The following is a 219,878-nucleotide window of genomic DNA, read 5'->3' as shown; positions in this document are numbered from 1 at the left end:
CGGCGGCGGCCGCGAGCGAATGGGTGATGAACTGGCGGCGCGGTGCGCGGATCATGATGAAAAACTCCTTGAAGGTTGGAAGGCGGATGAAGGGACTCAGCGGACGAAACCGCCCTTGAGGAAGCGCACCGGCTCGGAATCCATGCGCGCGATGAGCGCGCCGAGGCCGTCGTCCGGCGCCGCCGCCGGCGCGCCGCGGTCGCCGGCCTCGGTGCGGCACAGCAGGTCGTCTTCCGACCAGGCCGCCTGGCCCGGTGAACCGAGGGCGCGCAGCCAGCCGTCGCGATCGACCAGCCACTGCGTGCCGGCCAGCTGGCCGGTGCCGGCGATCAACGCGAACGCGTTCCAGGCCGCCGTCGACTCGGCGACGCATTCGCCAGCGGGGCTCGACGCCCTCTCGTCCTCGCGCCTCAGCAGCACGGTGACCACCCGCGGGTCCTCGCGCAGCGCGGCCTGGGGCGTGCCGGCGGCCACGATGCGCAGCCGCTGGCCGCGCCAGCTCGCCAGCCGGCGCGGCGGCCGGGCTTCGCAGCGCACCTCGACATCGGGCAGGCCGACGGGCCCGGCCCAGAGGCCGGTCGCGCGCAGGCTCTGGCCGGCAGCCTGGGCCTTCATGAAGTCGATCAGCGCCCAGGCATCGTCGTCGCCGAACTGCGCGAAGGCCGGCATGGTCGCGGCGCCGTGGCGATCCTTCATGCCGTGCAGCAGATGCCAGAGCAGCTCGCCGTCGGCGCGCCGCCAGAGCAGCGGGCCGGCCAGGTCCGGCGGCCAGACCGGCTGCGCCGCCGCGAGTGGGCCCTGGCCGCGCCCGTCGACGCCATGGCAGGCAGCGCAATGCTGCGCATAAAGTTCGCCGCCGCTCGCGATCGAAGCCACGTCGAAGCCGGTCGGCGAGCGATGGAAGCTGGTCGGAACCGCCGGCACGAACAGCACCGCGGCCTGAGGCCACGGCGCGGCGACGAGCAGCAGCGGCACGGCCGCGATCAAGAACCAGCGGGGCTTGCGCCACAGCGCCGCAAGCAACAGCGCGAGCGCCGCGACCGCCAGCACGAGCAGGCTCATGCCCAGGCGCCTGGCCTGCCCGGCGTCGATCAGCAGGTTCTCGCCCGACAGCCGCAGCGCCCAGGGCCATGCGGCCTGGCCATGGCTGGTTCCGGCGAGGCCGGCCCAGTCCAGCAGCCCGAGCAGGCCTTCCTGCGCCTTCTGCAGCCCCGCGACCAGCGGGTCCAGCCACCCGGCATCCGGCGTGCGGATCACCGGTCGTCACCAGGTCGCGTCGAGACCGAGGTGCTGCAGCGCCTCGTGCCGCAGCGCCGCCAGCCGTGGGTGGCCGCGATGCCGCGGGTACGGCAGGTCGACCACCAGCTCCGCCGTGATGCGCGCCGGCCGGTCGCTCAGCACGATCACGCGGTTGGCGAGGAACAGGGCCTCTTCCACGTCATGCGTCACCAGCAGCGCCGAGAAGCCGGCGCGCTGCCACAGGTTCACCAGCTCGCTCTGCATCGCGATGCGGGTCAGAGAATCCAGCTTGCCCAGCGGCTCGTCGAGCACCAGCAGCTGCGGATCGTTGACCAGCGCGCGCGCCAGCGCCACCCGCTGCGCCATGCCGCCCGAGAGCTGGTGCGGGAAGCTCTTCGCGAAGTCGCTGAGCCCGACCAGCGCCAGCGCGTCGTCGACGCGCCCGCGCTGCGACTTCAGCAGCCCGCGCGCCTGCAGGCCCAGCGCCACGTTGTCCCAGACACTGCGCCAGGGATAGAGCGTCGGGTCCTGGAAGACGACGATGCGCGAGGGATCGGGCCGCGCGATCGGTGCATCGTCCTGCGTGATGCGACCGGTGGTCGCCGGCTCGAGCCCGGCCACCAGCCGCAGCAAGGTCGACTTGCCGCAGCCGCTGGGCCCGAGCAGCGCGACGAACTCGCCCGCGCGCACCTGCAGGTCGATGCCGTCGAGCACCTGCAGCACGCCGCCCTGCTGCTGCCTGAACCAGTGGCTGACCGCCTGGATGTCGATGCGCGCGCCGGCCTGCGCGACGCTGGCCGTGCTCACCATTTGACAGTCCCCTTCTGCCACGACAGCGCGCGGTCGCGCACCTTGAAGAGCAGCGTGATCAGGCCCGAGCACAGCACCGCCATCACCAGCAGCGCCGCGTACATGTTCGGGTAGGCGGCCCAGCCCTGGGCCCACTGCAGGTACCAGCCGAGGCCGGCCTTGACGCCCATCATCTCGGCCGTCACCAGCACCGAGAAGGAGGCCCCCAGGCCCATGAACAGGCCGACGAAGACCTGCGGCAGCGCCGCCGGCACCGCGACCCGGAGCACCAGAAACCATTCGGTCGCGCCCAGCGTGCGCGCGACGTCGTAGTAGCTCTTGTTCACCGAGGCCACGCCCGACCAGGTCAGCACCGCCACCGGGAAGAAGGTGGCGAGCCCGACCAGGAACACGGCCGCGGCATAGCTCGACGGCGCGAAGAAGAAGGCCAGCGGCAGCAGCGCCGAGGCCGGCACCGGACCGAGGAAGCGCAGCACCGGATGCACCCAGTAGCCGGCGATGCGCGACCAGCCGATCCACACGCCGGTGGCGAAACCGACCAGCGCCCCCAGCACGAATCCATGCGCGAGCAGGCGCAGCGAATGCGCGGTCGACAGGCCGAGCCGCGCCCAATCTTCGACGGCGACGTCGAGCAGGCTCTGCGGCGGCGCGAAGAAGGGCGGCGGCAGCAGGCCCAGCTTGGCCGTCAGCGCCTCCCAGAGCGCGAGCAGCAGCGGCGCGGCGACGAGCCACTGGCCGGCCGGGCGCAGCTTGCGGCCGAGCCGTCCGGCGCGGGCGCCGAGCAAGGCCACCACCCCTAGTGCGATGGCGACGGCGATCGCGCCGATGCCGAACTCCTGCGTGAAGTTCCAGTCGCTGAAGCCGACTTCGCGATTGGGCCACCAGACGGTCAGCACACCGAGCGCCAGCCATGCGGCCGCCGCGACGAGGCCGGTGCGCCAGACGCCGGCCACGGCGGGTTCGTCCAGCACGGAGGGGATGGCGGCGGGCCGCGCGTCGCGCCGGACCGGCACGCGCGCCGGCGCCGGCTGCTGCCGAGGCGGCGCGCCGAGGATGTTCCCGGCCGTCGTCATGCCAGCACGTCCACCGACACGTGGTTGGCGAGCCGCGCCGGATCGGTGCTCGACTTCAGCACGCCGACCGAGCGGAAGTCGCGGGCATAGAACTCGACCTCGTCGCGCAGGTTCTTGCCGACCGGGTGGTGCGCGTGCGTCAACGTGCCAAGCAGCGCCTGCAGGTCCTCGACCGGCACCTTCGGCGAATACTTCGCGAACAGCCTGGCCGACTCGTTCGGGTTCTCGGCCACGAAGTCCGAGGCCTGCACGATGGAGCGCACCAGCGCCGCCACCACCGGCCGCTCCTTGCGCACCAGTTCGCCGCGGGCGCCGACGATGCAGCAGACCTTGTCCTTGTACTCGCCGGAGAGGTTCGATGCGAGCTCCTGGTAGCGCCCCTTGTTGCGCTTCTCGATCAGGTAGAGCGTCGGGTCGCCGTCGGCGATCGCCTGGATCTCGCCCTTGTTGACCGCGATGTCGAGCAGGTCGGCCGGGTACTGTCGCCAGGTGACGTCCTTGTCGGCATCGATGCCGTTCTTCTTGAGCAGGATCGAGAAGAAGTTCTTGCCCGGGCTCGCGATGTCCGACACGCCGATGGTCTTGCCCTTGAGCTTCTGCAGGTCGGTGACGCCGGCCTCCTTGACGCCCACCAGGCGCACGCAGCCGCCGTGCGAGCTGCCGACGATCTTGACGTCGAAGCCCGATTCGAGCGGCTTGAGCCAGCGATGGATCATGCCGACCGCCGCATCGGCCTTGGCGGTGGCGAGCGATTCGAGCAGCTGGTCGGTCGATCCCGTGTAGTTGATCAGGTCGACCTGCAGGCCGTTCTTCTCGAAGAAACCGCGTTCCTGCGCCACCACCACGGGCGAGAGGCAGAAGGCGGAGGCGTTCCACGCGAAGGTCAGCTTGCGCTGCTGCGACCAGGCGCGGGTGGCGATCAGGCCGCTCGCGGCGACGGCCGCGGCTGCGCCGCCGGCACGCAGCACGCCGCGGCGGGAGAGTGAGGTGTCGTGGTTCATGGAGATCAGGGATTCGCTGGTTAAAGAAGCAGTTCGGGCTCGGCCTCGACCAGCCCTTCGTACAGGCTCTCGAAGGCATGCAGCGCGCCCTCGGGGCCTCCGATCTGCTGGTGGGTGTGGCGCGCCACCGCATCGTCGATAGCCTGCGGCGTGCCGGCCGCCTCGGCCAGCAGCTGCGTGTGGCAGGCGTTGTCGAGCGCGATGTACCACCAGGCGGCGGCCTCCACGCTCGGGCCGGCGCTGAGGATGCCGTGGTTCTTGAGGATCGCGCCCTTGCGCCCGCCCAGCGCCCTGGCGATGCGCAATCCCTCGCTCTCGTCGACCACCATGCCGGTGAAATCGTCGAACAGCGCATGGTCGTCGTGGAACACGCAGGCGTCCTGGGTCAACGTGTCGAGCTTGCGGCCCAGGGTCGACCAGGCCTTGCCGTAGGTCGAATGCGTGTGGGCGGCCGCGATGATGTTCGGGTCGTGTTCGTGGATCGCGGCATGGATCGCGAAGGCCGCCTTGTTGAGCGGGCGTTCGCCGACCACGGTCTCGCCCGCCGCGTTGACCAGCAGCAGGTCCGACACCTTGATTCGCGAGAAATGCAGGCCCAGCGGATTGACCCAGAAATGGTCCGTCAGCTCGGGGTCGCGCGCCGTGATGTGGCCCGCCAGGCCCTGCGCGAAACCGAAGCGGGCGAACAGGCGGAAGGCCCCTGCCAGCCGCTCCTGCCGGTGGCGGCGCTCGGCTTCCACGCTGTTGCGCGGCGCCGGCGGATCGAACCAGTACTTGCGCTGCGGGTTCGGGTTCAGGGCCAGCCGGCCGCGGGTGCGCTCCCCGCTGCGGTCGATGTCGAGTACGGCGCTCATTCGGTTCCTTCGGGCACGTGGATGCACGGCGCGGTCAAGCGGCCTGGCGCTGGGCGGCGACACGCTGGGCCACCAGTTCGCGGGTGCGCGGGATCAGCTCGCGGCCGTAGTCGATCGCGTCCTCGAGCGGGTCGAAGCCGCGGATCAGGAAGGTGGTCACGCCGAGCGCGTGGTAGTCGAGCAGCGCATCGGCCACCTGCTCCGGCGTGCCGACCAGCGCGGTGCTGTTCGAGCGGCCGCCGATCTCCTGCGCGACCGCGGTCCACAGCCGCTTGTCGAGCCGCGTCCCTTGCTCGGCGGCGGCCAGCAGGCGCTTGGCGCCTTCGCTCTGCAGCGGGCCGCCGCGCCCGAAGCCCTGCACCACGCGCAGGCGGCGGGTCTCGGCCAGGATGCCGTCGGCGCGCTCCCAGGCCTTGGCCTCGGTCTCGGCCAGGATGGGGCGGAACGACACCGAGAAGCGCACCTGGCGCCCGTGCCGGGCGGCCTCGGCGCGCACCCGGCCGGTGAGCTCGCGCGCCTGGGCCAGCGACTCGCCCCACAGCGCGTAGACGTCCGCATGCTTGCCGGCCACCGGGATCGCGGCCTCCGAAGCGCCGCCGAAGTACACCGGCACGTGCGGCCTGCCGTTCAGCGTCTGCACCGGCTTGACCTCCGAGAAGGCGTCCTTGAAGCGGTAGTGCGGGCCTTCATGGTCGAAGGGCTTGTCGGCGGTCCAGACCTTGCGCAGCACCTCGAGGTATTCGTCGGTGCGCGCATAGCGCTGGTCGTGGTCGAGCCAGTCGCCGTCGCGCTTCTGCTCGTCGTCGGAGCCGCCCGAGATGTAGTGCACGCCGAGCCGGCCGCCGCTGAACTGGTCGAGCGAGGCGAACTGGCGCGCGGCCAGCGTCGGACTCACGAAGCCGGGGCGATGCGCCAGCATGAAGTGGATGCGCTCGGTCACCGAGGCGGCGTAGGCCACGGTCAGGGTCGCGTCGGGGCTGGTGGAGTGATGCGGCACCAGGACCCGGTCGAAGCCGGCCTGCTCGTGCGCCTGGGCGAAGGCGCGCACGTAGTCGCGGTCGATGGCGGGGCCGCGTGCGGGATGGATCTCGGAGACCTTCTGGGCCTGGATCATGCCGATGAATTCGATGTCGCTCATGGAGTTGCGTCCTTGGATGAAGTCAGAAAATGAAAGGGCGTGTCAGGCCGACGCCGGGCCGCCCCAAGGCGGCCTGCGGCCCCCTCGGGGGGCAGCGAACCACACCAGTGGGGAGCGTGGGGGCTATTCATGCTGGATTGGCGCGAGACAAGGCGGCGTCGAAGCTGCGGTCCCAGAGCGGCGCCACGTCCGCGGCGCCGTCGAGCACGCCGAGCTTCTGGAAGGTGTCGGCCACTTCCTGGTGGCTGCGCACCGCGGCCTGGGTGACCGGGCCCAGTGCGTAGTCGTTGCTGCGCCCGTTGAAGAGCTCGATGATGTCGCCCACCGGCACCCGGGTCTCGGCCGACTGCGCCTTCGCGTAGTCGAGGTAGTTGTCGTTGGCCCAGGCATAGGCGCGCTGCAGCCGCAGCAGGAAGTCGGCGATCGCGGCATGGCGCAACGGGTCGTCCACCGCGCGCGGATTGGCATAGACCGGGAAGTTGCCCGACAGATAGCCCTTGCCGGTCTTGATGACCCGGGCCCCGTGCTGGGTGCGCGCCAGCTGGCCGTTGTAGCCGTAGATGGCCCAGGCATCGAGATCGCCGCGAGCGAAGGCCGAGAGCCCGTCGGCCGGACTCAGGTTGATGGGCTGGATGTCGCCGAATGAAAGCCCCGCCTCCGCGAGCTGCTTGCTCAGGTAGTAGTGGGCGGTGGTGGCCCGCACGTAGCCCACGCGCTTGCCCTTGAAGTCGGCGATGGTCCTGATCGGCGCGTCCTTGCGCGCAAGGGTCGCCTGGTTGTTCAGGTCCTCGTGGATCACGGCGATGAAGCGCACCCTGGCCTTCTGCCGCGCAGCGAAGACGGCGGGGATCTCGCTGCCCGAGCCCAGGTCGAGCGCGTCGCCCTGGATGGCCTCGATGTGCAGCACGCCGTTGTTGAGTTCGCGCCAGTCGATCTTGTAGGGCGTCCGGCCCTGGCCCGAGGCCTCGATCAGCGGGCGCCAGAGGCCCTTGTAGGTGCCGATGCGCAGCGTGAGCCCCGAAAGGTCCGGCGCAGCGGCACGGGCCAGCGTGCCGGCGGCGCCGAGGGCGGTGGCGGCGCCCGCCGACTGCAGCCAGCGGCGGCGCGACAAGGCGGTGGAAGTGGCGTGGGATGGAAATGTCATGGACCCAGACCGTAAGGCCCGGGCGCCCGAAAGCGAACGCATGAATCCGAGTTTGGATATGCGGCTTCCGTCGTTGGCCCCGCGCGCCTCGGCCGCTAAGGTCCGAAGCCATGAGTTCCCAAGCCTTGCGCCGCCTGCCGGTGGCCCCCCACGAGGACGCCGCGCTGCTCGCGCGCCTGTCCGCCCGCTTCGCCGAAACCGCGGCCGACCACGACCGCGACGGCAGCTTCCCGCGCGACAACTTCGCCGCGCTGCACGCGCAGGGCCTGATCGCTCTGGTTGCGCCGCGTGAACACGGCGGCGGCGGCGCCTCGCTCGATGCGGCGCGCCGCGTGCTCGCCGCGGTCGCGTACGGCGAGCCCGCGACCGCGCTGATCCTGACGATGACCTGGCTGCAGCATCACGCGATCGGCCGCAGCGACAGCCGCTGGCCCGCCCGCCTGCGCGAACGCGTGCTGCGCGACGCCGTGCGCGATGGCGCATTGATCAACGCCCTGCGCGTGGAGCCCGCGCTGGGTTCGCCCGCACGCGGCGGCCTGCCCGCCACCACCGCGCGCCGCGACGGCGACCAATGGAAGCTGAGCGGCCACAAGCTCTACACCACCGGCATCGAGGGCCTGCGCTGGCTCTCGGTGTGGGGCCGCACGGACGAGCCGTCGCCGCGGGTCGGCGTCTTCCTGGTGCCGCGCGACGCGCCGGGCGTTCGCGTGGTCGCGAGCTGGGACCACCTGGGCCTGCGCGCATCCGGCAGCCACGAGGTGATCTTCGAAGAGGTCGCGATCCCGCTCGACCATGCAGTCGACCTGCGGGCGCCGGCCGAATGGGCGCCCGACGCCGGCAGCCAGACCGACGTCGATGCCCATGCGACGCAGCAGGCCTGGATGGTGGTGCTGCTGGCCACGCTCTACGACGCGGTGGCGCGGGCCGCGCGCGACTGGCTGCTCGGATTCCTCAACCACCGGGCCCCCAGCGGCCTGGGTGCGCCGCTGGCCAGCCTGCCGCGGGTGCAGGAGACGGTCGGCGAGATCGAGGCGCTGCTGCGCACCAACCGCGTGCTGCTCGACGAGGCGGCCGCCGAGGTCGACGCCGGCCATGCGCCTTCGGCGGCCGATAGCGGCCTGCTGAAGTACACGGTGACGAACAAGGCGATCCGCGCGGTCGAACTCGCGCTGCAATCGAGCGGCAACCACGGCCTGACGCGCCACAACCCGCTCGAGCGCCACTACCGCGACGTGCTGTGCAGCCGCATCCACACACCGCAGAACGACGCGATCCTGGTGGCCGCCGGCAAGGGCGCGCTGGGCGCCGCGACCGTCCGATGAGCGCGGCGCCGCTGCGCGATTTCGTCGCCGGCTTCGCGCGCCTGCTCGACCGGCGCCCGGGCGAAGCAGACATCCTCGAAACCGGCGGCAGCCTGCTGCGCGGGCTGGTGGCGCGCGACGACTGGCTGCCCGAAGCCTTCGCGCAACCCGATCCCGTGCGCTACCAGCAGTACCTGCTGCATGCCGATGCGACCGGACGCTTCTCGGTCGTGAGCTTCGTCTGGGGGCCCGGACAGGCCACGCCGGTGCACGACCACACGGTGTGGGGCCTCATCGGCATGCTGCGCGGCGCCGAATACAGCCAGCCCTATCGCGAGCACGACGGCCTGATGGCGGCCGCCGGACCGCCGGTGCGGCTCGAGCCGGGCGATGTGGGGGCGGTGTCGCCCACGGTGGGCGACGTGCACCGCGTGCACAACGCCTTCGACGACCGGGTGTCGATCAGCATCCATGTCTATGGCGCCGACATCGGCGCCGTGAAGCGCCATACTTATCCAGCCGGCGGCGGGCGCAAGCCCTTCGTCTCCGGCTATGCCAACACGCAGCCTCCCGATCTCCGCAGAACATGACCGCCGCCACCGCCCAAGCCACCGGATTCCCCACCCTGTCCTTCGCCGACGTGCGGGCGCAGCTGCTCGAGCAGCGCGAGATCGCGCTCTTCGACGTGCGCGAGGAAGACCCTTTCGCGCAGGCCCATCCGCTGTGGGCCGCGAACCTGCCGCTGTCGCGCATCGAGCTCGACGCCTGGCGGCGCATCCCGCGCCGCGACACCCTCATCGTCCTCTACGGCGAGCACGCGGGGGCCGACCTCGCACCGCTGGCCGCCGGCCGGCTCTCCGCGCTGGGCTACAGCCGCGTCCATCTGCTCGAAGGCGGCCTCGATGGCTGGCGCCTCGCGGGCGGCGAGCTGTTCCGCGACGTCAACGTGCCGAGCAAGGCCTTCGGCGAACTGGTCGAGCACGAGCGCCACACGCCCTCCCTCTCGGCGCAGGAGGTCAAGGCGCTGATCGATGCGCGCGCCGATGTCGTGGTGCTCGATGCGCGGCGCTTCGATGAATACCGGACCATGAGCATTCCGACCGCGACCAGCGTGCCCGGTGCCGAACTGGTGCTGCGGGTGCGCGAGCTGGCGCCCGACCCGGCCACGCGGGTGATCGTCAACTGCGCGGGTCGCACGCGCAGCATCATCGGCACGCAGTCGCTGGTCAACGCGGGCATTCCCAATCCGGTCGCGGCGCTGCGCAACGGAACCATCGGCTGGAAGCTCGCCGGGCAGGTGCTGGACCACGAGGCCGCGCGCCAGGCGCCCGCGCCTGGCGAGGCGAATCGCGCCCTCGCCCAAGCCAGTGCACAGGACGTGGCCCGGCGCGCGGGCGTGCGCTGGGTCGCCCTCGACGCCCTGCCCACCCTCGATGCGCCGGACCGCAGCGTCTACCGCTTCGACGTCCGCACGCCGGAGGAATACGAGGCCGGCCATCTGCCGGCCTTCGCCAGCGCGCCCGGCGGGCAACTGGTGCAAGAGACCGACCATCACGTGCCGGTGCGCGGGGCGCGCATCGTGCTGGCCGACGACGACGGCGTGCGGGCGCCGATGACGGCCTCGTGGCTGGCTCAGATGGGATGGGAGGTCTACGTCACCGAGCCGCAGCCGGAGGCGGCGCGCAGTGCCATCGGTGCGGCGCCGGCGGCGCACCCGGCCGCGCCGCCGGTGGAGGAAGTCTCGCCGGCCGATCTGGCGCAGGCACTGCGGGCCGCACCGGGCGACATCGCGGTGATCGATCTCACGGGCAGCGTGCAGCACGCGAAGCGCCACATCCCGGGCGCCTGGTTCGCGATCCGCGCCCAGCTCGCGCAGGCACTGGACGCGATCCCGCCCGCGCGCCGCTACGTCCTGACCTGCGGCAGCAGCCTGCTGGCACGTTTCGCCGCCGCCGACCTGCGGGCAGCCCTCGACGCCCGCCGCAGCGCTGCCGAGGTGGCCGTGCTGGCGGGCGGCAATGCCGCATGGTTCGCGGCCGGCCTGCCGGCCGAGAGCGGCCTGCCACGCGCCGCGACGCCGCCCACCGATCGCTACCGCCGGCCCTACGAGGGCACCGATGCGCCCGCCGAGGCGATGCAGGCCTATCTGGACTGGGAGTTCGGCCTGGTCGCGCAGCTGGGCGCCGACGGCACGCACGGGTTCCGCGTGCTCTGAAACCGAAGGTCAGAGCCGTGCCAGGTCGGGTCCGTCCTTGGGGCCGAACCAGGCCCGGCGATAGGCCTCCCGGGCCGCGCGCTCGGCGTTGGCGTCGCCCTTGCGGCGCTCGACCTCGGCCAGGCCGGCCAGCGCCCAGCCGTTGTTCCGGACCCGGGCCAGCGAGTCCCTGAACGCCTGCTCGGCCTCATCGAGCTTGCCCTGGCGCAGCCGGACCGAGCCCAGCGATTGCCGCACCGGGTAGTACCAGTAGGGCGGCTCGGTGTAGGCCAGCGCGTCTTCGATGGCAACGGCCTCGGTGTACGCCTTGGCGGCAGCGTCGAGGTCACCGGTGGCATCGGCCAGCCGGCCGGCGGCGACCAGCCCCGCGGTGCGCACGATCTCCTTGGCCGGCAGTCCCCAGGGCTCGAAGGGCTTGAAGTCCGCCGTGCGCTCGATCGCGGCGATGGCGTCGATCTCGCGCTGCGCCCCGGCCTTGTCCTTGCGCTGCGCGTAGGCGGTGGCGCGCGCATAGTGGTACATGGTCGACACCAGCACCACGTCGTCGGACGGCGGCGCCAGCCTGAGGATCGTGTCCGGGTCGCTGAACTGGGCACGCGTCGTGTAGTGCGCCGCCTTGATCGGCTGCAGGATCGGGAACATCTTCACCAGTTCGGCGGGCACCGAGGCGTCCAGCTTCGCGGCGGCATCGACCGCGGTGCCGCCGTCGCCGCCCATCTGCGCCGAGACCATCACGAAGTGGATGTTGTGCGGGTAGTAGGCGGCCTTGTAGAGCGGGTCCGACGGCGAAGTCTTGAAGTAGGCCTCGTCGACCTGGATCGCGCGGCGATTGGCCTCCAGCGAATCACGGTACAGCCCCACGCGGTAGTAGATGTGCGCGGGCATGTGGACCAGGTGGCCGGCGCCGGGCACCAGCGCGCCCAGCCGCTTCGCGTAGGGCAGCGCGCGGTCCGGCTGGGCCGACGCCTCCACCGCGTGGATGTACAGGTGGATGGCGCCCGGGTGGGTGCTGTTGCGCTTCAGCACCGTCTCCAGGGTGGCGACGATGTCGGCGCCGCGTCCCTTGGGCTCGGCGCCGCCGGCCTGCCAGTAGTCCCAGGGCTGCGTGTCCATGGCGGCTTCGGCATACAGCACCTGGAGCGTGTCGTCGGTCGGGAATCTGGCCGCCACGGCCTTCATGGCGTCGGCGTAGGCCCCATCCAAAGCGCTGCGGTCGGGCGGGGCATCGGCGGCGTAGCGCTTCTCGAGCGCGCCGATCAGCATCTGCTCCAGTTCGCTCGTCCGTCCCTTGAGCGCCACCGCCCTCGCCAGTGCGGCCAGTGCCGGCGCATTGGCCTCGGGCATCATCGGGACGTTGATGTTCGGACCCAGCACCAGCGCCTCGCCCCAGAAGCACATGGCGCAATCGGGATCGAGCTGCTGCGCCGCCTGGAACGCGCGCTGCGCCTCGGCATGGTTGAAGCCGAAGGACAGTCGCATTCCCTGGTTGAAATAGGCCTGGGCCTTGGGGTTGCGGGTGCTGATCGGAAACGCCAGCGTGCCGAGGTTCGCGTACAGCGGCACGGTGCCGCCGGCCGCCTGCATCGGCACCGGCTGGAACGGGGCGGTCTCGCTCTTGACCCGGACCAGGGCCTTGAGCAGCGCCGGCGGCGCGCTGACCACCGGTCCGCAGATGCCACCCGACAGCAGGGGATCGAAGGGCGGCGCCTGCTGCCGCCCGGCATCGACCCCGTCGGGCAGCAGCAGGCCGGTGCCCGCGAGGACGACGGCAACCGCCGGCAACAACCGGCGACGGATCACGAAGCGGTGGTGCGATGGCATGGCATTCCCCTCTGTTCGAAGAGGCGGGACCTGCGATGCGTGCTCGGCTGGCCCCGTCGGTGGAAGAGCCGGATCGATGCAAAAATTCTGGCATCCGGCCGCACGCGATGCAATAGCCCATTGGCAATGCAAACCAACCGGCGTACAACCCATGCGTCAACTCCGAGGAGCGCGCCATGAACCCGCTTGCCGCCAGCAGCGTGACCTGCATGTTGCCCGTGAAGGATCTGGCGCGGGCCCGCCAGTTCTATGAACAGGCGCTCGGCCTGGAGCCGCTGGGCGCCAAGCCCGACGGCAAGTTCATCTACCGCTGCGGCGGCACCGAACTGGCCCTGTTCCCGAGGCCCGAGGGCACCAAGGCCGAGCACACGGCCCTGAGCTTCCGGGTGGCGCAGATCGACCAGGCGGTGGCGGCGCTTTCGCAGCGCGGCGTGCGCTTCGCGGACTACGACCTGCCCGGGCTGAAGACCGTGGACCACGTCTGCGTGCTGGGGTCCGAGAAGGCGGCCTGGTTCGAGGACCCGGAAGGCAACATCCTTTGCCTGCACGAGGACCTGGACTGAGCGCCCTGGTGGCCTAGTGGCCGTCCTCGATATTGAGGACCTTCCCCAACCCCAGGAAGTAGTTGGCGAACGCCAGCAGCGCCGCAGTCACCGCGATGTAGACGGCCGAGAGCGCCGCCAGGGTCGGATCGGCAAACTCGCGGACATAGTTGTACATGGCCACCGGCAGCGTCTGAGTGTCCTGGGTCGTCACGAAGAGCGATGCGGTGAATTCGCTGAACGACATGATGGCCGCGAACAGCCATCCACCGAAGAGGCCCGGCGCCAGCAGAGGAACCGTGATCGTGAAAAGCACCTTCACCGGCGACGCGCCGAGGCTGGCCGCCGCCTGCTCCAGCCGTTGGTCCAGGTTCTCCATGGACACGTAGACACTGCGCAGCACGAAGGGCAGCACCAGCATCACGTGGCACAGGATCACGATGCCGAATCCGCGCTGCACCGAGGTCTGCGACACCAGGATCAGCAGGCCCAGACCGAGCGTGAAATGCGGCACCACCAGCGGCGAATGCAGGATCGCGAGGAGCAGCTGCTTGCCCTTGAACTCCAGCCGCTTCACGGCGATGGACAGGCAGGTGCCGATCACCAGCGCCAGGAAGGACGACCAGCCGGTGACGATCATGCTCGATCGAAATCCTTCCTGGAAATCCGGATAGCTGAACACCCGCGCGAACCACTTGAGCGAATACGACTCGGGCGGAAAGGCCAGGATCGCCTTCTCGTTGAAGGCGGCGATCGTCACCACCACCACCGGCAGCAATACGAATGCCAGCAGGATGGCGATCAGCAGCGGCCCGGCCACGCGCAGCGGCAGCGGCATGGAACTTCGGATTTTCATGTCAGTGTCCTCCAAAGGCCTTCAGGCGCTTCGTCAAGAGTCCCAAGGCAAAGAGCGCCGCGACCGTCAACATCAGCCCCATCACGCTCAGGCTGGCTGCCAGCGGAAAATTCATCGAAGAAAAGCCGAGTTGATAGACCAGTGTCGACACCGTGGGCACGCGGCCGCCGCCGATCATCTGCGGCGTCGCAAAGGCACTGAAGGTCCAGGCAAAGGCGGTCGTGATGCTGGCCAGGATGCCGGGCATCGACAGCGGCAGCGTGACCGTGACGAAGGTCCTGACCGGGCCGGCGCCCAGGCTTTGCGCGGCCTTCTCGTAGTCGCGGTCGATGTGCGAGATCGCCGTGGCGAGCATCAGCACCACCACCGGGATCGTCACGTGCACCAGCGCGACCAGCACGCCCAGGTGGGTGAACATGAGCTCGAACGGCCATTCGATCAGGCCGAGCTTGCGCAGGGTGCCGTTGATGAAGCCGTTGCTGCCCAGCACGGCGATCCACGAGTAGGTCCGGACGATCTCACCGAGGAACAGCGGCGTGATCGAAACGATCAGGATGAAGGACTTGAGCGCCCTGTTCTTAACCCGGACCAGGGCGTAGGCCAGCGGATAGGCGGCGAGCAGCGAGAAGACCGTGGTCTCCACGCTCAGCAGCAAGGTATTGGCAAAGGCATCGAGATAGATCGACTTGCCCATGCCGGTGAAGTTGGCGAAGGTCAGCCCTCCGACATCCAGCGAGCCAGGAACGAAGGTCCTGAAGCTGAACTGGAACACCGCGGCCAGCGAGACGGCGATGCCCATCGCCACAATGACGGCCGGAGAGACCAGCCAGGCCCGTAGATCGGAGCGCATTCCTTGACCTTGTTCCTGGGACCGGGTCAGTTCATCACGTTTTCGGTGAACCACTTGCGCCACTCGGCCGTCTTCTCGGCGCGCAGCTTGTTGTCGATGACGATGGTCTGGCTGTCCCACTGTGCCTTGGTGGTGAACACGCCCGGCAGCTTCGCGTCTTCGGCCGAGACCGTCGCGTTGTCGACCACCGGGCTGGCCTTCTTCGAAGCCACGATCTTCGACTGCACTTCGGGCGACAGCGCGATGTTCAGGAACTTGTAGGCCAGGTCGGTCTTGGTGCTGCCCTTCATGATGGCCATGGTGTCGACGCCGAGCACCGCACCTTCCTTGGGCATGACCACCTTGATCGGCACGCCCTGGCTCGCCATATGGTACGCATTCATCGAGAGGATCACCTCCACGGGCGTTTCGCCGGTGGCGATGAGCTGCTGCGCATTGGCGTCATTGGTGTAGAAGGCCTTGAAGTTGGGCTTGAGCGCCTTGAGCTTGTCCTGGCCTTTCTCCCACGACTTGGCATCGCCGCCCGACAGCATCGCCGACACCGCGATCAAGTGGCTGGGGTCGAAGTCGGGGGCGCTGATCTTGCCCTTGAGGGCCGGATTCCACAGGTCGTTCCAGCTGTCGAACTTGACGCTCGGCGGCAGCAGGTCGGGGCGATAGCCGATGGAATACACATAGGCCCAGCTGCCGATGTGGTACGGGCTGATCTTGGCGCGGTCGACCAGGCGGCTGGCGTTCGGGATCTTGCTGGTGTCGAGCTGCTCGAACAGATCGCCGTTGACGTAGAGCCAGCCTACATGCGAGGTCGTGAACGTGATGTCGCTCTCAGGCTTGGAGGCGAGCTTGGCCTTGTTCAGGCGGTCGATGGTGCCGCCGGTCACGTACTTCACCGGCACGCCGGTCTGCTTGGTGAATTCCTTGCCGATGTTCTCGTCGATGAGATCGCGGAAACTGCCGCCCCATGTGCTCACCACCAGGGCGTTGTCCTGCGCGTAGGCCGAAGCGGCGGCCAGCGTGGCGGAAAGCATGCACAGTGTCAAAAGCTTGCGAATCATTGAAAACCCTCAAATCGAAAAGTTGAACGTTGGTCGGAGCTGCCATCGGTCGGCGAGTCGACTGATGATGCAAGCATTACGCCAGCACCAGGTCCACTCACTTCAGCGACCGGATGATGTGGAACTCGCGACTCGCGGCCAAGTCGCCTTTTACTTAGAGGTGCCTCAATTTTCCTGATGGGCGCGGGTCGGGGGCAACGCTCGGAAATTCCTAAACGGTCGCCCGGAAAATACAAATGGCTCCAGTGGCGGGCGCAGATGAGGATCGCGATTCCCGTCACCAGCCCCGAGCAACATGAAACACACCCGCATCCGGCCTTTCAACACCAAGGCCACGTACCCCGAACAGAAGCTCGACAACGACCTCTGCCAGGCCGTCGTCGCCCGCGGCAGCATGGTCTTCCTGCGCGGCCAGATCGGACAGAACCTCGAGACCTCCGAGAGCGTCTGCATCGGCGATGTCAGCGGTCAGGCGGAGCAGGCCATGGCGAACATCGCGATGCTGCTCGAAGAGGCCGGCGGCGAGCTCCAGGACATCTGCAAGATCACGATCTACATCATCGATCCGCGCTACCGCGAGGCCGTGTACCTGGTCGTGGGCCGCTGGCTGAAGGGGGTTTTCCCGGTGTCCACAGGCATCGTGGTGTCTGCCCTCGCCCGTCCGGAATGGCTGGTGGAAATCGATGCCACCGCGATGATTCCCGACTGAGCCCCATGACTTTCTCCATCATCGCGCGCTGCCCCGCCACCGGGCAGTTCGGTGCCGCCGTGGCCTCGTCCTCTCCCGCGGTCGCCGCGCGCTGCATCCGCGGCCGCAAGGGCGTGGGCGCTGCCGCCAGCCAGAACATCACCGATCCGGATCTCGGCCCGCTCGCCCTGGACCTGCTCGCCAGCGGACTGACGCCGGCGCAGGCAGTGGCCGAGTTGCAGAAGCGCCCCTTCATCGACTACCGCCAGCTGATGGCCATCGATGCGTCGAATCCGCCGGTGGTCTTCACCGGCGCCCAGGCGCTCGGCACGCTGGCCAGCGTGGTCGGCACGCATGCCGCCTGCGCCGGCAACATGCTGCTCACGCGCGAGGTGCCCCAGGCGATGCTGTCGGCCTTCGAGAGCGCCGAAGGCTCCCTGGCCGAACGCCTGATGCAGGCCATGCTCGCCGGCCAGGCCGCCGGCGGCGAGGAAGGCCCCGTGCATTCGGCCGGCCTGCTGGTCTACGGGGAGCAGAACTGGCCCATCGTGGACCTGCGGCTGGACTGGGTGGAACTCGACCCGGTGCAGGCCCTCTACGCGACCTGGAAGGTCTACGAACCGCAGCTGCAGGCCTACATCACGCGCGCGCTCGACCCGCGCGCCGCCCCGAGCTTCGGGGTGCCAGGGAATCTCTGAAGGGCCGCCGCTACACTGGACTTCCAACGTCACGTGCCGCCCCACGGCCTCTTCTCTTCCTCGACATGCTCAACCGCGTTTCCCTGCGTCAGATGGAGTATTTCGTCGCCACCGCGACCCACGGCAGCATCGCCGCCGCGTCGGCGCAGATCCATATCTCCTCGCCCTCGATCTCCGCGGCCATTGCGCATCTGGAGTCCGAACTGAACGTGCAGTTGTTCGTCCGCCATCCCTCCAAGGGGCTGGGCCTGACCGCCATCGGCACCCTGGTGCTGAAGCAGTGCGAGGACGTGCTCGACCAGTCCTCCCGCCTGTATGAGATCGCCTCGGACTCGAGCGATGTCATGCAGGGCGCCTTGCGGGTGGGCAGCTTCCAGTCGCTCACCGCGATGATCGCGCCCGAGGTCATCTTCGGGTTTTCGCGCGCGTTCGAGTCGGTGGACGTGGAGCTGGTCGAAGGCGACCAGGTGGTCTTGATGAACAAGCTGCGCGCGCTCGAGATCGACCTGGCGATCACCTACGACCTGACCCTGGGCGAGGACATCGAGTTCGAAACCCTGGCGACGCTGCCGCCCTATGTGCTGGTGAGCGAGCTGCATCCCTTGGCGCAGGAGAAGGCCGTCACCTTCGAGGACCTGGCGGGCCAGCCCTACGTGCTGCTGGACCTGCCGATGAGCCGGGAGTATTTCACCTCGCTGTTCGCCAAGGCCGGCGTCACGCCGAACATCGTGGCGCGCTCGCGCTCCGAGGAAGTGGTGCGCTCCATGGTGGCCAACGGCATCGGCTATGCCCTGTTCAACGTGCGGCCCAAATCCAACCAGGCGCTCGACGGCAAGCGCATGGTGCGGGTGCGCCTGGCCGGCACCCATCGCCCGATGCAGCTCGGCCTGGCGACCTACAAGCCGATGAAGCAGTCGCGACTGACCCGCGTCTTCATGGAGCGCTGCCGTGCCTACATCTCCGACCAGTACATCCCCGGCATGAGCGCGGCGAGCTTCTTCGACCCCCACATCACGGCGCCCTGAAGCGCCCCACACATCGCCATGGATCAAGCAAGTTCTGCAAGCATGTCCAGCATCTCGCTGCTGGAAACCCTGATCGCCTTCCCCTCGGTGTCCCTGAAGCCGAACATCGGGCTCATCCACAAGGTGCAGGAGATCCTGGCGCAGGCCGGCATCGAATCGATCCTTGCGCCCGACCCGCAGGACGCCAGCCGGACCAACCTGTTCGCCACGGTGGGTCCGCAAGGCGTGCCGGGCGTGCTGCTCTCCGGCCACACCGACGTGGTGCCGGTGGACGGCCAGCCCTGGAGTTCGCCGCCCTTCGAGGCCACGCACAAGGACGGCCGCATCTACGGTCGCGGCGCGGCCGACATGAAGGGCTTCGTCGCCTGCGCCGTGGTCGCCATGGTGGCCGCGGCCCGCAGGCCGCTGACGCGGCCCCTGCAGCTGGCCCTGTCCTTCGACGAGGAGATCGGCTGCGTCGGCGTGCGCCACCTGCTGCGCCGGCTCGAGAACCAGCTTCCCGCGCCCCACCTTTGCATCGTCGGCGAGCCCACCCTGATGCGCATCGGCACGGGTCACAAGGGCAAGGCCGCCTACCGGGCGGTCTGCTGCGGCCAGGCCGGCCATTCGGGCCTGGCGCCCCGATTCGTCAACGCCATCCACATGGCCAGCGACCTGGTCGCGTCGGTGCGCGAGGTGCAGCGTGAATTGTCCGAAACCGGCCCGCGCGAGGAAGGCTACGGCGTGCCCTACTCCACGGTCCATGTCGGCGTGATCCAGGGCGGCCGGGCGCTGAACATCGTGCCCAGCGAATGCGAGCTCAGCTTCGAGATCCGCCATGTCTCCGAGGACCAGCCCGAGGAGATCCTGGCGCGCGTGCTGCAGCGCCTGGTCGAGCGCGTGGCGGCCGATGCGGTGCATCCCGAGGCCCCCCCGCCGGACATCCAGCTGACCAACAGCTATCCCAGCCTGAGCACGCCCGAGGACTCGGAGGCAGTCCGCCTGCTCAGCGGCCTGCTGCCCCCCGGCACCCGCTGCACCAAGGTCGATTTCGGCAGCGAAGGCGGCTTGTTCAAGCAGAGCTGGCGCGAAACCCCGGTGCTGATCTGCGGCCCCGGCAGCATCGAGGTGGCGCACAAGGCCGACGAATATGTGGAGCTGTCGCAGATCGAGGCCTGCGACCGGATGATGGCGGCCCTCGTCGACTTCCTCTGCCGCTAGGGCATGCGCAGGATTCCGCGGTCGACCCCGCGGACATCCGTCTTGCCGCAGAAAGCCATGGAGAGATCGAGTTCGTTCCGGATCAGGTCCAAGGCGGTGCTGACGCCCTTCTCTCCCATGGCGCCCAGGCCGTACATCATGGCGCGGCCGATGTAGGTGCCGCGCGCCCCGAGCGCGATCGCCTTCAGCACGTCCTGCCCCGAGCGGATGCCGCCATCCATGTGCACCTCCACCCGGTGGCCGACGGCCTCCACGATGCGCGGCAGGGTGGAGATCGACGACGAGGCGCCGTCCAGCTGCCGCCCGCCGTGATTCGACACCACGATCGCATCGGCCCCGCTATCGACCGCCAGCCGCGCATCCTCAGGGTCCTGGATGCCCTTGACGATCAGCTTGCCGCCCCAGCGCTTCTTGATCCATTCGATGTCCTGCCACGACAGGCGGGGATCGAACTGCTCGCGGGTCCACTCCACCAGCGAGCCGATGTTGTCCACGCCCTTCGCGTGCCCGACGATGTTGCCGAACTGGCGATGCCGGGTGCCCAGCATGTTCCAGCACCAGCGCGGCTTGCTCGCGAGGTTCAGGAGGTTGCGCAGGGTCGGCCGAGGGGGCGTCGACAGGCCGTTCTTCTTGTCCTTGTGCCGCTGGCCGAAGACCTGCAGGTCCATGGTGACCACGAGCGCGGAACAGTTCGCGTTGCCGGCCCGTTCGATCAGGCCTTCGACGAAGCTCCGGTCGCGCAGCACATAGAGCTGGAACCAGAACGGATGGCGACCGGTCGCCTCGGCCACCGCCTCGATCGGGCAGATGCTCATGGTCGACAAGGTGAACGGTATGCCGAACTTCTGCGCCGCGCGCGCCGCCAGGATCTCGCCATCGGCATGCTGCATGCCGGTGAGGCCCGTGGGCGCGATCGCCACCGGCATGCTGACCGGCTGGCCCACCATGGTGCTGGCGGTGCTGCGCTCGGTGATGTCCACCGCCACGCGCTGACGAAACTCGATCTTGCCGAAATCCTCTTCGTTGGCGCGGTAGGTGTATTCGGTCCACGAGCCGCCATCCACGTAGTCGTAGAACATGCGTGGCACGCGTTTCCTCGCCAGGCGGCGCAGGTCCTCTATACAAGTGATCTCGGCCATGCAGGCTCAGGTCTTGCCGTACGACATGTAGGCGTCCTGGATCACGATATGGTCGGCGATGTATTTCGCGTCGTGCCACACGCCGTAGATGAAGGACGAGGCGCGGTTGACCAGGTTCGGCAATCCCAGGAAGTAGATGCCGCTCTCGGCCGAGATGCCCCGCTTGTGGAACGGCGCGCCCTTCTCGTCGAAGGCGTTGACCTTCAGCCAGCTGTAGTCGAACGTGAAGCCGGTGGCCCAGAGAATCGTCGTGATGCCGGCCTTCGCGAGGTCCAGGCTCATGATCGGTTCCTTCAGGCAGTCCGGGTCCGGCAGCAGTTCCCAGGCGTCGGGCTCCGGCGCAAAGGGCAGGCCGTTCTGCTCGATGTAGGCATCCGCTTCGCGCAGCACGTCGAAGTACGCCTGGTCGCCTTCCGCGACATTTCTCGCCAGGCCTTCTTCGAATTCGATGACGCCGTCCTTGTAGGTCCTGGTCAGGCCGACCAGCGTCACGCCCATGAGCGCAAGGCGACGGAAGTCGACCGTCTTGCCGCCCTCGTAGCCACTGACCGCGAAGGCGACGTGCTGCTTCTTGGGCTTGATCTTGACCTCGTCCCACAGGCCCAGGGCACCGAGCCACCAGCAGTAGTCGCGGCCCCGATAGGAACGCGGCGGCCGGTAGTGCTCGCCCACCGAGAGATAGACCGTCTTGCCGGCCTTGCGCAGCTCCTCGGCGATCTGCGAGCCGGAGGCTCCCGCACCCACCACCAATACGGCGCCTTCGCGCAGCTGGCCCGGATTCTTGTAGGTCGAGGAATGAAGCTGCTGGACCGCATCGGTTTCGGGAACGATCTTCGGATAGGCCGGGATCTGGAAAGGACCGGTGGCCGAGACGACATTGGTCGCTTCGATCACACCCTCGGAGGTCGTGACCTTGAAGCCCGGGCGACCCGCGTTGCGCTCGACCTGCCTGACCTCGACACCGGTCCGCACCGGCGCCTTCAGCATGGCGGCGTAGTCCTCGAAATACTGCGCCATGCGCTCCTTGGGCGGAAATGCCTCGGGCGAAACGTCCTCGAACTTGAGCCCCGGAAAACGGTCGTGCCAGGCGGGGCCGTTCGCGACCAGGGAATCCCAACGCTCCGAGCGCCAGCGTTCGGCGATCCGATTGCGCTCCAGCACCAGATGCGGCACACCCATGAGCGACAGATGCTCGCTCATGGCAATGCCCGCCTGCCCGGCACCGACCACCAAGGTATTGATTTTTTCCACTGACATGTGTGTTTCCTAAAGAAGATCGCCACTGATGCAAGTCGCCAGGCAACCTGAAGACACCAGCCATCGATGCAGGCGAGTCTGAAGAAGCACACCGCATTTGAGAATCACGTTTTTCGGATTCAGGACTTAGGAAAAAGCAAAGCGCTGCCTGCGTGACTCTCGACAGAAGCCCTCGCACAGCCTGTGCCCCGCGGCCGTCGAGGCCTTTCGTTTTTCCGAGGGTCCGCATCAATTTCGGCAAAGACCCGGTCGCGTACCCATGCCTTATCGTTCGGGCATGAAAGTAGTCCACTCCGACCCTGCAGCGCAGCCCAGCCTTTCGCATCCGCAGGCCGACACGGCCGTCAGCCTGGAAGGCGTGGTCAAGAAGTACCACGACCAGACCGTGCTGCACGAGGTCTCGCTGAAGATCAGGCGGGGCGAGTTCCTCACCCTGCTGGGTCCGTCGGGCTGCGGCAAGACGACGCTGCTGAACCTGATCGCGGGCTTCGCCGAGGCCGACAGCGGCGAGATCTTCATCGAGGGCCAGCCGGTGACCAGCGATCCGCCGCACAAGCGGCAGATCGGCATCGTCTTCCAGAACTACGCGCTCTTTCCCCACATGACCGTGGAGCGCAACATCGGCTATGGCCTGCGCATGCGGGGCGTGGCCAAGGACGAAGTGGCCCAGCGCGTCAAGGAGGCGATGGCCATGGTCAAGCTCACCGGCCTCGGCCACCGCAAGCCGCGCGAACTCTCCGGCGGCCAGCAGCAGCGTGTGGCGCTGGCGCGCGCGCTGATCATCCAGCCCAAGGTGCTGCTGCTCGACGAGCCCTTCTCGGCCCTGGACAAGAGCCTGCGCGGCTCGATGCAGGTCGAGATCCGCGAGATCCAGCGCCGCCTGGGCCTGACCACCGTCTTCGTCACCCACGACCAGGGCGAGGCGCTGGCCATGTCGGACCGCATCGCCGTGATGTCGGCCGGCGTCATCCGCCAGATCGCATCGCCCGCCGAGCTGTACCGCAGTCCGCAGGATCCGTTCGTGGCGTCCTTTCTCGGCGACGTGAACATCCTGCCGGCCCATTACCACGGCAAGACCGCCCACGAGATCCAGCTGCGCCTGGGCTCCGGCCATCTCAGCCTTCCGCATGCCCGGCTGGTCGATGCATCGCACGAAGGCGAGAGGCTGGACGTCTACGTTCGCCCGGAGCACATCCAGCTGGAGACCCTGCATGCCGGATCGGTGCTAAGCGGCACCGTGATCCACCATGTCTTCCAGGGCGACCACATCAATACATACGTCGATGTGGATGTCCCGATGACGGCCCGGCAGGTCGTCACGGTGCGCAGTGCGGGCCTCGCCGCCATGCAGCACTGGCCCGTCGGCTCGGTCGCCGGGCTGGCGCTTCTCGACGAGGGCATCAGCGTCTTCAGCTCCCGAAAATAAAAGGCCAGACAAACCCATGACCGACATCAGAACCTCCCTTCCGAGTTCCATGCAAGCCATCGTCGCCCGGGAGCCCGGCGATGCCAGCGTGCTGGTGCTGGCCGAGCGCCCCATGCCCGTGCCCGGCGCCGGTGAAGTGCTGCTGCGCGTGCTGGCCGCCGGCATCAACCGGCCCGATGTCATGCAGCGCCAGGGCATCGCCAAGCCCGCGCCGGGCATCACCGACGTGCTCGGCCTCGAGGTGTGCGGCGAGGTGGTCGCCTGCGGCCCGGGCGTCGACACCGCGCTGATGGGCCAGCGGTTGATGAGCCTGGTGCCCGGAGGCGGCTATGCGCCGTGGTGCACGGCATCGGTCGATCATTCCTTCGTGGTGCCGGCGCCGCTGTCCGACATCGAGGCGGCGGCCTTGCCCGAAGGTCTCTTCACGGTCTGGCACAACCTGTTCGAGCTCGGGCGCCTGGCGATGGGCGAGACGGTCCTGATCCACGGCGCCGCGGGCGGCATCGGCACGCTGGCGATCCAGATGGCCCATGCGGCCGGCTGCACGGTCATCGTGACCGACAACGATGAAAGCCGGTTCCCCGAACTGAAGGCCCTGGGCGCCGATCTGGCGATCTGCTGGCCGACCACCGACTTCACGCAGGCCTGCCTGGACTACACCGCGGGGCGCGGAGTGGACGTGGTGCTCGACATCGTCGGCGGCGACTATGTGCGCCGCAATCTGCAAGCCATGGCTTTCGGCGGGCGGCATGTCAGCCTGTCGTTCATGCAGGGCTCGGCGGTCAACATCGAACTGCCGACATTGATGCAGCGCCAGTTGAGCCTGCACTCCTCCACGATGCGTCCGCAGAGTCACCATGAGAAGTCCCGCATGGCCAAGCGCCTGGCCCACCATGTGATGCCGCTCCTGAAAAGCCGGCGGATCGCGCCGCGCATCCACACCACCTTTCCGGTCGCGGAGGCCGCGGCATCGCATGCCTTGCTGGAAAGCGGCAAGGTGTTCGGCAAGCTGGTGCTGGTGCCCTGATGATGAAGCTCCTCTTCGCTCCGACATCGCCCTTCGTGCGAAAGGTCATGGTGTGTGCGCATCTGACCGGACAGGCCGACAAGATCCAACTGCTGGACAGCGCCGCCCATCCGGTTCGGCGCGACCCGCGCATCGCGGCCCACAATCCGCTCGCCAAAGTGCCGACCCTGATCCTGCAAGACGGCCAAGTGCTTTACGACAGCCGCGTGATCTGCGAGTACCTGGCCAGCCAGGCGGACGCACAGACGATATTTCCGGCGTCCGGCGGCGATCGATGGACGGCGCTCACCCGGCAGGCGCTGGGCGATGGCCTGCTCGACGCGGCGCTGCTGGCGCGCTACGAGCTGACCGCGCGTCCCCCCGAATTCCAGTGGCCCACCTGGCGCGAGGCCCTGTTGACCAAGGTCAGGGCCTGCCTCGAAGCCATCGAAGCCATCGCATCCGGGTTGAGCCCCGACAAGCCCACCATCGGCGAGATCACCATCGGCTGCGCCTTGGGCTACCTGGACTTCCGCTTTCCCGAGCTGGACTGGCGCGCGCAATGCGGCACCGCCGCCCGTTGGAACGAAGCCTTCCAGCACCTGCCCGCCATGCAGGCCACCCGACCCTACGAAGCTTGAAGACCCATGAACTACACCTCGACTTCTCCCATCACCGTCTGGTTCCTGAACGGCCCCAACGCCAACCTCTACGGCCTGGATGCCAACAAGAACTACGGCACCGACAGCTTCCCCGTGCTGCATTCGCGCTGCGAGCAGAAGGCGGCCTCGCTGCAGGTCAGCCTGCGTTTCCTGCAGTCGAACCATGAAGGCCAGCTGATCGACTGGATCCAGGAAGCGCGCGGCGTCGCGGACGGCATCGTCATCAATGCGGCCGGCTTGACCTACACCTCCATCCCGATCCTGGATGCCTTGCTCTCCTTCCCCGGCAAGATCATCGAGGCCCACATGAGCAACATCTGGAAGCGCGAGCCCTTCCGGCATCACTCCTTCATATCGAAGGCGGCGGATGGCGTCATTGCCGGACTCGGCGGCGACGGCTACGAGCTCGCCATCGAGGCCGTCGCGCGGCTGGTGCGAAAGAACCTGCAGGCTTCCTGGACATGACTGTCGACACCCTCGCCTTCTACAGCGACTTCGACGATTTCCAGACCTGGAAGCAGGCGCTCCAGGCGCAGCTTCCGGCACTCCGGGTGGTTCACGCCAGCGAGAGCGAGCGGCCGGAAGAGATCGACTACGCCATGGTCTGGAAGCCCCCGCAGGGCATCTTCGAACGGATGACGAAGCTGCGGCTGATCATCAACCTGGGGGCAGGCGTCGACTCGCTGGTGGGACGCGACGATCTCCCGCCGAACATCCCCATCACCCGCATCACCGATCCGCAGATGGCGCGGATGATGGCCGGCTACGTGCTGTTCGCCGTAATCCGGCATGCTCGGGATATACCGCACTTCGAGCAGGCCCAGCGCGCGGGCCAGTGGGCCTATCGCCACCCGCGTTCGCCGGAGGACATCACGGTCGCGGTGCTGGGACTGGGGCAGCTGGGCGCCAAGGCAGCGCACGAGATCCAGCGCCAGGGCTTCAGGACGCTGGGCTGGTCGCGCAGCCTGGCGCAGATCGACGGCGTGGAATGTTCGGCCGGCATGGACACGCTCGATGCCGTGATCGGCCAGGCCGACATCGTCGTCCTGATGCTGCCGCTCACGCCGCAGACGAAGCACATCTTCGATCGCGAACGCCTCGTAAAAATGCGGCCCGGCGCTGCCTTCATCAACGTCGCCCGGGGTGCGCTGGTGGACCAGGCCGCGATGACGCAGCTGCTGCAGAGCGGCCACATCGGCGCCGCGACGCTGGATGTCTTCGAGCGCGAACCCCTGCCTGCCGAAGATGCGCTCTGGCAGATGCCCAACGTGCTGATCACTCCGCACCTCGCATCCGTGGCGATCCCGTCTTCCTCGGCCAAACAGATCGCAGCCAATATCCTGCGCGTCGCGGCCGGCGAACTGCCGGACAACATCATCGAGCCGTCGCGCGGGTATTGACGGGCTTTCGCAGCAGTACGCACTTCGCGACGTCCCGCACGGGAAGACCGCCTACCCCAAGTCGCAGCAATGCCGACCTTCGACCGGCTTCGGTTCGCCTGACAGTGCGTCATCGAACTCCAGCGGGCCGCGTCATGAATTGGAAACAACTGTTCGCGCTTTGCCGCAAGGCCGTGGGCGCCTGGGCCGATGACTACGCGCCGAGCATGGGCGCCGCGATCTCCTACTACACGATCTTCTCGCTGGCCCCCCTGCTGGTGATCGTCATCGCCATCGCAGGCGCCCTGTTCGGGCGCGACGCTGCCCAGGCGCAGATCGTGGCCCAGGTCGCGGGGCTGGTCGGCCAGGAGGGCGCGACGGCCGTGGAAGCACTCCTGCGCAGCGTCGCGGATCCCGAGCGAGGCCGGATCGCCGGCATCATCAGCGCGATCGTCCTGCTGGTCGGCGCCACCACCGTCTTCGCGGAACTCCAGAGCGCGCTGGACCGCATCTGGCACGTTCCGGAAAGAGACAAGCCGTCGGGCGTCTGGTCGGTGCTGCGAGCCCGCCTGCTGTCGTTCGGCCTCATCCTGGGGCTGGCCTTCCTGCTGATGGTCTCGTTGATGGTCAGCGCCGGCCTGGCCGCCTTCGATGGCTGGTTCGGCGGCCTGCTGCCGGGCTGGGAGGCCGTGCTGCAGATTCTCAACGAGGTGATCTCCTTCGCGATCATCGCCCTGCTCTTCGCCATGATCTTCAAGCTCATGCCCACCGCGCCCATTGCCTGGCGCGACGTGTGGATCGGGGCCGCGGTGACCGCGATCCTGTTCGAGCTCGGCAAGTTCGCGATCGGCATGTATCTCGGCAAGAGCGGTGTCCGGGAATCGTTTGCCGCGGCCGGTTCGCTGGTGGTGCTGGTGGCCTGGGTCTACTACGCCGCCCAGATCTTTCTCCTGGGTGCCGAGTTCACGAAGGTCTACGCCGACTCGCACGGATCGCTGGCCGGCGTCAAGGCGCAGCAGGCCACCGAAATGGCGGCCGAAGTGGCCGAAGCCGGGACGTCGATCGTGGAGAACCGCACATTGGCCTCGATCGGGCCGCAAGAAGCGGAGGCCACAACCTTGGCCCTGGAAAGAGCGCGACGATTCCGCGAGCGGGCAACAGCCACGTTCGCGCGGCAAGTCATCGTGCTCGCGATTCTCGTCATCGCCAACGCCGCCGCGAAGCGATCCATCCAGCGACAACGCAGGCGCCTCGCCGCCAGCAGGAAAAATCTTCGGGCAGATTGACCCGATGGATTCGCCTCAGGCCTGGCGCTTTTCGATCCAATGGGTGGCCGGGCCATGCAGGCGATTGCCAAGCTCCACGGCCCGGACGAGCCTTTCCCTGTTGACGCGGTTGTCGGGGATCCACAGGTGATCGCATCCCCCGTCAGGCTCAAGGCCTTGGAACACTTCTTCTGAGCGGCGAAGCCTGATCTCGGTGAGTGCTCGCAACGTCGTCTTCACTGCAAAACTCCTCAAATAAGGAAGGTGCGCATCAACTCGCCATGCGCGTGGCACCGACATGGGGCGACATTCAGATGGCTCACAGTGGGCGGCGTCACGCACTGTCCACTGACGGCGCGCCGGTAACTGTAGGACCTCAGCCTGGCCTCGTGTCGGATGCGGTTCAGCGGCCAGCACGATAGCCGCAAATCCGGATTTCTCGCGCATTCGACACCTCGTGCCTTAAGCGCACCTGAACGCCGAATCGACCCATCGCGGCTCTGCCAGTCCGCTCTGACGCGGATCGCCTCTCGCCGCCTACCCGCAGGTGGCGCAGTGCGAGCAAGAAACGGGCCTTGCTCAACCAGAAGGAAGCGATCATGCCCAAGGGTGACAAGTCGTCCTACACGGACAAGCAAAAGCGCCAAGCCGAGCACATCGAGAAAGGCTTCGAACACCGCGGTGTCGGCAAGGGCGAGGCCGAACGGCGCGCCTGGGCGACGGTGAACGCCGAGACCGGGGGCGGCAAGAAAAGCGGCAGCGGACGCGGCAAAGCCGAAGACCACGCGCCGGCCCGCAAGGGCGGTCGATTGGGCGGTGCGGCGACGGCCTCGCGCTCTGCCGCGGAGCGCTCCGCGTCGGCAAGAAAGGCTGCCGCGACCCGCAAGCGCAACGCGGAACACCGCAGCTGAGCCTGCCAGCGTCACAATTTGTCTATTTTTGCCATAATGGCCACTCCACCCGGAGTCGCCCATGATCACCACCTTGCCCGCTCTCCACGACCTGCCGCGCCAGAACGCCTCGCAGGTCAAGAACAAGTGGGGCGAGGTCGTGCGCCAGGTTCGCCAGAGCGGCAGCGTGGCCATCACCAACCATGCCGCGGTCGAGATGGTGCTGCTCGACGCCGCGACCTACCAACAGCTGACCGAAGACCTGCAGACGCTCGGTGCCCGCGAGCAGACGGTGCTCGCGGAGCTGTCGGCCCGCTTCGACAGCCGCCTGGCCGTGCTGCAGCAGCCTGAGGCCGCCCAGCAGGTGGGCGATCTGTTCGCGGCCCGTGGCCGGTTGGCCCGGCGTCCGAAGGCCGGCGCCTCGCTCTGATGGCCGCCGCGGCCGGCGCGGCGCGGCCCTTCGTGCTGGTGCTGGCCGGCGTCAATGGCGCCGGCAAGAGTTCGGTCGGCGGCGCCCTGCTCGCCGAGCACGGCCTGGCTTGGTACAACCCCGACAGCTACGCGCGCGAACTGGTCGGCCAGCTCGGCCTCGAGGTCGAGGATGCCAACGGCCGCGCCTGGGAACATGGCCGCGCCCAGCTCGCCGCCGCCATCGACGGCCGCCGCAACCATGCCTTCGAGACCACGCTCGGCGCCAGCACCATCCCCGGACTGCTCGCGCTGGCCGCGCGCAGCCACGACGTGGTCATGATCTTCTGCGGCCTCGCCACGGCCGAGATGCACCTGCGGCGGGTCCAGGCCCGGGTGGCCGCCGGCGGCCACGACATCCCGGCCGGCAAGATCCGCGAGCGCTGGACCCGTTCGCGCATGAACCTGATCCGCCTGATGCCGCTGCTGGCCCGCCTGCAGGTCTTCGACAACAGCGCCGAGGCGGCGCCGGGCGAGGCGATTCCCGACCCGGTGCCGTTGCTCGAGATGTCCGGTGGCCGGCTGCTGTTCCCCGCCGCCGACGAGGCGGCGGCGCTGGCGGCGACGCCCGACTGGGCGCGGCCGATCCTGCAGGCGGCGATCGAGCAGCAGGGCTGAGCGCCCTCAGCGCGGGAAGTCGGCCCCGAACCAGTTGCCGTGGAAGCCGTCCGGCACCCGGTGCGGGAGCGACGCGATGCACAGCGGCCCGGCCGCCACGTGGCGGGCATCGAACACCGCCAGGTCGCTGGTGTGGGTCGCCCCGCGCCAGACGGTGGCGAGGATCCAGCCATCGCCCTCTTCCGCATCCGCGCCGCGCGGCACGAACACCGGCTCGGACATGCGGTCGGGCGGCTCGAAGGTGTAGACGTCGGGGCGCGGCGCGGCATGGTCGACGTGGACGAGGCGCGCCTGCATGCGCAGCAGGCCATCGGCGCCCGGCGCATGCCCGGCGAACCAGCCGTGGCGATAGGGCAGGCCGGCACGGCGTTCGTCGATGCGCGGGAACTCGCCCGGGATTTCTTCCAGCACCGTCTGGCTGAACTCGCGGCTGGCCTGCGCGAGGTCGAACTGCCAGCGCACCAGCCGCGCCGGCTCGCGCGCATCGCCGGCCGGCGAGCCGTCGGGCCACGGGAACAGCGGCGGCCGGGCGAACTGCATGACGTCGGCGAACACCCGGCCATCGGCCTCCCAGGCATTCATGACGTGGAACACGTAGCAGGCCGGGCCGTGCCACCAGACGATGTCGGCCGTGCTGCCGCCGCGCGGCATCAGGCCGACGCGGGTGCCGTACTCCGGCTCCCAGGCGAAAGGCGGGCGGCCGGACTGCGCCCGCTCGCGGCTGGCGGTCAAGGGCATGATGGGGAACAGCACATGGCCGGCGCTGACCGCGAAGTCGTGCACCATGCTGGCGTAGGGCGCCTCGAACTCCTCCCGCCGGATCACCTCGCCCGCGCGCGAGATCACGCCGAAGCTCATGCCGCTGGAGAGCGACTCGGGCGTGCCATAGCCGAAGAACAGCAGCTCGCCGGTGTGCGGATCGGTCTTGGGATGCGCCGTGACCCGGTGCTTCAGCCCGCCCGCGAAATCGTCGGGGCCCAGGGTCTCGAGCGTGGCGAGGTCGACCGCCATCGGCAGGTGTGCCTCTTCGAGCGCCAGCATGCGTCCGGCATGGCCGATCACGTTCGTGTTGGCCGCGCCGTCGTCGGCGATCGGTGCCTCGCCCTCGGGCAGCTCGATCTTCAGGCCGACGGTCGGGTTGCAGCCGGTGCGCCGCGCCAGCGCCCACTGGCCGGTGCGCACCCAGCGGTTGCGGTAGCCGACCCTGCCCTCGTCGATGTGGAACGCATGCAGCATGCCGTCGCCCGTGAACCAATGGGCGCGCGGATCCGGCACCACGGGATTGGGCCCGTTGCGCACCAGCGTGCCGCGCAGGCCTGCCGGCAAGGCGCCCCGCAGCGGCAGCGACGCGAGCTCGGTCTCGAAGTCGATCGGCATCATGTTGGGAGGCGGGCCGCGGCGGGGGGTGGCTTCGTCCATCGGGATCTCCTGGCGCTGGGATTATCTTTCCAATGGAAATATGCATGTGCGAATGCACACTGTCAATCTATTTTTCCAGTGTTAAGATTTTCCTCGACATCCGCTGCGCAGTTTCCATGGCCACCGCCTCCACCCCCGCTGTTCCAGAATCCAGGCCCTACCACCACGGCGGACTGCCGCTGACCCTGCTGGTGGCGGCCGAAACGGTACTGGTGCGGGACGGCATCGCCGGCCTGGGCCTGCGGGCCATCGCGCGCGAGGCGGGGGTGTCGCACACTGCGCCCAGACACCACTTCGGCGACACCACGGGCTTGCTGAGCGATCTGGCGGCGGTCGGCTTCCAGCGCCTGCGCGACGCGATGCTGGCGGCCATGGACGGCGTCGCCGACCGGCGCGAGCGCCGCCACGCCATCGCCCATGCCTATGTGCACTTCGCGCACGACAACCCCGCGCTGTTCGGCCTGATGTTCCGCAACGAGATCATCGACATGCGCCGGCCCTCGCTGTCGCAGGCCGCGAAAGCCGCGATGCAGGTGATGGCGCCGACCATCGGCGAGGCGCCCTCCGCCGGCGCGGACGCGCTCTCGGCGTCGGACGCGATGCGGGTGACCGCGGCCTGGGCCTATGTGCATGGCCTCGCGACGCTGCTCATCGACCAGCGGCTGCACGGCGTGCTCAAGGCTTCCCCCGGTTTCCGCGACCCGCTGGCGCTGGTCGACGCGGTGCTCGAGAACGTGGCCCTGGCCGCGGAACCGGCGTCCCGCTGAAGGCAAGACGTCGCACCGCGTGTTCGGCATACTTCAGCCCGCCCGACCCATGCAGTCCTCGACCAAGGCATTCCCCATGCGCAGAAGACGTCTGGTGCAACTCGCCGCCGCGACCCCTTTCGCCACCCCCTGGGGTCTGCTGGCGCCAGCACGCGCGGCCGCCGCGGCCGGCCGGGTGCGACCGGGCGACCCCGACTGGCCGAGCGACGCGCAATGGCAGCGCTTCGGCGAACGGTTGGGCGGCGACGCGCTGGTCAAGGTGCAGTCGCCGTTCACGCCCTGCCTCGAGGCACCCGCCGGACCGGCATGCATGCAGTTCTTCAAGGCGGTGCGCAACCCCTATTTCCTCGGCGACGAGATCGGCCTGACGCAGACCCTCGGCTGGGTCGGCGCCTGGACCTCCAGCCCGAGCGTCCACGCGGTGGCCGCGCGCAGCACCGCCGACGTTGCCGCCGCGATCGACTTCGCGCGCGACCATCGGCTGCGGCTGGTGGTCAAGGGCGGCGGCCACAGCTACCAAGGCACCTCCAGCGCGCCCGATTCCCTGCTGGTCTGGACCCGCCGGATGAAACAGGTCCTGCTCCATGACGCCTTCGTCGGCAAGGGCTGCGAAGGCCGGGCGGCGCCGGTGCGGGCCGTCTCTGTCGGCGCCGGCGCGGTCTGGGCCCATGTCTATGACGCGGTCACCACCCGCGGCGGCGGCTACGTGCAGGGCGGCGGCTGCATGACGGTCGGCGTCGCCGGTCTGGTGCAGAGCGGGGGCTTCGGGAGCTTCTCGAAGGCCTACGGCCTGGCCTCGGGCAGCCTGCTGGAGGCCGAGGTGGTCACCGCCGACGGCCAGGTGCGGATCGCCAACGCCTGCAGCGAGCCGGAGCTGTTCTGGGGCCTCAAGGGCGGCGGTGGCGGCAGCCTCGGCGTGGTCACCCGCCTGACCTTGAAGGTGCATGCGCTCCCCGAATCATTCGGTGCGGTCAACCTCACGATCAAGGCTTCATCGGCGCCGGCCTTTCGCCGCCTGGTCGGCCTGGTCGTCGACTTCTATGCCGCCGCGCTGCACAACCCGCACTGGGGCGAACAGATCCGCCTGCGGCCCGACAACACGCTGCGCGTCGCGATGGTGTTCCAGGGCCTGTCTCGCGCCGAGGCCCAGGCCGTCTGGAAGCCCTTTCTCGATGCCGTCGACGCCGCGCCCGAGGCCTTCGAGACCGAGTACTCGCCGCTCAGGATCGTCTCGACCTCGGCGCGCGATTTCTGGTCCCCGACGCTGTTCAAGCGCATGTTCGGCTTCATCAGCACCGACGACCGGCCCGGCGCGCCGGACGGCAACGTGTTCTGGCCGGGCGACCAGCGCCAGGCCGGCCAGGTGCTGCACGGCTACCAGTCGGCCTGGCTGCCGGCGGCGCTGCTGCAGCCGGAGCGGCGCAGCGCCCTGTGTGACGCGTTGTTCGCCGCCAGCCGGCACTGGGGGGTGTCGCTGCACATCAACAAGGGACTGGCCGGCGCACCGGCCGAGGCCCTGGCCGCCGCCCGCGACACCGCGATGAACCCGGCCGTGCTCGACGCCTTCGCGCTTGCGATCGGCGGCGCCGACGGGCCGCCGGCCTTTCCCGGCGTCGCGGGGCACGAGCCCGACGCCGCGATGGCACAGCGCCAGGCGGCGGCGATCGGCCGGGCTTTCGACGAACTGCGCCGGCTGGTCCCGCAACCCGGCTCCTACCTGTCGGAGAGCAACTACTTCGAGCCCGACTGGCAGCGTTCCTTCTGGGGCGGCAACTATCCGCGGCTGCTCGCGGCCAAGGAACGCTACGACCCCGACGGCCTCTTCTTCGTCCACCACGGCGTCGGCAGCGAGCGCTGGAGCGCCGACGGATTCACAAGGAAAGCATGATGGAAACCACGGCCCTGCGCCACATCGACGACCTGCCGGGACCCCGCGGCGCCCCGCTGATCGGCAACCTGCTGCAGATCGACACCTCGCGCATGCACCAGCAGCTGGAGCAGTGGTGCCGCGAATTCGGTCCCTTCTTCAAGCTTCGGATGGGGCGCCGCAGGCTGCTCATCGTCGGCGACCACGAGGCGGTGGCCACCACGCTGCGCGACCGCCCCGACGGCTTCAAGCGCACCACCCGCTTCGAGGCCGTGGCCAGCGAGATGGGGCTGAAGCCGGGAGTCTTCGGCGCCAACGGCGAAGACTGGCGGCGGCAGCGGCGCATGGTGATGGCCAGCTTCGATCCGGCGCACGTGCGGCACTATTTCCCCTCGTTGCAGAAGGTCGCCGAGCGGCTGGTCGGCCGATGGCAGGCGGCCGCCCGACGCGGCGACGCGATCGACCTCCAGCCTGACCTGATGCGCTACACCGTCGACACGATCGCCGGGCTCGCGTTCGGCGCCGAGGTCAACACGCTGGAGTCCGACGGCGACGTGATCCAGCAGCACCTCGACAAGATCTTCCCGGCCCTCGTGCGCCGCATGCTGGCGCCGCTGCCGACCTGGCGCCTGCTGCCCAGCCGGGCCGACCGCGAGCTCAAGCACGGCGTGGAGGCGGTCAACGAGGCGGTGGCGCAGTTCATCGCCGACGCGCGCGGCCGGATGGCGGCCGACCCGGCGCTGCGCACCCACCCGACCAACCTGCTCGAAGCGATGATCGCGGCCGCCGACCAGCCCGGCAGCGGCATCACCGACCTGCAGGTGGCGGGCAACGTGTTCACGATGCTGCTGGCCGGCGAGGACACGACCGCCAACACCATCGCCTGGATGATCGACCTGCTGTGGCGCCATCCGGCGGCGCTGAAGCGCGCCACCGACGAGGTGCGCGGCCTGCTTGGCGACACGCGCTGCCCGAGCTTCGACCAGCTCGCGCAGCTCGATTACGTCGAGGCCTGCGCGCACGAGACGATGCGCCTCAAGCCGGTGGCGCCGATCCTCGCCTTGCAGGCCGAGCGCGACACCCGGGTCGGCGACGTGCAGGTGCCGACCGGCACGGTGGTGATCAACCTGATGCGCGTCGACAGCGTCAGCGACGCCCACCTGTCGAGCGCTTCGGCCTTCGAGCCGGAGCGCTGGCTCGCCGAGGGGCCGGCCGCCGCCGTGGCCGGCAATGCGAAGCGCATCTCGATGCCCTTCGGTGCCGGACCCCGCATGTGCCCGGGCCGCTACCTCGCACTGCTCGAAATGAAGATGGCCATGGCGCAGCTGCTGAACTGCTTCGACATCACCAGTGTCGAGACGCCCGACGGCCAGCCGGCGCGCGAGCATCTCGCCTTCACGATGACCCCGGTAGGTCTTCGGATGCGGCTGCGCGCGCGCGGCTGATTGCTCAGGGCTTCTGGCGTTCCGGCGCGTCGGCGTTGCCGCCGCGCGAGAACGTGCCTTCCTTGTTGGCCGCCGCATTCGCGGAGCGGCGCTTGGCGGTGGCGGCCTGGCGCTCGGCGCGCGGGTGCGAGGGCGCGGTCAGGGGATTGGCCTGGGCCTCGCCCATCTGCGGGCCGCGCGCGGCCTGGCCACCGCTCGCGCGCCGCTCGGTGCGTGCTTCGGAGCGCTCCGCCGGCGTCGTCTTCGCCGCCGGCGGCGCCTTGCCTTGAGCGGGATCGACTTCGCCGCTGCTCTGCGCCATTGCCGCGCCAGCGATCAGTTGGATCAAAGCTGCACCGACCAGGGGAACGATTTTTCTCATGCAAACCTTCATGTGTTGAAAACCACCCGCGAATTTGCAGGTCATGGCATGGTGCCAAGTCCGCCAGGTGATGTCCATTCGGGCCTACTCGCGGCTCCCGATCAGTGTCCGCTCGCCGTCCGGCCGATGCATGTCGAGGAAGGCGCCGCTGAAGGCCCAGGTCGTGGTCGACCTGAGTGCCGCGATGAACTCGCGCTCCTGCTGCATCACGCCCTCCCCGGGGCAGGTCCTGCGCGTGGTGGCCACCGGCCCGACGCTGACCTGGCCGCCGTTGACGCTGTAGCTGGCGCGCAGGCTGTTGCAACCGCCGAAGCCCTTGACGACGCCATCGCCGAAGGCCAGCGTCAGCGTGGTGCCGGCCAGCGGGCTCACGACCGCCTGCCGCCCGTTGTTGAAGCCGGTGATGTTCGAGCGCAGACCGACCAGCGCCGGCGCCGGTTCGGCCTTGAAGGCCAGCACGGCTTCTCCGTGATCCGAGAGCAGGCTCAGCCGGTCATCGGTGCGCACCGGCCGGAACGCGCCCGCCAGCGCCCGGTGCACGGCCGTCTCCAGCGCCATCGACGCCGGATCGCAGGCCATCATGGAGCCGGCCAGCGGTCCGATCACGAGGCGGCCCTGCTTGAAGGCATAGCTGCCGAAGTAGCGGTTGCAGCCCGAGAAGCCATCGACGCGGCCGTCCTTGAAGCGGGCCGTGACCGAGCCCGGACCGCTCGGCAGCGCCGCGGCATCGATGCCGCGCAGGTCGGTGAGGCGCCAGGTCGGACCCTCGATGGTCGGGGGCGCGGCGGCCAGCGGCTGCGCCCCGCAGGCCACGCCCGCGGCGAGCACCGCCGTCGAGGTCAGAGCACGGGTGAATGGCTTCGTCATTTCGCTTTTCCATGACATTCGAGGGTTCGGACCGGCATCTTAGTCAGGCCGTGCAGCGACGGCTCGACTCCCCTCGATAGGGGACGACGATCTCATCCCGAGACGCCCCAATGATGTCATGCAGGAGACTTCGCAGCGACGGCGCAAGGTGCGCGAACTGGCGGCCACGGATGTGGCCAGGCTTTGGGAAGACAACGCCGATGCGTGGGCTCGACAGGCCCGGCTCGGCGTCGACGTCTTCCGCGACCTCCTCAACACGCCCGCCTTTCTCGCGCTGCTGCCGCCGATCGCCGGCCTGCGCGGCCTGGACGTCGGTTGCGGCGAAGGCGCCAACACGCGGCAGCTTGCCGGGCTCGGCGCGAAGATGTCGGCCGTCGACATCGCACCCACCTTCGTGCGCTACGCGCAGGCCAGCGAAGCCTGCGACCCGCTCGGCATCGACTACGCCATCGGCGACGCGATGCAGCTGCCGTTCGACGATGGCGCCTTCGAATTCGTCACCGCCTTCATGTCCCTGATGGACATGCCGGACCCGGGACGCGCACTGCGGGAGATTCGCCGCGTACTGCAGCCCGGTGGCTTCGTGCAGTTCTCCATCCTGCATCCGTGCTTCGTGCCGCCGCGCCGCAGGGTGCTGCGCAATCGCAAGGGCAAGGCGCGCGCGATCGAGATCGGCGACTACTTCGAATCGACCGAGGGACGCGTGGACTGCTGGTGGTTCTCGACGCTCACAGGCAAGGAACGCCACGAGGTCGCGCCCTTTCGAACGCCGATCTTCCACCGCACGCTGAGCCAGTGGTTCGACCTTCTTGCCGCGGCCGGGCTGGTCGTCGAGAAGCTGGGCGAGCCCACGGCCGGCACGGGCCCGCATGCGAACCATCCCGTGATCGAAGACACCCGCGTGGCGCCGATGTCGCTGCACGTGCGCGCCCGGCGCACCGGCGACTGATCGCCTCGGCGACCCTTCTTCGATGTGTTTGACAGGCGTCGAAACCCCAGCGCAATATCGACGCCGACCCGCATCCAACGTCCACTTGAGGAGAACGCGATGACACTGAAACTTCGGCTGCGTGCGACGCTGGCCGCCACCTGCATGTCATTGGCGATGGCGGCCTTGCCCGCCCGCGCCGCCGATCTGCCGCTGGTCACCGGCGAGCAATGGACCGCCTCGAGCGAGGCCGTCAAGAAAGCCTACCTGGTCGGCATCGCCAACCTGGTGCAGGTCCAGACCGCGTACTTCGCCGCCAACCCGCCGACCGATGCGCAGAACTTCGTGCCGCGCCTCGCCAGGGGCATGCAGGGCCAGACGCTCGACAGCGTGCGCGAAGGCCTCGACCGCTGGTATGCGGCCAACCCGACCAAGCTGAAGCGGCCGGTGCTCGACACCCTCTGGTTCGAGATGGCCCTGCCCGGCCTGCAGAAGAACAAGTAACGGAGAGCGACATGAAACGACTTCACTGGATGGCGATCGTCTCGGCGATCGCGCTGATGGCAGGCTGCACCGACATGACGCCGCAGCAACAGGGAACCATGAGCGGGGCGGCGATCGGCGCGGCGGGCGGCGCCGGCATCGCGGCCATCTCGGGCGGCGACGCCTGGACCGGTGCCGCCATCGGCGGCCTCGCCGGCGGCGTGGCCGGCAACATCAGGGGCGGCAGGCAGCAGCAGATGGGCTGGTGAGGCCGGTGGCGGCGCCGCAGGCCAAGCGCTTCGTCCTGGCGGCACTGCTGCTGCTGCCGCTGTCGGCGCTCGCGCTGAGCACTTCGACCACGCGCGCAGTCAACATGCGCACCGGGCCCGATCGCTTCTTCGAAGTCATGACGGTGCTGCCCGCACGCACCTCGGTCCGGGTGACGGGCTGCATCGCCAGTTGGCGCTGGTGCCAGGTGGTCACGCGGCGTCACCGGGGCTGGGTGGATTCACGCTACCTGCAGGATCCGGTTCGCGGACGGGTCCCGGTCGTCGACGACCGGGGATCGTCGCGGCCACCGCCGGCGCGGCAGAGAGACACGCCGGTCCGGCCCGCCGGCTAGCCAGCCGCCGGACTCAGCGCTCGACGCGCGGCTTCAAGGTCGTGAAGTCGAGGAACGCCGTCTGCTCGAAAGACTCGTCCCGCTCGGGTGCCGGCTCCGGCTTGGCGAAATCCATGAAATCGGTCGGCTCGAAGCTGATGTCGCGGCGGGGCGCAACCGGCGCCCGCGCATGCCGCTCCTTGGCACTCTCGCGCAGCCGGGCGAGGTCGGCGCGGACCTCCTCGAGCGAACGCATGGTCTTGGCCGGCGACTGCGCTTCGGCTGCCTTGGCCACGATCGGCGCCGCAGCCACGGCAGGCACCGGAGCGGGGACGACGGGCATGACAACCGCCGGCACGTCGACCGGCTTCGGCGCCTCGCGCACCGGCATCGACGCATCGGACGCGATCGGCATCGGCCGGGAGGCCACCGTCCTCGGCGGTGTCGGCATCGGCGTCTCGGGCCGCAGCCGCGGTGCGGCCGACGCCACCACGCGCGGCGCCGAACGCACCGTCCGGCGCCGGCCGAACAGGAGCCGAAGGCGACTGCGGAGTCGATGCAATGTTCCGAGGAAGGGCGTAGCTTTCATGGGGCGGGGCGAGCGGGATTGAAGCGATTGTGAAACGACCTCAATGAAGCCGAAAGAGTTACAACTCGCTGTATACCGTGATTTGCGCACAAATGCACGGAACCGTTCAGGACTCTGTCGCCTTTCGCGCGACAAGTGCCACCCCCGCGTCCCCGGAACGCCGTCCGGTCAGCCGGCCAGGTCGCTCAGGGTCTTGCCTTGGGCCAGCGCTTCCTTGAGCCAACGGGGCTGCGGACCCCGGCCGGTCCACGAATGGCCGGCATCGTCGCGGTAGACCACGGTCGACGGGCGGCGCTGCGCGCGGGCCGCCTTCCCGGCAGGTGGCGCGGCTTTTGCGGGCGCGCCCGAGACCCGGAAGTCATCGAGGGCGCGGCCGGCCGCCAGTGCCTCGCGCAGCCAGCGGGGACGGGGGCCGCGTCCCGACCAGTCGCGGCCGGCACCGTCGCTGTAGCGGGTCCCCGTCGCACTCGACTTCCTGCTGCCCCGCGCCGCCTTGGGGCTGGCACCCGAGCCGCCGCCGAAGCCCAATTGCTGCGCAGTCAATCCGTAGTGGGAGATCGCGACCTTGATCCGATCGATCACGCCGGCGACCTCCTTGTCGCGCAGACTGTCGGCCTGGCGCTGAAGCAATGCGATCTTCTTTTGAATCTGAGCGTATGTCGTCATAGGCACTACTACCCTGTGATTGAGAAAGGAGCCATAGCTTAGTCCCTGTGCCGCCCGGGCCGATTCCGCCTACCTGCCGAGCACCTTCAAGGCGTTCTTCGACCACTCGACCCACATGCTCTCCAGCAAGATTCCGGCCTGCAGCACCAGGTGCTGCACCTGCCTCTGGCGCGAGTCCGCGGTGTCGGCGAAATCACGTGCTTCGATCTCGCGATAGACCGAGAGATTGCGCCGATGGATCGCCAGCCGCCGGACGATCTCCTTGTCGAGTCCGGTCGCCCCCAGTGCGGCGTCGGCGCGCAGGCGGACCATCAAGGTGTCGCGCAAGGGCGTGGGGTCTTCGATCTCGAGCACCCAGCGCTTCAGTTCCTTGCGCCCGGCGGGAAGGATCTTGTAGGTGCGCTTGCGGCCCCTGCCCTGCTCGGCCGGTAACGACTGCACCCAGCCCGAATCTTCGAGCCGCGCGAGCTCACGGTAGATCTGCTGGTGCGTGGCCTGCCAGAAATAGGCGATGGACCGGTCGAAGCGGCCCGCGAGTTCGGACCCGGATCCGGGCCGCTCGACCAGCGCGGTCAACAAGGCGTGGGGCAATGACATCGAGCGCGATTGTAAATGCAACCAGTTGCATGAACGAGCGAACTCGGGCATATTTATGCAACCCGTTGCATAGACATGAGACCCCGATGAACCACTACCCCCACCTGATGAAGCCGATGGAGCTGGGCTTCACCTCGCTCAAGAACCGCGTGCTCATGGGCTCGATGCACGTCGGCCTCGAAGAAGCCCCGCAGGGCTTCGAGCGCATGGCGGCCTTCTATGCCGAGCGCGCGCGCGGCGAGGTCGGCCTGATCGTGACCGGCGGCATCTCGCCCAACGAGCGCGGCCGCCCGATGAAGCACGGCGCGGTGCTCGCCACCGAGCAGGAGGCCGATCGCCACCGCCTCATCACGCAGGCGGTGCATGCCGAAGGCGGCCGGATCGCGATGCAGATCCTGCACTTCGGCCGCTATTCGTACCAGCCTTCGCTGGTGGCGCCGAGTGCGCTGCAGGCGCCCATCAACCCCTTCGTGCCGCATCCATTGAGCAGCGAGGAGGTCGAACAGACGATCGAGGACTTCGTGCAGTGCGCCGCACTCGCGCGGCACGCGGGCTACGACGGCGTCGAGATCATGGGCTCCGAGGGCTACCTGATCAACGAGTTCATCGCGGCCCGCACCAACCACCGCGACGACGAATGGGGCGGCGACTACGCCCGGCGGATGCGCTTTCCGGTGGAGATCGTGCGCCGGGTGCGCGAACGGGTCGGCGAGCGCTTCATCATCGTCTACCGGCTCTCGATGCTCGACCTGGTCGAGGGCGGCTCGACGCTGGCCGAAGTCATCGAACTGGCCCAGGCGATCGAGCGGGCCGGCGCCACCATCATCAACACCGGCATCGGCTGGCACGAGGCGCGCATCCCGACGATCGCCACCAAGGTGCCGCGCGGCGCCTACGCCTGGGTCACCCAGCGGCTGATGGGCAAGGTCGGCATCCCGCTGGTGGCGACCAACCGCATCAACACGCCCGAAGTCGCCGAGCGTCTGCTGGCCGAAGGCTGCTGCGACATGGTCTCGATGGCCCGGCCGCTGCTCGCCGATGCCTTCTTCGTGCGCAAGGCGCGCGAGGGCCGCGGCGACGAGATCAACACCTGCATCGGCTGCAACCAGGCCTGCCTCGATCACACCTTCGCGGGCAAGATCACCTCGTGCCTGGTCAACCCGCGTGCCTGCCACGAGACCGAACTGCGGATCGATGCGACGCCCCAGCCCAGGCGCATCGCCGTCGTCGGCGCCGGGCCGGCCGGCCTGAGTTTCGCGGTGACCGCCGCCGAGCGGGGCCACGCGGTGACGCTGTTCGAATCCGCGGGCGAGATCGGCGGCCAGTTCAACATCGCCAGGAAGGTGCCCGGCAAGGAGGAGTTCAACGAGACGCTGCGCTACTTCCGGCGCCAGATCGAACTTCGCGGGGTGCAATTGCGATTGAACACGCGGGTCGGGGCGGAGGCGCTGAAGAACGGCGGCTTCGACGACATCGTGCTGGCCACCGGCATCGTGCCGCGGGTGCCGGCGATCGAGGGCATCGACCATCCGAAGGTGCTCGGCTACCTCGACGTGCTGCGCGACGGCAGGGAAGTGGGCGACAGCGTGGCGGTGGTCGGCGCCGGCGGCATCGGCTTCGACGTCAGCGAGTTCCTGCTGCACGAAGGCGAAAGCCCGAGCATGGCGCCCGAGAAGTTCTACGCCGAGTGGGGCGTCGACACCGCCTACGCCGAGCCCGGCGGCCTGCGCGCCCCGCGGATGGCGCAGGCGCCGCGCAAGGTCGCGCTGCTGCAGCGCAAGGAGAGCAAGGTCGGCGACCAGCTCGGCAAGACCACCGGCTGGATCCACCGGACCTCGCTCAAGGCCAGGCGCGTGTCGATGACGCCCGGCGTCGGCTACCGGCGCATCGACGATGCCGGCCTGCACATCACGGTCGACGGCCAGGACCGCCTGATCGCCGCCGACCACGTGGTGATCTGCGCCGGGCAGGAGCCGCAGCGCGAGCTCTACCAGGAACTGCAGGCGCAGGGCTTGCGCGTGCACCTGATCGGCGGCGCCGACGTGGCCACCGAACTCGACGCCAAGCGCGCCATCGACCAGGGCACGCGGCTGGCCGCGAGCATCTGATCCGTTTCACGAGCCTCAGGACAGGAGACTCTCGATGACTTCGAACCTCACCCGGCTGAAGCCGGCCGTCGCCACCTCCCTCGCCGCCTGGCACGACATGATCGCCCGCCGCGACCTGAGCCAGCTGGCGACCATCGTGCATCCCGATGCATCGTTCCGCTCGCCGATGGCGTTCAACGCGTATGCGCCGGCCGAAGCCGTGCTGCTGGTGCTCGGCACCGTCATCGACGTGTTCGAGGACTTCGCCTACCACCGCGAGCTGGCCAGCGACGACGGCCTGAACGTGGTGCTGGAGTTCAGCGCCCGCGTCGGCGACAAGAAGCTCAAGGGCATCGATCTGGTCCGGTTCGACGAAGACGGAAAGATCGTCGAGTTCGAGGTCATGGTGCGGCCGCTGAGCGGCCTGCAGGCGCTCGGGCAGGCCATGGGCGAGCGCCTCGGCGCCAAGCTGCCGGCGTTCAAGAGCCCGGCCTGAGCGGGTACGATGCGGGCCCGCGGCGCTCCTGCGCTCCGCACTCGCCCTCCGACCCGCCCGCCATGACCGCCGCCAGAAAGCCCGCTTCCTCCACGCCTTGCCTGCGGGTGTCGCCCAGCGGCGTCCACGGACTCGGCGCCTTCGCCACCCGGGACCTGCCCGCCCAGGCCCTGCTGGGCCTCTACGAGGGCCGCCGCTATACCGCCGAACAGGTCGCCGCCCGCAAGTGGAACGACCAGCTCACCTATCTGTTCATGCTCTCCAACGAGGAGATCATCGACGGCGGCAAGGGCGGCAACGCCACCCGCCACCTGAACCATTCGTGCAACCCGAACTGCGAGGCGGTGGAGGAATACGACGAGGCGGGCCGCCTCGAGCTCAGGTTCCAGACCCTGGTGCCGGTGGAGGCCGGCGACGAGCTCTTCATCGACTACGGCCTCACGGCCGACGACGGCTCATCGCCTGCGGACTATCCGTGCCACTGCGGTGCCGAGAACTGCCGCGGCACGATGCTGGACCTGGCGCCCGAAGCCGAGCCGCATCCCGGCCTGGTGGCGCGATAGCGTTCAGCGCAACGGCAGCGCGAGGGTCGCGGCCAGCGGCAGCGCATCGATGCGTTCGCCGCTCGCGACCACGACGGCCCGGCCCTGCGACACCTCTGCCAGGGTGCGCCAGAGGCAGCGGATCGAGGCCGCATCGAGACCGCCGGTCGGCTCGTCGAGCAGCAGCAGCGGCCGGCTCGACGCCAGCGCGGCCGCCAGCCAGACCTTGCGCTTCGAGCCGGTCGACAGCATGAACATCGACTTCTCGAGGTGCGGCGCGAGTGCGAACCCGTCGACCACGCGCTGCCAGAGTGCCGCGTCGAAGCCGGCGTCGCCCTCGCGCAGCGCGGCCGTGCACGCAGACACCGTCAATGGATCGAAGGCGTCGGTCGCAGGATCGACGAAGAAGACGCTGCGGCGATAGCGCTCGGGGTCTTGGTCCAGCCGGACGCCGTCCAGACTCAATTGACCGCGCGCGGCCAGGGTCCCGGCCAGCACCCGCAACAAGGTGGACTTGCCGCTGCCGGTGTCGCCGTGCAGCAGCGTCACGCCGGCGCCGATCGACGCCGCCCACCCCGTGGCGAGCGCCGGCTGGCCCGGATAGGCGAAGCCGAGATCGCGGATGTCGAGCACCGGTCGCTCGCCGGCCTGCTCGCGCGTCACGCTTTCGACAGGCGCCGCCGCGCCTTGACCGCGCTCGCCAGCCCTTCGAGCACCGGCACCGTCTGCGCGAAGCCGATGCAGGCATCGGTGATCGAGACGCCGTGCTTGAGCGGGACGCCCGGCTTCAGGTCCTGCCGGCCTTCTTCGAGATGGCTCTCGATCATCACGCCGGTGATGCGGCGCTCGCCGGCCGCGATCTGCGCCGCCACGTCACCGGCCACCACGATCTGCCGCTGGTGCTGCTTGCTGCTGTTGCCATGCGAGACGTCGATCATGACCTGGGGCCGGAGGCCGTTCGCCAGCAGCGCCTCGCAGCTGGCCGCCACGTCGGCGGCCGAATAGTTGGGGGCCTTGCCGCCGCGCAGGATCACGTGGCAGTCGTCGTTGCCGCGGGTCTCGAAGATCGCCGCCATGCCCATCTTGGTCATGCCCATGAAGGCATGCGGCGCGCGGGCCGCGAGGATGGCGTCGGCCGCGACCTTGACGCTGCCGTCGGTGCCGTTCTTGAAGCCGACCGGGCAGCTCAGGCCCGAGGCCAGCTGGCGATGGCTCTGGCTCTCGGTGGTGCGCGCGCCGATGGCACCCCAGGCGATCAGGTCGGCAATGAACTGCGGGCTCAGCAAGTCGAGGAACTCGGTACCGGTCGGCAGGCCCAGGGTGGTGAGTTCGAGCAGCAGGCGCCGCGCGCGCTCCAGGCCCTCGTTGATCGCGAAGCTGCCGTCCAGGTGCGGGTCGTTGATGTAGCCCTTCCAGCCCACGGTGGTGCGCGGCTTCTCGAAGTAGGCGCGCATCACGATCAGCAGGTCGTCCTGCAGCGAATCGGCCACCACCTTGAGGCGCTGCGCGTATTCGATCGCCTGGTCGTGGTCATGGATCGAGCAGGGGCCGACCACGACCACCAGCCGGTCGTCGCGACCGTGCAGCACGTCGGCGATCGCGGCGCGGCTGCCCTCGACCAGCGCCAGCGTGTTGTCGCGCACCGGCACGCGCTCCTGCAGCAGCGCGGGGGTCATGAGCGGGCGCACGGCGCCGATGCGCACGTCGTCGATCCGGGTGGTATCGAGGGTGCTGTCGCGGGAGCCGATTTCGGCATCGTGGAGGGGATCGTCGAGACGGGACATGGTCGTGGCTGTGATTTCGAGCGGAATTTGCCCGATTGTCCTCCGGACCGCGCCTTCAGCCGGCGCGCCTGCCCCGTGGCCGGGCGGGCGCGGGTTCGCTCAGCAGCGCCTGGGCGACGCCCGGCACGACCTCGATGCTGGGCGGCCGCACCGGCGCCTGCCAGGTGACCGCCTGCCACAGCGGCAGCACCATCAGCGCCGGGCTGGCGTTCGCCAGGTCGGCCAGGCTGTAGCGGTCGAGTTCGTCGAGGAAGGCCTGCATCGCGCGCGCCAGCACCGCGGCCAGTTCGCAGCCGCCGGTCAGCACGCAGCGGTTGTCGTCGCCGAAGCACTCGACCAGCGCGAAATCGCTCTCGAGGTGGCGCACGATGGTGCCGATCCTGAGCTTCGAAGGATGTGCCGCCAGCCGCATCCCGCCGTTGCGCCCGCGGACGGTCTCGACCCAGCCCGACTTGCCCAGCAGATGGGTGACTTTCATGAGATGCGCGTTCGAGATGTCGAAGGCCTTCGACAGATCGGCGATCGTGACCAGCGAATCGGTGCGGGTCGCCAGCACCAGCAGCACGCGCAGGGAGTAGTCGGTGAAGAGCGTCAGTCTCATAAGCTGCATTTTACGTATTGCTTTGAAGTCGCGCCGACTATAAGATACATGTCATGTATATGTTAAAGGCACCCCCACCGACGGGCCTGCCGCTGCTGCGGCTGGCCTTCCGCCCCTTCTACCTCGGCGCGGCGGTCGCCGGCGTGGCCTGGATGGCGCTGTGGGCGGCACTCCTGAGCGGCCATGCCGCACTGCCGAACCGGCTGCCGCCGATCTACTGGCATGCGCACGAGATGCTGTTCGGCTTCGTCGCCGCCGTGATCGTCGGTTTCCTGCTGACCGCGGGCAGGGTCTGGACCGGTCTGCAGACCCCGCGCGGTGCGCCGCTGGCGGCCCTCTGGCTGCTCTGGCTGGCGGGGCGCATCGCCTCGGTGGCGGCGCCGGCGCCGGTCTTCGCGGCGATCGACACCCTGTTTCTGGTCGCCGCCGCGCTGGTCTTCGCCACCCTGATCCTGCGCGCGCGCAACACGCGCAACCTCAAGGTGGTGGTGGTGCTGGCGCTGCTGGCAGCCGCCAATGCGGCTTTCCACCTGGGGTCCATCGGCGTGTCCTGGGCCGATCCGATGCGCGCGCTGCATGCCGGCCTGGCGCTGGTCGTGATCCTGGTCTCGATCGTCGCCGGCCGCGTGATACCGGCCTTCACCCAGAGCGTCACCCCGGGCCTGCGGATCACCGAGCCGCGCTGGCTGACGCCGGCGGCCATCGGCTGCACGGCGCTGGGCCTCGCGCTTTGGGTCGCAGGATCCTTCGCCGCGCTCGGTGCCGCCACGCTGGCCGTCGCTGCCATCCTGCAGGCGCTGCGACTCGGCCGCTGGGCGCCGGCGGCGAGCCGGCGGCGGCCGATCCTGTGGGTGCTTCACGCCGCCTATGCGTGGCTGCCGGCCGGCCTGGCGCTGCTGGCTGCCGCCGAGGCCGGCTGGATCGGCAGCGCCGCCGGCGTGCACGCGCTGGCGGTCGGCTGCATCGGCGGCCTGGTCATCGGCATGATGACCCGGACGGCCCGCGGCCACACCGGCCGGGACCTGACGGCCTCGCGCAACGAGATCGCGGCCTATGCGCTGGTGATGGCGGCGGCGCTGGTGCGGGTGGCCGCCCCCGGGCTGCCGCCGCAGTGGCAAGGCACGGCGCTGTTCGTCGCGGCGGGTGCGTGGACGCTGGGGTTCGCGCTCTTCCTCGCCCAATTCTCGCCGTGGCTCGCCAGCCCGCGAGCGGACGGCCGCGACGGCTGACAGGCGCCGCAAATAGGGCTTGCCGGCGTGATCTTTTTCCTTGGCGCGCCTGCGCGGCTTCGATTCAATCCCATGCCAGCACATGAGTTTGAACCCATCGCACATGAAGCCTGACCTCAGCCTCGTCATCGAAGAACCCATCGCCGGCCACTACTACTGGATGGTCGTGCGACCCGGCGGATGGCTGCGACTGGGGCCCTGCGAGGTGGTCGATGCGGGCAGCGGACCGCTGCCGTCCTACCAGGCGGCGCAGGCGGCGGGCAACCGGGTGCTGGCCAGCTTCCAGCCGGTGGTCGAGCGGCCGACGCCGAGCGGCTTCGGCGGCGCCTGGGACATCATGACGATTCCGGGTGCGCTGACCTGAGGCGGCCTTCCGCCAGCGCCGCGTGCAGGGCATCGACCGCCTGCCGCCAGGCCTGGACCGCTGCGCGCTGTTCGGCGTCCGCCTCCCGCTCTTCCTGCGGCACCTTGGCGGCGTCGCGCATGTGGCGCTCCTGCAACGGCAGGCGGCGGGCTGGAAACGGCGGCAACGGGATGCCGGCCTTGCGAAGGATCTTTTCTTTCCGGTGACGGGTGAGCATGGCGAGGCTGAGGGTTTCTACCCCCAGTCTCGGGCCAAGCGCCGCCCGGCCGAATAGTGCATTTGCATCATTGCGCAGGACATGCTTCCCATGGGAGCGATGTCCCAATTTCCCAAGTGAATGTCCCAGATTTGCAAGTCGCGGCAGGGCTTGAAGTCGCAAACTTGCGGTCAACCACAACGGAGACACCGCGATGCAACTGCATGTTCGAGCCGCCGCCGCGGCACTGGGAATGACCCTCGCCTGCGCGGCCTGGGCGTGGCCCGAGAAACCCATCAAGCTCGTCGTCGCCGCCCCGGCGGGCGGCACCATGGACATCGTGGCCCGCGTGGTGGGACAGCAGTTGTCCAGCGACACCGGGCAGCCCGTGGTGGTGGAAAACAAGCCCGGCGCGGGCGCGGCGATCGGGATCCAGGCCATGCTGCAGGCGCCCGCCGATGGCTACACCCTGGCCATCACCGCGAGCAACGCGCTGGCCGAGATTCCGCACGTGATGAAGCCGCCCTACGACCCGCTGAAGGACGTGCTGCCCATTGCCTCGCTGGCGCGCTCGGGCGTGGTGCTGGTCACTTCCGCCACGGTGGCGGCGACCGACTTCAAGAGTCTGCTGGCCTCACTGCGGACCCGCAAGGGCAGCGGCACCTATGCCAGCTACAGCCCTGGCACCGTCTCGCACTACGCGGGGCTGATCCTGAGCGACAAGGCCGGGCTGGACCTTCAGCATGTGGGCTATCCGGGCTCCCCGCCGGCGTTGCAGCATGTGCTCGGCGGGCAGGTGGACATGATGTTCGACGGCATGCTCACTTCCGTGCCGCTCATCAAGGCGGGCAAGCTGCGGGCCTACGCCTTCTCCGGGGCCAGGCGCTCGCAGCATCTGCCTGAGGTTCCCACGATGACAGAGCTGGGCTATCCAGAAATCCAGTTCATGGGCTGGGTGGGAATGATCGGATCGCCCAAGCTCAAGCCCGAGTTGCTGGCCCAGATCCAGAAGGCCGTGGCCAAGGCCGCCGGCGCTCCCGCCGTGCGCCAGAAGCTGCTCGACGTGGGCCTGGAGCCTGAGATCAACACCGACACGCCCGCGCTGCAGCGCGAAACGCGCGAGATGTCCGAGCGCAACGCCGCCATCGTGCGCAAGTACGAGATCAGGATGTGACGGGGGCGACATTCCCTACTGAAACCGAAACCACAAGTCTTTTCGCCGGAGTACCCATGAATTTCCTCGATGGCCACCTGTTCCCCGAAAACCAGCAGCCCCTGATCATCACCGCCGCGCCCTACGCGCCGGGCTGGCTGCCGTCCGACTTTCCCGAAGACATCCCGGTCACCATGGAGGCGCAGATCCAGAAAGCCGTGGACTGCTACAACGCCGGCGCGACCGTCTTGCATCTGCACGTGCGCGAACTCGACGGCAAGGGCAGCAAGCGCCTGAGCAAGTTCAACGAACTGATCGCGGGCGTGCGCAAGGCGGTGCCGGAGATGATCATCCAGGTGGGCGGCTCCATCAGCTTCGCGCCGGAAACCGAAGGCGCAGCCGCCAAGTGGCTCAGCGACGACACCCGCCACATGCTGGCCGAGCTGGAGCCCGTGCCCGACCAGGTGACCGTGACAGTGAACACCTCGCAGATGAACGTGACCGAGCAGGCCGAGGACGCGGACTTCGAAGGCACCTCGCGCCAGATCCCGGCCATCTTCAACGCCTACAAGGAAATGACCGTGCCCGCGCAACCCGGCTGGGTCGAGGAGCATATTCGCCGCCTGACCAGGGCGGGCATTCAGAGCGCCTTCCAGTGCTACAACATCAACAGCTTCGAGTCGGTCGAGCGCCTGATGCGCAAGGGCGTCTACCAGGGCCCGCTGGTGATGAACTGGGTGGCCATTGGCGGAGGCATGGATGCGCCCAGCCTCTACAGTCTGGCCAACTTCGTGCGCGCCGTGCCCGATGGCGCCGTGCTCACCGTGGAAAGCAATGTGCGCAACGTGCTGCCCGTGAACATGTGGGGCATCGCGGCGGGCCTGCATGTGCGCTGCGGCACCGAGGACTGCCTGTGGAACCAGAAGCGCAGCGCCAAGGCCAGCACCGTGTCGCAGATCGAGCAGCTGGTGCGCATCTCCGAAGAGTTCGGCCGGCCGATCGCCACCGCCAGGCAGGCGCGCGAGATCAGCAGGATCGGCGTGTTCTACGACACCGTGGAAGAGTCGCTGGCCGCCAACGGCTTTGCGCCCAACCGCAACGGAGGCAACCAGGGCTTCCTGCGCAAGGTGTTCACGGCCTGAGTCAGCCGGTCGCCTGCTGGCGCCATTGCGTCACGCTGCAACCGAAATGCGCGCGGAACCAATGACTGAATCCGCTGGGCGCAGAAAAGCCCAGCAGGTGGGCGATTTCGGCCGACGGCATATTGCTGTCGCGCAGATGGCGCAGCGCCAGTTCGCGCCGTACGTCGTCCAGCAGGACGATGAAGGTCAGCCCCTCGGCGCCGAGATGGCGGTGCAGCGTGCGTCGATCCATGCGAAGGTGGCGGGCTACCGCGTCCGCGGTGCAGCGGCCTCCGGGCAGCAAGGCCTGGATCAGTTCGCGGCAGGTCTCGCTGGCCCGGTTGCCCCGCTGTTGCAAGGCTGACTCCAGGTAGTCGCGGGCAAAGCGGGCCATGCCGGGGTCTTGCGTGCTGCGCGGCTGCCGCAGATCCGCAGCTTGGCAGACGATGCCGTTGAACGGCTGGTCGAACAGCACGCGGCAGCCGAAGAAGGCCCGGTGCGCCGCCATGTCGGCGGGCGGCGCATGAGTGAAGCACACCCTGCGCGGTCGCCAGCGGGAACCGATCAGTTCCTTCAGGATATGCAGCATGACCCCCAGCGCCAGCTCCATCGACTGACGCGTCGCCAGGCCGGGAATGGGCAGCAGGTCGTCGCGGATGATGGTGCAGTCCCCCTCATCGTCGATGCGCGTGATCAGCGAAGCGTTGAGCAGCTTGCGGTAACGGCACAGCGCGTCGAGCGCCTCGCGCGGCGTGGCGGCCTCGCGCAGCACCAGGCTGACCGGCCCGAGGTTGGACAAGGGCCGGCGCGCCGCCAGCCGCAGCGCGAAGTCCTCCGCGCCCGTGGCGCGAGCCGCAAGCTCCAGCGCCTCGCGCACCGCGTTGTTGGGAATCAGCGCCTCCGGGTCTTGCAGCAGCCGCGCCGACAGGCCCACCTTGCGCAGCAGCGCTTGCGGGTCGCCGCCCAGCGCGCGCACCAGGTCGCTGTACCCGCTCAGGCTGGCACTGCGGATGAGGCTGCCGAACGCACTTGTCATTTGTCATTTGTCTCCAGCCTGTGATCCCCGAGTTGGCGCGCGGCGTACCAGCCGATCACCCGGCGCCGCGGCGGCGATGGAAGCGCCCGCGCGCGGCCTTCGTGATCGCCACCACGCAAGGATGGGTGACGCGGCGCTCGACCGAGATCGCGAAGAACTCCTCGATCAGCCCCGCGGCACGGCCGATCACCTCGACACCGTACTGGGTGCAGGTCTCTTCCTCGAGCACCTCGGGCGTCATGAAGACGCCGCGGCCCTCGCCGCCGAAGGCCTTCAGCAGCGCGGCGTCGTCGAACTCGCCGATAGCCCGCGGCCGCAGCCGGTGCTCGGCCAGCCACAGGTCGAGCCGCTGGCGCGCGGCCGACGAGGCGCCCTGGATCAGCATCGGCGCGCGGTCGAGGCACTGCGGGAACTCGCCCCTGAGCGTGCGCCGGAGCGCCGGGGTCGCGAAGAAGCTCATCGCCGTCGTGCCCAGCGTGTGGTTGAAGGCCTTGACGCCGACCTGCCGGCCCATCGGCTCGTCGGCGATCACCAGGTCGATGCGCTGCACCGACAACTGCCCGAGCAGGTCGCGGAAGTTGCCTTCGTGGCAGATCAGCCGGACCGGCTCGGCGATGCCGAGCGCCGGCTCGAGCAGGCGGTAGGCGATCGACTTCGGCACCGCATCGGCGATGCCGACCCGGAAGTCGAGCGCACGGGCACCCTCGCCGCGGCTGCCGAGCGCCGCCTCGAGCTCGGCGCCGAGCGCGAAGATCTGGTCGGCATAGCTCAATGCCGTGCGCCCCTCGGGCGTCAGCTCGAGCCCGCGGCCGCGCTTCTGGAACAGCGGGCTGCCCAGGCTGTCCTCGAGCAGCTTGATCTGCCCCGACAGCGTCTGCGGCGTGATGTGCAGCTGCTCGCTGGCGCGCACGATGCCGCCGGCCTTGGCGGCGGCCCAGAAGTAGTGCAGGTGCTTGAAGTTCATACCAGCCCCAATAATACGAAAAACTCGAATGAATGGTGTCAAAAATTCGACTTTTCTCGAAGGCTATATCGCCCTAGAGTGGGCCTCATACGCGTGCACACGCGTGGTTTTTCCAACCTACCAAGGACATTCGAATGAACGACAACATCCAGGTCTACGGCTCGCCCTACGCGGCGACGCCGGCCGCCGCACAGCGCAACCAGGTGCTGCGCAACACCTACTGGCTGCTGGCGCTGTCGATGGTGCCCACCGTGCTGGGCGCCTGGCTCGGCCTCTCGACCGGCCTGGCGCGCGCGATGTCGCCCGGCATCTCGATGGTGGTCTTCCTGGCCGGTGCCTTCGGCTTCATGTTCGCGATCGAGAAGACCAAGAATTCGGCCGCCGGCGTGCCGGTGCTGCTGGGCTTCACCTTCTTCATGGGCCTGATGCTGTCGCGCATGCTGGGCGTGGTGCTGGGCATGCAGAACGGCGCCGGCCTGGTGATGACGGCCTTCGCCGGGACCGGCGCGATCTTCCTCGGCATGGCCAGCCTGTCGTCGATCATCAAGCGCGACCTGTCGGCGATGGGCAAGTGGCTGTTCATCGGCGCCATCCTGCTGCTGGTGGCCGGCATCGCCAACTTCTTCATCCAGTCGGGCGCGCTGATGATCACGCTGGCGGTGCTGGCGATCGGCATCTTCTCGGCCTTCATCCTGCACGACCTCAAGCGCGTCAAGGACGGCCACGAGACCAACTACATCACGGCCACGCTCGGCGTCTACCTGAGCCTGTACAACGTGTTCCAGTCGCTGCTGATGCTGCTGGGCCTGGGCGGCAGCCGCGAGGAATGAGCATGACGGACACGGAGTCTCGCGCCATCGTCACGCTGGCTCTGATGGCGGCCTTCGCCGACGGCGACAAGCACGCGCGCGAACGCGAGGAGATCAAGCGCATCGCCGACGGCTTCTCGCGGGCCGAAGCCATCAATCTGCCGACGCTCTACCAGGACGTGCTGATGCAGCGCGTCTCGGTCGCCGACCTGGGTGCGCAGTTGCGCAGTCACGGCGCCAAGCAGTTGGCCTACGAGATGGCGGTCTGCGTCTGCGATGCCGATGGCGCGCACTCGGAGGCCGAACGCGGCTTCCTGGCCGATCTCCGCGCATCGCTCGGACTCGATGCTGCCGCTTCTGCGGCGTTCACCGAAGAGGCGCAGGCGATCGCGGCGGCGCCTCTGGCCGCGGGCGCCGCGCTGGCGGCACCGGGCGGCGGACCCGACCCGGCCGAACTCGACCAAGCCATCTTGAACGCCGCGATCCTGAACGGCGCGCTCGAGCTGTTGCCCGAGACACTCTCGACCATGGCCATCATCCCGCTGCAGATGAAGCTGGTCTACCGCGTCGGCAAGGCCTACGGCTTCGAGCTCGACAGCGGCCACATCAAGGACTTCGTCGCCACCGTCGGCGTCGGCCTGACCTCGCAGTACCTGGAGCAGGCCGGCCGAAAGCTGCTCGGCGGGCTGCTGGGCAAGGTCGGCGGCGGCCTGCTCGGCGGCCTCGGCAAGCAGGCCGTGAGTTCGGGCATGAGCTTCGCCACAACCTACGCGCTCGGCCATGTCGCCCGACGCTACTACGCGGGTGGACGCCAGCTGTCGACCGAGATGCTGAAGGGCGCCTATGCCAGCGTGATGCAGGAGGCGCAGGGGCTGCAGACGCGTTATCTGCCGGCGATGCAGGAGAAGGCCCGCACGCTGGACCCGCGGCAGGTGCTGTCGATGGTGCGCGGAGGCTGAGTCAGGGGGCGGACGCCGGGTGGTCCTTCGAGCCCCAGAACTTCCACCAGGGCCGCGTCGCCGGTATCGACTCGGGCGGCAACTGCTGGAGCTGGCTGGCACGCAGCCGCTGGCGGCACTCCACTTCCAGCGCGTGGGCGATGCCGAAGGCCTCGCGGTCGCCACGCGAGGCCTGGGCGCGCCAGCTCACAGCCAGGCGCACGAGTTCTTCGTCGTCGATGTCGGCCAGCTGCGCCGGGGTCGGCACGCTCGAATTCATGGCTGATGGCGCCGAACTGCGCTTTTCGCGGGATACATGGGGACGATTATTGCGCATCCGCTCCCACTGTCCGACCGGTAAAGCAGCGGATTCACAACGCCGCGCCGAAGATTCTTTTTGGCTGCACCTGCATCCAATCGCACCGTCGGCGGGTAGTTCCGGCAGCAGCAAGCCGCTGCCCACCCAACCACCGAAGGAGTTTCCCATGCGTCACCTCATCCCGTCGCGCCCCGTCGTCGCCGCACCGTTGCTGGCCGCCGCCCTGCTGACCGCCTGCGGCTCGATGCCCAGCTCCGGATCGGCTTTCTCGCAGGCCTCGCTGCCGGCCCCGATCCAGGTGCCGGCAGGCCACAAGGTCGCGCTGGAAACCGTCGGCGTCGGCGAGATCACCTACGAGTGCCGCGACAAGGCCGGCACGCCCGGCCAGGCGGAGTGGGTGTTCGTCGGGCCCAAGGCGGTGCTGAACGACCGCAGCGGCAAGGCGGTCGGCAGGTACTACGGACCGCCCGCCACCTGGGAGGCCAACGACGGCTCGAAGCTCACGGCGACGCAGCTCGCTGTCGCGCCCTCCGGCCCCACCAGCCTGCCTTACCAGCTGGTCAAGGCCAATCCGGCGATGGGCAGCGGCGCGATGAGCGGCGTCACCTACATCCAGCGGGTCGCGCTCAAGGGCGGCATCGCACCCGCCAGTGCCTGCACGCCAGCCGCCAAGGGCCAACAGGAGACCGTGCGCTACCAGGCCGACTACATCTTCTGGAAAGCCGCCTGACCGCGGGGGCGGCCGTCGACTACGATGGCGCCTTGCCCGCTACCGACCCTTTCGACCATGACGCCGCGCTGGCCGCCTGCGCGCGTGGCGATCGGCAGGCGCTGGCGCAGATCTACGGCCTGGAAGGCCGCTACCTGCTGGGCGTGGCGCTGCGCATCGTGCGCCAGCGCCAGTCGGCGGAAGACGTGCTGCACGATGCCTTCGTCAGCATCTGGCAGCGGGCCGGATCCTTCGACCCGGCCCGCGGCGCCGGACGAGGCTGGATCTACAGCGTGGTGCGGCATGCGGCGCTGAACTGGGTCCGCAGCCATGCGCGCGAAGTGCCGGTCGACGAAGAAGGCCAGGCCGCGCTCGAAAACGAAGTGGCGCTGGCCCGCCATGCGACCCAGCTCGATCCGGCCGAGACGCGGGTGGACCTGGGCCGGCTCGAGGCCTGCCTGGAGCGGCTCGAAGCCGAACGCAGGGAGTGCATCGTGCTTGCCTATCTCGATGGCTGCTCCCACGGGGAAATCGCGCAGCGCACGCAGAAGCCGCTGGGCACCGTGAAGTCCTGGATCCAGCGCGGCATGCGCTCGTTGCGCGAATGCATGGCATGAACCCGAACGACACCACGCCCCCGTCCGCCGACGACGCCCTCGACGCGCTGGCCGGCGACTACGTGCTCGGCACGCTGTCGGCCACCACGCGCCGCGAGGTCGAGGCGCGCATGCGGCGCGAGCCGGCGCTGCGCGAGGCCGTGGAAGCCTGGGAAGAACGCCTGCATCCGCTGGTGGCGCTCGCCGAGCCGGTGGAACCATCGCCCGCGCTCTGGCGCCGCATCGACGCCAGCGTGTCGGCCGCGGCAGCGCCTCGCCGCACCGCCAGCCGCACCGGCTGGTGGAGCAGCCTGCAACTCTGGCGCGGGCTGGCCGGCGCCGGCTTCGCTGCGGCCGCCCTGATGGCTGCCGTGCTGGTGACACGCATTGAGCCGGCGCCCGCCACGCAGTTCATCGTGGTGCTCGTTGCGCCGCAGGACAAGGCCCCGGGCTGGGTGGTGCAGGCGGCCGCCGATGCGCGCCGGCTGAGCCTGACGCCGCTCGGCAGCATCACGGTGCCGAGCGACAAGTCGCTGCAGTTCTGGACCAAGGCCGACGGCTGGCGTGGCCCGGTGTCGCTGGGCCTCGTCACGCCGGGCCAGACGCTTCAGGTACCGCTCGACAAGCTGCCGCCGCTGGAGCCGAACCAGCTGTTCGAACTGACCCTCGAGCCAGCGAACGGCTCGCCGCTCGATCGGCCGACCGGGCCGATCCAGTTCATCGGCCGGGCGGTGAAGGTTCTCTGACGGGCTTCAGCGGAGGCGCCGGCCCGCGCCTGTGCTCAGTGGCGGGCGAGTTCGTGCCGATCGGCAGCCGCGAACAGGTCGTCCGAGAAGCTGCGATCGGTGCGGGCGAAGGTCCATGCCCATTCGCGGACCGCATCGGCTTCGGCCTTGCGCGACAGCGGGGCCTCGGGCGCCGCCACCTTCCAGCCGGTCAGCAGCCGGATGCCGAAGCCCAGGACGCGCGACAGGGCGTACGAAGCCGGCGACGAACCGGGTGCGTCGACGGAAAGGCCATTGGCAAGGATCGTGGACATGAGAGGGGTTCTCCAGGGGGAGCGACGCCGGGACGGGGTCGCGTACGGGCTCAATTATAGGGTTAACCCTAGTTTCTTGCTGGCCGAGCGGCTGCAGGGTGATGTACATCCTGTTGCTCAATAAGTAAAAACCCTTAATTTTTGGCACGCGTATTGCTGCACTGCAGCATAAGACGACAGCATGCCCCAACGATGTGCTGCGACAGCGGAGACGCCCCCGGTCCTGAAAAAGCCACCCCGTCCACTCACGCGAGGCGCCCCATGAACGCAAGCACTGTCCAGGAGTCGATCCAGATTGCAGGTGCCGAACCCGCCGGTTGGCGGGGCCGGCTGCGGCGCTGGCGCGGCAGCACGTCGGAGTCGATCGTTCCCCGCCTCGCGGGCTATGCGCTGCTCGCCTTCATCCTGTGGCTGGTGGTCACGACCCTGATCCAGCCGCTGGTGTCGAGGCAGGCCACCCGCACGGTGCTGCAGGCCCCCGTGCTGCTGGTCACCTCGCCGATCAGCGGCGTGGTGACGCACATGACGGTGCGCGCGCTCGACAAGGTCGATGCCGGGGCGGTGGTCGCCACGGTGCAAAACCCGACCATCGACCGCGACATCCTCACCACGCTGACCACCCAGCGCCTGGCCCTGCAAAGCCAGGTGTCGCAGCTGGCGAACCAGCTGCATGCCTCGGACGAGGAACTGCAGTTCGTCGAGCAGCAGGTCAAGCTGTACCGCCAGGCGTCGATGGCGCAGACCCGCGACGCCTGGCAGATCGCCCAGCGCCAGCGCGAGGTGGCGTTGACCAACGTGGCGGAGCAGGAGCTCAAGGTGCGCCACACCTCGGCGATGCTCGACCAGGGCGCGGTCAGTCCGCAGGCGATGGACGCCGCCCAGGCCCAGTTGAGCACCTCGCGCGCCAACGCCGCGGTGGCCGAACAGGCCTATGCCGGGCTTGGCAAGAGCGTCGCGATCGCCAGCCAGGGGGCTTTCGTGAGCAGTGGCAGCGGCACGGTGTTCCAGACCCTGGTGAGCCGCCGCGAGACGCTCGCCGGCAGCATCGAACGCGCCCAGCAAGACAGCACGGCCGTGCAGAAGCAGTTGCGCGAAGTGACGGCGCTCGAAGACGACGAGCGGCGCCGCATCGACCGGCTGGCCGCCTACGAAGTGCGCGCGCTGCAGGCCGGGCAGGTGCACACCGTGCTGATGCCGCAGGGCAGCTTCGTGCCCCAGGGCGCCACGCTGGTGCGGATGGTCGACTGCAGCCGGATCGAAGTGGTGGCGGTGTTCGCGCCGCGGCTCGCCAAGCGTCTCAACATGGGCTCGATGCTCACCGTGACGACCGATGACAGCGGCCTGGAGGTTCCGGCGCGCGTCACGCAGTTGCTGCCGGTCGCGCCGGACGAACTGCAGAGCAGCTACAGCGTCCCCTTCCCCTTCGCGGAGCAGGGTTCCGTCTATGCGGTGGCGCGGATCGACCCCCCGAGCGCCGACCCGGCGGTGCAGCGCAGTCTGTGCGCGCCCGGCAAGGTGGTGTCGGCCCGGCTGGGCGCGTAGCGGCGTCGATCGAGTCACGCCATGACAAGCACTGCATCCGCCTGGCGACACGCGATCCGCCTGGCCCTGGCATGGCCGATCGCCTGGGCGCTGCACGCCGGGCCTGCGACCGCAGCGAGCGAGGTCCGGCAGGCGCTGGCGCGGCAAAGCTGCGAAGGACTGCGCCGCGCAGTAGCCACCGATGGGCGCGGCGATGCTTCGGCGCCGCTGCTGCTCGCGAGCTATCGCGTCGACACCGTCATCGAGGGCGTCGCGCCGCTGCCGCCGACGCTCGCGAACGTCGCCTTCGTCTACGACAACGCGCTGGCCGGCATCGCGCTGCTCGCCTGCGGCGAGACGGCCTCGGCCCGGCGCATCGCCGAGGCCGTCGTGCTGGCGGTCGAGCGTGATCCGCACTACCTCGACGGCCGGGTCCGCAACGCCTACCGCGCCGGCCCGCTGGCCGAGGCGAAGCCGGCGCTGCCCGGCTACTGGGATGCCGCGAGTAACCAGTGGATCGCCGACGCCTACCAGATCAGCACCGCGACCGGCAACGTCGCATGGGCGGCGCTGCTGCTGCTGAATCTGAACCAGCAGGCGCCCACGCCGCGCTACCTCGACGCGACCGCCAGGCTGCTGGCATGGATCGAGCAGCGCACCCGCGCCACGGTCGATCCCGATGGCTACAACGGCGGCTGGTACGGCTGGGACGATGCGCAGAGCGCGCAGACCTGGAAGTCGACCGAGCACCACATCGACATCGCCATGGCGGCGGCCTGGGCAGGGCGCGCGGGTGCACGGCCGGAGCAGACGCGGCAGGCAGGCACCGCGCTGGCGTTCGTGTCGCGCATGTGGAGCCCGCAGCAGCAGCGCTTCTACATCGGTACCCAGGCCGATGGCGCGACCCTGTCGACCACCGGCTCGGGCCTCGACGCCCAGCTGTGGCCCTTGCTGGCCGCCCCACCGGGCCATTGCCGCTGGCGAAGCGGCCTGGCGTGGGTCGAGCGCAACCACCGCTACGGCGACGGCTACGGGTTCTCGCAGCAGCCCGACGGCATCTGGACCGAAGGCAGCGCCCAGGCCGCCGCGACCCTGGCGGCCGTCAAGGGCGCGGTGCCCGAGGGGCTGTGGAAGTTGCTGGCCGCGCAGCGCGCCGACAACGGCCTGTACTACGCGACACCGAGCCCGCGCATCTCGACCGGGCTGGCCATCGGGCCGGACTCGGCGGGCGCCGACTTCTTCTACTACCGCTGGCCCCACCTCGGTGCCACCGCCTGGATCGCGCTCGCAGCGACTGGCTGGAACCCATTCACCGGAAGCCCCACCGCCACAGGAGAGACGACATGTCCGAGCTGATCGATTCGCCCGAGTTCAGGATCAACCTGATCGTCGTCGGCCTGGCCCTGATGATGATCTTCCATGCCCGCGCCGACCGCCTCTGGCACCGCGCGCTGTTCGGCTTCCTGACCGCGCTGGTGCTGGTGCGCTACGTGGTGTGGCGGCTGGCCGAAACCCTGCCGCCGGCCGACCTCGGCTTCGGCACCTTGGTCGGCTGGGTCTTCCTGGTGTTCGAGATGGTGTCGATCCTCTACACCCTGATGTCGATCCAGATGCTGACCGGGCGGCGCGACAACCACGGGCTGGCCGACCTCGGCGAAGCCTCGCTGCGCGCGCGCGGCGCCGACGTGCCGGCGGTCGACGTCTTCATCTGCACCTACAACGAACAGCTCGGGGTGCTCGAGAAGACGATCCTCGCCGCCCAGGCGATCGACTACCCGCGCCTCGCGGTCTGGGTGCTCGACGACACGCGCCGCGACTGGCTGCGCGACTACTGCGCCCGCAAGGGCGTGCACTACGCGCGGCGCGCCGACAACGCGCATGCCAAGGCCGGCAACCTCAACAATGGCCTGCGCCAATCGGCCGCGGCCACCGATGCGCCGTACATCCTGGTGCTCGACGCCGACTTCACACCACACCGCAACATCGTCTACCGGATGCTCGGCCTGTTCGAAGATCCGAAGGTGGGGCTGGTGCAGACGCCGCAGTTCTACTACAACGCCGACCCGATCCAGCACAACCTGCGCGCAACCGACAGCTGGGTCGACGAGCAGCGGGTGTTCTTCGACGTGCTGCAGCCGGCCAAGGACGCGGCCGACGTCGCCTTCTGCGTCGGCACCTCGTTCATCGTGCGGCGCGACGCCATCACGACCGCCGGCGGCTTCCCGACCGGCAGCGTGTGCGAGGACATCTACACCACCTACACGCTGATGCGCTTCGGCTGGGTCACGCGCTGGCTCAACGAGCGGCTGTCGAACGGGCTGTCGGCCGACAGCATCGTCGACTACATCAACCAGCGCAGCCGCTGGTGCCTCGGCACCATCCAGGTAGCGCTGCTGCGCGACGGTCCGCTGCGCGGCAAGGGGTATCGCCTGGCGGCGCGCCTGCACTATGTGCATGGCCTGCTGCACTGGCTCAGCAAGCCGTTCATCCTGCTGATCCTGGCGGCGCCCGCGCTGTACTGGTATGCGGGCGTCTCGGCCTTCCACGCGACGCCTCGAGCCTTCGCACTCTACGGCCTGCCGCCGCTGGTCATGTTCTGGGGCTACACCTACTGGATCAGCCAGCGGCGCTGCCTGCCGGTGTTCACCGAGGTGACGCAGATCGTGGCGGCGATGGCCGTGACGCGCACCATCGTCACCTCGCTGGTGCGGCCCTTCGGGCGCCCTTTCAAGGTCACGGCCAAGGGCCAGGATCGCTCGAAGACCGTGGTCCACTGGAACCTCGTCGCAGTCTTCGGCGGTCTCATCGTGGCGATGGAAATGGGTGCGCTCGACGCCATCGGCGGGACGATGAGCACCGGCGATGTCCTCAACGTGATCTGGACCCTGGTGGCCACGGTCTACTGCCTGGCGGCGCTGATCGCCTGCATCGACCGCCCGCGGCCGGACCATGACGAACGCTTTCCCTGCGACGCCCCCACCACCCTGCGCAGCGCCGCCGGCGTCGGCGCCACGCACTTCATCGAGATCGCGGTGGATGGCGCGCTGTTGCGCGACAGCGCCCTGCTGCGCCGGATCCCCGTCGGCCAGCCGCTGGATGTCCATGTCGCGCAGGTCGGCTGGGTGCCCGCCTTGCTGGCGGACCACACGCCAGCCGGCGCCGAGCTGAGCTTCGCCTGCGACGAGACCGTGCACGACCGCCTGGTTCGCCATGTGTTCAGCCTGCCGCCGAGCCATGTCGCCACCCAGGTGCGGCCCGGCCGCGCGGCCATGGCCTTCCTCGGCAGCGCGGGCTGGCGCTGGCCCCGGGTTCCGGCGGCGTGGCTGCGCAGCGTCGCCGCGCCGGCCCCGCTGCTGCTGGCGCTGGTCCTCGGCGTGCTGGTGCTCGGCGGCTGCAGCCTGACGCCCGCGCTCAAGCCGGCCGATGTCGAGCTGCCGACACAATGGCCGACCGGCGCGGCCGTCGGCGACGCGGCACCCATGGCGTGGCAGGCCTTCGTGCGCGACGACGAACTGCGCGGCCTGGTCGCGACCGCACTGGCGCAGAACCGCGACCTGCGCGCCTATGCCGCGAAGGCCCGCGAGGCGCGCGCCGTCTACGCCGGCACGCGCTCCAGCCTGTTCCCCGAGATCGGCATCGCCGGCTATGCCCAACGGGGCGACATGGCGACTTCGCTGAGTTCCACCGGTGTCGTCACGAGCAACCAGGCGATCGGCCGGGTCGGCAACACCTACGCGGTCCAGGCCGGCGTCACGGCCTACGAGCTCGACTTCTTCGGCCATGTCGATGCCGGCGTGAAACAGGCCGGGTCGCAGGCGCAGGCCATCGACCGGGACTACGCCGCGGCGCGCATGAACCTGGTCGGCGAAGTCACGAACGCGTACCTCACGCTGCGCGCCGACCGCGCGCTGCTCGCACTGGCCGAGGCCGACCTGAAGAGCCAGAGCGACAGCACCGACATCATGAAGCGCGCCCGCTCGGTCGGCGGCACCTCCGACCTCGACCTGCTGCGCTCGCAGTCGCTGGTGCAGCGGGCCAAGGTCCAGCGCGAGGAGTTCGGCATGCGGGTCGGCCAGGACCTGCAGTGGCTCACGGTGCTGGTCGGCCAGCCGGTGGCGGCCACGACCGGCACCCAGCGCCCCTGGCCGGACCGTTCGGTGGCCGAGGTGCCGGTCGGGCTGCCGGCCAGCCTGCTGCAGCGTCGCCCCGACCTGCTGGCGGCCTATGCGCGCGTCGAGGCGGCGAACTCGGGCGTGGGGGCCGCCAAGGCGGCGTTCTATCCGACTTTCTCGCTGACCGCCGTGGCCGGCGGGCTCAGCAGCGAGTTCTCGAACCTGCTGGGAAGCGGGAACCGCAGCTGGGCCACGGTGCTCGGGGTCTCGCTGCCGATCCTCGACTGGGGCCGCCGCTCGGCCAACCTCACGGCCAACGAGGAGCGGCTGGCCGCCGCCATGTCGGCCTACGAATACGCGGTGCAGCAGGCGCTGCGCGAGACCGCCAACGCTCTGATCGCCGACAGCCACCTCGGCCCGCAGCTCGAGGCCCAGCAAGGCCGCGTGCAGGCGCTCGAAAAGGTGGCGGCGATCTCGCGCACCCGCTTCCGCAACGGGCTCGAGGACTACTTCGCCGGCGCCGACGCCCAGCGCGAGCTCTACCTCGAGCAGCGCCAGTGGATCGAGCTGCAGCTCAAGCAGGCGGTCAACCTGGTGAACCTGTACAAGGCGCTGGGCGGGGGATGGGACGAGGCGCCGCAGGCGCAAGCCGCGGCGGCGGCGGCGGCGTCGAGCGCCGTGCATTGAGCGCCTGGATCGTCGGCGCCGTCCCGCGTCACTTCCGCTCGCGCGGCTTGCGCTCGTACTTGCGCCAGTACTGGAACTCGTCCTCGTGGACTTCGATGTCCAGCTCGGAGATCCTGGCCTGGAGCCGCTCCTGGACCTCGGACACGGCCCGGTTGTAGATCAGCGGCCCGACTTCCTCGACGAAGAAACCGAGCAGCGCGCCCGCGGCGATGTTGCCGATGGGCTCCTCCATGTTCTCCCGGAAATATCGCTCGATGGAGGCGATGGCCTCCTTGCGGGCTTCCTTGCTGAGCTCGATGGTCATCGTGCGCTGTCTCCAGGTTTCGGGGTGCGGGGTTCGGCGATGATTCTGCCCGCTCCGCGGATCGGCGTAAGCTCCCGTGCCTCCAACCGCCACCACTCGATCGGGGACCCTGGAAGATGGCTGATTCGAAATTCGACACCGACTCGCTGCCCGGCGTCATGTCAACGGCCGCGTCCGACCTGCAAAGCCTGCGGCCCAGCCTGGTCGAGAACGCCCTGACCCAGGCGCTGCCGCTGCCCGACATCATGTTCGGCGGCGCGGTGCTGGTCTTCGTGATCATGTTCCATGCCTTCTGGATCCGTGTGATCACGAGTTCCTTCCTCAAGCACACGAGCGCCATGCACGTTCGGGCGTCGCTCTGGCGGGCCGACCTGCTGTTCACCGTCACGGTGATGATGCTGCTGGCGCTGCACCTGGCCGAGGTGGTGGTCTGGTCGGCGGCGCTGATCTTTGGCGACATCGTCGCCGACTGGTCGACCGCGGCCTACTTCGCGGCCAACTGCTACACCGCGCTCGGCGAGCCGTTCTCGCTGCCGCGCGCCTGGCGGATCGTGCCGCCGATCATCGGGATCTCGGGCATCTTCGCCTTCGCCTGGACCGCCAGCGTGCTGGTCAATTTCGTCTCGCGCTACAACGACCTGCGCGCCGACATCCTGGGGCGGCCCAGTGCAAGCCAGCCGGCGCGGGCCGATAACATGGCGCCATGACTTTCCAGCGCCAAGGCGACCCGGACCGCCCTCGCCCCTGCATCTACCTCGCCGGGCCCGACGTCTTCCTGCCGGACCGCGACCGCATCTTCGCCGCCCTGAAGGCGCACTGCGCGCGCCTGGGCCTGGCCGGCGTCGCACCGACCGACGCACCGCTGGCGTTGGCGGCCTCGGCCAGCGACGACGCCCGGGCCCAAGCCATCTACGAAGGCAACGTCGCGCTGATCCGCGCGTCCGACGGCGTGATCGCCAACCTGGCGAGCTTTCGCGGCCAGGAGCCCGACGCCGGCACCGTGTTCGAGGTCGGCTTCGCGGTCGCGCTCGGCCTGCCGGTGGTCGGCTACGCCGTGCCGCAAGGCAGCTATGCGGAGCGCGTGCAGGCCGCGATCGCCTGCCGCCGCGATGCGGCCGGGGTGGTCACGGAAGCCGCCACCGGGACGGTGGTCGAGGGGCTCGGGCAGCCGCTCAACCTGATGCTGTCGCGATCGATCGATCTGGCACCGACCGCCGCACAGGCGCTCGAGCGGCTGGCCGCGAGGCTCGGCGCCGCCGCCTCACTCTGAAGCCTCGACCACCGGCCGCAGCCACTGCAGGGCATGGCCGCGCAGCGCCTCGATCTGCTGGCCGATCAGGGACAGCTCGGTGCGGATGAGCTGCGCCGCGGCGTCGCCGCCCTCGCCGTCGGTCGCCAGCAGGTCGGCCAGTGCCGGGCGCTCGTCCGCCGGTGCCGTGGCGGCCTCGATGGCCTCCACCGACCCGCGCTCGACATCGGCCGCCAACGCCTCCAGCGCCTGGGCCGCGCCTTCAGCCGCACCGCGCGTCGCGACCGCCAGCGCCGGACTGCGCAGGGCGACCCGGTGGGCGCCGAGCGCCGACAGGTAGCTCAGCAGGGTGTGCGACTGGATCAGGAAGCGCAGCGCGACGCCGGCGCGCGGCCGCACCAGCGCCGGCTCGCGGAACATCTCGGACACCGCCACGGCCAGCGCCGCATCGGCGTTGTGGGCATTGCGCCGCGCCAGCCGGTAGGGCAGGTCGTCGCGCGCGCCGGCGCGGTACTGCTCGGCGATCTCGCGCAGATAGAGCGCCTGGTTGCGCATCGCCGCGGCCGCCAGTTCATTGAAGCGCCGGCCCTGCCAGTGCGGCAGCACCAGCACCATCGCCAATCCGGCGATCAGGCTGCCGATGGCGGTGTCGACCAGCCGCGGCACGATCAGCACGCCGCCGTCGCCGACCTGGTTGAAGCACATCAGCACCAGCACCGTCATGCAGGCGGTCGCCAGCAGGTAGCGTGCGCTGCGGGTGGCGAAGAAGAGCACGCCGGCCGCCACCGCCAGCAGCGCCTGCACCAGATGCTGCGGGAACAGGTCGAGCAGCGCCCAGCCGACCACCACGCCGACCGCCGTCCCCGCCATCCGCTGGCCCATGCGCGACACGGTGTCGCCCCAGGTCTGCTGGCAGACGAACAGCGTCGTCAGCAGGATCCAGTAGCCCTGGGCGGGATGGATGAGCCACATCACGCCGTAGCCCGCCGCGAGCGCGATCGCCAGACGCAGCGCATGCCGGAACAGGGGCGAGCGCGGCGACAGCTGGCGCCGCACGCGCTCGGCCGCGTCGCGCCAGGAGCGCGGCGAGCGGTCGAGCAGGCCCATGTCGGTGCGGCCGGCGCGCGCGGTCGGCTCGCTGGCGCCGGCCAGCTGGCCATCGAGACGCTCCAGGTTGTGCGCCAGCGCCTCGATCGACGCCAGCAGGGCCTGCCGCGCCGGCTCGCGCGCGTGCGAACGTTCATGCGCGATGGCGCTGCGCAGTTCGGCCAGTGCCTGCACCGTGGCGGTGTCGGCCACGAAGGGCTCGCGCCGCTCGATCGACTGCGCCAGCCGACGGCAGGCCTCGCCCTCCAGGTGCAGCACGCGCTGGCAGCGGTAGAGCAGGTCGCTGTGGAAGAAGGCGTCCGCCAGCGCGTTGTAGTCGTCGTGGGACGAGCTCGCGCGTTCGTGCACGTCCTGGGCGATCAGGTAGAGGCCACGGTAGCGCGCGATCCGGCCGGTCGGCGCCCGCGCGCCGATGCGGCGGAAGATGCTCTCCTTGGCAGCGTTGAGCTCGGCCACCACATCGGCATTGAGCTGCGCCAGCGACAGCCGCTTGCGCTCGATATCGATGCCGCGCAACGGCTCGAACAGCGAGGCCTTGAAGCGCACGTAGTGGCCGAGCACCGAATACAGCCGGGCGAGCCGCGCCTGCACCGGCTGGGCCGGCAAGGCCAGGCACCAGGCGACCGAGAAGACGCCGTACCAGGCAGCGCCCGCGAGCAGCAGCAAGAGCTCGTGCAGGCGCTCGTCCGGGCCCGCGAGCGGGTGGTTTCCGATGCCGAGGGTGGTGTACATCGCCAGGATCAGCGTGGCGTAGGCGATCGCCTTGTAGCGCGCCTCGACCGCCCCGAGCATCGTGAGCCAGAAGGCGGCGAGCGCGAGGCTGGTGATGAACAGCGCCGGGCGGTCGATCAGGGCCGACACCGCGAAAGCCGCCGCCGCGAAGCAGAGCAGCGTGACGAGCTGGGCCCGGTAGCGTCCCCGCGCGCTGTCGTCGGTTTCGGCCAGCGCGCTGGCGATGGCGCCCAGGAACAGCGGCGTCACGGCGTCCATCCGGTTGCTGGCGCCGCACGCCGCCATCAGGCTTCCGAGGGTGAGCAGCACCCGCAGCGCCTGTGCCTGCCCGGCGCCCCATCGGCGCAGCCGTTGCGGAAATGTCTCGATCACGAATGCGAGCATGCCACCGCTGTGCACGATGCGTGCCATGACCCTCCGGTTGCCGCAGCGAAGTCCAGCGGCCGCCGACGACGGCTCAGGCGACGCTGCTCGCGTAGTGCCGGGCCTTGTCCTCGTACATGGCCCGGTCGGCCCGCTGCAAGGCGGCTTCCAGCTGGTCGCCGGACCCGCAGGTCGCCACGCCGATCGCCAGGTGCACCACGTGGCCGCTCTGGCCGGCGTGGAACTGGTTGTTCAGGTCGAGCAGCGAGACGATGCGATCCCGCATGCCGGCAGCGCCGCGCTCGTCGGTGGCCGGCAGCAGCACGGCGAACTCGTCGCCGCCGATGCGCGCCGGCCAGCCGGGCGCATCGACCGCCTGGGTCAGCACCTCGCCGACCCGCCTGAGCAGGGCGTCGCCCGCGGCGTGGCCGTCCTCGTCGTTGACGCGCTTGAGGCCGTTGAGGTCGATCGCGACGACGGACACCGGCCACGGGCCCTTGCGCGCCAGCCGGTGCAGCTCCTCGGTGTAGAAGGCGCGGTTGCACAGCTGCGTCAGCACGTCGTGGCGGCCGAGGTATTCGAGGTAGGCCTCGGCTTTCTTGCGCGCCGTGATGTCGACCAGCGACACCAGCACCAGGTCCCAGGTCTGGAGGTGGTGCTGCAGCACGGTGAACTGCATGTGGATGTTGATCGGGTCGCCCGCGAGCGAGTAGTTCACGACTTCGCGCTGCTGGGAGGTCTTGTTGTTCCACAGGTCCTGCAGCTGGTCGGCGAACGAATCCTGCATCTCGTCGCGAAACACCCTGGGGATGTTGCGCAGCAGGTCGGCGGTGTCGGCGGCGCCGAACATCCGCAGCGTCTCGCGATTGACGTCGATCACGCGAATCTCCTGCATGCAGCGCGTGACGAATTCCGGGTGCACCTTGATGAAGGTCGTGAAGTCGGTGATGCCGCGCTGCCGGATCTCGTCGAGCAGCTTCTTGACGGCGCTGAAATCCTCGACCCAGAGCGAGACCGGCGAATGGTTGAAGAGACCGCGGGCATAGCGCTCGGCCTCGGTGCGCTCTCGATAGGCCGCGACGCGGGCCGTGATGTCGTCGAGCGACACCAGCACGCGGTCCCAGCGGTCTTCGTGGCCCGGCAGGATGCGCAGGCGCACCTGCACGTCCAGGCGGCGGCCGTCGAGCGTGTAGTTGACCGTCTGGTTCTCCACGCTCAGCGCGCCCTGCCAGAGCTGTTCGAGTTCGTGCATCACGCAGTCCGCCATGTCGTCGCGGAAGACCTGGTCGAGGGCGGCCAGCAGGTGGTCCTGGCTGCGCGCACCGAACAGCGTCAGCGTGTGCTGGTTGACCCGCAGGACCTTGTAGCAGGCCATGCAGTCGCGGATGCGCGCGGGGTCGGCCGCCAGGTGCGCGGCCAGGTCGGTGACGCCGGCCAGCCGCCATTGGTCGAACAGGTCCTTGAGGCCGCTGTAGTCTTCGAGCCAGAGAGAGACGGGCGACAGATCGAACATCGACTCGAGGTCGGTAGACGCGGACATGGCTGCTGGCTTCCTGGGGGACGGTGGCGGGGTCGGGACCGCCGATTGTCCACCCAAGCCGGCGCCACCCCTCGGCCGCGCCGGGTCGCGCCGGCAGGGCCAGCGGCAGTACTGCACGGAAGGCGCGACAAACAACGGATTGCCGGTGCAGAGCGGCCGGGCCCCGAGACCCAAACCAGCAGGGATAACCCCCTTGTTTAGTTATTTAATATAACCATAATGAGGCCAGGACAAAGCCCAAGGACACCTCGATGAATTCGACTTCCCGCCGCGGCATGCTGCTTGCCGGCCTGGCCTGCGCGACCGCCGCGGGCCCTGCCCTCGCGGCCGATGCCCCCGCCACGCCGACCACCCAGGCCATCCCCATGGTGCTGCCGCGCACCGAGTTCGTCTACGAGGCGATCGTCGATCTCTCGCCGGCGCTGACCTTGGGCGCCTCGCCCTTCGGCGAGCGCTTCATGGTGCCGATCGTCGGCGGCAGCTTCGAAGGGCCGGGCCTGCGCGGAACGGTCATGGCCGGCGGCGCCGACCGGCAGCTGCTGCGCCGCGACGGTGCCAAGAACCTGGATGCGGTCTATGAGCTGAAGACCGAGGACGGCGTCGTCATCTCGGTGCGCAACCGGGTGCTCTCGCGGCGGCCGAAGGATGCGCCGCCCTACGTGTTCTCGACCCTGGAGATCGTCGCGCCCGACGGCCGCTACGGCTGGCTCAACGACTTCGTGTACGTCGGCACGCTGAACAGCCTTCGCCCGCAGCGCGAGGCGGTCGTGATACGGGTCTACAAGGTGGTCTGAGGCGGGCGTTGGCCGGTTCGGCCAGAGGGCCGCACCCACCTGTGCCGCATCAGGTGACTGCGGCAGCGGCAACCCCTTGCCGAATGCCCATGGCTTCGAGTGTGTCTGCCACCGCAGCGACGGCTCCAGGTATCCCTGCTTCACCGAAGTGGCCCATGCAGCCGACCCGAAATGTCTCGACCTGCGTGAGCTTGCCGGGGTAGAGGATGTAGCCGCGCTTCTTGACTTCCTGGTAGAAGGTCTTGAAGTTGTATTTCGGATCGTCGGGCGCATGAAAAGTGACGATGATCGGCGCCTGGATGGCGGGATCGAGATAGCTGCGGAATCCCAGCGCGGCCATGCCATCGATCAAGGCCTTGCAGTTGCGCGCGTAGCGCCCGCCGCGCGCGTCGAGTCCGCCTTCCTCGACGTACTGCGTGATGGCTTCATCCAGTGCGGCGACCACGTGGGTGGGGGGCGTGAACCGCCATTGTGTCGTCTTGCCCATGTATATCCACTGGTCGTAGAGATCCATGGCGAGCGAGTGGCTGTTGCCCTCGCACTTTTCCAGAGTGCTGCGCCTGACGATGACGAAGCCCATGCCGGGCACGCCTTCGAGGCACTTGCCCGAGGCGGCGACAACCGCGTCGAAGGGCGTGATTCGGGCGTCGATATCGATCGCGCCAAATGAACTCATCGCATCGACGATCAAACCGCGGCCGTGCTTTTCGACGACCAGCGCGACGTCGTGGAGTGGGTTGAGCACACCGGTTCCGGTCTCGCAATGGACCAGCGCCACATGCGTGATCGAAGGGTCTGCTGCGAGGGCACGGTCGACGTCCGCGGCCAGGACCTGCTGGTCTTCCCGGTAGTCGATCGTGGTCACGCGACGGCCGAGCACCTTGCAGATCTTGGCGATGCGCTGGCAATAGGCGCCGTTGTTGGGCACCAGCACGTGGCCGTCGCGCGGGACGATCGTCCCGATGGCGGCCTCCACCGAGAAGGTGCCGCTGCCCTGGAGCGGCACGCACTCGTGCGAGGCCTCGCCATGCACGATGCGCAGCACCTGCTGGCGGATCCTCGCGGTGATCTGGTTGAAGTCCGAATCCCACGAGCCCCAGTCGCGCAGCATGGCCGCGCGAGTCTTGTCCGATGTGGTCAGCGGACCGGGAGTGAGAAGGATCGGCGAACGAACTTGGCTCATGGTGTCTCCTGTGGGAAGGGCGATGGTGTGAGGAAATGCAGCAATGGTCAGCCGCGGCGAAGGTTGCGCCAGGCCTGCGTTCGAACGAGCAGCACGCGCGTCAGCAGCGAATAGGCGATGCACACGACGATCGATGTCACGACGATCAGGCTGGCGAGTGCGGCCGCCGGACCGATGTCGCCGGCGTCGTCGAGATGCATGATCGCAACCGACGCCAGGATCGTTTCGGGCGAATACAGAAAGATCGCGCACGAGAGGCTGGCCATCGAGACGACGAAGAAGTAGCGACCGATGTCCAGGATGGCCGGCAGGCAGACCGGCACCGTGACGCGCATGAAGGTCTTGTAGAACGGCACCTTCAGCGAGGCCGAGACGGCTTCGAACTCGTTGTCGATCTGCTTGAGCGCAGTCACGGCGGTGAGGTGGCTCGATGTGTAGTAGTGGACGATCATCGACAGGATCAGGATCGCCATCGTCTGGTAGAGCCCGTTCAGCGGATTGGCCGGGTGGTTGAAGAACATCACGTACCCCAAGCCCAGCACCAGGCCCGGCACGGCCATCGACAGCACCGCCATGAGGTGCATGGCGCGTTTCATCGCGACGAGGCCGCGCGACTTCTCGATCAGGTAGGCGCCGACGAACACGATCAGCGATCCGCCGATGGCCGTCGAGATCGCCACGATCAGGCTGTTGCCGTAGGCCGCGGCCATGTCGCTTTCGATCAGGGCGAAGTGATAGTGCTTGAGCGTCAACGACAGGTCATACGGCCAGAGCGTGATGAACGACGTGTAGAAGGCCATGCCGATGGTGCCGAGCAGCAGCGTGCCCACGAGGACGCAGGTCGCCGCCAGGAGCGAATCGGCCAGGCGCCGCGGCTTCGGAATGTGCGGAACCGAGCGCGCGGTCAGCTGCGCCTTCAGCTTGCGGCGCACCGTGTAGTCGATGACGAACGACAGGATGGACGGAACCAGCAGCAGCATGCCGACCACCGCGCCCATCGAGAAGTTGTGCTGCCCCACCACCTGCTTGAAGACGTCCACCGACAACACGTTGAAGTTCCCGCCGATGACCTTCGGCGCGCCGAAGTCGCTGACCACGTAGGTGAACACGACCGTCACGGCGCTGATCAGGCCGTACTTGCAGGAGGGCAAGGTGATCGTCGTGAACTGGCGCCACGGGGGCGTGCGCAAGGCAGTGGCCGCTTCGTAGAGGCGGCCATCGGCAAGCGACAACGCGGTGACCAGAATCATGAGCGCGTGTGGAAAGGTGTTGTAGACCTCGGCCAGGATGATGCCCGGCGCACCGTAGATCGAAGCGCCCATCAGGAGCGCCTTGAACGCCCCCTGGTTGCCGAACCACTGCACGAACGAAATGGCCGACAGGAGCGAGGGCGCAAGCAGCGGGATCAGCGCGACCAGCTTGAACGTGCCCTTGAACCATGCCGGCAGGCCGGTACGCGTCAGCGCATACGCGCAGACGAAGGCCGTCGGCACCGAGATCATCACGACGACCGAGGCCACCCAGATCGAATTCCATGCGGCACGCAGCAGGCTGGGGGTCTGGAAGTAGGTGACGAAGTGCGCCAATCCCACGAAAGCGCCGTCCCTGTCCTGCACCGCGTTCACGAGGATCGTGAAGAGCGGCGCGATGAGGAACGTGAACAGCATCGCCATGATGGCGAGCAGCACCCCTCGCGCGATCAGGTCGTCGCGGCTCCAGCGCATTCCAGGGCGGGCGGCAGCCATCGGGGCGGACGGGTAGGGACGTGCCAGCGCGTTCATGGCCTGGCAGTCCTGCTGCAGAAGGCCCGGATCCGGTTGGCGCGCAGCGCGATCTCGATGCGATTGCCCTCGCGAATATCGAGATCATGCAACTGGTTGAGCGAGAAGTGCAGGCCCAGGCTCTGGCCATGCAGCGCATCGGCAGTGACTTCGGCAATGCACAGCCCGCCGAGGAACTCGACCTTGCTCACCAGTGCGCTCATCCGGTTGGGCGTGTCGTGGGCAAGGTTCTCGACCAGGCGGTCTTCCGGCCGCAGGTAGAGATTCACCTCGTCGCCCGGCTCGAAGCCGATGTCGCAGGCATCGCACTGCAGTTCCATGTCGCCGACGCGAAAGAGGTTTCCGCCGAGCGCGTAGCCGTGCAGGACGTTGACCTTGCCCACGAAATCGGCCACGAAGGGAGTCGCCGGCCTTTCGTAGATGTCCATCGGCGTTCCCACCTGCTCGATCACGCCGTGGTTCATGACGACGATGCGATCGGCCATCGACAGGGCCTCTTCCTGGTCGTGCGTCACCATGATGGTCGTGATGCCCACCTGGCGCTGCAGGCGGCGGATCTCGCCGCGCAGACGGATGCGCTCCAGCGCATCGAGCGCCGACAGCGGTTCGTCCAGCAGGAGGAGCCCGGGACGGGTGGCCAGCGCGCGCGCCAGCGCGACCCGCTGCTGTTGCCCGCCGGACAGCTGGCTCGGGTACTTGCTTCCCGAGGTCGGCAGGCCGACCAGCTTCAGCAGTTCCTCGACCCGTGCCTTGGCTTCCGCCTTCTTCACCTTGCCATTGACCAGGCCGTAGGCGATGTTGTCGGCGATCGTGAGGTTCGGAAAGAGCGCGTACGACTGGAACACGATGCCGTAGTCGCGCTGATCGGGGGGCAGCCAGGACACATCCTTGCCGTTCTGCAGGATCTGACCGGCGGTTTGCGTCTCGAGCCCCGCGATGATTCGCAGCAGCGTGGTCTTGCCGCACCCCGAGGGACCCAGGAAGCAGAGCATCTCCCCTGGATTGACGCGCAGGTGCACGTCGCGCAGGGCACTGAAGGATTCGAAATCCTTGCGGATGCCGATGACCTCGAGTGCGCCCGCGGTGGTCGGCTCGCTGCCGAGAAACCTGGTGTCAGTCATGTCCATCTTCTTGCTCTCGTCGCGGGTTGAAGAACGGGTCGGGCAGCGATCAGTTGGACTTGGCTTCCGACTTGCCGTCGTAGCGCTTGCTCCACTCCTTCAGGATGCGGTCCCGGTTCTTGGCCGACCAGTTCAGGTCGTTCTTCGACAGCAGCTTCTCGTAGTTCTCGGGGATGCCTTCGAGCTTCTTCGCGACGCCCGGATAGGCCACCACGGCCCACCAGTTGGACGTGACCTGGTTGGCTTCCTTGCTGGCCATCCAGTCGGCCAGGCGTTTGGCCTGCTCCATCTTCTTCGTGCCCTTCATGATGCTCGTGGCCTCGATGTCCCAGCCCAGCCCCTCCTTGGGAAAGACCAGTTCAACCGGAGCGCCGGACTTCTTGACCTGGTGGGCGCGAAATTCGAACGAGATGCCGATCGGGAACTCGCCGGCGCCTGCCTGCTTGCAGGGCTTGGAGCCGGAGTGCACGTACTGCGCGATGTTTTCGTGCAGCGCGTCCATGTACTTCCAGCCGTCGTTCTCGCCCCACATCTGGAGCCATGCGGCCACGTCGAGGTAGCCGGTGCCGCTGGATGCGGGATGCGGCATCACGATCGCGCCCTTGTAGACCGGCTTGGCGAGATCCTTCCAGGACTCCGGCTTCGGCAGGCCGCGCTTTTGCGCTTCGACGGTGTTGAAGCAGATCGTCGCGGCCCACACGTCCATGCCCACCCAGGCTGGCGGCCGCGCGCTGTCCGAGTATGCGGGCGTCAGTTCCTTGAAGCCCTTGGGCTCATAGGCGGCGAGCATGCCTTCCTGGTCGAGCAGCGCGAGGCTGCTGGCCGCGAGACCAGCGACCACATCCGCCTGGGGGTTTGCCTTCTCTGCCAGCAGCTTGGCCGTGACGATGCCGGTCGAATCGCGCACCCATCGGATCTCGATGTCCGGGTTCGCTTTTTCGAAGCCGTCCTTGTAGAGCTTCATCGCGTCGGTTTCGAGCGCGGTGTACACGAGCAAGGTGGTTTTCTGTTGCGCGGAAGCGCCGGTGAGGGCGAAGGCCAGGGCCGTCGCGCACAGTGCCGTAGAGAGTCGGCGGATGCCTTTGCTTGAGTTCATCGGTTCGTCCTGTGTGGGTAGGAATTGGATTGCTGACTCGTGCCCAAGCGCGTCTTGACGCCCGCTTCGGTACGCTCAATGTAAAACGTCAACTGGCCACTGTCAATATTAAATTGTTGACAGTTGGCGATTCGGCACGCAGAATCGATTTCATGAACTCAAGCAAACCAGCCGCTGCCCTGGCCTTCTTCCAGTCCAATTCGCTGCCGATGCTGGTGCAGGAAGAAATCGAACGACTCATCATGACCGGCGAGCTGGCCGTGGGCACACGCGTGAACGAAAGCGAGCTCGCACAGCGCTTCAACACCAGCCGCGGCCCCATCCGCGAGGCCCTGAGGGCGCTCGAGGAAGCCGGGCTCGTGCGCAACGAGAAGAATCGCGGCGTGTTCGTGCGGGAGATCTCCTTCGAGGAAGCCGACGAGATCTACGAGTTGCGCGAAGCGCTCGAGGAAATCATCGGACGCCGTGTGACGCGCGCCATTGCGCCCGACGGCATCGAGCGCCTCAAGGGCATGCTCAAGGCCATGGGGTCCGCGGCAAAGGCCAAGGACGTGGAGCAATACGCGCAATTGAATCTGCAGTTCCACGAGGTGCTGCTGGAAACGGCCGGCAGCCAGAAACTGATCGAGACCTACCGGCGCCTGATCAAGGAGCTGCTTCTGTTCCGCATGCGCGCGCTCGACAACGGCGGCGGCCTGCGCGTGTCCGTCGACGAGCATCGCGAGATCGTCGACGCCATCGCCTCCGGCGACGCCGAGCGCGCAGGGCGCGTCATGCGGCAACACGTTGCCGACAGCCGCAACCGAATGCACGCGGCCATGGGCCGGCCTGACGCCGACTCGCCGAAATCCAACTCTTCCAATCAACAAGGAGCATGAAATGAATCCCCAGTCGATCGAAGTCAACGCCAGAAGCTATCGCTGGATGAAGCGGCCGGTGGTCGTGGTCTGCGTGGACGGTTGCGAGCCGGCCTACCTCGATGCCGCGGTGGAAGCTGGCGTCGCTCCCTACCTCGAGAAGATGATGCGTACCGGCGCCAACCTGCTGGCCGACTGCGTGGTTCCGTCCTTCACCAATCCCAACAACCTGTCGATCGTCACCGGGGCGCCCCCTGCGGTCCACGGCATCTGCGGCAACTACTTCTTCGACCGTGAACTCGGCAAGGAAGTGATGATGAACGACCCCAAGTACCTGCGCGCAGGCACCGTGCTGGCGGCCTTCGCGGACGGAGGTGCCAAGGTGGCCGTGGTCACGGCCAAGGACAAGCTGCGCAAGCTGCTGGGCAACCACATGAAGGGCATCTGCTTCTCTTCCGAGAAAGCCGACGAGGCCACGCAGGAAGAGAACGGCATCGACAACGTGCTGGACCTGGTGCGCCTGCCCGTGCCCTCGGTCTACAGCGCGGAACTCTCCGAGTTCGTGTTCGCTTCCGGCGTCAAGCTGATGGAGACGCGCCGCCCCGACCTGATGTATCTCTCGACGACGGACTACGTGCAGCACAAGGCGGCGCCAGGCAGTCCGGCCGCGAATGCGTTCTACGCGATGATGGACCGCTACTTGGCCGAACTCGACGCACTCGGCGCCACCATCGTCCTGACCGCCGACCATGGCATGAACGACAAGCACGGTACCGATGGCAAGCCCAACGTCATCTACCTGCAGGATGTGCTGGACGGCTGGTACGGTGCCGAGGCCGCGCGCGTCATTCTTCCGATCACCGACCCCTACGTCGTGCACCATGGTGCCCTGGGCTCGTTCGCCACCGTCTACGCACCGGACGAGGAAATCGCCGCGCAGTGGATCGAACGCATCAAGGAACTGCCCGGAATGGAATCGGTGCTGACGCGCTCCGAGGCCGCAAGGCGCTTCGAGTTGCCGCCCGACCGTATCGGTGACATCGTCGTCGTCAGCGAGCGCAACACGGTGATCGGCACTTCGGCCAGCCGCCACGATCTCTCTGCACTCGAAGTGCCGCTGCGCTCGCACGGCGGGGTGTCGGAGCAGCGTGTGCCGTTGATCTGCAACCGCCCTGTCGATGGTGTCGAAAGCAACCGCCGGTTGCGCAACTTCGACGCGCTCGACATCGCCCTCAATCACGCCCAATAGCACCCATTCAGCACCGGGAAGAGGACAACCCAGAATGAGCCAGCCCATGCCCAAGCCAGCCGAGATCCACTGCGAAGCACTGCGCATTGCGGGCGAGCGCGTCTATCGCGACGACGTGATCGAGGTCACCTACCCCTACACCGGCGAGGTGATCGCCACCGTGCCGAAGGCCACGCTCGAAGACGTGCGCCGCGCCTACCGGCTCGCCCGCGACTACAAGCCGACGCTCACGCGCTACGAGCGATACAAAATCCTGATGCGCGCCGGCGAGATCATCAACTCCAGGCTGGACGAGATCTCCCGCACGATCACGCTGGAGTCGGGACTGTGCCGCAAGGACTCCCTGTACGAAGTGGGGCGCGCTTCCGACGTGCTTCTGTTCGCCGCCAACCAGGCGCTGGTGGACGACGGCCAGGTGTTCTCCTGCGACTTGACGCATCACGGCAAGAGCCGCAAGGTCTACACGATGCGCGAGCCCTTGCTGGGCGTCATCACCGCCATCACGCCGTTCAACCATCCGCTGAACCAGGTGATCCACAAGGTGGCGCCTTCGATCGCAACCAACAACCGGATGGTGCTCAAGCCCAGCGAGAAGACGCCGTTGACCGCATTCATCCTTGCGGACATCCTGTACGAGGCGGGGCTTCCGCCGCAAATGCTGTCCGTGATCACCGGCGACCCGCGCGAGATCGCCGACGAGATGCTCACGCATCCCGACGTGGACCTCGTCACCTTCACGGGCGGCGTGGCGATCGGCAAGTACATCGCCGGCAAGGCCACCTACAAGCGTCAGATACTGGAACTCGGAGGCAACGACCCCATCATCGTGATGGAAGACGCCGACGTCGAGGAAGCGGCAACGCTGGCGGCCAGCGGCTCCTACAAGAACTCCGGCCAGCGTTGCACCGCCATCAAGCGGATGCTGGTGCATGAAGCCGTGGCGGACCAGTTCGTCGAATTGCTGGTGCAGAAGACGCGCGCACTGAAGTATGGCGACCCGATGGACAAGAGCGTCGACATGGGCACGGTGATCGACGAAGCTGCAGCGATCCATTTCGAGAAGGTCGTCAACGAAGCCATCGCGGCCGGCGCGGAACTGAAGTGCGGCAATGTCCGCCGTGGCGCGCTGTACTCGCCGACCGTGCTGGACCGGGTCGATCCCGGAATGACGGTCGCCAGGCACGAGACCTTCGGACCGGTGTCGCCCGTCATTCGCTTCAAGGACATCGAGGAAGCCATCCGCATCTCCAACGGCACGGCCTACGGGTTGTCCTCGGCGGTGTGCACCAACCGCCTCGACTACATCACGCGGTTCATCCGCGAGCTCAATGTCGGCAGCGTGAACGTGCGCGAAGTGCCTGGCTACCGTCTGGAGCTCACGCCATTCGGCGGGATCAAGGACTCGGGGCTCGGCTACAAGGAAGGCGTGCTGGAGGCGATGAAGAGCTTCACCAACAGCAAGACCTACTCGTTGCCCTGGTAGCCATGAGCCTCACGATCGAAGACATCGTCCGCGTGTTCGAGGCCAAGGGCCATGAGCAGTACGACGGCGAACCGGTGACCCAGCTTGGCCATGCGCTGCAATCCGCGCACCTGGCCGAACAGGATGGCGCTGGAAGCGCGCTCATCACGGCCGCATTGCTGCATGACCTTGGACATCTGCTGCACGACTTCGGCAAGACACCGACGCAGCAGGGTCTCGATGACCTGCACCAGTATCGATGCCTGCCGTTCCTGCGTGCGCTCTTCGGGCCGGAGACCCTGGAACCCATACGCCTGCACGTCGATGCCAAGCGCTTTCTCTGCGCGCGCGAGCCTGGCTATCTCGAGACCTTGTCGGCCGACTCGCGGCGCAGCCTCGTGCTGCAGGGCGGCGTCTTCGACGAGGTGCAGGCGCAGGGGTTCGCCGTCCTGCCGTTTTCCGAAGATGCCGTGCGCGTGCGGCGCTGGGACGATGCCGCCAAGTCCGCGGAGGCCGTCGTGCCGTCGCTCTCGCATTTCGTGCGCCATATGCAGATCTGCGTCGCAGCGCGTCGCACCGCGCAGACCGCATAGGAGAAGACATGCGACCCTTCTGGATCGAGCAAGCGTTGTTCAACGACGGCGAGCTGTCGCCCGCTCTGCAGGGCAGCCAGCGAGCCGACGTCTGCATCGTCGGCGGTGGCTTCACCGGCCTGTGGACGGCGATCCAGGCCAAGCTGCAAGATCCGTCGTTGGACATTGTCATTCTTGAAAGCGATCTCTGCGGGGCCGGCGCGAGCGGGCGCAACGGCGGATGCCTGCTCACCTGGTCGGCAAAGTTCTTCACGCTGCGACGGCTCTTCGGCGAGGCCGAGGCCATCAGGCTGGTCAAGGCATCCGAAGCGGCCGTATCGCATATCGCGGAGTTCTGCCGTGAACACGACATCGATGCCGAATTGCGCATGGACGGCACGCTCTACACCGCCACGTCGCAGGCCCAGATCGGCGTCCTGGACCCGGTCATGCGAGCACTCGAAGACTGCGGCATCCGCAGCTATTTTCCGTTGCCGCCCGACGAGGTGGCGCGACGCTCCGGCTCGGCTCGCAACCTGGCGGGCGTCTATTCGCCCATGGCCGCCACGGTGCATCCCGGCAAGCTGGTGCGTGGGCTTCGTCGCGTGGCGCTCGCAATGGGCGTGCGCATCCACGAGCGCAGCCCGATGCGCGAGTTCAGCACCGGCAATCCGGCGGTCGTCCGCACGCCTTGCGGGACCGTCGAGGCAAGAAAAGTCGTGTTGGCCATCAATGCCTGGATGGCCAGTACCTTCGCGCAGTTCGAGCGAACCATCGCGATCGTGTCGAGTGACATGGTCATCACCGAAAAGTGCCCTGAATTGCTGCGCGAGATCGGCTTGATCGACGGCGTGTCCGTACTGGATTCGCGCACCTTCGTCTATTACTACCGGAGCACCGTGGACGGTCGAATCATGCTGGGCAAGGGCGGCAACACGTTCGCGCGAGGCGGGCGCATCGCGCCGGTCTTCGACCAGCGCTCTCCCTACGAGGCGCAACTCACGCAAGCGCTGCATTCGTTCTTCCCGGCGCTGCGCGACACGCCGATCACGGCAAGCTGGAATGGCCCCTCCGACCGATCGGTGACCGGCTTTCCCTTCTTCGGCCGGCTCGATGGTGCACCACACATCAGCTACGGTTTCGGCTACTCGGGCAATGGCGTAGGACCGAGCTACATGGGCGGCCAGATCCTGTCTTCGATGCTGCTGGATCTCGACAATGCGTGGACGCGCAGCCCTCTCACACAGGGCCCGTTGGGGCGCTTTCCGCCGGAGCCGGTGCGATATGCCGGATCGATCGTGGTTCGCAACGCGATCCGCCGCAAGGAACGCGCGGAAGACGAGAATCGCCGACCCTGGTTCGTCGACACCATGCTGAGCAAGTTCGCCAATGCGGCGGGCAAGGCCGACAAGGCCTGACTGTCCGTGGCCGGAGCCGACAACTCAGTCGCGGTCGATGAAGACTGCGACGCAGAGTGCGGCGCCCACGACGTACAGCAACCAGGTCTGCGGAATCGCGTAGGGATACAGCATCAAGGCGACGCCGAGCCATTTGCTTCGCGGACGACCGGCGCGCTTTCCGTAGCGATAGACCGCGATGCCAATGAGGCCGAACAGAACGGCACCCATGATGTAGGCCGGCGTCGGGAGCGAAATCCCGAGCGACTCCAGTGTCTGCAAGCTGTCCATGGGGGTCTGGCCGAGGGTTGGAGGGGCTCCTCTGAGCGTCCGCAGCTTAACCGTGGTCACGAAAAGGCGTTGCGACGAAAATGCGTGAAGAGCAATGAGCTTGAAAGGAGTTCTGTCGTGTTCACAACTGAAATTCGATTGCCCGAACTCGCCTTGTTGGCTGGCACCCGCGGGGCCTTGGGGGCGGGAGTCGGCCTGTTGCTTTCCGACAAGCTCAGTGAAGAGCAACGCAAGAACATCGGTTGGACGCTGGTGGCCGTTGGCGTGCTGACCACCATCCCGCTCGCGGCTATGCTGTTCGGTCGCCGCCGAAGGAGCGACGCCTGACTTGGAGTCGGGCTTCACCTCGAGGAGTTTGCATGTTGAGCAACGAAGAGCAAATCCGTGCGCTTGTCGAGACCTGGCAGGCTGCAACCAAGGCCGGCGATGTCGATACCGTGCTCAGTCTGATGACCGACGACGTCGTTTTTCTGGTGTATGGGCGCCCGCCCATGCGCAAGGCGGAGTTTGCGGCGCAATCTCACGTGCCAGCTGGCCGTCCACCTCCAATTGTCGACGGCAAGTCCGAGATTCAGGAGATCCAAGTCTCAGGCGACATGGCCTACATGTGGAGCGCACTCCAGGTCTCGGTCACTCCGCCCGGTGCGGGCCTGCCGATGGAGCGTGCAGGGTACACGCTCACGGTCTTTCGGCACGTTGACGGCAAATGGCTGTTGGCGCGTGATGCAAACCTCTTGTCTCCGGTACAGCGCCCAAGTTCGTGACTACCAGCGCGTCGACACGATGGCTGGACGAGTCACCCCCCTCCTCGCCCCAGAGCGAACTAGCTGGCTTGGTTTGAAGCCTCGGCAACCGGCACCACCCAAGCAGCCATGCCACCCGAATCTCGGCGGCCAAATCGATACTTGACTCGGCCATCGCTCAGGACTACTTTCCGCCCTCTCTGGACCTCAAAGGAGATACCGTGATGGCTTTTTCTCGAATCGCATCGGGAGTCTTGCTCTCGGGTTGTGTCGCGCTCGGTGCCAGCTATTCGTTTGCCCAGACGTCGCCGTCAGAGCGTGAGGCTGCGGCCGCCGCCCAGGCAAAGCGCCAAGGCAAGCTGCCGACCAAGGGCGATGAACAGTATCTTCAGAACGCGCTCAAGCGCTGCGAACGCCAGCCGGAGGGGACTGCGCGAGACGCTTGTGTCAAGCGCGTGACTGACGCCGGCGACACCACGACACGGGGTAGTGTCGAAGGGGGCGGGAAGATTCGCACCAACACCATGCAGGTGCCTGCGACCGAAGCGCCCAAGAAATGAGGGCGCCACCCTGGCGCGAGACGCGCTACCGTGCGGCGACCAGTCGTTGCCGCTCGGTTGAAGGTCCGATTGCTGGCTGATTCCGTCTAGCCGCTACGGGCGGCGTGTTCACCATCGATGCTCAACGCAGGCAAGCGCGAAATCGCTGACTGACTGCGGATTCTGCAGTCAAGCCCACCTCACCGTGGCGTTTCTTTCGACTGTGACTCGGCCGCTTGTAGCGTTTGCTCAAGCAGAACCGATATTGTCATCGGCCCGACGCCGCCGGGCACAGGTGTGACGGCTGAACACCGGCTCATTAGATTGCGAGGCTCGATATCACCGATGCCGCCAGCGTGGTAGCCCGCATCGACAACGACCGAATCATCGGCAATCCAATCGGCAGCGATAAAGTGCGGTTTGCCCAATGCACCGACAACAATCTGCGCGCGCCGCACTTCTCGCTCCAGATTTCGCGTGCGGGAATGACAGAGAGTGACGGTGGCTCCAGCATTGGAAAGCATCAACGCCATCGGCTTTCCAAGGATGGCGCTCCGGCCGACCACGACTGCTCGCTGGCCGGCAATCTCAATGCCGTAGTCAGTCAGCAGCCTCATGATTCCAGAGGGGGTAGCCGAACCAAACGCTTCTTGTCCCAATGCCATGCGCCCGAATCCATGAGAGGTGACGCCATCGACATCCTTGTCGATTCGAATGCAATCGAAGCAAGCGCGTTCGTCTATGTGCAACGGTACCGGGTGCTGCAACAGAATGCCATGGACGTCAGGGTCCTTGTTGAGCGCATCGATGACGTCACACACCTCTCTTGTGCTGGCTGACGCAGGCAACACCAGCGCCTTCGAGTGCATTCCGACGCGCCGGCATGCGTTGGCCTTCATTCGGACGTAGACCGCCGAAGAAGGGTCGTCGCCGACCAGGATGGTGGCGAGAGTGGGCACGCGGCCCTGGTGTCGTAGCGCAAAGCCGCGAATCGACTCCGTGAGTTTGGCTTCGCAACGCACTGCGAGCGCTTTGCCGTCGAGAACGACACATTCAGACCTGGTGCCACCGTTCATATCAGTTTCCTTGCAGGAAAACAGTCGGGTGCCCAGGCGAGCGGCAATGATTCGCCTGCGCTCCACGGTGGAACTCACCTTATCGCCAGTTACGCGGGCGGAGCAATGATAGATGACCAGTGACGCCGCATCCTGCCCCTTGCACCTCAGAGCTTCTTCATCATGAACGCCAGGTAGAACCCATCGGTGTGGTTGTCGATGCGCCCGAACTCCTGGTAGCCGCGCTTCGCATAGAAGTCGCGGGCCTGCCATTCGAAGGTATCGAGCTTGGCGCTGTGCGCGCCCAGGCGCTTCGCCTGCGTCTCGGCCTGCCCAAGCAGCTCGCTGCCAAGCCCGGCTGTCCTGGCCGCCTCGTCGACCCAAAGCACGTCGATGTGGAGCCAGTAAAGGAAGACGTAGCCGCGAAGCCCTCCGACCATTCGACCTTGCTCATCCCTTGCGCTCAGCCATACCGGTTGAGATTCGGGATACTCGCCCACGAATTCGTAGTTGAAGTGGCGCAGCCGTCGACCGAGCTCGCCCGACCGCACCTCCTCTTGCGTCGCTTCGACGATGGTCCAGGCTGTCATGGCGGGCACAGCGCCCCTGTCAGGGCCGCGTCTTCCCAGCCACCAGCCGCATCCCCGGCATCAGTTCGGCCGCGAGCTCCGGCCGTTCGAGCGCGTAGTCGAGGTTCATGCGTGCGATCTCGACGTGCTCCTCGCCCAGCGCCTGCGCGCGCGAGCCTTGCCCGCGCTCGATCGCCTGCACCATCGCGTGGTGCGTGCGGTGGGCCTGCTTCATCCACTGGTGCCCCTCCTCCATCGACGACTGCATCGGCAGCATGGCGCTCGGCGACGCGAAGGGCTGGCCGTCCAGCATGTCCATCACGCGCTGGAGCGCGACATTGCCGCAGCCCTGCATGATCAGCTGGTGGAAGCGGTCGTTCATCTGGACGTAGGCCGCGTAGTCGTCCAGGCCCATTTCGGGCTTGTTGACCGCCTTGTCGCCCTCGTCGAGGCAGTCGTGAAGGTCGCGCAGCAGCTGGCGCGAGGCACCGTCCTCGGCCAGCAGACGGGCCGCGAAGCCTTCGATCACGCCGCGCACGCGGATCGCGTCGGCGATCTCCTGAGACGTGAAGCGGCGCATCTGGTAGCCGCCGCTCGGCGACTGCTCGATCAGGCCCTCGTGCTCCAGGCTGGTGAGCGCCAGCCGCACGGGCGTGCGCGAGGCGCCGAGCTTCTCCGCCAGCGGGATCTCGGCCAGCCGCTCGCCGGGCACGAATTCGCCCTTGAGGATCAGGTCGCGAAGTTGAACCAGCACACGGTTTTGTTGGGAGTCCATCTGGAGCAGCGGAACGAAGAATGCCTCGATTCTAAGGAGATCAGCCGTGGCTGCACACAGTCAGGCCAACTTGGTCCGATTGTTGCATACATGTCGCAAGCAGTGCATTCAGAAAGAGAAAATGCACCTCGAAGATGCGTCGACTTCTAAGTAATAACCCTTGTTTTAGCGCCTGAATGCCCCCGCAGGAATCTAAATGGATTGACCTGGATCAGAAATCGCCCAGACAATGTATGCAATTGCATGCAGCGCATGTTTCAGACAGTCACCCCCACGATGGAGCACCCCCATGATCAGTGCAGAACAGAATGATTTCATCACCCGGGTCGGCCGGGGCACCCCCGCCGGCACGCTGTTGCGCCGCTACTGGCAGCCGGTGGCGCTGGCCGACGAACTCGCCGGTCCGCGCCCGGTCAAGGCGGTGCAGCTGATGGGCCAGCACTTCGTCCTGTTCCGCGACGAGCAGGGCCAGCTGGGCATGCTCGACCGCGACTGTCCGCACCGCGGCGCCGACCTGGCTTTCGGCCGCCTCGAGCACGGCGGCCTGCGCTGCCCCTTCCATGGCTGGCTGTTCGACGCCAAGGGCAACTGCCTCGAAACCCCCGCCGAGCCCGTGGGCAGCAAGCTCTGCACCCGCATCAAGCAGGCCGCCTATCCGGTGGTCGAGCGCGCCGGCACCGTGTTCGCCTACATCGGCGAAGGCGAGCCGCCCGCGTTCCCCGATTTCGACTGCTTCGTCGCGCCCGACTCGCACACCTTCGCCTTCAAGGGCCTGTTCGAATGCAACTGGCTGCAGGCGCTCGAGGTCGGCATCGACCCGGCGCATGCCTCGTACCTGCACCGCTTCTTCGAGGATGCCGACACCTCGGAGAGCTATGGCAAGCAGTTCCGCGGCGCCTCGGCCGACTCCGACATGCCGATCACCCAGGTGCTGCGCGAGTACGACCGCCCCGACATCAGCGTCGAGCCGACCGACTACGGCATGCGGCTGACCGCACTGCGCCAGCTGTCCGAAACCCAGACCCACGTGCGGGTGACCAACGTGGTGTTCCCGCAGGCCTTCGTGATCCCGATGAGCGCCGAGATGACGATCTCGCAGTGGCACGTGCCGGTCGACGACACGCACTGCTACTGGTATGCGATTTTCACCAGCTTCACCGACCCGGTCGACAAGCAGCAGATGCGCGACCAGCGCCTGAAGCTCTACGAGCTGCCCGACTACACCTCGCGCAAGAACAAGCGCAACAACTACGGCTACAGCATCGACGAGCAGCTGAGCCAGACCTACACCGGCATGGGCGACGACATCAACGTTCACGACCAGTGGGCGGTCGAGTCGCAGGGCCCGATCCAGGACCGCACGCGCGAGCACCTGGGCAGCACCGACAAGGGCATCATCACCTACCGCCGGATGCTGGTGCGGGCCATCGAGAGCACGCAGGCCGGCGAAACCGCGCCGATGCTGATCGACGCCGCGCAGGCCAGCGCGCTCACCGGACCCCCGTCGATCGACGGCATCGGCGAAGCCGGCAACACCGACGGTTACTGGCAGAGCGCCGACCGCGAACGCCGCCTCAAGTCGGACTGGGCCTCGGCCCGCCTGGCCGCAGCCTGAGCACGCGCACGCCATGAGCTCCTTTGTAGACCGCCACGGCCTCTGGTCCGACGACCAGCAGAAGCAGGCCCAGGAACTGGTGCGCCGCATCGACGCCGGCGAAGTCGACGTCGTGCGCTTCGCCTGGCCCGACCAGCACGGCTTGCTGCGCGGCAAGACCCTGGTCGCCAGCGAAGCCCGCGCCGCGCTGTGGGACGGCGTCAACCTCACCTCCACCCTGCTCGCCAAGGACACCTCGCACAAGACCGTGTTCCCGGTGTTCGCGGCCGGGGGCGGCTTCGCCATCGAAGGCTTCCAGGGCGGCGCCGACTTCACGGTCGTGGCCGACCCCGCCACCTTCAAGGTGCTGCCCTGGGCGCCGCGCTCGGGCTGGGTCCTGTGCGATGCCTACATGGGCGACGGCAAGCCCTGCCCCTATGCCACGCGACAGATCCTGCAGCGCGCGGTGAAGCAGCTCGACGCACTCGGCATGGACTTCATCGCCGGCCTCGAGGTCGAGTTCCATGTCTTCAAGCTCGAAGACGCGCGCATGGGCCTGGCCGATTCGGGCCAGCCCGGCGAGCCGCCGCGGGTGTCGCTGCTGTCGCACGGCCACCAGTACCTGACCGAGCTGCGCTACGACCGGGTCGACGCCGTGATGGAGCTGCTGCGCTCGCAGCTGGTCGCGCTCGGCCTGCCGCTGCGCTCGCTCGAGATCGAGTTCGGCCCGAGCCAGTTCGAGCTGACCTTCGGCCCGACCGCCGGCGTGCTGCCGGCCGACACCATGGTGCTGCTGCGCAGCGCCATCAAGCAGATCTGCCAGCGCGCCGGCTACCACGCGACCTTCATGTGCCGGCCGAAGATTCCGAACGTGATGTCCAGCGGCTGGCACCTGCACCAGTCGCTGCGCCGCAAGAGCGACGGGGTCAACGCCTTCATGCCGGCCGAACCGGGACAGGACCTGAGCGAGATCGGCTTGCACTACCTCGGCGGCCTGAAGCAGCATGCCTGCGGCGCGGCGGCCCTGGCCAGCCCGACCATCAACGGCTACCGCCGCTTTCGGCCTTTCTCGCTGGCGCCGGACCGTGCCATCTGGGCCCGCGACAACCGCGGTGCGATGCTGCGCGTGCTGGGCGGCGCAGGGCAGAACGCGACCCGGATCGAGAACCGGGTCGGCGAGCCGACGGCCAACCCCTACCTCTACCTCGCGTCGCAGCTGTTCTCGGGCCTGGATGGCATGCGCAACAAGACCGACCCCGGCCCGTCGGCCGACGCGCCCTATGAAACGCCGGCGGAGCAGCTGCCGCGCTCGCTCGGCGATGCGCTCGGCTGCCTGCGCGGCGACGAGATGCTCAACGCCCAGATGGGCAAGGCCTTCGTCGACTACCTGTGCCACATCAAGGAAGCGGAGATCGCCCGCTTCAACCTCGAAGTCAGCGAGTGGGAACACCGCGAGTACTTCGACATGTTCTGACGCTGCCCGCCATGCCCACGATCCACTACATCCTGAAAGACGGCAGCAGCCGCAGCGTCGACGCCAAGCCCGGCTCCAGCGTGATGGAGAACGCCATCCGCGGCAACGTGCGCGGCATCGACGCCGAATGCGGCGGCTCCTGCTCCTGTGCCACCTGCCACGTCTATGTCGACGAGGCCTTCACCGACCGCCTGCCGCCGGCCGACGAGATGGAAAGCGAGCTGCTCGACGGCGTTGCCTCCGAGCGCCGCCCGGGCAGCCGCCTGAGCTGCCAGCTCACGGTGACCGCCGAGCTGGACGGCCTGACCGTGCGCATCCCCGAGACCCAGAGCTGATGGCGGCCGCCCACCCCCTGGTGATCGTCGGCGCGTCCTATGCCGGCGTCCAGCTGGCCGCCAGCGCGCGCGAGCTCGGCTTCGAGGAGCGCATCGTCATCGTCGGCGACGAGGTCCACGCGCCCTACCAGCGCCCGCCCCTGTCCAAGGGCCTGCTGACCGGCAAGACCAGCGTCGACAACCTGGCATTGCGCGGCCCCGATTTCTTCGCCCAGAACGCCATCGATCTGATGCTCGGCCGGCGCGCCATCGCGCTCGACCCCGGGGCGCGCAGCGTGCGGCTCGACGATGGCGCCGTGCTCGACTACGGCTGGCTCGCGCTGGCGACCGGTGCACGCTGCCGGCCCTTCGCGCTCCCGGGCTCGACGCTCGAAGGCGTGCTCGACCTGCGCACGCTCGACGATGCGCTGCGGATCGCCGACGCCGCCGGGCGCACCGAGCGCGCCTGCGTGATCGGCGGCGGCTTCATCGGCCTGGAGGTGGCGTCGGCGCTGCGCGCGCGCGGCGCCGAGGTCACCGTGGTCGAGGCCCAGCCGCACCTGCTGGCACGCGCATTTCCGCCGCTGATGTCGTCCTATGTCGAGAACGCGCATCGCCGCCGCGGCGTCGCGCTGCTGACCGGCCGCGGCGTGCGGGCGCTGCACGGCGCACAGGGCCGCGTGGCCGCGGTCGAGCTCGACGACGGCACCCGCATCGATTGCGACCTGGTCGTCCTCGGCATCGGCGTGCTGCCCAACGCCGAGCTGGCGCAGCAGGCCGGCATCGCGGTCGACAACGGCATCGTCGTCGACATGCTGGGCCGCACGTCGGCGCCGCGGGTGCTGGCCGCGGGCGACGTCGCCAGCATGGCGCTGCCGCCCGCACCCGGCGTGCCGGCGCGCATGCGGCTCGAGTCGATCCAGTCGGCCAACGACGGCGCCCGCGCGCTGGCCTCCCTGGTGGTCGGCCGCGAGGCGCCCTGCACCGCAGTGCCCTGGTTCTGGAGCGACCAGTTCGACCTCAAGCTGCAGATGACCGGCCTGGCCGCGCCCGGCGACGAAGTCGTGCTGCGCGGCGACATGGCCAGCGATCGCTTCAGCGTGTTCTACCTGCGGCAAGGCACACTCGTGGCCGCCCACTCGGTGAACAAGCCGGCCGAGCACATGCAAAGCCGCAAGCTGATCGGCGCCCGTGCCCGCCTCGGTGCCGACCAGCTCGCCGACCCCTCTTTCGACCTCAAGACGGTCGCCTGATCACCCCTTGCCCGCCGGCTCGCCGGCTTCCCTGAACGGAGCTTCCCCGATGATGATGAACAAGAGAAACGCGCTCGCCACCCTGACCCTGGCCTGCCTCGGCGCCTTCGGTGCCATGTCCGCGCAGGCGGCCGACGAGCCGCTTCGCATCGGCCTGATCGCGACCTACTCCGGCCCCTATGCCGACTACGGCCGCCAGTTCGACGCCGGCGTCGCGCTCTACCTCAAGGAACACGGCGGCAAGATCGCCGGCCGCACGGTCGAGGTCATCAAGAAGGACACCGCCGGCCCGGCGCCCGATGCGGCCAAGCGGATCGCCCAGGAGTTGGTGGTGCGCGACAAGGTGAGCGTGCTCACCGGCCTCGACTTCAGCCCCAACGCCTACGCGGTCGCGGCGATCGCCACCCAGGCCAAGATCCCGACCCTGGTGATGAACGCGGCCTCCTCCGCGATCACGGCCAGCTCGCCCTACGTCGCGCGCCTGTCGTTCACCGTGCAGCAGGTCACCGACCCGATGGCGCGCTGGATGGTCAAGCAGGGCGTGAAGGAGGCCTATACCGTGGTGGCCGACTACGCCTCGGGCACCGACGCCGAGACCGCGTTCAAGAAGGCCTTCACGGCCCAGGGCGGCAAGGTGGTCGGTGAAGTCCGCACGCCGATGAACAACCCCGACTTCTCGGCCTACGTGCAGCGCATCAAGGACGCCAGGCCGCAGGCGGTGTTCTTCTTCTTTCCGTCGGGCGTGATGCCGCCGGCCTTCCTCAAGGTCTGGAAGGAGCGCGGCATGGAAGAAGCCGGCATCAAGCTCTACGCCACCGGCGAAGCCACCGACGACAGCTACCTCGACGCCACCGGCGACGTGGCGCTGGGCCTGGTCACGAGCCATCACTATTCGTACGCCCATGCGTCGCCGAAGAACCAGAAGTTCGTCAAGGACTTCGCCGCCGAGTTCGGCACCAAGCTGCGCCCCAGCTACTTCGCGGTCACGGCCTACGACACGATGGCCGCCATCGACCTGGCGCTCGCCAAGACCAAGGGCGAGCTCTCGGGCGACAAGTTCATGGACGCGCTCAAGGGGCTGAAGTTCGACAGCCCGCGCGGCCCGATCGAGATCGACCCCGCCACCCGCGACATCGTGCAGACGGTCTACATCCGCAAGACCGAACGGGTCAAGGGCGAACTGGTGAACGTCGAGTTCGACAAGTTCGAGCGCGTCAAGGACCCGGCCAAGGAAAGCCAGTAACCGGCACCAGCCGGCCGCCAGCAGCAACGGGAAATCCATGGGAATCGTGATCTTCGACGGAGTGGCCTACGGCATGCTCCTGTTCCTCATCGGGGTGGGCCTGTCCATCACGATGGGCCTCATGAACTTCGTCAACCTCGCGCACGGCACGTTCGCGATGGTCGGCGGCTACGCCGCAAGTGTTCTGATGAACCATTTCGGCGTCGGCTTCTTCCCGTCGCTGGCGGCGGCCTTCATCGCCGCCGCGCTGGTCGGCGCGGTGCTCGAGTTCTGCTTCTACCGCCGGCTCTACCGCGCCCATCCGCTCGACCAGGTGCTGCTGTCGATCGGCATCGTGTTCGTCTCGGTCGCCGTGTTCACGTATTTCTTCGGCCCGACCATGCAGGCCTTCCAGCTGCCGCCGCTGCTGGACGGCCGGGTGTCGCTGCTCGGGCTGGAGGTGGGACGCTACCGCCTGTTCCTGATCCTCTGCGGCGTGGCGGTGCTGGCGGCCCTGCTGGGGGTGCTCGGCAAGACCCGCTACGGCGCGATGGTGCGGGCCGCGGTCGACAACCAGCGCGTCGCCGGCGGCACCGGCATCCACGTGCAGCGGCTGTTCTTCCTGACCTTCTCGCTGGGCTGCGGGCTGGCGGGCCTCGGCGGCGCGCTGAGCCTCGGCATGCTCGGGCTCGAGCCCTCGTTCCCGCTCAAGTACCTCGTGTACTTCCTGATCGTGGTCTGCGTCGGCGGCGCCGGCACCATCACCGGCCCCTTCGTGGCCGCGCTGCTGGTCGGCATCGTCGATGTCGCAGGCAAGTACTACCTGCCGGAAGCCGGCGCATTCCTCATCTACGTCGTCATGATCATCATGTTGCTGGCACGGCCCAACGGCATCATCCCGCGCAAGGGCCTGGCATGAAGCCGCTCGCGCTGTCCCCCGCCCGCCTGCGAGGCGTCGAGGTCTTCTTCTGGCTCGCACTGGCTTCGAGCTTCTTCCTCCTGCCCGACAAGCTCACGCTGATGAGCCAGATCGTGATCTTCGGCCTGTTCGCGGTCTCGCTGGACATGGCGCTCGGCTACGCCGGCATCCTCACGGTGGGCCATGCGGCCTTCTTCGGCGCCGGCGCCTATGCCGCCGGGCTGCTGGCCAAGCACGGCTGGAGCGAGCCCTTCAGCGGCCTGCTGTTCGCCCTGCTGCTGTGCGTCGCGCTCGGCTATGTGCTGAGCTACCTGGTGGTGCGCGGCGCCGACCTCACGCGGCTCATGATCACCATCGGCGTGTGCATGCTGCTGGCCGAGCTGGCCAACCGGCTGTCGTCGATCACCGGCGGCACCGACGGCCTGCAGGGCGTGGTGATCGCGCCGGTGCTCGGGCTGTTCGAGTTCGACCTGTACGGCAAGACCGCTTTCGCCTATGCGTACGGCGTGGTGCTGGTGGTCTTTCTCGGCGTGCGGCTGGTGCTGCGCTCGCCGTTCGGGCTCACGCTGCGTGGCATCCACGACAGCCGCAAGCGCATGCTGGCGATCGGCTCGCCGGTCGAGGCCCGCCTGCGCCTGGCCTATGCGCTGTCGGCCGGCGTGGCCGGCATCGCCGGCGCGCTGCTGGCCCAGACCACGCAGTTCGTCGGCATCGAATCGATCGGCTTCAACCGCTCGGCCGAGGTGCTGATCATCCTCGTGCTCGGCGGCACCGGCCGGCTGTACGGCGGCATGATCGGCGCGATCGTCTACATGCTGGTGCACGACTGGTTCGCCGATCTCAATCCGCAGTACTGGATGTTCTGGCTCGGCATCTTCCTGATCGCCGCCGTCATGCTGGGCCGCGGCGGGATCATGGGCGCGCTGTCTCGATTGGTGAAGACCGGGAGGGCGTCATGAGCGCCGTACTGCGCACCTGCGGCCTCGGCATCTCCTTCGGTGCCTTCCGCGCGGTCGACGACGTCAACCTCACGCTCGAACCCGGCGCGCGCCAGGCCCTGATCGGCCCCAACGGCGCCGGCAAGACGACACTGATCAACCTGCTGACGGGCGTCTTCAAGCCAACCCACGGCACGATCCACATGGGCGAGCGCGAGCTCACCGCGCTCAGCGCCGACAAGCGCGCCCGCATGGGGCTGGCGCGCACCTTCCAGATCAACACGCTGTTCCCGAGCCTCACGCCGCTGCTGTCGGTGGTGCTGGCGATCAGCGAACGCGAAGGCCTGGGCGCCGTCTGGTGGCGCCCGCTGATGCGCCACAAGGCGGCGTTCGACGAGGCCCATGCGCTGCTCGGCCAACTCAAGCTCGACGCGCTGGCCGACGTGCCGGTGGCCGAGCTGGCCTACGGCAAGCAGCGCCTGCTCGAGATCGCGCTCGCCATGGCCGCCAAACCCCGCATCCTGCTGCTCGACGAGCCCGCCGCCGGCGTGCCCGAGGACGAGAGCGGCGAACTCTTCGAAGCCATCGCCGAACTGCCGCAGGACATCAGCGTGCTGTTCATCGAACACGACATGAACCTCGTCTTCCGTTTCTCGCGCCGGATCTCGGTGCTGGTCGCCGGCCGGATCCTCACCGAGGGCAGCCCGGCGGAGATCGGCCGCGACCCGCGGGTGCGCGAGGTCTATCTCGGCCATGGAGCTGCCCATGTCTGAAATGCTCGCCTTCGACCAGGTGGTCGCCGGCTACGGCAACGCCGTCGTGCTCGACCGCTTGAGCTTCGCGCTCGCGCAGGGCCAGAGCCTCGCCATCCTCGGACGCAACGGCGTCGGCAAGACCACCCTGCTCGAGACGCTGATGGGCAACACCCGCGTGATGCGCGGCGCGCTGCGCTGGTGCGGCGAGGACATCACGCGCTGGCCGGCCCACCGGCGCGTGCGCGCGGGCCTGGGCTGGGTGCCGCAGGAGCGCGAGGTGTTCCCGTCGCTGACCGTCGAGGAGAACCTGACCGTGATCGGCCGGCCCGGTCCCTGGAACCTGCAGCGGGTCTACCAGTTCTTCCCGCGGCTGCGCGAGCGGCGCGGCAACTACGGCAATCAGCTGTCCGGCGGCGAGCAGCAGATGCTGGCCATCGGCCGCGCCCTCATGACCAACCCGAAGCTGCTGCTGCTCGATGAGCCGATGGAAGGCCTGGCGCCGATCATCGTCGAGGAGCTGGCTCGCTCAATCCGCCACCTTTGCGAGAGCGAGGGGCTGGCGTCGATCGTGGTCGAGCAGCATCCGGTGCTGGCGCTCGAGATGACGCACCAGGCCATCGTGCTCGAACGCGGCACGGTGGTGCATGCCGGTCCGAGCGCGGCGCTGGCGGGCGATGCGTCGCTGCTCGAGGGCCTGCTCGGCGTCGGAATGGCCGACGTGCAGGCATGAGGGGTCGGCGCCGATGAAGCCGATCGCGGTCTTCCAGCACACCGAGGTGGGGGCACCGGGCGCGGTGCTGCCGATCCTCGGGGCCCTGGGCCGCGAGGTGGAGATGGTGCGCATCGTCGACGGCCAGGCGGTCCCTGCGGACGCTTCGCGCTTCAGCGGCCTGGTCTTCATGGGCGGCTACATGGGCGCGCACGACCCGCTGCCTTGGATCGCACAGGAGCTTGCACTGATCCGCGACGCCGATGCGCGCGGCATCCCGGTTGCCGGCCATTGCCTGGGAAGCCAGCTGGTGGCGCTCGCGCTGGGAGGCGAAGTCCATCCGCACGACCGGCCCGAGATCGGCTGGTGCGAGATCACCGCGGAAGCCGGCGACACGGCGCGTGCGTGGTGGGGCGAGGAGCACGCGGGCAAGGTGCTTCAGACCTTCCAGTGGCACGCCGACACCTTCACGCCCCCGCCCGGCGCGGTCCCGCTGGCGCGCGGCGCCTACTGCGCCAACCAGGCCTTCGTGCTGCGCGACCGGCATCTGCTGGTGCAGTCGCACCTCGAGATGACGCCTGCACTGGTCGAGCTGTCGATGGCGCGCAACGGCCAGCAGCTGGTTCGGCAGAACGCGCTCGCGAATCCGGCGGCGAGCGCCGGCGGCGACCTGCTGAACGATCTGCCGAAGCGCACGCAGGAAATGCACGCGTTGCTGGGGCGGCTCTATGCACGATGGGTGGTGGGCTGCGGGTGACCCGCTCGGGGCGCGCATTGCGAAGTGGAATCCGAGGGGACTAGGCGATGTCGACAACCACTCTGCCAACAGCCCGACCGCTGGTCGCGCGAGCGTGTGCGTCCGCGGCCTGACCGAGCGTGAATCTCTGCGTGTCCAGGAGAGGGCGAAGCCGACCCGCATCGACCAGTTCGGCGATCCGGGCCAGGATGTGTCCGTGGTGGGCGCGGCCCTTGCCACTGAGCATGGGCATCAGCGTGAAGACGCCGGAATAGGTGGCCCCTCGGAAGGACAGCGGCGCCAGCGAGTGGGTGCCCCAACCCAGAGCGCTCACGACGTGGCCGGTGTAGCGGCGTACAGACACGAATGACGCATCGAGCGTGGCGCCACCCACGGTGTCGTACACCACATCGAATCCTTCATCCGCCGTGTGCGCGTGAACATGGTCCGCAGGGGTCGAAGCCGTGTAATCGATGGGCGTCGCGCCGAACGAACGCACGACATCGAACTGCGCGGGCTTTGCAGTCGCGTAGACGTCGGCGCCGAATGCGCGAGCGATCTGTATGGCCACATGCCCGACACCCCCCGCTCCGCCATGTACGAGGACCTTGTGACCGCTACTGGCGCGTGCGCGGTCGATCAGGCCTTCCCAGGCGGTGATCGAGACCAGCGGCAGTGCGGCGGACTCCCGCATGGACAAGCGCTTCGGCTTGTGCGCGAGGAGGTCCGCGTCTACCGCAGCGTATTCGGCCAAGGTCCCTTGCAGGCCACCCACGCCACCGACGAGACCGTAAACCTCGTCACCCACCTCGAAGCGGGTGACGCCGACACCGACCTGGACGACAACCCCTGCCATGTCCATTCCAAGAACCGCCGGCAGGGGGTGCTCTGCATGCGCCGCGACGCCGGCGCGAATCTTGGTGTCGAGCGGGTTGACGCCGCTGGCTCCGATACGCACCAGGACATGCCCCCGAGGGACATCCGGAACCGGGCGGGCTAGAACTTCGAAGGGGCCGTCGGTCTCGTGAACGACAGCAGCCTGCATGGTGGCGGGAACGAGTGAGCGGGGCATGGGAAACGTCCTTTTGATATGCGATGCGCGTGAATCCAGGACTTCAGTTTGAGGTGTTCGTCTTTGCATGTAAATTCACGAATCTGAACTTCTCTCATTCATATTTGAATGCGTCATGGACTGGAGTGATGTGCGCATCTTTCTGGCGGTCGCTCGCTCGGGCTCGCTGAGTGGCGCAGCGCAGCGCTTGGGGATGTCCCAGCCAACCATGGGACGTCGCCTGCGAGCCTTGGAAGACTCGACCGGTCAGAGGCTGTTCCAACGCGGGCGCGAGGGGTTTCAACTCACGGATGAAGGCGCGTCGGTGCTATTGCACGCCGAGCGGATGGAAGAAGAGGCGCTCTCCATCGAGCGACAACTTGCAGGACGGGGCGCCGAGCTCCAAGGTCTTCTCCGGGTGTCGTCTTCAGACTGGTTCGGACTCCATGTGCTTTCGCCCGTAGTTGCGCGGTTCGTTGCGCTTCACCCAGGGGTGCGCGTCGACCTCATCACGGACTCGCGCTTTCGCGACCTTGCCCGACGCGAGGCGGAGCTGGTGTTTCGCATCCGGCCTTCGGAAAGCCCGGACATCGTCCAACGGCAGTTCATGCACATGACCTATGCCCTGTACGGTCCGGTCGGGATGCCTCCGCCGACGGCAGGCGATGGCGCGGGCAGCCGGCTCATCACGTTGGATGCGGCGTTCGAGGACCTCCCGGATGTGCACTGGCTGCGAAACACGTTTCCGGGAGCGACCTTCGCGCTGGGTAGCAACAATCGCGATGTGCAGGCTCGCACATGCGCCCTGGGGGCAGGTTTCGCCGTGTTGCCGACTCTGCTGGGTGACCAGTTTCCCGGTATCGAGAGACACGATGTCCACCCGTCACCCCCGGGCAGGGACGTTTGGTTCGCCTATCACCAGGACCTGCGTGGACTGGCACGACTGCGCGCATTCCTGGACCTGGTCATCAATTGCGTCGGCGAGGGCGCCGGTTCGACGTCGAGCAGCCCGTAAAATCCAAATTGGCGTCGATTTGAATAAGCGAAGTTCATTCATTCATTCAATAAAGACTCCTTTGTCGCCAACGTTCATGACGCCATGCGACGAACCCCCTCAACTTCAAAGGTTCAGACTCAATGACGAAGTCCTACGCGCAACTCAAATCCGCCATCGCCAAACTCGAAAAGGAAGCGGCTGCGCTCCGTGAAGCTGAAATGACAAAGGTGATTGCGCAAATCAAGGAGTCGATTGCCACGTTCGGCCTGACTGTCGAACATCTCTTTGGCCGTGGCGCCAAAGCGTTGAAGGTGGCCGCCGGCAAGACCCTCGGCGATGGCAAGGCACCTCGCAAGGGCGCAGGCATTCCCAAGTACCGCCATCCCAAGACGGGCAAGACCTGGACCGGCTTCGGCAAGGCTCCCGGATGGATTGCCACGGCTCGCAACCGTGACAAGTTCCTCATCGCCCCCTCTGGCGTCGATGCGGCACCTTCGGTCGAAGGCGTCGACGCGCCGGTCGCGGCCGTCGCAAAAACCACCCGCAAGGCCCGCCTTGTCGCACCGGTGAAAAAGTCGATTCGCGCCAAGAAGGCCGCGCCAAGGAAGAGTGCTCCTTTGAAGAAGGCTGCGCCGGCACGCAAGGCAGCTGCTGCGCCCAAGGCTCCAAAGGCCGCCGCCAAGACCCGCCGACCGCGCGCGTCCACGAAATCTTCGGCACCTGTGTCGCCCGCCGCCCCGGCAGAGACGACCGCATCCGCAAGCTGACAACGCAGTCCGCCTCCTTCGACCGAAGGAGGCAGACGAACGGGCCGCTGTGCGGCCCTTTTTTTGGCGCAGCTGCGCTCAGGGCAGCAGTTCGAACTTCAGGTCCGCCAGCGGCATCACCTTCTCCTCGCGCACCAGCTTGTATTCGGTGTTCGGGCCCAGCCACTTGGCCCAGAGGCGGTCGAGTTCGCCCGACTTCTCGAGCGCATACAGCGCGCCGTTCACCTTCGCCAGCAGCTGCGGCTCGTCCTTCTTCATGCCGATGCCGATCGGCTGCAGCACCATCGGCTCCTTGATCATCTTGAGCGGCACGCCTTCGGTCTTCGACTGGTTGACCAGCTTGGTGATGGTCATGGTGTTGGCCACCATCCCCATCGACTTGTTCTGCTGCACCGCCATGAAGGCCGATCCGGTGTCCTGGAAGGTCACGGGCTCGGAGCCGTTCATCTTGATGGACAGCTCGGAGGTCGAACCCTTGGTCGAACTCAGGCGCTTGCCCTTGAAGTCGGCCTTGGTGGTGCCGGGGTCCGAGGCCTTGACCGCGAGCATCTCCTTGGCGACGTAGTAGGGATCGCTGAACTGGATCTGTTCGCCGCGGCTCTTGGTGTAGGCCAGGTTGGCGATCGTCACGTCGACCCGGCCCAGCTTGACTTCAGGCACCCGCGCCTCCACCGACAGCGGCGTGACCTTGGCCGTCAATCCAAGCTCCTTGGCCACCGCGTTGCACAGGTCGACGTCATGCCCGACCATCTCCCGCGTCTTCGGGTCCGGCGCGGCGAACGGCGGCACGTCGGCGAAGGTGCCGCATTTGAGTTCCTTGCGCGCGGCGATGTCGGCCCACTGGTCGGCATGCGCCAGCAGGGAGAGCGCGGACAGGCAGACGCCCAGGGCGCCGAGTTGAAGAGCGGTCGGTTTCGACATGGAGATCTCCTGAAGGGGTGAGAGGACGGGGGAAGGGTCAATGGGCGCGCAGGTCGGACAGGAAGCGCTGCGCGCGCGGATGCTGCGGGTGACGAAAGAAGGTCTCGGGCTCGGCCTTCTCGAGGATCCGGCCGGCATCCATGAACCACACGCGGTCGGCGACTTCGCGGGCGAAGTTCATCTCGTGCGTGACGCACATCATGGTCATGCCATCGCTGGCCAGGCCACGCATCACCGACAGGACCTCGCCCACCATCTCGGGGTCGAGCGCGCTGGTCGGCTCGTCGAACAGCATCGCGGGCGGCTCCATGGCGAGCGCGCGCGCGATCGCCACGCGCTGCTGCTGCCCGCCCGAGAGCTGCGCAGGAAAAGCGCCGGCCTTGCCCGACAGGCCGACCCGCTCCAGCAGCTGGCCGGCCTTCTCGCGGGCCTGGGCCTTCTTCACGCCGAGCACCCGCATCGGCGACAGCATGATGTTGTCCATCACCGAGAGATGCGGAAAGAGGTTGAAGCTCTGGAACACGAAGCCGATGCGGCTGCGCAGCCGGTTGAGCGCCACGCTGCTCATCGGCGCGTGGATGTCGTGGCCGTCGAACAGCAGCTGGCCCGACTTGATCTCCTCGAGCCGGTTGACGGTGCGGATCAAGGTCGACTTGCCGGAACCGGACGGCCCGCAGACCACCACGACCTCGCCCTTCTTCACTTCGGCGCAGACGTCGGTCAGCGCCTGATAGTCGCCGTACCACTTGTTGATGTTGTTGAACAGAATCATGGGGTCGTCCTGGAGGGGCGATGGGGGGTTCATGGTCTGTCTCCGTCGGTTTCTGTGGTGGGCCGTCTGCGCGGCCTCAGGGATGGGTGGCCACGGCGGGCGGCAGGTCGCTGGCGCCGGGGTCCTGGCGGACGGCGGTGCCGAGCCGCTTGAGGGCGATGCGGCGCTCCAGCCAGAGCGCCAGCCGGGTCAGGCTGAAGCAGACCACGTAGTAGGTCATCGCCAGGATGAAGAACACCTGGAAGGGCTTGGTCAGCAACTGGTTGTTGATCTGGTTGGCGGCAAAGGTGAGCTCCTGGACATTGATCACGTAGCCCAGCGTCGTTTCCTTGATGGTCGAGATGAACTGGCTCAGCATGCTCGGCAGCATGTTGTAGAGCGCCTGCGGCAGGATCACGTAGAACATCGTCCCGAGGTGGCTGTGGCCGAGCGCGCGCGCCGCCTCGCTCTGCCCCTTGGGAAGGGACTGGATGCCCGCGCGCACCACCTCCGACAGGTAGGCGCCCTCGTAGATGACCAGCGTGCAGAGCATCGTCGTGAAGCCCGACACGTCGCGGCCGATCAGGATCGGCACCAGGAAATAGACCCACAGGATCACCATCAGCAGCGGCACGCCGCGCACGATGTAGACCAGCACCGTGGCGGGCACGCGCAGCAGCTTCCACGGCGACAGGCGCGCCAGCGCGAGCAGCACCGACAGCGGAAAGGCCAGCACGATGCCGAGCACCGACAGGATCAGGGTGGCGACGATCCCGCCCAGGGGCCCGTTCGGATACTGGCCCACCAGCAGCAGCAGCCAGTTGTCCCTGAGGATCTCGAAGATGCTGAACATGGGCTACCTCGCACCGACGATTCGATAGCGCCGCGCCACCCAGGCGCCGACGGCCATGATGAGCAGCGAGAACGCCAGGTACAGCACGGTGGCGGCGCTGTAGGCCTCGAAGGTGCGGAAGCTCTGGCTCTCGATTTCCTTCACCGCATGCGTCAGCTCGGCGACGCCGATCGCCATCGCCAGACTGCTGTTCTTGAACAGCGACACGCTGTGGTTCACCAGCGCCGGCACCGCGTTGCGGATCGCCTGCGGCAGCATCACGTGACGCATCGATCCGATGTAGCCGTGGCCCAGCGCCCGGGCGGCCTCGGCCTGCCCGGCGGGAATGGAGCGCAGGCCGGAGCGCATGTCCTCGCTGAAATACGCCGCCTGGCACAGGCCCAGCGCGACGATCGACAGCAGGGTCTCGGCGTTGTGCTCCGACAGCCAGGCCTGCAGGGCGTCGGGCAGCAGGCTGAAGATGCCGAAGTACCAGAGCATCAGCTGCACCAGGGTCGGCACGTTGCGGTGGTAGGACACATAGGCCGCCACGGCTCGCTCGGCGATCGGCTGGCCAGTCAGGCGCACCACCAGCAGCACGATCGCGATGGCCATGGCCAGCAGCCAGGAGCCGGCGGCGATCTGCAAGGTGGCCTCGATGCCGTGCAGCAGCATCAGGCCGAACTCGGGCTTGAGCAGGATCGCCAGGAGATCGAATTCCTTCATTGCCGGTCCTTGGTGTGGCAGGCGCCGTGCGGAGGGATGCGAGGCCCGGACTCAGGCCTGCGCCGCGCCGGGACGCGTGGTCGACAGGCCGCCCGGAACCTGCATGGTGGGCGTGATTTCCATGTGGCCGACATTGACCGCGATGGGCGCCGCGATCGCGAAGGCGATCGCATCCGCGATGTCCTCGGCCTGCGGCAGCTCGAAGCCTTCGACGAAGCGCTGGTGGGTGGCTTCGGAATCGCCGTGCACGTGGGCGAAGATGTCGGTCGCGACGCGGCCCGGACAAATCTCGGTGACCCGCACCCGTTTGCCGAAGCAGTCGATGCGCAGTTGCCGCGACAGCATGCTGACGGCGGCCTTGGTCGCGTGGTAGGTGCTGTTGCCGCCGAAGTTGTAGGCCGCCGCGATCGAGCTGATGTTGACCACGTGCCCGCGGTCGCGCGCGGCCATCCCGGGGACGACGAGCCGGCAGARGTGCAGCACGGCGCGCAGGTTGACGTCCACGAGCAGGTCGATCCCTTCGGCATCGGCCGCGAGGATCGAGCCGGGCCGGTCGACGCCGGCGTTGTTGACCAGCACGTCGAAGTCGACCTCCTTCGCCAGCGCGGTGATGCTGCGCAGGTCGCTGACGTCGATGGCGTGCGGGATGCAGCCGGTGCGCGCGGACAGCTCCTCGAGCTTGCCGCCGCTGCGCGCCAGCGCGTGGACCTGCAGGCCCTCCTTGCAAAGGCGCTCGACCACCGCGGCACCGATGCCGGAGGAGGCGCCCGTCACGAGGGCTGTCTTGTAGTCGGAGAACGGCATGGCGATGGCTTTCAGTGGAACGAAGGACGATGCGATGGATTCACTGTATCGAGCGCTCCGGCAACGCGCCAAGACGGTTTCTCTGTGGAGCGATAAGGGGCCCTTATGTCGCCCGGGAAGGGTGCGCGGCGGCTCGGGGTTGGCACCATGTCCGTGCCCTCAGGCCGCTTGCCTGGAGATCGGGACGACCCGTCCGTGCGCCTCGACCAGCGCGCGCACCCCGCGCGCCAGCGCCACCGCCCCCGGCGTGTCGCCATGGACCAGGATCGAGTGGACGCGCATCGGGATCTTTCGGCCGCCATAGCTGGTGACCGTGCCCTCCTCCAGCAGCTGGCGGACCCGGGCCAGCACGCGCGCCGGCTCGTGGATCACGGCGTCCGGCATCTTGCGCGGGATCAGCAGGCCCTCCTCGTCGCAGGCGCGGTCGGCCAGGAAGGTGGTTCGCACGCGCAGGCCGCAGTCCGCGGCGGCTTCCTCGATGGCGCGGCTGGCCGACGAGCTGATCGTGAGCGACGGATCGAAATCGGCGACGGTGCGCACCAGCGGCCCGGCCAGCGCCGGATCGGCCGCCGCCATGTTGCCGAGCGCGCCGTGGAAGCTCATGTGCGTCATGCGGTGGCCGGCGGCCCGGGCCATGCCGGACAGCGCGGCGAGCTGGTAGAGCACGCAGGCAGCGAGCTCGGCCGGGTCCATCTGCATCTGGCGCCGGCCGAAGCCGACCAGGTCCGGAAAGCCCACGTGGGCGCCGACGTCGACCCCGTTCCTGAGCGCCGTGCGCACGGTGCGGTCCATGATGAGCGGGTCGCCGGCATGGAAGCCGCAGGCGACGTTGGCCGACGAGACGATGCCGAGCAGGGCCTCGTCGTCGCCCATGCGCCAGGGTCCCAGCCCCTCGCCGAGGTCGGCGTTCAGATCGATGTCCATGGTGCGGTCCCTTCGCCGTCAGGTCGTTTCTTGAAACTCGATCAGGGCGGCGCCGAAGCCGACCGCCGCCCCATCGTCCGCGAGCCACCGGGCCACCCGGCCGGCCACCGGCGCGAGCACCGGCAGCAGGAGCGGGCCGATCTGCAGCACGCCCACGGCCTGCCCCGCCGGTACCGGCTCGCCGATCGGCGCCAGCGCTGCGGCATGCAGCGGGTGCGCGCGCCTGAAGACGCCGACCGAGGCGGCCCGCAGCGTCGTTGGCGCGGGGTGGGCCTGCGGCGCGCCGAAGCGCAGGGTCTCGAAGGGCGTGCGCAGCTCGAAGTAGCCGATGTCGGTCCCGGCCAGCCAGCGCGCGATGTCCTCGCGTTGTGCGTCGGTCTTCTTCACCGGGCGCCTCGCGCGCTGCAATGCAGCGACACCATCCGTTCGACCTTCGCCAGCCATTGGCGGGCTTCGTCGCGCGCAGCCACGGCCTGCGCCCAGGTGGTCTCGATGAAGCGGATGCGGCTGCCGATCGGCGCCTGCCCGAGCCGCCACAGGTCGGCCTCGATCACGGTGCCGAACTTTGGATAGCCGCCGGAAGGCTGGGCGTCGCGCATCTGGACGATCGGCTGGCCGTTGTGGGGCACCTGGATCACGCCCGGCACGATGCCGTGCGACAGCAGCTCCATGGGTGCGATCGGACGCAGCGCTTCGCCGTCGAGCCGATAGCCATAGCGATCGCTCTGGGCGGTGATCTTCCAGTCGCGGTTCCAGAAGGCTTCGCGCGACGCGGGTTCGAAGGCCAGGTATTCGGCCGCCGGCAGGACCCGCACGGCCGCGATGCCGTCGCGCTGCAGGGGCATGGCCAGCGCCGGCGGAACCAGGCCGAAGCCGGTGGGCCGGCCGTGGCCGTCATGGCCGCAGCGCAGCACGTCGCCGCGCTTCAGCGCCCGCCCTTCGAAGCCGCCGAAGGCGCCGCGCAGCTGGGTGCTGCGCGAGCCCAGCACCTCGGGCACGTCGACGCCGCCGGACAGGCACAGCAGGGCCCGGCTGGCCCGCATCGGGCCCTTCGGGACGCCCAGCGCCAGCACCTCGCCGGCTCGTGCGCGATGCGTCCACCAGGGCAGCAGGGGCCGCTCGTCCAGCCGCGCGTCGCAGTCGGCGCCGGTCAGGGCAAAGGCGCAGTCCGCGCCGAAGCGCAGCTTGAAGGGAAACACCGGGATCTCGATGCCGGCCGCGCCCACCGCGTTACCGAGCATGAGGTTGCCGGCCGCCAGCGCCAGGTCGTCCATGGCGCCCGAGGTACCGACGCCCCAGCGCAGGCTGCCGTTGCGGCCGAGGTCCTGGACGGTCGCCAGCGCCGCGTTGGAAAGGATTTCGATCATCGGAGGACGGCCTCCACGCGAAAGCGGATCATGTCGCCAGGCTGCAATGCAGCCGGCGGCTCGGCCGCCGGGTCGAAGAAGGACATCGTGGTGCTCCCGATGGTGTTCCATCCGCTCGGGCCCGCGGACGCGGAGACGCCGGTCTGCGCACCGCCGATCGACACCGCGCCGCCCGGGATGCTCATGACCGGCACCTTGCGCCGCGGCGTGGCCAGGCGCGGGTCCATGCCGCCCAGGTAGCAGTAGCCGGGATGGCTGCCCAGCGCATAAACCGGGTAGAGCGGCGCGCTGTGGAGCTCGACGATTTGCTCGACCGAGAGCCCGGTATGCGCGACCACGTCCGCCATGTGCGGCCCGCCGGTGCCGCCGTAGACCACCGGCAGCTCGACCACCCGGCCGCTGCGGGCGAGCGGCCGCGCGGCCTGCCATGCGGCCACCAGCCGCTCCTGCAGCGCATCGAGGGTCTGCGGCGGCTCGACGAAGGTCAGCATCAGGTTCTTCATGCCCGGCACCGCTTCGCGGATCTCGGGCCAGGCCTCGGCCTCCTTCGCCAGCGCCCAGATGCGCTGCTGGGCTTCCAGGTCGAACGCGCCCGGCGCCTCGAACAGCAGCGCCGTGGTGCCGAGCAGGCTGAAGGCCGGCGTCGCGGGCGGCGCGTTCATGCCGCGCTCCGCTGCGCCAGCCAGCGCTCCAGATGGTGGATGTCGACGCCGCCGGCGGCGAAGCCCTCGTCCCGCATGATGGCCCGGTGCAGCGGCACGTTGGTCGCGATGCCCTCGACCTGCATCTCGGCCAGCGCCAGGCGCATGCGATCGAGCGCATCGACGCGCGAGCTGCCGTGGACGATCAGCTTGGCGATCATCGAGTCGTAGTACGGCGGCACGCGGTAGCCGGCCCCGGCATGGGTGTCGACGCGTACGCCGAAGCCCCCCGGCATGTGCCAGCCCGTGATGCGGCCCGGCGAGGGTGCGAAGCTGGCCGGATCTTCGGCATTGATGCGGCATTCGATCGCGTGGCCCTGGCAGGCGATGTCGGCCTGGGTGAGTGCCAGCCGTTCGCCGCGTGCGGCGCGCAGCTGCTGCTGCACGATGTCGATGCCGGTGGTCATTTCGGTCACCGTGTGCTCGACCTGGAGCCGCGTGTTCATCTCGATGAAGTAGAAGGCGCCCTTCTCGTACAGGAACTCGAAGGTGCCCACGCCGCTGTAGCCGAGCTGCCGGCACGCGGCCGCGCAGCGCTCGCCCACCTCCGCCACCAGCGCCTCGTCGATGCCGGGCGCCGGCGCTTCCTCGACCACCTTCTGGTGGCGCCGCTGCAGCGAGCAATCCCGGCTGCCGAGCCAGATCGCATGGCCGTGGCTGTCGGCCAGCACCTGGATCTCCACATGCCGCGGATGCAGCAGGAACTTCTCGATGTAGACCTCGGCGTTGCCGAAGGCGCGGCGCGCCTCCTCGCGGGTCAGGGCGATGGCCTCGAGCAGCGCGCCTTCCTCGTGGACCACGCGCATGCCGCGCCCGCCGCCGCCGCCGGCGGCCTTGACGATGACCGGAAAGCCGACCTCGCGCGCCAGGGCCAGCACCTCGGCCGGCGCCGACGGCAGACCTTCGTCGGGTCCGGGAACGCAGGGCACGCCGGCCCTGCGCATCGCACGCTTGGCCGCCACCTTGTCGCCCATGGTGCGGATGCAGGCCGCGCTGGGGCCGACAAAGACCAGCCCGGCGTCCTCGACCTGCTGCGCGAAGCCCGCGTTCTCCGACAGGAAGCCATAGCCCGGATGGATCGCCTGCGCGCCGCTGACCTCGGCGGCGAACAGCAGCGCCGACGGGTCGAGGTAGCTTTGCGACGGGCTCGCCGGGCCGATGCACAGGGCCTGGTCGGCCTGCCGCACATAGACCGCGTCGCGGTCGGCTTCCGAGTGGACCGCCACGGTCCTGAGGCCCAGCCCGCGGCAGGCGCGCTGGATGCGCAGGGCGATTTCCCCGCGGTTCGCGATGAGGACGGTGTCAAACATCGGGCTGCCCCCGGTGGATGCGAAAGAGCGCCTGCCCGCCTTCGACTTCGTCGCCCGAGGCCACCATCACGGCTTCGATCGTGCCGTCGGCGTCCGCGCGCACCTCGTTGAAGACCTTCATCGCCTCGATCACGCAAAGGGTCTGGCCCGCTGCGATGCCCTGCCCGACCCGCACGTAGGCGGGCTCGCCAGGCGTCGGCTGCAGGTGGACCACGCCGTAGAGCGGCGCCACGCACAGGCTCGACGCGTCGGCGGCGGCGGCGGCCGCTTCCGGCTCGGCGACCCGCGCGGGGGATGGCGAACCGTCTTCGGCGGGCGTCGCCTTCTTCACCAGCCTCAGCGTGCTGCCGTTCTCGCTGAAGCTGAGTTCCGCGAGGTCCGACGCCGCGAGAGAATCGATGAGTAGCTTGATCTGTTCCTGGTTCATGCCCGGGTCCGCCGGTAAGGGCAGGCTCCTGAAGGACCGACGCGCTCCACGAACACGTGACGGCTGGCATGAAAGGTAACTGGCGCGCGCGCCGATGCCAAAGACGGTTTGGCTGTGGCGGGATAAGGGCGCCTTATGACGCGGGCGGCGGCCCGGGGCTCAGCGGCTGGCGGCGCCGCCGTCCAGGTCGGTGACCAGTTCGAGCAGGATGTCCTTCACCGCCTGCGCCGGCTCCGACAGCGGGAGGTGGTCGGACTGGCACAGCGCGAGCGGCGCTTCGATCACGGGGTCGACGATCTGGAACTGCCAGGCGCCGCAGGCAGCGACCACCTCGCGCGCCATCGAGGCCGGCAGGATCGTCGCGCCCAGGCCGTCGGCGATCGCGGCCGTCAGGGTGAAGGCGGATTCGATCTCGGCCACGATCCGGGGCGCGATGCCCAGCCGCATGCAGGCGGCATCGACCAGCTTGCGCACCACGTTGTAGGGGCGCGGCAGGAACAGTTCGATCTCGTGCAGGTCGGCCAGCCTCACCGGCTGCGCCGGCGCCGGCAGCGACGCCGGCCCGACCAGGAACAGGGGCTCCTTGAGCAGCGGCAGGAAGGTCAGGCCGTGGATGGCCTTGTCGCCGTACAGCACCGCCAGGTCCATGCGGCCGTTCATGATGAGCTCGCTCAAGGTGGTGCCGTAGTTCTCGTTGAGGTACAGCAGGATGCCGGGATGGCGCGCCCGCACGGTGCGCAGCAGGGGCAGCGACAGCGCCGAGGCCGCAGTGCCCGGCGCCAGCCCGACCRACACCGGCCCCGACACGCCCTGCCCGGCCGCCTCCATGTCGACCGTCGCCTGCTCGCACTGGCGCAGGATGATCTGGGCGTGYCGGTACAGCACCTTGCCGGCCTCGGTCGGCGTGACGCCACGCCCGGTCCGCACGAGCAATTGCTGGCGGACTTCGCCTTCGAGGGTCGCCAGTTGCTGGCTGAGCGCCGGCTGGGCGATGAACAGATGCTCGGCCGCCTGGGTCAGGCTGCCGATGTCCACGATCTTGACGAAGTATTTGAGGCGGCGGAGGTTCACGACCGGTCTACATGCAAAAGACAAGCCTGGCGTTCGGCTGTCGGGCTCCCATCTTAAGCACGCCGCCATTTCCAGGCTACGGGACTACCCGGATGCGTCCGTTGGTCAGCCGCTGGTAAAACCACGGCATGACAACAAAGTCCCGGATTCCGAACATCACCCGCGCCGAGTCCGAAAACCAGACGACCGGCTTCGCCAAGGTGTTCGGGTTCCTGCGCGAACAGCTGCTCGAAAGCCGCATCCGCACCGGCGACCGGCTGCTTCCCGAACGCGAACTGGCGCTCCAGCTGGGCGTGAGCCGTCCGATCGTGCGCGAAGGCCTTCGGGCCTTGTCCATGATGGGCGTGGTCGAGATCCGCGAACGCGTCGGCACGGTGGTGCGGCAGCCTGACGTTTCGGTGCTCGGCGACGTGTTCGCCTTTTCGCTGGCGCAGGCACCGGATGCACTGGACGATGTCATGCAGGCCCGCATTGCACTCGAATGCCAGGCCATCCGCCTCGCCTGCCAACGCGCCACCACCGCCGACATCGAGCGCATGCGCGCAGCACTGGACGCCATCGAGGCCACAGTGGACGACGCTGCCGGAGGGGCACTGGCCGACTTCGAATTCCACCAGGCGATCGTGCGGTCGAGCAAATCCGACACGCTGATCCAGCTGCATGGCGCGATGGCCGCGATGCTGACTCGCTCGCACCGGGACCGCCGCCATCTGGTGGGCGAACACAAGGACGAGTCGATCAAGCGCACCGTGGTCGAAGACCACCACCTGCTGCTGGAGATGGTGATCGCCGGCGACGAAGACGCCGCCGACCAGGCCCTTCGCAAGCACTTCCGCATCGGCGACGAATTGAGGCGGCAGAAGGCAATTGCTCCCCGCAAGGCGGCCGCCGCGCCGGCGGCCCCGCCGACCGCCAAGAAACCCAGGAAGGCCAAGGCAACCCCATGAGCGATGAAACAAGCAAGGGCGTCGTCGGCTTCATCGGCATCGGGACGATGGGGCGCGAGATGGCCATCAACCTCGCGAAAGCCGGCCATCGCGTGAAGGCCTACGACGTGCGGCGCGAGGCCGTCGACGCACTCGCGCCTTTCGGCATCGACGCGGCGGCCAGCATTGCCGATGCAAGCACCGCGGCCGACGCCGTGGTCACGATGCTGCCGGACACGCCGGACGTCGAGGCTGTCGTCCATGGCGACGGCGGACTCCTTGCTCATCCGCCGGCGGGTCGACTGGTCATCGACATGAGCACCATCGCACCCGGCGCCGTGCGCCGCATGTCCGCCGACCTGGCCCGCATCGGCGTCGCATTCCTCGACGCGCCCGTCTCGGGGGGGCCGATCGGCGCCCGGAACGCGGCGCTGTCCATCATGGCCGGAGGCGACGCGGCAGCCTTCGAAAAGGCCCGGCGCTTCTTTTCGGCGATGGGAACGACGATCACGCACGTCGGCGAAAGCGGGTCGGGCCAGACGGTCAAGCTGTGCAACCAGCTGATCTGCGGCATCAACTTGCAGGCGATCTGCGAAGCGCTGGCCCTCGGCCGTGCCGCCGGCGTCGACCTGCCCCGGCTGCGCGAGGTGCTCATGGGGGGTTCGGCCGCTTCCTGGATGCTCGACAAGCTGGGCCCGCAGATGATCGAGGGCGACGCTTCGGCCGGCTTCCGGATCGACCTGATGCTCAAGGACCTGCGCCTGGTGGCGCAGCAGGCCGCGGAAACCAACGTGCCGCTGCCGGCCACTTCACTGGTCACGACGCAATACCTCGATGCACGGGCCCACGGCGAAGGATCCAACGGCAACCAGGCCCTGTTTCGCGTCTACGACCGCATGAGCGGACAGGCACCTGCATGACGCTCGATTTCGCGGCGGTGCTGTCGCGCTGGCCGATGTTTCTCGACGGCGCGATCGTGACCGTGAAACTCGCGACCGGTGCCACCGTCATCGGCTTCGCCATCGGGACGCTGTTCGCCATCGCCAAGCGAAGCAACGTGGTGTGGGCGCAGCGCGTGGCAAGCGCCTATGTCGAGGCGATCCGCAACACACCGCTGCTGGTGCAGATCTTCCTGGTCTACTTCGGCCTCAGCAGCATCGGCCTCAAGCTGCCCGCCATCACGGTGGCGACCGCGGCGCTGATCATCAACGTCGGCGCCTATGCGACCGAGATCATGCGGGCCGGCTTCGACTCCATCCACAAGGGCCAGGTCGAGGCCGCCGAATGCCTGGCGCTCAGTCGCCGGCAGGTCTACTGGCACGTGGTCCTGCTGCCGGCGATGGAGCGGGTCTACCCGGCGCTGACCAGCCAGTTCGTGCTGCTGATGCTGGCGACCTCGGTCTGCTCGCAGATCTCCGCCGAAGAGCTCACGGCCGTGGCGAACTTCGTGCAGTCCGACACCTACCGGCCGTTCGAGACCTACGTGCTGGTCGGCGTCCTCTACGTGCTGCTCTCTCTCGCCATGCGCGCAGCGTTCTGGGGGCTGGGCATGTGGCTCTTTCCGCGCCGGCGCCGGCTGGGGACCGCCCTGTGACGACCGGCCTGAACGCCAATCACCTGCTGTTCCTGCTGCACGGGGCGGCCTGGACGATCGGCCTGTCGTTGATCGCCTTCATCGGCGGCGGCCTGCTCGGCATGGTCGTCGCGCTGTGCCGGGTGTCGCCGCTCAAGTCGGTGCGCCTGGCCACCGGCACCTACGTGCAACTGGTGCAGGGCACCCCGCTCATGGTGATCCTGTTCATGACCTTCTTCGGCCTCCCCGCCCTGGGCCTGAAGATCTCGCCGCTGACGGCAGCGAGCGCGTCGCTGCTGGTCTATGTGTCGGCCTACCTCGGCGAGATCTGGCGCGGCTGCATTCTCTCGGTGCCGCGCGCGCAGTGGGAAGCGGCCGAATGCCTGGCGTTGACCCGCGTGCAACGCATGCGGAAGGTCGTGTTGCCGCAGGCGATCCGCATCGCCACGCCGCCCACCGTCGGCTTCATGGTGCAGATCGTCAAGAACACCTCGCTGGCATCGGTGGTCGGCTTCGTCGAGCTGGCCCGTGCCGGCCAGATCATCAACAACTCGCTGTTCGAGCCCTTCCTGGTCTACCTGATCATCGCGGCGGTCTACTTCGCGCTGTGCTATCCCCTGTCGCGCTGGAGTCGCCGGCTCGAACGCCGCAGCGCCCGGGCGCAGGAAGCCCGGAGCTTGTCCACCCCGCCGGGCCAACTCTCCCTGACATGAGCGACAGCTATATGAACAGCGACGATCCCATCGTGATGCTGCGCGACGTGCGCAAGAGCTTCGGCAGCCACCTGGTGCTGGCCGGCGTCGACATGGAGGCGCATCGCGGCGAGGTCACGGCCATCATCGGCCGCAGCGGCTCCGGCAAGAGCACGGCGCTGCGCTGCATCGATCGCCTCGAAGTGGTCGACAGCGGCCAGATCTCGGTCTGCGGGCGCCGCGTGGACGACCCGAACGTCGACCTCAAGGCCTTGCGCCTCGACGTCGGCATCGTCTTCCAGAGCTACAACCTCTTCCCGCATCTGACGATCGAGGAGAACATCATGCTGGCCCCGCGTGCCGCCAAGGGCGTCGACAAGGCACAGGCGCGCGAACTCGCGCAATCCGTCCTCGCCAAGGTCGGCTTGTCGGAGAAGGCGAAGGCCTATCCCGAGCAGCTTTCCGGTGGCCAGCAGCAGCGGGTCGCGATCGCGCGGTCGCTGGCGATGCAGCCGAAAGTCATGCTGTTCGACGAGGTCACCTCGGCGCTGGACCCCCAGTTGACCGGCGAGGTCCTGAAGGTCATCGAGGAACTCTCCGCCGCCGGCATGACCATGGTCATGGTCACCCACGAGATGGCCTTTGCGCGCCGGGTGGCCGACAAGGTGGTCTTCATGCATTCCGGGCGCGTCTGGGAGCACGGCGATGCCAGCATCCTGACCGATCCGCAAACGCCGGAACTCCAACAATTCGTGCACAGCGACTTGTAGCTTCACCGATCCCAAGCGAAAAACCAAGGAGACAACATGACACCGATTCGTGCTTCCCTCGCAGCAGCCTGCCTCAGCCTGTTGGCATTGACCGCGCACGCCGACCTGCTGGACGACATCATGGCGGCGAAGAAGATACGCATTTCGACCGACGTCGCGATTCCTCCGGCCGGCATGATGGATGCCAACATGCAGCCCACCGGCTCCGATGTCGAGACCGCGAAGCTGCTGGCCCAGGATTGGGGCCTGCAGATCGAGTGGGTGCCGACCACCGGCGCGACCCGCATTCCGAACCTCAACACCGGCAAGGCCGACATCGTCATCTCGACCCTGTCGGTCACGCCCGAGCGGGCCAAGATCATCGACTTCTCGAAGCCCTACGCGGTTCTTCAATCGGTCGTGGGCGCGCCGAAGAATGCGTCGATCAAGGATTGGGGCGACCTGAAGGGAAAGAACGTCACGGTGTCGCGCGGCACGACGCAGGACACCGAACTGAGCGCCATGGCGAACGACAAGGGCTTCAAGGTCGTGCGCTACGACGACGACGCCACCGTGGTCGCCGCAGGCGCCACCGGCCAGGCGGAGGTCGTCGCGACGTCGGTGGCGCTGGTGAACCAGATCTCGGCCAAGAATCCGCAGAAGCCCTGGGAGCCGAAGTTCGTCATCCGCAACTTCGACCTCGCGATCGGCGTCAAGCAAGGCGAGCCGCGGCTGTTGGCGAAGCTGAACGAATGGGTCGCCGCCAACCTCAAGAACGGCAAGCTGAGCGACACCTACAAGAAGTTCTATGGTGTCGGCCTGCCCGCGTCCATGACCAACTGAAAACCTGAAAGAACGCAGCACCATGAAACTCGCCATCGGCTCGGACCACGCAGGTTGGGCACTCAAGGGCGGCGTGATCGCCCATCTCGAGGCGCTCGGCCACCAGGTGGTCGACGTCGGAAGCCATGACGCCAACCCGGTGGATTTTCCGGACATTGCCCAGGCACTGACGGCCCAGGTGCTGTCCGGCGAGGTCGAGCGCGGCATCATGGTGTGCGGCACCGGCGTCGGCGCCGCGATCGCGGCGAACAAGGTGCGCGGCATCCGCGCCGCCGTCTGCCACGACGTGCATTCGTCGCACCAGAGCGTCGAGCACGACGACGTCAACGTCATGTGCATCGGGGCCCAGATCGTGGGACCCTGGCTTGCCAACGACTTGGTGACGGCGTTCCTCGATGCCAGGTTCGACGACAACGAAGACTATCGCCGTCGGGTCCGGAAGCTGCACGACATGGAGCGAGACCTCAAGTGAACGCCCCGGCGTTGCGGCAAGGCGTCGTCGTCTTCGGCAGCCTGAACATGGACCTGGTGGCACGCGTGCCGCGCATGCCCAGGCCCGGCGAGACCCTCACCGGCGAGAGCCTGCTCGTCAATCCCGGCGGCAAAGGGGCCAACCAGGCGGTGGCCTGCGCGCTCCAGGGTGCAAGGGTGCAGATGGTGGGCCGGGTCGGCGACGATGACTTCGCGGACCAGCTGCGGGCAGCCCTGGACAGCCGTCGGGTCGACCACACCGGCGTCGGCAGCACACCGGGCCAGAGCACCGGCGTGGCGATGATCATGGTCGACAGCGGCGGACAGAACTGCATCACCGTGATTCCCGGCGCCAACGCATCGGTGACCGTCGCCGACGCGGACCTCCTGCGGACGCATCTCGAACGGGCGGCGATGCTGCTGCTGCAGCTCGAGGTGCCGTTGGCCTCGGTGGTGCGTGCCGCCGCGGTCTCGCGCCAGGCCGGCTGCACCGTCCTGTTGAATCCTGCGCCTGCGCAACTGCTGCCGCCCGAACTGTGGCGATCGATCGACATCCTGGTCGTCAACGAAACCGAGGCCGGCCTCCTCTCCGGCATGCCCCTGGTCACGCGCTCGAACGCCGGGGAAGCTGCGAGCCTCCTGCGCCGAAACGGACCGGGCGACGTGCTGGTGACCCTGGGCGAGCAAGGCGTCGTATGGAGCTCCGGCGCCGGAACGCAGCACTTCGAGGCGCAGCCGGTTGTCGCGGTCGATACGACGGCGGCGGGGGACACGTTCATCGGGGCATTTGCGGCCCTGCGGGCGGAAGGCCGCGGGATGGCCGAGGCCATTCGCCATGCCATACGCGCCGCGGCAATCTGCGTGACGCGCGTCGGCGCCCAGGCGTCGATGCCTTCGCGGGCTGATGTCCTTCGGGAGACCTTTCCCAACCCACCATAAGCTCTTCCTATACGACCAGAGCGAACTCGTCTTGGCCTCGCGAGCGGGATTTGCGTACCGTTCGGTCCGTGCAATCCCTCAACCAGGACGACATGTGACCACCTCCCGAATTGCCGCCCGCGTGCGGCGGATCAAGCCCTCGCCCAGTACCTCCGCCGCCGACCGCGCCAACGAGCTGCGCCGCCAGGGCAAGTCGATCGTGAACCTCGTGGTCGGCGAACCCGACTTCGACACGCCGGCCCACATCCGCCAGGCCGCCGCCGCCGCGATCGAGAAGGGCGCCACGCGCTACACGCTGATGGCGGGCACCGTGGAGCTGCGCCAGGCGATCGTCGCCAAGCTCGAACGCGAGAACGGCCTGCACTACGCGATGGACGAGATCATCGCCACCAACGGCGCCAAGAGCGCCATCTACAACGCCCTGGCGGTCACGCTGGAGCCGGGAGACGAGGTGATCGTGCCCGCCCCCTACTGGGTGTCCTACCCGGACATGGTGATCGCCTGCGAAGGCGTGCCGGTGACCGTCCCCTGCCCCGAATCCAGCGGCTTCAAGCTGCAGCCGGCGCAGCTCGAGGCGGCCATCACGCCGCGCACCCGCTGGCTGCTGATCAACTCGCCGAGCAACCCCACCGGCGCGAGCTACACCGCCGACGAGTACCGGGCCCTGGCCGAGGTGCTGCTGTGCCATCCCCAGGTGCTGGTGATGACCGACGACATCTACGAGCACATCCGCTTCGACGGCCAGAAGACGCCGCACATCCTCGCGGTCGCGCCGGCCCTGCGCGACCGCACGCTGGTCGTCAACGGCGTGTCGAAGACCTACGCCATGACCGGCTGGCGCATCGGCTACGTGGCCGGGCCGGTGGACCTGGTGCGCGCGCTCGACACGCTGCTGTCGCAGTCGGCGGGCAACTGCTGCTCGGTCAGCCAGGCCGCGGCGGCGGCGGCGATGAACGGCGACCAGAGTTTCGTGACCGAGAGCGTCGCCATCTACAAGCAGCGCCGCGACCGCACGCTCGCGCTCATCAACGCGATCGAGGGCCTGAGCTGCGCGACGCCCCCGGGCGCTTTCTACCTCTACGTCAACTGCGCCGGCCTGATCGGCAAGACCACGCCGGCGGGCAAGACGCTGGCCGAGGACGGCGACGTGGTCATGTACCTGCTCGAGAGCCAGGGCGTGGCCGTGGTCGCGGGCACCGCCTACGGGCTCTCGCCCTACTTCCGCCTCTCCATCGCGACCTCGATCGAAACGCTCGAGGAAGGCTGCGCCCGGATCGCCCGGGCCGTGGCCGAGCTGCACTGAAGGACACCCCCATGACATTCAAAGGCATCCGCAAGAACCCGTCCGCGCCGCAGGTCGACGCAGCGATCCTCGCCGCGCTGCGCGACATCCCGGTCGCGGCGCTGAGCGACAACATGCACCGCAACATCGGCAGCGTCGGCCTCACGCCCTACCACCGGCCGGGCCCGGCCACCATGGCGGGCACCGCCGTGACGCTCAAGTCGCGCGGCGGCGACAACCTCACGCTGCTGCGGGCCTTCGAGTTCTGCCGCCCCGGCGACGTGATCGTGATCGATGCCGACGGCGACCTCTCGAATGCCGTGATCGGCGGCATCCTGTCCTTCTACGCCGCCACCATCGGCACCGCCGGCGTGGTGCTCGACGGTGCGATCCGCGACCTGGCGGAGATCCGGGCGCGCGACTTCCCGGTGTATGCGCGCGGCGTGAACCACCGCGGCCCCTACAAGGACGGCCCGGGCGAGATCAACGTCCCGGTTTCGGTCGGCGGCATGGTGGTGAACCCCGGCGACATCGTGGTCGGCGACCAGGACGGCCTGATGGCCTTCGCACCCGACGAAGCCGAGGCGCTGATCACCAAGGCGCGCGCCCATCTCGAGGCCGAGGCCAACACCATGCGCGCCATGAAGGAGGGGCGCTGGGACCGGTCCTTCATCGATGCGCTCGAGGCGCGCTGCGCCAACTGAGCCAGGGGGAAACCCCGCCCGTCCGCGGGCCGCTGGCCGGCCGACAATGGCGCTGGCCCGGCCGTTCCTCTCCTTGACTCCCTCGGACACCGCATGACGAACAACGTACTCAAGTCCTTCGACCTCACGGGGCGCACCGCCCTCGTCACCGGCTCCAGCGCCGGCATCGGCTTTGCGCTGGCGCGCGGCCTGGCCGGCGCCGGCGCGCGCGTGATCCTGAACGCGCGCAACGCGGCCAAGCTCGAAGCCGCCGCCGAAGTGCTGCGCGGCGAAGGCCTGCAGATGCTGACCGCCGCCTTCGACGTCACCTCGGGCGAGGCGGTGACGGCCGCCATCGCGCGCATCGAGGCCGAGGTCGGCGCCATCGACATCCTGGTCAACAACGCCGGCATGCAGCGCCGGGCGCCGCTGGACCAGTTCGCCGAAGCCGACTGGCACGAGCTCATGAAGACCAACGTCGACAGCGTCTTCCTGGTCGGCCAGGCGGTGGCGCGGCACATGATCGGGCGCCGGCGCGGCAAGATCGTCAACATCTGCTCGGTCCAGAGCGAACTGGGCCGTCCCGGCATCGCCCCCTACACGGCCAGCAAGGGCGCGGTCAAGATGCTCACCAAGGGCATGGCGATCGACTGGGGCCAGCACGGCATCCAGGTCAACGGCCTGGGGCCGGGCTACTTCAAGACCGAGCTGACCGACGCGCTGGTCAAGAACGAGGAATTCACCCAGTGGCTGGTGGGCCGCACCCCCTCGCGCCGCTGGGGCGACGTCGAGGACCTGGTCGGCGCGGCCGTCTTCCTGTCCAGCGACGCCTCCAATTTCGTCAACGGCCACATCCTCTACGTGGATGGCGGCGTCACGGCAACCCTCTGAGGACCCCCATGGAAGCGCTCGTCATCCACGCCCCCGGCGACCTGCGGGTCGAACAGTTCGACACCGCCCCGCTCGGGCCCGACCAGCTGCAGGTGCGGGTGCGCTGCGGCGGCATCTGCGGCTCCGACCTGCACTACTACCAGCATGGCGGCTTCGGCACCGTGCGCATCAAGGAGCCGATGGTGCTCGGCCACGAGGTGGCCGGCATGATCGAGGCGGTGGGCGCCGACGTGCGCGGCTACGCCGTCGGCGAGCGCGTCGCGATCAGCCCCAGCAGGCCCTGCGGCCTGTGCACCTACTGCCAGCAGGGTCTGCAGAACCACTGCCTCGACATGCGCTACTACGGCAGCGCGATGCGCACCCCGCACGTGCAGGGGGCCTTCCGCCAGCAGATCGTGGTCGAGACGCACCAGGCCCACAAGCTCGCCGATTCGGTCAGCGACGGCGAGGGCTCGATGGCCGAGCCGCTGTCGGTGGCGCTGCATGCGGTGCGCCGGGCCGGTTCATTGCTGGGCAAGCGGGTGCTGGTGACGGGCTGCGGCCCGATCGGCGCGCTGGCGATCATCGCGGCGCGGCGCGCGGGCGCCGTGCACATCGTGGCCACCGACGTCGGCGCCCACACGCTGGGCAAGGCGCTCAAGGTGGGCGCCGACGAGGTGGTCAACGTGGCCGACGACCCCGAGGGCCTGCAGCGCTTCACGGCCGACAAGGGCAGCTTCGACGTGCTCTTCGAGGCCAGCGGCAACGCGCGCGCGCTGGTCGGCGCCTTCGACGCCCTGCGCCCGCGCGCCGTGATCGTCCAGCTCGGCCTGGGCGGCGAGATGACGCTGCCGATCAACACCATCGTGGCCAAGGAGTTCGACCTGCGCGGCGCCTTCCGCTTCCACGAGGAGTTCGCGGTGGCCGTCGAGCTGCTGAACAAGGGCCTGGTCGACGTCAAGCCGCTGATCTCGGCTACGCTGTCGTACCGGGATTCGGCCCGCGCCTTCGCGCTGGCGGCCGATCGCTCGCAGGCGATGAAGGTGATCCTGAACTTCGACTGACATCCGTCATGACCAGAACCTGGCTGCTTCCCATTGCATTTGCGTTCGCCGGCGCGGCCGCGGCCGCCGAACCCTGCGAAGCCTTGCGGGCGCAGATCGAAGCCAAGATCGCCGCCGCCGGCGTGACGCGCTTCAGCGTCACCACGGTCGACGCGGCTGCGGTGGCGGCCGGCCAGGTGGTGGGCAGCTGCGAACTCGGCAGCAAGAAGATCGTCTACCAGCGCGAACCGGGCAGCGGGGCCGGGGCGGCCCCTGCGCGACCGCGCGGCGAGCCGATCCTCACGGAGTGCAAGAACGGAACGGTCTCGGTCGGCGGCGATTGCCCCCGATAGCGGCTGCGCCCGCGCTCAGCGGCAGACCGTGGTCGTGCCGACCGGCTGGCAGGTCTTGCCGTCGATGCTCCGGTAGCGCTCCAGCTGGCCCGAGCGGTTGAACCGGTTGCCCTGGCGGTCGTCGCAACCGCCCGCGTCGCAGCTGCGGATCCGCGGCCGCATGTCGCGTGGCGGCGCAGGCCGGCCATAGGCGCCGCCATAGCCGGGATAGGCATAGCCGGAACCGTCGTCGACCAGCATCGGGTCGCTGCCGCGGTCGCTCCAGCGCGAATCGCCGGCCGGCTGGTTGCTGTTCGCGCCGTTGCCGATCACGCCCGGGCCGGAAGGCGCCGGCGGCGCATGCACGATGGGCGCCGGCGGCTCGCGCGGCACGGCCGCCGGCCGGTCGCTGCCGTCCGCGGCGGGTGGCGGCGCCTCGAGGATCGTGACCCGCCCCGCCGCGCGGGCACCCGCCGGGCAGGCACCGTCGGTATAGCTCACGTTGCCGGCCGCGTCCGCGCACCGCACCACTTCGGCACCGGCCACCGGGCCGAGCAGAAGCATGGCGAAGATGAGAGAGGTGCGGCGCATGGCACACCCATTGTGCCGGTCTCCTCGTCACTCCGAGAAGGATTTCACCTCGACCGGCAGCACCGGCGCCTGCCAGCGATAGGCCGCGCTCAGCGCGTTGCGATCCGGCGGTGCTCCCGGCCATTGGATGTCGAGCAGGTCCGCGATCGTCCAGCCGGCCCAATCCGCCCTGAAAGGCGTGAGCGCCGCCCCGGCTGCGCGCGAGGCATCGGGCGGGTCCTGCCAGATGACGGCGGGAATCCGGTAGCCCGACGCGGTGGTCGGGCTGTGGCCGGCCCGGTCGCTCACATGGCCGACCTCCTGCCCGTGGTCGGACAGGTACATCCAGGCCCGGTAGTCGCCCGGCCGGCCCGCCCGGCGCGTCAGCTGCAGCGTCTCGGAGACCACGAAGTCGTGATAAAGCAGCGCGGCGTCGTACTCCTGGCGGTAGCGCCGCACCCAGCTCGAGCGGCCGCTCTCGACCAGGCCGGTCTCGACCGCATCGACCTGGTCGTCGAACGGGTTCTCGCCGGCGGGAAATCTCAGGCTGTAGTGCGGATGCGCGCCCATCAGGTGGACCACGACGAGCTTGCGTTCGGCCGAGTCGTCCAGGGCCTCCTGCAGGCAGTCGAGCAGTTCGCCGTCCAGCGAAGCGCCGGCCCGGCCCGGTGTGCGATTGACCATCTCGACCACGTCGGCCAGCCGCGCATGCGCCTGCTCGACCGCGATGTCGTCGTGGTTGCTCATCCACCAGACCTTGTAGCCGGCCGTGCGGGCCAGCGCCAGCAGGTGCTGCGGCGACTCGCCGGCCGGCACGCCGAAGTTGAACAGGCTGCGCAGTGCCGGGAGGGTGCTGGCATCGACCGACCAGGCGTTGCGGATCACCAGCATGTCGTCGCCGAGCAGTTGCTGGTGCGCCAGCAGGCGCGGCGTCGTCGCCCGGCCGTAGCCGTAGAGCGCCAGGTTGTCGCGATTGATGCTGTCGGTGATGACCAGCACCACGGTGGACGGCCCCGCCCGGGTCGCCACCGGTGCGGCCTCCCGGGCCCGCTGCAAGGCCTGGTCGCGCGCGCGCTGCTGATCCGACCAGGCGAGGCGCAGCGCCTGGACCGAATGGCCCCAGTCGGTCCAGAACACCACCGGATGCAGCCGCCGCCAGGGCTTGCTGGCATGGGCGGCGGCGGCCAGCAGGAGCGCCGCGCACAGGAGCCCGATGGCCCAGGGCGGCCAGGGCGCGGTCGCCCGCGCGCCTTGCCGCACGCAGCGTCCGAAAACCCATCCTGCCACCATCAGCGGCGCCGCCCAGACCACCAGCGCGCGCCAGTGCATCGAGAGGTACTCCGCGCCCTCCCGGCCGTTGGTATTGGCCGCCGACGCCACCACCAGGGCGCTGTTCGGTGCCGCCTGGTAGGCCTCCAGCAGGTAGCCGCGCGCCACGCCGTCGAAGGCGAAGGCCATGGCGCCCAGCCACAGCAGGGCCGTGCGCAGCCGATGGATCCGGCGGCTGCGCACCGGCCACAGCATCCAGGCCAGCAAGGGCAGGCCGAGCGCGAACAGCTGGGCCACCCGCCGGCCGTCATGTCCCAGAACCACCAGCGCCAGCAGCATGGCGCCCATGGCGGCGCAGGCCTTCAGCGGGCGGACAGGCCGTCCGGCGGTCGCTGGCGCGGAGGCAGGCAGTGGGGGGACCCTCATGGCCGGCGGATTCTGGCAGCGCCCGGAACCGGCGACGGACAGAATCCCTTGGGCGAGGCGGCCCATTCCCCGCCCCGATCGGCCAGTTAACATGCCCGGTCGAGCCACCCATCACGAGAGAGCAGCAGCGCCATGGCGAACGAATCCAACCGACAAGCCGAACTGAAGAAGATGGTGCTGTGCACGTCATGCGCCGGCATCCAGCGCAACTGGCGGCGCGCGCCCGGGCATGCCGAACTGGTGCAGCAATCGAGCCGCAAGGAAGACCGCGACGGCCACACGGTCAACGTCACCAGCTACCGCTGCGACGCCTGCGGCACGCGCTGGGAATACGAGAACGACAAGACCAACCAGCAGGCCGGCTGGTCGGTGATCGGGCAGTAGCGCGGCTGCTACCCCTGCTCGAGCATGGCGGCGGCGGCCGCATGCACCGCCCCCGTCAACAAGCGCAGCGCCTGCGATTCGACCCGCCAGTGCTGCCAGTACAAGGCGACGTCGAGCGATTGCCCCGGCACCAGTTCGACCAGATCGCCGCGCGCCAGCAAGCCGGCCACCAGCACCCGCGGGTTCATGCCCCACCCCAGGCCCTGCACCGCCGCATGCACGAAACCGTGGGTGCCGGGCACCCGGTGCAGCGGCGGCGCCAGCCGCTTGCGCGTGAGCCGGCGCATGAACCGCGCCTGCAGCGCGTCCTTGGCATTGAACACGTTGCAGGGCGCCGCAGCCAGCGCCGCGGCATCGACGCCGCGCGCGAAGTGCCGGGCCATGAAGGCCGGGCTGGCGACCGCCAGGTAGCGCATCGCGCCCAGGGGCTCGACCACGCAGCCCTGCACCGCCTGGGGCTCGGCGGTGACGGCCGCCATCACGCGGCCCTCGCGCAGCAGCAGCGCCGAATGGTCCTGGTCCTCGACGCGCAGTTCGAAGCTCACCGGGCCGGCGGCCTGCACGCCGGCCAGCGCCGGCACGAACCAGGTGGCCAGCGAATCGGCGTTGACCGCCAGCGCCAGCGGCAGCACCGCATCCGGCGCGCCGAGGCCGAAGGGCCGCAGGGCGTCGGCCTCCAGCAAGCGCACCTGCTGGGCATGCCGCTGCAGCGCCTGGCCGGCCGGCGTCGCCACGCAGGGCGAGGCCCGCTGGATCAGCACCCGGCCCATCCGCTCCTCGAGGCCCTTGATGCGCTGGCTGATGGCCGACGGCGTGACGTGCAGAGCGCGCGCCGCGCCATCGAAGCTGCCTTCGCGCAGCACGGCATCGAAGGCGGCGAGCTGGCGCGAGTCGATCTGCATGTCAAAAATTCTAATCTGGCGTCAGAAAGATGAGTTTGATTGATCCGCCTGGGGCCGCTACCGTGCGGCCATGTTCCTGATCTTTGCCAAAGGTTTCCTCACATCGGCCGCGCTGATCGTCGCCATCGGGGCGCAGAACGCCTTCGTGCTGCGCCAGGGCCTGAAGCGCGAACACGTGCGCGAGGTGGTGCTGGTCTGCGCCTTGTCCGATGCGCTGCTGATCGCCCTCGGCGTGGCCGGGCTGGGGCTGCTGGTGCAGGCCAACGCCCCGCTGCTGGCGTTCGCGCGCTGGGGCGGCGCCGCCTTCCTGCTGGCCTACGGCGCGCTGGCGGCCCGCCGTGCCTGGTCCGGCGAGCGGATGTCGCTGCCCTCGACCGCGCCGATGAGCCGGCGCTCGGCCCTGGCCGCCTGCCTGGGCTTCACCTACCTCAACCCGCACTGCTGGCTCGACACCGTGGTGCTGCTGGGCGCCGTCTCGGCCCAGCAGCCCGCGGGCGGGCGCTGGGTCTTCGGCATCGGCGCGGCGTGCGCCAGCGTGGCCTGGTTCGCAGCGCTGGGCTACGGCGCCCGGCTGCTCGGCCCGCTGTTCACCCGCCCCCTGGCCTGGCGCGTGATCGACACCCTCGTGGCCCTGCTGATGGCAACGATCGCCGGGTCGCTGCTGTTCAATCCGCCTTCAGGATGGTCTCGCCCTTGAGCGGACCCCAGTCGCGGATGTTGTCGCGGCGGCGCTTCCAGCCGGCATAGGTGCGCCGCCAGTTCACCACCGAGATGAAGTAGTAGAGCACCTTGAACATCCACAGCGAACGGCGGTACGCCCGCCCGTGGTGGATGTCGGCCGCCAGCAGCGACATCAGGCCCTGCTTGGCCTTGAAGACGTTGTTGGGGTGCATGAACATGTCGCGGATCGTCGGGTTGGTCACCCGGTAGATGAACCACGAGTAGTCGCGCGGCCCCACCCGCATGCGTTTCTCGAGCGCCTGGCGCGCCGCCGCCAGCTCCGCCGGCCGGTCGAGGGCGGTCGCCACCAGCGCGGCGCCATCGAAGGCGCTCTGCATCGCCAGGAACACGCCCGAGGAGAACATCGGGTCGATGAAGGTGAAGGCGTCGCCCACCATCAAGTAGCGCTCGCCGGTGGCATGCGTGCTCGCGTACGAGAAGTTGCCGGTGGCATGCACCGCGTCGTCGACCAGCGTGGCGTTCGCGAGCCGGTCGTGCAGTTCCGGGCACATCGCGATGGTGTCGAGGAAATAGTCCTTCAGCGGCTTGTCGCGCGCCTTCAGGTAGTAGGCCCAGCACACCGCGCCGACGCTGGTGGTGCCGTCCGCGAGCGGGATGAACCAGAACCAGCCGTGCTCGAACCAGCAGATGCTGATGTTGCCCTCGCGCCGGCCCTCGAGGCGGCGCGCATTGTGGAAGTGGCCGAACAGCGCCGTGCTGTTGTGGTCGGGGTTCTTGTTCTTGCACTTGAACTTGGTGGCCAGCAGCGTGTCGCGGCCGCTGGCATCGACCACGAAGCGTGCCCGCCAGCTGCGGCGGGCGCCGTCATCGAGCTCGGCCTGCACCGTGGCGCCCTCGGCGTCGAAATCCACCTGCCGGACCCGGGCGCCTTCGAGGGTCAGCGCGCCCTCCTTGCCGGCGTGGCGGAACAGCAGTTCGTCGAGCTCGGAGCGGCGCACCTGCCAGGCCGAATCCTTGGTCGGGTCCCAGCCCTCGGAGAAATCGACGTAGCTGCGGTAGTCGAGGTCCGGCGGCACGAACTCGATGCCGAACTTGGGCATGCCGATCTTGTCGACCTGGTCGCGCACGCCCAGCTTGTCGAACAGCTCGACATTTCCCGGCAGCAGGGATTCGCCGATGTGGAAGCGCGGGTGATGCTCCTTTTCGAGCAGCACCACCCGCCGCCCCTGGCGCGCGAGCAGCGTCGCGATGGTCGAGCCGGCCGGCCCGCCGCCGACCACCAGCACATCGCATTCCTGACTTGTCTCCATGACTCCGGCTCTCCATTGAATTCACTTGAAGCGCCCGCATTGTGCCGGGGTCGCGAACCGCCCCTGCGAGGGCCGGCCGTGAAGTCGCAGGACTTGCCGGGTCGGCCCCAGTCAGCCGGACGCCGCCTGGTCGTCCATGGCCAGGTCCCTGGGCGGCTCGACCCGCCGCCCTTCGTTCGCCGTGCTGGGGCTGCGCCACAGCGAGACCACCTGGTCGAGCTTGGGCAGTCCGGGCTCCGGCATGGAGATGGTGGACCGGGGCGCGAACACGAAGTGCCGCGGGAGCTCCCTGGCGGACTGGCCCGGCAGCGCTGCGCGCACCACCTTCAGACCGTCGACGTGGGCCTCGGTCCAGAACACGTCCTTCCACGGCGTGCCGGCCGGGAAGCGCGCGGCCCAGTCGGTGTTGCCCTTGACCCAGACACCGCAGACCGTGCCGAGGCGCCCGCGCCAGGCCGGCGGGCAGACGAAGACGCCGGAATCGCCCGGGCGAAGCCGCAGCAGCTGCGAGGGGTAGGCGTACAGGCCCATCCAGTCCATGCTCTCGCTCACGCTGGTGTCGCGCGACTGGCGCGCCTGCTCGCTCAGCAGCTTGCGGACCTCCACGAAGCGCGGCCGACCCGGTCCCGGGCCCGCCATCGATTCCTCAGGCTCGGCGCCGGCCGGGACGGGGCCCTCCGCGCCGGCGTTGGGAAGAAAGTCGAGCCCCACGCGGATCAGCGCCTCGCGCAGCCGGCCCACGGTCTTGGCGCCGATCGCCTCTTCGTTGAGCAATTCCTGTTCGCTGATCGCCGACAGGTCGTCGATGCAGAAGATGCTGAGGTTGCGCAGCGCGTCGCGGGCCCCGGAACGCATGGAGATCTCGTCGATCGGCGTCTCGGGGCTCAGCTGAGCCGGCATGTTGAAGCGCTGGGACCCCCGGGGGCGCCAGTCGAAGGAGCGGAACTCGAAGGGCGCGCCGGAGGGGATCAGGTTGTCGCGCAGCGCATCCGCATGCTGGCGCTTGGCCTCGTGGATGGCGGTCCGGAGGGCGCCGAAACAGGCGAGCAATTGAGCATCCGGCAGTTGGGCGAGGTCATCAACGGTTCGGATCGTGCAAGACATAGGCGCAGTCGCTATCGATACAGGTACCGGTCCCGTCGGACCGTGGTTGCTTGCCGAATCAACGGGCGTTGTTCCAGTATTGGGACTCCGCCGGCCCTTGTCCATGCCAGGAATGGATTGACACTATTCACTTATTGAATGTAGGCATCAATGCGTAAGCCCAATCAGGCCCGTGGCCGTTCAGGTCAAGGCTCTGCATGACCTGGTTGCGGAACCAGACGTGGGCGGCGTGGCGGTGGGTGCGGTCGTGCCACGAGATGTAGACCTCGAATTCCGGCACCTCCACCGGCAGCGCCAGCTCGGCCAGGCCGAAGCGCTGCTGGAAGCGGGCCGCCAGCGACTGTGGCAGCAGCGCCACCATGTCGGTCCTTTCGAGCAGGTGCGGCGCCGTGAGGTAGTTCGGCGTGACGAAGCGGCGGTTGCGCGCCAGGCCCTGGGCCGCCAGCGCCTGGTCGACCACCTCGCCGAAGCAGTTGACCGTGTTGGGCATGATCACGACGTGCCCGAGCGCCGCGAATTCGGCGGCCGACAGCTTTCGGCCGATCGCCCAGTGGCCGGCGCGCGCCACGCAGATGATCCGATCGCGAAACAGCAGGCGGTGGCGCAGCTCGCGCAGACTGGGCGGCAGCATGCCGACCGCGAAGTCGACCTCGCCGGCTTCCAGCACCTTGTTGAACTGCGACGGGTGAACCGGGTGCCGCACCGACATCGAGATGCCCGGATAGCGGCTGCCCATGTGCTGCACCAGGCCTTCCATGAAGAGGCATTCGAGGTAGTCGGTGGCGACCATCCGGAACAGGTAGCGCGTGCTGCCGGGGTCGAAGGCCACCGCATTGCCCAGCAATTCGCTCATTTCGCCCAGGATGCGCTCGGCGAATTCACGCAGCTGGAGCGCCTTGGCGGTGGGGATGAGCCCGGTGCCGCCCTTCACGAGGATCGGATCGGCGGTGACGGCGCGCAACTGGCTCATCGCCCGGCTCATGGCGGGCTGGCTGATCGACAGCGCCTCCGCGGCGCGCGAGACATGCGAGTGGTCGACCAGCGCGACCAGGCACTTCAGGAGATAGAAATTGAGTTCGCCGCTGTCATTTCTTTTCTGCTGCATGGGCGCGCCGCCGGCTCAGCCGAGCTTGCGGATCAGTTCCGCGCGGACCACGGCACGTGATTCGGGCCCGTCGGCGGCATCGTGAAGGCCGCGCATCATGTCGTCGTAGCAGAGCGCGAACAGGGCATCGACGGCGCAGCGCTGCTCGTTCGAAAACGTGCCCAGGCGGGTCCAGGCATCGAGCAGCTGGGTCGACTCGGCGCACGAAACCAGGCGAAGCTCGTGCAGCTCGAGCACCAGCTTCATCTGGACTGCGCTGAGGGTTTGCCGGACCCGCACAGGCGCCCCCGTCTTCAAAAGTTGGCCTGGATGGTGGCGCCGCCCTGGATCTGGCATTCGCCGGTGCCGCCGCCCGACATGCCCTGCTGGGGCCGCAGCATGTGCAGCCGGCAGCGCATCAGGCCGCCTTGCGGGCTCTTCAGGTTGGCGATCACCTTGCCGCTGTAGACGGTGGCGAACTGCACCGGGTCGAAGCCCGGCATCATGCCCCCGCCGCCCATGCCCGCGACGCTGCCATAGCCCCAGTAGGACCAGTCGGACCAGCCCACCGGCCAGCCGCCGCCCCACATCGGCGCCATGGCCTCGCTCCGGGTCTGCTGCGTGATCTGCAGGAAGGGTCCCTGGAAGGTGGCGGTCGGCAGCGTGGCCGTCATGGTGCCGGTGATGCCGCCGTCGGTGCTCTTCCAGGAAAACAGCACCGGCTTGTCGGGCTGGCCCTTCTGCACGATTTCGCCGCCCCCCGTGCCGGTGGTGGTGCAACCCGCCAGCGCCATCCCCGCCACCGCGGCCACGGCAGCGGTCCACCTCTTCAATCTGCGCATTTTGGTTCTTCCTTGTCAGCGAATTGGAGCCCCAGCGATTGTTCCGCAGCGCCTCCCAAAAGTCACGAATCGGATATACCCTTTGTTGTACAAGTCAGGCGCTAGACTGGCGCCGTGGTGCGCCGCCCGCGCATCGAGCTGCTGATCGCTGAAGGCACCTGCCCCATGGCTGAGTCCCGGTCTCGCCCCCTGTCGAAGAACCCGCCGCGCGCGGGCCGGACGCTGCGCGACCCGTTCGAGCGCCTGGTCGAGGCCGGGCTGCGGCTCGACGCGCTGGCCGACGGCGGCGCGCTGCAGGCGGCGCTGGTCGACGAAGCCGCCCGGCTCCTCGGGGCCCAGCGGGTGCTGCTGGTGCTCGACACCGAGGCCGGCCTGCACGGCGCCGGCGCCCTGCTGCCGCCGGCCGAAGATGCCACTGCCCTGTTCAGCGCCATCGCGCCGTGGCTGGCCGAGGCCCGCCAGAGCCGCAAGCCCAGCCTGCGCCACGGGCCCGAGCACGCCGCGCCGGGCGAGCAGCGCTCCTGCCTGATCGCGCCACTCGTCGTCCAGCGCGAGCTGCTCGGCTACCTCTACGCCGACATCGAAGGCCGGCTGGGCCGGTTCGACCGAATCCACCGCGACCTGCTGGCCGCGCTGGCGCGCCAGGCGGCGGCGGCCCTGGCCCGCTGCCGCGAGCGCGAAAGCCTCCAGCGCGAGCTGGCCGCGCGCCAGGACGAGCTCCAGCAGCGCAACGACGGACTGGCGCTGATCAACGCGATCCAGCGCGGGATCGCGGCCAAGCTGGGCTTCCAGGCGATCGTCGATCTGGTGGGCGACCGGCTGCGCGAGGTCTTCGATTCCGGCGACCTGAACATCGTGTGGTGGGACGACCGGACCAACCTGGTGCAGGTCATGTACCGCTACGAGCACAACAAGCCCCTGCCCCGGCCGCCGGCGCGGCCGCTGGAACCGGACGAGCCGCTGGCGCGCGTGATGCGCAAGCGCGAGGTCGGCGTGCTCAACACCCGCGAGGAGCAGACCCGGATGGGGCTGCATCCCGCGCCGGGCACCGACTGGGCGCTGTCGATGGCGGCCGTCCCGATCATCGGCAACGACCGCGCGCTCGGCATCATCGCGCTGCAGAACCACGAACGCGAATACGCCTTCGGCGCCCACGAGATCCACCTCCTGGAAGCCGTGGCCGCCAGCCTGGGCCTGGCGCTGGAGAGCGCACGCCTGTTCGACGACACGCGGCGCCACGCCCGCGAGATGCAGGAGGCGCTGGCCCACCAGAGCGCCGCGGCCGACGTGCTGCAGGTCATCGGCAGCTCGCTGGCCGACCCCGGCCCGGTGTTCGACAAGATCCTGGAGTGCTGCGAGCGCCTGTTCGACGGCAGTTCCTTCGCCCTGCTGATGGTCGATGCCCAGGGCAACCTGGCGCTGACCCGCTGGCAGATGACGGCGGCCGGCCGCGCCGCGGTCGGCGAGGCTCGGCTGGCTCAGCTCGCCGCCTCGATGGAGGCGAACTACCCGATGCCGCTGGCCGGCACCTCGGCCGAGGTCTCCTTCCGCACCGGCGACCTGGTGGAGTTCGCCGACGTGCTGGCCGACCCGGCGGCACCGGTGGTGCTGCGCCGCAATGCCGAGCTGATCGGCTACAGCTACGCCAACCTGGCGGCGCCGCTGATCTGGGAGGGCCGCGGCATCGGCATCCTGAGCATGCAGCGCACCGAGACCGGCCCGTTCCGCCCGAGCGAGCGGGCGCTGCTCAAGACTTTCGCGGACCAGGCGGTCATCGCGATCCAGAACGCCCGGCTGTTCAATGAAACGCAGGTGGCGCTGCACAAGGTCGAGGAGCGCACCGCGGAGCTGACCGAGTCGCTCGAATACCAGACCGCGGTCAGCGACGTGCTGCGCGCCATCAGCGAATCGCCCGACGACGTGATGCCGGTGTTCGAGGCGATCCTGGACTGCACCATGTGGCTGTTCGAAGGCCCGACCGCCGCGATCTTCAGCTTCGACGGCCGGCAGGTCCACCTGGCGGCGGCCCGCAACTGGTCCGAGCAGGCGCTCGAGGCGGCGCGCACGGTGTGGCCGGCGCCGCCCGACCGGCGCCAGATGAACGGGCGCGTGATCCTCGAGCGCCAGGCCCTGAGCATCGAGGACGCGTGGTCGGACCCCGACTACGACCGCCGGCTGGCCAACTCCGGCAACCGGCGCCGCGTGATCGCCGCCCCGATGCTCAAGGACGGCGAGCCGATCGGCGCCATCACCATGGCCTGGCCGGACCCCGGCCCGACGCCGCAGCGGCAGGTCGACCTGCTCAACCTGTTCGCCGAGCAGGCGGTCATCGCGATCGACAACGTCCGCCTGACCACCGAGACCCGCGAGGCGCTCGAGCGCCAGACCGCGACCGCCGACGTGCTCCAGGTCATCAGCGAATCGATGGAGGACGCTCGCCCCGTGTTCGACAAGATCCTGGAGAGCTGCCAGCGCCTGTTCTCCGGCACGCAGCTCGGCATCTCCCTGGTCGGCGACGACGGGATGATGCACCTGGGCGCCCACCGCGGCTCGGCCCGCGAGGCGCTCGAGCGCTACTATCCGCGGCCCATCGACCACTCGCCCATGGGCGAGGCCATGGCCGGGCCCGAGGTCCTGCACATCCCCGACGCGCTGGCCGAGCCGAACCTGCCGGTCTTCATGCGCGAGCTCGGCGAAAAGATCGGCAGCTACGCGATCATGCTGGCGCCGCTGATCTGGGAGGGCCGCTACATCGGCTCGATCCACGTTGCGCGCCAGCCCCCCGGGGCCTTCGCCGACAAGGAGATCCGGCTGCTCGAGACCTTCGCCGACCAGGCCGTGATCGCGATCCAGAACGCGCGCCTGTTCAACGAGACCAAGGAGGCGCGGGCCGCCGCCGAGGCCACGAACGAGGCCAAGAGCGCCTTCCTGGCGACCATGAGCCACGAGATCCGCACCCCCATGAATGCCGTCATCGGCATGAGCGGGCTGCTGCTCGACACCGCGCTCGATGCCGAGCAGCAGGACTACGTCTCGACCATCCGGGACTCGGGCGATGCGCTCCTGACCATCATCAACGACATCCTCGACTACTCGAAGATCGAGGCCGGCCGGATGGACATCGAGGCCCATCCCTTCGACCTGCGCGAGTGCGTGGAGTCGGCGCTCGACCTGGTCAGCACGCGGGCGACCGAGAAGAAGCTCGAGATCGCCTACGTGTTCGAGGGCGACGTGCCGGTGGGCGTGAGCGGCGACCTCACGCGGCTGCGGCAGATCCTGCTGAACCTGCTGAGCAACGCGGTGAAGTTCACCGAGGCCGGCGAGGTGGTGCTGACGGTCAGCGCCGATGCCCGGCCGGGCGGGCGGGTCGCGCTGACCTTCGCGGTGCGCGACACCGGCATCGGCCTGTCGGCGCAGGGCAAGGGCCGGCTGTTCCAGTCGTTCTCGCAGGCCGACTCCAGCACCACCCGCAAGTACGGCGGCACCGGCCTCGGGCTGGCGATCAGCAAGCGGCTGGCCGAGTTGATGGGCGGCACCATGTGGGTCGAGAGCGACGGGCCGGGCATGGGCTCGACCTTCTTCTTCACCCTCGAGGTGGCGACCTCCGATGCGCCGCCGAGCAAGCGCCGCATCGTCAGCGGCGTGCAGATCGAACTGCAGGGCAAGCACCTGCTGATCGTCGACGACAACGCGACCAACCGGCGCGTGCTGGCGCTCCAGACGGCCCGCTGGGGCATGGACTCGCGCGCCACCGAATCGCCGGCCGAGGCCCTGCGCTGGCTGGCCCAGGGCGAGCGCTTCGACCTCGCGATCCTCGACATGCACATRCCGGAGATGGACGGCGTCGATCTCGCGCGCCGCATCCGCGCCAACCACGCCAGCTTGCCGCTGGTGCTCTTCAGCTCGCTCGGCCGGCGCGAGGCCGGCGACGCCGAGTCGCTGTTCAACGCCTACCTGTCCAAGCCGATCCACCAGTCGGCGCTGTTCGACACCCTGGTGAGCCTGCTGGCCCACGAAACGGTCGCCACCCGGCCCACGGACAGCGCCGGCGCCAAGCCGCAGATCGACCCGACGATGGCGGCGCGGCATCCGCTGCGGATCCTGCTGGCCGAGGACAACGTGGTGAACCAGAAACTCGCGCTGCGCCTGCTGCAGCAGATGGGCTACCGGGCCGACCTGGCCTCCAACGGCATCGAGGCGGTCGAGTCGGTGCAGCGCCAGACCTACGACGTGGTGCTGATGGACGTCCAGATGCCCGAGCTCGACGGGCTCGACGCCACCCGGCAGATCTGCACGCTGTTCGAGGCCGGCCGCAGGCCCCGCATCGTCGCCATGACCGCCAACGCCATGCAGGGCGACCAGGAAATGTGCATCGGCGCCGGCATGGACGACTACCTGACCAAGCCGATCAGGGTCGATCGGCTGGTCGAGGCCCTGCGGAACGTGCCGCCGCGCCAGGATCGTTGAGAACCCGACGGCGTCCATCGGCTTGATGAGGCCCCGTTGTCGACGAGGCTGCAATTTGGGCGTAAGCTAGAAAAAGGTTCTATTTGTTGCTCGAAAGAGCATCTTGTTTTCTTTTAAAAACAAGAACTTGCGTGCGAGGCAGGCATACGACGGACCCGATCAGCCCCCTATCGAAAACGACTGCGGAGAGCGTATGGATCTGAGAAGCGAGCAACTGGCCGACGGTGTCGAGAAGATCAGTCTGGTCGGGCGCATGGACAGCATCGGCGGGCATGACATCAACGTGCGCCTGTCGGCGCTGGTGGCCAACCGCAAGCTGCTCGCGGTGGTCGATCTGTCCGAGGTCTCGTTCCTGGCGTCGATCGGCATCCGCACCCTGGTCGTCAACGCGAGGGCGCAGTCGATGCGCGGCGGCGTCATGGCGTTGGCAAGTCCGCAACCGCTCGTGGCGGAGGTACTCAAGATGGCAGGCATCGACACGATCATCCCGGTGTACCCCGACGTCGACACCGCCTGCAGCGCGCTGATGGCGGGAGCCGGGAGCCGCTGATGGCCGCCACCGGCGGGGAGCCCCAAGCCTCCCTCACCGTCGGCAGCGAGTTGCGCGAACTCGCGCGCGTGAGTGCGTGGGTGCACGACTGGGCCGAAGGCCAGCGGCTGCCGCCGCGCGTCGCGCTGAACCTCGACCTCTGCTCGACCGAGGTGGTGACGAACATCATGACCCATGCCTGCAGCCAGGGCGCGCAGAACATCTTCCTGCGGCTGGGCTGGCAGGGCCAGGACGTGGCCCTGGAAGTCGAGGACGAGGGCAGCGAGTTCGATCCGCGGCAGGTGCCTGAACCGGCGCGCGCGACCAGCATCGACGATGCCCGGATCGGCGGCTGGGGCATTCCGATCGTGCGGCGCTTCTCCGACGGGCTGCGCTACAGCCACCACGACGGCCGCAACTGCCTGACTCTTTTGTTCCGGGCGTCGGCGCCGCCCTGAGCGCCTTTGATTTGATTTCACCACCCATCGTCAACCCACCACCGAGGAGCATTCTCCATGGCAACTGCAGCCAAGCCTTCCATGAGCATCGACACCCAGAGCGCGCTGGCGGCGCAGGCGGCCCTGGCCGCCGGCCAACCCAACGGCGCCGGCGAGAGTTCCGGCGTCGACAAGATGCGCGAGCTGCTGTTCGGCAACCAGATGCAGGACTACGACAAGCGCTTCTCGATCCTCGAGGACCGCTTCCAGCAGCGGATGCGCGACATGGAGACCGAGTCGTCGCGGGGGCTCAGCAGCCTCGAGTCGACGATGAAGAAGCAGCTCGAATCGGTCGCCGGCCAGTTCCGCGAGGAAAAGGACCTGCGCGCCGACGCCGACAAGGAGCTGGAGCGCAGCCTGCGCGACCACACGCAGACGCTCGAGAAGCGGCTGGCCCAGCTGTCCGACCAGCTGGCGCGCCAGGAGCGCGAGTTCACCGATCGACTGAGCCACGAGGTCCAGGTGCTGCGCGACGAGATGCGCAAGCGCCAGGATGACGCCCGGGCCACCACCGAGCGGATGTTCGCCGAGCTCAGCAACGTCAAGACCGACCGCAACCTGCTCGCCGGCCTGTTCGTCGAGATCGCCAAATGCCTGAACCAGGACGTCGCGCCCAAGGGCAGCAACGGCCACGCCGGCTGACTCGCATGACCTTAGCGCCAGCGGCACGGGCGCGCGCCCGAGCGGAGGCGCGGTGAACGCACGCCTGTCGCTGGCCGCGACGCACGCGCCAGGCGAGCCTTCCGACGAGGAGCAGAAGGCGCGGCTCGCCGCCCTGCTGCTGGAGTTGGCGCGCTGCGTCGATCCCAGCGTCGCGGCCACCCTGCCGAGCCGCCTGGAGGCCGACCCGCGGCTGGACGCGATGCGCCGCGTGCTGCTCGAACGCGAGCGGGTGGCGCTGGCGCAGCTGCAGGAGAAGTTCGACGATCCGAAGCAGCTCGCCGACGCGGTGGGCTCGGTGCTGCCCGCGGCCTTCGCGCTGGCGGCGGCGCAGGACGACCGCCTGGGCCTCGCGATCTCGCCCACGGTCGAGCGCGCCACCCAGGCGTCGATCCAGAAGAACCCGGGCCGCATGGTCGACATCCTGTACCCCGTCATGGGGCCGGCGATCCGCAAGGCCATCGCCGAGACCCTCGAGGGCTCGCTGCAATCGCTGAACCAGGCGCTCAAGCACAGCCTGTCGTGGCGCGGGCTCAAGTGGCGCATCGAGGCCTGGCGCACCGGCAGCAGCTTCGCCGAGGTGGTGCTCAAGCACACGGCTGTGTTCCGGGTCGACCACGTCTTCCTGATCCATCGCAAGACCGGCCTGCTGCTGGCGCACGTGGCGCGCGACGACGCGACGACGCGCGATCCGCAGCTGGTGTCGGCGATGCTTTCGGCGATCCAGGATTTCGTGCGCGACTCGTTCGACGAATCCGCCAGCGGCGGCACCAGCAGCGGCGGCATCGACAGCCTGCGCCTGGGCGACCTGCTGCTGTGGTGCGAGGAAGGCCCGTCGGCCTTCCTCGCCGCCGTGATCCACGGCACGCCGCCGGCCATGCTGCGCACGCGGCTCGGCGAGACGCTGGGCTCGGTGCACGACCAGTGGCGCGGCGCTCTGGAGGAATTCTCCGGCGACACGACGCCTTTCGAAGCAGCACAGCCGTTGCTGCGCCTGTGCCTGCTGTCCCAGGCCGCGGAGACCCACAGGAAGGTCTCGCCGCTGATGTGGCTGATCCCCTTGCTGCTGCTGGGGGCGCTGGGCTGGTGGGTCGGCCAGCGGATCATCGAGCGCCGCCACGTCGACGCCTATGTGTCGAGCCTGCAGGACCAGCCCGGCATCGTCGTGATGAACGCCGAACGGCGAGACGGCAAGTGGCTGGTGTCCGGGCTGCGCGACCCGCTGGCGGCGCAGCCGGAAGCCTTGCTGGCGAAGACCGATCTCGATCCAGCGCGCATCGTCGGCCGCTGGGAACCCTACCAGGCGCTGCATCCGGCCATCGTGCTGAAGCGGCTTCAGGCGACGCTCGACCCGCCGCCGACGGTCATCCTGGCGCAGGACGCGAGCGGCATCCGCGCCAGCGGCAACGCGCCCCAGCGCTGGATGGAAAAGGCGCGGGCCTTCGTCCAGACCCTGCCCGCCGGCGCACCCAAGGTCGACCTCAGCGCCCTGAAGGACGTGCAGGACCCGGACTACCTGCGCCTGCGCGATGCGATCCAGGCCCAGCTGATCCACTTCGACTTCAGCATGCCGCGGCCCGCGGCCGACCAGGAGACCAAGCTCGATACCGTCGCCGGCTACATGCGCGAACTGGTCCAGGTGGCGCGCGACCAGGGCTTCCCGGTCAAGGTGACGATCGTCGGCCACGCCGACGCCACCGGCAAGGACACCTCGAACCTGGCCCTCAGCGTGGGCCGTGCCGAGGTCGTGCGCTCGATGCTGCGTGCCCGCGGCGTCGATCCTTCCGTGCTCGCGGTACGCGGTGCCGGCCCGCTCGAACCGCTGCGCCCCGGCGCCAGCGAGGACGAGCTGTCGATGAACCGGCGCGTGTCCTTCGGCGTCAGCACCGGCGACTAGGACCTGTCAACACATGCTGCAAAAGAAGATCTGCCTGCTCGGCGCCTTCGGCGTCGGGAAGACCAGCCTGGTGCGTCGCTTCGTCGACACCATTTTCTCGGACGCCTACCTGACCACGGTCGGGGTGAAGATCGACAAGAAGCTGCTCACCGTCGGCAGCGAGCAGATGGCGCTGATCCTGTGGGACATCGCCGGTGAGGACGACATCGCGGCCGTCCGGGTGAGCTACCTGCGCGGCGCGGCGGGCTACCTGCTGGTGATCGACGGCACGCGGCCCGAGACCCTGGACACCGCGGTCTCGATCCAGGGCCGCGTCGATGCCGAGATCGGCAGCGTTCCTTTCGTCGCCCTGCTCAACAAGGCCGACCTCGAAGAGGACTGGACCATCTCGATGGAGCGGATCGCGCAGCTGGAAGCCGCCGGATGGCAGTTTCGCCGCACCAGCGCCAAGACCGGGGCCGCGGTCGAGGAGACCTTCCAGGAACTGGCGGCGCTGCTCGCCCGATAGCCATGCTCGACCTGCCGGCGCGGATCTCCGACTCGCTCCTGATGCTGCTGCACGCGCAGCGCGTGCTGGCGCACCTGGTCGTCGACGACGCCCAGAACCTCGTGCAGGCAGGCGGCCACCTGGACCACTACGGGCTGACCGGCCTGCAGTCCGGCGGCCTGGCGAGCGACCAGATCCCGTTCCTCGAAGGGCTGCTGCCGCTGGTCGAGACGCCGTTCCTGATCCGTTCGATGGAAATGCCCAGCGGCCGCGTGGCCGACGTCCATTTCTTCGCCGACGACGGCACGGTCTGGATCCTGCTGCTCGACGTGACCGCGGAATACGAGGAAGCCCGGCTGGTGCAGCAGAAAGCCTACGACATGACCCTGCTCAGCCAGCGCGAGGCCAGGCTGATCGCGCAGCTCGAGGCGGCCAACCAGGAGCTGACCCTGGCCCACCGCGAGCTGGCCGCCTCGCGCGAGGCGCTGCAGGTCACGCACGACCGGCTGCAGGACGAGCTGCGCGAGGCCGAGCGCTACGTTCGCGCGATCCTGCCGCCGCCGCTCGCGGAACCGCTGGGGGTCGATTGGCGCTTCGTGCCTTCGACCGAGCTGGGCGGCGACTCGTTCGGCTACCACTGGGTCGACGACGAGCACTTCGCGCTCTACCTGATCGACGTCTGCGGCCATGGCGTGGGTTCGGCCCTCCTGTCGGTGGCGGTCGCCGACACGCTGCGCTCGGAAGCGCTGCAGCGAACCGACTTCCGCAGCCCCGCCGCGGTGCTGACCGCGCTCAACCAGGCCTACCAGATGGAGCGCCACGGCGAGCTGTTCTCCACCGTCTGGTACGGCGTCTATCACCGGGCCACGGGCGAGCTGCGCTATGCCTCGGCCGGCCATCCGCCGGCCCTGCTGGTGAGCGGCCCCTGCGAAGCCGCCGGCGAGGGCCGGCCGCTGCCGGCCAACGGCCCCTGCATCGGCATCTCGCCGGCCGCCCGCTACCAGGAGGAGCGCTGCCTCCTGCCATCGCCGGCGCGGCTCTACGTCTTCAGCGACGGCACCTACGAGGTCGGCCGGCCGGACGGCTCCATGCTCGAGTTCTCGGCCCTCGCCGAGGCGCTTTCGCGGCCGGTCGCCGGCGGGGCGTCGGAGCTGGACCGACTGCTGGAATGCGCGCGCGACGCCCATGGCCCGGGCGTGCTCGAGGACGACTTCACCATCCTCAAGATGACGCTCTGAGCCGGCCCCTCATTCGCCGCACACGACCGCCCCTGCCGCGCCGGTCAGGGCGCGACAGGATTGCGCTTCGCCTCCTCGAGCCGCTGGCGGCGGCGCACATCGTCGCACTGCGGATGATGCGTGAATTGCGGCTTCAAGCACTGGTCGGCCATGCACCTGGCTTCGGCGATGAAGCCCATGCCGGCGCACGCCGCCCGCGGCGCGCCGGCCACCGCCTGACGTGCGCTCGGAGCTGCGGGCGGCGCCGGCGGGCGCGCCACTGCCGCGGCAGCGCCCTCGGCCAGGACAGGCGCGATCGGCTGAGGGGCGGGCGCGATCGGCTGAGCCGCGGGCGCGATCGGGTGAGCCGCGGGCGCCGGCGCGGCGACGCGCTCCGGCTCGCTGACCGGGCTCGCCTGCGCCTTGCCGGCGCTGTAGAGATACCAACCACCAGCGCCGGCCACGAGCCAGCCCGCGGCGCCGACGAGCAGTGCCACGCTCAGCGCCGCCACGCTGACCCACAGCCCCTTGGCGAAGGGCGCCGCGGCGACGCTGTCCGCCGCCTGGACTTGCATGGGCGGCGCCTCCGCGCCCGTTGACCGGGTCGCGGCGGGCCAGCGCAACCGCAAAGTCGGCGCAAAGCCGTCGTCGGCGCGCGGGGTCGGCAAGGTGCTGATGCACTCGATGCAGAACTTCGCGATCGCGCGATTCTCGGTATGGCACTTGGGACAGATCACGGACATCGCGCGAGCTTGAAAGCATTCGCCCGAATCGCCGCGTGCCGATTTCACGAAACCGCACAAAATGTTACATGCGCACGCTATCGAGGACGACCCGCACATAATCCGGTGAAAGCGAAGGGCGCCAGTGGATTACCTTTCAAATGCCGGTTCGAGCATCCAGACCGAGGAGCGGTATCGGCTGTTGGTGGATGCGGTCGTCGACTACGCGATCTACATGCTGAACCCTGACGGCATCGTCGTCAGCTGGAACTCGGGTGCCGAACGACTGAAGGGCTTCACTGCGTCCGAAATCATCGGCAAGCACTTTTCGACCTTCTATCTCCCGGAAGACGTGCGCAACGGGATGCCGGACCATGCGCTGACGATGGCCCGGCAGGAAGGCCGCTTCGAATCCCAGGGCTGGCGCGTCCGCAAGGACGGCCATCGCTTCTGGGCGCAAGTCGTGGTCCGCCCGATCCGCGCGCCCGGGGGCGAGCTCATCGGCTACGCCAAGGTGACCCGCGACCTCAGCGAGCGCAAGGCGGCCGAAGACGCCCTGATGAAGAGCGAAGAGCAGTTCAGCCTGCTGGTGCAGGCGGTGACCGACTACGCGATCTTCATGCTCGACGCCGACGGCATCGTCACCAACTGGAATGCCGGCGCGCAGCGCATCAAGGGCTACGCGCCGCGCGAGATCATCGGCACCCACTTCTCGCGCTTCTACCGTCCCGAAGACCGGGAGCGCGGGATTCCCGCCCAAGCGCTGGCGACGGCCGCCGCCGAAGGCCGCTTCGAAGGCGAAGGGTGGCGGGTGCGCAAGGACGGCTCGACGTTCTGGGCCAACGTGGTCATCGACCCGATCTACGGCCCGAACGGCCAGGTGATCGGCTTCGCGAAGGTGACGCGCGACATCACCGAGAAGCGCAACGCGCAGCTGGCGCTCGAACAGGCGCGCGAAGCGCTGTTCCAGTCGCAGAAGCTCGACGCGATCGGCCAGCTCACCGGCGGCGTCGCGCACGACTTCAACAACCTCCTGATGGTCGTGCTCACCAGCCTCGAACTGCTGCGGCGCCGGGTCGCAGGCGACGACAAGCTGCTGCGCCTGGTCGAGAACGCGGTGTCGGCGGCCAAGCGAGGCGCCTCCCTCACCCAGCGGATGCTGGCCTTCGCGCGCCGCCAGGACCTGCAGCCGGCCGCGGTCGACATCCCGGCGCTGGTCGACGGCATGAAGGACATGCTCGAGCGCACGCTCGGGGCCACCATCCACATCGAGGAAGCGTTCGAGCCGGCACTGCGACCGGTGCTGGTGGATGCGCACCAGCTGGAGCTGGCCCTGCTCAACCTGGCGGTGAATGCACGCGACGCGATGCCCGAAGGGGGCCGGCTCCGGTTCGCGGCATCCGAGGTGGCGTGCACCTTGGCCGACCACCTGGCGCCGGGCGCCTACCTGCGACTCTCGATGACCGACAGCGGCACCGGCATGGACGCCGCGACGCTGGCGCGCGCGCTCGAACCGTTCTTCACGACCAAGGGCGTCGGCAAGGGCACCGGCCTGGGCCTGGCCATGGTGCACGGACTCGCGGTCCAGTCGGGCGGCAAGTTCGTTCTCGAGAGCACCGAGGGTGTGGGGACGACCGCCACCCTGTGGCTTCCCGTGGCTTCGGCGAATTCGCAGGCCCTGCCCGCTGCCGCCCCGATGGCCTCGGTGCCGACGGAAGCCGCGTCCCTGGCGCCCATGCTGGTCCTGGCCGTCGACGACGACCCCCTGGTTCTCGCCGGGACGGCCTCCATGCTGGAGGACCTGGGCCATTCGGTGCTCGCGGCCTCGAGCGCCGAAGAGGCGTTGACCATGGCCCGGGCAGCGCCACACATCGACCTGGTCATTTCGGACCAGGTGATGCCGGGCATGAGCGGCGCGCACCTCGTCGAGGCCTTGCGCAAGAACAACCCCTCGTTGCCGATGATCCTCGCCTCGGGCTTCGCCGAGCAACCAGGCGACCTGCACCCCTCCACCGTCAAGCTCTCGAAGCCCTTCGACATGGCGCAGCTGGCACACGCGATCTCGCAGGGCGTGCGCCGAACCCGCGAGGCCCAGGGGCAGGAAGACACCTGAACGTCAACGCGAGCGGCTCGCCGCATCCGGATCGACCGGCCCGATGGCGGGCGCATCGACCGGAGGCGGGCCGGCGATGCGCGCGGGATCGATGCCGAGTGCGTCGAGCACGGCGGCCGCCGAGGTCGCGGGGGCCTCGGCGGCCGGTGGCGGCGTCGACCGCGCCGCCTGCCGTCCAGGCGCTGCCGGCGCTCTCGCCGCCGGCTCGATCCATCGGGCGATCGCCTGGCCCCATTGGTCCACAGGCACGACCTGCGCCACCAGCACGCCCGCCCCGGCCAACGCGGCGAGCACAGCCAGCTTGGCGACGACGGCCGCGACAGGGGTCGAGCGCCTGGTCCTGGGCTTGCGCGCGCCGGGCGCCGCTGCATGACCTGGAGACTTCCCGGGTGATTCGTGCCGCCCAGGCGGGGGCCAGGCGGTCTCGGCCGCTTCGAGGCGCGTGCTGTCGAAGCCGAAGGTGGGCGTGCGAATGCCGGAAAACCTGCCGCCACATCCGCGGCAACGACGCGCGCGTTCCGGGTTCGGGGTATGGCAGGAACTGCAATACTTGGTCATCCGCGGACCGGCGACACGCCTCAGGCGTCGATGGGCACGCCGCCTCCGAAATGCGCCACCCACACATCCCACACTTCCTGTGAAGCAGTACTGAACGGCCGCTGCCACGCGGTCATCATCTGGAGCTGCATTTGCTGGAGTTGCAGCAGCCCGGTGAAAAAGGCCTGCTGAAAGGCCAGGACCGGCTGCATCACCGGGTCGGGCGCAGACGAGGCGAGATGGGGGCTCGTCGGATATGCCATGGCACTTCCTCCTTGGCGCTCCAATTTAACGCCATCGATCGGCAGCCGGGCCGTTTGCAACGTTGCGTTTCAGTTTCCCGGGCTGCCGCAGGCCTTTCTTCGGCATCGAGTCGCTGTCCGACAGGAGGACGGGTGCTTTGACGCATTTCACCTCCGGCCGCATCGCCTAAACCCGAGTTTTGCCGCAGAGGCCGACCCCGGCCGGCTCATCGACCTCCATGTCTCGTTCCCCCGATTCCACCTTCGGCGACACGGACGCCTACCTGCTCGGGGAAGGCACGCACGCCCGTCTCCACGAGCACTTGGGCGGCCGCCTGGTCGCCGACGGCCTCGGCGCCACCTTTGCGGTCTGGGCGCCCAATGCGCGATCGGTGTCGGTGATCGGCGACTGGAACGCCTGGGACCCGCGGGCCGACCCGCTGATCGTCCGCGCCGACAGCACCGGCGTCTGGGAAGGGCGCAGCGCACTCGCCCGCCACGGCCAGGCGTACAAGTTCCGGATCGTCGCCGAGGGCGGCCGCGTGCTGGAAAAGGCCGACCCCCTGGCCCTCCTGAGCGAAGCGCCGCCGGCCACCGCCTCGCGGCTCTGGTCGCTCGCGCATGACTGGGGCGACGACCACTGGATGCGGACGCGCGCCGAGCGCAACCGCCTCGACGCGCCGATCTCGATCTACGAGGTGCATCCGGGCTCCTGGCGGCGTCCGGATGGCGCACTGCCCAACTATCGCGAGCTCGCGCGACCGCTCGCCGAGCACGTGGTGTCGCTGGGCTTCACCCATGTCGAATTGATGCCGGTCACCGAGCATCCGTTCTACGGCTCGTGGGGCTACCAGACGACCGGCTATTTCGCGCCCACCGCACGCTACGGCACGCCGCAGGACTTCATGGACTTCGTCGACCACCTGCACCAGCGCGGCATCGGCGTGGTGCTCGACTGGGTTCCGTCGCACTTTCCCGACGACGCCCACGGACTGTCCGTCTTCGACGGCACCCACCTCTACGAACACGCCGATCCGCGCCAGGGCTTCCATCCCGAGTGGCACTCGGCGATCTTCAACTACGGGCGCAACGAGGTCCGCAGCTTCCTGGTCTCGTCGGCCCTGTTCTGGCTCGACCGCTACCACATCGACGGCCTGCGCGTGGACGCGGTCGCCTCGATGCTGTACCTGGACTACGCGCGCAAGGAAGGCGAATGGATCCCCAACCGGCACGGCGGGCGCGAGAACCTCGAGGCCATCACCTTCCTCAACGAACTCAACCGGGCGGTCTACCGCGAGCACCCCGACACCTTCACGGTGGCCGAGGAATCGACCGCCTGGCCCCGCGTGTCGCGGCCGATCGAGATGGGCGGCCTCGGCTTCGGCATGAAATGGAACATGGGCTGGATGCACGACACCCTGGCCTTCATGAAGGAAGACCCGGTGCATCGCCGCTTCCACCACCACCGCCTGACCTTCTCGATGGTCTACGCCTTCAGCGAGAACTTCGTGCTGCCGCTGTCGCACGACGAGGTGGTGTACGGCAAGGGGTCGCTGATCGGCAAGATGCCCGGCGACACCTGGCAGCAGTTCGCCAACCTGCGCCTGCTGTATGGCTACATGTGGGCGCATCCCGGCAAGAAGCTGCTGTTCATGGGTGGCGAATTCGCCCAGCGGCGCGAGTGGACGCACGAGGGCCAGCTGGAGTGGCAGCAGGCCGAACTGCCGGCGCACCGCGGCGTCCAGCACCTGGTGGGCGAGCTCAACCGGCTCTATCGCAGCGAGCGGGCGCTGCACGAGCTCGATGCCTCGCCCGACGGCTTCGAGTGGATCGAGGCCGACGACCAGTCGCAGAGCGTGATCGCCTTCCTGCGCCGGGCCCGCAACGGCGAGGCCGTGCTGGTGGTCTGCAACCTGACGCCGGTGCCACGGCGCAACTACCGGCTGGGCGTGCCCAGCGGCGGCATCTGGCGCGAACTGCTCAACAGCGATACGCTCGCCTTCGGCGGCGCGGGTTGGGGAAATCTCGGCGAGGTCGAGGCCGCACCCGTGCCTTCGCATGGCCACAGGCAGGCGCTCAGCCTGACCCTGCCGCCGTTGTCCACCCTCTATCTGAAGGCGGTTGCCGATGCCTGATGGACTGCTGCCGAGCTCGACGCCGGCCGAGCCCCAGCCTCCCTTCGCGATCGACACGCCCGACGGCCGCAGCCGCGCCGTCGTCGATGCGGTGCTGCCGGCGGTGGACGGCGGCCGCTTCGCCGCCAAGTGCGTGGCGGGCGAGCACTTCCGGGTGACGGCCCATGTGTTCACCGACGGCCACGACGCGCCGCGCGTGATGCTTCAGTGGTGGAAAGACGGCGAGGCCCGCCGCCGCGAGTTGCCGATGAAGCTTCGCTACAACGACGAGTGGCATGCGGACTTCGTGCCGCCCATGGCCGGGCGCTACCGCTACACGGTGGTGGCCTGGGTCGACGCCTTCGAGTCGTGGCGCCACGAACTGGTGCGGCGGGTCGATGCCGACGACATCCGGCTGGCGGCGCGGGTCGGCGCACTTGAAATCCGGGCCGCCGCCGCACGCGCGGCGGGCACCGAACGGGAGGCGCTCGAGGATTGGGCCCTGGCGCTCGAACAGGGCGCCCAGGACCCGGCGCTGGAGGCGGCGGCGCTGAAGGCGCTGGCGCTCGACGAGGACCTGGCGGTCACCGCGGGCCGCTATCCGGACCGCCGGCTGGAGGCCCGCTACGGCGCCGACCTGCCCCTGGTCGCCGATCGGGAGCGGGCCCGCTTCAGCACCTGGTACGAACTGTTCCCGCGCTCGGCCGGCGACGCGCCCGGTGCCCACGGCACCCTGCGCGATGTCGAGGCGCGGCTGCCGCTGGTCGCGGCCATGGGCTTCGACGTGCTGTACTTCCCGCCGATCCATCCGATCGGCCGCCTGCAGCGCAAGGGCCGCAACAACGCGCTCGACACCGAGCCGGGCGACGTCGGCAGCCCCTGGGCGATCGGCGCCGCCGAGGGCGGCCACAAGGCGATTTTGCCCGCCCTCGGGACGCCGGAGGACTTCCGCCACCTGGTCGCCGCGGCCCGGGCCCGGGGGCTCGAGATCGCGATGGACATCGCCTTCCAGTGCGCACCCGACCATCCCTACGTGAAGGCGCATCCCCAGTGGTTCCGCTGGCGGCCCGACGGCAGCGTGCAATACGCCGAGAACCCGCCGAAGAAGTACCAGGACATCTATCCCTTCAACTTCGAGAGCGAAGACTGGCAGGGCCTCTGGTGCGAACTCAAGAGCGTGCTCGACCACTGGATCGCCGAGGGCGTGACGATCTTCCGGGTCGACAACCCGCACACCAAGTCGTTCGCGTTCTGGGAATGGGCGATCACCGAATGCAAGCGGGCACACCCCGAACTGATCTTCCTGGCCGAGGCCTTCACCCGGCCGAAGGTCATGCATCGCCTCGCCAAGCTGGGCTTCACGCAGTCCTACACCTACTTCACCTGGCGCAACACCAAGGCCGAACTCACGGACTATTTCACCGAACTCGCGCAGGGCCCGGGCGCGGACTACTTCCGGCCCAACGTCTGGCCCAACACGCCGGACATACTGCACGCCGCGCTGCAGGGCGGCGAGGAGGCGATGTTCAGGCTGCGGCTGGTGCTGGCCGCCACGCTGGCCGCCAGCTACGGCATCTACGGCCCGGCCTTCGAACTGCTCGAGCACCTGCCGCGCGGCCCTGCGAGCGAGGAGTATCTCGACTCGGAGAAATATCAGCTGCGCCACTGGGACTGGGATCCCGACAGCGGCCTGCGGCCCTTCATCGCCCGGGTCAACCGCATCCGGCAGGGCAACGCGGCCCTGCAGTCCGACCGCAGCCTGCGCTTCCTGGACATCGACAACGACCAGCTGATCGCCTATCTCAAGGCTTCCGACGATGGCCGCAATGTCGTGGTGACGATCGTCAACCTCGACCCGCACAACGCCCAGTGGGGCTTCCTCTCGCTGGACCCCTCGGAGGTCGACGTGCCGCGCGACCAGCCGTTCCAGATGCACGACCTGTTGACCGACCAGCGCTTCAGCTGGCAGGGCGGACGGCACTTCATCCGCCTCGAGCCCGAGCGCGTGCCGGCACACGTGCTGGTGGTACGCCGCCGGCTGCGCGACGAGCGCGACTTCGACTACTACCTCTGAGCAACAGGAAGCCGCATGAATGCTCCCGTGCCGAAACTGGCGCTCGAAACCACCGAGATCGACACCTCGGGCGACCCGACCTGGTACCGCGACGCGGTGATCTACCAGTGCAACGTCAAGGCCTTCGTCGACTCCAACGGCGACGGCGTCGGCGACTTCCAGGGCCTGACGAGCAAGCTCGACTACGTGAAGGACCTGGGCGTCAACACGCTGTGGCTGATGCCCTTCTACCCGTCGCCGCTGCGCGACGACGGCTACGACATCGCGGCCTACGAGGACGTGCATCCGCAGTACGGCAGCTTGCAGGATTTCAAGGACATGCTCGAGGAGGCCCACAAGCGCGAACTGCGGGTGGTGATCGAACTGGTCATCAACCACACCTCGGACGCCCATCCGTGGTTCCAGGCGGCGCGCATGGCGCCGCCGGGGTCGCCCGAGCGCGACTTCTACGTCTGGAGCGACACCGACCAGCTCTACCAGGGCACGCGCATCATCTTCACCGACACCGAGAAGTCGAACTGGACCTGGGACCCGGTCGCCAAGGCCTACTTCTGGCACCGCTTCTTCAGCCACCAGCCGGACCTCAACTTCGACAACCCGCAGGTGCTCGAGGCGGTGTTCCGCACCATGCGCTTCTGGCTCGACATGGGGGTCGACGGCTTCCGCCTCGACGCCATTCCCTACCTGATCGAGCGCGACGGCACCTCGAACGAGAACCTGCCCGAGACCCACGTGGTCATCAAGGCCCTGCGGGCGGCGATCGACGCCAACTACAAGGACCGCTTCCTGCTGGCCGAGGCCAACATGTGGCCGGAAGACGTGCGCGAGTATTTCGGCGATGGCGACGAGTGCCACATGGCCTATCACTTCCCCCTGATGCCGCGCATGTACATGGCGATCGCGCAGGAAGACCGGGACCCGATCGTCGAAATTTTGCAGCAGACGCCGGAGATCCCCGAAGGCTGCCAATGGGCGATCTTCCTGCGCAACCACGACGAGCTGACCCTGGAGATGGTGACCAACCGCGAACGCGACTACATGTACACGACCTACGCGGCCGACATGCAGGCGCGCATCAACCTGGGCATCCGGCGCCGCCTCGCGCCGCTCATGGACAACGACAAGGACCGCATCAAGCTCATGAACAGCATGCTGCTGTCGATGCCGGGCTCGCCGATCATCTACTACGGCGACGAGATCGGCATGGGCGACAACGTCTTCGTCGGCGACCGCAACGGCGTTCGAACCCCCATGCAATGGAGCCCCGACCGCAACGCCGGCTTCTCGCGCGCCGACCCGCAGCGGCTCTACCTGCCCCCGATCATGGATGCGATGTACGGCTACGAGGCGGTCAACGTCGAGGCCCAGCTGCGCGACAAGAGCTCGCTGCTGCACTGGACCCGCCGGATGCTCGCGGTGCGCAAGACCAGCCGCGCCTTCGGCCGCGGCAAGCGCACCTTCCTGAAGCCCGGCAACCGGAAGATCCTCGCCTACATCAGCGAGCACGACGACGACGCGATCCTGTCGGTGTTCAATTTGTCGCGTGCCGCGCAGCCGGTCGAGCTCGACCTCTCGGCCTTCAAGGGCCGGGTGCCGGTCGAGATGCTCGGACGCACCTCGTTCCCGCCGATCGGCGAACTGCCCTACCTGCTGACCCTGCCCTCGCATGGCTTCTACTGGTTCAAGCTGGCCGACGAGGCACCGATGCCGAGCTGGCACCAGGAGGGCGTGGCGCTGCTCGACCGCCCGGTCATCGTGCTGTTCGACGGCTGGACCAGCCTGCTCAAGGACCGCGTGATGCCCTGGCGCATCGGCTTCGCGGACCGGCTGATCAAGCAGTTCGAGACCGATACGCTGCCACCGCACATCGAAGCCCAGCGCTGGTACGCGTCCAAGGGCAGCCGCATCGCGCGGGCCCGGCTGGCGGACTCGGCGATCTGGGACATCGACGGGCTGAGCTGGATGCTGCCGCTGCTCGATCTGGAGGGGCTGCCCGAGGCCGCGACGTATTTCATGCCGCTCGCGCTGGCCTGGGAAGACCGCGACGAAGAGCGCATGAAATGCCTGCAGCCGGCCGCCATCGCCAAGGTCCGGCAAAAGGCCAACGTGGGCGTGATGGGCGACGCCTTCTTCGACGAGGCCTTCTGCCGCGCGCTGGTGCGCGGCATCGTCGGCGACACCGAGATGCGGACCGCGCACGGCCGCCTGCATTTCCGGCCCACCTCGCTGGGCCGCGAGCTGGTGCTCTCCGCGATCCAGGACCTGCCGGTCAGCCGGCCGACCGCCATGAGCAGCAACACCGTCGTGACCCTCGGCGAGACCCTGTTCCTCAAGGGCTACCGCCAGCTGCGCCGCGGCATCAACCCCGAACTCGAGATGGGGCGTTTCCTGACCGAGGAGGCCGGCTTCCTGCACGGCGTGCCGGTGGCCGGCGCGCTCGAATACCTGGGCGACGACGGCAGCGTGTTCACCCTCGCGCTGCTGCAGGCCTACGTGCCGAACCAGGGCGATGGATGGAGCTGGACGCTGGACTACCTGGAGCGCGTGCTGACCGAACTGCGCGACGCCGACGGCCCTCGGCCCGACGCGCCGCACGGGGCCTTCCTGGCCCTGATCGCGATCCTGGGCCGCCGCACCGCGGAGCTGCACAACGCGCTCGGCCGGCGCACCGGCAATCCGGCCTTCGATCCCGAACCGATGACCGAGCCCGACCGGCGCGCGATGCGCGACAGCGTGCGCGCGCAGGGACAGGCGACGCTGGTCCAATTGCGCGAACATCTGGCCGGGCTGCCACAGGCGACGCAAGAGGATGCGCGCCGGCTGCTGGAGCGCCCCGGCGCGATCGAGGCCTTCGTCGATGCCCTGCCGCTCCAGGGCGGTGCGGGCTGGCGCTCGCGCTTCCATGGCGACTACCACCTGGGCCAGGTGCTGTTGGCCCGCAACGACTTCGTGATCATCGACTTCGAGGGCGAACCGGCGCGTTCGATCGAGGAGCGCCGTGCCAAGCAATCGCCGCTGCGCGATGTCGCCGGCATGCTGCGCTCCTTCAACTACGCGCGCTGGAGTGCACTGCGGCGCGCGGCGCAGAACGCGGGCGAACTGGCCCGGCTCGACGCCGACGCCCGCGACTGGGAACGCGAGACCCGCGCAGCCTTCCTGGACGGCTACGCCGCGGCGCTGGCGCCCGAGGCCGGCGCGGTCGACCCGCCGCTGCTGCGCCTGTTCGAACTCGAGAAGGCCCTCTACGAACTGCGCTACGAACTCGGCAACCGGGTCGACTGGGTGCCGGTGCCGCTGCAGGGCATCCTGGCGCTGCTCGAGGGCCACGGCCCGGCGAGCGCCTGAGCGACCGACCCCCCAATCTCCCGGAGAGCTTCCATGGACACCCTGACGTTCTACCTCGAGCCGCTGCGCGCCTTCCTGTTCCAGATCGGCGCCTTCGTGCCGCGGCTGGTGTTCGCGACCCTGGTCGTGATCGCGGGCTGGCTGATCGCCAAGGTGGTGCGCTTCGCGGTCATCCGCGGGCTGCATGCGATCAATTTCCACGTGCTGACCGAGCGCGCCGGCATCGACAACTTCCTGCGTCAGGGCGGCATGGTGACGGACTCGACCGTGGTCTTCGGCGCCCTGGCCTACTGGATGGTGATCCTGGCCTCGCTGGTGGTGGCCTTCAACGGGCTGGGCCTGAGCTACGTCACCGACCTGCTCGCCCGCGTGATGTGGTTCGTGCCGAATGTCTTCGTGGCCATGCTGGTGCTGGCCTTCGGGGCCTACTTCGCCAAGTTCGTGGGCGACGCCGTGACCACCTATGGCCGCCATGCGGGCATCCAGGACGCCTTGCTGCTGGGCAAGGTGGCGCAGTACGCAATCTTGCTGTTCGTGGTGCTGATCGCGCTCGACCAGGTCAAGATCGGCGGCGACATCGTGCGCCAGAGCTTCCTGATCATCCTCGGCGGCGTCGTGTTCGCCCTGGCGCTGGCCTTCGGCCTGGCCGGCAAGGACTGGGCAGCCGACCGGATCGAGGACTGGTGGCCGAAGAAGAAGCGGCCGCCCGAGCGCCCGGCGCCGCGCGCCCCGGCCGTGACCCCAGCCTCCAACCCATGGCCGGCCCGCCCGGCGCAGAACTTGCACGACGACCGCCCGCATCCATGACCAAGCACCCGCACACCCCGCTGTCCGCCGTCTGGCCCGGCAAGCCCTACCCGCTGGGCGCCACCTGGGACGGCCAGGGTGTCAATTTCGCGGTGTTCTCCAAGCACGGCGAGAAAGCCGAGCTCTGCATCTTCGACGACAAGGGCCGCCACGAGCGGCAGCGCATCGTGCTGCGCGAGCGCACCAACGACGTCTGGCACTGCTACCTGCCCGAGGCACGCCCCGGCATGGCCTATGGCCTGCGCATCCACGGCCCCTACAAGCCCGAGCAGGGCCATCGCTTCAATCCGAACAAGCTGCTGCTCGACCCCTATGCGAAGGACCTGGTCGGCGAGCTGCGGTGGGGTGACGCGCTGTACGGCTATTCGGTCGGCAGCAAGCGCCAGGACCTGTCCTTCGACCGCCGCGACAGCGCCGCCTTCATGCCCAAGGGCCGGGTGCTCGAGACCGCCTTCACCTGGGGCGACGACCGCCGGCCCGAGGTGCCATGGCAGGACATGGTGATCTACGAGCTGCACGTGCGCGGCTTCACCATGCAGCACCCGGCCGTGCCCGAGCCGCTGCGCGGCACCTACGCGGCGCTCGGCTGCGCACCGGTCATCGACTACCTGCAGCGCCTCGGCGTGACCACCGTCGAGCTGCTGCCGGTGCATGCCTTCCTGAACGACCGCCACCTGGCCGAACAGGGCCTGCAGAACTACTGGGGCTACAACACGCTGGCCTATTTCGCGCCCGAAGTGCGCTACAGCGCCTCGGGCAAGGTGAAGGAGTTCAAGACCCTGGTCAAGACCCTGCACTCGGCCGGCATCGAGGTGATCCTCGACGTCGTCTACAACCACACCTGCGAGGGCAACCATCTCGGGCCCACCTTGTCGATGCGGGGCGTCGACAACGCCTCCTACTACATCGCCAATGCCGAGCAGCCGCGCTACTACGACGACTTCACCGGCTGCGGCAACACGGTCAACCTGGAGCAGCCGCGCGCACTGCAGCTGGTGATGGACTCGCTGCGCTACTGGGCCGAAGAAATGCATGTCGACGGCTTCCGCTTCGACCTCGCCTCGGCGCTGGCGCGCGAGGCCGGCAAGGTCGAGAACCTCGGCGGCTTCTTCGACGCCATCCGCCAGGACCCGACGCTGAACCAGGTCAAGCTCATCGCCGAACCCTGGGACCTGGGCCATGGCGGCTACCAGGTGGGCAACTTCCCGCCCGGCTGGGCCGAGTGGAACGACCGCTACCGCGACGGCCTGCGAGGCTGGTGGAAGGGCGACGCCGGCGTGGTGGGCGACGTCGCCCACCGGCTGGCCGGCTCGCAGGACCTGTACGGCTGGTCGGGCAAGGGGCCGCACGCGAGCATCAATTTCATCACCGCCCACGACGGCTTCACCTTGCACGACCTGGTCTCCTACAACGACAAGCACAACGAGGCCAACGGCGAGGACAACCGCGACGGCAACAGCAACAACATGTCCTGGAACTGCGGCGCCGAGGGACCCACCGACGACCCCGAGATCAACGCCCTGCGCGAACGCCAGAAGCGCAACTTCCTGGCCACCCTGCTGCTGTCGCAGGGGGTGCCGATGCTGCTGGCGGGCGACGAGCGCGGCCACACGCAAAACGGCAACAACAACGTCTACTGCCAGGACAACGCGCTCGGCTGGCTCGACTGGACGCCGCGGCCCGAGGCCGACTCGCTGCGCGATTTCGTCGCCCGCCTGATCCGCGTCAGGCGCGAGCATCCGTCGTTCCGGCGCCGCAGTTTCTTCCGCGGCCAGCCGGCCGGCGACAGCGAGACCAAGGATGTGGTCTGGCTGCGGCCCGACGGCCAGGAGATGACGCCGCCCGACTGGGAAGGCGAGCACGTGCGCTGCCTCGGCATGCTGTTCTCGGGCACCGGCATCACCGACGTCGGCCCGCGCGGCGAGCCGCAGCGCGACGACGACTTCCTGCTGCTGCTCAACGCCTACCACGACCCCGTGCCCTTCACGATGCCGACCCGTCCGGGCGACCGCTGGACCCGGATGGTCGACACCGCCCGCGAGACCGCGTTGTCGCTGCTGCTGGCCGAGGCCACCTATCCGCTGCAGGGCCGTTCGCTGGCGCTGCTGCGCCGCAGCCTGGGCGCCTCATGAAGCGCCGCCACGCGATGCCCTTCGGCGCCGAGGTGCTGGCGGAGGGCGGCGTGCGCTTCCGGCTCTGGGCGCCCTCGATCGAGCGGGTGGTGCTCGAACGGGCGCGCGGTGACGGCTGGCAGGACCACGCGATGCAGCGCGCCGAGGACGGCTGGCACGAGGCCCGGCTGGCGCGGGCGGCGGCGGGCGACCGCTATCGCTACCGCCTGCCCGACGGCCTGCGCGTGCCCGACCCCGCCTCGCGGCTGAACCCCGACGACGTCCACGGCCCGAGCGAGGTGGTCGACCCGGGGGCGTACGCATGGCGCGACGCGGACTGGACCGGCCGGCCCTGGCACGAGGCCGTGGTCTACGAACTGCACCTCGGCACCTTCACGCCCGAAGGCACCTTGGCGGCGGCCCGGGACCGCCTCCCCGGCCTCGCCGAACTCGGCATCACGGCGGTCGAGCTGATGCCGCTCGCCGATTTCCCGGGGCACCGCAACTGGGGCTACGACGGCGTGCTGCCCTTCGCGCCGGACGCCAGCTACGGCACTCCTGACGACCTCCGGCGCTTCGTGGAGAGTGCCCACGCGCTGGGGCTGATGGTGCTGCTGGACGTGGTCTACAACCACCTTGGTCCCGAAGGCAACTACCTGCCGGCCTACTGCCCGGAATTCTTCAACCCGGCCCACCAGACGCCGTGGGGCGCGGCGATCAACTTCGACGGCGCCGGTGCCCGCACCGTGCGCGACTTCTTCGTCCACAACGCGCTCTACTGGATCGAAGAGTACGGCTTCGATGGCCTGCGGATGGACGCGGTGCATGCCATCCGCGACGATTCGACGCCGCCGATCGTCGAGGAGATCTGCAACGCACTGCGACAGGGCCCGGGCCGCCGCCGGCAGGTCCACGTGGTGCTCGAGAACGACCTCAACCAGGCGCACCGGCTCGAACGCGGCGACGACGGTGCGCCGCTGGCCGCCACCGCCCAATGGAACGACGACCTGCACCATGCGGCGCATGTGCTCCTGACCGGCGAGACCGACGGCTACTACGCCGACTATGCGTCGCGGCCGCTCGAACAGTTCGGGCTGGCGCTGGCGCAGGGCTTCATCTACAGCGGGCAGCCCTCCGCGTTTCGTGGCGGCGAGGCCCGCGGCGAACCCTGCACCCACCTGCCGCTGGGCGCCTTCGTCTCGTTCCTGCAGACCCACGACCAGGTCGGCAACCGCGCCATGGGCGAGCGCATCGATGCCCTCGCCGACCCGCTGCTGGTGATGGCCGCCCGCAGCTGCGTGCTGCTGTCGCCGCACACGCCGATGCTGTTCATGGGCGAGGAATACGCGGCGACCACGCCGTTCCAATTCTTCTGCGACTTCGGACCCGAGCTGGCGGCCGCGGTCACGGCCGGCCGGCGCGCCGAGTTCGGCCGCTTCGCCGCCTTTGCCGGCGAGGCGGCGCAGGCCCGCATTCCCGATCCCAACGACCCCGCCACCTTCGCCGATTCGCGCCTCGATGCGAAGCAGGCGGCGCAGGCACCCCACGCCGCCGCGCTGGCCATCACGCGGGAGCTGCTGCGGGTCCGGCGCGCCGAACTCATGCCCCGCCTCGCCGACGGCGCACGCGCGCACCAGTGGTCCTGCGAAGGCGATGCCTTGCGGCTGGCGTGGCGGCTCGGCGCCGACGACGGCCCTGGCGTCCTGTTGCACCTGGTCGCCAATTTCGGCGCCGACGACGCCGAGCTGGCCTGGCCGCCCGGCCGCGTGATCCACCGGCTGCGGGTCGACGATGCGGCGCCCCCCGGCGGCCTGCTGCGCCTGCCCAGGGGCGGCGTTTGCGCCACGCTCGAGGAGCCCGGCGATGGATGAGGCAGAGGCGCTGCAGCGTCTCTGCGAACACCACGGCGTGGCGACCGGCTACCACGACGTCGTTGGCCATTGGCATCGGGTCGCGCCCGAGGGGCTCGCGGCACTGCTGCGCGATGCCGGCTTCCTGCCGGCGGATGTCGGTCCCGCCGCCGCCGAGGCGGCCGCCGAGCGCCGGTCGTGGCAGCACGCACTGCCGCCGGTTCAATCGGTCGCGGCCGGCAGCGACCACTTCAGCGTGATGCTGCAACTGCCGGCGTCAATCACGCGGATCGAATGGCAGGTGGACGACGAGAGCGGCGCCTGCCACCAGGGCGCCGTCGACACCGCCGCCCTGGAAGTCGATGCGCAGGCCGAGATCGAGGGCACCAGCTACCGCCGCTACCGGCTGCCGATCGCGCTGGCGCTGCCCGCCGGCTACCACCGCCTGCGCATCGTGGACCAACCCGGCGATGCCCTGCTGGTCTGCGCCCCCGCGCGCTGCCACCAGCCGGCCTGGCTGGAGCGCGGCGGCCGGCTCTGGGGCTTCACGCTGCAATTGCATTCGCTGCGCTCGGAGCGCAACTGGGGCTTCGGCGATTTCAGCGATCTGGCCGACTTCGTCGTCGGCGCCGCCCGTGCGGGCGCGGACGTGGTCGGGCTCAATCCCCTGCACGCGCTGTTCGCGCACAACCCCGCGCACCAGAGCCCGTACAGCCCCTCGTCGCGGGGCCAGCTCAACCCGCTCTACATCGATGTCGAGGCGGTGCCGGATTTCCGGGCCTCGCCCGCGGCGCAGCGGCGCGTGCGCTCGCCGGCCTTCCAGGCCCGGCTGGCCGGCCTGCGCGCGGCGCCGTTGATCGACCACGAAGGCGTCTCGACCGCCAAGCAAGAGGTGCTGGAGCTGCTCTACCGGCGCTTCCTCGAGCGCGCGGCGGACGATGCGGAAGTCGCCGCGCTGGCACTCTTCCGGCAGCGCGGTGGCGTCGCCTTGCAGCAGCACGCGCTGTTCGAGGCGCTGCAGGCGCACCTGCACGCGGCCGATGCCAGCGTCTGGGGCTGGCCAGCCTGGCCCGAGGCCTATCGCGATCCGGGCAATGCCGCCGTCGCCGCCTTTGCCGCCGAACATGCCGAGCGCATCGGCTACCACGCCTACCTGCAATGGCAGGCCGCCCGGCAGCTCGAAGCGGCGGCGGCGCGCTGCGCCGAACTCGGCATGGCGGTCGGCCTCTACCTCGACCTGGCGGTCTCGGTCGACCGCGGCGGCTCGGACGCCTGGCGCCATCGCCACAGCTTCGCGCTCGACGTGCGGGTGGGCGCACCGCCCGACGCCTTCAACACCCAGGGCCAGGACTGGGGCCTGCCGCCGCTTCGCCCGGACCGGCTGCGCGAAGGCCGGCACGCCGTCTTCATCGAGGCCCTGCGTGCCAACATGCGCGGCGCCGGCGCGATCCGCATCGACCACGTGATGATGCTGATGCGCCTGTTCTGGATCCCGGCCGCCGGCACGCCGCGCGACGGCAGCTACGTGGCCTATCCGGTCGACGAACTGATGGCCATCCTGGCGCTGGAAAGCCAGCGCCACCGCTGCCTGGTGATCGGCGAGGACCTCGGCACCGTGCCGGACGCGATGCGCGACGCGATGCGCACCCGCGGCGTGCAGTCGTACCGGCTGCTGTACTTCGAGCGCGAGGCCGACGGTGCCTTCCGGGCACCGGCGTCCTGGCCGCGCGAAGCGGTGGTGGCGGTCAGCACCCACGACCTGCCGACGCTCGCGGGCTGGTGGTCGGCCCATGACCTGCGCCTGCGCTTCGAGCTGGGGCTGATTCCCGACGCCGCGGCCTATGAGCAGCAGGTCGAGCAGCGCAAGCGCGATCGCGCGGGCCTGCTCGACGCCGTGCGGCAGCAGCAGGCGCTGCCGCAAGACAGCGTGGCCGCGGCCGTGGCTGGCACGCTGGATGCCGATGCCGTGGCGGCCGTGCATGCCTTCCTGGCGGCGGCGCCTTCGTGCGTGATGATGGCGCAGCTCGAGGACGCGCTCGGCGAGGTGGAGCAGGCCAACCTGCCCGGCACCACCTTCCAGCATCCCAACTGGCAGCGCAAGTACGGCGGCGGTCCGAAGGACCTGTGGGCCCGGACGCCGGTGCTGCGGCTGTGCGCCGCCATCGCCCGGAGCCGGCCGCGCGACGCGGCCAGCCCGCCGACCGGCACCCGCGTGCCGCGCGCCACCTACCGGCTGCAGCTGCACAGCGGCTTCACTTTCGACGATGCCGCGCGCATCGTGCCCTACCTCGCGCGGCTCGGCATCAGCCACGTCTATTGTTCGCCGATCCATCGCGCCCGCCCCGGCAGCATGCACGGCTACGACGTCGTGGCCCATGACGAGATCAATCCCGAGCTCGGCGGCCTGGCCGCGTTCGAGCGCCTGACGAAGACGCTGAGGGCCCATGGCATGGGCCAGCTGATCGACCTGGTGCCCAACCACATGGGGGTGCTCGGCAACGACAACGCCTGGTGGTCCGACGTGCTGGCGCACGGCATGGCCTCGCGCTTTGCGCGCCACTTCGACATCGACTGGCAGCCGCTGACACCGAACCTGGCGGGCAAGGTGATGCTGCCGGTGCTCGGCGACGCCTACGGCCGGGTGCTCGAACGCGGCGAGCTGTCGCTGCAGTGGGACGCCGAGTCCGGCGAGTTCGCCATCGGCTACTTCGAGCACCGCTTTCCGCTGGCCCCGGAAAGCACCGCCGCCGTGCTCGAGCGCGCCTGCGCACACCTCGGCGCGGGCGACGCCAGCGCTCCGCTGGCCGGCATCGCCACCGCGCTGCGCCATCTGCCCGGCATGCACCGCACCAAGCCCAGGGCCGTGGCCGAGCGCGCGCGCGACAGCCAGCTGCTCAAGGCCCAGCTGGCGCTGCTCGCGGCCGCCCGGCCCGCGGTGGCGGAGGCGATCGCGGCCGTTGTCGAGGCGCTCAACGGACCGCAGCAACGCGAGGCCCTGCATCGGCTGCTGGAGGCGCAGGCCTGGCGGCTGGCCCACTGGCGGGCGGCGGCCGACGAGATCAACTACCGGCGCTTCTTCGACGTCAACGAACTCGCGGCGCTGCGCAACGAGCGCCGTTCGGTGTTCGAGGCGACGCATGCGATGGCGCTCGACCTGGCCGCGCGCGGCTGGGTCGACGGGCTGCGCATCGACCATCCCGACGGGCTGCAGGACCCGGCGCGCTATTTCGAACGGCTGCAGGACGGCTTCGTCGCCCGCGCCGGCCTGCCGCCGCGCGGCGTCGATGCCGACGGCCGCCCCGACCGGCCGCTCTACGTAGTGGCCGAGAAGATCGCGGCGCCGAACGAGGAGGTGCCGGAGTCGTGGGCGGTCCACGGCACCACCGGCTACCGTTTCGCCAACCTGGCCAACGCGGTGCTGGTGGACGAGCGCGCCGCCGACCGGCTGAAGCGGATCTGGCGCAATTTCACCGGGCAGTGCGCACCGTTCGAAGAGATCGTCTACCAGGCCAAGCGCGAGGTGGCCGGCGTGACGCTGGCCTCCGACCTCGAGGTACTCGCTATCGCGCTGCTGGCCATCGGCAAGGCCCATCGCAGCACCCGCGACCACACGCTCAACACGCTGCGCGAGGTGCTGGCGACCGTCGCGGCGAGCCTCACGGTCTATCGCACCTACAACGACGAGCAGGTCAGCGAGCAGGATCGGCATTTCATCGACCAGGCGATCGATGCGGCACGCGAACGGCTGGCGCTGCCCGACCCCTCGGTGTTCGAGTTCGTGCGCGAAGCGCTGCTGGGGCGAGCCCCCACACCCGGCGGGGCGGCACGCCGGAAGGCACTGCGCTTCGCCCGCCGCTTCCAGCAGTTCAGCGCGCCGGTGGCGGCCAAGGGGGTCGAGGACACGGCGTTCTACCGCTACTTTCCGCTCGCCTCGGCCAACGAGGTCGGCGGCGAGCCCGACCGGCTCGGCGTTTCGGTGGCAGCCTTCCACGAAGCCAGCGGCGACCGTCAGCGGCGCTGGCCGCAGACCATGCTGGCCACCTCGACCCACGACAACAAGCGGGCCGAGGACGTGCGGCTGCGCATCGACGTGCTGTCCGAGATGCCTGGCCTGTGGCGGCTGGCGCTGCGGCGCTGGGCGCGCTTCAATTCGCCGCTGCGCGGCCCGGTCCTGGCCGTGCACGAGTACCTGCTCTACCAGACGCTGCTGGGCACGATGCCGGTGGCGCCCTCCGACCCCGAGGCACCGGACGCCTATGCGGACCGCATCGTGCGCTACATGCACAAGGCCGCCCGGGAAGGCAAGACGGGCACCAGCTGGACCCGGCCCGATGCCGCCTACGAAGAGGCGCTGGAACGCTTCGTGCGCGGTGTGCTGGCGCCGCGGCCCGACAATGCCTTCCTGGCCGACCTGGGGCGCGTGGTGGGCACGCTCGACCGCTTCGGTGCGCTCAACGGCGTCAGCCTCACGCTGCTCAAATACAGCTCGCCCGGGGTGCCCGACCTGTACCAGGGCTGCGAACTCATCGATCGCAGCCTGGTCGATCCGGACAACCGTCGGCCGGTGGACTACGGCGAGCGCGAGCGCCTCCTGGAGGCCATGCAGGCACTGGCGGCCGCCGCCTCCGGCAGCGCGCTGGCGCAGGCCGTCAGCGGATTCGCGGCCACGCCGTCGGACGGCCGGGCCAAGCTGTGGCTGACCTGGCGGCTGCTCGCCTTGCGTCAGCGCTGGCCCGCGCTGTTCCGGCATGGCAGCTACGAGCCGCTCGAGGTGCGCGGCGAACGCGCCGGCCACGTCATCGCCTTCGCCCGCCGCCACGACGACCGGGCGCTGGTTGTGATCGTGGTGCGCCTGTTCGCACGGCTCGGAGAGGCCGGCTGGGGCGACACCTGTGTACAGCTGCCCGCCGGCCTCGGAACCGTGGCGATGGACGACGAAGTGACGGGCCTGCGGCGCCCGCCTGGCGGCCCGCAACTTGCACTGGCGAGCGTGCTGCAGTCCTTTCCGGGCGCCGTACTGACGCGGGTGCAGCCACTGTAAGCGCCGGCCTACATTGCAATGCGTGCGGTGCCGCTCCCGCATCGCCATCGGTCTGATAATCCTTCCCCGGTGCTCTCACGCACCGACGCGGAGACAAGGCACATGACCCAAGCCATCTACTGTTTCGACACGGCGAGCGTTCGCTTCGCCATCCATCCCGAGGGCCCGGACGGCGAGCGCTGCATCGTCGAGATCGCCGAAGACCCGCTGCGAGACCTGTTCGGCGCCTGCGGCGGCGGCGACAGCCTGGTCGACGCCTATCTGATGAACGCCGACCTGATCAACGCACTGGCTCTCGCCCGCCATCGCGAGACCCAGGGCCGGCCGGTGCGACTGGAAACGGCCGACTTCGAAACGTCGGACATCGGCGTCTGCCACTGAGGCCGAGTCCTACGGGCGCCCCCGCCAGCCGGACATGAAATCGGCGCCATGACGCCCACCGCCCTGCAATTGCTGCAGCTGCTCCAGCAGCTGTCGCAAGCCAGGATCCGTTTCAGCTGCAGCCAGCTGTCGGGCGTTGCCGGCGGCCGTTCGAAGGAGCCGGAGGTGCCCGCGCGCATCTCCGCCCGGGAACGCCTGGCGCTGCGCCTTTTTGCCGTGCTGGACGACAAGGAGCGCTCCGAGGTGATGCTGGCCCGTGCCCAGTTCCTCCAGCTGCTGCTCCAGAGCGCGCCGCAGCGGCTGCAGGGCTGGAGCGACCAGGACCCGCTCGACCGCATGCCGCCTTCCCGCCTGTTTGAATGGATCTCCCATGACTTCGAACGCCTGGAGCTCGCGCAGATCGAGGCCCAGATGACAGCGGGCGAAGCTGCGCGCTACCTCGGACGGGTCGGGCCGGCGCCGTCGTCCCCCGGCTGACTCACCAGGCCGCCGCGCCGCCCGTCAAGGCGCGCCGGGCGAGCAGGAAGGTGGCCGCGTTCCAGCTCTGGCCGGGCATGCCCATGGGCGCCAGCGTCCGGCCGTGGAACCACTCGGTGAAGCGCCAGTCGTCGAGCGCGTTCACCTTCGCCAGCCGGGCCAGATCGGACCAGGCTTGCGCCTCCAAGCCCAGGCGGGCCAGCGCCAGGACCCAGAAGCCGCCCACGAAGGGCCAGATGCCGCCGTTGTGGTACTGGTGGACCATGTTCTGCTGATGGCGCGCCATGTAGGGCCGCCAGAGCTCGTGCTGGCGCGACAACGGATGCAGCACCACGCGCACCGGATAGGGATCGCCGGCGCCCGCGGCGGCGATGGTGTCCACGATGCGGCGCGCCATCGAGGCGTCGGCCAGCCCGCTCTGGATCGCAAGCACGTTGCCGAACACGTCGCCCTCGTCGCCGACGACCGCGAGATTCACGAAGCTGAGATAGAGGCCGGGATCGCGCCGGCCGCGACGCGCATAGTGCCGCAGCAGGCGCGCCCGATGGTACTCGGGCAGGTCGCGCTGGAACGGGTTGAACAGGTGGTTGGAGTGATGCAGCGTGGCCTCGGCATGGTCGAGCGCAAAGCGGCGCTTGACCTCGTACCACAGGGCATTGGTGTACAGCACATAGCCGGAACGCGGCATGATGTCGGCCCAGTCGCTGGCCTCGTTCTGCTGCAGCAGCCGGAAGTGCTGGTGCTCCTGCGCCAGCAGCCAGCCGAGCGCGCGATCCACCTCCGCCTGCCAGTGCGAGGCGCCGACCTGGCCGTGGCGCCGCACATGGTCCACCGCGATCAGCCACCACAGGGTGGCGTCGATGCATCCCAGGTACCAGAAGTCGGCATCGCGGCCCTCGGGATCGACGTACTTGGGAATCTGGCCGTTGCCGGCTTGCTGCGCCGCCAGCGCGTCGAGGCTGGCTACCGCGCCCTGCTCCAGCGCCGGCACGCCGCTGCCGCACATCGCCATCACGCAGATGGCGGCATCGCGTCCGAAGATGCGCGTGTAGCGCCGGGCCACCGCCGCCTCGGTGCGGGTAGCCGCGAGGATGCCGTGCGGCGTCAGGTTGCGCTGCAGGAGGTCGAGCGAGGCTTCGGCGCAGGCATCGATCTGCGCGAGCGTGGGGGCATCGGGGTAGGTCATGCGTTCGTGATTCGCCGCCAACCAGCGGCGGAGCACGCATTCTCGCGGCAGGCGCGGGCACCTGCCCCGGCGTTGCCGCTCAGGTCGCGAAGGGCGCTTGCTTGAGGAAGCCGGCCGCCGGGCCCAGCACGAAGAGGTTGGGGGACTGGCTGGCGGGCATGCCGGCCCGGATGCGGGCGTGGAAGCTGCCGTAGGTGCCTTCGAAGGCCCCGTGATTCCAGACCTTCAGGAGCTGTTCGGTGAAGGCGCCGTTGTGGTCGCCGTCCAGCGAGACCTGGTTGTCCTGGCAGCCGGACATCAGGATCACCGAAGGCTTGAACTCGCCGATGACAGTCGACGCCTGGCCGGCCGTGCCCACCTGGGACAGGGCCGCGTCGGGATCGGTCACCTGGCCGCCGGCCGCCTTCGCCACATCGTTCTGCAGCTTGTCGTAGAAGGCCTTGTGCGCCTCGTAGACGCGCATCGCCACGCCGGCGGGCATCAGGCGCGCCCGCGTTCCGGGCGGCGGTATCGGCGGCCGGTCGCGTGTCACGGTGCCGCTGTGGCAACTGTCTGAAAGCACCAGGATCCGGACGCCGGCGCCGAACTTGCTGAGCTCGAAGTAGAGCTCGTCGTCGATCAGCTGTCCGTCGAAGAGGCACCAGGTCTCGTCCTTGCGGTCTTTCTCGTCATGGTCGATGTCCGGGACCTGGCCGCCATGGCCGGAGTAGCTCATGAAGAACAGGTCGCCGGGCTTGAGCGCCTTGGCCGCGCCGCGGATCGCCGCGAGGACATTCGCTCGCGTGGCCTTCTTGGTCAGCAGCACGGTGGACGCCATGCCTTTGGCCTTGGCGATCGCCGCCATGTCCGAGGCATCGAATTCGCATGCCGCCAGGGGGCCATCCCAGCCCTCGTAGGCGGCCGCGCTCACGGCATTGAGCCCGATGTGCAGCGACAGCGCGGTGGCTTCGTTGCCCGGCTTGGGTTTCTTGGCGGCCATGGTGTCCCCCTTCTTGCGTGCTCGATGGAGATCGAGGGCAGCCGAGCGGCCGCCGGGGTCGCGATGATAGGCGCGATTCGCGGGCGGAGAAAGGGCGATCTGCGTCGAGTTCTCCGCCCTGACCCTCCCCGAAGCGCCTTGTCTCGAAGGGAAAACCCTGATCCGCGGCGCCTTCTCTTGATTCACAATCAGTATACTGATCGACAACGATGAAGCGTGACACAGATGCCGGTCTCGCCGAGGGCGAGATCCCGCCTCCCCCGATTCGATACCTTGAAGGAGTTCCGACGATGTTCCCGAAAAATGCCTGGTACGTCGCCTGTTCGAGCGACGAAGTGACCGATGCGCCGCTCGGTCGAACGATCTGCAACGAGCGGCTGGTGATCTACCGCGACAGCGCCGGAAGCGCAGTCGCGCTCGAGGACTTCTGCCCGCACCGAGGCGCGCCGCTGTCGCTCGGCCGCGTTGTCGACGGCAAGCTGGTCTGCGGCTACCACGGGCTTGAAATGGGCTGCGACGGCAAGACGGTCGCGATGCCGGGCCAGCGCGTGCGCGGCTTCCCGCCGATCAGGAAGTTTCCGCTGATCGAGCGCTACGGCTTCGTCTGGATCTGGCCGGGCCAGGCCAGCGAGGCGGATGCCTCCAAGCTGCACCACCTCGAATGGGCCGAAAGCCCCGACTGGGCCTATGGCGGTGGCCTGTACCACATCCAGTGCGACTACCGCCTGATGATCGACAACCTGATGGACCTCACGCACGAGACCTACGTGCATGCATCGAGCATCGGCCAGAAGGAGATCGACGAGACGCCGACCCAGACCCGCGTCGAGGGGGACGAGGTCATCACGAGCCGCTTCATGGAGAAGGTGTCGGCGCCGCCTTTCTGGCGCATGGCCCTGCGCGGCAACGGCCTGGCCGACGACGTGCCGGTCGACCGCTGGCAGATCTGCCGCTTCACGCCGCCGAGCCACGTGATGATCGAGGTCGGCGTGGCGCATGCCGGCAAGGGCGGCTACGAGGCCGATCCGGCACACAAGGTATCGAGCATCGTGGTCGACTTCATCACGCCCGAGACCGACACCTCGATCTGGTACTTCTGGGGCATGGCGCGCAACTTCAAGCCCGGGGACGCCGAGCTCACCGCCACGATCCGCGAAGGCCAGGGCAAGATCTTCGGCGAAGACCTCGAGATGCTGGAGCGGCAACAGCGCAACCTGCTGGCGCACCCTTCCCGCTCCTTGCTCAAGCTCAACATCGACGCCGGCGGCGTGCAGTCGCGGCGCGTGATCGAGCGGCTCATCGCGCAGGAAGAACCGGCAAACGTCGCCGCTGCCGGCGCCTGAGCCATGCAAGCCATCGAATTGAACGTGCGCGTGGCGAGCAAGACCGCCGAGGCACTCGACATCTGCGCCTTCGAACTGGTGCAGCCCGACGGCAGCGCCCTGCCGGCGTTCTCGGCGGGCTCGCACATCGACGTCCGCCTGCCGACCGGCATCACGCGCCAGTACTCGCTGTGCAACGACGCCAGCGAGACCCACCGCTACCTGATCGGCGTGCTGCGCGATCCGGCCTCGCGCGGCGGATCCCGCGCCATGCACGAGCAGGTCAACGAGGGCGACCTGCTCCGCATCGCGGCGCCGCGGAATCACTTCGCGCTCGACGAAGAGGCGCCGCACAGCCTGCTGCTGGCCGGCGGCATCGGCATCACGCCGCTGCTGAGCATGGCGGAAAAGCTGGCGGCGGCCGGCCGGTCGTTCGACATGCACTACTGCACCCGCTCGCCCGAGCGCGCGGCGTTCCGCCACCGCATCGCCGCGGCCGCGTTCGCCGGGCAGGTCCGCTTCCATTTCGACGACGGCCTCGACGCGCAGAAGCTCGACATCGACCGCACGCTCGCGGCCGCGCCGGCCGACACCCATCTCTACGTATGCGGACCGAAGGGCTTCATCGACTGGGTGCTCGCGCGTGCGCGCGGCGCGGGCTGGGCCGAATCGAGGCTGCACTTCGAGTTCTTCGGTGCCGAGGTCGCGGCGTCAGCGACCGACGGCGCGTTCGACGTCAAGCTCGCGAGCTCGGGGCGCGTGATCCGCGTGCCGGCGGACCGAACCGTCGTCCAGGCGCTTTCACAAGCCGGGGTCGAGATCCAGGTCTCCTGCGAACAGGGCGTGTGCGGCACCTGCCTCACGCGCGTGCTCGAGGGCGAACCCGAGCACAAGGACCTGTACCTGACGCCCGAAGAGCAGGCCGCGAACGACCAGTTCACGCCCTGCTGCTCGCGCTCGCGCTCGCCGCTGCTGGTGCTCGATATCTAGGGCTCGGGTTGGTGGGACAATCGGGCGCCGCTCGCCAGCGGCGGCGCCCTCTCTTCCCTCTCCCTCGCCCATGTCGACCCCCACCGACGCTCAAGCCTTCATCGACCTCGACCAGCAGCCCGGCCACCTCATACGGCGGGCGCACCAGATCTCGGTGTCGGTCTTCCTGGACGTCGTCGGCCGCGAGGTGACGCCGATCCAGTACGCCATGCTGATGCTGCTGGGCCAGCGGCCCGGGCTCGACCAGCTGACCGTGGCGCAAGAGGTCGCGATCGACACCTCGTCCTGCGCCGACATCGCTGCCCGGCTCGAGGCCAAGGGACTCATCACCCGCCACGTGGGCGCACGGGGACAGCGCAGCCTGCACCTGACGGACGACGGCCGCAGCCTGATCCAGGATCTCTCGGTGCCGATCCAGACACTGCAGGACACCCTGCTCGAAGGCCTGACCGAGAACGAAAGCAGCGAGCTGCTGCGCCTGCTGCGAAAGTTCGTCAGCCTCAACAACGAACGCAGCCGGGCGCCGCTGCGCAAGCGCCGGCCTTGACCGGCGCAGGGCGAACGCGCCCTATTCGAAACTGACGCCGTGCTCGCGCACCGTCGAGACGAAAGCGTCGTGCTGCGCGCGGAAGAACTCGGCGAACTTCGCCGGGCTCATGCCATAGCCTTCGAAGCCCTGCTGCGTCAGCCGCTCGTGCACCGCTGGGTCCTTCAGCGTCTGCTGCAGCGCGGCCGACAGCTTCTCGGTGATCCCGGCCGGCAGCCCGGGCGGCCCGAAGAAACCGGCCCAGGGCGTGATGGTCAGCTTGCCGAGCCCGAGCTCGCCCGCGCTCGGCACGTCGGGCAGCAGCGCACTGCGCTGCGGCTGCAGCGTGACGAGCGCTCGGATGCGGCCGTCGCGCACGAAGGCGGGCGCCAGTGTTCCGGTGGTGAACATCATCTGCACCTGCCCGCCCAGCAGATCGGTCATCGCCTGCATGTCGCCCTTGTAGCGTGCGTTCACGACCTTGCGCCCGCCGAGCAGCTGCAGCATCGCGAGCTCGGAAGCGCTGTTGCTGGACGCCGAGTTGTAGGCGCCGGGCCGGGCCGCGACCATCGCCAGCAGATCGCCGACGCTCTTCACCGGCAATGAAGCCGGCACCACGAGGAACATCGAGAACTGGCCTGCGCTGCTGATCGGCGCAAAGGCCTTGAAGGGGTCGTAGGGCGGATTCGGCCGCAAGGTCGGCGCCGCCACCATCGCGGTGTTGGTACCCATCAGCAGCGTGTAGCCATCGGGCCGTGCGCCGCTCACGGCTTGCGCCGCCAGCACGCCATCGGCACCCGGCCGGTTCTCGACCACCACCTGCTGGCCCAGCTGCCGCGACAGGCCCTCGGCCATGATCCGCGTGATGGCGTCGGCGCCGCCACCGGACGCGAAGCCGACGATCAACCGGACCGGCTTCTCGGGATAGGCTTCCGCGCCCCAGCTCGCGCCGTGGGGCAGCGCCAGCGCTGCGGCGATGGGCGCAGCCCACCGGAGGATCGTCCTGCGTTGCATCTCTGTCTCCTTGCGACTGACAAACCTGGCGCCGCCAAGTCGGGCATGGGTAGCGGAACGGGAGAGCCGGACGGCTCGCCGCAAAGGGCCTAGCCGGGCGGCACGGGTTCCTGCGCCTGTACCAGCACGGCCCCCTGCGACAGCGGACCGACGTTGCGCCGGTACTGCTGCAGCCAGCCGGTGTGATGGGCCAGCGGCGGCGCGCGCCAGTCCGCGCGGCGGGCCTGCAGCTGGGCCTCGTCGAGGGCGACGTCGAGACGGCGGGCGTCGAGATCGATGGTCACGATATCGCCGTCCTCGAGCAGTCCCAACGGTCCGCCGAGCGCGGCCTCGGGCGAGACTTCGGCAACCACCAGGCCCTTGCACACCAGGCCGGAGAGATGGCCGTCGGTCAACAGCGCGACCTCGTCGCCGAGGCCGGCGCCGTCGATCGCGAAGACGACGCGCGAGGCGCCACCGCCCATCGCAGGACCGCCGCAGGCTCCGGCACCGCGCATGACCACCACCTGGCCGGCACGGATGCGACCTTGCTTCAGCGCCGCAATCGCTTCGTCGGAACTCCAGAAGCACAACGCCGGACCGCTGAAGCGGCGCACCTTCCGCTCGACGATGCCGGTCTTGATCAGGCCCGATTCGGGCGCCAGGTTGCCGCGCAGCAGGATGATCGCGGGCCGCGGCGCGACCGGCCGGGCGATCGGCCGGATGACTTCCGCATCCGCCACCTCGATGCCCCGCAGGTTGCCTGCGACCGAGTCGCCGCTGACCGTGCGCGCGCCGGTGTCGAGCAGCGGTTCGAGCTGCTTCATCAGCGCCCGGCAGCCGCCGGCCGCCTCGAATTCCTCGATGCTGTGCCCGCCGATCGGGCGCACGCCGGCGAGCACCGGCGTCTCGGGCCCGAGCCGCTCGAACAGGCCATACACGTCGACGCCGCATTCGCCTTCGGTGGCCACGGCCTGGAGGTGCTTGGCCGCGTTGAGCGAGCCGCCGATCGCGAGCACCGCGCGCACGGCGTTCGCGAACGCGCCAGGCGTGAGGATGTCGCGCGGCTTCAGGTCGTCCCGCACCATCTGCACGATGCGGGCCCCGGCCGCACGCGCATCGGCCATCATCTTCGGGCTCAGGGCCGCGACCGGCGCGCTGCCCGGCAGCGCCAGGCCGAGCGCTTCGCAGACGACGTGCATCGTGTTGGCGGTTCCCAGGCCGGAGCACACGCCGGGGCCGCGGATCGCCTCGCGGCTCATCTCGATCAGCTCGCCGACCGGCAGCGTGCCGGTGACGGCATGCATCGCGCCGATGAAGACCTCCTCGATGTCCATGTGGCGGCCCCGGAACTCGCCACTGGGCTGGTAGCCGCAAGGCACCAGCAGGGTCGGAACGTTGAGCCGCGCCGCCGCCATCAACTGCCCGGGCACCGTCTTGTCGCAAGACGTGAGGCAGACCATGCCATCGAGCTGCGCGCCCTCGACCGCGACCTCGATGTCGTTGGTCACGAGGTCCCGCGCCGCCAGCATGTAGGCGCCCCGCGCTCCGGCGCCGGTGATGAAGTCGCTCGGCGCGGCGGTGCGGATCTCGAACGGAACCCCGCCGGCGGCGCGGATCGCGTCCTTGACCTGCACCGCGACCTGGTCCAGATGGCTGAAGCAGGCCGCAAGCTCCGAGGAACTGTTGACGACCGCGATCTTGGGCTTCTCGCAGTCTTCCTCGGGGATGCCGAGCGCGCGCCAATGGGCATTGCGCACCGACCAGAGGTAGGAACCGCGCGGGAAATTGCTGCGCAGCGGACGTGTCATGGTGCGGTCTCCGGGTTGTGCTTGTTCTTCTTCGTGACTTCGACGATGCCGCGGTCGGCATCGACCCGCACCCAGTCGCCGGTCTCGATGCATCCGAGCGGGTCGCGGTCGAAGTCGGTCATCGACGGCGAATGCGAGACCACGGTGCCGAGCGCCACCTTGGTGGTCATCTCGTTGAACAGGAAGGCCGCCGGCACCGTGTTCATGAGCCGCGCGACGTGGAACATCGCGGACCAGCCCGACGACCCCTTGGCCCCCGGGAACACCAGCACCTTGCCCGCGAAGCTCTGGCCGCGCAGCGAGTGGCGCGTCTCGACGACCGTGCCGGTGCGCGGATCGATGCCGCCCCAGCCCGAGATCTGGTCCCGCGTGACCATCGCCTCGCCCTCGGCGACGCCGCCGACCACCTTGCGTCCGCGGATCACCAGGGTCGGACCGCCCAGTGTCTGTCCGCTCATGCCAGGCTCCCGTTCCAGCGCCCCGTACAGGCCGCATCGATGCATTCGGCCGTGCTGCCGAACCAGGCCTGCACGCCGAGGATGGCGGGCAGGTAGTGCGCCTGCTTGGCCGAATCCAGGGCCACGGTCTGCGTGCCCTTCGGCACCGCGCGGCTCATGGCCGAGCAGCTGTCGGTCATGAGGATGCCTCCCGCGTCCTCGATGATCTTGGTGTAGCCGTTGCGGTCGGCCAGCGACTTGATGGCGCGCGGCGTGAAGATCCACAGCTCGCAACCGGGATGCACCTTGCGCCCCTCGATCAGTTGCGCCGCCTCCCAGATCTGCTCGATCGTGTAGTGCGGACAGCCGAGCATCACGTACTGGATGTCCGCGCTGCGGGCGGTGGCGTTGATGGTCTCGTAGGTGGCGCGGCGCTCGGCCTCGCCATAGCGCAGCACCTGCGCCGGCTTGCGGCCGCCCAGGGCCTGCTCGAGACTGAGCGCTTCGGGCGTCACGCCGACCACGTGGTACATCTCGACGCCGCCCGACGACGAGGCCGCGGCGCCGAAGTGCTTGAGCCGCGGCAGGTTCGGCACCCGGCCGATGCCGCGCCGGCTGTGGACCACGGGCACCCGGTCCTGCACCTGCTCGCCGATGAAGTAGCCGAGCAGGCCCCAGTCCTGCACCGACTCGATCTCGATGTCGAGCTCGACGACGTGGGTCCCGAGCCGATGCTCGTCGAGGTGGTAGCCCCAGTAGGGGATGCGGCCGGTGAGCATCGCGGCGCCGGTGCTCTCCCGGCCTTCGGCATTGGTGCGCGCGCCGAGCACCGAGTTGCAGTAGATCACCGCCGACGACTCCATCCAGGCGCAGTGTTCGCCGCGGGTCGGGATGTTGCCGACCTGGTAGGGCGTGCAGGTGTTCATGATCTGGGCGCCGAGTCCGGCCGCGTGGCGCTCGCTCTTCTCGTAGAAGCGCACGATGTCCTCGCTCACGCCCATGCGCTCGGGCTGCCCCGGATCGAAGCCGAGCTGCAGGTGGCTCGTGAAGACCTTGAACTTCGGGATCGGCACCACCTCCTGGCTGTCCAGGCTGAACTCTGAAAACACCGCGTCCATGCCCCCCTGCTTCAACGCGAAATCGCGCTGGAACGGCGTCGTCGACGTGATGGTGGCGCAGACGTTGCGCGTCTCCACGAGCCGCTCGGCGCCCAGTGCCTCGCCATAGCGCACCAGAAGGTCCATCGCCTTCTGCACCGCGGCGCCACCGCTGCCGTCTCGCATCGCTTTCTCGTCGTCGGTCAGGTACATCGCCTGTTGTCTCGCTGGAGGGTTCGAAGAAAAAAGGTCAGCGCTCGGGCAGGCGCGGGCCCGGCACGTGGCCGCCGATCTCGCTCGCGATGCGCCCGGCCACCGCGCGCAGCCGCGGTGCGAGTTCGTCGCGCAGCCGCTCCTCGGGAAACACGAAGCCCGCGCCGCCGCCGTTCAAGGCCATGATCTCGTTGCCCGGCCCGACCAGCGGCACCGACACCGAGTTGATCTCGCGATGGAACTCGCCGAGCGACAGGCAATAGCCGAGGCGCTGGGCCTCGTCGATCGCGCGCAGCATGGCCGGCGCCAGGCTGTCCCACTCGGGGCCGCGCATGAGGCGCATCGAATCGAACAGCTGCGCGCGCGTGGCGTCGTCGAGCGCCGACAGGTAGGCGCGGCCCAGCGCCGAGTTCGGCAGCGGCGCACGCGATCCGACATCGAGGCGGGCCGACAGCATGGTCGAGCGCGGCCGGCAGGCCTCGATCAGCACCATCTCCATCCCGTCGCGCACCGCCAGATAGACCGAGGCGCCGCTTTCCTCCGCCAGCGCCTGCATCACCGGCCGCGCAACGGCGCGGACGTCGAGGCTGCCGAGGAAGACGCGTGACAGCGACACCACGCCCGGGCCGAGCGCCAAGCGGTCGCCGGTCGGCGATGCCTTGAGCATGCCCATCGCCACCAGCGTCGCGACCAGGCGGTTGACCGTCGGCCTCGGGATGCCGGTGATGCGCGCGAGTTCGGCGGGGCTCAGCAGCGGCCGGTCTTCGGAGAAGCTGCGCAGCACCGAGATGCCGCGCTCGAGCGCGCTCACGGTGTCGGAACGGTCCACCCGCGCGTCGGTGGTGTCGGCGGAGGGAACGGGGAGCGGATTGTGTTCGGCGGCCATGCGGAAGTCCTTTGGGAGATCCGCCAATGTAGAGCCTGCCGGCGAGGGTCCGGTCGTCGCGATCATCGTGAGCGGCTCAGCTGTTCGCGGTTTCGAGCGACGGCCGTTCGGCCACCGGCCCGGCGCCGTCGGCACCGGCGCGCAGGTACACGCCCTGAGCCTGCAGCGCCGTCTGCAGCGCGGTCACCTCGACCGCCCTCGGTGCGATCCGTCCCTGCGAGGCCAGTGCCGCTGCCGTGCCCGCCGCCTGTCCGGTGATCCAGCATTGCGGGATCTCGCGCATGAAGCCGTGCGAGTTGCGGTCGCACGAGATGTGGCGGCCGCAGGCCAGCAGGCCGTCGAGCCGCTGCGGCACCAGCGCGCCGTAGGGAATCGAGATGTTCGGGAACTTGGGCGACACGGCCGGAGACACGCCGATCTCGTCGGCCAGCGCGCGGCCTTCGGGCCACTGGCTGCGCAGCACCGCGCCGACGCCGCTCAGGCGCCGCGCATGGCGCACGCCGATCTGCGGCGCGCTCAGCATCAGGTAGGCGCCCTCGAAGCCGGGCGCATGGGCCCGGAAGAAGTCGAGGTGCGCGGCCATCGCCCGGTGCGAGCGCACCTCCACCGCGGTGAGATCGTCGACGTCGAGCGCCGAGTAGCCCGACTGGCGCGGCCCCATGAACAAGGCGACGTCGTTGCGCCAGGAGACGAAGGGGCGCTCGAACAGGCCCAGCTGTTCGCGGCCGCGCGCCATGAAGGCGCTGAACGCGTCGGGGTGGCCGGCCTTGAAGTCGATCCAGCGGCCCATGTCGACGCCGCCGAACAGCCACGAGGTGTTCATGCAATGGTGCACGTCGGCCTCCTCGATGTCGTTGACGAAGGCGGCGCCGGCGCGCGCGAAGAGATCGCCGTCGCCGGTGGCGTCGACCACCACGTCGGCCATGATCGCCATGCGCCCCTCCTTGCTCTCGAACACCACGCCCTTGACCGCGCCGTCCTGCACGATCGGCACCGCGGCCCACGAGTGGTAGATGAGCTTGACCTTGCGCTCCAGCACGATCTCCTGCGACAGCAGCTTGAGGCGCTCGGGATCGATGGTCGGCGACCAGGTGACGATGCCGTGGTAGGCCGCGGTGCGCTGCGCCCAGTGGCTGGCCTTGGCCGAGTCCTGGGAGCCCCAGTCTTCCCGCGACGGCCCGGCCACCGCGTCGGCCGGCAGCCGATCGAACAGCTCCTCGGCGAAGCCGCGGATCACGAGCTGGCCCTCCCAGTCGGTCATGCGGTCGATCCAGATCACGAGGCCGCCGGTGGACAGCCCGCCCAGGTGGTTGTAGCGCTCCAGCAAGGCCACGTCGGCGCCGGCCCGCGCCGCCGACGCCGCGGCGGCGGTGCCCGACGGCCCGCCGCCGACCACCAGCACGCCGCACCGGTGATAAACCGGTATGTCACGGCCCGGCTCGGACCAGACCCCGTGGTCGGGCCGTGCCACGCGACCGTCGCGATCGAAGATGTCGGAACTGAGGATGCGCTCGTCGGTGCGGACGATGGTTTTCATAACTTGGGTCAAAGGCGGGTTGATGCGACTATTTTGATTTTGATGTCCATTTTATTGATATCAATCGGCCTGAAACCCGGGTATTCCCTTGGCTTTGTCCGTCTTTTATGGTTTGACAATCCATTTTCAAGACGGAGACGAAAAATGGACATTCACCGGCAAGCAGGGCGGAACGCGCGGCGGCGATTCGGCCTCCTGCTCGGCAGCGCGCTGCTGGCACTCGCGCCCTGGGCCGGCGCCCAGGACTTTCCGGCCAAGGGAAAGCCGATCCGCATCGTGGTCGGCTTCACCGCCGGCGGCGGCACCGACGGCCAAGCGCGCCTGGTGGCGCAGAAGCTCGGCGAGCTGCTCGGCACCCCCGTGATCGTCGACAACCGTCCAGGCGCCAGCACCATGCTGGCGGCCAGCGAAGTCGCGCGTGCGCCGGCGGATGGGTACACGCTGATGTATGCACCCTCGTCGACCATGGCGCAGAACCCGCACACGCTGTCCCAGGTTCCGTACGACCCCTTCAGGGACTTCACCGCGCTGTCGATGGGCGGCCGCGGGCCGCTGGTGCTGACAGTCAACGACAGCGTGCCGGCGAAGTCGGTCGGCGAGCTCGTGCGCTACGTGAAGGCGCACCCGGGCGCGGTCAGCTACGCGTCCTTCGGCACCGGCACCTCCTCGCACATCTACGGCGAGGCCTTCGTCAAGAAGACCGGCATCGACGCGGTGCACATTCCCTACAAGGGCGGCTCGGACGCCGCCAAGGACCTGATCGCCGGCCGCGTCCAGTACATGTTCGACTCCGCCTCTTCCGCGATCATCACGGTCGGCTCCGGCAAGGTCAGGATTCTTGCCGTGGCCTCGGCCGCGCGCATCCCCGCCTTGCCGGAGGTCCCGACCTTCGCCGAGCAAGGCGTGGAAGGCCTGGACCTGCCGAGCTGGCTCGGCTTCTATGGCCCCGCGAACATGCCGGCACCGGTGGTGGCGCGCCTCAACAAGGCGCTCGGCCAGGTGCTCGAGATGCCCGCGGTGCAGGACTTCTATCGCAGTGGCGGCTACGAGGCCGGTGGCAGCTCGCCGGATGAATTCGCGCGCATCACGCGGTCGACCTACGACCGCTGGGGCGCGATGGTGAAACAAGTTGGATTGGCCAAGGAATGAAATCGCATCGTCTTTCCGTATGTCGCATCGACCGCCGCCGCGCAATCGGCGCGCTGGTCCTGTCCCTCGCGCCCGTGCTCGCAACCGCCGCACCGGCCGCGCCGCCCGCGTTCCCCGACAAGGGACGGCCGATCCGGATCATCCTGGGCCTGGCCGCCGGTGGCGCCTCGGACGCGCAGGCGCGCTTCGTCGCCAGCAAGCTCGGCGACGTGCTGCAGACGCCGGTGATCGTCGAGAACCGCCCCGGCGCCAGCTTCATCCTCGCGACCGAGGAAGTCATCCGATCGGCGCCCGACGGCTACACGATCATGTATGCGCCCTCCTCGGTCGTGGCGCAGAACCCGCAGACGCTCGCCCAGGTGCGCTACGACCCGTTCAAGGACCTGACGCCGATCTCGCTCGGCGCCCGAGGTCCGCTGGTGCTCACGGTCCACGTCAGCGTGCCCGCGAAGACCGTGCAGGAACTGATCGCGTACATCAAGGCCAACCCCGGCAAGCTCAGCTATGCCTCGTTCGGCACCGGCACCTCCTCGCACATCTACGGCGAGGCCTTCGCGCGCAAGGCCGGGCTCGATGTGGTGCACGTGCCCTACAAGGGCGGCTCGGACGCCGCCAAGGATTTCCTCGCCGGCCGCGTGCAGTACTACTTCGACGCCGCGCCGAACGCCATCACGAACACCGCGACCGGCAAGGTCCGCATGCTGGCGGTGGCCGCGCCTCGCCGCAGCCCGATGCTGCCCGACCTGCCGACGATGACCGAGCAAGGCGTGAGCGGTGTCGACATGCCGAGCTGGCTCGCCTTCTACGGCCCGGCACACATGCCGGCTCCGGTCGTCGCCAGGCTCAATGCCGCGCTCGCCCAGGTGCTGGCAATGCCGGCCACGCGCGACTTCTTCCGCCAGGGCGCCTACGAGGCCGAGGCGTCGACACCGCAGCAGCTCGACGAGCTCACGCGCTCGACGTACCAGCAGTGGGGCGGCATCATCCGCGAGCTCGGGCTGACGCGGCAGCAGTGACGCGCAGCCGGCCAAGCGGTCGCAGCCTATCGATGCTCACCATGCGTCCGTAGCGACGTCCAGGTCATGCTGAATGCGCGCGCTCAGCGCGAGCAGTGTCGGAGCGAGTTCGCGCACCGCTGAAGCCAAGGGTTCGGCCGTCGACAGGCTCACGTTCAAGGCGTATCGCGAGCCCTTGAACAGCAGCGGAGCCGCCAGCGCCACGACTTCAGGCTGCCAGGCGGCCGCGCAGAAGCCTTTCTCCTCGACGTCCCGGGTCGCGGCCGCGAGCGCCGGCCCGAGCGTCGCCCACTGGGTGCGCCGGGTCCGGCGAAAGTGCGCGAGCAAGGCCTTGCGCTGGTCCTCCGGCGCAACGGCCAGGTAGGCGCGACCGAGGGAGGTCAGCTCCATCGGCACACGCTGGCCTGAAACCACCCGGCGCAGCGAGGGCCGGCGGTTGTATCGGATCGACTCCAGGTAGACCATCTCGTCCCGATCGGGAGCGGCCAGGCCCACGTTGAGCCGCTCCGCCTGCGAGGCGTCGCGCATGTGCGGCGCGGCGATGGCGAGCGCGGTGGAACCCGAGCGCATGGCATGCGCCAGGCTCAGGACCGCAGGCGCCAGGCGATACGCCCGGGTGCGCGCTTCCACCTGCAGATAACCCGACCCCACCAGGGTTTGCGTCAGCCGACTCACCGTCGAACGGGAAAGGCCCGTTCGCTCGGCGATCTCGGCGTTGCCCAGCAGTTCCGAGCCGGGGCGGAACGATCGAAGGACCTCGATGCCCCGCTCCAGCGACCTGTTCGCGGGTGAAACCCCGGGCTTCTTCGTCCTCAGGGACTGCACGGGCGTTGACGATTTCATGAGATTCAGCACCTCCATGCCAGGCCGGACGACGGCGGAAACAGCAGTGTATTGAATTCCACTGGTTGGAATCGAAGGGATGCCAAGCCGGCACCGGGTTCCTAAGCTACCTCCCATGGCGGCTTCACCCGGAGGCGCCAGCGACAAGACCTTTGCCCCGCGTGGCAGGAGACAACCGATGACCCGATCCTCTCGTTCCTTTCTGTGCCGCGTGGCCGGCTGTCTGGCCGCGACCGCACTGGCAGCCTCCGCGGCCTTCGCCGCCTTCCCGGACAGGCCCGTGAAGCTGGTCGTTCCGTTCGCCCCGGGCGGCGGGACCGACGCCATCGCGCGTGCGCTGGGCCTCGGCATGTCGCAGGCGCTCGGCCAGCCGGTCATCATCGACAACAAGCCCGGCGCAGGCACCATCATCGGCAGCGATGCCGTGGCCAAGAGCGCGCCGGACGGCTACTCGGTGCTGGTGTCCACGTTCGCGCATGCGGTCAATCCGAGCCTGATGGCCAAGCTCCCGTACGACACGCAGAAGGCCTTCGCGCCAGTGGTGCTGCTGGCCCGCGGCCCGAACGTCCTCGTGGTGCGTGCGGACAGCCCCTACCGGTCGGTGGCGGACGTGGTGGCAGCCGCGCATGCCAACCCAGGAAAGCTCACCTTTGCCTCGCAGGGCAACGGCACTTCGGCGCACCTCGCGGGTGAGCAGTTCACGAACCTCGCGAAGGTGCAGATGACGCACATCCCCTACAAGGGCGCCGGCCCGGCCCTGACCGATCTGCTCGGGGGCCAGGTCGACATGATGTTCGCCACCGCCGCGGCGGTGTCGTCCCAGCTGGCCGCCGGCAAGCTGCGCGCCGTCGGGGTCACCACCCCGCGCCGTGCGCCGGCCCTGAAGGATGTGCCCGCGATCGCGGAGACCGTTCCCGGCTACGCCGTGGAGAGCTGGTACGGCCTGTTCGTCGCGGCCGGCACGCCGGCCGATGTGGTCGCCAAGCTGAACGCGGCCGCAAGGAAGGCGACCGAAAGCGCCGAGTTCCGCAAGATGCTCGAGCCCGAAGGCCTCACGGTCAGCGGCGGCACCCCGGCCGAACTGGATGACTTCGTCAGGTCCGAGACCGTCCGCTGGTCGCGGATCGTGAAAGAAAACAACGTCAAGGCCGACTGAGGCCAAGGAAGGATGAACCCCATGGACTACACCCTGATCCAGCTGCAGGTCGAGCGCGGCATCGCCACCTTGACCTTCAACCGCCCCGAGAAGCGCAACGCGATGAGCGATGAACTGCGCGCCGAATTCACTCATGCCCTGGAGCGCGTCGCCGCCGACAAGGAGATTCGAGCGCTGGTGCTCACGGGCGCCGGCAAGGGCTTCTGCGCCGGCGGCGACATCGCGGGCATGGAGCGCCGCATGAACGCGCCGGCCGGCGAGGTCGCATTCAACGGCTGGCATCGGCAGCAACGGGTGCACGACACGCAAGCGCTGCTGCATACGATGCCCAAGCCGGTGATCGCCGCAGTGAACGGCGCTGCCTCCGGCCTGGGCGCGGACACCGCGCTCGCGTGCGACTTCATCATCGCCAGCGAGTGGGCCAGCTTCACCTGGTCCTACATCCACCGGGGCATCATCCCCGACGGCGGCGGCATGTACTTCCTCCCGCGCCGCGTCGGGCTGGCCAAGGCCAAGGACCTGATCTTCACCGGGCGCAAGGTGGAGGCCGACGAAGCGCTCGCCTTGGGCATCGTGGACCGCAAGACCACGGCGGACCGGCTGCTGGCCGATGCCCAGGCGTGGGCCGCCGAACTGGGGCGGGGTTCCGCGACCGCGCTGGCGCTGTCCAAGACGATCCTGAACCAGACCTTCGAACTGCCGGCCCAGCAGGTCTTCGCCCAGGGCAGCCAGGCGCAGGGCATCTGCTACACGAGCACCGAGCACCGCGAGTCGGTCCGGGCCTTCCTGGCGAAGACCCACGGCACGGCCGGGGAATGACCGCCATGGAAGCACTGTCCCGATTGCTCCAGCCCCGAAGCGTCGCCGTGATCGGCGCCTCGGGCGACCCGGCCAAGACCGCCGGCCGGCCGGTGTCGTACCTGCAGAAGCATGGCTTCGCCGGCACGATCTACCCCGTGAACCCGAAGCTCGATCGCATCGGCGAGCTGCCCTGCTACCGCGACGTGGCCTCGCTGCCGGCGGTCCCCGACGTCGGCATCGTGCTGCTGGGCGCGGAGCGGGCCCACATCGCCGTGAAGGAACTCGCCCAACGCGGCGCGGCCGCGGCCATCGTGCTGGCGAGCGGCTACACCGAGACCGGCGAAGAAGGCGCACGGCGCCAGCAGCAGCTGCTGGAGGCCGCCGGCAGCATGCGCATCCTGGGCCCGAACACCATCGGCCTGGTGAACCTGACCGACCACATCGTGCTCTCGGCCAGCGGTGCGCTGGAGATGGACCATTTCCACGCCGGCGCCATCGGCGTGGTGTCGCAGAGCGGCGGCATCCTCGGCGCGCTGCTGTCGCGCGCCGCCGCCCGGGGCATCGGCTTGTCGAAGCTGGTGTCGACCAGCAACGAAGCGGATCTCGAACTCGCGGATTTCGTCGACGCGCTGGTCGACGATCCGGCGACGCGGGTCATCGCGCTGTACATCGAGGCGATCCGGCAGCCGGAGAAATTCCGCGCCGCCGCGCTCAAGGCGGCGCGCGCCGGCAAGCCCATCGTCGCCTTCAAGATCGGGCGCTCCGAAGCGGGCGCCAAGGCCGCGGTGTCGCACACGGGGGCGCTGGCCGGCGCGGACCGCATGTACGACGCGCTGTTCCAGCAGACCGGCGTGATCCGGGCGCAGACCTTCGGCGACCTGCTCGACATCCCGGCCGCCCTCGCGACAGGGCGGGTCCTGCGCGGCAAGCGGGTCGCCATCCTCACATCGACCGGCGGCGCCGGCACGCTGGTGTCCGACAGCCTGGGCGTGTCCGGCTTCGAGACCTCGGCGCCGGACGAACCCACGGCGGCGGCCTTGCGGGCCCTGCAGACCGGCGACCATGCCGCGCTGGACCGCAATCCGATCGACGTCACGCTGGCCGGCCTGCAGCCGGATCTGCTGCGCGGCGCAATCAAGGCGCTCCTGGCCAGTCCGAGCTACGACGCCTTGGCCGTCATCATCGGTTCGTCGGGGGTCGGCAGGCCCGAGCTGATGGCCGGCGCGATCGAGGACTGCCTGCCGCTGTCCGACAAGCCGGTGCTGGCCTATGTGAGCCCGCATGCCCCCGATGCCGCCGCGCTGTTGACGCAGCGCGGCGTGCCCGCCTTCGTTGCCGCCGAGAGCTGCACCGCAGCACTGGCGGGCATGCTGCAGGCGAGCCGATGGCGGGCGGCGGCCAGTGCGCCGGACGGCGCCGCCCGCGTGCAGCTGCACGAACTCCCCGCGGGCTCGCTGGACGAGGCGCAAGCCAAGCGCTTGTTCGCCCGCTTCGGCGTGCCCTGCGCCCGCGAAACGATCGTCCGCAGCGGCGAGGAAGCCGAGCGCGCGGCGCGCGAACTGGGCGGACGGGTCGTGCTGAAGATCCTCTCGAGCGAGATCACGCACAAGAGCGACGTCGGCGGCGTCGCCGTCAACGTCTCGCCCGAGCAGGTTGCCGCCCGGCTGGCCGCGATGGCGGCCGGGGTCGAGCGAGCCACCGGGCTACGCCCGGAGCGATTCCTGGTGCAGGAGATGGTGAACGGCGGATGCGAACTGATCCTCGGCATGCACCGTGACGCGCTCGGCACTGCCATCCTGCTCGGCATGGGCGGCGTGACCGCGGAACTGTTCAAGGACACGACGATCCGCCTGCTTCCAGCGGAAGGCGGCCTGGGACGCGACGAGGCCCTGGCGATGGCGCGCGAACTCAAGACCTGGCCGTTGCTCGACGGCTTTCGCGGGCGTCCGAAGGCCGACGTCGACGCGCTGGCCGATGCCATCGTGGCCTTCTCCCGCATGGCGGCGCAATTGGGCGACCGGCTGGTCGAGGCCGAGATCAATCCGCTGTTCGTGCTGCCCCGAGGCGCCGGCGTGCGGGCCGCCGATGGGGTCGTCGTGCTCCGCGAATAGCCGCTAGCCCGGCAGCTTGCTGGCGTACATCAGCGCCTGCAGCAAGGTCCGGCTCGCCGGCGTCGGCTGGCTGTGCGCCGACACCGCCAGCGAGCTCACGCGATGCGCCCAGGGCTCGTCGAGCGGCACGAACGCAAGGTTCGGAAACTGCGCCTGCTGCTCCAGGCTGGCCTGCGGAAGGAGACCGATGCCGAGGCCGCACTGCACCATCCGGCTGCACGAGTCCATGCCCTTGACCTGGATGCGCGTGCGCAGCTTCACGCCATGCTTCAGCGCCTCTTTCGCGACCCGCATCGCCAGCGCGGTGCCGGGCGGCAGTTCGACCCACTCCTCCTCGAGCAGCTGGTCGAAGCGCAGGCGCTTGCGCTTGGCGAACCGGTGGCCGGCGGGCAGGATCACGACCAGCCGTTCGCTGCGGTAGGGCTGCAGCGTCAGGCCCGGGATGTCCCCTTCGGCGACGAAGACGCCGACGTCGGCCCGGTCCTGCAGCAGCAGCTCGACGATGTCGGCGCTGGTGTGCTCGGCCAGCTCGATCTTGATGCTCGGATGCTGGTGCAGGAAGAGCGCCAGGTCCTGCGGCAGGTGCTGCACGATGGCGGAGATCGAGGCGACCAGCCGAATGCGGCCCGACACGCCGGCCTGCAGGTTCTGCAGCTCGTCGTCGAGCGCCTCGACGTCGTCGATCATCGCGCGCGCATAGCGCGCGACCGACAGGCCCGCGGCAGTCAGTTCGACGCCGCGCGCGGTACGGTCGAGCAGGGCCGAGCCCATCGCGGCCTCCAGCTGCGTGATGCGGCGGCTCGCGGCCGACGGCACGATGTGCAGGGTCGCGGCGGCGCGCGACAGGCTGCCCTCGCGCTCGATCGCGGCGATGAGCTTCAGGGTCGAGAGGTTCAGGTGGTCCAGCAGCGGACGTCGGGCTTTCATCGGATCGGGGCAGGCGTTGCCGGGAGGGCAACGCCGTTGTGAATAAATGTCGCTGGGCAGGTGGCGGCGGGTGCGTCAGCATGCGCCCTGTTCCCACGGAGACAAGACGGACCATGCAACAGATACTGAATCTACGCGATCTGACGATGATCGAGCGCGTTCACGCCCGCGGCGGTCGCTTTCGCTACTACCCCCTTCTTTCCGGTGCCGACGGCGCGGCGGGCAACTTCTTCCTTCAGCTGTCCAACACCTTCAACGACTTCGACTCGCCGCGCCACCGGCACAACTTCGACCAGGTGCGCGTGCAGCTCGAAGGCGACGCCGATTTCTCGCGCGACGGCGTCATGAAGCCGGGAATGATCGGCTACTTTCCCGAAGGCGTGTTCTACGGCCCGCAGAGCATCGCGGGCGAATCCCTCACGCTGGTGCTGCAGTTCGGCGGTGCCAGCCGCAGCGGCTATCTGTCGGAGGCCGCCTTCCAGCGCGGCATCAGCGAACTCAAGGAGACCGGCCGATTCGAGGCCGGCGTCTACAAGGTCGACAAGCCGGAGGGCGGCACGCGCAACCAGGATGCCTACGAAGCGGTCTGGGAGCATGTCAATGGCCGCGCGCTGCGCTATCCCGAGAGCCGCTACGACAAGCCGGTCTTCATCCGGCCGTCGGCAGCCGCCTGGGTGCCGGACGAAGCAACCCCGGGGCTCGCACGCAAGCACCTCGGCACGTTCTCCGAGGCCTGCACCACGCTGTCGCTGGTCGAGCTCCAGCCCGGCGTCGGGTTCGAGGTGCCGCCGAACACCATCGTCTTCGTGCTCGAAGGGCAAGGCCGGGCAGGCGATGGCGGCTGGGAGCCGCGCTCGTCGCTGTACAGCGGGGCGAACGCGAGCCGGATGCAGGCCGACGCCGCCAGCCAGCTGCTGCAGATCGAGTTGCCGAGGCTCTCGCCATGATCGGCCGCCCCTTCGACCCGCGCCGTCGGCGCGCCCTGCTCGGCCTCGGCGCCGCCGCGCTGGCCACCGCGCCCGTGCTGCGCGCCTGGGGCCAGGACTTCCCTTCGCGCCCGATCTCGATGGTGGTGCCGTTTCCGCCGGGCGGAGGCTTCGACACCATCGCACGGCCCTTCGCGGAGCGGCTCGGCAAGCGCCTGGGCCAGGCCGTGATCGTGGACAACCGCCCGGGCAGCGGCGGCAACATGGGAACCGATGCGGTCGCCAGGGCGCCCGCCGACGGCTACACCTTGTTGTTCGCCAACGACTTCCTGGCGACCAATCCGAGCGTGAACCGCAACGTGCGCTACGACCCCCTCAAGGACTTCGTCCCGGTGAGCATGGTCGGCACCACGCAGGTGGTGATCGCGGTGCGGCCGGACTTCCCGGCGAAGAACTTCGACGAGCTGGTCGCGCTTTCGCAAAAGCGGCCCCTGAGCTTCGGAACACCGGGTGCCGGGACATCGCCGCATCTGGTAGGTGAGTACCTGTCGACGATCTCGCCGCTCAAGACCCTGCATGTGCCCTACAAGGGCACGGCGCCATCGGTCAATGACGCGATCGGCGGCCAGATCGACATGGTCTACGCCACCACGCCGTCGGTGGCCGGGCACATCGCGGCCGGCAAGCTGCGCGGCATCGCGGTCTTCGGCGAGCGGCGCAGCACCCAGCTGCCCGAGGTGCCGACGCTGCCGGAGGCCGGCGGCCCGGCGGTCAACTACGAAGTCTGGTATTGCCTGATGGCGCCCGCCGCGGTCCCTGCGGCTGTGCTCGCGAGCATCCGCGACGCCACGCGCAAGGCGCTCGATGCGGAGCTCGGCGCCCGCCTGGCCCAACTGGGCTACGCGGTGAAACCAGGCGGACCCGAGGAAGTCACGCGCCTCATCCAGCGCGACCTGGCACGCTGGAAGGACGTGGTGGCCCGGGCCAACATCTCGATCGACTAGCACCCAAGGCGGCCCGGGCCGCCTCCGCGACCCTCTCGAGCAGCCAGGCGTGACCCGGATCGTGCGCATCGCGGCCATGCCAGACCGCGCGCACAGTCTCGGCCCCGGCCTTGTATGGCGGCGCCCGGCGAACCGGGCGTCGCTCCCTCACTTGAATTCCATGCACTATGGAATTGCACAGACATCAGTTCCATTCAAGTCGCTGTTCGCCCATCATCCGATCCAGCCATCTGACGGAGAGCGAAAACCATGACGCAAGACACCCTCATCGAGGATCGGGAAGCGCTGATCGCGCGCTGCATTCCCTTCCTCGAGGAAGTGAAGGACCTGACCACCGGCACCGCGATCGAACGCTGGTTGAATCGCAAGTACGGGCCCGACAGCGAGCTCTACCAGACCCTGGCCCGCCTGGTGCGCAAGGGCGTGGAGGACGGCTGGGCGGCGAACGCCCCGATCGACGGACCGGCCTACCGCCGCAGCCGCATCGCCGAGCCTTCCGGGCGCACGCTCCACTTCAGCATCACGGCGGTCTACATGGACAGCAGCGGCAACCGGCAAGGCCACCCGGACCATCGCATGCGCGGGCAATACCACGGCCATCCCTATGGCGAGTTCAACATGGTCGTTCCGCTGACGCCGGGCGCCGCGCTGAACGGGCCGAACGGCTGGTGCTTCGGCGGCTGGACCGCACCGGCACCGGGCAGTCACCACTACCCGGAAGCGAAAGGCGGCGCGGTCATCGCGCTGTTCTTCCTGCCCTCAGGCCGGATTTCCTATCACGACGCCCCGCAGGAGTGAGTGGCATCGACACCTGCCCGCGCGGCTCCTCGGCTTTCCGGCCCGAGCTTGCGGCGCACACAGAGGAGAACACCATGATGCCCAGCGAGATATCGGGGGTGCGCATCCCCGACAGCCGCATTGCTCGCGAACTGACCCAGTTCATTCGCGACACAGAGAGCGACCTGCTCTTCCACCACTCGGCCCGGGTCTACTGCTGGGGCGTGATGGCCGGCCAACGGATGGGGTTGAAATTCGACCTCGAAATGCTCTACGCGGCGTCGATGTTCCACGACCTCGGCCTCACGGCACGCCATGGAGACAGTCAGCTGCGCTTCGAAGTCGATGGCGCGAATGCCGCGCGGGACTTTCTTCGCGGCCATGGCATCGCCGACAGGGATGTCGAGACGGTCTGGAATGCCGTCGCGCTCCACACGACGCCTGGGATACCGCAATTCATGCGTCTGGAAATCGCGTTGGTGCAGGCGGGGGCTGGCATGGATGTCGCCGGCCGCGGCTACGACCAGTTCACCGACGTGCAGCGTGCCGCCGTCATCGCCGCGTTCCCCCGGGAACCCGATTTCGAACAGGGCATCATCGACGCCTTCTACCAGGGCATGAAGCACCGTCCCGACAGCACCTTCGGCACCTTCAACGATGACGTCCTGGCGCTCAGGGATCCGAACTTTCGGCGCATCGACATGTGCGCCGTCATCCATGCTTCACCCTGGAACTGCCACCCTCACCGTGATGCCTGCCGACCGTCGACCTGAGGACTGCCGGGTGAGCCAGGACCCGGGGCCGGGCCCTTCACGGCCTCAGACCACCATCGGCACCGCGGCGCCGTCCATCGAGACAATGGCTCCGGAGATGTAGCCGGCCGCACCCGATGCCAGGAACACGACCGCACGCGCGATGTCCTCGGGCGCGGCGACCCGCCCGAGGGGCATGCGGGCCTGCGCGTCGCGCAGCACCGCCTCGGCGCTGGTCTTGTGCAGCCGGGCCTCTGCGGCCAGGCCTTCGGCCATGCGGTCGGTCAGCGTCAGTGCCGGGTTGACCGCATTCACGCGCACGCCGCGCGGCCCGTAGGCCGCGGCCAGGCCGGCGGTCGCGAGCATCAGCGCCGCATTGGCGGCACCGCCCGCCAGGTGGGTGGTGGTGGCGACCTTGCCGCCCATGCCGATGACGTTCACGATCGCGCCCGTGCCGCGCGCCCCCATGCGCTTGATCACCGGGTCCATGACGTTGACGTAGGTGAAGAACTTGGCCTGCATGGCGTCCTGCCACGCTTGCGGCTGCAACTCGTCGAAGGGCGTGCGGCGCGCGGCCCCGGCCGAATTGACGAGCACGTCGATCGGGCCACCCTCGGCTTCGGCGGCATCCACCATCGCCAGCGCCGCACCCGCATCACCGAGGTCGGCGAGCTGGCCGTGCGCCGCGTAGCTCTCGGCGCGCAATGCCGCCACTGCGGCCTCCAGGTGCGCGGCCGTGCGCCCGGCCAGGCTGACCCGCGCGCCTTCGCGCAGGAATTCGCGGGCGCAGGCCAGCCCGATGCCGCGGCTGCCGCCGGTGACAAGCACATGCTTGCCGGTCAATTGAAGATCCATGGCACCTCCTTGGATGAGAACGTTCAGTGTCGAGGGGGCCAACTGTGCCAGAGCGCTCCATGCTGCGTGGTCCTACACGCGCACGGCCGAGGTGCCACGGGCCGCGGGGGCCCGGGGAACCTACGATCGGTCCGTTGCCTCCGCACCGGGTCGCGGGGCGTTATCGGATCAGACACAAGGCTCCTGCATGGCACGAACACTCAGCCCGATCGTCCGGGACCGGGCAGGTCCGGTGCGCCCCATTCCGGCAGCGATCGCCGCGATCACCGGGCAACCGCTGACGGAGGTCGCGCGGGTCATCTGGCAGTGCATGGACGCACTGGCCGGACTGGCCGGCATCCACGGCGAGGTGGCGCCCGAGGATCTATGCCACGCAGCACTCCTGCGATTCGGCTACGCACCGCACCGGCTCTACGCCGATGTCCGTCGACGCCCGGTGCTGGCAGAGGTGCTGCGGGCCTATGCGCGTTCGCCGGGCCCGTGCGAGCGCCTGTTCGCGATCTGCGAATCTGGCGAGGCCTTCGCGTTTCTGGGCAGCCAGGCCGCGGCCTGGACCCACAGCGCTCCCGCCAGCCTCGGCGTGCTGGTCCGGGAAGGACACCTGGACCTCGACATGCGGGTCAGGTTCGCCTTGACCGTCAAGGTCCACCGACCGGTCCCCATCGCATCTCCCGACCACCAGTTCCTCGAAACGATGGCCATTCCGGCATTGGCCCTGGCCGAGGCCTACAACATCGAAGTGCTGCCCATGGACTGGCCCTACTGGAACCTGTCCTTCCCCGGCGAGATGACCGACGGCGCGCCAGGCTCCGGCGCAACCCTGGTCTGCGGCGAGCACGAGTTGCTGAGGGTGGTCAACGACCGCGTGCGGCTGCTCCGGTTCTCCGATGAGACGTTCGAAGCGATGGTGGCCCGCCTGCGTCGGGGCCCCTCGCAACCCTGAGCGCCTGCCGCCCGTACCCACACGCTTTCAAGAAAAGCGCCTACATGCCGGCGCGCGCAGCATCGCTCGAGACGACATCCGTCATCACACTAGATTCAGGAAAAAGAAACCGGATGCTCTCGCCATGACGAATCCACATACTGCCTCGCAGCCGTCGCTGTTCGAGCCCACCGGGGTGCCAGGCCTCGACGAGGTGCTGGCCGGAGGACTGCCCGCGGGGCACCTCTATCTTGTCGAAGGGACCCCGGGCGCCGGCAAGACGACGCTCGGCCTGCAGTTCCTTCTCGAAGGGCGGGTACTCGGCCAAAAGGGGTTGTACGTCACTTTGTCGGAGACTTCCGACGAGCTTGCGCAGGGCGCGAGGTCGCACGGGTGGGAACTCGACGGCATCGAGATCTTCGATCTCGTCGGCGACGAGGGCCTGAGCGCAGACGCCGAGCAGAGCATCCTCAACCCCTCCGATTTCGAGCTGGGCGAAACGATCCGCAACGTCATGGCCTTGGTGGAACGCGTGCGACCGGAGCGTGTCGTCTTCGACAGCCTCTCGGAGCTGCGCTTGCTGTCCCAGAACCCGCTGCGCTATCGGCGGCAGATCCTGGCGCTCAAGCGCTTCTTCCTGACGCAGCGTTGCACCGTGCTCATGCTCGATGACAAATCGGCCGGTGCCGGCGACATGCATCTGCACAGCATTGCGCACGGCGTGATCCATCTCGAGCAGAACACCGGCACCTACGGACCCGACAAGCGTCGCCTGCGCGTGGTGAAGATGCGCGGCGTGAGGTTCCGGGAAGGCGAGCACGACTTCAATCTGGATTGGGGCGGGCTGCAGGTGTTCTCGCGCCTGGTGGCCAACGAGCACGGCCGCGAGCATGCAAGCGAAGCCGTGAGCTCCGGCAATGCGGAACTGGACCGGCTCCTGGGCGGCGGCCTGGTCCCGGGCAGCAACCTGCTGTTCGCGGGCCCCGCCGGCGTCGGCAAGACGACCACCGCCGTGTGCTGTGCGGCTGCCGCCATGCAGCGCGGGGGCAAGGCGGCATTCTTCCTTTTCGACGAAGGAATCAAGACACTCATCTTGCGCTCGCGGGCCCTGGGACTGGACGTCGAAGAGTACATCTCGTCGGGTCAGCTGGATCTGCACACGATCGACCCGGCGGCGATTTCCGCCGGCGAGTTTTCGCATCGTGTGCGCGATGCGGTCGAGCGGCGGGGTGTCGGCACGGTCGTGATCGATACGCTGAACGCCTACCTGGTCGCGATGCCCGGCAGCAACTTCCTGCTGCTGCAGATGCACGAGCTGCTGACGTACCTCAATCTGCAGGGCGTGACGACCATTCTGGTCCTGTCCCAGCACGGCCTTTCCGGCGATGTTCCAAACGATGTCGACCTGAGCTACCTGAGCGATTCGATGCTGCAGTTCCGGTACTTCGAGGCCCGTGGGCAACTCCTCAAGGCGGTGTCGGTGATCAAGAGTCGCACCAGCGCGCACGCCTCCACGATCCATCAGTTCAGGCTCAGCCCGAGCGGGCTCGAGATCGGTGAGGCGCTCACGGATTTCGAAGGTGTCATGGCTGGCGTTCCGCGCTATCGCGGAGAGACCTCGCTGCTCGGCAGCGCGGAACAGGCGTGACGGCGTGGAGAATCGAATACTCGTCCTGGCGCCGTTCGGGCGCGACGCCCGGGTTATCGCCGAGGTGCTGGCGGCACGGCGGGTCGTTGCACACATCTGCGAAGGCGGCGACGCGCTGGTCCGCGAAATGTCCCGGGACTCGGCCGCTACGATCCTCACCGAGGAAGCGCTGACCGACGGCATCGTCGATGCGCTGCGCGAGATGCTCGCGAGCCAGCCGCCGTGGTCCGACTATCCGTTCGTCGTCCTGGCGGCGCGGCAGACGCTGCACCGGACCGATCGTGCCCGCTCTGCGCTGCAGGAGCTCAGCAACCTGGTGCTGCTCGAGCGGCCGGTCAACCCCGACACCTTGGCGAGTGCTGCCGAGTCCGCATTGCGGGCACGGCAGCGCCAGTACCTCACGCGCAAGCATCTTGCCGAGTTGGAGGCATCCAAGCTGAGCGTCGAGCAACTCAACGACAAGCTCGAAACCCGGATCGCCGAGCGGACCGCCGACCTCGCGAGCGCGAACGATCGGTTGATGCGCGAGATCCTGGAGCGCGAACGCGTCGAGAGTTCGCGGGTCCAGAACCAGAAGATGGAAGCACTGGGCCGCCTGACCGGCGGCATCGCGCACGACTTCAACAACCTGCTGCATGCCGTCAACCTGAACTTGCAGTTGATCGAGCGGCTGACCGTCCAGGACGACCGCGTTCGCCACTACGCGCGACGGGCCAAGGAGGCCGTGGACCGGGGCTCGCGCCTGACCGGTCAACTGCTGTCTTTTGCGCGCACGCGGAGCCTGGTGCCCAAGCTGCACGACGTGAACGATCTCATCCGCAACATGGCCGAATTGATTTCGATATCCGTGGGCGCCCATGTCAAGCTGTCGCTGACCCTGTGTCCCGACCCCGCCTACGTCGTCGTCGACGCCGCCCAGATGGAGATGGCCGTCCTCAATCTCTCGGTGAACTCGCGCGACGCCATGCCCCAGGGCGGCATGCTGGAAATCCACACGCAGATGGCGGCCGCCGCCACTGCGTATCCATTGGGCTCGGTCAGCGTCGCCGTGCGCGATACGGGCGAAGGGATCCCGGACAACCTGCTGGGCAAGGTGTTCGATCCGTTCTTCACGACCAAGCAGCACGCCGGTACCGGGCTCGGCCTGAGCCAGGTCTACGGATTCACACGGCAGTCGGGCGGCAATGTGGAAGTGCAGAGCAAGGTCGGCGCAGGCACCACGATCAAGCTCTGCTTCCCGCTGGCCCCGGCGCCGAAGGAAGCGGCCGAGGCCATGCTGCGCGGGCAGAGCGCCGCGATGGCGTTGCAGGCGGAGATCCTGGTCGTCGAAGACGACCCCGCCGTTCGCCGGAGCATGGTCGAGTGCCTTCAGGTGCTTGGCTTCCACGTCCGTCAGGCCGCGGATGGCGCTGCGGGCCTGACCGAGTTGAAGAAGGCGCGACCGGACCTGCTGCTGGTCGACTATCTGATGCCGCGCATGAACGGCGCTGAACTGATCGCCCATGCACGTGCGATGTACGACGATCTTCCGATTCTCATGGCGACCGGCTACGCGGACATGAACGCCGTCGAGCGCCTGATCGGCCCGCATTCGGTGCTCGCCAAGCCTTTCGACCTCGACACCATGGGCAAGGCCGTGTCGATGGAGCTTCGGCGAAAGCGCCCGCAGCCATAGGCACCTCGGCCGCGCGCCACCCGGTCATGCCGCTCGATTCGAGGATCGTCGGCCTTCCTTCCTGGCACGCCCCAGGTTGGCCGCGATCATGGCCGCGACCAGCGTGACCAGCCACGAGAAATACACCCAGAGCAGAAACATCGGGAACGCCGCGAAAGTCCCGTAGACCGCCTTGTAGGTCGGCACCTTGGCGAGGTAGCCGGCGAAGCCGCGCTTGCCGAACTCGAAGGCCAGGCTGGCGACCAAGCCACCGGCGAGCGCATCGCGCAGGCGCACCTGGGTGTTCGGGACGAGGTAGAACATGCTGGTCAGCGCCGCCAGCACGAGCAGCAGCGGGCCGAGATCGAACACGAAGGCGAGCGAAGCCGGCAGCGCGCCGATCCAGCCCAGCGAGGCGCCGAGCACATGGGAGCTCGCCCACAGGCTCAGGCCCAGGACCGGCGGCCCGACCGCCAGCATCAGCAGGTACAGGCCGACCCGCCTGAAGAACGGCCGGTTGCGCCGCACCTCCCACATCTGGTTCAGGGCGTTCTCCACGGTGAGCAGCATCGCCACCGCCGTGCAAAGCAGCAGCAGCGAGCCGACCCAGGTCAAGCCACTGGCGTTGGCGGCGAACCGGTTCAGGTACTGCAGGACCGTGCGCGCGATATCGGCCGGCAGCAGCGGGCTCAGCAGGAACTCTTGGATCGCATCCTTGAATCGCCTGAACACCGGGAAGTGCGTGAAGAGCGCGAAGCTCGCCGCCAGCAAGGGCACGATGGACAGCAGGGTCGTGAAGGTCAGGCTCCCGGCGACCTGGGGCAAGCGCTCTTTCCGGGCGCGCTGGATCGTCATTCGGGTCAGGGTGAACATGGGTCGCGGCAAATGAGATTCGGCCCGCCGATTGTGAAGGCTGCCGCAACCGGCCTCGGGGTTCCTCTTGGTTGTCCGGGCCGGCGTTCCGGGCTACGCTGCGCGCGACCGAGGATCTTCATGACCACATTGACGGACACGGCGCCAGACCACCTGGACAACAGCGCCATCGGCGTGCAGCGCCATCTCGCCGAACTCGACGCCCAGGGCTACACGGTCATCCCCGACTTTCTGCGGCCGGACGATCTCCAGCGGGTCCGCGCGGGCCTCGCGCCGCACCTGGGCAGCCACACCGGACGCAACAACTTCGAGGGCGTGCGCACCGAGCGGGTCTACACGCTGGTCGGCCGGGGCCGCTGCTTCGAGGACATCGCCGAAGACGCGCGGGTGCTGGCCCTGCTCGACCGGCTGCTGGCGCCGGGCTACCTGCTGACGGCGAGCCAGGCGATCTGCATCCATCCGGGCGAGACGCCGCAGCCGATCCACTACGACGACTCGTTCTACCCGGTGCCGCGCCCGCGGCCTTCGATCAGCTTCAGCACGATCGTCGCGGTCGATGCGTTCACGGCCGAGAACGGCGGCACCGAGGTCATTCCCGGCAGCCACCGCTGGAGCGACGCCCGGATCATCGGGGGCTACGACGGCCGCGATGCCGATGCGCCGATGCCGCCCTCGCTGGAGCGCATGCTGGTGCCAATGGTGGTGCCGGCCGGGGCCTGCATCTTCTTCCATGGCACCCTGATGCACCGCGGCGGCGCCAATCGCAGTGCGGCGCCGCGGCTGGCGTTCTCGAATCAGTACTGCGAACCCTGGGCGCGAACCCAGGAGAACTTCTACCTCGGCATCCCGCCGGCGCTGGTGCGCGGCATGTCGCCGCGCCTGCAGACGCTGCTCGGCTACGAGATCATGCCGCCCTTCATGGGCCACGTCACGGCGTCGCATCCGGCCAAGGTGCTGCAACCCGACCATGTCAATGCCGTAGCCGCAGCGCCTCGCGACGGCCGGCGCGAACAGGAGACCCCATGACACCCGCGCACCCCCTGGACCGGCTGATCGGCGACGCATGGCCGGCCTTCGCGACCGACGCCCAGCTGCGTGCCTTCGAAGCCACGCCCTATGCCGAGCGCATCTCGGCGCAGAGCACCTACGAGGCCCTGCAGCGCGGCGCCGCCTGCGACCCGGACGCCGATGCCATCGTGTTCCTGCCGCAGGCGGAGCCCGACGAAACGCCGCTGCGCATCAGCCATCGGCAATTCGTCGGCCGCGTGACGCAGGCCGCGAACCTGTTCACCGAACTCGGCGTCGGCCCCGGCGACGTCGTCAGCCTGCTGCTGCCGCTGGTTCCCCAGAGCTTCTTCTGCCTGTTCGGCGCCGAGGCGGCCGGCATCGCCAATCCGGTCAATCCGCTGCTCGAGGCGGGCCAGATCGCCGAGATCCTGCGCGCCGCGAACACCAAGGTGCTGGTGGCGCTCGGCCCGGTGCCGGGAACCGACATATGGGCCAAGGTCGAACGCATCCGCGACCAGCTGCCGGGCCTGAAGGCGATCGTCGTGGTTGGGGGCGAGAGCGACCCGGCACGCGCCGTGCACGGCTTCGACGCACTGGTGGACCGGCAGCCCGCCGATCGGCTGCTCGGCGGCCGCCGGATCGCGGCCAGCGATACCGCCGCCTACTTCCATACCGGCGGCACCACCGGCATGCCGAAGCTGGTGCGCCATACGCACGGCAACCAGGTGTACCAGGCCTGGGCCGTGGGCCTGATGCTGCAGGTGCGCGCCGGCGCGCCGCTGCTGTTCGGCTTGCCGCTCTTCCATGTGGGCGGTGCGCTGACGCAGGGCCTGGCGCAGCTGAGCGCGGGCGGCGCGATCGTCGTGCTGTCGCCGTCGGGCTGGCGCAATCCGGTCGCCGTGCGCAATGTCTGGCGGCTGGTCGAACGCTTTCGGCCCGAAGTGTTCGGCGGTGTTCCGACCGTGCTCGGCGCGGCGCTCAACGTGCCGCTAGCCGGCGCCGACGTCTCGAGCATCCGCATCTGCTCGGGCGGCGGCTCGGCGATCCCGGTGCCGATCGGCAGGGCCTACGCGCAGCGCTTCGAGGTGCCGGTGGTCGAGGTCTACGGGATGACCGAGACTTCTAGCGTCCACACCCTGGCCTACCTCGACCGGCCGATCCGCCTGGGCTCGGTCGGCCATCCGGTGCCGTACAGCCGGGTGCGGATCGTCGAGGTCGATGCCGAGGGGCGTGCCACGCGCGACTGCGCGGTGGGCGAGAGCGGGGTCGTGGCGATGAGCGGGCCCGGTGTGTTCAGCGGCTACCTGAGCGACAGCCACAACCGCGAGGCCTTCGTCGCGCCCGGCTGGGTGAACTCCGGCGACCTCGGCCGCCTCGACGCCGAAGGCTACCTCTGGATCACCGGCCGCGCCAAGGACCTGATCATCCGCGGCGGCCACAACATCGACCCGATGGCGATCGAAGAGGTCTTCTTCCAGCATCCCGCCGTGGCGCAGGCCAGCGTGGTCGGCCAGCCGGACGTCTATGCGGGCGAGCTGCCGATCGCGTTCGTGCAGCTCAAGCCGGGCGCGGCGGTCGAGGCGGCCGACCTGCTCGCCTTCGTTGCCGCCGGCACGCCGGAACGCGCGGCGCTGCCGGTCGAGGTGCTGTTCGTCGAGGCCCTGCCGCTGACCGCGGTGGGCAAGGTCTTCAAGCCCGCGCTGCGATGGCAGGCGGCGCAGCGCGTGGCGTTGCGCCTGCTGTCGGACCTGCAGCAAGCCGGTCGCGAACTGGCGGTCGAAGTCGGCGCCCACGCGCTGCACGGCAGCCTGGTCACGGTCGCGGTCACCGGCGTGGCCACGGGCGATCGCGAATCGGTCGCGCGACAGATCGACGAGCGCCTGGACCCGCTGGTCCTGAAGCACGAGACGGTCTGGCGCTGAGCCGCACGGCGCGGCTCAGCGCCACTGCAACAGCAGCGACCAGGGCTGCCGGCTCATGTGGCGATCGACGCAGTCGGGCTTGGCCGCACCGCAGCCGTCGCTCAGGTAGCTGGGGTCGAGCCAGCGGGTCCCCGGCGCAAAGGCCAGCCGGCGCAAGGTGACGGACTGCAGCACGTTGCCGCCGATGGCATCGAAGCCCAGGGCATCGACCGCCACCACGACATCGCAGTGCATCGGCAAGGCGCCGCCGCCGATGCGGCGGGCCGCCAGCGCCTCGCCGATCTTCTCGAAGCTGTCGAGCCCGGCACCGGTGCCGCGCGCCTGGCAGACCAGGTCGCCGACGCGCGGCGGGGTGCGCGTGATGTCGCAGGCGCGCATCGCGTAGGCGGTCGGACGGCCGGCCGCCTCGGCGCTGCCGGCCTGCCAGGCCGCGCCCGCATAGTCGGCATGGGCCTCGGAGAACTGGAACTCGTCCGCGCCGAGCCCGGCCTGGCGCGCGAGCCAGCTCACGAAAGCCGCGGACCAGGGGGTGTCGATCACGGCGACCCGGTCGATCGCGGCCTGCGCGGCGCGCAGCTCGTGCGATTCCAGGCCCTGGTCCGGGCCGACGCCCAGGCCTTGCAGCCGGGCGGCGGTGGCCTGGTTCAACGCCTGCAGCAGGAGTTGCCGATCGGCCGGGCGCAGCGCGCCGAAGCGCACGAGGTAGGGCAGGCGGCCTTGCTGCGGATCGACGGCGCCCCAATAGCCGAGCACCCGCTCCCAGGGTGCGCGGGCCCACGCACCGGTGCGCACGTCCTCGGCCTCCGACAGGCCCGATTCGGTGAGCCGGCCTTCGGCATCCATGGCCTGGCCGCCGAAGGCCCGGTGTTCGCGCTCGGCCGCGGCGGCCATGGCCAGCGCGCGGGGCGGCGGGGAAGATCGCGTGGCGGTGTCGAGGCACAGTGAAGCGGCCCCGGCAGCGAACGGCGCGGCCATGGCCAAGAGGGAAGCGGCAACCGGAAGAAGCCGCCGCGGCACGAAATGGAAGGACATTCGGACCCGAGCATAGCCCCGGTGCGGGACTACACTCGGCCGCCTTTCCGACGCCCCCACACCACCATGCGACGCCTCGCCCGACCCGACGACATCCGCCACGTCTTCTCGATCTACAGCCACGAGAAGGTGGTTCCGTTCCTGACCTACGACCCGATGCCTTTCGAAGACTTCGAAGACGTCTATGCCCGGTTGCTGGCGAGCGGCAGCTTCTTCGTCTGGGAGGTCGACGGCGAGATCACCGGCTTCTACGAGACCACGCGCTACCCGGGCCGGTTGCGCCACGTGGCCCTGCTCGGCACGCTGGCGGTCGACCCGCGCCGGCACGGCGCGGGCATCGGCCGCGCCATGATGCTGGACGCGATCGCACGGCTGCGCGCCGAAGGCATCCGGCGGGTCGAGCTCTACGCCGAGAGCGACAACACGCAGGCGTTGCGCTTCTACGAAAAACTCGGCTTCGTGCACGAAGGCACGCTGCGCGACTTCTACAAGCGAGGCGACCAATCGCACTACGTCGACGAGTACGTGCTGGGGCTGCTGCTGGACTGAATCGCCGGGCGTCGCGCAAGCCCTGACGGCGGGACCGGCGCTGGTAAGCTCCTCACCCCGCCGGCGCCCCTGCCGGCGATGACGGAGAAGCGTGCATGGCCGACCCATGGCTGCCAAGAGAAGAGTACGTCGCCCTGCAGCAGGAGATGCGCAGCGGCATGGCGGCGCTCGCGCGCCTCGAGCTGGCCTGCGTGTTGGGCGTGGTGGCCCTGTTCGCCTGGCTGGTCCGGGGCGCGGGCGACTATGTCGGCTACCAGGGCCTCGTGTGGTTCCTGCCGATCATCGTCCCGGCCTACGGCATCCTGAAAGCCAGGGCCGTCCGCGCCCGACTGGCCCTTGTGGCCGACTACCTGGCGAAGCTCGAAGGCCACGCGTCCCCTGGAGAGGAACGTTGGCAGGCCTACCTCGAGCGACAGCGTCCCAGGGCGCGCAATGGCTTCGCGACGACCGCCTGGCTGCTGCTGCTCGCAGCCACGATGGCGGCGAGCGCCTTCGGTTTCGCGGACTTCCGCGAACAGTGCCCGGGGCTGCTGCGCGATGCCTGTCTGCAGGACGCCGGGCCGGACGAGCAGACCGAGGGCGCATAGGCGGCAGCTACAGCAGGAAGGGCACGAAGCGACGCGTGCGCCGCATGTAGTCCCGGTACGCCTGGCCGAAATGCGCGAGGCATTCCTGCTCTTCGCGCACCGCGGTGACGAACAGCAGCACCGTCGCCGCCACCACCAGCGCCAGCCCCAGCCAGGTGAACTGCTGCAGAAAGATGCCCCAGGCCAGGCAGATCAGCGCGGTGTACATCGGATGGCGGATGTAGCGGAAGGCGCCGGCCGTCACGAGCGCGGTCGTCTTCTCGAATCCGATCAGCGCTTCGTCCTGGCGCGCCTCGCCCGGATGGCCGTCGCGCCGCAACAGGCGGAATGCATGCACCGGCAACCAGACCGAGGCCATGAACAGCACCATCGCCACCCGCTGAGGCAGCGCGCGCGGGTCTGCGCCCCAGACCGGCAGGTTGATCCAGATGAGCCCGAGGATGCACTCCCAGGCGAAGAAACGATAGAAGCCGTGCGAGCGCGGACGCGTCATCGCGCCGCGCGAGATGTAGAGCAGCGCCGAACTCACGACCACGAAGGTCGGACCATAGGCTGCGAGAGGGAGGAGCATACGGTGGGCCGGCGTCTAGAAGCGCATGCCGACGCCGGCCATCAGCAGGTCGGCGTCGCGCGCCGCAAGGCCATCGCGACGGGACTGGGTCCGCCCGCCTTCATGCAGGTAGCTCGCGCTGATGTCCACGTAGCGGTCGAGCCCGTGCCGATATTCGAGGCCTTGGGCGCTCGCCGTTTCCGAATCGAAGCTGTTCAGGATCGACCTGCCGAGCAACAGCGTGAGTTCGTTGCCGGTGACGTTCGTGCTGCGCATCTCGGCGCGCTCGCGCGGACCCGGGCCGTCCGGCGCTTCGAGCTGATAGCCGAGGCCGACGACGATCGCGGTCGTGTCCGGACCGTGGTAGGTCTGCACGTGATTCAGCTGCATCTGCGCGATCCAGCGGTTGTCGAAGTAGTAGGCGGCGCGAAGGCTCAGCACCAGGCCCCAGCCATGGGTGTCCGAATAGTTGCCGCCGGCCTCGGCCGCAACCGTATCGAAAAAGCGGTACGGACCCGCACCGGCCGACAGCTCGAGCCGGTTCTCGCGCAGCGGCAGGCGACCCCAGAGCTGGACCACCTGACCGTCGCGATGGTGGTTCGGAATGTGGCCTTCGTTGAGCCAGGAGAAGCTCCAGGCCGCATGGCGCCCGAGGCCCTCCCGGTACGTGGCTTCCCAGGAGTAGGTGTCTTCGTCCTTGCTGACCAGCGGCCCGGCGAGCATTGAAAACTCCTGCGCGCGCAGGCCGGCCGAACACAGCGCGCAAAGTGCGGCGGCGAAGAGTGCTCTGGCGGGAACAGCGCTCGGGATTCGCATGGGCCTCCATGACACTGCCTGCGGCAGCGAACAGGTCGACGCAAGGATAACCGAGCTGACTTCGCACTGACTGCACGCGCGCATGGCTCCTTCACGTGGAGGTCGCATTCCGCGAGCGCCAGGTTCCTAATTGCGTTCCGGCCCGGCGCCAGTTCGATCGCCGAAGGTCCGGGGATCTTCAAGGAGAACGCCATGTCATCTGCCAATGCCTGCGGCCGACCATCCGATGCGCCGGTCCGGCCCTATCGATCGATGTGCTGCTTCATCGTCCCGCCCGGCGTGCTGAAGAAATACGCGCGCGACGGCGCGATCGACCCCGCCACGCGCAAGGCCCTGCAGGACACCTATGTGGAAACCGAACGCCTGCGCGGACTGCGTGAAGCCCATCGCATCGCGACCTTGCGCGACGCGGATCGCTTCCTGGCCGGCGCGGCGGTTCACGTGCCGGCTCAGCATCTGTTCGACTGCATGCATCGCAAGGGACTGCCGGGCAAGGCGGTGGCATCGCCTGCCGGCGCCTTCAAGACCGTGTTCGACACCACCGCCAAGGTGGTGGAGTTCTACAAGACCGTGCTCGGCCGCAATTCGGTCGACAACAAGGGCTTCGACCTGGTGTCCAGCCTGCACTACGCCAGGAACTACGACAACGCGTTCTGGAACGGTTCGCAGATGGTGTACGGCGACGGCGACGGCAAGCTGTTCGGCGAGATGTACCTGTCGCCCGACGTCATCGGCCACGAGCTGACCCATGGCGTGACGCAGAACCTCAGCGCCCTGCGCTATGAAGGCGAGTCGGGTGCGCTCAACGAGAGCATCAGCGACGTCTTCGGCACCGTGTTCAACCAGTGGCTGAACAACTGGGCCGTGACCGAGCCGCGCGGCTGGCTGGTCGGAGCCGGCATCATGGCGCCGCCGGCACTGGCCAAGGGCTTCACCTGCCTGCGCGACATGGCGCAGCCCTCGGCCAAGCATTGCCTGTCGCCGCAGCCCGAGCTCTACAGCGAGATCGACCCGACGGCCGACGTGCACGTGAACAGCGGCGTGCCGAACAAGGCCTTCGCCACCTTCGCGCGGGCGGCCGGCGGGCAGGCCTGGGGCAATGCCATCAAGGCCTGGTACGACACCTGCATCAACCGGGCGATGCGCAGCGACGCCACCTTCAGCGAGTTCGCGGCGCTGACCATCGCCTCGGCGCTGAAGATCGGCGGCGCCGCACTGCAGGCCCAGTGCACCAGCGCCTGGACCGAGGTGGGCGTCACGCCCGCGAGCCCATGACCGAGCCGGCCGATCCCGCACGGCCCGCGGTGCGCCGCGTGCGCATCGAGCGCCGCGGCGGCCTGGCCGGGCTGGCCGTGAGCGCCGAGCACGACTTCGCGGCGCTCAGCGCAGCCCAGCAGCAGGCATTGGGACGGGTGATCGAAGCGGCGGCGTCCGACCGGTCGGCCAGGTCGCGCGGTGCGCCGCCCGGCCCGGCGCCTGGTGCCGACCGCTTCAGCTATCGCCTTCGCGTCGAGGACGCGGCCGGAGGCGAACAGGTGATCGACCTGCCGGAGGATGCGATGCCCTCAGTGCTCGAATCGCTCGCCAAGCCTGCGCTGCCCTGAGGGCTCAGGTCTGGATGAACGCGCCCGGCTCGGCGACCTGCGGCGCGAGCGGCTCGCCCATCATCTCGCGCAGCGAGGACTCGATCATGTGCGACATGGCGTCGAGGGCCAGGTCGTTGGGGTCGGTGCCGAAGGGCTCCTCGATCTGGGCGCCCAGGGCCTCGAGCGCGAAGAAGGTGTAGGCGATGAAGGCCACGATCACCGGCGTCATGGGGCCGATCGCATCGACCAGTCCGAACGGGAGCAGCACGCAGTAGAGGTAGATGGTGCGGTGGATGATCACGGTGTAGGTGAACGGGATCGGCGTGCCCGCGATGCGCTCGCAGCCGCCCAGTGCGTCGGTGAGCCGCCCGAGCGGGCCTTCCATGGCCTGGACCAGCGCGGGCGCGATCCGCCCGGCCTGGCGCCGGTCGCGCAGCCACTCGCCGGCCATGAGCAGGAGCATCGCGGGCTTGTAGCGTGCCGGGCGCAGGCGGTCGCGGTCCTCGGCGCCAAGCAGGCGCTCGAAGTCCGCCGCCGGATCGGTCCGGCGCAGCTGGTGGCGCAGTGCATGCACGAAGGCGATCAGCCGCGCCGCCAGCAAGGACGCCTCCGACGGCGCGTCCGCCAGGGTGAGCGCCTGCCGCACCAGCGCCCGCGTGTCGTTGAGCACCATGCCCCAGAGCGTTCGCGCCTCCCAGTAGCGCGCGTAGCTGGTGCCGTTGCGAAAGCCCAGGAAGATCGCCAGGGTCAGGCCGATCAGCGAGAAGGGCACGAAGTTCAGCGGGATCTTCCACTGGAACAGCCGCCCGTGAAGCACGGTCACGAGGATCGCGAAGGCCGTGGTCGCCAGCAGCTGCGGCAGGATGTCGGGCAGCACCGATCCGCGCCAGACGAACAACAGGCGCAGCCAATGGGGTCGAGGCCTGACGATCATCGGGCGCGCGCCATGTCGGGCCGCACCGCTCTCGCCCGGTGCGCGGTCACCACCCCTGCTGCTGCTGGCGGCCGCCCTTGATGTTGCCGGCAATGCCGCCGGCGATGCCGCCGATGGCGGCACCCGTCCAACCGTCGCCGCCGGCGATCGCCGCGATCCCGGCGCCCGCCGCGGCGCCAATGGCCGCGCCGCTCATCGTTCCCTGCTGCTGCGGGGTCATGTTGGTGCAGCCCACGAGGAGCGTCACGCTGGCGATGCCCGCCATCCAAGCAAGCGATTTCATGAGGGCCTCCGTCATTTCTTTTGCAGTCCGGGAGCGGCCATCTCGAACCAGATGATGTCCAGTACCGGGCGCTTCAGCTTGGTCGGGTTGGCGGCATACCAGCGGTCGACGCCTTCGCGCACGCTGTCGAGGGTCTGGCCCTGCATTCCCCTGGCCATGCGCGGCACGATGCTCTGGGCGTCCGAGGGTGGCGTCGCGCCGCTGTAGGCGCGCTCGACCTGGACCATGTTGGCGACGCCGACCAGGTAGGCCTTCTTGACGGCATCGCTGGAGGTGGTCCATTGCTCGCCGTTGACCACGGCGATTTCGGCTGCGCGGCCCGTGCTCCATGCCATGCCGATGGCGAGTGCAAAGCTTGCGATCAGGGCCGCGCGTCCCGGAGGGGTCAGTGCTTTCATTGCATCTCCTTGAGGACTTCCCGCTTGCATTCTTCCTCGCAACAATGGCCGGTGCAAGGCCTTTCGACCATGAGCCTTCAGTGGTCGGGCTTGGACGCGAACAGGTTCAGGCCCATCCGCTCCGAGAGGTACTTGGACACCCGCTGGCCCTTGATGCTGTTGCCGGCTTCGTCCAGCGCCGGTGCGAAGGTGCCCAGGCCGCCCTTGCCCGGTATCACCGTGACGATGCCGCCGCTGACGCCGCTCTTGCCCGGCAGGCCGATCTCGTAGAGCCAGTCGCCCGAGAGCTCGTAGAGCCCGGCCGTGGCGAGCACCGCGAGCACCCGCTTGCAGACCGAGGCGTCGACCACCCGCTCCTCGGTGACCGGATTGACCCCGCCGTCGGCCAGCGTGGCGCCCATCACGGCGAGGTCCTTCGCGGTCACCTTCAACGCGCACTGCCGGGTGTAGATGTCGGTGGCCTCCAGCGCGTCGAAGTACATGCGGCCATAGCCCTCGAGCAGCTTGGCGATGCCTCGGTTGCGCAGGTTGGTGGCCGCCTCGGACTGGTAGATCTCTTCGTCGACCTCGAGCCTGCGGCCGGCGAAGCGCGACAGTCCATCCTGGATGAAGCGCCATTTTTCGTCGGCGGTCTCGCCCGGCGCCAGGCTGGTGGCCGCGATGGCGCCCGCATTCACCATCGGGTTCATGGTCCGGTCCTGGTTCAGCTCCAGGGCGATGACGGAGTTGAATGGCAGCCCGGTGGCGTTCACGCCCAGCTTCCGGCGCGCCTCCTCGGCGCCGATGGCCTGGCAGACCAGGGCGAAGACGAAAGGCTTCGAGACGCTCTGGATCGAGAACGCGTGCCCGGCATCGCCGACCTCATGGACCGAGCCGTCGACGCCGACGAGGCAGACGCCGAACAGGTCGCGCGGCACCTTGGCCAGCGCCGGGATGTAGTCGGCGACCGCGCCTTCGTCGATCGAGCGGTAGCGGCCATAGGCCTCGTCGACCAGCGCCTTCACGCGCTCGGGGGGCGGCAGGTGGCCGGTGGAAACCAGCGGCGGATCGGTCGGTTCGTCGAGCGGAATCGGCGTGTGCACAGGCTGGGTCCTCCGCGCGCAGCGTAGCACGGGCCATCACCCGCCGGCCCAATCCGAAGCAGAATCGGGCCTCACTCTTGGACTCTCGAAGGATGGACGAAATGGACGCGGAAGAACTCAACGCACGGCTCCGATCGCTCGAGCTGAGGGCCGTCGCCCAGACCGCGGCCCTCGCGGTCCTGCTCCAGGAGCAGCCCAACGCATCGGCGAAGCTGCACATGGTCGCCGAGCACCTGGTCGACGCGCCGCCGATTCCCTTGTCCGATGAAGACCTGGTCAAGGTCGCGGCCTACATCCAGGCGATGCTCGGCGGTCCCTGGATCGACTAGGAAGATGCAGGAGTCGCAAGCTGCCGGTCGAGCAGCACCGCGACGTGGACCGCCTCGCGCTGCGCGCCGTCGGCGATCTGGTGGCGGCAGCTGGTGCCATCGGCCACCACGATCGCGTCGGGACTACACCGCACCGCCGGCAGCAGGCTGGCTTCCGCCATCTGCATCGAGACCTCGTAGTGGGCCGCCTCGTAGCCGAAGCTTCCGGCCATCCCGCAGCATGAGCTCTCGATCAGCTCCGGCTTGGCGCCGGGAATCAGCTTGAGGACATCGAGGATCGGGCTCACCGCGCCGAAGGCCTTCTGGTGGCAATGGCCATGCAGCAGGATCGGCTGGTCCACCGCCTTGAGCGCCAGCCGGAACCGGCCCGCCTTCACTTCACGCGCGATGAATTCCTCGAACAGCAGCGCCTGACCGGCGACCTTGTCGGCCTTGGCCCCGAGCCCCATGACCAGCGTCTCGTCGCGCAAGGTCAGCAGGCACGAGGGCTCGAGGCCGACGATCGCAATGCCGGCTTCCGCCAACGGCACCAGCGCATCGATCAATGCACCGGCCCTGGCCCTGGCTTCGTCCACCATGCCATTGGCGAGGTAGGTGCGGCCGCAGCAATGATGACCGCGGTCCTTCTGAACCGTGTGCAGCAGGTAGCCGGCGGACTTGAGCACGCGCGCAGCGGCCCAGGCGTTCTGGCTTTCGAAGTTGCCATTGAAGGTGTCGACGAACAGCACCGCCACCTTGCGACCTTCTCGCGCCGCGGCAATGGCCTGCTCGCGGCTGGCGAACGTCGAAGCGTCGGCAGCGCGCCAGAAGGTGTCGCTGCGCCACACGGGCAGTGATCGCCTGGCGGAAAGGCCCAGCACCTTTTCACCGAGCCAGCGTGCAGCCGGCACGCTGTTGCGCAGATTGAGCAGCCACGGCACCCGGCTGGCCAGGTGGGCATAGTCCGGCAAGCGGGCGATGAGCCGGTCCTTGAGCGTGTGGCCGTGCTTCTTCTTGTAGTGCGCCAGGAACTCGATCTTCATCTTCGCCATGTCGACGCCCGTCGGGCAGTCGCGCTTGCAGCCCTTGCAGCCGACGCACAGGTCCATCGTCTCGTGCATGGCCTCGCTGGTGAAGGCGTCGGGACCGAGCTGGCCGGAGATGGCGAGCCGCAGCGTGTTGGCGCGGCCGCGCGTCAGGTGCTGCTCGTCGCGCGTCACGCGGTAGCTCGGGCACATCGTGCCGGCGTCGAACTTGCGGCAATGGCCGTTGTTGTTGCACATCTCGACGGCCTTGGCGAAGCCGCCCGTGAGGTCGCCGCCGGTGCCCGGCGCCGTGGTCGCTTCCGTCACCGGATCGGCCTGCACGTTCCATGCGGACCAGTCGAGAACCGGCGTGAGCGGGATGCGCCGGTAGGGCTTCGGTGCCGTCGCCGGTGCGAAGCGGAACAGCGCGCCGTCGTCCATCTTCGGCGGATCGATGATCTTGCCGGGGTTGAAGAGATTGATCGGATCGAGCTTCTGCTTGATGGACCGGAAGGCCTCGTTGATCGCCGGGCCGAACTGCCATTCGATCCACTCGCCGCGGCACAGGCCGTCGCCGTGCTCGCCGCTGAAGGCGCCCTTGTACTTGCGCACCAGCGCGCCCGCTTCCTCGGCGATGGCGCGCATCTTGGACCCGCCATCGGTGCGCATGTCCAGGATGGGCCGCACGTGCAGCGTGCCGACCGAGGCGTGGGCATACCAGGTGCCCCTGCTGCCGTGCCTCGCGAACACTTCGGTGAGGCCGTCGGTGTAGTCCGCCAGATGCTCGAGCGGCACCGCGCAGTCCTCGATGAAGCTCACCGGCTTGCCGTCGCCCTTGAGGCTCATCATGATGTTGAGGCCGGCCTTGCGGACCTCCCACAGGTTCTTCTGCGGCGCGTCGTCGCGCATCTCGACCACGCTGCCGGGCAGGCCGAGCTCGCCCATCAGGTCGACCAGGTCCTTCAGCCTGGGCAGCAGCGAGGCCTTGTCGCCGCCCGAGAACTCGACCAGCAGGATGGCGGCGGGCCGGCCTATGAGCGCGGTCTCGACCGTCGGCCTGAAGGCGGGGTTGGCGAGGCTCAGCTCGATCATCGTGCGATCGACCAGCTCGACCGCCGTGGGGCCCAGCTTGACGATGTGCTGCGCCGAATCCATGGCCGCTCGGAAGCTCGGGAAGTTGACGACGCCCAGCACCTTTGCGCGCGGCAGTTCCGCGAGCTTGAGCGTCAGGCTGCGGGTGTAGGCCAGCGTGCCTTCGGCGCCGATCAGCAGGTGCGCCAGGTTGACGCTGCCGTCCGTCGTGTAGGGCTTCTCGCTCTGGTTGTCGAAGATGTCGAGGTTGTAGCCGGCGACCCGGCGCATCACCTTGGGCCAGCGCGCGTGGATCTCGCCGCGGTGCTGGAGCACCAGCTGCCGCACATGCAGCGCGATGTCGCTGGCCCTCGCACCCAGGTTCGAGACCGGACCGAAGTCGACCAGTTCGCCGTCGGACAACCAGGCGCTCGCGCCGGCGACGTTGTGCACCATGTTGCCGTAGGCGATGGAGCGCGAGCCGCAGGAGTTGTTGCCCGCCATGCCGCCGAGCGTGGCTTGCGCGCTGGTCGACACGTCGACCGGATACCACAGCCCGTGCGGCTTGAGCTGCGCGTTGAGGTGGTCGAGCACGATGCCCGGCTCGACCGTGACGGTGCGGCGGTCGAGATCGAGATCCAGCACGCGCCGGAAGTGCTTGCTGTTGTCGATCACCAGCGCCGCGCCGGTGGTCTGGCCGCACTGGCTGGTGCCGCCGCCGCGTGCCAGCACCGGCACCTTGAGATCGCGCGCCACGTCGATGGCGGTCGCGATGTCGCGCTCGGTCTTCGGCACCAGCACGCCTACCGGCATGATCTGGTAGATCGACGCATCGGTCGCATAGCGGCCGCGCGATGCGTCGTCGAAGAGCACTTCGCCCTGGGTCTCGGCCGCCAGCCGCCTGGCCAGCGCCTCGCAGGTTTCGTTGGGAGGCAGGACCGTACCGGCGGGCTGCAGATGGCTGGCGGGCTCGATGCGCATGGGGTGGGCTTCAGGTCTTGGCCGCTGGGGCCCGTGGATAGATTTCGCCGGCGCGCAGGAGCTCCAGCACGGTGTCGCGCTTGCGGTTCAGGTGCTCGACCAGCACCTGCCGCATCGCGGCAGGGTCACGGGCGCCCAGGGCTTCGATCATTCGCTCGTGCTCGGCCACCGCGCCGGCCCACTTGGCTTCGTTCTGGTTGGTGCGAAAGCGCAGCGACTGCACGCGCGCATTGACCGCACGGTAGGTGCTGGTCAGCACCGGGTTCTTGGCCGCGTCGTTGATCGCCGCGTGGATGCGGGCGTTGATCCGGTAGTAGCCGGAGAGGTCGCGGCGCGCGAAGCAGGCCATCATCTCGTAGTGCAGAGCGCGCACTTCTGCCAGTTCGCCGTCGGTGATGCGCTGCGCCGCCAGTTCGCCGGACATGGCTTCGAGCATCGACAGCAGCTCGAAGGTGTTGACCACGTCGGCCTCGGTCAGCTTGACGGCCACCGCGCCGCGATTGGGCAGCAGGTCGACCAGCCCCTCCGCCGCGAGCAGCTTGATGGCTTCGCGCAGCGGCGTGCGCGAGACCCGCAACTGCTCGCACAACTCGCGCTCGTTGAGCTTGGCGCCGGGTGCGATCTGCCCTTCGATCAGCATGGTTCGCAAGCGCGACGCGACCTGGTCATGCAGCGCGAGGCGCGAGATTTCTATCACTTCAGCCATGGCTTCATTTCCCTTGAGATGCATTTTGAATGCAAATTCACGATGTATCAATCATTGTGCGTAGGGGATAACGATCATGATTTTTTGTGTTTTGAATGCAAAACTGAAAAGGAAAGGACGGCCCCATGCTTCAACTCGACTCCCATCCCACCGGCAGGCATTTCCTGCAGATCCCCGGTCCGAGCCCGGTGCCCGACCGCATCCTGCGCGCGCTGAGCCTGCCCACCATCGACCATCGCGGGCCCGAGTTCGGCGCCCTCGGCCGCAAGGTGCTGGCGGACATCCGGCAGGTCTTCAAGACGCAGCATCCGGTGGTCATCTATCCGGCCTCGGGCACCGGGGCCTGGGAGGCGGCGCTGTCGAACACGCTGAGCCCCGGCGACCATGTGCTGATGTTCGAGACCGGCCACTTCGCCTCGCTCTGGCAGAAGATGGCCACGCGCCTGGGCATCTCGACCGAATTCCTCGCCTATGGCGGAACGGACGACCACCTGCCTCAGGCAGCGGGCTGGCGCCACGGCGTGCAGGCCGACCTGATCGAGGCCCGCCTGCGCAAGGACACCGAGAAGAAGATCAAGGCCGTGTGCGTGGTCCACAACGAGACCTCGACCGGCGTCACCTCCGACATCGCCTCGGTGCGCCGCGCCATCGATGCGGCGGGTCACCCGGCCCTGCTGATGGTCGACAGCATCTCAGGCCTGGCGAGCGCCGACTTCCGCCACGACGAATGGGGCGTGGACGTGACCATCAGCGGCTCGCAGAAGGGGCTGATGCTGCCGCCGGGCATCAGCTTCAACGCCATCTCGCCGCGGGCGCTCGACACGATGAAGAGCGCGAAGCTGCCCCGGTCTTTCTGGGCCTGGGACGAAATCGTCGAGATGAACAAGGACGGCTACTGGCCCTACACGCCCAACACCAACCTGCTCTACGGCCTGTCGGAATCACTGGACATGCTCCTCGGCGAAGGGCTGGACAACGTCTTCGCGCGCCACCAGCGCTGGGGCGCGGGGGTGCGCGCCGCGGTGAACGCCTGGGGCCTGCCGATCCAGTGCGCCGACCCGGCCGTGTACTCGCCGGTGCTCACTGGCGTGATCACGCCCGAGGGCATCGACGCCGACGCGGTGCGCCGCCTCATCCACCAGCGCTTCGACCTGTCGCTCGGCACCGGGCTGGGCAAGCTCAAGGGCCGCATGTTCCGCATGGGCCACCTCGGCGACAGCAACGACCTGACGCTGGTCGCGATGGTCGCCGGCGTCGAGATGGGCCTGAAGCTCTCCGGCGTGAAGCTCGCCGGCAGCGGCGTGCAGGCCTCGATGGACTACTTCGCCGGCCACGCGGCGCCGGCCGCGCTGCAGAAGGCCGCCTGAGCGCCGGCTCGTCATTCAAAACAACGGAGACACCATGCAAAGACGTTCCTTCATCCAGGCCGCGGGCGCCGCCGCGGCCGCCCTGGGCGTGCCCAGCGTGTTCGCACAGGAATGGCCCACCGGCCCGGTGCGCATCGTGGTCGGCTTCCCGCCCGGCGGCGGCACCGACGCGCTGGCCCGCGTGGTCGCGCAGAAGCTGTCGGTGATGTGGAACCAGACGGTCATCGTCGAGAACAAGGGCGGTGTCGCGGGCGTGCTGGCCGCCGAGTACGTGTCGACCCAGCCGAGCGACGGCAGCACGCTGCTGATGGCGCACATCAACAGCCACGCGCTGGCGCCCAGCCTGCAGCCGAAGCTGCGCTACGACGTGCAGCGCGACTTCGTGCCGATCGTGCTGGTCGGCGTCACGCCCAACCTGCTGATCGCAAGCCCGACGCAGAAGGCCGTGACCGTGAAGGACATCGTCGCCCTGTGCGCCGCGGAGCCCGGCAAGGTGAGCTTCGGCTCGGCCGGCGCCGGGTCGGCGCAGCATCTGGCGCTGGAGATGTTCAAGCTCCAGGCCAAGGTCGATGCGCTGCACGTGCCCTACAAGGGCAGCGGGCCGCTGCTGGCCGACCTGATGGGCAGCCAGATCCAGTACAGCTTCGAGACCATGACCGCCGCGACCCCGCACGTGAAGAGCGGCAAGGTGATCGGCGTGGCGCAGACGCGGCTCAAGCGCGCCAAGGGCCATCCCGGCATCCCGACCATGCAGGAACAGGGCTTCGAGGGCTTCGAAGCCACCACCTGGTACGGCCTTGCCGGCCCCGGCAAGCTGCCGTCGGCCATCGCCGACAAGATCAACCGCGACGTCAACACGGTGCTGGCGATGCCCGATGTGCAGGAGCGCCTCGACACCTACGGCGCCGAGGACGGCGGCGGCTCGCGCGACAAGTTCGCCAAGTTCATCTCAAGCGAGATCGACAAGTGGGCGCGCGTGGTGCGCGACGGCAAGGTCAAGGTCGACGCCTGAGGATCGGCTGGCGCCGCGCTAGGGCTGATTCAACTGCGCGTAGGGCACGAAGGCGGCGCCGCCCCAGTTAGCCTGCAGCAGGACGCCCTTGTCGGTGAACTGGTAGGTGGAGACGAAGGGGTTGAAGGAGGTCGACATGTCGGCCGACGCGCCCGCTGTGTTCAGCTTCATGGTGGCGTCGGCCGATGCGGCGACGTCGGCGCCCAGCTTTCGGAACTGGTCGAACACCTCGCGGTTCTTGAACACCATCACCTGCCGGAAATCCTTGTAGCCGATGCCCGGCCCGGTACCGGCGCGCGTTGCGATCATGAAGGTGTTCGCCCGCGTCGCGTTGTCGACCAGCACGCCGGTGCCGCGCGCCCCGACGAAGAGAAGGACGTTGATCTGCGAGGAGTCGAACACCGCGTAGCCGACCGCCTTGGCCACTTCGTCGCGGGCCTCCGGCTTTTGCGCAAAGAGCTCTTCGAGCGTCCGGTCGCGCATGGCGAGGATCTCCGCCTTGGCTTTCGGGACTTCGGCAGCCGGCAGGGTGGGCTGCACCGAACTGGCACCTTGAGACGATCCTCCCGAGGCGCAGGCCGACAGCAGGACGGGCAGCAGGAAGAGCATCCAGGCAAGACGGTGCATGTCGAAGTCCTATGGAGCGAGCCAGAAGCGGCGGCTCGGGCGTGCCATTGTGCCGCGGCGGCGGATGGGGCGGGAGGCATTTCATCTCCGGACGAATGGCTTGCTATCATCGCTATTCACAAATTGAATAGCGATCGAGAGGAACCGACCATGACGATTTTCCCGAGGCTCCGCAGCGCGGCCCTGGTCGCGACGCTGCTGCTGGGCAGCGCCGCTTGCAGCGCGCAGGAATTGATCGTCTCCGCCGCTGCCAGCCTGACGAACGCCTTTCAGGCGGCCGGCAAGGCCTTCGAGCAAGCCCGGCCGGGCGCGAAAGTCGCTTTCAACTTCGCGGCATCGGGACCGTTGCTGGCCCAGATCCAGCAAGGCGCGCCGGTCGACGTGTTCGCGTCGGCCGACCAGGAGACCATGAACCGCGCGGCCAGCGCCAACCTGATCGCGCCGGCGACGCGGGTCGACTTCGCGGCCAACACGCTGGTGCTGATCGTGCCTGCGGCCTCGACCCAGGCCCCGAAGCAGCTCGGGGACCTGACGAACCCGTCGTTCCAGCGCATCTCGACCGGCACGCCGGCGACCGTCCCGGTCGGGCGCTACACCATGGAGGCGATCGACAAGGCCGGCCTCACGGCGCCGCTGCAATCGCGCTGGATCTATGGCGAGAGCGTGCGCCAGGTGCTCAACTACGTGGCCCGCGGCGAGGTCGATGCCGGTTTCGTCTACCGCACCGACGCGCTGATCGAGCCCGAGAAGACCCGCATCGTGCTGACGATCCCGACCATCACGTCCGTGACCTATCCGATCGCGCAGATCGCCAGCAGCAAGAACGCCGCCCTGGCCGGCGAGTTCATCGCCTTCGTGCGCAGCGCGCCGGGCCAGGAGATCGTCCAGCGCTACGGCTTCTCGAAGCCCTGACGCGGCGCCGGGCAGCACATGCACGCCTTGTTCGTCCCGCTCTGGCTGACGCTCAAGGTCGCACTGTTCGCCACTTTGATCGCCGCGGCCATCGGCATCGCGCTGGGATGGTGGCTGGCGCGCCGGCCCTTCCCCGGCCGCAGCGTCGTCGACTCGCTGCTGATGCTGCCGATGGTGCTGCCGCCGACCGTGATCGGCTACTACCTGATCGTGCTGATCGGACGCAACGGCATCCTCGGCCAGTACCTCGACCGCTGGTTCGGCATCAACCTGATCTTCACCTGGCAGGGCGCGGTGATCGCGGCCTCGGTGGTCTCGCTGCCGCTGGTCTACAAGGGCGCGCGGGCCGCCTTCGAGGAAGTCGATGGCCGTTTCGCCAATGCCGCGCGAACCCTCGGCGCCGGCGAGCTCGAGGTCTTCCTGCGGGTGTCGCTGCCGCTGGCCATCCGCGGCATCGCGGCCGGCGTCATGCTGGCCTTCGCGCGCGCCATGGGCGAGTTCGGCGCGACGCTGATGATCGCCGGCAACCTGCCCGGCAAGACCCAGACCCTGTCGATCGCCGTCTACGAGGCGGTCCAGGCGGGCAACGACCGCCAGGCCCTGTGGCTGACGCTGGTGATCTCGCTGGTCTGTATCGGGGTCCTCGTGGCCTCGGGCCGGCTGCTGCAGGCGAGGCATTGAGATGGCCGCGCTCGAAGTCCAGCTGCAGCTCACCTTGCATTCGCCCGACCGCAGCTTCGAACTGAACGTCGATTTCACCGCAGCGTCGCGGCGCACCGCATTGATCGGGCCATCGGGCTCCGGCAAGTCGACGGTGCTGCAGGCCATCGCCGGCCTGCTGCCCCAGGCGCGCGGCCGGGTGCGGGTCGGCGGGCAGGCGCTGCTGGACACACCGCGGGGCATCGACCTGCCGGCACGCGAGCGCCGGGTGGGCGTGGTGTTCCAGGACTATGCGCTGTTCCCGCACATGACGGTGGAGCAGAACCTGCAGTTCGGCCTGCGCCGCCTCGGCCAGCGCGTGGATGCCGGGCACGCACGGCGCGTCGACGCGCTGATCCGGCAGTTCGATCTCGCGAGCCTGCGCGGCGCGCTGCCGCGCAACCTGTCCGGCGGCCAGCGGCAGCGCGTGGCGCTGGCCCGGGCGCTCGCCATCGAGCCCCGCCTGCTCCTGCTGGACGAGCCGCTGTCGGCGCTGGATTCGCCGTTGCGCAAGCGGCTTCGACACGAGCTGGCCGAGATGCTCGAGCGCGTGCAGGTGCCGACGCTGCTGGTGACGCACGATCCGCAGGACGTGGAAGCGCTGGCGCAGGACATGATCTGTATCGACAACGGTCGAATCGTCGATTGCGACCCCCTTCCAGGAGCCGTTTGACATGCCGCTGATCCGATGGGCGCGAAGGCGTCCTGGTGCTGTTCGAGCGCGACGGCCAACCGCTCGACGAGCGCGAGGCTCGCATCGCGCTCATCTCCGCGGCCGACCTGAAGACCGGCCCTCGGCACGTGCGCAATCTGAAGCGCATCGAGGTGCGCCCGCTGAACTGACGGCTCAATCTCGCCTGGCTGGCGCGGCGTCGAGGAGCTGCTTGAGTTCCGCCTTCCACAACTTCGCCATGCCGGTGGTGCCATGGCCCCGGGTGTCCTCGCTGGCGGGTATGAGGAACAGGCGGGCATTCTTCACCCGCTTGAGCTCGCGCTCCATGATGCCCAGCTCCGGCGGATTGCGTTCGTCGTCCGCCGAATTGATGGCCAGCAGCGGCGCCCGGATGCGTTCGAGGCCGGCCGAAGGGTCGTAGTCGCCCGAGGACTCCCACTGGTAGAGAAAGTCGTTCGCATCGGCCGTGAAGGGAGCGGCCAGCCGGCCATCGAGCAGCTTGTCGGCCGCCTCCCGGGTCGGGGCCAGCTTCTGGTAGGCCTGCGAGCCGCCGCTGGTGGCGATGCCGAAGAAGGCGTTGGCGGTCTTCAGCGCCGTCGGCTGGACCGTGTAGTTGCCGCCGTTCCATGCCGGGTCGTTGCGGACGCTGTCGATGATCAGCCGCCGCATCATCCAGTTGCGGCTGGCCATGGCCGTGGGCTGGGACGCCATGGGCACCAGCGCGTCCATGAAGTCGGGATACCGGACGCCCCAGATCCAGGTCTGCATGCCCCCCATCGAGTTGCCCAGCACCAGCCGCAGGTGGCGAATGCCCAGGCCCTCGGTCACCAGCCGGTATTGCGCGAGCACCATGTCGTCGTAGTCGTACTGCGGGAACTTCGCGCGCAGCCCGTCGGAGGGCTTGGACGACTTTCCGTGACCGAGGCCGTCCGGCAGGATGATGAAGTATTTGCTCGCGTCCAACGGCTGGCCCGGGCCGAAGAGCTCGCCGCCGAAGGCGGCCGACAACATGCTCGCACCATTGCCGGCGGTGCCGTGCAGGATCAGCACCGCTTCGTTCGACGGCGAGCCGATCGTCGTGTAGTGCAGCTTCAGGGCCGGCATGACCTCGCCGGTGTGGAAGCGGAAGTCGCGCGCGACCCAGTCGCCCTCCCGGGTTGCGGGCGGGTCCGCCGCCAGCGCGGTCGCGAGCCCGGCCAGGGTGAGCAGCAAGCCGCCTGCGATGCCACGCAGCGTTCTGAAGAGTGCCATGCGAATGTCTCCGTTCTGGTTGTGTCTGGTCCGGCGGCGAGCCTATTCGCAAAGCCGCGGCTTGCCAACGGCATCGGGCCCGATGCCTCAGTGCACCGCGTCGTCGACGCTCCAGTTCGCATAGACCGCCGCCGGAAGGTCCGGCGAACCCACCTGCGCAAGCAGGTCGCGCACCCGGTCCTTGACGCGCGCCAGCACCAGCTCGGCCCGGCGCGCGCGGACGAAGGCGGCGAAGTCGCACAGGGCCTCGATGGTGGTGGCGTCCAGGTCGGGCGACTCCTCCAGGCTCAGCACGAAGCGTTGCAGGCCGGGCGTGGCGTCGATGCGGTTGCGGATGCTCGCGAACACCGCCTCGGCGTTGCCGAAGAAGAGCGGCACCTCCGGCCGCGCGATCAAGGTGGCGGGCGGCACCACCGCCTCGGGATGGCGCGCCGTGTCGACGTAGTCGTGGCTCTGGCCGAGCCGGCCGAGCCAGCTGACCGTCGTGCGGGCGAAGCCCCGCAGCAGCAGCAGCAGGCTCACGCCGATGGCGGCCAGCAAGCCGTCGAGCACGCCGAGCAGCAGCACCGCGACCACCGCCACGATCGAGATCAGCCGGTCGCGCCGCCACCTGAAATACGGCTTGAGCACGGTCGGGCTCAGGCTGTGGCTGACGGCGTGGATCACGATCGCGGCCAGCAGCGGCTCGGGAATGTGCGCGATCCATGGCAGCAGGGTCAACACCGCGAGCAGCACCACCAATCCGGCGATGGCGCCGGCCGCACGGCTCTGCGCCCCGGAGGACTCGTTGGCCGAGGTCGCCGAATAGCCGGCGCCCACCGGCATCCCTTGCAGCAATCCGGCGCCGATGTTGGCGACGCCCAGCGCCAGCAGGTCGCGGTTGATCGACACGTTGTCGCCGTGCCGCAGCGCGAAGGTGCGGATCGAGCCATAGGATTCGGCATAGAGGATCAGCGCCACGGCGAAGGCCAGCTCGCCCAGGCGCAGCCAGTGCGCCCGGTCCAGCGTCGGAAGTGCCGGCTCGCCGAGCCCGATCACGATCGGCCCCACCGGCGACACGCCCCAGGCCTGGCACCAGCCGGCGCGGTCGAGCAGGATGCCCGCGACGATCACGAGCAGCGCCGCCGGCACGGCGCGCCAGCGCGCCAGCGCCCGCATCAGCACCAGCGCGATGGCCGCCATCGCGGCGCCGGCCAGGTTCCACTGCCGCCAGCCCGCCGCCAGCTCCGCGACCAGCGGGAAGAAATCGCCATGCCCCGGATGGACCACCAGCACCTTGGGCAGCTGCTTGACAACGATCGTCAAGGCCAGGCCGAGGGCGAAGCCGCGCAGCACCGGCTTGGCGATCAGGCTCGAGACCGCCCCCAGCTGCGCCAGCGCCGCCGCCACGAAGAACGCGCCGGCCAGCAGCACGACGCCGACGCTGAGCGCGGCGCGGGTCGCCGGATCCACCGCGCCCATGGAATTGGTGGCCGCCAGCAGCACGGTGGCCGAGGACGAGGTGGCCGACACGATCGCGAAGCGGCTGCTGCCGAGCAGCGCGTAGACGAACAGGCCCACCAGCAGCGCGATCACGCCCGCCTGCGGCGGCAGCCCGGCCAGGCCCGAGTAGGCCACGGCCTCGGGCAGCAGCAGGCCGGCGATCGAAGTGCCGGCCACCAGGTCGGCGAGGCGGGTGGGTGCCTTCATCATGGCCTGCGGTGCCTGTTGCGCCACGCCTGCGGCGCGCAGCCGAACTGGGCGCCGAACCAGCGCGAGAAGGCGCTGTGGCTGCCGTAGCCCAGCATGACGGCGATCTGACCCATGTCGTAGCGCGGGTTGGCCAGGTAGCGTTGCGCGAGCTCGCGGCGCACCTGGTCGAGCAGTGCCGTGAACGACAGTCCCTCGGCGTCCAGCGTGCGTTGCAGGGTGCGCATGCTGCGGCCCAGCCCCTGCGCCACGCCGGCGCAAGTGGCGCGACCCGAGGGCAGCAGCAGGTAGATGGCGCGGCGCACCTGTTGGGCGGTGCTGGCGTCGCGGTTGCCGAACTGGGTGTCCACCAGCGTCTGGGCGTAGCGCGCCAGCGCGGGGTCGGCCAGCAGGTTGGGCTCGTTCAGGTCGGCCGCCTTGCAGACGATGCCGTTGAACTCCGCGTCGAACTCCACGCGGCAGGCGAACAACCGCTTGTGCACGGCCAGATCCTTCGGGGCCGAGTGGCCGAAACACACGCGTTGAGGCCGCCAGCGCTCGTGCAGCAAGGCCGCGCAGGTGCGGTAGAGCACGCCGATCGCCAGGTCCACCGACTGCGGCATGGGCCCCGCGGCCACGATGTCTTCGCGCAGGATGACCATGCTGCCGGCATCTTCCATCTGGATGGCGAGCGACTCGTTGAGCAGGTGCGAGTAGGCGATCAGCGTGGCCAGCGCCTGGCGCAAGGTGGCCTGGTGCAGCAACAGCAGGCTCAGCACGCCGAAGTGCGACAACTGGCGCGATTCGGCCATGCGCAGGCCGAAGGTGTCGCACTGCGTGGCCGCGGCGGCGTCCTCCACCAGTTGCGCGGCCACCGCGGCCTCGATGAGCTGGTCCGGCTCGCGAACCAGCGCTCGCCGCAGGCCGGCGCGGCGCAGGGCCCGGTCGGCGTCGCCGCCCAGGGCGTGCATGACCTCGGCAAAGCCGGTCAGGGCCGCTGCTCGCACCAAAGTCACCATCTGCGGCCCCTCCTGGGGAAACCCGAACTGGCACGAAGAGTACAGCCGGTGGCACGAAATGCAAAGCGTGGAAGCCCGCTCGTTCCTACAGTTGCGCCCACTGGACGACAGATCCAATCCCGATCCTCCCGATGGAGACAACGATGCGTATCGAACCACTGACTGGCGCCATTGGCGCAGAAGTCTCAGGTGTCAGCCTGGCCGACGCGGCCCATGACGCCGGCCTGTTTGCCGAGATCAGGGCCGCGCTGCTGGCGCACAAGGTGGCGTTCCTGCGCGGCCAGGATATCGCCCGCGCCGACCACGTGGCCTTCGCGCGCCGCTTCGGCGAGCTGGAAGACCACCCCGTCGTCGGCAGCGATCCCGACCACCCCGGCCTGGTGCGCATCTACAAGTCGCCCGAGAGCCCGGCCGAACGCTACGAGAATTCCTGGCACGCCGACGGCACCTGGCGCGAGGCCCCGTCCATGGGCGCGGTGCTGCGCTGCATCGAGTGCCCGCCGGTGGGCGGGGACACCATGTGGACCAACATGGCGCTGGCCTACGAGAAGCTGCCTGCGCACATCAAGGACCTGATCGCCCCGCTGCGCGCGCGCCACAGCATCGAATGCACCTTCGGCGCGGCGATGCCGATCGAGAAGCGCCACGCGCTGCGCGCCCAGTACCCCGACGCCGAGCATCCCGTGGTGCGCACCCACCCCGAGACCGGCGAGAAAGTGCTGTTCGTGTGCGGCTTCGCCACGCACTTCACCAACTTCCACACCGCCGCCAATGTGCGCGTCGGACAGGATTTCGCGCCGGGCTCGGCGCAGCTGCTCCAGTACCTCATCAGCCAGGCCGCGATTCCGGAGTACCAGGTGCGCTGGCGCTGGAAGCCCAACGATGTCGCCATCTGGGACAACCGCGCCACGCAGCACTACGCGGTGATGGACTACGCCCCCTGCCATCGCCGGATGGAACGCGCCGGAATCATCGGCACCCCCACCGCCTGACCCCTACCCCCAAGGAGAAACCACCATGAACTTCCTCGACGGCCACCTGTTCCCCGAGAACATGCAACCCCTGATCATCACCGCCGCGCCCTATGCGCCTTCCTACGTGCCCTCGGATTTCCCCGGCGAAATCGCGGTGACGATGGAAGAACAGATCCAGATGGCGGTGGACTGCTACGACGCCGGCGCCACGGTGCTGCACCTGCACGTGCGCGAACTGGACGGCAAGGGCAGCAAGCGGCTGTCCAAGTTCAACGAACTGATCGCCGGCGTGCGCGCCCGCGTGCCGGACATGATCATCCAGGTCGGCGGCTCGATCAGCTTCGCCCCCGAGACGGATGGCGCAGCGGCCAAGTGGCTCAGCGACGACACGCGGCACATGCTGGCCGAACTGGACCCCAAGCCCGACCAGGTGACGGTGACCATCAATACCGCGCAGATGAACTTCCTGGAGCAGTTCGACCACCGCGACGTGCAAGGCAGCTCGCTGGAAGACCCGGTGGTCTTCAACGCCTACAAGGAAATGACCGTGCCCGCGCAGCCCGGCTGGGCCGAGGAGCACATCCGCCGCCTCACCGCCGCGGGCATCCAGAGCGAGTTCCAGTGCTACAACCAGAACAGCCTCGAATCCGTGGAGCGCCTGATCCGCCGCGGCGTCTACAAGGGCCCGCTGGTGCTGAACTGGGTGGCCATCGGCGGCGGCATGGATTCGCCCAACCTCTACACCCTGGCCAACTTCGTGCGCGGCGTGCCCGATGGCGCGGTGCTGACGGTCGAAAGCTCGGTGCTCAACACGCTGCCCGTGAACATGTGGGGCATCGCCGCGGGGCTGCACGTGCGCACCGGCACCGAAGACAACCTGTGGAACCAGACCCGCACCGCCAAGATCGGCACCGCCAAGCAGATCGAGCAGCTGGTGCGCATCTCGGGTGAGCTGGGCCGCCCGATCGCGACGGCGAAGCAGGCGCGCGAGATCTGCCGTATCGGCGTGTTCTACGACACGGCGGAAGAAGCGCTGGCCGCCAACGGCTTCGCACCCAACGCCCCTGGCCGCCAGCAGGGCTTCCTGCGCAAGGCCGCATAAGAAATACATCCCTAGGAGACAACCCCATGCAACCCCGTTTTTCCCTTGTTGTCGCCGCCGCTGCCCTCTTGTGCACGAGCGCCGCGATGGCCTTCACCGACAAGCCCGTCAAGCTCGTGGTGCCCGCCCCGCCGGGCGGCACCATCGATGTGTTCGCCCGCATCATCAGCGACCAGCTCTCGCAAGAGATCAACCAGCCCGTGATCGTTGAAAACAAGCCGGGCGCGGGCGGCGCGGTGGCCATCAAGTACATGCTCTCGCAGCCTGCCGACGGCCAGGTGCTGCTGGTCAGCGTGACCAACGTGCTGACCGAATCGCCGCACGTGGTCAAGAGCGGCTTCGACCCGCTCAAGGATGTGAAGCCCATCGCGGAGATGGCGCGCTCCTACATGCTGTTCATTGCCGCGCCGCAGTTCCCGGCCAATGACGCGAAGGAAGCCATCGCCTACGTGAAGGCCAACCCCGGCAAGGTTTCGGTGGCCTCCTACAGCCCCGGCACCTCGTCGCAGTACGCCAGCGCCATCCTGAACAGGAAGGCCGGGCTGGACATGGAGCACGTGGCGTTCGCCGGCTCGGCCCCTGCGCTGGCCCAGGTCATGGGCAACCAGATCCCGCTGATGTTCGATGGCTCGGTCACCTCCAAGCCGATGATCGCGGCGGGCAAGGTCAAGCTGCTGGCCGTGGCCTACAAGAGCCGCATGCCCGAATACCCGAACGTGCCCACCATGGCGGAGCTCGGCTACCCGGAGGTGAACTTCAGCAACTGGAGCGGCGTGTTCGCCTCGTCGCAGACGCCCCCGGCGCTGCTGGCCAAAATCCACGCGACACTCACCAAGATCAACGCCTCGCCCGTCGTGCGGGCGCGCTACGCCAGCACCGGCTTCGAGCCCATCACGGAATCGCGCACGCTGGAGCAGGCCGCCGAGGACGTGCGCACGGAATACGAGCGCAACGGGGAGATCGTGAAGGCCTTCGGCATCAAGTTGAACTGACTCGGAAGGGCGTGGCGCCTGTTCGACCCTCCTCGCCCGTCAGGCGCCGAAGACCAGCAGCAAGTTGTTCGCGGGCATGTCATGGCGCTCACGCAGGGCCAGCCCGGCCCGGCGCGCCTCTGCCGCCACCTCGTCCAGGTGGCGGATGCCCCAGGCGGGGTCGCGGGCCCGCAGGCTCTGATCGAAGGCCAGGTTGCTCGGCGCCGGCGGAACATCCGCTTCGAAATAGGGGCCGTAGGTGATCAGCAGTCCGCCCGCCACCAGGTGCCGCGCGGCGCCTGCCATGAGGGCGGCGCACGCCGCAGCCGGCGCGATGTGCAGCATGTTGGCGCAGTAGATGACGTCGAAGCGCTGGCCCGCATCGTCCCGCGGCAGCCATCGGGGCGACATCACGTCCAGCAGCAGCGGCGGCCTGAGGTTGGCCAGCCCCGACCGGGCCACCCGCTCGGCGATCGCGGGCAGCATCGCCGCGTCCGCGTCGCTGGGCTGCCAATCCCATTGGCCGAGTGCCGCGGCGAACCACGCGGCATGCTGGCCGGTGCCGGAGGCGATCTCGAGGGCGGCACCGCGCTCGCCGAGGACGCGGCGCAAGACGTCGAGGATGGGCTGCTTGTTGCGGTCGGCGGCCGGGCTGCTGGGAAGGTCTGACATCCTGGTCGGGCGATCGGCCATCTATTGCCGGGCCATCGCCATGTGCAGGGCATCCTCCGGCGCGATCAGATGGTCCACGCTCTCCGCGGCATCGGCGATGGCGAGCTGCACGCCCTTGACGCGCCCGTTGAACGCGTTGTCCTTCGGTCCGTAGTCGGGGGACACCGGCGCGCCGCTGTCTTCGCCCACATCGCAGCCGTCGTCCGCCGAGAAGATCATCGCCTGGGTCATCGGAAGGGAACCCTCGCCGACCTTCTGGCCGTCGACGAACAAGCTCACCTCACCGCCCTTGCCGAGACCGCCGCCGGCGTAGGCGAACTCCATGCGCACCTGATGCTCGCCGGAAGGCAGCGGCTGCGCGGACTCCACGAAATAGTGGTTCACCCCCGCCACGTTGTAGCAATACTTGAGCTTGCCCTGATGCGCGTAGAGGCTCCAGCCGCCGATGTTCGCGCCCTGGGCGATGATCACGCCGCGCGCGCCGGAGTCAGGGACCTCGATCTGGGCGGTGACCGAGTGGGACTTGTTCTTGAGGTTGAGCACGCAGTTCTCCGACAGCCGGCTCATGCCGCCGAACAGCAGCTGCGTCTTTCCCCTGATCAGGACGGGCCGGCCGGCGGTGTCGGGATTCATCTTTTCGACCACCCGGTCGTCGATGGGCAACACCTTGTAGCGCGATGCCTCGATCAGCCACAGGCGCTGCAGATCGTGCAGCTTGCCGGGCATCTGCTTGGACAGGTCGCGGGCCTGGCTCCAGTCCTTGGTCGTGTCGTAGAGCTCCCAGACGTCGTCGTCGAGCGGCACGGTCTTGCGACCCACGAGGACCCACGGCGTCCCGTGCTTGGTGACGGCCGTCCAGCCCTTGTGATAGATGCCCCGGTTGCCGAACATCTCGAAGTACTGCGTCTCGTGCCGCTCCGCCGCATTCGCGTCGTTGAAGGTGTACAGCATGCTGACGCCCTCGAGCGGGTCTTGCGGCACGCCGTTGACCTCGACCGGCTCGGGCAGGCCTGCCGCCTCGAGGATCGTCGGCGCGATGTCGATCACGTGGTGGAACTGCGAGCGCAGCTCGCCCTTGGCCTGGATGCCCTTCGGCCAATGGACGATCGTCCCGTTGCGTGTGCCGCCCCAGTGGGACGCCACCTGCTTGGTCCATTGGTAGGGCGTGTTCATCGCGTGGGCCCAGCCCACGGCATAGTGGTTGTACGACTCCGGGCCACCCAGCTTGTCGTAGCGGGCCATCAGGAACTCGGGCGTTTCGAGTGCGGCCAGTCCGTTGAAGTTGGCCATCTCGTTGTAGGCACCGTTCAAGGTGCCCTCGGCGGAGGCCCCGTTGTCGCCGACGATGTAGTAGACGAGCGTGTCGTCGAGGATGCCGAGCCTCTCGAGGCTGTCGAGCAGGCGGCCCACATGATGGTCGGTGAACTCCATGAAGCCTGCATAGACCTCCATCTGACGGCGCAGGATCGGCTTGAGCGCTTCCGGCATCGCGTCCCATGCGGGGATTTCCTCGTGCCGTGCAGTGAGTTCGCAATCGGCCGGGATCACGCCCAGGGCTTTCTGCCGGGCAATGGTTTCCTCGCGCAGCCGGTCCCACCCCTGGTCGAACTTGCCCTTGTACTTGTCGGCCCACTCCTTGGGTACGTGATGGGGTGCGTGCGTGGCGCCGGGCGCGAAGTAGGCGAAGAACGGCTTGTCGGGCGCCAGCGCCTTCTGCTGCCCGATCCATGACATGGCCTTGTCGGTCATGTCCTCCATCAGGTGATAGCCCTCCTCGGGGGTCTTCTTCGGCTCGACCGGATTGGTGCCTTCATACAGGCTCGGATACCACTGGTTGGCTTCGCCGCCGACGAATCCGTAGAAATACTCGAAGCCGCCACCGCCGGTGGGCCAGGCGTCGAACGGGCCGACCGAACTCGTCTCCCACACCGGCACCTCATGGCATTTGCCGAACTGCGCCGTCGAGTAGCCGTTGAGCTTGAGCGTACGGGCCAGGGGGGACATGGAGTTGGGAAGCACCGAGCTGTAGCCCGGGGCCCCGGTGGCGATTTCGGTGATGCCGCCCATGCCGCAGGAGTGGTGGTTGCGCCCGGTCAGCAAGGCCTGTCGCGTGGGCGAACACAGCGCGGTGGTGTGGAAGCGATTGAACTTCAGGCCGGCGGCGGCCAGCTTTTCGGCATTCGGCGTCTGGCAAGGGCCGCCGAAGGCACTGGACGAGCCGAAGCCGGCATCGTCGATCAGGATGATCAGCACGTTGGGCGCGCCCCGGGGTGGGCGCAGTTGATCGATCGGCGGAAAGCGGGTGTCGGGGTCGCGCGCGTCGTAGGTGATCAGGCCGGGCCTGGACGTGTTGCGCATCGGCAGATGCGTACGAATTCGCGCTTCATCCAAATCCTGCTTGTTCGGCTTGGCTTGAGTGCTCACGACCTTCTCCTCGATGGATTCGATGGAGCGTTTTCACATCCGGACGCGCCCGCCCCTGGCGCCTCCGCTTTCGGGTGGAGGCGAAAGCGTACGCGAAACCCGTCCCGCCCGCCACAGGAAATTCCGGCCGCATCGCGGACGCCGACGGCTTCAGCCGAAAGTGAACGCGTAGGCCTGGGCCCCACCGTCGAGAAACTCGATCTCGAACAATCGATCGCTCCCGGCTTTCTGCTGGCGCACCAGCTGATAGAGCTTCTGGGCCTCGATGGTCCCATAGCCCTGTTCGTCGGTGTCCGCCCCGTGGTCTCCGAGCGGCGCCTTGCCATCGACCCGCACCCGGAAGCGCACCGGCTTGCCATCGGCGGCGGGGCCGAGCACCAGGTGCAGGTCGCGCGCCTGGAAGCGGTAGGCGATGCGGCCGTTCGCGCCGTTGGACACGGCGCGCTCGGGCTCGACGGTCCAGTCGCCGGCCAGCGCCCACTGGTTGGTGCGCAGGGAGGCGGGAATCTGGTAGCCATGCGCGCGACCGCCCGCGAAGCCGCCAGGCGATGCAAAGCCGCTCGCACGCGCGGTGCCCACATAGGTCTCGTTCGACATGGCGAGCTCCGGGCCGGGGGCCGCCTGGGTGCCCTGCCCCTTCGGCACGACCCCATCGGACGGCAGGTCGCGCTGCCCCGCTTCGCCCAGCAACTGCCGGATGATCTGCTCGGCCTTCTGGTAGCCGCCCTCGCCGAACTGGTGATGCCGGATGCGGCCCTCGGCATCGATGAAATAGAACGCCGGCCAGGACTGGTTGTCGAAGCGACGCCAGATCTTGAAATCGTTGTCCAACGCCACCGGGAAGTCGATGCCCAGATCCCGGGTCGCCGTGCGCACATTGGCAGCGCGCTTCTCAAAGGCGAACTCGGGCGAATGCACGCCGACGACGACGAGGCCCGCTTCCTTGTACTTCTGCGCCCAGGCACGAAGGTAGGGCAGCGTGCGCAGGCAGTTGATGCACGAATAGGTCCAGAAGTCGACCAGCACCACCTTGCCGCGCAGCGACTCGGGGGTCAGCGGTGGCGAATTGATCCATTCGGCCGCACCGGCCAGCGACGGGAAGTCGCCCTCCACACCCAGCCGGCGCAGCGGCGCTATCGAGGGCTCGGGCGTCGCAGCGGCCGTGCGCACCAGGCCCGCGTCTTCGTCTTCCTGCCGGGCGCTTGTCTCGGCGGGTGTCGGCTGCAGCTTCGGCATGCCGATCTTCTCCAGCAATGCCTGCTCCAGTGCCGATGTGGTGCCGACCGAGAGCCGGGCGAGCAGGCCGGTGTCCAGCCCCAGCGCGATCGCGCCCACGCCCACCAGCACGGCCGCACCGGCCGTGCGGCGCAGCCATTCGCCCGTGTGCAGCGAACGCTTCATGACCGAGATCAAGCGGCCACCGAACAGCAGCGCCGCGGCCAGCGAGGTGCTGGCCCCGGCCGCATAGGCCAGCAGCAACAGCGAGGCCCCGACGCTGGCACCGTTGAGCGCTGCGCCGGTCAGAATGAGCCCCAGGATCGGCCCCGCGCACGGCGCCCACAACAGCCCGGTGCCGACGCCCAGCAGCAGCGCCGAGAACACCGAGGTCTTGGCCGTCGGGCCGTCGTGCTGCGATTCGGCCAGCCGCAGCCCCAGCGCCACCAGGGGGCGGCTCAGGCGCTCGGCCAGGCTCGGGACCAACAGCGTCGCGCCGAAGAGCGCGAGCATCGCCATCGCCGCATAGCGCCCGTATTCGTTGAGCGTGACCACCCAGCCGCCGCCCACCGCCGCCAGCGTTGCGATGGCCGCGAAGGCGATGGCCATGCCGGTCAGCATCGGCAGGCCGTGCGAACGGAATGGCCGGTCGGCCCGTGCGAATACGAAGGGCAGCACCGGGAGGATGCAAGGGCTCAGGATCGTGAGCACCCCGCCCAGATAGGCGATGAGAAGGATCAACATGGTTCAATACGAAGCAAGGGGTCGGGTCGGCAGGGTGAGGCGTGCCTCCAGGCCGCCTTCGGGACGGTTTCGCAGCTCCAGTACGGCGCCCATGGCCATCGCGAGCTGGTGCGCGATGGCCAGGCCCAGGCCGGTGCCGCCGGTGCTGCGGTTGCGCGAGCTCTCGACGCGGTAGAAGGGCTTGAGGACGGCGTCCAGCTCGTCGGGCGGAATGCCGGGGCCGTTGTCGACCACGGCGATGACGAGTTCATCGTTGCCGGCCTGCACTCGCAGGCGCACATCGCTGCCGAAGCCGAGCGCGTTGTCGACCAGGTTCATGACGATCCGGCGCAGCGCATTCGGCCGGCCCACGATGGGCGCGCCGGCGCGTCCCTCGAGGCGCACCCGCTGGCCGGCGTCTTCGTAGTCGGCCACCATGCTTTCGAGCAGTGCGTCGGCATCCATGCGCAACGGCGGCTCGGTGGCGCCGTGCAGGGTGCGCGCATAGGTCACGCCTTCGCGCACCAGCGAATTCATCTCGTCGAGGTCCTGGCGGAACTTGACGCGGTCGTGTGCATCGTCCATCAGGTCGGTACGCAGCCGCATCCGAGTGATGGGGGTCTGCAGGTCGTGCGAAATGGCCGCGAGGATCTTCACCCGCTCCGACATGTAGCCGCCGATCCGCTGCTGCATGGCATTGAAGGCGCGCGCGGCGTGCGCCACCTCGGTAGGGCCTTCTTCGTCGAGCTTCTGCGCCTGGAGGTCGGGGCCCAGGTGGTCCGCCGCGGCGGCCAGGTCGGCCAAGGGCCGCGTGACCAGCCGCACAGCGAACCAGGCGCAGGCGGCCAGCACCAGCAGCTGCAGCGCCAGCACCCACGGCACCCAGGGCGACATCGGCATGCCCACGCGCATGGCGTGGACCACCACCGACGCGCCGTCGCTCAGCCGCACCTGGATCTGCAGGCCTTCGGGCGGCTGGCTCACCTGTGCGACCTTGACGATCTCGAACGGCCGCATCGCGTCGACCAGGGTCTTGGCGAATTGCTGCGACTGCCGGGATCGGGGATCCACCCCTTCGGCCCGGCCGCCCAGAACGAAATGGTAGTTGCGCCGTTCCAGCCGCTGGAGCCAGCCGGGCCGTTCGGCCGCGGGCAGACGATCGAGAACGGCGACCGAGCTGGCGATGTCGCGCTCGATGCCGGCGATCATCAGCTCGCGCATGGCCGTGTCGCGTTCGTAGCGGATGGCGGCGAAAGTCAGCAGCTGCGCGATCGCCAAGCCCACCACGATGACCAAGGTCACGCGGGCAAACAGGGTGCGCGGCACCAGGCGGCGCAGGAGGGCGCCGGTGCCGCTGCGAGCGGCGGGACTGGAAGCTGTGGCCATTGACGCGTTTATAAACCTCGGCTCGGCCGCAAGGCCCACGGCCTGCATCGCACGTTGTCGAGCGCCGAGGAGCACCATGGAAGTCCTTCCGTTCTGGCCCGTGTCCGGTCAGACCACGCTGATCGTGACGTCCACGTTGCCGCGCGTGGCCTTGGAGTACGGGCAGGTCTGGTGCGCCGCCTCCACCAGCGACTGGACGACCTCGCGCTCGACGCCCGGCACGCTGACGTTCAAGCGGGCCTTGAGGAAATAGGCGCCGTCGGCGTTGGCCAGGTCGATCTCCGCATCGACGGTCAGGTCGGCGGGCAGCTTGAGCGAGCGCTTGCCGGCGGCGAGGCCCATGGCACCGATGAAGCACGCCGACCAGCCGGCGGCGAAGAGCTGCTCGGGATTGGTGCCGTTGCCGGCCCCGCCGGGCGGCGACAGCTTGACGTCCAGATGGCCGTCGCTGCTGATCGAGGCGCCGGCGCGGCCGCCGGTGGTGCGGGTCTTCCCGGTGTAGAGGATCTTTTCGGAGGAGGTCATGGCGTGTTCCTTGAGGCGGTTCGAATGGAGA

General features: G+C 68.8%; 220 protein-coding genes and 1 riboswitch (1 of these 221 running past the window's edge). Of the genes, 126 read left to right on the top strand and 94 right to left on the bottom strand.

Annotated features, from left to right (window positions below):
* From AC1DF3_RS05645 to AC1DF3_RS05610, 8 genes are all read right to left on the bottom strand, one after another.
* Positions 1-55, bottom strand: partial view of an ABC transporter substrate-binding protein gene (locus AC1DF3_RS05645; protein WP_478139070.1) — the 5' end (the start) only. The gene continues 908 nt to the left of window position 1, outside the view; only the first 55 of its 963 coding nucleotides appear in the window; its start codon is at positions 53-55; the stop codon falls past the left edge of the window.
* A gap of 41 nt (positions 56-96) precedes the next feature.
* Positions 97-1,257 carry a c-type cytochrome gene (locus AC1DF3_RS05640; protein ID WP_478139069.1) on the bottom strand — a complete coding sequence of 387 codons (1,161 nt, stop codon included), beginning with the start codon at positions 1,255-1,257 and terminating at the stop codon, positions 97-99.
* Positions 1,258-1,263: 6 nt separating this feature from the next.
* On the bottom strand, positions 1,264-2,049 hold the full coding sequence (locus AC1DF3_RS05635; protein WP_478139068.1) for an ABC transporter ATP-binding protein: 786 nt from the start codon (positions 2,047-2,049) through the stop codon (positions 1,264-1,266).
* Positions 2,043-3,122, bottom strand: a complete 1,080-nt coding sequence (locus AC1DF3_RS05630; RefSeq protein WP_478139067.1) for an ABC transporter permease — start codon at positions 3,120-3,122, stop codon at positions 2,043-2,045. The genes AC1DF3_RS05635 and AC1DF3_RS05630 overlap by 7 nt, the downstream gene beginning before the upstream one ends.
* Positions 3,119-4,123, bottom strand: coding sequence for an ABC transporter substrate-binding protein (locus AC1DF3_RS05625; protein WP_478139066.1), 1,005 nt, complete (start codon positions 4,121-4,123; stop codon positions 3,119-3,121). Before AC1DF3_RS05625 ends, AC1DF3_RS05630 begins: the two co-directional genes overlap by 4 nt.
* A gap of 20 nt (positions 4,124-4,143) precedes the next feature.
* Entirely contained in the window at positions 4,144-4,977 is an 834-nt protein-coding gene (locus AC1DF3_RS05620) for a class II aldolase/adducin family protein (protein WP_478139065.1), read from the bottom strand.
* A gap of 34 nt (positions 4,978-5,011) precedes the next feature.
* Positions 5,012-6,115 carry an LLM class flavin-dependent oxidoreductase gene (locus AC1DF3_RS05615; protein ID WP_478139064.1) on the bottom strand — a complete coding sequence of 368 codons (1,104 nt, stop codon included), beginning with the start codon at positions 6,113-6,115 and terminating at the stop codon, positions 5,012-5,014.
* Positions 6,116-6,242: 127 nt separating this feature from the next.
* Positions 6,243-7,259 (bottom strand): ABC transporter substrate-binding protein, encoded by a 1,017-nt coding sequence (locus tag AC1DF3_RS05610; RefSeq protein WP_478139063.1) that lies wholly within the window; start codon positions 7,257-7,259, stop codon positions 6,243-6,245.
* 110 nt (positions 7,260-7,369) lie between these two features.
* Here AC1DF3_RS05610 and AC1DF3_RS05605 point away from each other — a divergent pair, with 110 nt between their 5' ends.
* From AC1DF3_RS05605 to AC1DF3_RS05595, 3 genes are read left to right on the top strand one after another with little or no spacing between them, the layout of a single operon-like run.
* Positions 7,370-8,581: an acyl-CoA dehydrogenase family protein gene (locus tag AC1DF3_RS05605; RefSeq protein ID WP_478139062.1), complete on the top strand. Its 1,212-nt coding sequence runs from the start codon at positions 7,370-7,372 to the stop codon at positions 8,579-8,581.
* A complete protein-coding gene (locus AC1DF3_RS05600) occupies positions 8,578-9,150 on the top strand; it encodes a cysteine dioxygenase family protein (protein WP_478139061.1) in 573 nt (190 codons plus the stop codon). Before AC1DF3_RS05605 ends, AC1DF3_RS05600 begins: the two co-directional genes overlap by 4 nt.
* Positions 9,147-10,775 carry a rhodanese-like domain-containing protein gene (locus AC1DF3_RS05595; protein WP_478139060.1) on the top strand — a complete coding sequence of 543 codons (1,629 nt, stop codon included), beginning with the start codon at positions 9,147-9,149 and terminating at the stop codon, positions 10,773-10,775. The genes AC1DF3_RS05600 and AC1DF3_RS05595 overlap by 4 nt, the downstream gene beginning before the upstream one ends.
* A 9-nt stretch (positions 10,776-10,784) precedes the next feature.
* Here AC1DF3_RS05595 and AC1DF3_RS05590 read toward each other — a convergent pair whose 3' ends face one another.
* Positions 10,785-12,596 (bottom strand): tetratricopeptide repeat protein, encoded by a 1,812-nt coding sequence (locus tag AC1DF3_RS05590; protein WP_286530262.1) that lies wholly within the window; start codon positions 12,594-12,596, stop codon positions 10,785-10,787.
* Between the two features lie 176 nt (positions 12,597-12,772).
* On the opposite strand from AC1DF3_RS05590, the gene AC1DF3_RS05585 reads away from it, so the two are divergent.
* Complete coding sequence (locus AC1DF3_RS05585) at positions 12,773-13,159, top strand: VOC family protein (RefSeq protein ID WP_478139059.1); 387 nt, start codon at positions 12,773-12,775, stop codon at positions 13,157-13,159.
* 13 nt (positions 13,160-13,172) lie between these two features.
* On the opposite strand, the gene AC1DF3_RS05580 is transcribed toward AC1DF3_RS05585, so the two are convergent.
* The 3 genes from AC1DF3_RS05580 to AC1DF3_RS05570 are packed head-to-tail and all read right to left on the bottom strand — an operon-like array spanning position 13,173 to position 15,872.
* Positions 13,173-13,994 (bottom strand): ABC transporter permease, encoded by an 822-nt coding sequence (locus AC1DF3_RS05580; protein WP_478139058.1) that lies wholly within the window; start codon positions 13,992-13,994, stop codon positions 13,173-13,175.
* A gap of 1 nt (position 13,995) precedes the next feature.
* The gene (locus AC1DF3_RS05575; RefSeq protein WP_478139057.1) at positions 13,996-14,844 is read right to left on the bottom strand and encodes an ABC transporter permease; all 849 of its coding nucleotides are present in this window, start codon (positions 14,842-14,844) and stop codon (positions 13,996-13,998) included.
* A 26-nt stretch (positions 14,845-14,870) separates the two neighbouring features.
* Positions 14,871-15,872: an ABC transporter substrate-binding protein gene (locus AC1DF3_RS05570; RefSeq protein WP_286530269.1), complete on the bottom strand. Its 1,002-nt coding sequence runs from the start codon at positions 15,870-15,872 to the stop codon at positions 14,871-14,873.
* 322 nt (positions 15,873-16,194) lie between these two features.
* On the opposite strand from AC1DF3_RS05570, the gene AC1DF3_RS05565 reads away from it, so the two are divergent.
* The 4 genes from AC1DF3_RS05565 to argE all read left to right on the top strand — a co-directional run bounded on the left by AC1DF3_RS05565 (position 16,195) and on the right by argE (position 19,510).
* Positions 16,195-16,608: a RidA family protein gene (locus tag AC1DF3_RS05565; protein WP_286369672.1), complete on the top strand. Its 414-nt coding sequence runs from the start codon at positions 16,195-16,197 to the stop codon at positions 16,606-16,608.
* A 5-nt stretch (positions 16,609-16,613) separates the two neighbouring features.
* Positions 16,614-17,285, top strand: a complete 672-nt coding sequence (locus AC1DF3_RS05560) for a DUF1028 domain-containing protein (RefSeq protein WP_286530271.1) — start codon at positions 16,614-16,616, stop codon at positions 17,283-17,285.
* 65 nt (positions 17,286-17,350) lie between these two features.
* A complete protein-coding gene (locus AC1DF3_RS05555; protein WP_286530273.1) occupies positions 17,351-18,310 on the top strand; it encodes a LysR substrate-binding domain-containing protein in 960 nt (319 codons plus the stop codon).
* A gap of 42 nt (positions 18,311-18,352) precedes the next feature.
* Entirely contained in the window at positions 18,353-19,510 is a 1,158-nt protein-coding gene (argE, locus tag AC1DF3_RS05550) for an acetylornithine deacetylase (RefSeq protein WP_478139056.1), read from the top strand.
* On the opposite strand, the gene AC1DF3_RS05545 is transcribed toward argE, so the two are convergent.
* Together AC1DF3_RS05545 and AC1DF3_RS05540 are read right to left on the bottom strand one after the other, a co-directional pair.
* Positions 19,507-20,649, bottom strand: a complete 1,143-nt coding sequence (locus AC1DF3_RS05545) for an alpha-hydroxy acid oxidase (protein WP_478139055.1) — start codon at positions 20,647-20,649, stop codon at positions 19,507-19,509. The two genes, argE and AC1DF3_RS05545, sit on opposite strands and share 4 nt — an antisense overlap.
* A gap of 6 nt (positions 20,650-20,655) precedes the next feature.
* On the bottom strand, positions 20,656-21,906 hold the full coding sequence (locus AC1DF3_RS05540; RefSeq protein WP_478139054.1) for a flavin-containing monooxygenase: 1,251 nt from the start codon (positions 21,904-21,906) through the stop codon (positions 20,656-20,658).
* 277 nt (positions 21,907-22,183) lie between these two features.
* Here AC1DF3_RS05540 and AC1DF3_RS05535 point away from each other — a divergent pair, with 277 nt between their 5' ends.
* The 6 genes from AC1DF3_RS05535 to AC1DF3_RS05510 all read left to right on the top strand — a co-directional run bounded on the left by AC1DF3_RS05535 (position 22,184) and on the right by AC1DF3_RS05510 (position 27,665).
* Positions 22,184-23,332, top strand: a complete 1,149-nt coding sequence (locus tag AC1DF3_RS05535) for an ABC transporter ATP-binding protein (RefSeq protein ID WP_286530281.1) — start codon at positions 22,184-22,186, stop codon at positions 23,330-23,332.
* A 49-nt stretch (positions 23,333-23,381) separates the two neighbouring features.
* The gene (locus AC1DF3_RS05530; protein WP_478139053.1) at positions 23,382-24,359 is read left to right on the top strand and encodes an NAD(P)H-quinone oxidoreductase; all 978 of its coding nucleotides are present in this window, start codon (positions 23,382-23,384) and stop codon (positions 24,357-24,359) included.
* Between the two features lie 2 nt (positions 24,360-24,361).
* Positions 24,362-24,979: a glutathione S-transferase gene (locus AC1DF3_RS05525; protein ID WP_478139119.1), complete on the top strand. Its 618-nt coding sequence runs from the start codon at positions 24,362-24,364 to the stop codon at positions 24,977-24,979.
* Positions 24,980-24,985: 6 nt separating this feature from the next.
* Positions 24,986-25,465, top strand: coding sequence for a type II 3-dehydroquinate dehydratase (locus AC1DF3_RS05520; protein WP_478139052.1), 480 nt, complete (start codon positions 24,986-24,988; stop codon positions 25,463-25,465).
* Positions 25,462-26,400 carry a 2-hydroxyacid dehydrogenase gene (locus AC1DF3_RS05515; RefSeq protein WP_478139051.1) on the top strand — a complete coding sequence of 313 codons (939 nt, stop codon included), beginning with the start codon at positions 25,462-25,464 and terminating at the stop codon, positions 26,398-26,400. Before AC1DF3_RS05520 ends, AC1DF3_RS05515 begins: the two co-directional genes overlap by 4 nt.
* Positions 26,401-26,534: 134 nt before the next feature.
* Positions 26,535-27,665, top strand: coding sequence for a YihY/virulence factor BrkB family protein (locus tag AC1DF3_RS05510; RefSeq protein ID WP_478139050.1), 1,131 nt, complete (start codon positions 26,535-26,537; stop codon positions 27,663-27,665).
* 15 nt (positions 27,666-27,680) lie between these two features.
* On the opposite strand, the gene AC1DF3_RS05505 is transcribed toward AC1DF3_RS05510, so the two are convergent.
* On the bottom strand, positions 27,681-27,884 hold the full coding sequence (locus tag AC1DF3_RS05505; protein WP_286530289.1) for a hypothetical protein: 204 nt from the start codon (positions 27,882-27,884) through the stop codon (positions 27,681-27,683).
* 359 nt (positions 27,885-28,243) lie between these two features.
* Here AC1DF3_RS05505 and AC1DF3_RS05500 point away from each other — a divergent pair, with 359 nt between their 5' ends.
* From AC1DF3_RS05500 to AC1DF3_RS05490, 3 genes are all read left to right on the top strand, one after another.
* On the top strand, positions 28,244-28,555 hold the full coding sequence (locus AC1DF3_RS05500; protein WP_478139118.1) for a plasmid stabilization protein: 312 nt from the start codon (positions 28,244-28,246) through the stop codon (positions 28,553-28,555).
* Positions 28,556-28,616: 61 nt separating this feature from the next.
* A complete protein-coding gene (locus AC1DF3_RS05495; RefSeq protein WP_478139049.1) occupies positions 28,617-28,964 on the top strand; it encodes a type II toxin-antitoxin system prevent-host-death family antitoxin in 348 nt (115 codons plus the stop codon).
* A complete protein-coding gene (locus tag AC1DF3_RS05490; protein ID WP_478139048.1) occupies positions 28,964-29,620 on the top strand; it encodes an ATPase in 657 nt (218 codons plus the stop codon). Before AC1DF3_RS05495 ends, AC1DF3_RS05490 begins: the two co-directional genes overlap by 1 nt.
* Positions 29,621-29,626: 6 nt before the next feature.
* Here the strand turns inward: AC1DF3_RS05490 and AC1DF3_RS05485 are convergent, their stop codons facing one another.
* The gene (locus AC1DF3_RS05485; protein WP_478139047.1) at positions 29,627-31,039 is read right to left on the bottom strand and encodes a carotenoid oxygenase family protein; all 1,413 of its coding nucleotides are present in this window, start codon (positions 31,037-31,039) and stop codon (positions 29,627-29,629) included.
* 116 nt (positions 31,040-31,155) lie between these two features.
* Between AC1DF3_RS05485 and AC1DF3_RS05480 the strand changes: the two genes are divergently transcribed.
* From AC1DF3_RS05480 to AC1DF3_RS05470, 3 genes are all read left to right on the top strand, one after another.
* Complete coding sequence (locus AC1DF3_RS05480; protein ID WP_478139046.1) at positions 31,156-31,806, top strand: TetR/AcrR family transcriptional regulator; 651 nt, start codon at positions 31,156-31,158, stop codon at positions 31,804-31,806.
* A gap of 76 nt (positions 31,807-31,882) precedes the next feature.
* On the top strand, positions 31,883-33,694 hold the full coding sequence (locus tag AC1DF3_RS05475) for an FAD-dependent oxidoreductase (protein ID WP_478139045.1): 1,812 nt from the start codon (positions 31,883-31,885) through the stop codon (positions 33,692-33,694).
* Positions 33,694-35,118, top strand: coding sequence for a cytochrome P450 (locus AC1DF3_RS05470; protein ID WP_286530300.1), 1,425 nt, complete (start codon positions 33,694-33,696; stop codon positions 35,116-35,118). The genes AC1DF3_RS05475 and AC1DF3_RS05470 overlap by 1 nt, the downstream gene beginning before the upstream one ends.
* A 4-nt stretch (positions 35,119-35,122) precedes the next feature.
* Here the strand turns inward: AC1DF3_RS05470 and AC1DF3_RS05465 are convergent, their stop codons facing one another.
* Positions 35,123-35,557: a hypothetical protein gene (locus tag AC1DF3_RS05465; protein WP_478139044.1), complete on the bottom strand. Its 435-nt coding sequence runs from the start codon at positions 35,555-35,557 to the stop codon at positions 35,123-35,125.
* 6 nt (positions 35,558-35,563) lie between these two features.
* The gene (locus tag AC1DF3_RS05460; RefSeq protein WP_478139043.1) at positions 35,564-36,346 is read right to left on the bottom strand and encodes an META domain-containing protein; all 783 of its coding nucleotides are present in this window, start codon (positions 36,344-36,346) and stop codon (positions 35,564-35,566) included.
* 118 nt (positions 36,347-36,464) lie between these two features.
* Here AC1DF3_RS05460 and AC1DF3_RS05455 point away from each other — a divergent pair, with 118 nt between their 5' ends.
* From AC1DF3_RS05455 to AC1DF3_RS05440, 4 genes are all read left to right on the top strand, one after another.
* Positions 36,465-37,295 carry a class I SAM-dependent methyltransferase gene (locus AC1DF3_RS05455; protein ID WP_286530303.1) on the top strand — a complete coding sequence of 277 codons (831 nt, stop codon included), beginning with the start codon at positions 36,465-36,467 and terminating at the stop codon, positions 37,293-37,295.
* Positions 37,296-37,394: 99 nt separating this feature from the next.
* A complete protein-coding gene (locus AC1DF3_RS05450) occupies positions 37,395-37,778 on the top strand; it encodes a hypothetical protein (RefSeq protein ID WP_286530304.1) in 384 nt (127 codons plus the stop codon).
* Positions 37,779-37,789: 11 nt separating this feature from the next.
* Positions 37,790-38,026, top strand: a complete 237-nt coding sequence (locus tag AC1DF3_RS05445) for a hypothetical protein (protein WP_301807619.1) — start codon at positions 37,790-37,792, stop codon at positions 38,024-38,026.
* Positions 38,023-38,379, top strand: a complete 357-nt coding sequence (locus AC1DF3_RS05440) for an SH3 domain-containing protein (RefSeq protein WP_286530306.1) — start codon at positions 38,023-38,025, stop codon at positions 38,377-38,379. Before AC1DF3_RS05445 ends, AC1DF3_RS05440 begins: the two co-directional genes overlap by 4 nt.
* A 13-nt stretch (positions 38,380-38,392) precedes the next feature.
* On the opposite strand, the gene AC1DF3_RS05435 is transcribed toward AC1DF3_RS05440, so the two are convergent.
* The 3 genes from AC1DF3_RS05435 to AC1DF3_RS05425 all read right to left on the bottom strand — a co-directional run bounded on the left by AC1DF3_RS05435 (position 38,393) and on the right by AC1DF3_RS05425 (position 40,210).
* The gene (locus AC1DF3_RS05435) at positions 38,393-38,947 is read right to left on the bottom strand and encodes a hypothetical protein (protein WP_478139042.1); all 555 of its coding nucleotides are present in this window, start codon (positions 38,945-38,947) and stop codon (positions 38,393-38,395) included.
* A 168-nt stretch (positions 38,948-39,115) separates the two neighbouring features.
* Entirely contained in the window at positions 39,116-39,613 is a 498-nt protein-coding gene (locus tag AC1DF3_RS05430) for an H-NS family nucleoid-associated regulatory protein (RefSeq protein ID WP_478139041.1), read from the bottom strand.
* Between the two features lie 69 nt (positions 39,614-39,682).
* Positions 39,683-40,210 (bottom strand): PadR family transcriptional regulator, encoded by a 528-nt coding sequence (locus AC1DF3_RS05425; RefSeq protein ID WP_286530313.1) that lies wholly within the window; start codon positions 40,208-40,210, stop codon positions 39,683-39,685.
* Positions 40,211-40,296: 86 nt separating this feature from the next.
* On the opposite strand from AC1DF3_RS05425, the gene AC1DF3_RS05420 reads away from it, so the two are divergent.
* From AC1DF3_RS05420 to AC1DF3_RS05410, 3 genes are all read left to right on the top strand, one after another.
* Positions 40,297-42,318, top strand: coding sequence for an NADPH-dependent 2,4-dienoyl-CoA reductase (locus AC1DF3_RS05420; RefSeq protein ID WP_286530315.1), 2,022 nt, complete (start codon positions 40,297-40,299; stop codon positions 42,316-42,318).
* Between the two features lie 34 nt (positions 42,319-42,352).
* Positions 42,353-42,793, top strand: a complete 441-nt coding sequence (locus AC1DF3_RS05415) for a nuclear transport factor 2 family protein (RefSeq protein ID WP_478139040.1) — start codon at positions 42,353-42,355, stop codon at positions 42,791-42,793.
* Between the two features lie 62 nt (positions 42,794-42,855).
* Complete coding sequence (locus AC1DF3_RS05410) at positions 42,856-43,356, top strand: SET domain-containing protein (RefSeq protein WP_301807641.1); 501 nt, start codon at positions 42,856-42,858, stop codon at positions 43,354-43,356.
* 3 nt (positions 43,357-43,359) lie between these two features.
* On the opposite strand, the gene AC1DF3_RS05405 is transcribed toward AC1DF3_RS05410, so the two are convergent.
* Genes AC1DF3_RS05405 through AC1DF3_RS05395 form a run of 3 tightly spaced genes read right to left on the bottom strand, consistent with a single transcriptional unit; the run spans position 43,360 to position 45,720 of the window.
* A complete protein-coding gene (locus AC1DF3_RS05405) occupies positions 43,360-43,998 on the bottom strand; it encodes an ABC transporter ATP-binding protein (protein ID WP_286530319.1) in 639 nt (212 codons plus the stop codon).
* Positions 43,995-45,119 (bottom strand): 3-deoxy-7-phosphoheptulonate synthase, encoded by a 1,125-nt coding sequence (locus AC1DF3_RS05400; protein ID WP_478139039.1) that lies wholly within the window; start codon positions 45,117-45,119, stop codon positions 43,995-43,997. The genes AC1DF3_RS05405 and AC1DF3_RS05400 overlap by 4 nt, the downstream gene beginning before the upstream one ends.
* Before the next feature lie 55 nt (positions 45,120-45,174).
* Positions 45,175-45,720 (bottom strand): RrF2 family transcriptional regulator, encoded by a 546-nt coding sequence (locus AC1DF3_RS05395; protein ID WP_478139038.1) that lies wholly within the window; start codon positions 45,718-45,720, stop codon positions 45,175-45,177.
* Positions 45,721-45,773: 53 nt separating this feature from the next.
* On the opposite strand from AC1DF3_RS05395, the gene AC1DF3_RS05390 reads away from it, so the two are divergent.
* Together AC1DF3_RS05390 and AC1DF3_RS05385 are read left to right on the top strand one after the other, a co-directional pair.
* Entirely contained in the window at positions 45,774-46,949 is a 1,176-nt protein-coding gene (locus tag AC1DF3_RS05390; RefSeq protein ID WP_478139037.1) for an NnrS family protein, read from the top strand.
* A gap of 103 nt (positions 46,950-47,052) precedes the next feature.
* Positions 47,053-47,313, top strand: coding sequence for a hypothetical protein (locus AC1DF3_RS05385; protein ID WP_286526013.1), 261 nt, complete (start codon positions 47,053-47,055; stop codon positions 47,311-47,313).
* Here the strand turns inward: AC1DF3_RS05385 and AC1DF3_RS05380 are convergent.
* The gene (locus tag AC1DF3_RS05380) at positions 47,285-47,530 is read right to left on the bottom strand and encodes a hypothetical protein (protein ID WP_478139036.1); all 246 of its coding nucleotides are present in this window, start codon (positions 47,528-47,530) and stop codon (positions 47,285-47,287) included. The two genes, AC1DF3_RS05385 and AC1DF3_RS05380, sit on opposite strands and share 29 nt — an antisense overlap.
* Before the next feature lie 193 nt (positions 47,531-47,723).
* Here AC1DF3_RS05380 and AC1DF3_RS05375 point away from each other — a divergent pair, with 193 nt between their 5' ends.
* Complete coding sequence (locus AC1DF3_RS05375; RefSeq protein ID WP_478139035.1) at positions 47,724-48,683, top strand: Bug family tripartite tricarboxylate transporter substrate binding protein; 960 nt, start codon at positions 47,724-47,726, stop codon at positions 48,681-48,683.
* A 56-nt stretch (positions 48,684-48,739) separates the two neighbouring features.
* The gene (locus AC1DF3_RS05370; RefSeq protein ID WP_286530331.1) at positions 48,740-49,804 is read left to right on the top strand and encodes a beta-keto acid cleavage family enzyme; all 1,065 of its coding nucleotides are present in this window, start codon (positions 48,740-48,742) and stop codon (positions 49,802-49,804) included.
* A gap of 1 nt (position 49,805) precedes the next feature.
* Here the strand turns inward: AC1DF3_RS05370 and AC1DF3_RS05365 are convergent, their stop codons facing one another.
* Both AC1DF3_RS05365 and nhaR read right to left on the bottom strand, forming a co-directional pair.
* On the bottom strand, positions 49,806-50,819 hold the full coding sequence (locus AC1DF3_RS05365) for an AraC family transcriptional regulator (RefSeq protein ID WP_478139034.1): 1,014 nt from the start codon (positions 50,817-50,819) through the stop codon (positions 49,806-49,808).
* Positions 50,820-50,874: 55 nt separating this feature from the next.
* A complete protein-coding gene (nhaR, locus tag AC1DF3_RS05360; protein WP_286530335.1) occupies positions 50,875-51,783 on the bottom strand; it encodes a transcriptional activator NhaR in 909 nt (302 codons plus the stop codon).
* A gap of 134 nt (positions 51,784-51,917) precedes the next feature.
* Between nhaR and AC1DF3_RS05355 the strand changes: the two genes are divergently transcribed.
* A complete protein-coding gene (locus AC1DF3_RS05355; RefSeq protein WP_286530337.1) occupies positions 51,918-52,613 on the top strand; it encodes a Bax inhibitor-1 family protein in 696 nt (231 codons plus the stop codon).
* Between the two features lie 2 nt (positions 52,614-52,615).
* Positions 52,616-53,551 carry a YcjF family protein gene (locus AC1DF3_RS05350; RefSeq protein WP_478139033.1) on the top strand — a complete coding sequence of 312 codons (936 nt, stop codon included), beginning with the start codon at positions 52,616-52,618 and terminating at the stop codon, positions 53,549-53,551.
* Between the two features lies 1 nt (position 53,552).
* Here AC1DF3_RS05350 and AC1DF3_RS05345 read toward each other — a convergent pair whose 3' ends face one another.
* Positions 53,553-53,810 carry a hypothetical protein gene (locus tag AC1DF3_RS05345; protein ID WP_286530340.1) on the bottom strand — a complete coding sequence of 86 codons (258 nt, stop codon included), beginning with the start codon at positions 53,808-53,810 and terminating at the stop codon, positions 53,553-53,555.
* A 205-nt stretch (positions 53,811-54,015) separates the two neighbouring features.
* On the opposite strand from AC1DF3_RS05345, the gene AC1DF3_RS05340 reads away from it, so the two are divergent.
* Genes AC1DF3_RS05340 through AC1DF3_RS05330 form a run of 3 tightly spaced genes read left to right on the top strand, consistent with a single transcriptional unit; the run spans position 54,016 to position 55,900 of the window.
* Positions 54,016-54,579: a DUF3455 domain-containing protein gene (locus tag AC1DF3_RS05340; RefSeq protein WP_286530342.1), complete on the top strand. Its 564-nt coding sequence runs from the start codon at positions 54,016-54,018 to the stop codon at positions 54,577-54,579.
* A 32-nt stretch (positions 54,580-54,611) separates the two neighbouring features.
* The gene (locus AC1DF3_RS05335) at positions 54,612-55,175 is read left to right on the top strand and encodes a sigma-70 family RNA polymerase sigma factor (RefSeq protein ID WP_286530343.1); all 564 of its coding nucleotides are present in this window, start codon (positions 54,612-54,614) and stop codon (positions 55,173-55,175) included.
* Positions 55,172-55,900: an anti-sigma factor gene (locus tag AC1DF3_RS05330; protein ID WP_286530345.1), complete on the top strand. Its 729-nt coding sequence runs from the start codon at positions 55,172-55,174 to the stop codon at positions 55,898-55,900. Before AC1DF3_RS05335 ends, AC1DF3_RS05330 begins: the two co-directional genes overlap by 4 nt.
* A gap of 35 nt (positions 55,901-55,935) precedes the next feature.
* Here the strand turns inward: AC1DF3_RS05330 and AC1DF3_RS05325 are convergent, their stop codons facing one another.
* Complete coding sequence (locus tag AC1DF3_RS05325) at positions 55,936-56,193, bottom strand: hypothetical protein (RefSeq protein WP_286525995.1); 258 nt, start codon at positions 56,191-56,193, stop codon at positions 55,936-55,938.
* Between the two features lie 261 nt (positions 56,194-56,454).
* Here AC1DF3_RS05325 and AC1DF3_RS05320 point away from each other — a divergent pair, with 261 nt between their 5' ends.
* Genes AC1DF3_RS05320 through AC1DF3_RS05310 form a run of 3 tightly spaced genes read left to right on the top strand, consistent with a single transcriptional unit; the run spans position 56,455 to position 62,513 of the window.
* Positions 56,455-57,735: an HlyD family secretion protein gene (locus tag AC1DF3_RS05320; protein ID WP_478139032.1), complete on the top strand. Its 1,281-nt coding sequence runs from the start codon at positions 56,455-56,457 to the stop codon at positions 57,733-57,735.
* 21 nt (positions 57,736-57,756) lie between these two features.
* The gene (locus AC1DF3_RS05315) at positions 57,757-59,070 is read left to right on the top strand and encodes a hypothetical protein (protein ID WP_478139031.1); all 1,314 of its coding nucleotides are present in this window, start codon (positions 57,757-57,759) and stop codon (positions 59,068-59,070) included.
* On the top strand, positions 59,058-62,513 hold the full coding sequence (locus AC1DF3_RS05310; RefSeq protein ID WP_478139030.1) for an efflux transporter outer membrane subunit: 3,456 nt from the start codon (positions 59,058-59,060) through the stop codon (positions 62,511-62,513). The genes AC1DF3_RS05315 and AC1DF3_RS05310 overlap by 13 nt, the downstream gene beginning before the upstream one ends.
* Positions 62,514-62,541: 28 nt before the next feature.
* Here AC1DF3_RS05310 and AC1DF3_RS05305 read toward each other — a convergent pair whose 3' ends face one another.
* Positions 62,542-62,817 (bottom strand): DUF2164 domain-containing protein, encoded by a 276-nt coding sequence (locus AC1DF3_RS05305; protein WP_286530351.1) that lies wholly within the window; start codon positions 62,815-62,817, stop codon positions 62,542-62,544.
* 116 nt (positions 62,818-62,933) lie between these two features.
* On the opposite strand from AC1DF3_RS05305, the gene AC1DF3_RS05300 reads away from it, so the two are divergent.
* The gene (locus AC1DF3_RS05300; RefSeq protein ID WP_478139029.1) at positions 62,934-63,524 is read left to right on the top strand and encodes a hypothetical protein; all 591 of its coding nucleotides are present in this window, start codon (positions 62,934-62,936) and stop codon (positions 63,522-63,524) included.
* Positions 63,521-64,087, top strand: a complete 567-nt coding sequence (locus AC1DF3_RS05295) for a nucleoside 2-deoxyribosyltransferase (RefSeq protein WP_478139028.1) — start codon at positions 63,521-63,523, stop codon at positions 64,085-64,087. The genes AC1DF3_RS05300 and AC1DF3_RS05295 overlap by 4 nt, the downstream gene beginning before the upstream one ends.
* On the opposite strand, the gene yccS is transcribed toward AC1DF3_RS05295, so the two are convergent.
* Together yccS and AC1DF3_RS05285 are read right to left on the bottom strand one after the other, a co-directional pair.
* A complete protein-coding gene (gene yccS, locus AC1DF3_RS05290) occupies positions 64,079-66,289 on the bottom strand; it encodes a YccS family putative transporter (RefSeq protein ID WP_478139117.1) in 2,211 nt (736 codons plus the stop codon). The two genes, AC1DF3_RS05295 and yccS, sit on opposite strands and share 9 nt — an antisense overlap.
* A 73-nt stretch (positions 66,290-66,362) precedes the next feature.
* A complete protein-coding gene (locus tag AC1DF3_RS05285; protein WP_286530358.1) occupies positions 66,363-67,808 on the bottom strand; it encodes a sensor domain-containing diguanylate cyclase in 1,446 nt (481 codons plus the stop codon).
* Between the two features lie 251 nt (positions 67,809-68,059).
* Between AC1DF3_RS05285 and AC1DF3_RS05280 the strand changes: the two genes are divergently transcribed.
* Positions 68,060-68,602, top strand: coding sequence for a DUF3237 domain-containing protein (locus AC1DF3_RS05280; protein ID WP_286530360.1), 543 nt, complete (start codon positions 68,060-68,062; stop codon positions 68,600-68,602).
* A gap of 49 nt (positions 68,603-68,651) precedes the next feature.
* Here AC1DF3_RS05280 and AC1DF3_RS05275 read toward each other — a convergent pair whose 3' ends face one another.
* From AC1DF3_RS05275 to AC1DF3_RS05260, 4 genes are read right to left on the bottom strand one after another with little or no spacing between them, the layout of a single operon-like run.
* A complete protein-coding gene (locus AC1DF3_RS05275) occupies positions 68,652-69,785 on the bottom strand; it encodes a 2-aminoethylphosphonate--pyruvate transaminase (protein WP_286530362.1) in 1,134 nt (377 codons plus the stop codon).
* A 47-nt stretch (positions 69,786-69,832) separates the two neighbouring features.
* Complete coding sequence (locus AC1DF3_RS05270) at positions 69,833-71,566, bottom strand: putative 2-aminoethylphosphonate ABC transporter permease subunit (RefSeq protein WP_478139027.1); 1,734 nt, start codon at positions 71,564-71,566, stop codon at positions 69,833-69,835.
* A complete protein-coding gene (locus AC1DF3_RS05265) occupies positions 71,563-72,693 on the bottom strand; it encodes a putative 2-aminoethylphosphonate ABC transporter ATP-binding protein (RefSeq protein WP_478139026.1) in 1,131 nt (376 codons plus the stop codon). Before AC1DF3_RS05265 ends, AC1DF3_RS05270 begins: the two co-directional genes overlap by 4 nt.
* Before the next feature lie 43 nt (positions 72,694-72,736).
* On the bottom strand, positions 72,737-73,783 hold the full coding sequence (locus tag AC1DF3_RS05260; protein ID WP_478139025.1) for a putative 2-aminoethylphosphonate ABC transporter substrate-binding protein: 1,047 nt from the start codon (positions 73,781-73,783) through the stop codon (positions 72,737-72,739).
* A gap of 152 nt (positions 73,784-73,935) precedes the next feature.
* Between AC1DF3_RS05260 and AC1DF3_RS05255 the strand changes: the two genes are divergently transcribed.
* Genes AC1DF3_RS05255 through AC1DF3_RS05235 form a run of 5 tightly spaced genes read left to right on the top strand, consistent with a single transcriptional unit; the run spans position 73,936 to position 79,341 of the window.
* Positions 73,936-74,661 (top strand): phosphonate utilization associated transcriptional regulator, encoded by a 726-nt coding sequence (locus AC1DF3_RS05255; RefSeq protein ID WP_286530369.1) that lies wholly within the window; start codon positions 73,936-73,938, stop codon positions 74,659-74,661.
* A gap of 1 nt (position 74,662) precedes the next feature.
* Positions 74,663-75,889 (top strand): phosphonoacetate hydrolase, encoded by a 1,227-nt coding sequence (gene phnA / locus AC1DF3_RS05250; protein WP_478139024.1) that lies wholly within the window; start codon positions 74,663-74,665, stop codon positions 75,887-75,889.
* Between the two features lie 46 nt (positions 75,890-75,935).
* On the top strand, positions 75,936-77,372 hold the full coding sequence (gene phnY, locus AC1DF3_RS05245) for a phosphonoacetaldehyde dehydrogenase (RefSeq protein WP_478139023.1): 1,437 nt from the start codon (positions 75,936-75,938) through the stop codon (positions 77,370-77,372).
* Positions 77,373-77,374: 2 nt separating this feature from the next.
* Positions 77,375-77,944: a phosphonate degradation HD-domain oxygenase gene (locus tag AC1DF3_RS05240; RefSeq protein ID WP_478139022.1), complete on the top strand. Its 570-nt coding sequence runs from the start codon at positions 77,375-77,377 to the stop codon at positions 77,942-77,944.
* Positions 77,945-77,952: 8 nt separating this feature from the next.
* Positions 77,953-79,341: an FAD-dependent oxidoreductase gene (locus AC1DF3_RS05235; protein WP_286530377.1), complete on the top strand. Its 1,389-nt coding sequence runs from the start codon at positions 77,953-77,955 to the stop codon at positions 79,339-79,341.
* 24 nt (positions 79,342-79,365) lie between these two features.
* Here AC1DF3_RS05235 and AC1DF3_RS05230 read toward each other — a convergent pair whose 3' ends face one another.
* Positions 79,366-79,611: a hypothetical protein gene (locus AC1DF3_RS05230; RefSeq protein ID WP_478139021.1), complete on the bottom strand. Its 246-nt coding sequence runs from the start codon at positions 79,609-79,611 to the stop codon at positions 79,366-79,368.
* Between the two features lie 117 nt (positions 79,612-79,728).
* Between AC1DF3_RS05230 and AC1DF3_RS05225 the strand changes: the two genes are divergently transcribed.
* The 3 genes from AC1DF3_RS05225 to AC1DF3_RS05215 all read left to right on the top strand — a co-directional run bounded on the left by AC1DF3_RS05225 (position 79,729) and on the right by AC1DF3_RS05215 (position 80,914).
* Positions 79,729-79,938: a hypothetical protein gene (locus AC1DF3_RS05225; RefSeq protein WP_286530381.1), complete on the top strand. Its 210-nt coding sequence runs from the start codon at positions 79,729-79,731 to the stop codon at positions 79,936-79,938.
* A 32-nt stretch (positions 79,939-79,970) separates the two neighbouring features.
* Entirely contained in the window at positions 79,971-80,375 is a 405-nt protein-coding gene (locus AC1DF3_RS05220; RefSeq protein ID WP_286530383.1) for a YybH family protein, read from the top strand.
* A gap of 203 nt (positions 80,376-80,578) precedes the next feature.
* Positions 80,579-80,914, top strand: coding sequence for a hypothetical protein (locus tag AC1DF3_RS05215; RefSeq protein ID WP_286530384.1), 336 nt, complete (start codon positions 80,579-80,581; stop codon positions 80,912-80,914).
* Positions 80,915-81,093: 179 nt separating this feature from the next.
* Here the strand turns inward: AC1DF3_RS05215 and AC1DF3_RS05210 are convergent, their stop codons facing one another.
* The 3 genes from AC1DF3_RS05210 to AC1DF3_RS05200 form a co-directional block, all read right to left on the bottom strand.
* Positions 81,094-81,969, bottom strand: a complete 876-nt coding sequence (locus AC1DF3_RS05210) for a tetrahydrofolate dehydrogenase/cyclohydrolase catalytic domain-containing protein (RefSeq protein ID WP_478139020.1) — start codon at positions 81,967-81,969, stop codon at positions 81,094-81,096.
* 23 nt (positions 81,970-81,992) lie between these two features.
* Positions 81,993-82,072: riboswitch (ZMP/ZTP riboswitch) on the bottom strand.
* Between the two features lie 43 nt (positions 82,073-82,115).
* On the bottom strand, positions 82,116-82,538 hold the full coding sequence (locus tag AC1DF3_RS05205) for a GNAT family N-acetyltransferase (RefSeq protein ID WP_286530387.1): 423 nt from the start codon (positions 82,536-82,538) through the stop codon (positions 82,116-82,118).
* A 19-nt stretch (positions 82,539-82,557) separates the two neighbouring features.
* Positions 82,558-83,292, bottom strand: a complete 735-nt coding sequence (locus tag AC1DF3_RS05200) for a GntR family transcriptional regulator (protein WP_286525953.1) — start codon at positions 83,290-83,292, stop codon at positions 82,558-82,560.
* 289 nt (positions 83,293-83,581) lie between these two features.
* On the opposite strand from AC1DF3_RS05200, the gene AC1DF3_RS05195 reads away from it, so the two are divergent.
* Genes AC1DF3_RS05195 through AC1DF3_RS05150 form a run of 10 tightly spaced genes read left to right on the top strand, consistent with a single transcriptional unit; the run spans position 83,582 to position 93,227 of the window.
* Positions 83,582-84,907, top strand: a complete 1,326-nt coding sequence (locus AC1DF3_RS05195) for an aromatic ring-hydroxylating dioxygenase subunit alpha (RefSeq protein ID WP_478139019.1) — start codon at positions 83,582-83,584, stop codon at positions 84,905-84,907.
* Positions 84,908-84,920: 13 nt separating this feature from the next.
* Positions 84,921-86,360: a glutamine synthetase family protein gene (locus AC1DF3_RS05190; protein ID WP_478139018.1), complete on the top strand. Its 1,440-nt coding sequence runs from the start codon at positions 84,921-84,923 to the stop codon at positions 86,358-86,360.
* Positions 86,361-86,371: 11 nt separating this feature from the next.
* A complete protein-coding gene (locus AC1DF3_RS05185; protein ID WP_286525947.1) occupies positions 86,372-86,695 on the top strand; it encodes a 2Fe-2S iron-sulfur cluster-binding protein in 324 nt (107 codons plus the stop codon).
* Positions 86,695-87,927 (top strand): NAD(P)/FAD-dependent oxidoreductase, encoded by a 1,233-nt coding sequence (locus tag AC1DF3_RS05180; RefSeq protein ID WP_478139017.1) that lies wholly within the window; start codon positions 86,695-86,697, stop codon positions 87,925-87,927. Before AC1DF3_RS05185 ends, AC1DF3_RS05180 begins: the two co-directional genes overlap by 1 nt.
* Before the next feature lie 49 nt (positions 87,928-87,976).
* Positions 87,977-89,170, top strand: coding sequence for an ABC transporter substrate-binding protein (locus tag AC1DF3_RS05175; RefSeq protein ID WP_478139016.1), 1,194 nt, complete (start codon positions 87,977-87,979; stop codon positions 89,168-89,170).
* A gap of 37 nt (positions 89,171-89,207) precedes the next feature.
* A complete protein-coding gene (locus AC1DF3_RS05170) occupies positions 89,208-90,068 on the top strand; it encodes a branched-chain amino acid ABC transporter permease (protein WP_286530399.1) in 861 nt (286 codons plus the stop codon).
* A complete protein-coding gene (locus AC1DF3_RS05165; RefSeq protein ID WP_286530401.1) occupies positions 90,065-91,027 on the top strand; it encodes a branched-chain amino acid ABC transporter permease in 963 nt (320 codons plus the stop codon). The genes AC1DF3_RS05170 and AC1DF3_RS05165 overlap by 4 nt, the downstream gene beginning before the upstream one ends.
* Positions 91,024-91,779 carry an ABC transporter ATP-binding protein gene (locus tag AC1DF3_RS05160; RefSeq protein WP_478139015.1) on the top strand — a complete coding sequence of 252 codons (756 nt, stop codon included), beginning with the start codon at positions 91,024-91,026 and terminating at the stop codon, positions 91,777-91,779. Before AC1DF3_RS05165 ends, AC1DF3_RS05160 begins: the two co-directional genes overlap by 4 nt.
* Positions 91,772-92,491, top strand: coding sequence for an ABC transporter ATP-binding protein (locus AC1DF3_RS05155; RefSeq protein ID WP_286530404.1), 720 nt, complete (start codon positions 91,772-91,774; stop codon positions 92,489-92,491). Before AC1DF3_RS05160 ends, AC1DF3_RS05155 begins: the two co-directional genes overlap by 8 nt.
* Before the next feature lie 13 nt (positions 92,492-92,504).
* On the top strand, positions 92,505-93,227 hold the full coding sequence (locus tag AC1DF3_RS05150; RefSeq protein WP_286530406.1) for a type 1 glutamine amidotransferase: 723 nt from the start codon (positions 92,505-92,507) through the stop codon (positions 93,225-93,227).
* Positions 93,228-93,267: 40 nt separating this feature from the next.
* On the opposite strand, the gene AC1DF3_RS05145 is transcribed toward AC1DF3_RS05150, so the two are convergent.
* The gene (locus AC1DF3_RS05145) at positions 93,268-94,278 is read right to left on the bottom strand and encodes a zinc-binding dehydrogenase (protein WP_301807788.1); all 1,011 of its coding nucleotides are present in this window, start codon (positions 94,276-94,278) and stop codon (positions 93,268-93,270) included.
* A gap of 115 nt (positions 94,279-94,393) precedes the next feature.
* Between AC1DF3_RS05145 and AC1DF3_RS05140 the strand changes: the two genes are divergently transcribed.
* Both AC1DF3_RS05140 and AC1DF3_RS05135 read left to right on the top strand, forming a co-directional pair.
* A complete protein-coding gene (locus AC1DF3_RS05140) occupies positions 94,394-95,272 on the top strand; it encodes a LysR family transcriptional regulator (RefSeq protein WP_478139014.1) in 879 nt (292 codons plus the stop codon).
* Between the two features lie 122 nt (positions 95,273-95,394).
* Positions 95,395-96,021 (top strand): H-NS histone family protein, encoded by a 627-nt coding sequence (locus tag AC1DF3_RS05135; RefSeq protein ID WP_478139013.1) that lies wholly within the window; start codon positions 95,395-95,397, stop codon positions 96,019-96,021.
* 78 nt (positions 96,022-96,099) lie between these two features.
* On the opposite strand, the gene AC1DF3_RS05130 is transcribed toward AC1DF3_RS05135, so the two are convergent.
* The 12 genes from AC1DF3_RS05130 to nac form a co-directional block, all read right to left on the bottom strand.
* Positions 96,100-96,942 (bottom strand): ABC transporter substrate-binding protein, encoded by an 843-nt coding sequence (locus AC1DF3_RS05130; RefSeq protein ID WP_286530414.1) that lies wholly within the window; start codon positions 96,940-96,942, stop codon positions 96,100-96,102.
* A gap of 37 nt (positions 96,943-96,979) precedes the next feature.
* Positions 96,980-97,714, bottom strand: a complete 735-nt coding sequence (locus AC1DF3_RS05125; protein WP_286526091.1) for an amino acid ABC transporter ATP-binding protein — start codon at positions 97,712-97,714, stop codon at positions 96,980-96,982.
* Between the two features lie 76 nt (positions 97,715-97,790).
* The gene (locus tag AC1DF3_RS05120) at positions 97,791-98,546 is read right to left on the bottom strand and encodes an amino acid ABC transporter permease (protein WP_286530416.1); all 756 of its coding nucleotides are present in this window, start codon (positions 98,544-98,546) and stop codon (positions 97,791-97,793) included.
* Between the two features lie 3 nt (positions 98,547-98,549).
* Positions 98,550-99,251: an amino acid ABC transporter permease gene (locus tag AC1DF3_RS05115; RefSeq protein WP_286530418.1), complete on the bottom strand. Its 702-nt coding sequence runs from the start codon at positions 99,249-99,251 to the stop codon at positions 98,550-98,552.
* Between the two features lie 51 nt (positions 99,252-99,302).
* Complete coding sequence (locus AC1DF3_RS05110) at positions 99,303-100,055, bottom strand: SDR family oxidoreductase (protein ID WP_478139012.1); 753 nt, start codon at positions 100,053-100,055, stop codon at positions 99,303-99,305.
* 159 nt (positions 100,056-100,214) lie between these two features.
* Positions 100,215-100,979: a LamB/YcsF family protein gene (locus AC1DF3_RS05105; RefSeq protein WP_478139011.1), complete on the bottom strand. Its 765-nt coding sequence runs from the start codon at positions 100,977-100,979 to the stop codon at positions 100,215-100,217.
* Between the two features lie 18 nt (positions 100,980-100,997).
* Positions 100,998-101,366 (bottom strand): biotin/lipoyl attachment domain-containing protein, encoded by a 369-nt coding sequence (locus AC1DF3_RS05100; RefSeq protein ID WP_286530423.1) that lies wholly within the window; start codon positions 101,364-101,366, stop codon positions 100,998-101,000.
* Positions 101,363-102,346 (bottom strand): 5-oxoprolinase subunit C family protein, encoded by a 984-nt coding sequence (locus AC1DF3_RS05095; protein WP_478139010.1) that lies wholly within the window; start codon positions 102,344-102,346, stop codon positions 101,363-101,365. The genes AC1DF3_RS05100 and AC1DF3_RS05095 overlap by 4 nt, the downstream gene beginning before the upstream one ends.
* Positions 102,343-103,008, bottom strand: coding sequence for a 5-oxoprolinase subunit PxpB (gene pxpB / locus AC1DF3_RS05090; protein ID WP_478139009.1), 666 nt, complete (start codon positions 103,006-103,008; stop codon positions 102,343-102,345). Before pxpB ends, AC1DF3_RS05095 begins: the two co-directional genes overlap by 4 nt.
* Entirely contained in the window at positions 103,005-104,357 is a 1,353-nt protein-coding gene (gene accC, locus AC1DF3_RS05085; RefSeq protein ID WP_478139008.1) for an acetyl-CoA carboxylase biotin carboxylase subunit, read from the bottom strand. The genes pxpB and accC overlap by 4 nt, the downstream gene beginning before the upstream one ends.
* Positions 104,350-104,784 (bottom strand): acetyl-CoA carboxylase biotin carboxyl carrier protein, encoded by a 435-nt coding sequence (locus AC1DF3_RS05080; RefSeq protein WP_478139007.1) that lies wholly within the window; start codon positions 104,782-104,784, stop codon positions 104,350-104,352. The genes accC and AC1DF3_RS05080 overlap by 8 nt, the downstream gene beginning before the upstream one ends.
* Before the next feature lie 159 nt (positions 104,785-104,943).
* Entirely contained in the window at positions 104,944-105,855 is a 912-nt protein-coding gene (nac, locus tag AC1DF3_RS05075; protein WP_478139006.1) for a nitrogen assimilation transcriptional regulator NAC, read from the bottom strand.
* A 128-nt stretch (positions 105,856-105,983) separates the two neighbouring features.
* On the opposite strand from nac, the gene AC1DF3_RS05070 reads away from it, so the two are divergent.
* From AC1DF3_RS05070 to AC1DF3_RS05010, 13 genes are all read left to right on the top strand, one after another.
* The gene (locus AC1DF3_RS05070) at positions 105,984-106,802 is read left to right on the top strand and encodes a FadR/GntR family transcriptional regulator (protein ID WP_301807822.1); all 819 of its coding nucleotides are present in this window, start codon (positions 105,984-105,986) and stop codon (positions 106,800-106,802) included.
* The gene (locus tag AC1DF3_RS05065) at positions 106,799-107,701 is read left to right on the top strand and encodes an NAD(P)-dependent oxidoreductase (RefSeq protein ID WP_478139005.1); all 903 of its coding nucleotides are present in this window, start codon (positions 106,799-106,801) and stop codon (positions 107,699-107,701) included. The genes AC1DF3_RS05070 and AC1DF3_RS05065 overlap by 4 nt, the downstream gene beginning before the upstream one ends.
* Positions 107,698-108,375, top strand: a complete 678-nt coding sequence (locus tag AC1DF3_RS05060) for an amino acid ABC transporter permease (protein WP_286530437.1) — start codon at positions 107,698-107,700, stop codon at positions 108,373-108,375. The genes AC1DF3_RS05065 and AC1DF3_RS05060 overlap by 4 nt, the downstream gene beginning before the upstream one ends.
* A complete protein-coding gene (locus tag AC1DF3_RS05055; RefSeq protein ID WP_478139004.1) occupies positions 108,372-109,067 on the top strand; it encodes an amino acid ABC transporter permease in 696 nt (231 codons plus the stop codon). The genes AC1DF3_RS05060 and AC1DF3_RS05055 overlap by 4 nt, the downstream gene beginning before the upstream one ends.
* On the top strand, positions 109,064-109,816 hold the full coding sequence (locus tag AC1DF3_RS05050; RefSeq protein ID WP_478139003.1) for an amino acid ABC transporter ATP-binding protein: 753 nt from the start codon (positions 109,064-109,066) through the stop codon (positions 109,814-109,816). Before AC1DF3_RS05055 ends, AC1DF3_RS05050 begins: the two co-directional genes overlap by 4 nt.
* A 36-nt stretch (positions 109,817-109,852) precedes the next feature.
* Complete coding sequence (locus tag AC1DF3_RS05045; RefSeq protein WP_478139002.1) at positions 109,853-110,638, top strand: transporter substrate-binding domain-containing protein; 786 nt, start codon at positions 109,853-109,855, stop codon at positions 110,636-110,638.
* Between the two features lie 22 nt (positions 110,639-110,660).
* Entirely contained in the window at positions 110,661-111,110 is a 450-nt protein-coding gene (gene rpiB, locus AC1DF3_RS05040; RefSeq protein WP_286525909.1) for a ribose 5-phosphate isomerase B, read from the top strand.
* Positions 111,107-112,048, top strand: a complete 942-nt coding sequence (gene rbsK, locus AC1DF3_RS05035; protein WP_478139001.1) for a ribokinase — start codon at positions 111,107-111,109, stop codon at positions 112,046-112,048. The genes rpiB and rbsK overlap by 4 nt, the downstream gene beginning before the upstream one ends.
* 94 nt (positions 112,049-112,142) lie before the next feature.
* On the top strand, positions 112,143-113,351 hold the full coding sequence (locus tag AC1DF3_RS05030; RefSeq protein ID WP_478139000.1) for an aspartate transaminase: 1,209 nt from the start codon (positions 112,143-112,145) through the stop codon (positions 113,349-113,351).
* 11 nt (positions 113,352-113,362) lie between these two features.
* Positions 113,363-114,034: an RraA family protein gene (locus AC1DF3_RS05025; protein ID WP_286530448.1), complete on the top strand. Its 672-nt coding sequence runs from the start codon at positions 113,363-113,365 to the stop codon at positions 114,032-114,034.
* Between the two features lie 93 nt (positions 114,035-114,127).
* On the top strand, positions 114,128-114,904 hold the full coding sequence (locus tag AC1DF3_RS05020) for a glucose 1-dehydrogenase (protein WP_478138999.1): 777 nt from the start codon (positions 114,128-114,130) through the stop codon (positions 114,902-114,904).
* An 8-nt stretch (positions 114,905-114,912) separates the two neighbouring features.
* The gene (locus AC1DF3_RS05015; RefSeq protein WP_286530452.1) at positions 114,913-115,947 is read left to right on the top strand and encodes an L-idonate 5-dehydrogenase; all 1,035 of its coding nucleotides are present in this window, start codon (positions 114,913-114,915) and stop codon (positions 115,945-115,947) included.
* Between the two features lie 8 nt (positions 115,948-115,955).
* Positions 115,956-116,279, top strand: a complete 324-nt coding sequence (locus AC1DF3_RS05010) for a DUF1161 domain-containing protein (protein WP_478138998.1) — start codon at positions 115,956-115,958, stop codon at positions 116,277-116,279.
* 15 nt (positions 116,280-116,294) lie between these two features.
* On the opposite strand, the gene AC1DF3_RS05005 is transcribed toward AC1DF3_RS05010, so the two are convergent.
* The gene (locus tag AC1DF3_RS05005; protein ID WP_301807845.1) at positions 116,295-116,849 is read right to left on the bottom strand and encodes a DUF4124 domain-containing protein; all 555 of its coding nucleotides are present in this window, start codon (positions 116,847-116,849) and stop codon (positions 116,295-116,297) included.
* A gap of 27 nt (positions 116,850-116,876) precedes the next feature.
* A complete protein-coding gene (locus AC1DF3_RS05000) occupies positions 116,877-118,523 on the bottom strand; it encodes a phosphoethanolamine transferase (protein WP_478138997.1) in 1,647 nt (548 codons plus the stop codon).
* Positions 118,524-118,655: 132 nt separating this feature from the next.
* On the opposite strand from AC1DF3_RS05000, the gene AC1DF3_RS04995 reads away from it, so the two are divergent.
* Positions 118,656-118,907, top strand: a complete 252-nt coding sequence (locus AC1DF3_RS04995) for a hypothetical protein (protein WP_478138996.1) — start codon at positions 118,656-118,658, stop codon at positions 118,905-118,907.
* A gap of 8 nt (positions 118,908-118,915) precedes the next feature.
* On the opposite strand, the gene AC1DF3_RS04990 is transcribed toward AC1DF3_RS04995, so the two are convergent.
* Positions 118,916-119,809: a LysR family transcriptional regulator ArgP gene (locus AC1DF3_RS04990; RefSeq protein WP_478138995.1), complete on the bottom strand. Its 894-nt coding sequence runs from the start codon at positions 119,807-119,809 to the stop codon at positions 118,916-118,918.
* Between the two features lie 70 nt (positions 119,810-119,879).
* Between AC1DF3_RS04990 and AC1DF3_RS04985 the strand changes: the two genes are divergently transcribed.
* Positions 119,880-120,506, top strand: a complete 627-nt coding sequence (locus AC1DF3_RS04985) for a LysE/ArgO family amino acid transporter (RefSeq protein ID WP_478138994.1) — start codon at positions 119,880-119,882, stop codon at positions 120,504-120,506.
* Here AC1DF3_RS04985 and AC1DF3_RS04980 read toward each other — a convergent pair.
* The 5 genes from AC1DF3_RS04980 to AC1DF3_RS04960 all read right to left on the bottom strand — a co-directional run bounded on the left by AC1DF3_RS04980 (position 120,475) and on the right by AC1DF3_RS04960 (position 124,830).
* Positions 120,475-121,800, bottom strand: coding sequence for an NAD(P)/FAD-dependent oxidoreductase (locus AC1DF3_RS04980; RefSeq protein WP_478138993.1), 1,326 nt, complete (start codon positions 121,798-121,800; stop codon positions 120,475-120,477). The genes AC1DF3_RS04985 and AC1DF3_RS04980 overlap by 32 nt on opposite strands.
* 111 nt (positions 121,801-121,911) lie before the next feature.
* On the bottom strand, positions 121,912-122,850 hold the full coding sequence (locus AC1DF3_RS04975; RefSeq protein WP_478138992.1) for a helix-hairpin-helix domain-containing protein: 939 nt from the start codon (positions 122,848-122,850) through the stop codon (positions 121,912-121,914).
* 181 nt (positions 122,851-123,031) lie between these two features.
* Positions 123,032-124,009: a LysR family transcriptional regulator gene (locus AC1DF3_RS04970; protein WP_478138991.1), complete on the bottom strand. Its 978-nt coding sequence runs from the start codon at positions 124,007-124,009 to the stop codon at positions 123,032-123,034.
* A 15-nt stretch (positions 124,010-124,024) separates the two neighbouring features.
* Entirely contained in the window at positions 124,025-124,255 is a 231-nt protein-coding gene (locus tag AC1DF3_RS04965; protein WP_286530469.1) for a hypothetical protein, read from the bottom strand.
* A 47-nt stretch (positions 124,256-124,302) separates the two neighbouring features.
* Complete coding sequence (locus AC1DF3_RS04960) at positions 124,303-124,830, bottom strand: hypothetical protein (protein ID WP_301807864.1); 528 nt, start codon at positions 124,828-124,830, stop codon at positions 124,303-124,305.
* 165 nt (positions 124,831-124,995) lie between these two features.
* On the opposite strand from AC1DF3_RS04960, the gene AC1DF3_RS04955 reads away from it, so the two are divergent.
* From AC1DF3_RS04955 to AC1DF3_RS04925, 7 genes are all read left to right on the top strand, one after another.
* A complete protein-coding gene (locus AC1DF3_RS04955; RefSeq protein WP_478138990.1) occupies positions 124,996-129,297 on the top strand; it encodes a GAF domain-containing protein in 4,302 nt (1,433 codons plus the stop codon).
* Positions 129,298-129,490: 193 nt separating this feature from the next.
* Entirely contained in the window at positions 129,491-129,847 is a 357-nt protein-coding gene (locus AC1DF3_RS04950) for an STAS domain-containing protein (protein WP_286509457.1), read from the top strand.
* A complete protein-coding gene (locus AC1DF3_RS04945; protein ID WP_286525888.1) occupies positions 129,847-130,284 on the top strand; it encodes an ATP-binding protein in 438 nt (145 codons plus the stop codon). The genes AC1DF3_RS04950 and AC1DF3_RS04945 overlap by 1 nt, the downstream gene beginning before the upstream one ends.
* Before the next feature lie 57 nt (positions 130,285-130,341).
* Positions 130,342-130,965 carry a hypothetical protein gene (locus AC1DF3_RS04940; RefSeq protein ID WP_286530475.1) on the top strand — a complete coding sequence of 208 codons (624 nt, stop codon included), beginning with the start codon at positions 130,342-130,344 and terminating at the stop codon, positions 130,963-130,965.
* A gap of 52 nt (positions 130,966-131,017) precedes the next feature.
* Positions 131,018-132,880 carry an OmpA family protein gene (locus AC1DF3_RS04935; RefSeq protein ID WP_478138989.1) on the top strand — a complete coding sequence of 621 codons (1,863 nt, stop codon included), beginning with the start codon at positions 131,018-131,020 and terminating at the stop codon, positions 132,878-132,880.
* Between the two features lie 13 nt (positions 132,881-132,893).
* Positions 132,894-133,388 (top strand): Rab family GTPase, encoded by a 495-nt coding sequence (locus tag AC1DF3_RS04930; RefSeq protein ID WP_286509461.1) that lies wholly within the window; start codon positions 132,894-132,896, stop codon positions 133,386-133,388.
* Positions 133,389-133,390: 2 nt separating this feature from the next.
* Positions 133,391-134,605: a PP2C family protein-serine/threonine phosphatase gene (locus AC1DF3_RS04925; RefSeq protein WP_478138988.1), complete on the top strand. Its 1,215-nt coding sequence runs from the start codon at positions 133,391-133,393 to the stop codon at positions 134,603-134,605.
* Positions 134,606-134,649: 44 nt separating this feature from the next.
* On the opposite strand, the gene AC1DF3_RS04920 is transcribed toward AC1DF3_RS04925, so the two are convergent.
* Entirely contained in the window at positions 134,650-135,159 is a 510-nt protein-coding gene (locus AC1DF3_RS04920) for a hypothetical protein (protein WP_286530479.1), read from the bottom strand.
* On the opposite strand from AC1DF3_RS04920, the gene AC1DF3_RS04915 reads away from it, so the two are divergent.
* Together AC1DF3_RS04915 and AC1DF3_RS04910 are read left to right on the top strand one after the other, a co-directional pair.
* Positions 135,158-135,340: a hypothetical protein gene (locus AC1DF3_RS04915; protein ID WP_478138987.1), complete on the top strand. Its 183-nt coding sequence runs from the start codon at positions 135,158-135,160 to the stop codon at positions 135,338-135,340. The genes AC1DF3_RS04920 and AC1DF3_RS04915 overlap by 2 nt on opposite strands.
* 111 nt (positions 135,341-135,451) lie before the next feature.
* Entirely contained in the window at positions 135,452-137,419 is a 1,968-nt protein-coding gene (locus tag AC1DF3_RS04910; protein ID WP_286530483.1) for a hybrid sensor histidine kinase/response regulator, read from the top strand.
* Positions 137,420-137,422: 3 nt separating this feature from the next.
* On the opposite strand, the gene AC1DF3_RS04905 is transcribed toward AC1DF3_RS04910, so the two are convergent.
* Both AC1DF3_RS04905 and AC1DF3_RS04900 read right to left on the bottom strand, forming a co-directional pair.
* Positions 137,423-137,713, bottom strand: coding sequence for a hypothetical protein (locus AC1DF3_RS04905; protein ID WP_286530485.1), 291 nt, complete (start codon positions 137,711-137,713; stop codon positions 137,423-137,425).
* Between the two features lie 284 nt (positions 137,714-137,997).
* Entirely contained in the window at positions 137,998-138,219 is a 222-nt protein-coding gene (locus AC1DF3_RS04900) for a hypothetical protein (RefSeq protein WP_286530487.1), read from the bottom strand.
* Positions 138,220-138,437: 218 nt separating this feature from the next.
* Here AC1DF3_RS04900 and glgB point away from each other — a divergent pair, with 218 nt between their 5' ends.
* From glgB to AC1DF3_RS04855, 9 genes are all read left to right on the top strand, one after another.
* Positions 138,438-140,333 (top strand): 1,4-alpha-glucan branching protein GlgB, encoded by a 1,896-nt coding sequence (glgB, locus tag AC1DF3_RS04895; RefSeq protein ID WP_286530488.1) that lies wholly within the window; start codon positions 138,438-138,440, stop codon positions 140,331-140,333.
* Entirely contained in the window at positions 140,326-142,386 is a 2,061-nt protein-coding gene (locus AC1DF3_RS04890) for an alpha-1,4-glucan--maltose-1-phosphate maltosyltransferase (RefSeq protein ID WP_286530490.1), read from the top strand. The genes glgB and AC1DF3_RS04890 overlap by 8 nt, the downstream gene beginning before the upstream one ends.
* A 15-nt stretch (positions 142,387-142,401) precedes the next feature.
* Complete coding sequence (gene treS, locus AC1DF3_RS04885; protein ID WP_286530492.1) at positions 142,402-145,731, top strand: maltose alpha-D-glucosyltransferase; 3,330 nt, start codon at positions 142,402-142,404, stop codon at positions 145,729-145,731.
* A gap of 33 nt (positions 145,732-145,764) precedes the next feature.
* Positions 145,765-146,538 (top strand): mechanosensitive ion channel family protein, encoded by a 774-nt coding sequence (locus tag AC1DF3_RS04880; protein ID WP_286530494.1) that lies wholly within the window; start codon positions 145,765-145,767, stop codon positions 146,536-146,538.
* Positions 146,535-148,670 (top strand): glycogen debranching protein GlgX, encoded by a 2,136-nt coding sequence (gene glgX, locus AC1DF3_RS04875; protein ID WP_478138986.1) that lies wholly within the window; start codon positions 146,535-146,537, stop codon positions 148,668-148,670. Before AC1DF3_RS04880 ends, glgX begins: the two co-directional genes overlap by 4 nt.
* Positions 148,667-150,520 carry a malto-oligosyltrehalose trehalohydrolase gene (treZ, locus tag AC1DF3_RS04870; protein WP_478138985.1) on the top strand — a complete coding sequence of 618 codons (1,854 nt, stop codon included), beginning with the start codon at positions 148,667-148,669 and terminating at the stop codon, positions 150,518-150,520. The genes glgX and treZ overlap by 4 nt, the downstream gene beginning before the upstream one ends.
* On the top strand, positions 150,513-155,540 hold the full coding sequence (gene treY, locus AC1DF3_RS04865) for a malto-oligosyltrehalose synthase (protein WP_478138984.1): 5,028 nt from the start codon (positions 150,513-150,515) through the stop codon (positions 155,538-155,540). Before treZ ends, treY begins: the two co-directional genes overlap by 8 nt.
* A 102-nt stretch (positions 155,541-155,642) precedes the next feature.
* A complete protein-coding gene (locus tag AC1DF3_RS04860; protein ID WP_286530500.1) occupies positions 155,643-155,921 on the top strand; it encodes a hypothetical protein in 279 nt (92 codons plus the stop codon).
* Between the two features lie 48 nt (positions 155,922-155,969).
* On the top strand, positions 155,970-156,398 hold the full coding sequence (locus tag AC1DF3_RS04855) for a hypothetical protein (RefSeq protein WP_478138983.1): 429 nt from the start codon (positions 155,970-155,972) through the stop codon (positions 156,396-156,398).
* 1 nt (position 156,399) lies between these two features.
* Here AC1DF3_RS04855 and AC1DF3_RS04850 read toward each other — a convergent pair whose 3' ends face one another.
* Positions 156,400-157,584 carry an amylo-alpha-1,6-glucosidase gene (locus AC1DF3_RS04850; RefSeq protein WP_286530504.1) on the bottom strand — a complete coding sequence of 395 codons (1,185 nt, stop codon included), beginning with the start codon at positions 157,582-157,584 and terminating at the stop codon, positions 156,400-156,402.
* Positions 157,585-157,663: 79 nt separating this feature from the next.
* Positions 157,664-158,563, bottom strand: coding sequence for a caspase family protein (locus AC1DF3_RS04845; protein WP_478138982.1), 900 nt, complete (start codon positions 158,561-158,563; stop codon positions 157,664-157,666).
* Between the two features lie 290 nt (positions 158,564-158,853).
* Between AC1DF3_RS04845 and AC1DF3_RS04840 the strand changes: the two genes are divergently transcribed.
* The 3 genes from AC1DF3_RS04840 to AC1DF3_RS04830 all read left to right on the top strand — a co-directional run bounded on the left by AC1DF3_RS04840 (position 158,854) and on the right by AC1DF3_RS04830 (position 161,422).
* On the top strand, positions 158,854-159,906 hold the full coding sequence (locus AC1DF3_RS04840; protein WP_478138981.1) for an aromatic ring-hydroxylating dioxygenase subunit alpha: 1,053 nt from the start codon (positions 158,854-158,856) through the stop codon (positions 159,904-159,906).
* A gap of 3 nt (positions 159,907-159,909) precedes the next feature.
* A complete protein-coding gene (locus AC1DF3_RS04835; RefSeq protein ID WP_286530508.1) occupies positions 159,910-160,875 on the top strand; it encodes a PDR/VanB family oxidoreductase in 966 nt (321 codons plus the stop codon).
* A 70-nt stretch (positions 160,876-160,945) separates the two neighbouring features.
* Complete coding sequence (locus AC1DF3_RS04830) at positions 160,946-161,422, top strand: MarR family winged helix-turn-helix transcriptional regulator (protein ID WP_286530509.1); 477 nt, start codon at positions 160,946-160,948, stop codon at positions 161,420-161,422.
* 21 nt (positions 161,423-161,443) lie between these two features.
* On the opposite strand, the gene AC1DF3_RS04825 is transcribed toward AC1DF3_RS04830, so the two are convergent.
* The 6 genes from AC1DF3_RS04825 to AC1DF3_RS04800 form a co-directional block, all read right to left on the bottom strand.
* Positions 161,444-162,415 (bottom strand): Bug family tripartite tricarboxylate transporter substrate binding protein, encoded by a 972-nt coding sequence (locus AC1DF3_RS04825; RefSeq protein ID WP_286530511.1) that lies wholly within the window; start codon positions 162,413-162,415, stop codon positions 161,444-161,446.
* Positions 162,416-162,504: 89 nt separating this feature from the next.
* The gene (ilvD, locus tag AC1DF3_RS04820; RefSeq protein ID WP_286530513.1) at positions 162,505-164,205 is read right to left on the bottom strand and encodes a dihydroxy-acid dehydratase; all 1,701 of its coding nucleotides are present in this window, start codon (positions 164,203-164,205) and stop codon (positions 162,505-162,507) included.
* On the bottom strand, positions 164,202-164,663 hold the full coding sequence (locus tag AC1DF3_RS04815) for an aconitase X swivel domain-containing protein (RefSeq protein WP_478138980.1): 462 nt from the start codon (positions 164,661-164,663) through the stop codon (positions 164,202-164,204). The genes ilvD and AC1DF3_RS04815 overlap by 4 nt, the downstream gene beginning before the upstream one ends.
* Positions 164,660-165,952, bottom strand: a complete 1,293-nt coding sequence (locus tag AC1DF3_RS04810) for an aconitase X (protein ID WP_286530517.1) — start codon at positions 165,950-165,952, stop codon at positions 164,660-164,662. The genes AC1DF3_RS04815 and AC1DF3_RS04810 overlap by 4 nt, the downstream gene beginning before the upstream one ends.
* A 37-nt stretch (positions 165,953-165,989) precedes the next feature.
* A complete protein-coding gene (locus AC1DF3_RS04805; RefSeq protein ID WP_286530519.1) occupies positions 165,990-166,838 on the bottom strand; it encodes an IclR family transcriptional regulator in 849 nt (282 codons plus the stop codon).
* 76 nt (positions 166,839-166,914) lie between these two features.
* Complete coding sequence (locus tag AC1DF3_RS04800; protein WP_286530521.1) at positions 166,915-168,375, bottom strand: FAD-dependent oxidoreductase; 1,461 nt, start codon at positions 168,373-168,375, stop codon at positions 166,915-166,917.
* Between the two features lie 144 nt (positions 168,376-168,519).
* Between AC1DF3_RS04800 and AC1DF3_RS04795 the strand changes: the two genes are divergently transcribed.
* Both AC1DF3_RS04795 and AC1DF3_RS04790 read left to right on the top strand, forming a co-directional pair.
* Entirely contained in the window at positions 168,520-169,524 is a 1,005-nt protein-coding gene (locus AC1DF3_RS04795; RefSeq protein WP_286530523.1) for a Bug family tripartite tricarboxylate transporter substrate binding protein, read from the top strand.
* Positions 169,521-170,540 carry a Bug family tripartite tricarboxylate transporter substrate binding protein gene (locus tag AC1DF3_RS04790; protein ID WP_286530525.1) on the top strand — a complete coding sequence of 340 codons (1,020 nt, stop codon included), beginning with the start codon at positions 169,521-169,523 and terminating at the stop codon, positions 170,538-170,540. The genes AC1DF3_RS04795 and AC1DF3_RS04790 overlap by 4 nt, the downstream gene beginning before the upstream one ends.
* Positions 170,541-170,576: 36 nt before the next feature.
* On the opposite strand, the gene AC1DF3_RS04785 is transcribed toward AC1DF3_RS04790, so the two are convergent.
* A complete protein-coding gene (locus AC1DF3_RS04785) occupies positions 170,577-171,401 on the bottom strand; it encodes an IclR family transcriptional regulator (protein ID WP_478138979.1) in 825 nt (274 codons plus the stop codon).
* 160 nt (positions 171,402-171,561) lie between these two features.
* Between AC1DF3_RS04785 and AC1DF3_RS04780 the strand changes: the two genes are divergently transcribed.
* Genes AC1DF3_RS04780 through AC1DF3_RS04770 form a run of 3 tightly spaced genes read left to right on the top strand, consistent with a single transcriptional unit; the run spans position 171,562 to position 175,451 of the window.
* Positions 171,562-172,539, top strand: a complete 978-nt coding sequence (locus AC1DF3_RS04780) for a tripartite tricarboxylate transporter substrate binding protein (protein WP_478138978.1) — start codon at positions 171,562-171,564, stop codon at positions 172,537-172,539.
* A gap of 21 nt (positions 172,540-172,560) precedes the next feature.
* On the top strand, positions 172,561-173,358 hold the full coding sequence (locus AC1DF3_RS04775) for an enoyl-CoA hydratase/isomerase family protein (RefSeq protein ID WP_478138977.1): 798 nt from the start codon (positions 172,561-172,563) through the stop codon (positions 173,356-173,358).
* Positions 173,359-173,363: 5 nt separating this feature from the next.
* Positions 173,364-175,451: an acetate--CoA ligase family protein gene (locus AC1DF3_RS04770; protein WP_478138976.1), complete on the top strand. Its 2,088-nt coding sequence runs from the start codon at positions 173,364-173,366 to the stop codon at positions 175,449-175,451.
* A 3-nt stretch (positions 175,452-175,454) separates the two neighbouring features.
* On the opposite strand, the gene AC1DF3_RS04765 is transcribed toward AC1DF3_RS04770, so the two are convergent.
* Positions 175,455-176,378, bottom strand: a complete 924-nt coding sequence (locus AC1DF3_RS04765; protein ID WP_478138975.1) for a LysR family transcriptional regulator — start codon at positions 176,376-176,378, stop codon at positions 175,455-175,457.
* 113 nt (positions 176,379-176,491) lie between these two features.
* Between AC1DF3_RS04765 and AC1DF3_RS04760 the strand changes: the two genes are divergently transcribed.
* The 4 genes from AC1DF3_RS04760 to AC1DF3_RS04745 all read left to right on the top strand — a co-directional run bounded on the left by AC1DF3_RS04760 (position 176,492) and on the right by AC1DF3_RS04745 (position 179,858).
* Entirely contained in the window at positions 176,492-177,325 is an 834-nt protein-coding gene (locus tag AC1DF3_RS04760) for a hypothetical protein (RefSeq protein WP_478138974.1), read from the top strand.
* On the top strand, positions 177,322-178,308 hold the full coding sequence (locus tag AC1DF3_RS04755; protein ID WP_286530537.1) for a Bug family tripartite tricarboxylate transporter substrate binding protein: 987 nt from the start codon (positions 177,322-177,324) through the stop codon (positions 178,306-178,308). The genes AC1DF3_RS04760 and AC1DF3_RS04755 overlap by 4 nt, the downstream gene beginning before the upstream one ends.
* 249 nt (positions 178,309-178,557) lie before the next feature.
* A complete protein-coding gene (locus AC1DF3_RS04750) occupies positions 178,558-179,106 on the top strand; it encodes a 4-hydroxylaminobenzoate lyase (RefSeq protein WP_286530539.1) in 549 nt (182 codons plus the stop codon).
* 74 nt (positions 179,107-179,180) lie between these two features.
* Complete coding sequence (locus AC1DF3_RS04745) at positions 179,181-179,858, top strand: HD domain-containing protein (protein ID WP_478138973.1); 678 nt, start codon at positions 179,181-179,183, stop codon at positions 179,856-179,858.
* A gap of 45 nt (positions 179,859-179,903) precedes the next feature.
* Here the strand turns inward: AC1DF3_RS04745 and AC1DF3_RS04740 are convergent, their stop codons facing one another.
* Positions 179,904-180,692, bottom strand: coding sequence for an SDR family NAD(P)-dependent oxidoreductase (locus AC1DF3_RS04740; protein WP_478138972.1), 789 nt, complete (start codon positions 180,690-180,692; stop codon positions 179,904-179,906).
* A 187-nt stretch (positions 180,693-180,879) separates the two neighbouring features.
* On the opposite strand from AC1DF3_RS04740, the gene AC1DF3_RS04735 reads away from it, so the two are divergent.
* The 3 genes from AC1DF3_RS04735 (at position 180,880) to AC1DF3_RS04725 (ending at position 184,937) form a co-directional block, all read left to right on the top strand.
* Positions 180,880-181,635: a hypothetical protein gene (locus tag AC1DF3_RS04735; RefSeq protein ID WP_478138971.1), complete on the top strand. Its 756-nt coding sequence runs from the start codon at positions 180,880-180,882 to the stop codon at positions 181,633-181,635.
* Positions 181,636-181,759: 124 nt separating this feature from the next.
* Complete coding sequence (locus tag AC1DF3_RS04730) at positions 181,760-183,262, top strand: ATPase domain-containing protein (protein WP_478139116.1); 1,503 nt, start codon at positions 181,760-181,762, stop codon at positions 183,260-183,262.
* Between the two features lie 4 nt (positions 183,263-183,266).
* On the top strand, positions 183,267-184,937 hold the full coding sequence (locus AC1DF3_RS04725; RefSeq protein WP_478138970.1) for a response regulator: 1,671 nt from the start codon (positions 183,267-183,269) through the stop codon (positions 184,935-184,937).
* Between the two features lie 24 nt (positions 184,938-184,961).
* On the opposite strand, the gene AC1DF3_RS04720 is transcribed toward AC1DF3_RS04725, so the two are convergent.
* Positions 184,962-185,789, bottom strand: a complete 828-nt coding sequence (locus AC1DF3_RS04720) for a YihY family inner membrane protein (protein WP_478138969.1) — start codon at positions 185,787-185,789, stop codon at positions 184,962-184,964.
* Positions 185,790-185,909: 120 nt separating this feature from the next.
* Here AC1DF3_RS04720 and AC1DF3_RS04715 point away from each other — a divergent pair, with 120 nt between their 5' ends.
* Together AC1DF3_RS04715 and AC1DF3_RS04710 are read left to right on the top strand one after the other, a co-directional pair.
* Positions 185,910-186,815, top strand: a complete 906-nt coding sequence (locus tag AC1DF3_RS04715; RefSeq protein ID WP_286530544.1) for a phytanoyl-CoA dioxygenase family protein — start codon at positions 185,910-185,912, stop codon at positions 186,813-186,815.
* Positions 186,812-188,719 (top strand): acyl-CoA synthetase, encoded by a 1,908-nt coding sequence (locus AC1DF3_RS04710; RefSeq protein WP_478138968.1) that lies wholly within the window; start codon positions 186,812-186,814, stop codon positions 188,717-188,719. The genes AC1DF3_RS04715 and AC1DF3_RS04710 overlap by 4 nt, the downstream gene beginning before the upstream one ends.
* Before the next feature lie 15 nt (positions 188,720-188,734).
* Here the strand turns inward: AC1DF3_RS04710 and AC1DF3_RS04705 are convergent, their stop codons facing one another.
* Positions 188,735-189,694, bottom strand: a complete 960-nt coding sequence (locus AC1DF3_RS04705; protein ID WP_478138967.1) for a DUF2272 domain-containing protein — start codon at positions 189,692-189,694, stop codon at positions 188,735-188,737.
* Positions 189,695-189,772: 78 nt separating this feature from the next.
* Here AC1DF3_RS04705 and AC1DF3_RS04700 point away from each other — a divergent pair, with 78 nt between their 5' ends.
* Entirely contained in the window at positions 189,773-190,300 is a 528-nt protein-coding gene (locus tag AC1DF3_RS04700; RefSeq protein WP_478138966.1) for an N-acetyltransferase family protein, read from the top strand.
* 95 nt (positions 190,301-190,395) lie between these two features.
* Complete coding sequence (locus AC1DF3_RS04695) at positions 190,396-190,887, top strand: hypothetical protein (protein WP_478138965.1); 492 nt, start codon at positions 190,396-190,398, stop codon at positions 190,885-190,887.
* Between the two features lie 7 nt (positions 190,888-190,894).
* Here AC1DF3_RS04695 and AC1DF3_RS04690 read toward each other — a convergent pair whose 3' ends face one another.
* Positions 190,895-191,458: a methyltransferase family protein gene (locus AC1DF3_RS04690; RefSeq protein ID WP_478138964.1), complete on the bottom strand. Its 564-nt coding sequence runs from the start codon at positions 191,456-191,458 to the stop codon at positions 190,895-190,897.
* A 15-nt stretch (positions 191,459-191,473) separates the two neighbouring features.
* Positions 191,474-192,160 carry a hypothetical protein gene (locus AC1DF3_RS04685; protein WP_478138963.1) on the bottom strand — a complete coding sequence of 229 codons (687 nt, stop codon included), beginning with the start codon at positions 192,158-192,160 and terminating at the stop codon, positions 191,474-191,476.
* A 285-nt stretch (positions 192,161-192,445) separates the two neighbouring features.
* Between AC1DF3_RS04685 and AC1DF3_RS04680 the strand changes: the two genes are divergently transcribed.
* Complete coding sequence (locus tag AC1DF3_RS04680; protein ID WP_478138962.1) at positions 192,446-193,528, top strand: M4 family metallopeptidase; 1,083 nt, start codon at positions 192,446-192,448, stop codon at positions 193,526-193,528.
* Positions 193,525-193,857: a protealysin inhibitor emfourin gene (locus AC1DF3_RS04675; RefSeq protein ID WP_286530554.1), complete on the top strand. Its 333-nt coding sequence runs from the start codon at positions 193,525-193,527 to the stop codon at positions 193,855-193,857. The genes AC1DF3_RS04680 and AC1DF3_RS04675 overlap by 4 nt, the downstream gene beginning before the upstream one ends.
* 4 nt (positions 193,858-193,861) lie before the next feature.
* On the opposite strand, the gene AC1DF3_RS04670 is transcribed toward AC1DF3_RS04675, so the two are convergent.
* The 4 genes from AC1DF3_RS04670 to glsA all read right to left on the bottom strand — a co-directional run bounded on the left by AC1DF3_RS04670 (position 193,862) and on the right by glsA (position 196,536).
* Positions 193,862-194,773: a bestrophin family protein gene (locus AC1DF3_RS04670; RefSeq protein WP_478138961.1), complete on the bottom strand. Its 912-nt coding sequence runs from the start codon at positions 194,771-194,773 to the stop codon at positions 193,862-193,864.
* 46 nt (positions 194,774-194,819) lie between these two features.
* The gene (locus AC1DF3_RS04665; protein WP_286525782.1) at positions 194,820-195,056 is read right to left on the bottom strand and encodes a glycine zipper domain-containing protein; all 237 of its coding nucleotides are present in this window, start codon (positions 195,054-195,056) and stop codon (positions 194,820-194,822) included.
* An 11-nt stretch (positions 195,057-195,067) separates the two neighbouring features.
* On the bottom strand, positions 195,068-195,454 hold the full coding sequence (locus AC1DF3_RS04660; RefSeq protein ID WP_286530556.1) for a hypothetical protein: 387 nt from the start codon (positions 195,452-195,454) through the stop codon (positions 195,068-195,070).
* A 77-nt stretch (positions 195,455-195,531) separates the two neighbouring features.
* Positions 195,532-196,536, bottom strand: a complete 1,005-nt coding sequence (gene glsA / locus AC1DF3_RS04655; protein ID WP_286530557.1) for a glutaminase A — start codon at positions 196,534-196,536, stop codon at positions 195,532-195,534.
* A gap of 101 nt (positions 196,537-196,637) precedes the next feature.
* On the opposite strand from glsA, the gene AC1DF3_RS04650 reads away from it, so the two are divergent.
* The gene (locus AC1DF3_RS04650) at positions 196,638-196,865 is read left to right on the top strand and encodes a hypothetical protein (RefSeq protein WP_286525778.1); all 228 of its coding nucleotides are present in this window, start codon (positions 196,638-196,640) and stop codon (positions 196,863-196,865) included.
* Here the strand turns inward: AC1DF3_RS04650 and AC1DF3_RS04645 are convergent.
* Together AC1DF3_RS04645 and AC1DF3_RS04640 are read right to left on the bottom strand one after the other, a co-directional pair.
* Positions 196,862-199,921: an FAD-binding and (Fe-S)-binding domain-containing protein gene (locus tag AC1DF3_RS04645; protein ID WP_478138960.1), complete on the bottom strand. Its 3,060-nt coding sequence runs from the start codon at positions 199,919-199,921 to the stop codon at positions 196,862-196,864. The genes AC1DF3_RS04650 and AC1DF3_RS04645 overlap by 4 nt on opposite strands.
* Positions 199,922-199,931: 10 nt before the next feature.
* Positions 199,932-200,627 carry a GntR family transcriptional regulator gene (locus tag AC1DF3_RS04640; protein WP_478138959.1) on the bottom strand — a complete coding sequence of 232 codons (696 nt, stop codon included), beginning with the start codon at positions 200,625-200,627 and terminating at the stop codon, positions 199,932-199,934.
* Between the two features lie 125 nt (positions 200,628-200,752).
* On the opposite strand from AC1DF3_RS04640, the gene AC1DF3_RS04635 reads away from it, so the two are divergent.
* Both AC1DF3_RS04635 and AC1DF3_RS04630 read left to right on the top strand, forming a co-directional pair.
* On the top strand, positions 200,753-201,994 hold the full coding sequence (locus AC1DF3_RS04635) for a pyridoxal-phosphate-dependent aminotransferase family protein (protein ID WP_478138958.1): 1,242 nt from the start codon (positions 200,753-200,755) through the stop codon (positions 201,992-201,994).
* A 34-nt stretch (positions 201,995-202,028) separates the two neighbouring features.
* Positions 202,029-203,006 carry a Bug family tripartite tricarboxylate transporter substrate binding protein gene (locus AC1DF3_RS04630; protein WP_286525771.1) on the top strand — a complete coding sequence of 326 codons (978 nt, stop codon included), beginning with the start codon at positions 202,029-202,031 and terminating at the stop codon, positions 203,004-203,006.
* A gap of 18 nt (positions 203,007-203,024) precedes the next feature.
* On the opposite strand, the gene AC1DF3_RS04625 is transcribed toward AC1DF3_RS04630, so the two are convergent.
* The gene (locus tag AC1DF3_RS04625) at positions 203,025-203,633 is read right to left on the bottom strand and encodes a lipid-binding SYLF domain-containing protein (RefSeq protein WP_478138957.1); all 609 of its coding nucleotides are present in this window, start codon (positions 203,631-203,633) and stop codon (positions 203,025-203,027) included.
* 150 nt (positions 203,634-203,783) lie between these two features.
* On the opposite strand from AC1DF3_RS04625, the gene modA reads away from it, so the two are divergent.
* The 4 genes from modA to AC1DF3_RS04605 are packed head-to-tail and all read left to right on the top strand — an operon-like array spanning position 203,784 to position 206,087.
* Complete coding sequence (gene modA, locus AC1DF3_RS04620) at positions 203,784-204,545, top strand: molybdate ABC transporter substrate-binding protein (protein WP_478138956.1); 762 nt, start codon at positions 203,784-203,786, stop codon at positions 204,543-204,545.
* Between the two features lie 18 nt (positions 204,546-204,563).
* Positions 204,564-205,226 (top strand): molybdate ABC transporter permease subunit, encoded by a 663-nt coding sequence (gene modB / locus AC1DF3_RS04615; RefSeq protein WP_286530585.1) that lies wholly within the window; start codon positions 204,564-204,566, stop codon positions 205,224-205,226.
* 1 nt (position 205,227) lies between these two features.
* Positions 205,228-205,917, top strand: a complete 690-nt coding sequence (locus AC1DF3_RS04610) for a sulfate/molybdate ABC transporter ATP-binding protein (RefSeq protein ID WP_478138955.1) — start codon at positions 205,228-205,230, stop codon at positions 205,915-205,917.
* A 35-nt stretch (positions 205,918-205,952) separates the two neighbouring features.
* Complete coding sequence (locus tag AC1DF3_RS04605) at positions 205,953-206,087, top strand: hypothetical protein (RefSeq protein WP_286530587.1); 135 nt, start codon at positions 205,953-205,955, stop codon at positions 206,085-206,087.
* 4 nt (positions 206,088-206,091) lie between these two features.
* Here the strand turns inward: AC1DF3_RS04605 and AC1DF3_RS04600 are convergent, their stop codons facing one another.
* The 3 genes from AC1DF3_RS04600 to AC1DF3_RS04590 all read right to left on the bottom strand — a co-directional run bounded on the left by AC1DF3_RS04600 (position 206,092) and on the right by AC1DF3_RS04590 (position 209,855).
* Positions 206,092-207,168 (bottom strand): alpha/beta fold hydrolase, encoded by a 1,077-nt coding sequence (locus tag AC1DF3_RS04600; protein ID WP_478138954.1) that lies wholly within the window; start codon positions 207,166-207,168, stop codon positions 206,092-206,094.
* Between the two features lie 87 nt (positions 207,169-207,255).
* Complete coding sequence (locus AC1DF3_RS04595) at positions 207,256-208,857, bottom strand: SulP family inorganic anion transporter (protein WP_478139115.1); 1,602 nt, start codon at positions 208,855-208,857, stop codon at positions 207,256-207,258.
* Positions 208,857-209,855 carry an AraC family transcriptional regulator gene (locus tag AC1DF3_RS04590; protein WP_286530590.1) on the bottom strand — a complete coding sequence of 333 codons (999 nt, stop codon included), beginning with the start codon at positions 209,853-209,855 and terminating at the stop codon, positions 208,857-208,859. Before AC1DF3_RS04590 ends, AC1DF3_RS04595 begins: the two co-directional genes overlap by 1 nt.
* A gap of 143 nt (positions 209,856-209,998) precedes the next feature.
* On the opposite strand from AC1DF3_RS04590, the gene AC1DF3_RS04585 reads away from it, so the two are divergent.
* Genes AC1DF3_RS04585 through AC1DF3_RS04575 form a run of 3 tightly spaced genes read left to right on the top strand, consistent with a single transcriptional unit; the run spans position 209,999 to position 212,923 of the window.
* Positions 209,999-210,847, top strand: a complete 849-nt coding sequence (locus tag AC1DF3_RS04585; protein ID WP_478138953.1) for a TauD/TfdA dioxygenase family protein — start codon at positions 209,999-210,001, stop codon at positions 210,845-210,847.
* 25 nt (positions 210,848-210,872) lie between these two features.
* Positions 210,873-211,931 carry a beta-keto acid cleavage family enzyme gene (locus tag AC1DF3_RS04580; protein ID WP_286530592.1) on the top strand — a complete coding sequence of 353 codons (1,059 nt, stop codon included), beginning with the start codon at positions 210,873-210,875 and terminating at the stop codon, positions 211,929-211,931.
* Positions 211,932-211,957: 26 nt separating this feature from the next.
* Entirely contained in the window at positions 211,958-212,923 is a 966-nt protein-coding gene (locus AC1DF3_RS04575) for a Bug family tripartite tricarboxylate transporter substrate binding protein (protein ID WP_478138952.1), read from the top strand.
* Positions 212,924-212,962: 39 nt separating this feature from the next.
* Here AC1DF3_RS04575 and AC1DF3_RS04570 read toward each other — a convergent pair whose 3' ends face one another.
* The 5 genes from AC1DF3_RS04570 to AC1DF3_RS04550 all read right to left on the bottom strand — a co-directional run bounded on the left by AC1DF3_RS04570 (position 212,963) and on the right by AC1DF3_RS04550 (position 219,847).
* Positions 212,963-213,574 carry a DUF938 domain-containing protein gene (locus AC1DF3_RS04570; protein ID WP_478138951.1) on the bottom strand — a complete coding sequence of 204 codons (612 nt, stop codon included), beginning with the start codon at positions 213,572-213,574 and terminating at the stop codon, positions 212,963-212,965.
* 21 nt (positions 213,575-213,595) lie between these two features.
* Complete coding sequence (locus AC1DF3_RS04565; RefSeq protein WP_478138950.1) at positions 213,596-215,998, bottom strand: arylsulfatase; 2,403 nt, start codon at positions 215,996-215,998, stop codon at positions 213,596-213,598.
* Positions 215,999-216,148: 150 nt separating this feature from the next.
* Positions 216,149-217,957, bottom strand: coding sequence for a cytochrome c biogenesis protein DipZ (locus tag AC1DF3_RS04560; protein ID WP_478138949.1), 1,809 nt, complete (start codon positions 217,955-217,957; stop codon positions 216,149-216,151).
* Positions 217,958-217,960: 3 nt separating this feature from the next.
* Positions 217,961-219,322, bottom strand: a complete 1,362-nt coding sequence (locus AC1DF3_RS04555; protein ID WP_478138948.1) for an ATP-binding protein — start codon at positions 219,320-219,322, stop codon at positions 217,961-217,963.
* Positions 219,323-219,430: 108 nt separating this feature from the next.
* Positions 219,431-219,847 (bottom strand): organic hydroperoxide resistance protein, encoded by a 417-nt coding sequence (locus tag AC1DF3_RS04550; protein ID WP_286530597.1) that lies wholly within the window; start codon positions 219,845-219,847, stop codon positions 219,431-219,433.
* Between the last annotated feature and the right edge of the window lie 31 nt (positions 219,848-219,878).

Source organism: Variovorax sp. 10N432 (assembly GCF_056394465.1).
Note: the sequence above shows the minus strand (reverse complement) of the source record. Positions and strands in the feature narration are given on the sequence as shown.

Excerpts from the sequence above, each read along its gene's own strand:
- AC1DF3_RS05220 (WP_286530383.1), top strand. The coding sequence starts at position 79,971 with ATGTTGAGCAACGAAGAGCAAATCCGTGCGCTTGTCGAGACCTGGCAG.
- AC1DF3_RS04670 (WP_478138961.1), bottom strand. The coding sequence starts at position 194,773 with ATGATCGTCAGGCCTCGACCCCATTGGCTGCGCCTGTTGTTCGTCTGG.
- AC1DF3_RS04970 (WP_478138991.1), bottom strand. The coding sequence starts at position 124,009 with ATGCAGCAGAAAAGAAATGACAGCGGCGAACTCAATTTCTATCTCCTG.
- AC1DF3_RS04690 (WP_478138964.1), bottom strand. The coding sequence starts at position 191,458 with ATGCTCCTCCCTCTCGCAGCCTATGGTCCGACCTTCGTGGTCGTGAGT.
- AC1DF3_RS04950 (WP_286509457.1), top strand. The coding sequence starts at position 129,491 with ATGGATCTGAGAAGCGAGCAACTGGCCGACGGTGTCGAGAAGATCAGT.
- AC1DF3_RS04815 (WP_478138980.1), bottom strand. The coding sequence starts at position 164,663 with ATGAGCGGACAGACACTGGGCGGTCCGACCCTGGTGATCCGCGGACGC.
- AC1DF3_RS05620 (WP_478139065.1), bottom strand. The coding sequence starts at position 4,977 with ATGAGCGCCGTACTCGACATCGACCGCAGCGGGGAGCGCACCCGCGGC.
- AC1DF3_RS05195 (WP_478139019.1), top strand. The coding sequence starts at position 83,582 with ATGATCAGTGCAGAACAGAATGATTTCATCACCCGGGTCGGCCGGGGC.
- AC1DF3_RS04595 (WP_478139115.1), bottom strand. The coding sequence starts at position 208,857 with ATGAAGGCACCCACCCGCCTCGCCGACCTGGTGGCCGGCACTTCGATC.
- AC1DF3_RS04985 (WP_478138994.1), top strand. The coding sequence starts at position 119,880 with ATGTTCCTGATCTTTGCCAAAGGTTTCCTCACATCGGCCGCGCTGATC.
- AC1DF3_RS04610 (WP_478138955.1), top strand. The coding sequence starts at position 205,228 with ATGGCCGCGCTCGAAGTCCAGCTGCAGCTCACCTTGCATTCGCCCGAC.
- AC1DF3_RS04980 (WP_478138993.1), bottom strand. The coding sequence starts at position 121,800 with ATGGAGACAAGTCAGGAATGCGATGTGCTGGTGGTCGGCGGCGGGCCG.
- AC1DF3_RS05015 (WP_286530452.1), top strand. The coding sequence starts at position 114,913 with ATGGAAGCGCTCGTCATCCACGCCCCCGGCGACCTGCGGGTCGAACAG.
- AC1DF3_RS05325 (WP_286525995.1), bottom strand. The coding sequence starts at position 56,193 with ATGTCCACGATCCTTGCCAATGGCCTTTCCGTCGACGCACCCGGTTCG.
- AC1DF3_RS05130 (WP_286530414.1), bottom strand. The coding sequence starts at position 96,942 with ATGTCGAAACCGACCGCTCTTCAACTCGGCGCCCTGGGCGTCTGCCTG.
- AC1DF3_RS04790 (WP_286530525.1), top strand. The coding sequence starts at position 169,521 with ATGAAATCGCATCGTCTTTCCGTATGTCGCATCGACCGCCGCCGCGCA.
- AC1DF3_RS04920 (WP_286530479.1), bottom strand. The coding sequence starts at position 135,159 with ATGCAAGTCCAGGCGGCGGACAGCGTCGCCGCGGCGCCCTTCGCCAAG.
- AC1DF3_RS05125 (WP_286526091.1), bottom strand. The coding sequence starts at position 97,714 with ATGATTCTGTTCAACAACATCAACAAGTGGTACGGCGACTATCAGGCG.
- treS (WP_286530492.1), top strand. The coding sequence starts at position 142,402 with ATGAATGCTCCCGTGCCGAAACTGGCGCTCGAAACCACCGAGATCGAC.
- AC1DF3_RS05275 (WP_286530362.1), bottom strand. The coding sequence starts at position 69,785 with ATGAGCCAAGTTCGTTCGCCGATCCTTCTCACTCCCGGTCCGCTGACC.
- AC1DF3_RS04735 (WP_478138971.1), top strand. The coding sequence starts at position 180,880 with ATGGCACGAACACTCAGCCCGATCGTCCGGGACCGGGCAGGTCCGGTG.
- AC1DF3_RS04680 (WP_478138962.1), top strand. The coding sequence starts at position 192,446 with ATGTCATCTGCCAATGCCTGCGGCCGACCATCCGATGCGCCGGTCCGG.
- AC1DF3_RS04770 (WP_478138976.1), top strand. The coding sequence starts at position 173,364 with ATGGAAGCACTGTCCCGATTGCTCCAGCCCCGAAGCGTCGCCGTGATC.
- yccS (WP_478139117.1), bottom strand. The coding sequence starts at position 66,289 with ATGCTCGCATTCGTGATCGAGACATTTCCGCAACGGCTGCGCCGATGG.
- AC1DF3_RS04575 (WP_478138952.1), top strand. The coding sequence starts at position 211,958 with ATGCAACCCCGTTTTTCCCTTGTTGTCGCCGCCGCTGCCCTCTTGTGC.
- AC1DF3_RS04900 (WP_286530487.1), bottom strand. The coding sequence starts at position 138,219 with ATGGCATATCCGACGAGCCCCCATCTCGCCTCGTCTGCGCCCGACCCG.
- AC1DF3_RS05260 (WP_478139025.1), bottom strand. The coding sequence starts at position 73,783 with ATGAACTCAAGCAAAGGCATCCGCCGACTCTCTACGGCACTGTGCGCG.
- AC1DF3_RS05020 (WP_478138999.1), top strand. The coding sequence starts at position 114,128 with ATGACGAACAACGTACTCAAGTCCTTCGACCTCACGGGGCGCACCGCC.
- AC1DF3_RS04555 (WP_478138948.1), bottom strand. The coding sequence starts at position 219,322 with ATGGCCACAGCTTCCAGTCCCGCCGCTCGCAGCGGCACCGGCGCCCTC.
- AC1DF3_RS05420 (WP_286530315.1), top strand. The coding sequence starts at position 40,297 with ATGAACCACTACCCCCACCTGATGAAGCCGATGGAGCTGGGCTTCACC.
- AC1DF3_RS05575 (WP_478139057.1), bottom strand. The coding sequence starts at position 14,844 with ATGCGCTCCGATCTACGGGCCTGGCTGGTCTCTCCGGCCGTCATTGTG.
- glgB (WP_286530488.1), top strand. The coding sequence starts at position 138,438 with ATGTCTCGTTCCCCCGATTCCACCTTCGGCGACACGGACGCCTACCTG.
- AC1DF3_RS05475 (WP_478139045.1), top strand. The coding sequence starts at position 31,883 with ATGCGCAGAAGACGTCTGGTGCAACTCGCCGCCGCGACCCCTTTCGCC.
- AC1DF3_RS05270 (WP_478139027.1), bottom strand. The coding sequence starts at position 71,566 with ATGAACGCGCTGGCACGTCCCTACCCGTCCGCCCCGATGGCTGCCGCC.
- AC1DF3_RS04665 (WP_286525782.1), bottom strand. The coding sequence starts at position 195,056 with ATGAAATCGCTTGCTTGGATGGCGGGCATCGCCAGCGTGACGCTCCTC.
- phnA (WP_478139024.1), top strand. The coding sequence starts at position 74,663 with ATGAATCCCCAGTCGATCGAAGTCAACGCCAGAAGCTATCGCTGGATG.
- AC1DF3_RS05485 (WP_478139047.1), bottom strand. The coding sequence starts at position 31,039 with ATGGACGAAGCCACCCCCCGCCGCGGCCCGCCTCCCAACATGATGCCG.
- AC1DF3_RS05555 (WP_286530273.1), top strand. The coding sequence starts at position 17,351 with ATGCTCAACCGCGTTTCCCTGCGTCAGATGGAGTATTTCGTCGCCACC.
- AC1DF3_RS05365 (WP_478139034.1), bottom strand. The coding sequence starts at position 50,819 with ATGACAAGTGCGTTCGGCAGCCTCATCCGCAGTGCCAGCCTGAGCGGG.
- AC1DF3_RS05320 (WP_478139032.1), top strand. The coding sequence starts at position 56,455 with ATGAACGCAAGCACTGTCCAGGAGTCGATCCAGATTGCAGGTGCCGAA.
- AC1DF3_RS05385 (WP_286526013.1), top strand. The coding sequence starts at position 47,053 with ATGAAGCCTGACCTCAGCCTCGTCATCGAAGAACCCATCGCCGGCCAC.
- AC1DF3_RS05000 (WP_478138997.1), bottom strand. The coding sequence starts at position 118,523 with ATGAGGGTCCCCCCACTGCCTGCCTCCGCGCCAGCGACCGCCGGACGG.
- AC1DF3_RS04860 (WP_286530500.1), top strand. The coding sequence starts at position 155,643 with ATGACCCAAGCCATCTACTGTTTCGACACGGCGAGCGTTCGCTTCGCC.
- AC1DF3_RS05460 (WP_478139043.1), bottom strand. The coding sequence starts at position 36,346 with ATGACGAAGCCATTCACCCGTGCTCTGACCTCGACGGCGGTGCTCGCC.
- AC1DF3_RS05560 (WP_286530271.1), top strand. The coding sequence starts at position 16,614 with ATGACTTTCTCCATCATCGCGCGCTGCCCCGCCACCGGGCAGTTCGGT.
- AC1DF3_RS04570 (WP_478138951.1), bottom strand. The coding sequence starts at position 213,574 with ATGTCAGACCTTCCCAGCAGCCCGGCCGCCGACCGCAACAAGCAGCCC.
- AC1DF3_RS05430 (WP_478139041.1), bottom strand. The coding sequence starts at position 39,613 with ATGACGACATACGCTCAGATTCAAAAGAAGATCGCATTGCTTCAGCGC.
- AC1DF3_RS05095 (WP_478139010.1), bottom strand. The coding sequence starts at position 102,346 with ATGATCGAAATCCTTTCCAACGCGGCGCTGGCGACCGTCCAGGACCTC.
- AC1DF3_RS04845 (WP_478138982.1), bottom strand. The coding sequence starts at position 158,563 with ATGGCCGCCAAGAAACCCAAGCCGGGCAACGAAGCCACCGCGCTGTCG.
- AC1DF3_RS04720 (WP_478138969.1), bottom strand. The coding sequence starts at position 185,789 with ATGTTCACCCTGACCCGAATGACGATCCAGCGCGCCCGGAAAGAGCGC.
- AC1DF3_RS05045 (WP_478139002.1), top strand. The coding sequence starts at position 109,853 with ATGACACCGATTCGTGCTTCCCTCGCAGCAGCCTGCCTCAGCCTGTTG.
- pxpB (WP_478139009.1), bottom strand. The coding sequence starts at position 103,008 with ATGAACGCGCCGCCCGCGACGCCGGCCTTCAGCCTGCTCGGCACCACG.
- AC1DF3_RS04740 (WP_478138972.1), bottom strand. The coding sequence starts at position 180,692 with ATGGATCTTCAATTGACCGGCAAGCATGTGCTTGTCACCGGCGGCAGC.
- AC1DF3_RS05170 (WP_286530399.1), top strand. The coding sequence starts at position 89,208 with ATGGGAATCGTGATCTTCGACGGAGTGGCCTACGGCATGCTCCTGTTC.
- AC1DF3_RS04755 (WP_286530537.1), top strand. The coding sequence starts at position 177,322 with ATGATCGGCCGCCCCTTCGACCCGCGCCGTCGGCGCGCCCTGCTCGGC.
- AC1DF3_RS05210 (WP_478139020.1), bottom strand. The coding sequence starts at position 81,969 with ATGAACGGTGGCACCAGGTCTGAATGTGTCGTTCTCGACGGCAAAGCG.
- AC1DF3_RS05570 (WP_286530269.1), bottom strand. The coding sequence starts at position 15,872 with ATGCTTTCCGCCACGCTGGCCGCCGCTTCGGCCTACGCGCAGGACAAC.
- AC1DF3_RS05525 (WP_478139119.1), top strand. The coding sequence starts at position 24,362 with ATGAAGCTCCTCTTCGCTCCGACATCGCCCTTCGTGCGAAAGGTCATG.
- AC1DF3_RS05135 (WP_478139013.1), top strand. The coding sequence starts at position 95,395 with ATGACGAAGTCCTACGCGCAACTCAAATCCGCCATCGCCAAACTCGAA.
- AC1DF3_RS05470 (WP_286530300.1), top strand. The coding sequence starts at position 33,694 with ATGGAAACCACGGCCCTGCGCCACATCGACGACCTGCCGGGACCCCGC.
- AC1DF3_RS04640 (WP_478138959.1), bottom strand. The coding sequence starts at position 200,627 with ATGGCTGAAGTGATAGAAATCTCGCGCCTCGCGCTGCATGACCAGGTC.
- AC1DF3_RS05065 (WP_478139005.1), top strand. The coding sequence starts at position 106,799 with ATGAGCGATGAAACAAGCAAGGGCGTCGTCGGCTTCATCGGCATCGGG.
- AC1DF3_RS04775 (WP_478138977.1), top strand. The coding sequence starts at position 172,561 with ATGGACTACACCCTGATCCAGCTGCAGGTCGAGCGCGGCATCGCCACC.
- AC1DF3_RS05565 (WP_286369672.1), top strand. The coding sequence starts at position 16,195 with ATGAAACACACCCGCATCCGGCCTTTCAACACCAAGGCCACGTACCCC.
- AC1DF3_RS05240 (WP_478139022.1), top strand. The coding sequence starts at position 77,375 with ATGAGCCTCACGATCGAAGACATCGTCCGCGTGTTCGAGGCCAAGGGC.
- AC1DF3_RS05080 (WP_478139007.1), bottom strand. The coding sequence starts at position 104,784 with ATGAACCAGGAACAGATCAAGCTACTCATCGATTCTCTCGCGGCGTCG.
- AC1DF3_RS05615 (WP_478139064.1), bottom strand. The coding sequence starts at position 6,115 with ATGAGCGACATCGAATTCATCGGCATGATCCAGGCCCAGAAGGTCTCC.
- AC1DF3_RS04695 (WP_478138965.1), top strand. The coding sequence starts at position 190,396 with ATGGCCGACCCATGGCTGCCAAGAGAAGAGTACGTCGCCCTGCAGCAG.
- AC1DF3_RS05315 (WP_478139031.1), top strand. The coding sequence starts at position 57,757 with ATGACAAGCACTGCATCCGCCTGGCGACACGCGATCCGCCTGGCCCTG.
- AC1DF3_RS05390 (WP_478139037.1), top strand. The coding sequence starts at position 45,774 with ATGTATATGTTAAAGGCACCCCCACCGACGGGCCTGCCGCTGCTGCGG.
- AC1DF3_RS05115 (WP_286530418.1), bottom strand. The coding sequence starts at position 99,251 with ATGAAGGAATTCGATCTCCTGGCGATCCTGCTCAAGCCCGAGTTCGGC.
- AC1DF3_RS05435 (WP_478139042.1), bottom strand. The coding sequence starts at position 38,947 with ATGAAAGCTACGCCCTTCCTCGGAACATTGCATCGACTCCGCAGTCGC.
- ilvD (WP_286530513.1), bottom strand. The coding sequence starts at position 164,205 with ATGACACGTCCGCTGCGCAGCAATTTCCCGCGCGGTTCCTACCTCTGG.
- AC1DF3_RS05150 (WP_286530406.1), top strand. The coding sequence starts at position 92,505 with ATGAAGCCGATCGCGGTCTTCCAGCACACCGAGGTGGGGGCACCGGGC.
- AC1DF3_RS04925 (WP_478138988.1), top strand. The coding sequence starts at position 133,391 with ATGCTCGACCTGCCGGCGCGGATCTCCGACTCGCTCCTGATGCTGCTG.
- accC (WP_478139008.1), bottom strand. The coding sequence starts at position 104,357 with ATGTTTGACACCGTCCTCATCGCGAACCGCGGGGAAATCGCCCTGCGC.
- AC1DF3_RS05600 (WP_478139061.1), top strand. The coding sequence starts at position 8,578 with ATGAGCGCGGCGCCGCTGCGCGATTTCGTCGCCGGCTTCGCGCGCCTG.
- AC1DF3_RS04590 (WP_286530590.1), bottom strand. The coding sequence starts at position 209,855 with ATGGTGACTTTGGTGCGAGCAGCGGCCCTGACCGGCTTTGCCGAGGTC.
- modB (WP_286530585.1), top strand. The coding sequence starts at position 204,564 with ATGCACGCCTTGTTCGTCCCGCTCTGGCTGACGCTCAAGGTCGCACTG.
- AC1DF3_RS05190 (WP_478139018.1), top strand. The coding sequence starts at position 84,921 with ATGAGCTCCTTTGTAGACCGCCACGGCCTCTGGTCCGACGACCAGCAG.
- AC1DF3_RS04850 (WP_286530504.1), bottom strand. The coding sequence starts at position 157,584 with ATGACCTACCCCGATGCCCCCACGCTCGCGCAGATCGATGCCTGCGCC.
- AC1DF3_RS05235 (WP_286530377.1), top strand. The coding sequence starts at position 77,953 with ATGCGACCCTTCTGGATCGAGCAAGCGTTGTTCAACGACGGCGAGCTG.
- AC1DF3_RS05530 (WP_478139053.1), top strand. The coding sequence starts at position 23,382 with ATGCAAGCCATCGTCGCCCGGGAGCCCGGCGATGCCAGCGTGCTGGTG.
- AC1DF3_RS05155 (WP_286530404.1), top strand. The coding sequence starts at position 91,772 with ATGTCTGAAATGCTCGCCTTCGACCAGGTGGTCGCCGGCTACGGCAAC.
- AC1DF3_RS04810 (WP_286530517.1), bottom strand. The coding sequence starts at position 165,952 with ATGTACCTGACCGACGACGAGAAAGCGATGCGAGACGGCAGCGGTGGC.
- AC1DF3_RS04995 (WP_478138996.1), top strand. The coding sequence starts at position 118,656 with ATGGCGAACGAATCCAACCGACAAGCCGAACTGAAGAAGATGGTGCTG.
- AC1DF3_RS04630 (WP_286525771.1), top strand. The coding sequence starts at position 202,029 with ATGCAAAGACGTTCCTTCATCCAGGCCGCGGGCGCCGCCGCGGCCGCC.
- AC1DF3_RS05630 (WP_478139067.1), bottom strand. The coding sequence starts at position 3,122 with ATGACGACGGCCGGGAACATCCTCGGCGCGCCGCCTCGGCAGCAGCCG.
- AC1DF3_RS04710 (WP_478138968.1), top strand. The coding sequence starts at position 186,812 with ATGACACCCGCGCACCCCCTGGACCGGCTGATCGGCGACGCATGGCCG.
- AC1DF3_RS05355 (WP_286530337.1), top strand. The coding sequence starts at position 51,918 with ATGAACGACAACATCCAGGTCTACGGCTCGCCCTACGCGGCGACGCCG.
- rpiB (WP_286525909.1), top strand. The coding sequence starts at position 110,661 with ATGAAACTCGCCATCGGCTCGGACCACGCAGGTTGGGCACTCAAGGGC.
- AC1DF3_RS05520 (WP_478139052.1), top strand. The coding sequence starts at position 24,986 with ATGAACTACACCTCGACTTCTCCCATCACCGTCTGGTTCCTGAACGGC.
- AC1DF3_RS05350 (WP_478139033.1), top strand. The coding sequence starts at position 52,616 with ATGACGGACACGGAGTCTCGCGCCATCGTCACGCTGGCTCTGATGGCG.
- AC1DF3_RS05010 (WP_478138998.1), top strand. The coding sequence starts at position 115,956 with ATGACCAGAACCTGGCTGCTTCCCATTGCATTTGCGTTCGCCGGCGCG.
- AC1DF3_RS05545 (WP_478139055.1), bottom strand. The coding sequence starts at position 20,649 with ATGGCCGAGATCACTTGTATAGAGGACCTGCGCCGCCTGGCGAGGAAA.
- AC1DF3_RS04635 (WP_478138958.1), top strand. The coding sequence starts at position 200,753 with ATGCTTCAACTCGACTCCCATCCCACCGGCAGGCATTTCCTGCAGATC.
- AC1DF3_RS05120 (WP_286530416.1), bottom strand. The coding sequence starts at position 98,546 with ATGTTCAGCATCTTCGAGATCCTCAGGGACAACTGGCTGCTGCTGCTG.
- AC1DF3_RS04645 (WP_478138960.1), bottom strand. The coding sequence starts at position 199,921 with ATGCGCATCGAGCCCGCCAGCCATCTGCAGCCCGCCGGTACGGTCCTG.
- AC1DF3_RS04835 (WP_286530508.1), top strand. The coding sequence starts at position 159,910 with ATGCAAGCCATCGAATTGAACGTGCGCGTGGCGAGCAAGACCGCCGAG.
- AC1DF3_RS04650 (WP_286525778.1), top strand. The coding sequence starts at position 196,638 with ATGGACGCGGAAGAACTCAACGCACGGCTCCGATCGCTCGAGCTGAGG.
- AC1DF3_RS04745 (WP_478138973.1), top strand. The coding sequence starts at position 179,181 with ATGATGCCCAGCGAGATATCGGGGGTGCGCATCCCCGACAGCCGCATT.
- AC1DF3_RS05490 (WP_478139048.1), top strand. The coding sequence starts at position 28,964 with ATGGCCGCCGCGGCCGGCGCGGCGCGGCCCTTCGTGCTGGTGCTGGCC.
- AC1DF3_RS05340 (WP_286530342.1), top strand. The coding sequence starts at position 54,016 with ATGCGTCACCTCATCCCGTCGCGCCCCGTCGTCGCCGCACCGTTGCTG.
- AC1DF3_RS05205 (WP_286530387.1), bottom strand. The coding sequence starts at position 82,538 with ATGACAGCCTGGACCATCGTCGAAGCGACGCAAGAGGAGGTGCGGTCG.
- AC1DF3_RS05265 (WP_478139026.1), bottom strand. The coding sequence starts at position 72,693 with ATGGACATGACTGACACCAGGTTTCTCGGCAGCGAGCCGACCACCGCG.
- AC1DF3_RS04600 (WP_478138954.1), bottom strand. The coding sequence starts at position 207,168 with ATGGCACTCTTCAGAACGCTGCGTGGCATCGCAGGCGGCTTGCTGCTC.
- AC1DF3_RS05450 (WP_286530304.1), top strand. The coding sequence starts at position 37,395 with ATGACACTGAAACTTCGGCTGCGTGCGACGCTGGCCGCCACCTGCATG.
- AC1DF3_RS05140 (WP_478139014.1), top strand. The coding sequence starts at position 94,394 with ATGGACTGGAGTGATGTGCGCATCTTTCTGGCGGTCGCTCGCTCGGGC.
- AC1DF3_RS04705 (WP_478138967.1), bottom strand. The coding sequence starts at position 189,694 with ATGGCCGCGCCGTTCGCTGCCGGGGCCGCTTCACTGTGCCTCGACACC.
- AC1DF3_RS05500 (WP_478139118.1), top strand. The coding sequence starts at position 28,244 with ATGCCCAAGGGTGACAAGTCGTCCTACACGGACAAGCAAAAGCGCCAA.
- AC1DF3_RS05185 (WP_286525947.1), top strand. The coding sequence starts at position 86,372 with ATGCCCACGATCCACTACATCCTGAAAGACGGCAGCAGCCGCAGCGTC.
- argE (WP_478139056.1), top strand. The coding sequence starts at position 18,353 with ATGTCCAGCATCTCGCTGCTGGAAACCCTGATCGCCTTCCCCTCGGTG.
- AC1DF3_RS04560 (WP_478138949.1), bottom strand. The coding sequence starts at position 217,957 with ATGTTGATCCTTCTCATCGCCTATCTGGGCGGGGTGCTCACGATCCTG.
- AC1DF3_RS05540 (WP_478139054.1), bottom strand. The coding sequence starts at position 21,906 with ATGTCAGTGGAAAAAATCAATACCTTGGTGGTCGGTGCCGGGCAGGCG.
- AC1DF3_RS05465 (WP_478139044.1), bottom strand. The coding sequence starts at position 35,557 with ATGGACATCACCTGGCGGACTTGGCACCATGCCATGACCTGCAAATTC.
- AC1DF3_RS05445 (WP_301807619.1), top strand. The coding sequence starts at position 37,790 with ATGAAACGACTTCACTGGATGGCGATCGTCTCGGCGATCGCGCTGATG.
- AC1DF3_RS04765 (WP_478138975.1), bottom strand. The coding sequence starts at position 176,378 with ATGAAAGCCCGACGTCCGCTGCTGGACCACCTGAACCTCTCGACCCTG.
- AC1DF3_RS05425 (WP_286530313.1), bottom strand. The coding sequence starts at position 40,210 with ATGTCATTGCCCCACGCCTTGTTGACCGCGCTGGTCGAGCGGCCCGGA.
- AC1DF3_RS05535 (WP_286530281.1), top strand. The coding sequence starts at position 22,184 with ATGAAAGTAGTCCACTCCGACCCTGCAGCGCAGCCCAGCCTTTCGCAT.
- AC1DF3_RS05305 (WP_286530351.1), bottom strand. The coding sequence starts at position 62,817 with ATGACCATCGAGCTCAGCAAGGAAGCCCGCAAGGAGGCCATCGCCTCC.
- AC1DF3_RS05635 (WP_478139068.1), bottom strand. The coding sequence starts at position 2,049 with ATGGTGAGCACGGCCAGCGTCGCGCAGGCCGGCGCGCGCATCGACATC.
- AC1DF3_RS05510 (WP_478139050.1), top strand. The coding sequence starts at position 26,535 with ATGAATTGGAAACAACTGTTCGCGCTTTGCCGCAAGGCCGTGGGCGCC.
- AC1DF3_RS04730 (WP_478139116.1), top strand. The coding sequence starts at position 181,760 with ATGACGAATCCACATACTGCCTCGCAGCCGTCGCTGTTCGAGCCCACC.
- nhaR (WP_286530335.1), bottom strand. The coding sequence starts at position 51,783 with ATGAACTTCAAGCACCTGCACTACTTCTGGGCCGCCGCCAAGGCCGGC.
- AC1DF3_RS04830 (WP_286530509.1), top strand. The coding sequence starts at position 160,946 with ATGTCGACCCCCACCGACGCTCAAGCCTTCATCGACCTCGACCAGCAG.
- AC1DF3_RS05400 (WP_478139039.1), bottom strand. The coding sequence starts at position 45,119 with ATGTCCCGTCTCGACGATCCCCTCCACGATGCCGAAATCGGCTCCCGC.
- AC1DF3_RS05310 (WP_478139030.1), top strand. The coding sequence starts at position 59,058 with ATGTCCGAGCTGATCGATTCGCCCGAGTTCAGGATCAACCTGATCGTC.
- AC1DF3_RS05375 (WP_478139035.1), top strand. The coding sequence starts at position 47,724 with ATGCAACTGCATGTTCGAGCCGCCGCCGCGGCACTGGGAATGACCCTC.
- AC1DF3_RS05230 (WP_478139021.1), bottom strand. The coding sequence starts at position 79,611 with ATGGACAGCTTGCAGACACTGGAGTCGCTCGGGATTTCGCTCCCGACG.
- modA (WP_478138956.1), top strand. The coding sequence starts at position 203,784 with ATGACGATTTTCCCGAGGCTCCGCAGCGCGGCCCTGGTCGCGACGCTG.
- AC1DF3_RS05330 (WP_286530345.1), top strand. The coding sequence starts at position 55,172 with ATGAACCCGAACGACACCACGCCCCCGTCCGCCGACGACGCCCTCGAC.
- AC1DF3_RS05480 (WP_478139046.1), top strand. The coding sequence starts at position 31,156 with ATGGCCACCGCCTCCACCCCCGCTGTTCCAGAATCCAGGCCCTACCAC.
- AC1DF3_RS04825 (WP_286530511.1), bottom strand. The coding sequence starts at position 162,415 with ATGCAACGCAGGACGATCCTCCGGTGGGCTGCGCCCATCGCCGCAGCG.
- AC1DF3_RS04805 (WP_286530519.1), bottom strand. The coding sequence starts at position 166,838 with ATGGCCGCCGAACACAATCCGCTCCCCGTTCCCTCCGCCGACACCACC.
- AC1DF3_RS04965 (WP_286530469.1), bottom strand. The coding sequence starts at position 124,255 with ATGAAGCTGGTGCTCGAGCTGCACGAGCTTCGCCTGGTTTCGTGCGCC.
- AC1DF3_RS05180 (WP_478139017.1), top strand. The coding sequence starts at position 86,695 with ATGGCGGCCGCCCACCCCCTGGTGATCGTCGGCGCGTCCTATGCCGGC.
- AC1DF3_RS05200 (WP_286525953.1), bottom strand. The coding sequence starts at position 83,292 with ATGGACTCCCAACAAAACCGTGTGCTGGTTCAACTTCGCGACCTGATC.
- AC1DF3_RS05455 (WP_286530303.1), top strand. The coding sequence starts at position 36,465 with ATGCAGGAGACTTCGCAGCGACGGCGCAAGGTGCGCGAACTGGCGGCC.
- AC1DF3_RS05580 (WP_478139058.1), bottom strand. The coding sequence starts at position 13,994 with ATGAAAATCCGAAGTTCCATGCCGCTGCCGCTGCGCGTGGCCGGGCCG.
- glgX (WP_478138986.1), top strand. The coding sequence starts at position 146,535 with ATGACCAAGCACCCGCACACCCCGCTGTCCGCCGTCTGGCCCGGCAAG.
- AC1DF3_RS05495 (WP_478139049.1), top strand. The coding sequence starts at position 28,617 with ATGATCACCACCTTGCCCGCTCTCCACGACCTGCCGCGCCAGAACGCC.
- AC1DF3_RS04795 (WP_286530523.1), top strand. The coding sequence starts at position 168,520 with ATGGACATTCACCGGCAAGCAGGGCGGAACGCGCGGCGGCGATTCGGC.
- AC1DF3_RS05175 (WP_478139016.1), top strand. The coding sequence starts at position 87,977 with ATGATGATGAACAAGAGAAACGCGCTCGCCACCCTGACCCTGGCCTGC.
- AC1DF3_RS04780 (WP_478138978.1), top strand. The coding sequence starts at position 171,562 with ATGACCCGATCCTCTCGTTCCTTTCTGTGCCGCGTGGCCGGCTGTCTG.
- AC1DF3_RS04660 (WP_286530556.1), bottom strand. The coding sequence starts at position 195,454 with ATGAAAGCACTGACCCCTCCGGGACGCGCGGCCCTGATCGCAAGCTTT.
- AC1DF3_RS04855 (WP_478138983.1), top strand. The coding sequence starts at position 155,970 with ATGACGCCCACCGCCCTGCAATTGCTGCAGCTGCTCCAGCAGCTGTCG.
- AC1DF3_RS05300 (WP_478139029.1), top strand. The coding sequence starts at position 62,934 with ATGGCTGATTCGAAATTCGACACCGACTCGCTGCCCGGCGTCATGTCA.
- treY (WP_478138984.1), top strand. The coding sequence starts at position 150,513 with ATGGATGAGGCAGAGGCGCTGCAGCGTCTCTGCGAACACCACGGCGTG.
- AC1DF3_RS04800 (WP_286530521.1), bottom strand. The coding sequence starts at position 168,375 with ATGAAAACCATCGTCCGCACCGACGAGCGCATCCTCAGTTCCGACATC.
- AC1DF3_RS04550 (WP_286530597.1), bottom strand. The coding sequence starts at position 219,847 with ATGACCTCCTCCGAAAAGATCCTCTACACCGGGAAGACCCGCACCACC.
- AC1DF3_RS04990 (WP_478138995.1), bottom strand. The coding sequence starts at position 119,809 with ATGCAGATCGACTCGCGCCAGCTCGCCGCCTTCGATGCCGTGCTGCGC.
- AC1DF3_RS04585 (WP_478138953.1), top strand. The coding sequence starts at position 209,999 with ATGCGTATCGAACCACTGACTGGCGCCATTGGCGCAGAAGTCTCAGGT.
- AC1DF3_RS05255 (WP_286530369.1), top strand. The coding sequence starts at position 73,936 with ATGAACTCAAGCAAACCAGCCGCTGCCCTGGCCTTCTTCCAGTCCAAT.
- AC1DF3_RS05395 (WP_478139038.1), bottom strand. The coding sequence starts at position 45,720 with ATGAGACTGACGCTCTTCACCGACTACTCCCTGCGCGTGCTGCTGGTG.
- AC1DF3_RS05160 (WP_478139015.1), top strand. The coding sequence starts at position 91,024 with ATGAGCGCCGTACTGCGCACCTGCGGCCTCGGCATCTCCTTCGGTGCC.
- AC1DF3_RS05105 (WP_478139011.1), bottom strand. The coding sequence starts at position 100,979 with ATGGACATCGATCTGAACGCCGACCTCGGCGAGGGGCTGGGACCCTGG.
- AC1DF3_RS04715 (WP_286530544.1), top strand. The coding sequence starts at position 185,910 with ATGACCACATTGACGGACACGGCGCCAGACCACCTGGACAACAGCGCC.
- AC1DF3_RS04750 (WP_286530539.1), top strand. The coding sequence starts at position 178,558 with ATGACGCAAGACACCCTCATCGAGGATCGGGAAGCGCTGATCGCGCGC.
- AC1DF3_RS05415 (WP_478139040.1), top strand. The coding sequence starts at position 42,353 with ATGACTTCGAACCTCACCCGGCTGAAGCCGGCCGTCGCCACCTCCCTC.
- AC1DF3_RS04675 (WP_286530554.1), top strand. The coding sequence starts at position 193,525 with ATGACCGAGCCGGCCGATCCCGCACGGCCCGCGGTGCGCCGCGTGCGC.
- AC1DF3_RS05345 (WP_286530340.1), bottom strand. The coding sequence starts at position 53,810 with ATGAATTCGAGCGTGCCGACCCCGGCGCAGCTGGCCGACATCGACGAC.
- AC1DF3_RS05380 (WP_478139036.1), bottom strand. The coding sequence starts at position 47,530 with ATGCTCACCCGTCACCGGAAAGAAAAGATCCTTCGCAAGGCCGGCATC.
- AC1DF3_RS05295 (WP_478139028.1), top strand. The coding sequence starts at position 63,521 with ATGACTTTCCAGCGCCAAGGCGACCCGGACCGCCCTCGCCCCTGCATC.
- AC1DF3_RS05515 (WP_478139051.1), top strand. The coding sequence starts at position 25,462 with ATGACTGTCGACACCCTCGCCTTCTACAGCGACTTCGACGATTTCCAG.
- phnY (WP_478139023.1), top strand. The coding sequence starts at position 75,936 with ATGCCCAAGCCAGCCGAGATCCACTGCGAAGCACTGCGCATTGCGGGC.
- AC1DF3_RS05610 (WP_478139063.1), bottom strand. The coding sequence starts at position 7,259 with ATGACATTTCCATCCCACGCCACTTCCACCGCCTTGTCGCGCCGCCGC.
- AC1DF3_RS05410 (WP_301807641.1), top strand. The coding sequence starts at position 42,856 with ATGACCGCCGCCAGAAAGCCCGCTTCCTCCACGCCTTGCCTGCGGGTG.
- AC1DF3_RS05215 (WP_286530384.1), top strand. The coding sequence starts at position 80,579 with ATGGCTTTTTCTCGAATCGCATCGGGAGTCTTGCTCTCGGGTTGTGTC.
- AC1DF3_RS05060 (WP_286530437.1), top strand. The coding sequence starts at position 107,698 with ATGACGCTCGATTTCGCGGCGGTGCTGTCGCGCTGGCCGATGTTTCTC.
- AC1DF3_RS04625 (WP_478138957.1), bottom strand. The coding sequence starts at position 203,633 with ATGCACCGTCTTGCCTGGATGCTCTTCCTGCTGCCCGTCCTGCTGTCG.
- AC1DF3_RS05625 (WP_478139066.1), bottom strand. The coding sequence starts at position 4,123 with ATGAACCACGACACCTCACTCTCCCGCCGCGGCGTGCTGCGTGCCGGC.
- AC1DF3_RS05595 (WP_478139060.1), top strand. The coding sequence starts at position 9,147 with ATGACCGCCGCCACCGCCCAAGCCACCGGATTCCCCACCCTGTCCTTC.
- AC1DF3_RS05285 (WP_286530358.1), bottom strand. The coding sequence starts at position 67,808 with ATGTCCGCGTCTACCGACCTCGAGTCGATGTTCGATCTGTCGCCCGTC.
- AC1DF3_RS05590 (WP_286530262.1), bottom strand. The coding sequence starts at position 12,596 with ATGCCATCGCACCACCGCTTCGTGATCCGTCGCCGGTTGTTGCCGGCG.
- AC1DF3_RS04930 (WP_286509461.1), top strand. The coding sequence starts at position 132,894 with ATGCTGCAAAAGAAGATCTGCCTGCTCGGCGCCTTCGGCGTCGGGAAG.
- AC1DF3_RS05050 (WP_478139003.1), top strand. The coding sequence starts at position 109,064 with ATGAGCGACAGCTATATGAACAGCGACGATCCCATCGTGATGCTGCGC.
- AC1DF3_RS04840 (WP_478138981.1), top strand. The coding sequence starts at position 158,854 with ATGTTCCCGAAAAATGCCTGGTACGTCGCCTGTTCGAGCGACGAAGTG.
- AC1DF3_RS04890 (WP_286530490.1), top strand. The coding sequence starts at position 140,326 with ATGCCTGATGGACTGCTGCCGAGCTCGACGCCGGCCGAGCCCCAGCCT.
- AC1DF3_RS04915 (WP_478138987.1), top strand. The coding sequence starts at position 135,158 with ATGGGCGGCGCCTCCGCGCCCGTTGACCGGGTCGCGGCGGGCCAGCGC.
- AC1DF3_RS04940 (WP_286530475.1), top strand. The coding sequence starts at position 130,342 with ATGGCAACTGCAGCCAAGCCTTCCATGAGCATCGACACCCAGAGCGCG.
- AC1DF3_RS05145 (WP_301807788.1), bottom strand. The coding sequence starts at position 94,278 with ATGCCCCGCTCACTCGTTCCCGCCACCATGCAGGCTGCTGTCGTTCAC.
- AC1DF3_RS05370 (WP_286530331.1), top strand. The coding sequence starts at position 48,740 with ATGAATTTCCTCGATGGCCACCTGTTCCCCGAAAACCAGCAGCCCCTG.
- AC1DF3_RS04760 (WP_478138974.1), top strand. The coding sequence starts at position 176,492 with ATGCAACAGATACTGAATCTACGCGATCTGACGATGATCGAGCGCGTT.
- AC1DF3_RS05585 (WP_478139059.1), top strand. The coding sequence starts at position 12,773 with ATGAACCCGCTTGCCGCCAGCAGCGTGACCTGCATGTTGCCCGTGAAG.
- AC1DF3_RS05005 (WP_301807845.1), bottom strand. The coding sequence starts at position 116,849 with ATGCGCCGCACCTCTCTCATCTTCGCCATGCTTCTGCTCGGCCCGGTG.
- AC1DF3_RS04960 (WP_301807864.1), bottom strand. The coding sequence starts at position 124,830 with ATGCGCAGATTGAAGAGGTGGACCGCTGCCGTGGCCGCGGTGGCGGGG.
- AC1DF3_RS04685 (WP_478138963.1), bottom strand. The coding sequence starts at position 192,160 with ATGCTCGCCGGGCCGCTGGTCAGCAAGGACGAAGACACCTACTCCTGG.
- AC1DF3_RS04880 (WP_286530494.1), top strand. The coding sequence starts at position 145,765 with ATGGACACCCTGACGTTCTACCTCGAGCCGCTGCGCGCCTTCCTGTTC.
- treZ (WP_478138985.1), top strand. The coding sequence starts at position 148,667 with ATGAAGCGCCGCCACGCGATGCCCTTCGGCGCCGAGGTGCTGGCGGAG.
- AC1DF3_RS05165 (WP_286530401.1), top strand. The coding sequence starts at position 90,065 with ATGAAGCCGCTCGCGCTGTCCCCCGCCCGCCTGCGAGGCGTCGAGGTC.
- AC1DF3_RS04580 (WP_286530592.1), top strand. The coding sequence starts at position 210,873 with ATGAACTTCCTCGACGGCCACCTGTTCCCCGAGAACATGCAACCCCTG.
- AC1DF3_RS04785 (WP_478138979.1), bottom strand. The coding sequence starts at position 171,401 with ATGGAGGTGCTGAATCTCATGAAATCGTCAACGCCCGTGCAGTCCCTG.
- AC1DF3_RS05025 (WP_286530448.1), top strand. The coding sequence starts at position 113,363 with ATGACATTCAAAGGCATCCGCAAGAACCCGTCCGCGCCGCAGGTCGAC.
- AC1DF3_RS05070 (WP_301807822.1), top strand. The coding sequence starts at position 105,984 with ATGACAACAAAGTCCCGGATTCCGAACATCACCCGCGCCGAGTCCGAA.
- AC1DF3_RS05605 (WP_478139062.1), top strand. The coding sequence starts at position 7,370 with ATGAGTTCCCAAGCCTTGCGCCGCCTGCCGGTGGCCCCCCACGAGGAC.
- AC1DF3_RS05280 (WP_286530360.1), top strand. The coding sequence starts at position 68,060 with ATGAATTCGACTTCCCGCCGCGGCATGCTGCTTGCCGGCCTGGCCTGC.
- AC1DF3_RS04945 (WP_286525888.1), top strand. The coding sequence starts at position 129,847 with ATGGCCGCCACCGGCGGGGAGCCCCAAGCCTCCCTCACCGTCGGCAGC.